We start from the raw sequence: 230,686 nt of genomic DNA, 5'->3' as shown, positions 1-230,686 counted from the left end.
CGATCTTCTCGAGCCTGTCCTTCGCCGTGGCGGCACCTGGGCCATGACCTCCGACGTCATGGCCCGGCGCCGCGCGGCCGGGTTATCATCGGCGGATGACGCCTCTCGACCTCGCCCCCGTCCCCGTCGGCCTGCTCCTGCGCGAATGGCGCGCGGCGCGGCGCCTGAGCCAGCTCGACCTGTCGCTGGACGCGAACATCTCCGCCCGCCACCTCAGCTGCATCGAAACGGGCAAGGCGCAGCCCAGCAGGACGCTGCTGATGCGCCTGGCCGACGTGCTGGACATGCCGCTGCGCGAACGTAACGCGCTGCTGCGCGCGGGCGGTTATGCGCCGAGTTATCCGGAGACGGGACTCGACACGCCGGCCATGGGCCGCATCAACCAGGCGATCGATTTCATCCTGCGCCAGCAGGAACCGTATCCCGCGTTCCTCATGAACCGGCACTGGGACATCCTCGCGACGAACCAGGCGGCGCAGCGCGTGAACGGTTTCGTGCTCGACGGGCGGGCGAGCAAGCACGCGAACATGCTGCGCGCCGTGTTCGATCCCGACGATCTGCGGGGCGCGCTTGCGAACTGGGACGACGTGGGCGGCACGCTGATCGGCCATCTGCACGCGCTGGTCGCGGGGTCGCCGACCGATACGAAGGCGCGGGCGCTGCTGGACGAGATCCTCGCGTATCCGAACGTGCCGTCGCGCTGGCGGTTGCGCGACCTCGATACGCCGCCTGCGCCGCTGCTGACGACGGAATTCCGTCACCGCGGGGTGACGCTGAGCTTCTTTTCGACGATCACGACATTCGGCACGCCGCGCGACATCACCATCGACGGGCTGCACATCGAATCGTGCTTTCCGATGGACGAGGCGACGGCGCAGTTCTGCCGCCAGCTCGGCGGCTGAAGCCCGTCAGACGAGCAGCGCGCCGCCCATCGACGCCGCGATCTCCGAGGCTTCCTCGATCATGCGATGGAGGGTCTCCTCGTCCACCAGGTAGTCGAGCGCGCTCTCGCTGTGTTCGGGCAAGGGGGCGCGCGCCGTGCCGAGCGGCGACGGCACGCTGGCGTACATGTTCGCCAGCAGCAGCGTGTCGAGCAGCGAAGCGGGCGGCATGTGCAGCCAGGCGCCGCGCAGCTCGAAGATCGCCTCGGCGACCGGCTCGGGCAGCGCCAGCTTGCGCGCCACTTCGCGCGTGACGACGTCCTCGCACAGCTCGGCCCATTTTTCCGGATCGTCATCCAGCAAGCCCGGGAAGCCGTCGGCGCGCGACAGCAGGTAAAAGCCGCCGACCTCGTGGACGATGCCGGCGAACATCGCCGTGTCCGGATTGACGAAGGTGACGTGACGCGCGAACACATGGGCCAGCGCGGCCACCTGCACCGTGTGTTCCCACAGCTGCTCGGCCTTGGCGCGCAGGTCCGGATCCTCGATGCGGGCGCCGAACTGGCGCACGACGAGGCTCGCGACGAGCGTCTGCAGGTTGCGGTAGCCGACCCGCGTCACGGCCGAGCGCACGTTGGTGACGGGGCGCCCGCTCGTGTTGAACGTCGACGAATTGGCCAGCGCCACCGTGCGCGCCGCCAGCTGCGGCTCGCCCAGCACGAGGCGGATCGCGTCCTCCAGGTGGCAATCGGGGTCGTTGAGCGCGTGCTGCAGGCGCAGCACCGCGTTCACGCTGGTCGGGAAGGAAATCTCACCGCGCGCCGCCTGGGCGGCGATGGTTCCAAAAGCTTCGAGTCTGTTCACGGCCGCGATTATACCGTGCCCTATCCAACGTAAATGCGTTTCCGGCGGCTTCGTGACAACTTGTGGTAGATCAGCAAAAAAAACAGCCCGCCAACTTCGGCGGGCCGCAGGGGCAGACAGCGGATGGCTTATTTGACCTTGATGGCGCTCTTGACGCTGGATACGCCGTCGACGCCCTTCGCGACTTTCACGGCTTTGTCGGCCTCGTCCTTCGAATTCACGAAGCCGCTGAGCATCACGACGCCCTTTTCCGTCTCGACATGGATGCCGAGCGAATCGAGGTTCGGTTCCTTGACGAGGCCGGCCTTCACCTTGGTGGTGATGGCGGTATCGGAGGCGGCCACGCGGGTCTTGCCGGCGGCATTGCGGGTCGTGTCGGCCGTCTGGTCGCCGGCGCGGTCCATCGCGTTGTCGGTCTTCCGGGCGACGGCCGAACCGGCCTCCTTCGTCTTCTCGACGGCCGAGTGCGCCACTTCCTTCGTCTTTTCAGCAACTGTCACGGCCGCGGCCTTCACTTTGTCGCCCGCGGTCGCGGCAGTGTCGCGCGTCTTTGATGCCGCATCGGCGGCATTCTCGCGCACGGCCGACGGTTTCGTTTCAACGAGGCAACCCATCTTCGCATCGGCGCCCATCTGCGCGCACTTGTCGACGGCGGCCGCCTTGGCCGGGTCGCGCGTGTCGGTACTGGTCACGAGGCCACCGCCGGAAGCCTGGCTGCCGCCGCCGCTGGCGCCGCTGCTCGTCGTGCCTGCGCGGTCGGCCTTGGCGTCGGCCAGCGCGGCCGTGTGCACGGATTTCGCGTTATCCATGCAGCTGTCCTTGTCGGCGCCGCTCTTCGCGTCGCACTTGGCCTTGGCCAGGTCGTACTCGGCGTCGGCGACGTTGGTGCGCGTGCGGGCGCGGCCGGCTGCCGTGTTGTTGTACTTGGACAGTGCATCGGCCTCGGTGCGGGTGCGCGCCAGCCGGGCGTCGGCCATGCAGATGTCCTTGTCGTTGCCGCTCCTGGCGTCGCATTTCGCTGCCGCCGCCCGGTATTCCGACTCCGCTTTCTGGGTGAGATTGCGGTAGGTCGCCGGGTCGTGGTTGAGTGCCGCAGTCGGTGCCGCGGCGAAGCTCGCGCCTGCAGCCGTCGCGAGCAAGGTCGCAATCAGCGTTTTCATGGTCTTGTCCCTGTGTTGTTTGTTGTGACAGCCAGATTTAACGCCCGCACGCCAGGGACCTCTGTGCGGCACCGAACGCTAGTCTCAATCGTCGCTCAGCAGCCCCTCGCGCCACAACGGCGCCGCGTCCTCGAACGGCTTGCCGGCACTGCCGAAGCGGGCGCCGTCGCGCGCGAGGCGCACCCACGCGCGGGTGTCGTGGCCGTTGCGCGCGACCGGCTGGTCGTGCCTGAGCTTTTCCAGCCACGCGTAGATGCGGCCGTAGTCGCCGGGGTGGCGGTCGTGCGTCCAGGCCAGCGCCACCAGGTCGGCATAGCCTTCCTCACGGCGGGTTTCACGCATCGCCTTCGACGCCGCCAGCAGCGACGGATCGTCCGCCGTCTCCTCGTTCACCTCGACGAAGCCGGCCGGCAGCGCATGCCACGCGCCCTGCGCATAGCGCCAGCAATGGCCGATCTCGTGGGCCGCCATCGCCTCGATCAATTCGCCCTGCTCGGCCGCCGGCACGCCTTCCAGCTGGCGCTCGGCATCCGGATTGCCGCGCAGCGACAGCACGAGCTTGCAGCGGCCGCCCGCGAATCCCATCGCCATCGGCACGTCGTTCGGACCGGCCTGCGGCTGGACGACGACATCGATGGGCAGGCTCAGGCTGCGCGAGTACGCGAGGACGGGGAGCGCGGCGCCGAGCCAGCGCTGCTCCAGCGGCGTGAGGTCGGCGGCGGCGGCGGGAAGGGTTGCGCACAGCAGGGCTGCGGCGAGGACGGCTTTGGACATGGGGGACTTCCCGTTGGATATTTAAAATGCCTAACGGCAATTTTAAATCCGGTTGAAGCCCCTTTTTCAGCAATATTTTTGCGCCTGTTTAAAAGCGTAATCTTGCCTATCCGGCCACGCGCGCCTCGCTGGGCGGATGCCCGATGACGCGTTTGAAGGCGCGGCTGAACGACGCCTCGGAGTCGTAGCCGAGCCGGTTCGCGACGGTCGCCACGCGCATGCCGTCGCGCGCGATCCAGTGGCGCGCCTGGAACATCTTGACCTTGGCCACGTACTTCGCGGGCGTCTCGCCGACGGCGCTGGAAAACTTGTCGATGAAGCTAGACCGCGACGCGCCCATCACCCCGGCCAGTTCGCTCACCGACCAGTCGCGCTCCGGCTGGCGGTGGATCGCCGCCAGCACGCGCCCGATCTGCGGACAACGCACGGCCGCGATCCATCCGCTCGCATCGCTGCACGCGCATTCGACCCACGCGCGGATGATGCTGGCGGCCAGCACGTCCGCCAGCCGCGCCAGGATGCCGCAGGCGCCGATGCGGTCGAGGGCGACTTCGCGCTCCATCGCTTCCAGCATCGCATGCACGGCCGGGTCGCGCTGGCCCAGGTCGGCGGCGCGCATCGCCTCCGGCATCATCGCCAGCAGCGGGTGCAGCGGGTCGAGATTGAAGCGCATCGCCCCGCAGAACAGGACCTGCTCCGCCGCCGCGTCCTGCGGACCGGCGCCGCTCACCAGGTACAGGTTCTCCGACACGGCCTTGCGCGCCAGCGAGTCGATCTCCACCGCCGGCAGGTCCGGACTGCTGGCCATCACGTGGGCCGTGCCATGCGGCAGCAGCACGGCATCGCCGGGATTCAGCTGCAGCCATCCCTTCGTGGCCGTGTGCATCCAGCAGCTGCCCTGCGCGACGAAGTGGAAGCTTGCCTCCCGCTTGGCGGGGAACGCGACGGCCCACGGTTCGCGCATCACGCAGCGGCCGTATTCGACGCCGTCGAGGCGTAGCCCGAGGAGGATTTCGGTCAGGGCGTCCTGGCCGGTCTTCGGATCCCTGTTTGGACGAATGGTCATGAGATTCGGATTGAATGGCATGGAAAGTCCAGAATCTTAACCCTACACTGCCATCTCCACAACATCCCGAGGTATCCGATGAACGAATCCACCTGCATCGACGCAGACGCACATGTCACACCGCCGCGCATCACGGTCCAGGCGCAAGACGCGAACTGGGGCGGTATCGCCAGCCTGGCGCTGGGCGTGTTCGGCCTCGTGACGGCCGAGTTCCTGCCGGCCAGCCTGCTGACGGCGATGGCCGCCGACCTCGGCGTCTCGGACGGCGCCGCCGGCCAGGCCGTCACCGCCACCGCGGCGGTGGGCGCCGCGGCCGCGCTGACCATCCCCGTCCTCACGCGGAACCTCGACCGCAAGCGGGTGATCCTCGCGCTGACGTCGCTGCTGGTGCTGTCCAACGTGCTCGCCGCGACGGCGCACAGCCTGCCGGTACTGATCGCCGCGCGGGCGCTGCTGGGCATTGGCCTCGGCGGCTTCTGGTCGATGGCCGCCGCGCTCGCGATGCGCCTCGTGCCGGACCATCTGTTTGCGCGGGCGATGTCGCTCATCCTCACCGGCGTGTCCGTCGCCACCGTGTGCGCGGCGCCGATCGGCGCGTACATGGGCGACTTGTGGGGCTGGCGCAGCGCGTTCGTGGCCGCCGGCGTCGTCAGCGTCGTCACCCTGGGCGCGCAATGCTTCACCGTTCCCGCGCTGCCGCCGAAGGACAACCCGAACGTCAAAGTCCTGTTCGAACTGCTGGGCCGGACCAACGTGCGCGTCGCCCTGCTCGCCGTGCTGCTCGTGATTTCCGGGCACTTCGCCGGCTTCACCTACATCCGCCCGTTCATGGAACAGGTCACGCACCTGTCGGTCGGCACGATCTCCGCCGCCCTGCTGGCCTACGGCATCGCGGGCTTCTTCGGCAATATCGCCGGCGGCTTCCTGGCCGAACGCAGCGAGCGCCTCGCCATCGTCGCGGGCGCCGCCCTGATCGCGCTGCTGGCCGCCACGCTGTGGGTCGCCGGCACGTCGGCCCCCGTGACCATCGCGGCGATCGCGGCATGGGGCTTCGCGTTCGGCGCCTTCCCGATCGGCTTCCAGACGTGGATCGTGCGCGCCGCGCCCGACCAGGCCGAAGGCGCGGGCGGGCTGCTCGTCGCCGCATTCCAGATCGCCATCGCCAGCGGCGCCGTCGGCGGCGGCATCCTCGTCGACCGGATCGGCGCGCCGGGCGGCCCCATCTTCGCCACCGTCGCGCTCACGCTCGGCGCACTGCTCGTCGTGCGCTACGGCCCGCGTCCCGCATCCAGTTAAGGAGACCACCATGACGAATCGCCGTATCGTTCTTGCCGCCCATCCGCAAGGCCTTCCGACCCCGACGGATTTCCGTCTCGAGGACACGCCGGTCCCGGTGCCGCAGGACGGCCAGGTGCTGCTGCGCACCGAATGGCTGTCGCTCGACCCGTACATGCGCAACCTGATGGAACAGGTCGGCCCCGGCTATGCCGATCCCGTGCCGCTGGGCGCGGCGATGGTTGGGGGCACGATCAGCCGCGTGCTCGAGTCGCGCCATCCAGGTTTCCGGGCGGGCGACCTCGTCGTCGGCGCCGCCGGCTGGCAGGAGTACGCGCTGTCGGACGGCAGCGGCCTGATGCCCGTGGGCGACCTGGCGCGGCCGTCGCTGGCGCTGGGCACGCTCGGCATGCCGGGCTTCACGGCGTACGTCGGGCTGCTCGACATCGGCATGCCGAAGCCCGGCGAGACGGTGGTCGTCGCGGCGGCCACCGGCGCCGTCGGCTCGGTGGTGGGCCAGATCGCGCAGATCAAGGGCGCGCGCGTCGTCGGCATCGCCGGTGGTCCGGACAAATGCCGGTACGCGGTGGAAGAACTGGGATTCGATGCGTGCGTGGACCATCGCGATCCGCGCTTCGCCGGGCTGCTCGCGGCCGCGTGCCCGGACGGCATCGACGTGTATTTCGAGAACGTGGGCGGCGCCGTGTTCGATGCCGTGCAGCCGCTGTTGAACGTGAACGCGCGCGTGCCCGTGTGCGGCTTCATCTCGCACTACAACGGCGGCGTTGCCGAAGGCCCGGACCGTCTTGCGACGTGGATGGCGACCCTGCTGTCGAAACGCATCCGCATGCAGGGTTTCATCATCCTGGACCACTACGGGACGCGCTTCGACGCCTTCCGCGACGACATGGCCGGCTGGCTGGCGGCCGGCAGGATCAAGGTGAAGGAAGACGTCGTCGACGGCCTGGAAAACGCCCCCGCCGCGTTCATCGGCCTGCTGCAGGGGCGGAACTTCGGCAAGCTCGTGGTACGGCTTTGATCACGCGGCGGCGATGCGCTCCCGGCGCGCGGCCGGTACGACGGCAAGGCTTGCGGACGGCCGCGCCGCCTGCGTATCCAGTTTGAAAATGCTGACGAGGCGCGCGAGGTTCGCCGCTTCGTCCTGCAGCGCGGATGCGGCCGCGCCGGCCTGCTCGACGAGCGCCGCGTTCTGCTGCGTCGCTTCGTCCATCTGGCCGATGGCGCGGTTGACCTGTTCGATGCCGGCGCTCTGCTCCTGGCTCGCATGGCTGATCTCGGCCATGATGTCCGTCACGCGCTTGACGCTCGTGACGATCTCTTCCATCGTGCTGCCCGCCTCGTCGACGAGCTTGGCGCCGTCGTCGACCTTGGCGACCGAATCGCTGATCAGTGTCTTGATTTCCTTCGCGGCCGCGGCCGAACGTTGCGCCAGGCTGCGCACCTCGCCCGCGACGACGGCGAAGCCCCGTCCCTGCTCGCCCGCACGGGCCGCCTCGACGGCCGCGTTCAGCGCGAGGATATTCGTCTGGAACGCGATGCCGTCGATCACGCTGATGATCTCGGCGATCTGCTTCGACGAGTCGTTGATCGACGCCATCGTCTGCACGACCTGCGCCACGACGGCGCCGCCGCGCTGGGCCACGCTCGATGCCGACTCGGCGAGGGCGTTCGCCTGGCGCGCGTTGTCCGCGTTCTGGCGCACGGTGCCCGTCAATTCTTCCATCGACGACGCCGTCTCTTCCAGCGTGCCGGCCTGGCGCTCGCTGCGCTCGGACAGGTCCTGGTTGCCGGCCGCGATTTCCGTCGACGCATTCGCGATCGTGAGCGTACCCGCGCGCACCTGGCTGACGATGTTCACGAGGCTGTCGCGCATGCCCTTCATCGCGTACAGCAGGCTGGAACGATCCTCGGCCCGCGTCTCGATCGGGACAGACAGGTCGCCGGCCGCGATGGCGCCCGCGATCCCGACGGCGTAGTCCGGCTGGCCGCCCAGCTGGCGCAGCAGGCCGTGGCTGATGAACCAGGCCGCGGCCGCGCCGGCGGCGGCGGCGACGGCCAGGATCGCGAGCATCCAGGCAAAGAAGCTGTGCGACAGCGCGCGCGCCTGCGCGGCCGCGTCGTTGTTCAGCTTTTCTTCCAGGTCGATGAGGCGGTTGACGCTGGCGAGCCAGTCGACGAAGGCGGGGCCGGCCTGCTTGTCCAGCAATGCCGTCGCCTCCGCCGTGTTGTCGGCCTGGCGCAGCGCGATGAGTTGCGCGATCAGCGGCTGCGTGCGGGCTTCGACGTCCTTGATCGCGGCCAGCGCCTGTTTTTCTTCCGGCAGAATGTCGCTGCGCGCCGCGAACAGCCGGTCGAGCGGCGCGGCCGAGCGCTGGTAGTCGTCGTCAAGTTTCTTGATCAGGTCGGCGTGGCGCTGGGCCGTCGGGGCCGTGGAAGCCAGCACGACGTCGCGGATGGCGATCGAGCGGTCGTGCACGCTGCCGCGGAAATTGATCGCATAGCGTTGCTTGACGCTGTTGACGTCGTTGATGCGGATGAGGATGTCGTCGATCTGGCCGACACGGTGGATGGCGAGGCCGGCCAGCACCGCCATGAGGGCGAGGACGCTGCCGAAACCATAAGCCAGTCGTTTGCCGATCGTGAGTCCAGTAATTGTCATTGTGTGCTCGCGTGATGGGATCGGAATAAATATTTCCAATAGGAAACGATTCCAAATATAGCACACAAATGCCAAATTTGATGTTGGGGCAGGTCTAATACCTGCCCTTTGGCAGGGTTTTATTGCCGAAAATAGCGACGTCGTTCCCGCGAAAGCGGGAACCCATACTGAGTATCCTGTTCGGCTCAGTATGGATCACCGCTTGCGCGGGGATGACGGTATGACGGTGTAATCAGCGGTGCGCGGGCACCAGCTTCGCCGCCGTCGCGAACGCCGGCCGGATATCGTTCGGCACGGCCTTCATCTTGTCCAGCGCCTTCTGCACGTCCGGACGAATGACGACGTAGCGCTTCATCAGATCCTGCGCGCGGGCATAATCGCCGGTGGCTTCGATCGTCAGGAACTCGCGGTCGAGATCCGCCACCGCGCCCTTGATCTTCGCGAAGTCGACGGAGAACGTGCCGTCGCCGTGCGACACGAAGCCGCCCTTGTCGAGCAGGTAGTTCATCTGGATGGCCATGCCGCGCGCGTGCGAATCCGTCAGGCCGAAGTGCAGGGTGCGGAATGCCGATGCGAGGTAGGTGTTGTACAGCTTGCGCTCGGCAGCCGTGCCCTGCCCCAGCGACGCCTTCAGCTGGCCCTTGTCCATCATATAGGTGAGTGCCCACAGGCCGGTGACGTCGGCCTTCGCTTCCTCGATGGTCGAGTAGGCATCCTTCAGGTCCTGGCGCGGCGTGGACGGCTGGCCGTTCTGCGTCGTCGCGTGCGGGCCCAGGCCGTGCATGATCTCGTGCGCGAGGATGTGCGTGAAGAACGAGTCGAAATCGAGATCCTTCTGGTCGGCCGGACGCAGCACGAGCTTCGAGATCGGCGTCAGGGTCGCCTCGAACTTGGCTTCCTGGACGTTCTTCAGCATCACGCGCTTGGAGCCGCGCTGGCGGATGATGCGCTCGTCGTTCGGCAGGTTGTAGGCGGCCGTCTGCACGCCCATGTTGCCGTCGCCGGCGCCGTAGACCTGGTTCACGACGACCATCGGCGCGATCGCCCCGACCTTCGGATTGCGGTATTTGGCATCGAGCGGCAGGTTGTTTTCCAGCTCCTGCATGTGCTTGCCGAAGAAGTTCAGCTTCTCCGTCTCCTTCTGGTCGCGCACGTTCACGTACGCTTCGAACGCGGCCTTGTAGCCGAACAATTCGTCGTTGTACGTCTCGTACGGGCCGATGGTGACGTCGACCGGGGAATCCAGGTCCATCCACGCGAAGTCGGAGGCGAGGTAGTCGTTCGACAGGAAGGCGTCGGCGCGCAGATCGAGGAATTTTTTCAGCGACGCGTTATCGGTGGCGTTCGCGGCCTCCTTCAGCAGCCTGGACAGCTTCTGCAGCTCGGTGCGGTACTCGTCCGAGTATTTTACGATCGTGAATTTGCCGGCCTTGTCCTTGCGGATCACGGTGAAGAACCACTGCGCCTGTTCCTTGTCGGCGGCCGGCAGGCCGTTCATCCACGTCTCGAGTTCCTGCTTGCTCGCGCCTTCCGGATAAAAGTTCGCGCCGGCCGGCTTCTCGGCGGGGATCTTGATGCCGGCGTATTCCGCGGGCATGAAGGATTCGTTGCCGTCGATGATAGACCACGGGCCCTTGTTCAGCCAGAAGTAGTCGCGGCGGGCCTTGCCCAGCGGCGTGGCGTCCTTGTGCAGCGCGGCCCACAGCGCCTCGTTGCCGGACCAGCGCTGGCGCAGCTGCAGCGTGTCGACGATTTTCGCCGCTTCGATCAGCTTGGCGATGGCGACGCGGTCGCCGGCGGACAGCCTGGCCGTGTCGGCCGTCAGGTCGACGGGGGCGAAGCGCCTGGCCATCGTCTGCAGTTGCGGGGCGGTGGCGGGGGCGGCATGGACAGTGGCGCACAGGGTCGCTGCGGCCAGGGCCAGGGGGGCGAGGAGATGCTTCATCGGGGTCCCTTGTGAGGTTGGCAATCGGGGGATTGTAATCCTGTTCAAGGGAAATTGGGGGCTAGTGCCGGGGGCCCTAGCCCGCCTTCGCAGGGACGACGAATTTATACGTTGCGTATGAATCGTCGCCCCCGCGCAGGCGGGGGCCCAAGTTGTTAGCGAGCCGCTACCGTAGCTTCAGCCTTACCCTGCGTCCACCCGCCACCCAGCGCCCGCGCCACCGACACCGCCGCCAGCAACCGCTGCGTACGGATCTGCGCGGCCGCACGGTCCGCAGCCAGCGCGGAACGCTGGGCATCGGTAACGTCCAGGTACGTCGACACGCCGCGGTCGAAGCGCGCCTGCGCCACCTGCACGGCGCGCGCGGCGGCCTGCTGCGCCTGCACCTGCACGTCGCCCTGCTTCTGGCGCTGCTGCACGTCCGACAGCGCATCCTCCACGTCGCGCAGCGCCGTCAGCAGGCGGCCTTCGTGGTTCGCGACGGCCTCGTCGTAGCGCGCCTTGGCCAGCTTCACGTTGGCCTCGATGCGGCCGCCCTCGAACACCGGCAGCGACAGCGCGAGCGGTCCGAACGAGAACTGGCGCGCGCTGCCCTTGGCCAGGTTGCTCAGCGTCTCGGACGCATAGCCGAAATTCCCCGTCAACGACAGGCTCGGGTAGTACGCGCCTTCGGCCACGCCCACCTGCGCATTGAACGCCTTCAGGGTGGCGACGCTCGCGGCGAGGTCCGGACGCTGGCCCAGCAGGCTCGCCGGCAGGCCGACGGGGATCGCCGGCGGCTGCGGCAGCGCGGTGCCCGCGGCCGGGGCCACGATAGCCTCGCTCGGCGATGCGCCCACCAGCACGGCCAGCGCGTGTTCCAGCGTGTTGCGCTGGCGCTGGGCTTCCTGGATGTCCGCCTCGGCGTTCGCGCGCTCGATGCGGGTGCGCGAGACATCGAGCTCGTTCGACAGGCCCGCGTTGAAGCGCGCCTCGATCAGCTGCTGCGATTCGCGGCGCGTGGCCAGCGCATCGTTCAGGATGGCGATATCGGCATCGAGGCCGCGCAGCTGCCAGTACGTCGTCGCGACCTGGCCGGACAGCATCAGCATGACGCCGTCGCGGTCGTCCTGCGCGGCCAGCGCCTGGGCGTCGGCCGCTTCCACGGCGCGGCGCACGCGGCCCCACAGATCGAGCTCGTACGAGAAATTGGCGCCGACCGAAAACTCGTTACCCTTGATCGAACGGCCGCCGAACGTCACGCCCATCGGCGTTTCGGCCGACGTGCGCGAGTTCGATACGCCGGCGGAGACGCCGACGGTGGGCAACTGGCTGGCGCGCGTCACGCCCAGCTGCGCCTGTGCCTGCACGAGGCGCTGCGCGGCGGCGCGCACGTTCGGGTTGTCGCGCAGGGCGCGCTCTTCCAGCTGGCTCAGGGTCGCATCGCCGAACACGGTCCACCATGCGGCCGGCAGGCGTGCCGCCTGGTCTTGCGGCTCGGCCGCGGCGTGGCGGAAGGCCGGCGTATCGATGCCTTTCGGCGCGACGAAATCCTTGCCGACGGTGCCGCAGGCGGACAGCAGCGTGGCCACGGCCAGCGCGACGGCAGACTTGATATAAACAGTTTTCATACTTTATCCAATTATCCTTGGTTCAGTGGCCACCGCCACCGCCGCCGCTGGGCGACTTGAGCTTGTCCGAGAACCACAGCGGAACGATCGCCACGAGCAGGATCATGCCGACGATGAAGAAGCCGTCGTTGTAGGCCATCACGAACGACTCGCGCCGCACGATGCGGTCGATGGCGCCGATGGCCTGCTGGGCCGCCGTCGCCGGGTCGAAGCCCTTGGCGAGGAACGATTGCGTCAGCGCGTCGAGGCGGGCCTGCGTGGCGGCGGAGACGAGCGACACCGACTCGCCCAGGCGCTCCGAGTGGAAGTGCTCGCGGTTCGTGAGGGCCGTCGCCAGCAGGGCGATGCCGACCGAGCCGCCCAGGTTGCGGGTCATGTTGAACAGGCTCGATGCCGACGTCATGTCCTTCGGCGGAATCCCGGCCATCGCGAAGTTCGACAGCGTCAGCATCACGAACGGCTGGCCCAGCGCGCGGATGATCTGCGACAGCATCAGCTGGTCGTAGCCCGTGCTCGCATCCATGTAAGCGTTCATCAGGCACGACACGCCGAACAGCCCGAGGCCGAACGAGCACAGGATTCGGTTGTCGATCTTCTGCGACAGGCGCGCGACGAACGGCATCACGAACAGCTGCGGCAGGCCGACCCACGCGATCACTTCACCGATCTGCATCGGCGAGTAGCCAGCGATCTGTCCCAGGAACAGCGGCAGCAGGAACGACGAGCCATACAGGCCCATGCCGATGACGGCCGACAGCACCGTCGCGACGAGGAAGTTGCGCTGGCCGTACAGGCGCAGGTTGACGAACGGCTCCGGCCGCGAAAAGCCGATCACGATCCAGCCGAGGATGCCGACCAGCGCCAGCGAGGCGAACGTGATGATGAAGCCGGACTCGAACCAGTCCTTCGAATTGCCCTCTTCCAGGAAGATCGTCAGGCTCGCGAGGCCCACCGCCATGAACGCGATGCCGAGCCAGTCGGCCTTGACCAGCGCCTTCAGGTCCATGGGCTCGCGGTCGATGCCCCAGTACATGCCGGCGATCAGGAGCACGCCCGGCACCCAGTTGATATAGAAGATCGACGGCCAGCCGTACAACTCGGTCAGGTAGCCGCCGAGGGTCGGGCCCATCGCGGGCGCCAGCGTGGCGGTCAGGCCGAACATCGCCATGCCGACGGCGCGCTTGGCCGGGGGCAGGCGCGTCATCACGAGGGTCATCGCCATCGGGATCAGCGCGCCGCCCGTAAAGCCCTGCATCATGCGGAACACGATCATGCTGGACAGGCTCCAGGCCGCGCCGCACAGCGTGGAGAACCCGAGGAACAGCGCCGTCGTGAGCATCAGGTAGCGGCGCTGGCCGAGGGCGCGCACGAACAGCGCCGTCATCGGGATCACCACGATCTCGGCGCACAGGTACGCGGTCGAGATCCACGAACCCTCTTCCTGCGTGGCCGACAGGGAGCCGAGGATGTCGCGCAGCGACGAATTGGTGATCTGGATGTCGAGCACCGCCATGAAGGCGCCGAGCATGCCGGCCAGCACCGCGATCCAGGTGCGCGCGTCGATGTGCGCACCGTTCGCCGGGGCCCCCGCGGGCGCGTTGTGCGCCATCGGTTTGGTGATCGTCGTGGACATCACGGTTCCTCGGTTATTTGGCGGCGGACTTCTGGCGCAGGTCGATCTCGACCACGGTCGACATGCCCGGCACGAGGCGGCCCGCGTACTTCTTGAGGTCTTCCGGCGCGAACGTGATCTTCACGGGCACTCGCTGGACGATCTTGGTGAAGTTGCCGGTCGCGTTATCGGCCGGCAGCAACGCGAACTGGTTGCCCGACGCCGGTGCGAAGCTGTCCACGCGGCCGACCAGTTCGTGCTTCGGCAGCGCGTCCACTTCGATGCTGACCTGCTGGCCCGGCACGATGCCCGGCAGCTGCGTCTCCTTGAAGTTGGCGACGACCCACACGTCGTCCTGCACGATGGCGGCCAGCTGCTGGCCCGGCTGCACGCGCGCGCCGACTTCCACGCTGCGCTTGCCGATGCGGCCGGATACCGGCGACACGATGCGGTTGTAGCCGAGCTGCTGCTGGGCGTCCTTCAGCTGCGCTTCCAGCACTTTCACCTGCGCCTTGAGCACCTCGCGCGCCGACGTCGCGGCGGCGATCTGGGCCTGGGCGGCGCTGGCGTTGTCGCGGCGGGCCGTGACGTCGGCCGTGGCGCCCGCACGGGCGGCCGTGGCGGCATCGACTTCGGCTTTCGAGACGGCCTTCATCTGCGTGTTGTACAGCTGGCCGTAGCGCTCGGCGTCCTGCCTGGCGCGCACGAGGTTGGCCTGGGCCTGCACCACCTGCGCCTGGGCGGCCGAGGCCTGCGCCCTGGCCTGCTGGATCGCGGCGTCGGCCTGCACGATCTGTTGCTGCACGCTGGCGATCTGGGCCTGGATCTGCTCGACCTTCACGCCCTGGTCGGCCGGGTCCAGCTCGGCCAGCACGTCGCCGGCCTTGATGACCTGGTTATCCTCGAACAGCACCTTGGTCACGACGCCCGGGATGCGCGACGACACCGGGTGCACGTGGCCCGTGACGTAGGCATTTTCGGTCTCGACGAAGTTATGGCTGCGGTACCACATGCGGCCGCCGGCGGCCAGCGCGGCGGCGGCGATCAGGCCCACCACGATCAGCACGCGCTTCGGAGGCCCCTTGGCGGCAGTGGCCGGTGCGGCCGGCGGGACGGCTGCGGCCGGCTTGTGGTCGACCGTGGTTTGCGTATCAGGCATGTGTAACTCCGAAAGAAATGAAATTAGTCCATCGCATTATTCGACAAGTTTTTGCCAAAGTCAAGAAATGAAACGGTTGCATTTCATTAGAGATTCCACTAGCATGGAGCCCATGGACAAACATATGCATGACGCATCCGAATGCCCCGGCAAGGGCGCGGGCCGGCCCAAGGCCGCCGACGTCGAGGCACGCACGCAGGAGTTGCTGCATATCGCCGGCACCCTGTTTCTCAAGAACGGCTATACGAAGACGAGCCTCGAATCGATCGCCCGCGCGGCGCACGTCGCGGTGCGTACGATCTATGTGAAATTCGGCGGCAAGGAAGGCCTGCTGGCCGCGGTGCTGGCCGCCAAGCGCCACCGCTTCTTCCGCAGCCAGCCGATGGAGACGGACACCCGTCCGCTGCGCGACATCATCGACGACTTCGCGCACCAGATGTACGCACTGATCACGTCGCAGGAAGCGATCGACCTGCAGCGCATCGTGCTGGCCGAGGCGCCGACGAATCCGGAACTGGCCGAGGCATTCTGGAACAGCGGCCCGCGCATGACGCGCGAGATGCTGGCCCGCTTTTTCGCCCGCCCGGACATCCGCGCCCAACTGCGTCCCGGCCTGCCGCTCGACCTGCTGCCCTGCCACCTGATGAGCACAATCACGGGCGAAATGTTCATGAACCTCATGCGCCCGCAGCACGTCATCGACCAGGAAAAGTCGAAGCGCGACCTCGAAGGCCGGCTCGAATTGTTCTATTACAGCATCCTGCCGCCAAGAACTTAATTCCTTTGGCAAACACAATGTGCGTCATCGCACCGACCTGATCGGTGGGAACGCCTTAGCCTGAGGTCTTTGAAGGAGGATGTCATGAACAACAATACCAATACCAGGACGGCAGTTCGCCGCAAGGAGGGTGCATGAGCAAGTCGTCCCGTTATGAATGGCGCGACCAGCAGGCCGCGCTGCACGAACGCATGAAGGGCTTCCTCGCCAACCCGAGCAATGAACAGCTCGAGGCCGTCGTCGCCGAAATGCGCGCGTATGCGGATGCCGCACAGAGCGGCAGTATCGAGATTCCGCAGGCCTGGACTGCTTACAGTTGAGTTGAACGCATGGTGGGCTCGCATTTCAGGCCCCTGGCTTGAAATGCCCCACCCTCCATTTCGCGACACGCCACCGCATTTCACACCGCTCTACTGCATCTCGTCGCATCGCGCCCATCGCGCTAACGCCCCCGGATACATTGCCTCCATCACAACGACACAGATGGAGCTTCCGATGATCCGCACCGCCCTCCTCGCCCTGGCTTTCACCACCCCGCTCGCAACCGCCGCCGATCTCGTCGTCCGCGTCGACAACGTCCAATCGACGTCGGGCCAGATCATGGTCGCCCTCTACAACAACGCCGACGCCTTCCTCAAGCACCCGGTCCGCGCGGAGAAGGCGAAGGCCGACAAGGCCGGCACGACGCTCGTGTTCCACGACGTCGCACCGGGCGACTATGGTTTCGCGGTGTTCCAGGATATCAATGACAACGGCCGCATGGACCGCAACCTGATGGGCATCCCGACCGAGCCGATCGCGTTCAGCAACAACGCCCAGGGCCGCATGGGCCCGCCGGACTTCGCCGCCGTCAAGCTGGCCGTGCCGGCCGCCGGCCTGGACACCGCCGTGACCCTGCGCTGAGAGGCCGCCATGCAACGCCGCCACTTCCTCAAAGCCGGCCTCGGTGTCGCCGCCCTCGGCATCACCGGTTTCGCCCGCGCCGACGCCCGCACGACGTACCAGCGCTTCCACGCCGCCCTCGCCCGCGACCAGGAGTTGACGGTGTACGCGAACCTCGAAGGCAGCCAGCAGGGCCACGCCCACGTCGAAGGCCGGATCCCGGACGAGTTGCAAGGCACGTTCTTCCGCAACGGCCCCGGCCGCTTCGAACTGGGCGGCGAGCGTTACCACCACTGGTTCGACGGCGACGGCTACGCCCAGGCCTGGCGCATCGCCGGCGGCACGGTGACGCACCAGGGCCGCTTCGTCGAGACCCGTAAATTCCTCGACGAATCCGCCGCCGGCCAGTTCCTGTATCCCGCCTTCGGCACGGACATCGCGCGGCGGGGCTTCCGCGACAACGACAGCCTGAACACGGCCAATACGAACCTGCTGCCGTTCAACGATCGCTTGTACGCGCTGTGGGAAGGCGGCTCCGCGACGGAGCTCGATCCCGCGACCCTCGCCACCATCGGCATCCACACGTGGCGCGACGACCTCGCCGCGATGCCGTTCTCCGCGCATCCGAAGATCGAGCCGGACGGCACCCTGTGGAACTTCGGCGCCCTGCCCGGCGGCGACAGGCTCGCCCTGTACCGCATCGGTGCCGACGGCAAGGTGCTGCAGGCGGGCGCGGTCGAGGTGCCGAAGCTCGCGCTGCAGCACGATTTCGCCGTCAGCGCGCGCCACCTCGTGTTCGTCGTGCCGCCGTACGACATCTCGGACGACGCCACCCTGAGCCTGGCCGAGCGCCACGTGTGGGCGGGAGAACAACGCGGCGCCCGCATCATCGTGGTCGCCAAGGACACGCTCGCGATCCGCCGCGTCTACGACCTGCCGCCGCGCATGGCGTTCCACTTCGGGAATGCGTGGGACGAGGCCGGCGGCAACGTCACGCAGGTCGACCTCGTCCTGCACGACGGCGATTTTCTGAAAGCGACAAGCCGCGTGATGGAAGGCGAACGCGAACCGAACCGGCCCGCCCTGCACGCCGCCATGCGCATCCGCCTCGATCACGCCAGCGGCAAGGTGGCGGCGACCCGCCTGCTCGACGGCGCCGAATTCCCGCGCGTGATGCCGCAGGCCGTCGCGCGGCGCCACGGCCGTCTCGCCATGCTGTCCAGCGATGCGCAGAATACGTCGCTGACGCTGGACACGGTGAACGTCGTCGACGTGGAGCGTGGCCGCACGGACAGCTGGCGCTTCGCTGCCGGCTGGCGCGCCGAGGAGCACGTGCTCGTGCCGCGCCAGGGCGCCCGGTCCGAAACGGATGGCTGGCTCGTGGGCGTCGCGCAGGACACGAACACGGCCACGAGCATGTTGACGGTGTTCGACGCGGCGCGCGTGGCCGAGGGGCCGGTGGCGCTGGCCCGGCTGCCCTATCGCACACCACATTGCTTCCATGGTAACTTTCTGGCTGTTTGAGACAGGAACACCATGACCACACCCGCCACGCCCTCGATGCACCCGCTGGAATCGTTCGCGCCCTTCCGGCGCTGGCGCCCTTCGCCGCTGCGCAACCTCGTCTACACGTTCGTGTGGAACGGCATCATCGGCGTCGCGCTGACGTGCGTGGCGCTCCTGTTCGGCAGCCGCGCGCCGGTCGCCACGCTGCTGACGGACATGCTGTTCGCGTCGAACGTGATCGGCTTCCTCATCCACGGCGTGGTGCACCTGCTGCGCCGCATCGCGCCCGGACGCGACAGCGCGGCGATGCGGGCCGCCAGGGTGCTGCTGACGGCGTGTTGCGCCCTGCTCGGCCTGGCCGTCACGGACGCCGTGCTCGGTGGACGCAGCACCTTCGACGCGCTGCTGCACACGGGCCTGATGGCGCGCTACCTGCCGGGCGCCGTCGTGGTCGCGCTGCTGATGGCCGGCGTGCTCACGGCCGGCGAGCGCCGCATCGCGCGCGAGATCGAGGCGGCGCGCCAGCAGGAGCAGATCGCCGAGGCCGCGCGCCTGCTCGCGGAAGCGCAGCTGCGCACCCTGCAGGCGCAGATCGAACCGCACTTCCTGTACAACACGCTGGCCAACGTCGTGAGCCTGATCGGTTCCGACCCGGTGCGGGCCCGCCACATGCTCGAGCGCCTGATCGATTTCCTGCGCGCGAGCCTGTCGGCCAGCCGCGCGGACCACGCCACGCTCGGCGCCGAGATCGACCTTGCGCGCGCCTATCTCGACCTGCTGACGGTCCGCATGGGCGCCCGGCTGCGCTACCGCATCGACGTGGACGACGCCTGCCGCGCCGCCGCCATCGCGCCCATGCTGATCCAGCCGCTGGTCGAAAACGCCGTCATGCACGGCATCGAGCCGAAAGTGGATGGCGGCACGATCGTCGTGCGGGCGCGCCGGACGGAGGCGGGTTTGTGCGTGGAAGTGGCCGACGACGGGGCGGGCTTGACGACCACTGCGCCGCGCCCGGGCGGCGGCGTCGGCCTGTCGAACCTGCGCGAGCGCCTGCGCACCTTGCATGGAAATCTTGCTAAGATACAATTGCTCGAAAATCAAGACGGAGGCGTCACCTCGCGTCTGATCCTGCCCGCATAACGTTTTACCGAGGTGCCATCATCGCCCCCATCCGCGCCCTGCTTGCCGACGACGAACCGCACCTGCTGGCCTACCTCGAAGAACAACTGGCCGCCGCCTGGCCGGAACTGCGCATCGTCGGCCGCGCCGGCAACGGCATCGAAGCGCTGCGCCTCGTCGACGAGCTGGCGCCCGACATCCTGTTCCTCGACATCCAGATGCCCGGCCTGAACGGCCTCGATCTCGCTGCCCGCCTCGTCGATGAGAAGAATGCGCCGCGCGTCGTGTTCACGACCGCGCACGAGGCGTACGCGCTGCAGGCGTTCGAGCACGCCGCGTTCGACTACCTGCTGAAACCCATCCGCCTGGAGCGGCTGCAGCGGACGGTCGTACGGTTGAAGGAAACGCTGTCCGCCCCTGCGCCCGCGGCGCCGTCCGCCGACATGCTGGCCGGCCTGCTGCGCCAGCTCGGCATGGCGCCTTCCACGCCCGCCGCCGCGCCGGCGCCGGCCGCGCCGCTGCAGTGGATCCGCGCCGCGCAAGGCCAGGAGACGCGCCTGATCGCCATCGACGAAGTCATCTACTTCCAGAGCAACGACAAGTACACGAGCGTGTTCGTGGCCGACGGCGAGCACCTGATCCGCACGCCGATGCGCCAGCTGCGCGACCAGCTCGACCCGCAGCAGTTCTGGCAGATCCACCGCGGCGTGATCGTCGCCGCGCGCCACGTGGCCGGCACGCGCACGGACTTCCGCGGCCGGCTACTGGTCAAACTGAAGGGCCGCGACGAACAACTGGTCGTCAGCCGCAACTACGCCGACCTGTTCCGCCAGATGTAAATCCCACATTGCGAAAAGGCCTTTCACGATCTGCTTCGCCTTTGCGAAAAGGTCGTGCATAATAGCGGCTGTCCTATGTCTTATATAAGACTTAGTCGTAAGGCAACATACGACGTTTGTGGCCGCCGGATCGATGTTTGACGGAGTATGATCCTCGATCTGTTCACCACCATTGGCGCGTGGCCCGGACAGCCGATGTTTTTTTAGTATTAGAACTCCAAACCCTCCCGCACATCGAGGAACCAGCGTATGAGCAGTGATCAGACCATCATCTATACCCTAACCGACGAGGCGCCCCTGCTGGCCACCCACGCCTTCCTGCCCGTCGTCGAGACGTTTGCCAAACCCGCCGGCATTCGCATCGAAGAGAGCGACATCTCCGTCGCGGCGCGTATCCTGGCCGTCTTCGCCGACCGCCTGTCGCCGGACCAGCGCGTGCCGGACACGCTGTCGGAACTCGGCAAGAAGACGCTGCAGCCGGACGCCAACATCATCAAGCTGCCGAACATCTCGGCATCGGTGGGCCAGCTGCAGGCAGCCATCAAGGAACTGCAGGGCAAGGGCTACAACCTCCCGGACTACCCGGCCGATCCGAAGACGGACGAAGAAAAAGAGATCAAGGCCCGCTACGGCAAGTGCATCGGCTCGTCCGTGAACCCGGTCCTGCGCGAAGGTAACTCGGACCGCCGCGCGCCGAAGGCCGTCAAGGAATACGCCCGCAAGAACCCCCACTCGATGGGCGAATGGTCGCAGGCCTCGCGCACGCACGTGTCGCACATGACCCACGGTGACTTCTACCACGGCGAAAAGTCGATGACGCTCGACCGCGCGCGCGACGTCAAGATGGAACTGATCACCAAGGGCGGCGAGACCATCGTGCTGAAGCCGAAGGTCTCCCTGCTGGACGGCGAGATCATCGACTCGATGTTCATGAGCCGCAAGGCGCTGCTCGAGTTCTACGAACAGCAGATCGAAGACGCGCACAAGACCGGCGTGATGTTCTCGCTGCACGTGAAGGCGACCATGATGAAGGTGTCGCACCCGATCGTGTTCGGCCACGCGGTCCGCACCTTCTACAAGGAAGCCTTCGAGAAGCACGGCGAACTGCTGAACAGCCTGGGCGTGAACGTCAACAACGGCATGGCCGACCTGTACAACAAGATCGCCAAGCTGCCGGATTCGCAGCGCGAAGAAATCATCCGCGACATCCACGCCTGCCAGGAACATCGCCCGGCGCTGGCGATGGTCGACTCGGCCAAGGGCATCACCAACTTCCACTCGCCGAACGACGTGATCGTCGATGCGTCGATGCCGGCAATGATCCGCGCCGGCGGCAAGATGTACGGCGCCGACGGCCGCCTGAAGGAAGTCAAGGCCGTGATCCCGGAATCGACGTTCGCCCGCATCTACCAGGAGATCATCAACTTCTGCAAATGGCATGGCGCCTTCGACCCGCGCACGATGGGCACCGTCCCGAACGTCGGCCTGATGGCCCAGCAGGCCGAGGAATACGGCTCGCACGACAAGACCTTCGAAGTGCAGGAAGACGGCGTCGCCAACATCACCGACCTGGCAACGGGCGAAGTGCTGCTGTCGCAGAACGTCGAGAAGGGCGACATCTGGCGCATGTGCCAGGTGAAGGACGCACCGATCCGCGACTGGGTCAAGCTGGCCGTCACCCGCGCCCGCAACTCCGGCATGCCGGCCGTGTTCTGGCTGGACCCGTACCGTCCGCACGAGAATGAACTGATCAAGAAGGTCAAGACGTACCTGAAGGATCACGACACGGAAGGCCTGGACATCCAGATCATGTCGCAGGTGCGCGCGATGCGCTTCACGCTGGAGCGCGCATGGCGCGGCCTGGACACCATCTCGGTGACCGGCAACATCCTGCGCGACTACCTGACCGACCTGTTCCCGATCCTGGAACTGGGCACCAGCGCCAAGATGCTGTCGATCGTCCCGCTGATGGCCGGCGGCGGCATGTACGAAACGGGCGCCGGCGGTTCGGCACCGAAGCATGTGCAGCAGCTGACCGAAGAAAACCACCTGCGCTGGGACTCGCTGGGCGAATTCCTCGCGCTGGCCGTGAGCTTCGAAGACCTGGGCCTCAAGACCGGCAACGCGAAAGCCAAGCTGCTGGCCAAGACCCTGGACGCCGCCACCGGCAAGCTGCTGGACAACCGCAAGTCGCCGTCGCCGAAGACCGGTGAACTCGACAACCGCGGCAGCCAGTTCTACCTGTCGATGTTCTGGGCCCAGGAACTGGCACAGCAGACGGAAGACGCCGAACTGGCCGCCTACTTCGCGCCGCTGGCCAAGCAACTGGCCGAGAACGAGCAGAAGATCGTCGCGGAACTGCTGGAAATCCAGGGCAAGCCGGTCGACATCGGCGGCTACTACAAGCCGGACAATGCCAAGGTCAAGGCCGTGATGCGTCCGAGCGCGACCTTCAACAAGGCACTGGAAAGCGTCGGCGCCTGATAGCGTTCCACTCCCGGTAGGCCTTTCGAAAACCCCGGTCCCGCGTCATGCGGGCCGGGGTTTTGTTTTTTCCGGCTTTCTAATTGGTCAAGCCAATTCTCATTCTGGTCTAAAAATATTTAAACTGGCCCGACCAATTTAGATATCCCCGTGCTAACATTTCCCGACCTGGCGGCCCGGCATCCGGCCAGGCGCCCTCCATGGCTTATTTGCAATCAATCGGGAATAACAATGAAAACGACTACAATCTTGGAGACCCTGGTCCTGGCAGCCCTTGCCAGCGGCCAGGCACAGGCAGCACCGCTTTCCCTGCAAGACGCCCGCATTACCGCCACCTACAACGGCAGCGCGGCCGACGTCCTCGGACTCGACCACCTGTTCGCCCAGGAACCCGGCAGCAACACCAGCACGCTCGACCCGACCGACAGCGGCGTCGAATTCCTCACGGCCGACTTCCTGTTCGGCTTCGATTTCGCCAAGGACGGCATGCTCACGATCTACGAGAACATGCCCGTCCCCACCGGCGACTACAAGCTGACCTTCGACTTCGGCGCGACGCTCCCCGCCGCCATCACGCGCTTCACGCTGCTGGACGGCAGCGCGGTCGACGGCGTGCCCGGTTTGAGTGTCGTCGACGGCCACACCATCGCCGTCGACCTGGGCGGGCTCGCGTGGCATGGCGACTACGGTTCGATCACGGCGCAGATCGGCGCCGCGGACGTCCCCGAACCCGCGGTCCCTGCCCTGCTGCTGGCCGGCGCCGCCGGTCTCGCAATCAGCCGCCGCCGCGCCTGAGCCGCCGTCTGCCAAGGAGACATCCATGAGATACGCACGTATCGGGGCGGCAATCGCGCTCGCCGCGCTCTGCCTTGCCGTCAATGGCGTCAATGGCGCCACCGCCGCCACGGATCCGGCCCGCGCCACCGCGCCGCTCGACGGCTGGGCGAGCCAGGGTGGCGGCACCGTCGCCGGCGCCAATGCCGCCACCGACCAGATCTACACCGTGACGAACCGCGCGCAGCTGCTCGCGGCCATCGCCAACGGCGGCACGACACCCAAGATCATCAAGCTGTCCGGCCTCGTCGACATGACGGAAGGCCGGCCGTACACGAGCACCGCCGACCAGTCGGCGCGCGGCGCGATCCGCCTCAAGAACAACACGACGCTGATCGGCGACGGCGCCAATTCCGGCCTGGTCAACGGCCACATCATCCTGTCGAACGTCAGCCAGATCATCATCCGCAACCTCAAGATCCAGAACCCGTGCGACGTCGCCCCCGTGTGGGACCCGACCGACGGCTCGACCGGCAACTGGAACGCGGCCTATGACGCCATCGGCATCTCGGGCTCGGACCACGTGTGGATCGACCACAACTCGTTCACCGACGCGCCGGTCACGGACAACTTCCTGCCCATCGAGAACGGCCACGTGAAGCAGTGCCACGACGGCGCCGTCGACATCACCAACGCGTCCGACTACGTGACGGTGTCGTACAACGTGTTCGGTGAACACGACAAGAACAACCTGATCGGCTCGAGCGCTTCGGCCACGGCGGACGAGGGCAAGCTGCGCGTCACCTTCAGCAACAACGTGTTCCGCGCGATCCAGTCGCGCGCGCCGCGCGTGCGCTTCGGCCAGGTCCACCTCTTCAACAACTACTACACGGGCAGCAAGACGGCCGACGTGTACAAGAACAGCTACAGCGTGGGCCCCGGCGCGAATGCGAAGATCCTGTCGAACGCGAACGTGTTCGAGATCGCGGGCGCGAGCGGCTGCGACAGCGTGGTCAGGAATCCGGGCGACGCCACGGCCGGCACCTTCAAGGACACCGGCTCGCTGCTGAACGGCGCGGCGCTGGGTGCATGCGCCGTGTCCAGCGCGACGACGTGGACGCCGCCTTACGCCTACACGCCGCGCCCGGCCGCCCTCGTGAAAGCGAACGCACTGGCACAGGCGGGCGGCGGCAAGCTGGCGACGGCGATCACCGGCACAGGTAAAACCACCATCGACACCGGACCCACGCTGAACTGCCCCGCCAGCGGCCTGTACTTCTGCGACGATTTCCAGTCCGGCAGCGCGGCAAAATGGAACCTGCTCCCCGTGGCCGGTCCGAACGGCACCTTCGGCGTGACGGACGAAGCGGCCGGCAGCCCCAGCAAGGTACTGCAGTACACGGCCGCGACGACGGGCGGCGTGCTTGCGCTCGTGAAGCCGGACGCCTTTACCGGCGTGCCTTCAGGCGACTATTACGTCGAAGCGCGCATCCGCCCGATGGCCAACGGCACGACGGGCAACAAGCAGCTGTACCTCGTCGCGCGCTACGTGGATGCGGCCAACTGGTATGGCGCGGGCCTGAACGTCCAGAACAGCACGACGAGCACCCAGGTCGAGATCGCGCGCATGCTGAACGGGACGCTCAGCCGCCCGAAACAGGTCAAGATGCCGATCGCGATGGATGCCCAGTTCTACACGGTCCGCTTCGAAATGATCGGCACCACGCTCACCGTCTACCTGGACGGGAAGAACCTCGGCAGCGTGACCGATGCGTCGTTCGCGCAGCGCGGCCTGATCGGCCTGTACACGGCCAATAAATCGTTCCAGGTCGACGACGTGCGCGTGGGCGACCCGCGCCAGAAACCCGTGCAGCTGACGCTCGATCCGGCCGCGACGGCCTACACGGCCGAAGCGGGCGATGCGCCGCTCACGATCGCCGTCACCGCCGTCACGGCGGACGGCACCGCCGACAGTTTCACCGTCGCGTCCAGCAATCCGGCCGTCGTCGGCGCGAGCGCGAACGGCAACACCGTCACCCTGACGCCGCTGTCCGCCGGCACCGCCAGCATCATGTTCACGAGCGGCTCCGACCCAAGCCTCACGCGCACGATCGCGGCGACCATCGGCGCGCAATTCGTCCAGCCCACGCAGACGTACGCGCTTGCGGGCGCCAGCAGCCCGGCCGCGCAGGCGGGCGCGGTGAACGTCGACACGGTGTTGAAACTGACGTTCGACAGTCCGCCAACGCTGGGCGCAAACGGCAGCATCCGCATCTTCCGCAAGGCCGACGATGCCCTGGTCGACGTGATCCGCACCAGCGGCGAGACGGATGCCCTCGGCTACCCGGGCCAGGCGCTCGTGCGGCGCGTGAACACGGCGCCGATCCGCATCGACGGCAACACGGTGCGCATCGCGCCGCACTCGGGCAAGCTCGCCTACGGCACCGAATACTATGTCGCGATCGCCGACGGGGTGTTCACCGACACGACGCTGGGCGGCCTGCCGTTCGTCGGCATCGGCAAGCTTGGCGGCTGGTCGTTCACGACCAAGGCCGCGGCGCCGCTTGCTGCCACGGTCACCGTCGACGACGACGGCACCGCCGATTTCCGCACCGTGCAGGGCGCGCTGAACTACGCGATGCAGAACTTCGCGAAGACGGCGCCCGTGACGATCGCCGTGAAGAACGGCACCTACGACGAGCTGCTGTACCTGAACGGCAAGGACAACGTCACGATCAAGGGCGAGAGCCGCGACGGCACCGTGATCCGCTACACGAACAACGAGACGCTGAACCCGGGCACCGGGTCGAGCCAGTCGCCGACGGTGGCCGGTTCGCCCGCGGGCGGACGGGCCGTGATGCTGGTCGAGAACGCGGACATGCTGGTGCTCGACACGCTCACGATCGACAACGCGACGATCCGTTCGGCCTCGATCTCGGGCCAGGCGGAGACGCTGTACTTCAACAGCGACACGCGCCTCGTCGCGAAGCACGCGAACTTCACGAGCGAGCAGGACACGCTGAACCTGAAGGGCTGGGCGTGGTTCTACGACACGCTCGTCGCGGGCAACGTCGACTTCATCTGGGGCAGCAGCCACGCGGCCCTGTTCGAGAACAGCGAGATCCGCAGCGTGGGCGACAGCGCCAACGCATCGAGCGGCGGCTACGTGCTGCAGGCGCGCGTGCCCGTGGCGACGGACATCGGCTACGTCTTCCTGAACAGCGCGCTGACGCACGGCCCCGGTCCCGGCCCGAACCACGGCGACGTGCCGGCCGGCGCGACGTATCTGGCGCGCAGTCCGGGCACGACGAGCACGTGGGACAACGTCGCCTTCGTGAACTGCCGGATGGATGCCCACGTGGCGCCGGCCGGCTGGGCGGGCCAGGGTGTCAATAACCAGCCGGCGCCAAATCCCGCCGTGGCGAGCGCGGACGCGGGCTGGCGCGAGTACGGCAGCACGACGCTGGCCGGCACGCCGCTCGACCTGCGCACGCGCGTGGGCGGCTACGTGCTGTCGGATGCGGACGTGGCGAACCGTTTCGCGACGCGTACCAGGGTCTTTGCGGCCTACGGCGGCGGCGCGGGGTGGAACCCGCAGCCGTGATCAGGGCAAGCCCTGCACGTAGCCCTCTTTCGGATAATCGATGACGTAGTCGACGTCGAAACGGGCCGTCTCGTTGGGCTTCAGGGTCCGCGTCCAGCCGACCAGTCCGCGCCGCTGCTCCCAGTCGCGGACGTCCGGCTCCGGACGCAGGGCCGTCTTGACGGTCACCTTGTCCGATTCGCTGACGGGCGTGGGTTCGAGCACGAGCACGTCGATCGGCTGGCGATGGGCGCTCGTCACGACATACGTCTGCGCGATGCGGCGCTGGTTGGCGCCGTTGAAGAAGCCCGCCTGGCCCGACTTGCGGTCGCGCTCCTCGACCTTCACGCGCACGAGCGGGTCGCGCCCGAACGCCAGGCGGAAGCGCTCGCCCGCCTGCGGATCCCAGCGCAGCGCGCCGACATAGGTGCCGTCGCGCTGCAGCTGCACCTGGCCGGGCAACCAGACACCGTCGGGCCGCGCAGCCTGCGCCGTCAGGACCGCCGCATCATTGCCGCTCCTCGGCGCGACCAGGACGCGCTGCTCCGCCTTCAAGGTCTGGCGCGACAGGCTGACGGCGATCTCGCGGCCGTCCGACGCCAGCGTGACGCGGGCCGGCACCTCGAATTCGGTCGTGAAATTCCCCTGCGATTCCAGGATAGGGGCGATGTAATCGTCCGCCTTGGCGGCGGGCGGTGGCGGTGGAGCCGCGGGCGCCGGAGCTCGCAGGGCGCGGAACATGGCAGTGGTGGGGGCGACGATATTCTCGGTGGGCGGCTGGTAGTCCAGCAGCCACGGCATCGGATCGGGCGCGGCCACGACGAGGCTCGGCTGGCCGGTCGACAGGCGCAGCTTCACATTGGTCCAGTCCTCGCCCGTCTTTTGCGAAATGGTCGCCATCCGTTCCAGGTCGAGGGTGGACGCGCTGGAATCCAGCGCGGCGCGGTACGCCGGCTTCCAGCCCGCGCGCTCGACCTGGTAAGTCAGCACCAGCCTGCCGCCCTGGCGGGCCGCCACCTGCACCGTGATCGTCCGGCCGGCACGCGCGCCGGCGCGCGCCTGCGCGAGCTCGCGCTGCGCGGCGTCGAGCTGCTTCGTCAACGCGCGCTTCTTCGTCTCGTCGTTGCGCACGCGCTCGAGCGCATCGAACGCGCCCTTGCGGATCGCGTCCAGCGTGCCGGCCAGGTTCTTCGCATCGACCGGCGCGGGCTTGTCGCCGCCCGTGCCCAACTTCTCGAGATAGCCTTGCACGATCTGGGCCGACTTGATGTCCGCGTCGATCGCGGCGACCTGGTCCTGCAGCGCCTGCACCTTTGCCTCGAGATCCGCCTCGCGCGCGCTCGGGCTGTCGGCCCGCGCCTGGTCGCGCGTGACGACCTGTCCGACCTGGATGCCGGCATCGGCCTGAAGCCGGACGGTGTCCTTGTCGAAGTTGGCGGGCAGGCCCGTGATCTCGACCTGCGTCGCGCCGGCCGCCACCTGCGCGACGCGCTCCACCGTGGCGCTGCCGGGGTACAAGGTGACGCTCTGGATCGGGGCTTCGCTTGCCGCGGCGGTTGTCACCGCGGCGGTCGCCACCGCGAATGCCAGTCCGATTGGCCATGCCTGCTTGAATTCCATGATTCTCCTTCGGGATTGAACCCGTCGAGCTTAGCAAATGGCGCTGTCGGAAAAGCCGCGAAATGTAACGATGTCAATCATCATCTTATGACAACGTTGTTGTTGTACAATTTCTTTTGCGACAAGTCGCACACCTCACTCTCCGGGAGATCACACCATGTTTCGTAAATGCTTTGCCGAGTTCCTCGGTACGTTCTGGCTCGTGCTGGGCGGCTGCGGCAGCGCCGTGCTGGCCGCCAAATTCGCCGACGTCGGCATCGGCCTGGCGGGCGTCTCGCTCGCCTTCGGCCTGACCGTGCTGACGGGCGCCTATGCGTTCGGCCCCGTCTCGGGCGGCCATTTCAATCCGGCCGTCACGGTCGGCCTGTGGGCAGGCGGCCGCTTCCCCGCGCGCAATATCGTGCCGTACGTCGTCGTGCAGGTATGCGGGGCGATCGCCGCGGCAGGCGTCCTGTATGCGATCGCGAGCGGCAAGCCGGGCTTCGATCTCGCGGGCGGCTTCGCCTCGAACGGCTACGGCGAGCACTCGCCGGGCGGCTACTCGCTCGGCGCGGCCCTCGTCACCGAACTCGTGATGACGTTCATGTTCGTGCTGATCATCCTCGGCGCGACGCATACCCGTGCGCCCGTGGGCTTCGCCGGTCTCGCGATCGGGCTGGCGCTGACGCTCATCCACCTCGTCAGCATCCCCGTCACCAACACGTCCGTCAACCCGGCCCGCAGCACGGGGCAGGCGCTGTTCGTCGGCGGCTGGGCGCTCGCGCAACTGTGGCTGTTCTGGCTCGCGCCGCTCGTGGGCGGCGTGTTGGCCGGCGCGGTGTACCGTGCCGTGCTGGAACGCGACGAGGGCGAGCCGGCGGTGACGGGCCGTCCGACCCGTCAATAAACATCTGCGTTCAGCGGACGGCGCCCCGTCGCACGACGACGCCGTCCTTCATCACGAACAACGGCCGCTCGGTCACCGTGATGTCGGCGATGGGATTGCCGGGAACGGCCACCACGTCCGCCAGCTTGCCCGCTTCCAGCGTGCCGACACGGTCGATGGTGCCCAGCAGCCGGGCCGCGTTGGACGTACCGGCCAGCAGCGACTGCACGGGCGTCAGGCCATTCTCGACCATGTAGCGGAATTCGCGCGCATTCGTGCCGTGCGCGCCGACGCCGGCGTCCGTGCCGAGCGCGATCGGCACGCCGATCTGCACGGCGTGGCGGAACGTCTGGCGCAGGTGCGCCGCGGCGGCGCGGCCCTTGTCCGCGATCACGGGCGGGAACGTCGCGATCTTTTCCTCGACGTGCGCGATGGCGGAGATCGTCGGCACGAGGTACACGCCCTTCGCCTTCATCGCGCGCAGCGTGTCGTCCTCGATGAAGCTGCCGTGCTCGATCGAGTCGACGCCGGCCGCCACCGCCATCTTCGCCGCCTTGTCGCCATGCGCATGCGCCGCGACCTTGCGGCCCCACGCGTGCGACTCGCCGATCACGGCGTTCATCTCGTCCTGCGACAGCTCGGGCGCATCGACGGGATCCGACAGCGACAGCACGCCGCCCGACGGCATGAACTTGATGACGTTGGCGCCATACTTGATCTGGTAGCGCACCGCGGCGCGGCACTCTTCCGGCCCGTTGCACACGCCCTGCAGCGGCCCGGCCAGCGGCAGTTTATGCGGCGGGATCGGGTCCTGGTCCGCATGGCCGCCGGTGGAGCCGACCGCATAGTTCGACACGAGCATGCGCGGCCCCGGCACCTTGCCCGCATCGATGGCGTTGCGCAGGCCAAGCGCGACCCAGTCCGTCGACCCGACGTCGCGCACGGATGTGAAGCCCGCTTCCAGCGTGATGCGCGCGTAATAGGCGCCGTACAGCGCCTGCTCCGCCGGGAAGCGCATCATGTTGTCGAAGAAGTCGCCGTACCAGTTGTCGCTGCCCTGGCCGGACAGGTGCACGTGCGCGTCGATAAAGCCCGGCAGCAGGGTCGCGTCGCCCAGGTCGATGATCTCGGCGCCGGCCGGCACGTCCGCCTTGTCGGCTTGTGCGATGCGGACGATCTTGTTGCCGACGATGGTCAGCTGGGGACGCTCGACGAGCTTGCCGCTGGCGCCGTCGAACATGCGCGCGGCGCGCAGGACGACGGTGTGTGGGGTCGCCGGTGCGGCGTCGGCCGCGCAGGCATTGGCGGCCAGGAGGGCGAGGACAGCGGTGAGGATGCGGGTTCGTGTTGTCATTGTGGGCAGCTCATCGGTAGGAAAGCGCCGATGTTACGCCCAGGGACTCCCATTAACAACGTGATCGCATGCCGCACCGCGGCATATCACGCCTGCTTGCGACGGCGGCGGATGAAGGCGATGGCGCCGGCACCCAGGCCGAAGGTCGCGATGCCGACCGGTTCCGGCACGGCGTTCAGCTGGTCGGTGCTGGCGAACGTGGCGTAGGCAGCGGCATTCGCGGCCTTGAACTGGGCCTGCATGCCGCCGTCGCAGCAGCCTTCGATGCCGTAGATCTTGAGGACGTGATTGCCGGCCGCGAGATTGAGCGCTCCCTGCAGGCTGCCGTTCCCCGCGCCGTAGCTGTTGGCCCACCACATGTCGTGCGTGTTGTAGCCGAGGGCCACGCCGTCGACGAACAGGGCGCCGCCGTAGCCGAAATCGACGCCGGTGCGGAAGTTCCACATGCCGGCCTGCGCCGCCGTGACGCCGAAATCGATCGTGGACTCGAAGGCGTAATTGCTGATCCCGCCGAAGTAATTCTTGACCGACAGGTTGTCGTACACTGCGACGGACTTGCTGCCCTTGTACGCGGCAGGATCGGCGATGGCGGCATCCACGGCCAGCTTGTATGCAGCCGCGTTCGCCTGTGCCGCGGGCGACGTGGTCGCCACCTGTACGGTAATGACGCTGGCATTGGCATTGAGGGCAACGCCAGCAAGCAGGGCAAGGGCGAGTCGGGAGCGCGCGTTCATCGCAAATTTCCTTAATTTATTTAACTTATATCAATATATCATTCCAAAAAGAACTTTGTCATTACAAAAAGGAATCTTTGTTGTTTATTTGCTACCCATCATCAATACGACGCAACACGATCGGACATCATCCATGACGCCACGCTGCCAATCGGTTGCCGCGAACTTCCTGATGGGTGCAGGCATCCTGCCCCTGGCCCTGTACATCGCGTGGGTCGGCGCCTTCCTGATCACGACGGTGCCCGGCCAGCCGCCCCGCGTCCCGATCATCGACCCGATCGGCATGGTGGGTCTCGGCATGGTCGTGTACCTCGGCTCGTTCATCGCCGCCGGGTTGGGCATCGTGTGGTCGTGGCTGTTGGCGCGCGCCTATCCGGAGCGGCGCACGCGCCGGGCGCTGGTCCTGCCCGTCATCGTCATCCTGGTGCTGGTGCTGCCGTTTGTCTTTCCGTGATCAGTCCAGTCCACCCCGCCGCGCCGCGTGCTTGCCCAGCGCCGCCAGATCGAGATCGGCGTCGCCCTGCGCGACGGCATCCTGCAAGGTCGACTTCAAGGTCGCGCCGAATGCCAGCGGCAAGCCCTTGCCCTGCCCCGCCTCCACCGCGAGGCGCACGTCCTTCAGGCCCAGCGCCAGTCTGAATCCCGCCGGAGAATAGCGCTCCTCGGCGATCATCCCGCCATAGCCCTTGTACACGGGCGAGCCGGCGAACAGCGTGCTGGTGACGAGGTCGATGAAATCCGCGGCCGGTACGCCGTGGGCACGCGCCAGCGCGGCGCCCTCGCCCGTCGCTTCGATCGCGCAGGCGAGCATCAGGTTGCACGCGAGCTTGATCGCATTCGCCTGTTCCGGCTCGCTGCCGAAGCGCCACGTCTTTTGTCCCATCAGGTCGAACAGGGGCTGCACGCGCGCGATCAATTCGTCGCTGCCGCCGGCGAGGATGTTCAGCTTGCCCGCTTGCGCGACGTCCACGCGGCCCAGCACCGGCGCGGCGACGTAGCCCACGCCGCGCTCGACGTGCAGCGCCGCCATCTCGCGCGCGAACGCGACGGAGACGGTGGCCATGTTGACGTGGATGCTGCCGGGCGCCATCGCGGCCAGCACGCCGCCGTCCAGCAGCACGGCGCGCGTCGCGTCATCGTCCGCGAGCATGGTGAAGACGACGTCGGCGATGCCGCACTCGGCGGGCGTCGCGGCCGGCTTCGCGCCGAGCGCCGCCAGCGCCTGCACGGGTGCGGGGCTGCGGTTCCAGACGTGGACGGGCTGGCCGGACTTCAGCAGGTTGGCGGCCATGTGGTGGCCCATGCCGCCCAGGCCGATGAATGCGATGCTCATGCGTGTTCCTTTGTTCGAGTGTCTGCCCACCTGTGGGCCAAACGGGTATTAGACCAGCAATCCGCTGCGAACTGTGTCCCGAATGTTGTTATCGTTAACTTGATATAACTTAAATATCCATACAAAACGTAACGTGCGCGCCGATATGGCCTCCATAATCCGAAAGTTTTTTGCTCGAACAAATATCTCGCGTCCTTGCGAGACACGGTCCCGGCGCGCGCTGTCGTGAAGCTCAGGTTGTCGCCGGTAAATGATGTTCACTCATGAAGGGGTACCGATGAAAATCAGTTCTAGAAAAGAGTTTATGGGCATCCGACACATCGTCGCGACACTGTTCCTGGCGAGCACCGCCGCGCTGCCGGGTCATGGCGCGGCGCAGGTCACCGGTTTCACGCATCCAGGCACGCCGCTCACGGTGTCCGATCTCGCGACGCTCAAGTCCTACGTCGACCAGGGCCGGCAGCCATGGAAGTCCGGCTATGACCAATTGAAGGCCGATGGCAAATCGCAGTCCACCTACGTCATGGCGGGTCCATTCGCGACCGTGAGCCGCAGCCCCGACGTGAATCTCTGGCCATGGCGTAACGACATGATCGCCGTCTGGAATCTGTCGCGGATGTGGTATTTCACCGGCAACGACGCCTACGCAAAGAAAGCGCACGATATCCTGATCGCGTGGGCCACCAACCAGACGGCGTTCTCGGGCAGCGAGTCGATGCTCGACCTGGGCGACTACGCTTACCGGTTCGTGGGCGGCGCGGACATCCTGCGCGGCACCTGGTCGGGTTGGACGGCCAGCGACACGGCCACGGTCAAGGCATACTTCGCCAATGTCCTGATTCCGGCATCGAACCCTTACGGCGAAAACATGTTCGGCGCCGCCAACAAGGGCGCGCTGGCCCTGAACGCGCTCGGATTGATGGCCATCTTCAATGACGACACCGCGTTGCTGGACCGGGTCGTTGCCCAGACGCGCACCCTCGCCCACATCGGCCTGCGCAGTTCCAACGACATCGGCATGCTCGGCGATTCCCTGCGCGACCAGGGCCACGCCCATGGCCAGCTGTTGTCGCTGTCCATGCTCGCCGAAGCGCTGTGGAAACAGGGCATCGACGTCTATGCCGATCTCGACGAGCGCCTGCTGGCGGCAGGCGAATATTTTGCACGGGTGAACGAACTCGCGCCGACGCCGTTCCTCCCGTTCGGCACCACCGACGCCTACTACATCGCCGACAACACCAACCGCGGGTGGGGCGGCGGGAACATCGCGCTCAACGTGATCCATGGCGCCTACGCTGTCCGCAAGGGCAGGCCGGCCCCCTACATCGCGCAGCGGCGCCTCTGGATGCCGGTGGACAGCACCAGCTTCATGTTCATGAAGGAGGTCGACACCTCGACGGCCGCGCCCGCGCCGGCGCTCGCCATTCCCGCGACCGTCTCGATCACTTCGGGCTTGAATGATATCGATATCGGAAACAGCACCCCTGCCGGCACGTCGTCGTACGCCAACGGCACCTGGACCGTGAAGGGCGCAGGCGCCGACAGCTGGGGCACCGCCGATGGCGGCCACTTCGCCTACAAGGCCCTCACCGGCGACGGCGCGATCATCGCGAAAGTCGAGACGATCCAGAACACCAGCCCGTACGCCAAGGCGGGCGTGATGATGCGCACCGGCCTGGCCCAGGGCGCGGCGCGCGCCACGATGCTCGTGACGAACCAGGTCAAGGTCGAACAAAACATGCCGAACCTTGCTGTCTACGGCGGCACGAACTATGGCAACAAGGCCCTGCCCATCGCGAACACCGTGCCCTCTTACTGGGTGAAGCTCGAGCGCATCGGCAACATGATCACTGGCTACGTGTCTCCCGACGGGACCAACTGGGCCGCGACCGACGTCGGCCGTATCGACGGCACGCTGCCCGCCACGATCTATGCCGGCCTGGCGGTCGTCTCGCATGCCAACGGCACGCTGAACACCTCCACCTTCAGCAACGTCCAGGTCACGGGCGGCAACGGTGGCGCGCCGGGCGTCATCCCGGCCGCGCCCGCCACGCTGCTGGCCGAGCCGGGCGACGGGGCCGTTCCGCTGCGCTGGCAGCAGTCCTTCGGTGCCACGAGCTACACGGTCAAGCGCGCCACGTTCAGCGGTGGTCCCTACACGACCATCGCATCGGGCGTCACGGACGGCAGCTACACGGATAATTCGGTGAGCAACGGCATGGCCTACTACTACACCGTCACGGCGGCCAACACCGCCGGCACGAGCGCGAATTCTCCCGAGGACAGCGTCACGCCGGTGCATCCGCTGACGAACGTGGCCACCGGCGGCAGTGCCACCGACGGCGCGAACAACGCGGCCAACGCCGGCCTGGCCTTCGACCGGAACTCGGCGACGAAATGGCTCTACGGGGCCCCGGCCGGGTGGCTGAAGTACGACCTGGGCCACACGGAGACCGTCCTGCGCTATACGGTCATCAGCGCCAGCGACGTGGCCCCGCGCGATCCGAAGGACTGGCAATTCCAGGGCTCCAACGACGGCACCACGTGGACGACGCTCGACGCGCAAAGCAACCAGGTGTTCGCCAACCGTCTCCAGCCGAAAAGCTACCCGGTCGCGGGGGGAGGCGCGTATCGCTGGTACCGCATCAACATCACGGCCAATAATGGCGATACCGCCTCGACGGCGCTCTCGGAGCTCGGGCTGTTTGCCGCGAAGCCGTGAGACGCGGCAGGCGCTGGGCGTAAAAAAGGCCGGGACGCGCAGTCCCGGCTTCTTCATCGCGTAGCGCGAAAGCGCGCCGCGAGCGCGTGCCGCCGAGCTTTGCTATGCTCCCCTGCATCGAACATCGTCCCGGAAAGTCCGAGCATGGGCATCGCCATCGCCGCCTGCGCGTTCCTGCTGATCGCCACGACCGTGATCCACTACGAGGTGCTGCGCCTGATGACGGCCGCGCTGCCCGCATTGCGCATCCCGCCGCGCATGCGGCTCGTGTTCGTGATCGTCGGCGCGTTCGGCGCGCACTTCATCGAAATCCTGCTGTACGGCCTCGCCTACTACCTGCTCGCGACGCGCTTCGGCATCGGCCACATGGGCGACCCCGGCCCGCTGCCGTTCACGCGCTGCCTGTATTTTTCGGCCGAGACCTACACGACGCTGGGCTACGGCGACGTGCTGCCGCACGGCGACCTGCGCCTGCTGGCGGGCATGCAGGCGCTGAACGGGATGCTGCTGATCGGGTGGACGGCGTCGTTCACGTATTTGTCGATGGAGCGGTTGTGGGATGACACGGGGCGGCGCCGGCCAAAGCATTGATTCTGCAAATCGACGGCATCATGGGCGAGTCGCAAGACGACAAGCATAAAGACTGTCGTGCCGCCGGGGTGATGCGCTGTTACAAACCTAGCGGCGATCGTGCATCCACGACAGGGCGCCGGGCACCGCCGTCCGCTCGCCGCGCATCGCCACCAGGAGTTCATCCCGCGGCACGCCCTTCTCCAGTCTGGCGAGCCAGCGCGTGGCCCACGCGGCGTTTTCCGGATCCCCCTTGTTGCGCGCCAGCGTATTGAACACCTGATACGCGCCGGCGGCATCGCCCAGCCATGCATGGGCCAGCGCGGCCGCGCGCGCGAACGCGACGACGTCGTGCCCGTGGCGCCATGCGTCGATCGCCCTGCCGATGTCCTTGTCGGCCGGCGCCGTGTCCATGAGCGCGATGCGGAACAGCGCATACGACACGTCCGGCGCTTCCGGCGCCAGCAGGGCGGCTTCGGTCAGACTCGCGCGCGCCGCCGCCAGCCGGTCCTGCCGGTCGGGGCCAGCGCGCTCCGCCAGCTTCGCATGCGCGAGGCCCAGCAGATACTGCGGCTCGGGGTCGTACGGATCGTTCCCGACGGCGCGCGTCAGGTAGGCGATGGCATCGAGCGGATCGCCCCATTCGACCTGGGCACGGGCGAGCGTGATCTGGGCGAAATCGACGGCCGGCGCCTGCGCCGCCTTCTGCTGCACGCGCGCCAGCAAGGTCTTGCCGGCGGCCGGCGCGGGACACGTCTTCAGCGCGGCGTTGTCGAGCACGAACCCGGCCTCGATGCGGCTCAGGCGGGTGAATGCGATATGGGCCCGGGGCAGGTCGGGCACCTCGACCTGCAGGATTTTCATGGACGCCTGGCGGTAACGCCACATCGCGGCGTCGAGCTCTTGTCCCGACAGGCCGAAGACGTCGGCAAACGCGTCGGAGGAATCGCTGCCTTCGTTGACCCGCTCGAGATACTTCCCCATCTTGTTGCGGTTCTCCTCGGACGAGAGCATGTAGTGCACGAGGTTGAACGAGCGGGCGAGAAATTCCCATTGCCGGTAATACCCGTTCGTGCCGACCTTGAACATCCCGGGCACCGTTCGGTCGTGCAGGATGTCGTCGAACCGCAGCCGCCTGATCCGGCCCTCGTCGATCTCCTGGAGCAGGTTGTAGGAGGTGCCCGCATCGCGGCCGACCAGCATCTGGTCGTCGGTGAAGCGCATGCCGCCGAAATACGCATCGAAGCCGGTAAGGAACCATGCGGGCGCGCGGATGCGGGTATGGCGGTACAGGAACGTGTCCGCGTACACGACGAAATTCGTCATCAGCGTGTAATCGTCTTCCGGACGAAGCAGCGACGCATTGTCCAGCTTCCAGCTCTTCGCCCGGCCGAACGTGAACGCGAGCGTCCCGGATGCGCAGCGGCTGGTCAGGCTGGCGGTGGAGCCGTCGACCGCGCCGATCTCCGGCGGCAGGTCCGGCCGGGCCTGGAAGTACAGCGTGAGCTTGGGCAGCGCCTCCCGCCCGTCCAGGAACGGCTTCAGGTACAGGCGCAGCACGGCGTCGAGCCGTTCCAGATTGTTGACCAGCTCGATGACGTCGTCGGGATCGTCGTTCGAATAGACGATCAGGTGCTGGCTCTCGATGCGGAACCACGCCGACGGATCGCGCACGCCCTTGACGACGACGGTGGACGGGTCGTGCCTGCCCTTGACGACCACCTTGGGGGGCTCGTTCCCGAAGGCGTGCGCAGGCACAAGTGCCATCGCCGCGAGCAGGGGAACGGCGTACTTGTGGATAGCCATGCGCGCCTTTCTATTTTTTTGGGACGGACAGCGACTGCCAACATAACAGATGTACGTCCTGCGGAAATGCGCACATTCCCACGCCCAGTCAACACATTGCAAGATGAACGACACCCAAGTCTACGTTAATGTTAAATTAATGAGACACCCATTCGCATACATACGTAAACTAATTGCCGTGTTGCAATATTGCTGCAATAATTTAATAGTTTGATGCTCGAACGAATACCTCGCCTCGCCTCACGGCGAGGCTGCGGGCAAGGCGACGGGGACGCCCGGGATGCCCTTGAACGTGACATTGTCGGGGCGCGCTGCCGGCGCGCCGTTTGGATGTTCATTAATGAAGGCTACCGATGAAAAGAAACTCCAGGATGTTTGCTCGAACCAGTCTGACCGCTGCGCTGCTCATGTTGAGCACCGCCATGCTCCCCGGTGACGGCATGGCGCAGGTCACCGGCTTCACGCACCCGGGCACGCCCCTCACCGCCGCCGATCTCATGACGCTCAAGTCCTACGTCGCCCAAGGCAGGCAGCCGTGGAAGTCCGCCTACGACCAGCTGGCGAACGACGGCAAGGCCAGGCTCACCTACGTCATGGCGGGTCCGTACGCGACCGTGAGCCGCGCCCCCGACGTGAATCTCTGGCCATGGCGCAACGACATGGTCGCGATCTGGAACCTGTCGCGGATGTGGTATTTCACCGGCAACAAGGACTACGCGAAGAAGGCGCACGACATCCTGATGCAGTGGGCCACCGTCCAGACCGAGTTCGCAGGCCGCGAATCGATGCTCGACCTGGGCGACTACGCCTACATGTTCGTGGGCGGCGCGGACATCCTGCGCGGCACCTGGCCGGACTGGACGGACGCCGACACGGCCACCGTGAAAACCTATTTCGCCAATGTCCTGATTCCGGCATCGAACCCGTATGGCGAGAACATGTTCGGCGCCGCCAACAAGGGCGCGCTGGCCCTCAACGCGCTCGGGCTGATGGCCATCTTCAACGACGACACCGCGTTGCTGAACCGGGTCGTTGCCCAGACCCGCACGCTCGCCCACATCGGCCTGCGCAGTTCCAACGACATCGGCATGCTCGGCGACTCCCTGCGCGACCAGGGGCACGCCCACGGACAGCTCAAATCGCTGGTCATGCTCGCCGAAGCGCTGTGGAAGCAAGGCATCGACGTCTATGCCGATTTCGACAACCGCCTGCTGGCGGCGGGCGAATATTTCGCGCGGGTGAACGAGCTCGAACCCACGCCCTTCCTCCCGTTCGGCACCACCGACGCCTACTACACCGCCGACAACACGAACCGTGGGTGGAACGGCTGGGGAGGCGGGAACATCGTGCTCAACCAGATTTACAACGCCTACGTCAACCGCAAGGGCATGCAGGCACCGTTCATTGCCCAACGGCGCCAGTGGATGCCGGTGGACAGCGGCAGCTTCGTGTTCCTGAAGGACGCCGACACGTCGACGGCGACGCCCCCGCCGGCACTCGCCATTCCCGCCACGAGCCCGATCACCTCGGGCTTTGCCGATGCGGACATCGGCGGTGCCGCCCCGGCCGGCTCGGCCACGTACGCCGACGGCACATGGACCGTGAAAGGGGGCGGTGCCGAGATCTGGGGCACGAGCGACAGCTGTCACTTCGCCTACCAGGCTCTCACCGGCGACGGCGCCATCATCGCGAAAGTGGAGTCGCTCCAGAACACCAGTCCGTCCGCGAAAGCAGGCGTCATGATGCGCACGAGCCTTGCGCAGGGCGCCCCGCGCGCCTGGATGGCCGTCACCAACCGGATCCAGGCCGAACAGAACATGCAGAATCTCGCTGTCTACGGCGGCAATAACTACGGAAACAAGGTGCTCCCCATTGCGAGCTCCACCGCCTCATACTGGGTGAAACTCGAGCGCATCGGCAACATGATCACGGGTTACGTGTCGCCCGACGGGACCAACTGGGCCGCCACCGACGTCGGCCGCATCGACGGCCCGCTGCCCGACACGATCTATGCCGGCCTGGTGGTCGCCTCGGTCGCCAACGGCAGGCTGAATACCTCCACCTTCAGCAACGTGCAAATCACGGGCGGCGACGATGGCGCGCCGGCCGCCATCCCCGCCGCGCCCGCGACGCTGCTGGCCGAGCCGGGCGACGGCGCCGTCCCGCTGCGCTGGCAGCAGTCGTTCGGCGCCACCGGCTACGCGGTGCTGCGCGCCACGTCCAGCGGCGGCCCCTACACGACCATCGCGGCCAACGTCACGGGCGGCAGCTACATCGACACGTCGGTGGCCAACGGCACGACCTACTACTACGCCGTCGCGGCGACCAACGCGGCCGGCACGAGCGCGAATTCTCCCGAGGACAGCGTCACGCCCGTGCATCCGCTGGTGAACGTCGCCACCGGCGGCACGCCCAACGACAGCAGGAACAACGCGGCCAATGCCGGCAACGCCTTCGACCGGAACTCGGGGACAGAATGGTTCTACTCGGGCGTGATGGGCTGGCTGCAGTACGACCTCGGCCACGCGGAGACCGTCCAGCGCTACACGGTCGTCAGCTCCTTCGACAAGATCGGGCGCGATCCGAAGGACTGGCAGTTCCAGGGCTCGAACGACGGCATCACCTGGACGACGCTCGACACGCAAGCCGGCCAGGCGTTCGCCAACCGCTTCCAGCAGAACAGCTATACGGTCGCGAGTCCGGGCGCGTATCGCTGGTACCGGCTCAATATCACGTCCAATAACGGCGACACCAGCTTTACGGATCTTGGCGAATTCGGGCTGTACGCGGCAAGGCCGTAAGACGCAGGCCACCGTGCCCGGTCGACGTCGGGATTACGCGACGTCGCCGGGCCAGGACGCAATACCGATACATCAACTATTCCATGTGACGACGCTGTCCATGCGCCGCGCTGCCCGCATCATTTCCAGCAGCGGAAACAAATGCGCCGAGAAATCGACCGCTTCCTGCACTTGCGGAAAATGATTCACGCCCTCTGCGGCGTGATGCAATTCAATGTCCTGCGCCAAGGCGAGTGTCGCCGCATGGTGCTTGCCTTCCGCCGTCGTCGCTTCCAGTACGCCGATCACGTTGTCCAGCTCGCCGACAGAAAAATAGCCGATAGCCGTGCACTTGCCGAACGGCGCGAGCGCCTTTTGCGCGTGACGGTCGAGCATCAAGACATCGGCAGCGGCTTTCGATTTGAATGTTACAAGCATTGCATATCCTCTTCAAAACCTGGTAACAGGGCCAGTCTAATGGATCGCTTGCAAAAAATTCGTAAAAATTGGGCCGTCACCTTTATGGACTTTCTCCTTCCGTCGTTTGACAAAATCCTAAGTTGAACATACTAAAAATTCATGCTCAATTGTGAAATTGTATGACGTTTTTAAAAAACTTACGAAATACAATTTGTTTTCGACTATGCGAATGCCGAACAGGTTTTTTTCATAGCCGGGTCGCGAACCGATGCATATTGCATGACCTGCGGCGATTTACTCCCCGATGGCAAACCCGCCATCGCCATTTCGAAAATTCTTGGAGGTTTTTCTAAATGAATTTTTTGTCGACTCACTCTAAAAAATATATCGCCGCCGCAGTCACGGCATTCGCGGCAATTGCCATCCCGGCCCAGGCCACGGACTGCAACACCGTTTGCCAGAATGCTGCGGGCCAGGCAGGGTATAACGCGGCAAAGCTGGCGGAGAAGGATGCGTTGGCATACTGCACTGCCCATTATTACGGCCAGGAGGTTAACAACTGCATGAACGGCAAGGTTCCACAGATCCAGGCTGCATACGATCAGGCGTATCAGCAGACGATGACGTCGTGCATGGGTTCCTGCCACTGATCCGTCGCGCTGTCCGTCAACCCTTCTTTTCTGCTTCTGCCGGCTACCTGAGAAATCGAAGGGACCGCAATCATCGATAAAAAAGCCGGGACACATGGTCCCGGTTTCCTCTACAGCCACGTCACGCCTCAATCAGCGCTTGCGTGCCGACGAGCTGCCGACTGCCCCCATGCATATCAATCAATTAGCAAAATACATTGCTATGACATAGCAATTTTTATGCTACTCTGATTTCACTTCACTGCTCATGCGATGAAGTCATCGACTCCAACTCACTGCCAAAGGAAAAACATGAAAAAGAAGTGGATCGTCGTACCGTGCTTGCTGCTGCTCGCCACGTTCAGCGCTTGTGCCGCCACGCCCGAGCCGCCGCCCAAGGTTGCCGTCGACAGCGCGATGCGCGTGCAAGCGATCGATGCGCTCGTGGCAAAGCTGAACGATCACTACGTCTTTCCCGACAAGGCCAGGCAGGTCGGGACGGTGCTGCGCCAGCGCCAGCGCGACGGCAAATACGATGGGATCACGGATGGCGAACAACTGGCAAAACAGCTCACGGCCGACCTTGCCGACGTCCTTCATGACAAGCACCTGTTCGTGGGATTCGACCCCGGTCTGGTGCCGCCCGACCGTGAAGTCGGACCGCGCCCCACGTCGCTGGCCGAGTGGGAACGCATCGCGCCCCCTGAGGTGCGCCAGCGTATCCTCGCGTCCAGCCTTGGCGTGGAAAAAGTCGATCACCTGAACCCCAGAATCGGCTATCTGGAAATTTCCGGCTTCCCACCGCCGTTCCTGGTGGCCGCAAAATATGCGGCAGCGATGGACAAGCTCGCCGACACCGATGGCCTCATCGTCGACCTGCGCAACAACCACGGCGGCACGCCGGACGGGGTGGCTTTGCTGGTCAGCTATTTCGTTGATGGGCGTACGCGGCTCAACGACATCTGGGACCGCGATACCGGCGTCGCCACGCAGCATTGGTCGGTCGACCAGCTGGGCGGCAAGCGCTATGGCGGCAAGAAGCCGGTCCTGATCCTGGCTGGTCCCGGCACGATGTCGGCCGGCGAAGACTTCGCCTACACGATGCAGGCACTGAAACGCGCCACGGTGATCGGCGAGCCGACCTGGGGTGGCGCCCACCCCACCCGCCCCTTCCGCCTTGCGGACCATTTTTTTGCCGCGATACCCAATGCACGCACCATCAGTCCCATCACCCATACCAACTGGGAGGGCGTGGGCGTCGCACCGGATGTCGCAGCGACGCCGGACAACGCGCTTGCGGTGGCGAAGGACATGCTGCAACGCCGGCTCCAGGAATAAAAAAACCGGGACACATGGTCCCGGCTTGTTACGACATGCGGCGCCTGGATCAGCGCTTGCGCGGCGGCGGCAGGTCGGTGCAGACGCCTTCGTAGGCTTCTGCCGCCATGCCGATCGACTCGCCGAGGGTCGGGTGCGGGTGGATCGTCTTGCCGATGTCCACGCCGTCCGCGCCCATCTCGATGGCCAGCGCGACTTCGCCGATCATGTCGCCGGCGCTCGTGCCGACGATCGTGCCGCCGATGATGCGGTGGGTCTCGGCGTCGAACAGCAGCTTCGTGAAGCCTTCCGAGCGGCCGTTGGCGACGGCGCGGCCCGATGCGGCCCACGGGAAGTGGCCCTTCTCGACCTTGATGCCCTTGGCTTTCGCTTCGTCTTCGGTCAGGCCGACCCATGCCACTTCCGGATCGGTGTACGCGACCGACGGGATCACCTTCGCATCGAAGTAGGCCTTCTCGCCGTGCGCGGCTTCCGCGGCGACGTGGGCTTCATGCACGGCCTTGTGCGCCAGCATCGGCTGGCCCACCAGGTCGCCGATGGCGAAGATGTGCGGGACATTCGTGCGCATCTGGCCGTCGACCGGAATGAAGCCGCGGTCGGTGACCGACACGCCCGCTGCTTCCGCGCCGATCTTCTTGCCGTTCGGGCTGCGGCCCACGGCCACCAGCACGAGGTCGTAGACCTGCGCTTCCGGTGCCGGCTGGCCTGCCTCGGCGGCTTCGAACGTGACCTTGATCCCTTCCGGCAGCGCTTCCACGCCGACGGTCTTGGTCTTCAACATGATGTTGTCGAAGCGGGAAGCGTTGAACTTCTGCCAGACCTTGACGGCCTCGCGGTCCGCGCCCTGCATCAGGCCATCCATCATCTCGACGACGTCGATGCGCGCACCCAGCGTCGAGTACACGGTCGCCATTTCGAGGCCGATGATGCCGCCGCCGATGACGAGCATGCGCTTCGGCACCTGGCGCAGTTCCAGCGCGCCGGTGGAGTCGACGATGCGCGGATCTTCCGGCACGAACGGCAGCTTCACGACGGCCGAACCGGCCGCGATGATCGCCTTCTGGAACGCGACGACCTTCTTGGCGCCATCGGGTCCGGTCACTTCGATGTGGTTCGGGCTCAGGAATTGTCCGACGCCCTGCACGACGTTGACCTTGCGCGCCTTGGCCATGCCGGCCAGGCCGCCCGTCATCGTCTTGATGACCTTGTCCTTGTACGCGCGCAGCTTGTCGATGTCGACGTCCGGCTTGGCGAACGACACGCCGAGATCGGCCATGTGCGCCGTCTCGTCCATGATGTGCGCCACGTGCAGCAGCGCCTTGGACGGGATGCAGCCCACGTTCAGGCACACGCCGCCCAGGGTCGCGTACTTCTCGACGAGGACGGTGTTCATGCCCAGGTCGGCCGAGCGGAAGGCGGCCGAGTAGCCGCCGGGGCCGGCGCCCAGCACCATCATCTCGCATTCGACGTCGACCGGGCCGCTGTAGCTGGCCGCGTTCGGGATCGGTGCGGCGGGTGCCGACGGGGTCGGGTGGGCCGGTGCGTACGAATCGGCCGGCTTGTTGGCCGGTGCCTGCTCGGCTGCAGCCGGTGCAGCGGCGGCTGCAGGTGCAGCGGCAGCACCCGCGCCTGCGTCGTCGACGGTCAGCAGCAGCGAGCCTTCGCTCACCTTGTCGCCGACCTTGACCTTCAGTTCCTGCACGACGCCGGCGTGGGTCGACGGGATCTCCATGCTGGCCTTGTCCGATTCGACAGTGACCAGCGACTGGTCGACCTTGATGGTGTCGCCGGGCTTGACCATCAGCTCGATGATTTCGACTTCCTTGAAATCGCCGATATTCGGGACTTTGACTTCAACGGTGCTCATGGGCTCTCCTTACAGCAGCGTCTTGCGCAGGTCGGCCAGGACATCGGCCAGATAGGTCGTGAAGCGGGCGCCGGCGGCACCGTCGATCACGCGGTGATCGAACGACAGCGACAGCGGCAGCATCAGGCGCGGCTGGAAAGCTTTACCGTCCCACACCGGCTTCATCGAGGACTTGGACAGGCCCAGGATCGCGACTTCCGGCGCATTGATGATCGGGGTGAACGCGGTACCGCCCAGGCCACCCAGCGACGAGATCGTGAAGGTCGCGCCCTGCATGTTGGCCGGCGACAGCTTGCCTTCGCGCGCCTGTGCGGACAGCTCGCCCATTTCGGTGGCGATCTGCGACACGGACTTCTTGTCGGCGTCCTTGATGACCGGGACGACCAGGCCGTTCGGCGTGTCGGCCGCGAAGCCGATGTTGTAGTACTTCTTGAGGATCAGCTGGCCGTTGGCTTCGTCCAGCGACGCGTTAAAGTTCGGGAACTTCTTCAGCGCGGCAACGGAGGCCTTGATCACGAACGCCAGCATGGTCAGCTTGACCGGCGACTTGGCTTTCGCGTACGCGGCATTCGATTCGACGCGCAGGTCTTCCAGGTCGGTGACGTCGGCTTCTTCGAACTGCGTCACGTGCGGGATCATGACCCAGTTGCGGTGCAGGTTCGGGCCGGAGATCTTCTTGATGCGCGACAGCGGCTGCGCTTCGGTCTCGCCGAACTTGGAGAAGTCCAGCGACGGCCACGGCAGCAGGTTCAGGCCTGCGCCACCGCCCGCACCTGCCGGTGCCGCGGTCGGGCCGGCGGCCAGCGCCGACTTGACGAAGCCCTGCACGTCCTGCTGGGTGATGCGGCCCTTGGGACCGGAACCCTTCACCTTGTTCAGGTCGACGCCCAGTTCGCGCGCGAACTTGCGCACGGACGGCGAGGCGTGGGCCGAGGCGAAGCTCGCGGCCGGCGCGGCGGCGGCGGTCGATGCAGGGGCTGGCGCTGCGGCGGGAGCCGGTGCAGGTGCAGCAGCAGGTGCCGGCGCAGGCGCTGCGGCTGCGGCCGGAGCCGGTGCCGGTGCGGCGGCAGGTGCCGGGGCCGGAGCAGCTTCGGCGCCGCCGGCAGCTTCCTCGAGCAGCAGCACGAGCGAGCCTTCGCCGACCTTGTCGCCGACCTTGACCTTCATCTCCTTGACGACGCCCGCATGGCTCGACGGGATCTCCATGCTGGCCTTGTCCGATTCCACCGTGATCAGCGACTGGTCGACCTTGATCGTGTCGCCCGGCTTGACCATCAGCTCGATGATTTCGACTTCCTTGAAGTCACCGATGTCGGGGACTTTGACTTCCACAATGCTCATGTTTGTTAACTCCGTATTTTTGTCGTTAGCTTCTGAGCCGTCATCCCCGCGAACGCGGGGATCCACGCTGAGTTGAGCGGAGTAGCATACATCAGCAACTCCGGATACTCAGCATGGGTTCCCGCGTTCGCGGGAACGACGTAACTCTTGAGCATTACTGGGTCACAGGATTCGGCTTGTTCGGATCGATGCCGTACTTGGCGATCGCGTCCGCCACCACCTTCGCGTCGATCTTGCCTTCTTCGGCCAGCGACTTCAGCGCGGCGACCGTGATGTAGTAACGGTTCACCTCGAAGAACTCACGCAGCTTGGCGCGGGTGTCGGAGCGGCCGAAGCCGTCGGTGCCCAGGACCTTGTACGTGCGGCCGCTCGGGACGTAGGCGCGGATCTGCTCGGCGAACAGGCGCATGTAGTCGGTCGTCGCGACGATCGGGCCTTCGGAACCCTGCAGCAGCTGGGTCACGTATGGCACGCGCGGCGCTTCGGTCGGGTGCACCAGGTTCCAGCGGTCGGCGTCCTGGCCGTCGCGGGCCAGCAGCGTCAGCGACGGGCACGACCACACGTCGGCGGCGACGCCCCAGTCGTTCTTCAGCAGCTCGGCGGCGAACACGGACTCGCGCAGGATCGTGCCGGAGCCCATCAGCTGCACGCGCTGCTTGGCGTTTTTATCGCCTTCCTGCAGCAGGTACATGCCCTTGATGATGCCCTCTTCCGTACCCGGCTTCAGGCCCGGCTGCTCGTAGTTCTCGTTCATGATGGTGATGTAATAGAACACATCCTCCTGCTTCTCCACCATGCGGTGCAGGCCGTTCTGGATGATCACCGCCACTTCGTGCGCATAGGTCGGGTCGTACGGGACGCAGGTCGGAATGGTCGCCGCGAAGATATGGCTGTGGCCATCTTCGTGCTGCAGGCCTTCGCCGTTCAGCGTCGTGCGGCCGGCGGTACCTGCCATCAGGAAGCCGCGGGCGCGGATGTCGCCGGCCAGCCAGGCCAGGTCACCGACGCGCTGCAGGCCGAACATCGAGTAGTACGTGTAGAACGGGATCATCACGCGGTTGTTCGTCGAGTACGACGTCGCCGCGGCGATCCACGAGCACATGCCGCCCGCTTCGTTGATACCCTCTTGCAGGATCTGGCCCGCCTTGTCTTCGCGGTAGTACATCACCTGGTCCTTGTCGACCGGTTCGTACAGCTGGCCTTCCTGGTTGAAGATACCGATCTGGCGGAACAGGCCTTCCATGCCGAACGTACGCGATTCGTCGACGAGGATCGGGACGATGCGCTGGCCCAGGTTCTGGTCCTTCAGCAGCGTGGTCAGCGTACGCACGTAGGCTTGCGTCGTCGAGATCTCGCGGCCGGCGGCGGTCGGGTCGGTGACGGCCTTGAAGGTCGACAGCGGCGGGACCGGCAGCTTCTCGTCGGCCTGCTGGCGGCGCTGCGGCAGGTAGCCGCCGAGGGCCTTGCGGCGCTCGTGCAGGTATTTCATTTCAGGCGCGTCGTCGGACGGCTTGAAGAACGGGATCTCGGCCAGCTTGTCGTCCGGGATCGGGATGGCGAAGCGGTCGCGCATTTCGCGGATGGCTTCGTCGTCCAGTTTCTTGGTCTGGTGCGCGGTGTTGCGCGCCTCGCCCGACTTGCCCATGCCGAAGCCCTTGACGGTCTTCACGAGCAGCACGGTCGGGGTGCCCTTGTTTTCCTGGGCGTTCTTGAAGGCCGCGTAGATCTTGTGCGGATCGTGGCCGCCGCGGGTCAGGCGCCAGATGTCGTCGTCGGTCATGTTCGCGACCATCTTCAGCAGCTCGGGGTGCTTGCCGAAGAAGTGCTTGCGCACGTACGCGCCGTCTTTCGCCTTGTAGTTCTGGTATTCGCCGTCGACGGTTTCCATCATGACGCGCTGCAGGATGCCATCCTTGTCCTTGGCCAGCAGGGCGTCCCAGCCCGGGCCCCAGATGACCTTGACGACGTTCCAGCCGGCGCCGCGGAAGTCCGATTCCAGCTCCTGGATGATCTTGCCGTTGCCGCGCACCGGGCCGTCCAGGCGCTGCAGGTTGCAGTTGACGACCATGACGAGGTTGTCCAGCTTTTCGCGCGCGGCCATGCCGATCGCGCCCATCGATTCCGGCTCGTCCATCTCGCCGTCGCCGCAGAAGACCCAGACCTTGCGGTTGTCGGTCTTGGCGATGCCGCGGGCTTGCAGGTACTTCAGGAAGCGCGCCTGGTAGATCGCCATGATCGGGCCCAGGCCCATCGACACGGTCGGGAACTGCCAGAAGTCCGGCATCAGTTTCGGGTGCGGGTACGACGACAGGCCGTTACCGTCGACTTCCTGGCGGAAGTTCAGCAGCTGGTCTTCGGACAGGCGGCCTTCCAGGAAGGCGCGGGCGTAGATGCCGGGCGACGAGTGGCCCTGGATGTACAGCAGGTCGCCACCGTGGTCTTCGGTCTCGGCGTGCCAGAAGTGGTTGAAGCCGATGCCCAGCATGTTCGCCAGCGAGGCGAACGAGGAGATGTGGCCACCGAGGTCGCCGTCGAAGCGGTTGGCCTTGACGACCATCGCCATCGCGTTCCAGCGCATCCAGGAGCGCAGGCGCTCTTCGTATTCCAGGTTGCCGGGGCAGTGGGCTTCCAGGTGGGCCGGAATCGTGTTCACGTAAGCGGTGTTGCTCGAGAACGGAACGTGGGCGCCGCGGCGGCGCGCCAGGTCGACCAGGCGCTCCAGCAGATAGTGCGCGCGATCGGTACCTTCGAATTCGATGACCGCTTCAAGCGCGTCGAGCCATTCCTTGGTCTCGAGCGTATCCGGGTCGTTGGCGGCTTGTGCCGTCAACTGGTCGAGTTGAGCTGACATTGCTACGTCTCCTTGAGTGTGGTGCCCCACCCGATCCTGATTTCGTCACGGACGTTTGGTGGCGAAAAGACTATCCCTTGAATAAAGCCTGTCGATTCTACCAGTGGAACACGCAATTTTCAAAATATGATATTCGATTTCATAATGTGAGATGGCTGCCATGTGATTGGCATAAACATACCGTCGTCCCCGCGGAAGCGGGGACCCATGCCGAGGCATCGAAGTCGACAACGGTGCATTCCTGCGACGTATTCGAGTTCCGATCATCAGCATGGATTCCCGCTTTCGCGGGAATGACGTGCCCATGCCGGCACAAGCACGTCGATAAATATGACAACGAACGCCTCCGGGCGGCGCGCGATACCCTTCTGGGCGCTTATAATTTCGTTTTTGTCCAGCACACGAGCCCCCGCCATGACCGCCCAACTGATCGATGGAGTCAAACTTTCCCAACAACTGCGCGCCGACATCGCCGCCCGCACCGCCGCCCTCACCGCTGCCGGCCACCAGCCCGGCCTGGCCGTGATCATCGTCGGCGACGATCCGGCCAGCCACGTCTATGTGCGCAACAAGGTCAAGGCCTGCGGCGACGTGGGCTTCCACTCCGTGCTGGAAAAGTACGAGGCCGATTTCTCCGAGCAGGCCCTGCTCGACCGTATCGCCGCGCTGAACGCGGATCCGGCCATCCACGGCATCCTCGTGCAGATGCCGCTGCCGAAGCACATCGACGCATCGAAGGTCATCGAAGCCATCGCCACCAGCAAGGATGTGGACGGCTACTCGGTGCTGTCCGCCGGCGAACTGATGGCCGGCCTGGAAGGCTTCCGCCCGTGCACCCCGTACGGCTGCATGAAGCTGATCGAGACGACCGGCGTGAACCTGCGCGGCAAGCATGCCGTCGTGATCGGCCGCAGCAACACGGTCGGCAAGCCGATGGCGCTGCTGCTCTTGCAACAGAATGCCACCGTCACCATCTGCCATAGCGGTACGCCGGACCTGGGCTACCACACCCGCCAGGCGGACGTCGTCGTGGCCGCCGTCGGCCGCCGCAACACGCTGACGGGCGACATGGTCAAGCCGGGCGCCATCGTCATCGACGTGGGCATCAACCGCAACGACGAAGGCAAGCTGTGCGGCGACGTCGACTTCGACAGCGTCAAGGAAGTCGCCGGCCACATCACGCCGGTGCCGGGTGGCGTGGGTCCGATGACCATCACCATGCTGCTCATGAATACGCTGGAGTCGGCCGAGCGCGTGGCGAAACGTAACTAAGCGCGCATAAGCCTCTCAAAAAGGCCGGCCCGGGTAAGATGGCGGTGAGATTGAATAAAGGACTCTAACTATGACGACCGAAACGACCAATCCCCTCCTCGACTTTTCCGGGCTGCCCCGGTTCGACCTGATCCGTCCCGAGCACGTGACGCCGGCGATCGAACAGCTGATCGCCGAGGCGCGCACCGCCGTGACCCAGGCCGAAGCGCCGGCCGACAGCGTCACCTGGGACAACTTCGTCGTCCCCCTCGAGGAAGCGACGGAACGCCTCGGCCGTGCCTGGGGCGTGGTCAACCACCTGAACCACGTGATGGACACGCCCGAGCTGCGCGCCACCTACAACGAGAACCAGCCGAAGATCACCGAGTTCTGGACGGAGCTGGGCCAGAACGAAGCGCTGTTCGACAAATACAAGCAGCTGCGCGCGCGCGCCGACTTCGCGAACCTCGCGCCGGCCCGCAAGCGCATCGTCGAGAACGCCCTGCGCGACTTCCGCCTGGGCGGCGCCGAGCTGCCCGAAAAGCAGAAGGAACGCTTCGCCGAGATCCAGGAAGAGCAGGCGAAGCTGTCCACGCGCTTCTCGGAAAACGTGCTGGACGCGACCAACGACTACAAACTGCTCGTCGCCGACGAAGCGGACCTGTCCGGCCTGCCGGACGACGTCAAGGCGGCCGCGCGCGCCGCGGCGGAGCGCGACGGCAAGACGGGCTGGCAATTCAGTCTGCACTTCCCGTCCTACTTCCCGATCCTGCAGTTCGCCGATAAGCGCGAGCTGCGCGAACAGATCTACCGCGCCAACGCCACCAAGGCCTCCGAGATGGGCGCCGTGTTCTCCGAGCTGGAAAAGTGGGACAACACGGGCAATATCGCCCAGCTGCTGAAACTGCGCGACGAGGAGGCGAAGCTGCTCGACTTCCAGAGCTTCGCGCATGTCTCGCTCGAACCGAAGATGGCCGAGACGCCGGAACACGTGATCGAGTTCCTGGAAGACCTCGCCCGCCGCGCCCGTCCGTACGCCGAGAAGGACCTGGCCGAGCTGCGCGCGTTCGCCAGGGACGAACTGGGCATTGCCGACATGCAGGCGTGGGACGTGGCCTATGCGTCGGAAAAGCTGCGCGAGAAGCGCTACGCGTTCTCCGCGCAGGAAGTGAAGGAATACTTCCCGGAGACTAAGGTCGTCGCCGGCCTGTTCGGCCTGATCTCGACACTGTTCGACGTGACGATTTCTCCGGACGACGCGCCGGTCTGGCATCCGGACGTGCGTTTCTTCCGCATCGAGAAGAACGGTCAACTCATCGGCCAGTTCTACCTCGACCTGTACGCGCGTCCGGGCAAAGGCCAGGGCGCGTGGATGGACGACGCGCGCGGCCGCCGCCTGACCACGGGCGGCATCGTGCAGACGCCGATCGCCTACCTGACCTGCAATTTCACGCCGCCGGCGGAAGTCGATGGCAAGCTCCAGCCGTCGCTGTTCACGCACGACGAAGTCACCACGCTGTTCCACGAATTCGGCCACGGCCTGCACCACATGCTGACGGAAGTCGACGAGCTGTCGGTGTCCGGCATCTCGGGCGTGGAATGGGATGCCGTCGAGCTGCCGTCGCAGTTCATGGAAAACTTCTGCTGGGAGTGGGACGTCCTGCAGGGCATGACGGCGCACGTGAAAACGGGCGAGCCGCTGCCGCGCGCGCTGTACGACAAGATGCTCGCGGCGAAGAACTTCCAGTCCGGCATGCAGACGCTGCGCCAGGTCGAGTTCTCGCTGATCGACATGCACCTGCACTACGACTTCGACCCGACCAGCCAGAAGACGGTGCAGGAACTGGTCGACGAGGTCCGCACGAAGTTCGCCGTGCTGATCCCGCCGTCGTTCAACCGCTTCCAGCATTCGTTCGGCCACATCTTCGCGGGCGGTTACGCGGCCGGCTATTACAGCTACAAGTGGGCCGAGGTGCTGTCGGCGGACGCGTATGCCGCGTTCGAGGAGGCCGTCGAAGCGGGCGGCGGTTCGCTGCTCGACGAGACGGGCAAGCGCTTCCACCGCGAGATCCTGGCCGTGGGCGGCTCGCGCCCGGCGCTCGAATCGTTCAAGGCCTTCCGCGGCCGCGAACCGAAGATCGACGCGCTGCTGCGCCATAACGGGATGCAGGCCTGAGCAATATGCGCGCCGCCGCCGCATTCGCACTCGTCGTTGCCGCTGCCGCCGCGCACGGCCAGACGTACAAGTGGAAGGATGCGGCCGGCGTCGTGCATTACAGCGACACGCCGCCGGCCAAGGGGACGGCGCAGGTGCTGCGCCCCGACAACCGGCCGGAAGCGGCGCCGTCGCTGCCGTACGAACTGGCGCGCGCCGCGAAGCTGCACCCCGTGACCTTGTACACGACGGCCCGCTGCGACGCCTGCGACCAGGGCCGCGCCCTGCTGCGCGCGCGCGGCATCCCGTTCGCGGAAAAAACCGTGAACACGGCGGAAGACCGCGAACAGCTGCACCGCGCCGGCGGCAAGGACGAGCTGCCGCTGCTCGTCGTCGGCAACCGCCCGGTGACGGGCTTCGCGGCCGGCGCGTGGAACGAAGCGCTCGATGCCGCGTCTTATCCACGCAAGACAATGCTGCCGCCGGGCTACCGGACCGGCGCCAGCGAGGCCGCCGCCCCGGTGCCGCCGCCACGCTTGCCGGCGCCACCGGCGCCGGACGAAGCAGCCGCGCAGGCGGAACGGCAGCAGCCGCGCCAGCAGCCGCAGCCGAAGAAAACGCCACCGGATTTCCAGTTTTGAGCGCGATGCGAGACGGTTACGCTATGCTTATCCTGCCGCCAGCCCATGCACGTCGCCCCCGCGCAGGCGGGGGTCCAATTTTGCGCTGCCGACTGCGCATGGGAACTTGGGTTCCCGCCTGCGCGGGAACGACGGACCTATCTCACTCCGCCTTCATATGACCCGGATCGACTTCCACACCAACATCCCCGACAAGCTCAGCTACGTCTGCCGCCTCGCGCGCAAGGCGTACGCGGCGCGCGCGAAGCTCGTCCTGCTGGCCGACAGCCCGGCGCAGGCGGAAGCCCTGAACGAGGCGCTGTGGACGCTGTCCGGCACCGACTTCATCCCGCACGTGATGGCGGGCGATCCCCTCGCGCCGGAGACGCCCGTGATCGTCACGGCCGACGAACGCGTCGAGCTGCCGCATCGCGACATGCTCGTGAACCTGACGCGCCGCACGCCGGCCGGCTTCGAGCAGTTCGCGCGCGTGTTCGAGATCATCTCGACGGACGAGGAAGACGCCGCCGCCGGCCGCGCACGCTACGTCGCCTACAAGAAGCAGTCCTATCCGTTGACCCACTTCGTGGCGGGGCAATCATGAGCGATATTCCCTTCAACGACGAAAGCATCCCCGTCCTCACGGAGGTCGTGGCCGAGACCGCGCCGCCACCCACGGCCGAAGCCCAGCCCGAACCCGGGCAGCCCGCGCCGCGCGAGCTCGACGACGACGCCTGGCGCGCCCTCGAGGAACGCCTCGTCGCGCGCGTGCTCGACCGGTTGCAGGACCGCGTCGAACTGGTACTGGAAGAACAGGTCCGCAGCAGCATGGCGCCTGTGCTGGACCACGTGGTGACGCGGCTCGCGACGGAATTGCGCGACGGGCTGCAGGTGACGGTCGAACAGGTCGTCGCGCGCGCCGTCGCGCAGGAACTCACGCACCTGCGCTCGCGCGACTGAGCGTCATCGCTCTCCCGATTGGAACGCTTTGCGCAAACCATAAATTAGGGTAACTTTGACCTGCGGACATAACATCCTTCTTGGAGAGAACATGCAGGTCACAACGAAACTCATCCCCTTTGCCATCGCCCTCGCCTTCGCGGGCACGGCGAGCGCGCAGCAAGTGGTCAAGATCGGCCACGTGGCGCCGATCTCCGGCCCCAGCGCCCACCTCGGCAAGGACAACGAGAACGCCGCGCGCATGGCGATCGACGAGCTCAACGCGAAGGGCGTCACGCTGAACGGCCAGAAGGTCACGCTGCAACTGATCTCCGAAGACGACGGCGCCGATCCCAAGCAGGGCACGGCGGTGGCGCAGAAGCTCGTCGATGCGAAAGTCAACGGCGTGATCGGCCACCTGAATTCCGGCACCACCGTGCCCGCGTCGAAGATCTACAACGACGCCGGCATCGTGCAGATCTCGCCCGCCACGACGGCCCCCGTCTACACGCGCCAGCATTTTCCGGGCGCATTCCGCGTCGTCGCCAGCGACGCCAAGCTGGGCAGCACGCTGAGCAAGTACGCGATCGACACGCTGCACGCGAAGAACATCGCCATCATCGACGACCGCACGACGTACGGCCAGGGCGTCGCGGACGAATTCGCGAAGGGCCTGAAAAAGCCGGGCATCAAAGTCGTCGGCCGCGAATTCACGAGCGCCACGGCCACCGACTACACGGCGATCCTCACGTCGATCAAGGCGAAGAAGCCGGACCTGATCTTCTTCGGCGGCATGGATTCCGTCGCGGGCCCGATGCTCAAGCAGATGAAGGCGCTCGGCATCACGGCCGTGTTCATGGGCGGCGACGGCATGTGCACGGACGCGCTGGGCCGCCTGGCCGGCGACGGCCTCGGCGAAGGCAGGGTCTATTGCGCGGAAGCGGGCGGCGTGAAAGGTCCGCAGGAAAAAGTCATGGAAGACTTCCGCGCCCGTTACAAGAAGAAGTTCAACATGGACGTACAGCTGTACGCGCCGTACGTCTACGATTCCGTGATGGTGATGGCGACGGCGATGCAGAACGCGAAATCGGCCGATCCCGCCAAATACCTGCCGGTCCTCAAGAACATCAAGTACGAGGGCGTGACCGGGACGATCCAGTTCGATGCGAACGGCGACATCAAGGATGGCGCGCTGACCCTGTTCACCTACAAGGGCGGCAAGCGCACGAAACTCGACGTGATCCGCTGAGCACGATAAAAAAAGCGCGCCTGCACATGCATGGCGCGCTTTTTATTGAGCGTCGGATCGCGGGATTATTTCTGCGCCAGGACCCACTTGACCAGCGTGTGGGCTTCCGCTTCGCTGACTTGCGGGTTGGCCGGCATCGGGACCGGACCCCAGACACCCGAACCACCCTTCATGACCTTCGCAACCAGTTTGCCTTCGGCATCTTTCTGGCCTGCGTATTTGGCGGCGACGTCCTTGTAGGCCGGGCCGACCAGCTTGGTTTGCACGGAGTGGCAAGCCATGCAATTCTTGGCCTTCGCCAGGGCGGCCGCGTCTTGCGCGAAGGCGCCGGTCGAAGCCAGGGCAGAGACTGCAGCAAACAACATCATGGTACGTTTCATCGACTCTCTCCAGTTGGGGGCATTTCTATAATTCGAATTCTATCGTGTTTCCCAGCGCATAGCGGCGGGAACATATTTAGTAACGGATGATACAGATTGTCGTTGACCAGATGGCAGTATTCCGTTGCTGATCAGCAGCACTGTTGTAACATGGCCGCTCGAAAGGAATTCCGTCATGCCCCTGATCCTGCTGATCCTCGTCCTCGTCGTCCTGCGCTATTTCGAGGTCTGGCGCTTCGCCGAACTGTCCTGGTGGTGGATCGTCGGCCTGATGGTCGCCGGCTTCATCTGGTTCGAATTCATCGAAAAGATGCTGGGCCTCGACAAGCGCAAAGCCCACGACCTCGACGAAAAGCGGCGCAAGGAACGCGTGAAGCAGAGCTTCGACAAGCGCAAGTAGTGCGCCCGGGAGCTTAGCACGCGGGGTTGTTGGCGAACATGCCATGTGGCGTATAGGGCATGTTCTCCGAGCGTATGAACATGTCAACGTCGCCCCCGCGAAGGCGGGGGCCCAAGTTGCACGCGTATCGCCAGCTCATGAAAAATTGGATCCCCGCCTTCGCGGGGACGACGGCGCAACGCGCTCCGACTTCGGATGCTCAGCAGGTCACCGCCCCCTTGCTCGCCGGCTGCGCAAGCGCCGCGAACTTGGCCAGCACCCCACGCGTATAACGCGGCGCCGGCCGCACCCACGCCGCGCGCCGGCGGGCGATCTCGTCGTCCGGCACGTTCAGCTGGATCAGCTGCCGGTGCGCGTCGATCGTGATCGAATCCCCTTCCTGCACGAGCGCGATCGTGCCGCCCTCGAACGCTTCCGGCGTCACGTGGCCCACGACCATGCCCCACGTCCCGCCGGAAAAGCGTCCGTCCGTGATCAGCCCGACGGATTCGCCGAGCCCCTTGCCGATCAGCGCCGCGGTCGGCGCCAGCATCTCCGGCATGCCGGGGCCGCCGCGCGGGCCCAGGTAGCGCAGCACGAGCACGTCGCCCGGGTTGATCCGGTTCGCGAGGATCGTGTCCATCGCGCTGTACTCGTCGTCGAACACGCGCGCCGGCCCCGTGATCACGGGGTTCTTCAGGCCCGTGATCTTGGCCACGCAGCCCTCCGGCGACAAATTCCCCTTCAGGATCGCCAGGTGGCCTTCGCTGTACAGCGCCCGGTCCAGCGGACGGATGACGTCCTGGCCTTGCGGCGGCACAGACGGCACGTTCGCCAGTTCCTCCGCCAGCGTGCGGCCCGTGATGGTGATGCAGTCGCCGTGCAGCAGGCCCGCGTCCAGCAGCAGCTTCATCACCTGCGGTATGCCGCCCGCCCGGTGCAGGTCCGTCGCGACGTATTCGCCCGACGGCTTCAGGTTGCAGATCACGGGCACCTGGCGGCGCACTCTCTCGAAATCGTCGATCGTCCATTCCACCTCGGCCGCGTGGGCGATGGCGAGGTAGTGCAGCACGGCGTTCGTCGAACCGCCCGTCGCCATGATCACCGCCACCGCGTTCTCGATCGATTCCCGCGTGATGATGTCGCGCGGCTTCAGGTCGCGCTTGACGGCTTCCACGAGCACGCGCGCGGACTCCGCCGCCGATCCCACCTTCTCGTCGTCCGGATTGGCCATCGTCGACGAGTACAGCAGCGACATCCCGAGCGCCTCGAACGACGACGACATCGTGTTCGCCGTGTACATGCCGCCGCACGACCCGGACGACGGGCAGGCGTTGCGCTCGATGCCGTCGAAATCCTCCTGGCTCATGCGCCCCGCCGTGAATTCGCCGACGGCTTCGAACGCCGACACGATCGTCAGGTCCTTGCCCTTCCAGTGCCCCGGCCTGATCGTCCCGCCGTAGACGTAGATGCCGGGGACGTTCGTGCGCGCCAGCGCGATCATCCCGCCCGGCATGTTCTTGTCGCAGCCGCCGATCACGACGACGCCATCCATCCACTGCCCATTGACGCACGTCTCGATGCAGTCGGCGATCACCTCGCGCGAGATCAGCGAGAACTTCATGCCTTCCGTCCCCATCGACATGCCGTCGGAGATGGTGGGCGTGCCGAACACCTGCGGATTGGCGCCCGCATCGCGGATGGTGGCGATGGCCACGTCGGCCAGTTTCTGCAGGCCGGAATTGCAGGGCGTGATCGTGGAATGACCGTTGGCGACGCCGATCATCGGCTTGTCGAAATCCTCCTTGCGGTAGCCCATCGCGTAATACATCGAGCGGTTCGGGCTGCGGGCGACGCCTTCGGTCACGTGGCGGGAACGGCGGTTGTAAGGCATGGTCGGCTCCTGATGGACGATTTTCCCAGCATGCCGCGCGGACCGGTCCGCGTCAAATGGGCGGTCACGCGTGCTTCTGATATGCTGCGCGAATCACAGACACGCCACCCATACGATGAACATCGAAACGCGCCAGCTGCGCTACTTCGTCACCGTGGCCGAGGAACTGCACTTCGGCCGCGCCGCCGCGCGCCTGCACATGACGCAGCCGCCGCTGTCGCAGGCGATCGCCGCGCTGGAAGACGGCCTCGGCACGGCGCTGTTCCTGCGCAACCGCCGCACGGTCGCGCTGACGCCCGCCGGCAGCGCCCTGCTGCCCGAGGCCCGCCGCATCCTGCTCGAGGCGGCCCTGCTGCCCGAACTGGCGCGGCGCGCGGCCAGCGGGGAAGCGGGACGGCTGGCGCTCGCGTTCATCACGTCGGCCGACTACAGCGTGCTGCCGCCTTTCCTGCGCCGCTACAGCGAACGCTATCCGGGCGTGCAGCTGTCGCTGCAGGAAGCGACGTCGGACGTGCAGGTGGACGAACTGCTGCGCGGCCGCATCGACGCCGGCCTCCTGATTCCCCCGCTGCCCGACCGCGCGCGCGCCGAGCTCGACTACATGAAGGTGCTGGACGAGCCGCTGATCCTGTGCGCGCCCGCGGGCCTGCTGCGCAAGAAGGGGCCGGTCGCGCTGCGCAACCTGCCCGCGCTGCCATTGATTATTTTCCCGCGCGAGATCTCGCCCGCGCTGCACGATGCGATCCTGTCCTGCTTCCGTGAAGCCGGCATCACGCCGGCCATCGGCCAGCAGGCGATCCAGATGCAGACCATCGTCAGTCTCGTCTCGGCCGGCATGGGGTTGGCACTTGTGCCACAATCCGTGTCGAACCTGATGCGGCCGGGCGTAGAATACCGTGCCCTCGCCGACGCGACCCCGCTGGTCGAGACCGGCATCGCATGGCGCCGCGATAATTCTTCGCCGGTGCTTAAGGGCTTCCTGGAACTACTGAGGACAATTTAATTATGCTCGTTCACCCGCAACCGAACCCGGTCGCCTTCAGCATCGGCCCCGTCGACATCCACTGGTACGGGATCATGTATGTGGTCGCCTTCGCCCTGTTCATCCTGCTCGGCCGCGTCCGCATCAAGACGCAGGCCCACGTGCAGGCGCAGGGCTGGACCAACACCGACCTCGACGACATGCTGTTCTACGGGATGCTGGGCGTGGTGATCGGCGGACGCCTCGGCGAAGTGCTGTTCTACCGCCCGGACTATTATTTCTCGCACCCGGCCGAGATCTTCATGACGTGGCACGGCGGCATGTCGTACCACGGCGGCTTCCTCGGCGTGCTGATCGCGATGGCGCTGTGGGCCAGGAAGCGCGGCCGCAACCTGCTCGACGTGTACGATTTCATCGCGCCCATGGTCCCCATCGGCTATGCGTGCGGCCGCCTCGGCAATTTCATCAACGCGGAGCTGCCGGGCCGCCTGGCCGATCCGAACCTGCCGTGGGCGATGCTGTGGCCGGGCGTGGAGGGCCCGCGCCATCCGTCGCCGCTGTACCAGATGCTCGTCGACGGCATCCTCGTCTTCGTGATCATGTGGCTGTTCGCACGCAAGCCGCGGCCGCGCCTCGCCGTCGGTGCGCTGTACACGCTGCTGTATGGCTGCGCGCGTTTCTTCACCGAGTATTTCCGCGTGCCCGATTGGGAGACGCATGTGATGGGGTTGCCGATCACGTCGGGGCAGGTGTTGTCGCTGCCGATGATCGTGGCGGGGCTGATCATGCTGGGGTGGGCGTATTCGGGTTCAAACAAACGGGCCGTGCACGCCTGAACATCGTTCCCGCGCAGGCGGGGAGCCAAGTTTTACGCATGTCGATAACGCGTACAAATTGGGCCCCTGCCTTCGCAGGGGCGACGGTTTGAACGGGCCGTGCACGCCTGAACATCGTCCACGCGCAGGCGGGGGCCAAGTTTTACGCATGTCGATAACGCGTACAACGGGCCCCTGCCTTCGCAGGGGCGACGGTTTGCATTACGTGGCCGGGATCGACACGCCCATCAACGCCAGCACCTTGTCCCACTGCCCTTTCGTCACCGGCGAAATGGACAACCTGCTGCCCTTCTGCAGCAGCACCATGTCTTCCAGCGCCGGCACGCCACGCATCTCGGTCAGCGGCAGATAACGTCCTTCCGCCACCGCCGTCACGTCGACGGAAATCCAGCGCGGCTGCTCCCGCGTCGCCTTCGGATCGAAATAGTGGCTGGAAGGGTCGAACTGCGACGCATCCGGATACGCACCGCCGGCCACCTTCGCGATACCCGCCACGCCCGGCACCGCGCAGCTGGAGTGATAGAACAGGACGCCGTCGCCGACCTCCATCTGGTCGCGCATGAAATTGCGGGCCTGGTAGTTGCGCACGCCGAACCAGGCGACCGTCTTGCCGGGCGCTGCGAGGACGTCGGCGAAACTCACTTCATCGGGTTCGGATTTCATCAACCAGTAGCGCATGCGCGGGTCCCCATTCGTCAGCACAAATGAAAAAGCGGCTGCGAACTTATCGTACGCAACCGCTTCGGAATATATCCCCGCCTGTGCCGTTTTTGCCGGCATCCCGAACCTGATGGCTCAAGGTGGTCGTAGTCAGTTCAATTTCGGGTTCGTCGAACTAGCGACGATCGCGCCCACCAAACATGTTCCACAACCTATGCGAAAGAATGGTTCAAGGAATATATGGCAAATCTCGAACACCGCAGGGTAGACGGCAGTTTACTACGATGGCCGGGCATGTCAAACGTTTTTAGGCTCAGGCCAGGTTTTGGTCGGCCGAGAGTGCGGCATCCAACACCGTGTGCATCGCCTCGAGTTTCTGCTTGACTTCCAGGATCGTCAGGTCCGCCAAGGGTCCCTGCGGCGCTTTCACGGACAGGAATTCGGCGGCCACCGACAGCGCCGCCATCACGGCGATGCGGTCCGTGCCCTTGACCTTGCCCGAGTCGCGCAATGCGCACATTTTGCCGTCGAGATAGGCCACGGCTTCGCGCAGCGTCTTCTCTTCGCCGTCGCGGCACGCCAGGCGATACGGCAAGCCCATGATGGTCACGTCCAGTTGGATCATTGCGGGGCCTCGGCGTCGTCGGTCGTCGTTTCGGGAGCGGGTTCGAGGTGCGCCAGCAGCGCTTCGACGCGCTGCTGGGCCGCGATCAGCCGGTTCTTGAAGTCGACGTTTTCTGCGCTGAGCAAGGCGTTCGCCTGGCGCAGCAGGTAGTTCTCGCTGCGCAGCGCCTGGGTCAACTGGGCGAGCCGGTCGATCTTATCGGAGAGGTCTTGGAATTCGGAAATCATCCGTAACTATAGGATCGTCTTGAATTTTTCGTCAACAGGCGCGCGCTCCCGTGCGATCGTGCGCCCTGTCGCGGGCGTTCGATGTTACCCTCATATGCTTATGCGTTCATCAACCGCCGCCAGGTCGCGTATCCGGCGGCGCGCCTCCCGCATTGTCCCAATGCGTCCGAATCGGTTGCGAAACCGCAAAAAAGTCGATTAAAACTCGAACACAGTGGCTTGAAATGCCAAATTATCGTCCCTATAATTAGCACTCGTTAGTAGAGAGTGCTAACAAACCTTTCTACGCCGCAGTGAGTCGATCCCGAGGATGGCTGGCTGCGGTCCCTGGATAGCTCGTCAAACCAACTAAAAGGAGTTTTGCATGAACCTTCGCCCATTGCACGATCGCGTGATCGTGAAGCGTCTCGACCAGGAAACCAAGACTGCATCCGGCCTGATCATCCCCGATGCGGCGGCCGAGAAGCCGGACCAAGGTGAAGTGCTGGCCGTCGGTAACGGCAAAGTGCAGGAGAACGGCAACGTCCGTCCGCTGGAAGTGAAAGTCGGCGACCGCGTCCTGTTCGGCAAGTACTCGGGCCAGGCCGTCAAGGTCAACGGCGAAGAGCTGCTGGTCATGCGCGAAGAAGACATCATGGCCGTCGTGGCCCAGTAATTCGTCCAATAACTTCCTGAATCTGGAGAAATAAAACATGGCAGCTAAAGATGTAGTGTTCGGCGACGTAGCACGCGCCAAGATGGTCGAGGGTGTCAACATCCTGGCCAACGCAGTCAAAGTCACCCTGGGCCCGAAAGGCCGCAACGTCGTGCTGGAACGTTCGTTCGGCGCCCCGACCGTCACCAAGGACGGTGTCTCGGTCGCCAAAGAGATCGAACTGAAAGACAAGCTCATGAACATGGGCGCGCAGATGGTCAAGGAAGTCGCTTCGAAGACCAGCGACAACGCCGGTGACGGCACCACCACCGCGACCGTGCTGGCACAAGCCATCGTCCGCGAAGGCATGAAGTTCGTTGCCGCCGGCATGAACCCGATGGACCTGAAGCGCGGCATCGACAAGGCCGTCACCGCTACCGTCGAAGAACTGAAGAAGATCGCCAAGCCGACCACGACCTCGAAAGAGATCGCACAAGTCGGTACCATCTCGGCCAACTCGGATTCGTCCGTCGGCGAGCGCATCGCCGAGGCGATGGAAAAAGTCGGCAAGGAAGGCGTCATCACCGTCGAAGACGGCAAGTCGCTGAACGACGAGCTGGACATCGTGGAAGGCATGCAGTTCGACCGCGGCTACCTGTCGCCGTACTTCATCAACAACCCGGACAAGCAGGTTGCCGTTCACGAGAACCCGTTCGTCCTGCTGTGCGACAAGAAGATCTCGAACATCCGTGACCTGCTGCCGGTGCTGGAGCAAGTCGCCAAGGCTGGCCGTCCGCTGGTCATCGTCGCTGAAGACATCGAAGGCGAAGCGCTGGCGACCCTGGTCGTCAACAACATCCGCGGCATCCTGAAGACCGTTGCAGTGAAAGCCCCGGGCTTCGGCGACCGTCGCAAGGCCATGCTGGAAGACATCGCCATCCTGACCGGTGGCCAGGTGATCGCCGAAGAAGTCGGCCTGACCCTGGAAAAGGTCTCGCTGAACGAACTGGGCCAGGCCAAGCGTATCGAAGTCGGCAAGGAAAACACCATCATCATCGATGGCGCCGGTGCCGCCGAAGCGATCGAAGCGCGCGTCAAGCAGATCCGCATCCAGATCGAAGAAGCGACCTCGGACTACGACCGTGAGAAGCTGCAGGAGCGCGTGGCCAAGCTGGCCGGCGGTGTTGCCGTGATCCGCGTCGGTGCCGCGACCGAAGTCGAAATGAAAGAGAAGAAAGCACGCGTGGAAGACGCGCTGCACGCTACCCGCGCTGCCGTCGAAGAAGGCATCGTCCCGGGCGGCGGCGTGGCCCTGCTGCGTGCCCGTGCCGCGCTGAACGTCAAGGGTGACAACCCGGACCAGGAAGCCGGCATCAAGATCGTCCTGCGCGCGATGGAAGAGCCGCTGCGCATGATCGTCCAGAACGCCGGTGAAGAGCCGTCGGTCGTCGTCGCCGCCGTCATCAACGGCCAGGGCAACTACGGCTACAACGCGTCGAACGGCACCTATGGCGACATGGTCGAAATGGGCGTGCTGGACCCGGCCAAGGTCACCCGCTCGGCCCTGCAGAACGCAGCGTCGATCGCCGGCCTGATGCTGACCACCGACTGCATGGTCTCGGAAGTCGCCGAAGACAAGCCGGCCGCCGGCGGTATGGGTGGCATGGGCGGCATGGGCGGCATGGGCATGGACGGCATGATGTAATTCGCCGTATCCTGTCGCACCGAAAGCCCGCAGGGTTCACGCCCTGCGGGCTTTTTCTTTTGTCCGGACTAACCGTGCGAGCCTTGAACCGCAGCCGCTGCATACTGGCGGCATCGACTTCAAGCGGAGGCACCATGGCGGCAGTCAACCTGGACGAACTCGAACACGCGGCCCTCGTCGTCGACGATGGCGAAGGCCGCGCCACGGCCCTCGTCGCGCGCGCCACGGGCATGATCCATTTGCTCAACGACGACTACATGGACGAGGAAGCGCCGCTGCCGGCCGACCCGGACGCAGGCGACGGCGACTACGTGGCCGTGCCGCCTGCGAGCACGCTCGGCATCGGCGACCAGCTCGTGTTCCGCTTCGCCGCCACGCACCTCGCGGGCGACCAGGCAACGATCCGCGACCTCGTCCGCGCCGAGGACACCGACGGCTTCGAGCGCCTGCTCGACGAGCGCGGCGCCACCGAGTCGTGGCAGCGCTTCCGCACCGAGGAAACGCAGACCGCGCTGCGCGGCTGGTGCGACGAACACGGGCTGCGGGTCGGCGGCTGACGGCTCGGAACGGGGTCTCGAACGTCGCCCGTACACTCGGGCGGCGTACGTTGACGATACGGTTGCGCAGCACGCCGGCTATGGTCGCGTAGCTGCTGTCGTTGGCGAAGTCCGAACCCGGCACGTTCACGGCCGGCACGCGCGGTGCCGATCCCGCGCGCGGCTTCCAGGCCGCATCGACGTCGAGGTCGCGCCGCGCATGCAGATAGACCGTCTGGTTCGTCGACACGCGGACAAGGCCGCCCTGGCGGAGCCCGAAGTTGGCGCCGAGGTTGGCGGACCGCGGCACCTGCTGGTCGAGCCGGTTGTCCGGGCCCGGCACCGCATCCGCGTGCGACCAGTTGCGCGCGACGTCGCCGCGCAGTTCCAGCGTCCGCACCGGGACATGCGTTTCGAGCTGCAGCGTGCGCGTCGTCGCGCCGCCGACGTTTTCCGGCTGCGGCACCCCAACGGCCTGCGGCCGCATCGAAGCGGGCCAGGTTGCGCGTGGTGTCGTCGAAGCGGCGCTGCGATGCGCTCACCGAGAACCGCGCGCCCGCCGCCCATTCGCGTTCATACGCCGCATCGATGACCGCGCGCTGCCGAAGCCGGCGCCGTCGGCGCGGTGCGCGCGGCCGGCGTCCCGGCCGACGGCCAGCGCGTGGCCTTGCCACAGCGGCAAGGTCGCCTTGCCGGTCGTGCCCACGTCGCGGTCGTGGCCCGTCGACGCGCTGTCGCGGCGGAGCAAACCGGCGGCCGGATTGCCGCCCCATCGCGGTCGCTGCCGTTGTCCGTGTAGCCGCCGGAGGCATTGAACTTCGTCTCCAGTTTTCCGCCTCCCTCGAACGCACCCACTTGAGCGCCGCGCGCATCGAGCAGGTTGGTGCCGCCATATTTCACGAGGTCGTCGTGGCGGATGACGATGCGAGCCGCGGTGTCGTCGCCCCGCGAACCAATTCCAATGATACGCAATGTTTACTTCCAAATAGTAGCAATTATAAATTCCAACAATAGGAAAAAATAATTGCCATTCTCGTCTATTTTTGTTCAGCATCTGCCATACTTCCTCACCACATTGGCAAGGAGGAACGACACGTGAAACGATTTGCACTGCTTGCGGCCTTCCTGGCCGCCCTGCCGCTGGCCGGCATCGCCGGCCCCGCACCGTCGCCGGAACGTCAGATCGACGCGCTGTTCGCCCCGTGGAACCGGCCGGGCATGCCGGGCGCCCTCGTCGGGGTGATCCGCGACGGCAAGGTGGTGCTGACGAAGCGCTACGGCATGGCCGACATCGAGCGCGGCGTGCCGATGTCGCCGTCCGCCGAGTTCTTCATCGGGTCGATGTCCAAGCAGTTCACCGCGTTCGCCATCCACCTGCTGGCAAGCGACGGCAAGCTGTCGCTCGACGACGACGTCCATCTGTACCTGTCCGACGTGCCGGACTTCGGCAGGAAGATCACGATCCGCCACCTGCTGCACCACACCAGTGGATTGCGCGACTACTTCGACCTGATGGCCATGGCGGGCCTGCGCCCGGGCGACGTCATCGACGAGGACAAGGCCCTGGCAATGATCAAGCGCCAGCGCACCCTCAACTTCGAACCCGGCCAGGAATGGGATTACTCGAACACCGGCTACGTGCTGCTCGCGCGGATCGTGGAGCACGTGGCCGGCAAACCGTTTCCCGAATTTGCACGCGAACGCATCTTCGTCCCGCTCGGCATGACGCACACGCTCTTCCAGCACGACTACCGCACCCTCGTGCCCGGCCGTGTCCTGTCGTACGTGCCCGCCGACACCGGCGGCTACCAGTTCGCGCCGGTCAACATCTCGATGGCCGGCGACGGCGGCGTGTTGACGACGCTGGGCGACCTGGCCCTGTGGGATCGCAATTTCTACGACGGCCGCGTCGGCGGGATGGACGTGATCAGGCAGATGCAGGCAACCGGCGTGCTCAATGACGGCAAGCCGATCGAGTACGCATCGGGTCTGGTTGTCCATACCTACCGTGGCCTGAGGATGGTCGAGCATGGCGGCACTATCGGCGGCTACAGCACCCAGCTGTGGCGTTTTCCCGATCAGCGTGTGTCGGTGATGGTGCTCGCCAACACGGCCGACATCGATACGTACCAGACCGTGCGCAGGATCGCCGACATGGCCCTGGACCGTATCCCTGGCGTGGAGCCGGCCGCTCCTGTTGCACCCGCGAAGACGTTCAAGGAAATCCGGCTCGACCCTGCCCGATTAGATGCGCTGGTCGGCTTTTACGCGACGTCGCCGCAATCGGGGATCACCTTCACCAAGGAGAACGGCCGGCTGATGGCGCTCGGCATGGGATTCCCGAAAATGCCCGCGTTTCCCTATGGCGAGCGCGATTTCTTCGCCAGGGTGACGGCCTCCCGCTTCAGCTTCGATCCACCCGGCCCGGACGGCATCGTCGCGGGCGGCATCCTGCACTGGGGCGAGCAGGATATTCCCGCCACCCGCACCACACGTCCGATGCCTTCCGCAGCCGAATTGAAGCGAGTCGAAGGCGATTTCTACAGCGACGAGCTGCACGTCCTGTATTCGATCGCCGGCAAGGACGGCGACCTCGTGCTGACCTTTCCGGGCGGCACGGTCACGCTCGGTTTCAACGGCGAACGCGACTATGAAACCGGCTTCGGCACGCTCAAATACCAGTGCGGCACCGATGGCTGCACCGGGTTCACGATCGGTACGGAGCGAGCGCGCAACGTCCGCTTCACGCGGGTCGCACTGGCGCCCTCCAGCCGTTAAGTTGCTGGGCAACACCAGTTGGTTTAGACTGGTTCTTTCCCTTCCAACTTGCCAACATGTCCGCACGCCCCGTCCGCCTGCTGAGCGCCACCCTCTTCGCCCTGGCCGCGCTGGCCGCCTGCAAGGGCGAAAAACCGGCGCCGCCGCCGAAGCCGGCCGCCGTCCAGGCGCCGGCCGCGCCCACGCGCACGCGCGACCAGGCGATCGCCGCGCTGATGGCGCTGCCGGAACTCAAGACGTGGTCGGAGCAGATCGAACAGCGTTCGCACGGCGCGGCGCACGGTGCCGTCATCGAGGACGATCCGAACCCGCGCGTCATCGAAGGCAACAAGTATTACCAGCTGAGCTTCGTGGAAGACCGCAAGCAGAACGTGCACCGCCGCGCCAGCTTCCTCGTGTCGTACGAGGGCGACGACATCCTCGTCGAAGACCTGGACAATGATTCCGTGCAATCGCTGGCCGAATGGCGGCGCAATATCCTCAACGTCGAACTGAAGTCGCGTTGATCGGCCACAAACCAGCCCCCATTCGACGCGTCTATCGTGGACGCTGCCGCTGACCGTGCAGCGTCACCGCCCGTTCGCGCGGACGGTGGCGCCACTCCTCCCCCGGTCGGCGGCGCCTCCCCTTCATCGCTTCACACCCGCGCCCGCCACTCCGCCAGGTAATGCTGCGGCGTCTTGCCGAGCAGCTTGCGGAACATGCTCGTGAACGCGCTCGGGCTCGCATAGCCGAGTGCCTCCGCGATCCGGCCCACGCTTTCGCCGCGCGCCAGCATCTCGAATGCGTGCGCCAGGTGCACCTGCTGCACCCACTGGCGGTAGTGCAGACCCGTCTCGCGGGGAAACAGCCGGATCAGCGTGCGCGCGCTGGCACCCGCGTCGAGCGCGTAATCGTCGAGCCGGCGCTGGCTGGCGGGATGCGCCATGATGTCGGTGCACAGGGCCTGCAACCGGCGGTCGCGCGGCCACGGGACGGCGATCGGCACCGTCTCCATGGCCTCCAGTTCCGACAGGATCAGCCGCGCCAGCGCCTCGCCGCGCCCGCCGGGCGGATAGTCGACGGGCTCCGCCGACAGCGCCAGGATCAGCTCGCGCAGCAGCGGACTCACTTCCAGCACCTTGCACCCGTCGACGAGACGGCCCGCCGCCTCCTGCTCGATGTACAGCGTCCGCATATTGACGCGGCTGAGCATCGTCAGCTCGTGCACGATGCCGGGCGCGATGAGGAGTGCGCGGCGCGGCGGGATGATCCACACGCCCAGCGCCGTGCGCACCCGCATCACGCCTTCGCTGGCGTACAGGAGCTGCACCCACGGGTGGCTGTGGGCTTCGACCAGTTCGCCGTGCTGCACTTCGGACGGCACGGCCGTCACGCTGCGCGGCAGCTTGCGGAATTTCTGGCGGTAGCGGGGAGACGGGGCGATCGTCATATGTCACTTACGCGACGAAAAATGGAATATGCGCTTGAATTACCGATATTACACTGGACCGCCATTCATCGGAAAAACCACCATGACCATGCCCACTTCGCCTTCCGTCACGGCGACCGGGCCGGCCAGCGCCGCGCCCGGGACCGTGCTCCAGATCCTGTTTTCCGTCGCCTTCGTGCACCTGCTGAACGATTGCGTGCAGGCCGTGCTGCCGTCGATCTACCCGCTATTGAAAGAACAGTTCGCGCTCAGCTTCACGCAGGTCGGCCTGATCACGCTGACGTTCCAGTGCACCGCGTCGCTGCTGCAGCCGTGGATCGGCCTGTACACCGACAAGCGCCCGATCCCGTTCCTGCTGCCGGCCGGGATGTGCGTGACGCTGGCCGGCGTCGCGCTGCTGGCCGTCGCCGGCACGTTTCCGATGTTGCTGCTGGCCGCGGGCATGATCGGCATCGGCTCGTCGACCTTCCACCCGGAAGCGTCGCGCGTGGCGCGGCTCGCGTCCGGCGGACGCTTCGGCTTCGCGCAGTCGCTGTTCCAGGTCGGCGGCAACCTCGGCTCCGCATTCGGCCCGCTGCTGGCGGCCGCCATCATCGTGGGCCGCGGCCAGGGCCGCATCGCGTGGTTCATGCTGTTCATCCTCGTCGCGGTGATCGTTCTCGTGGGCGTCTCGCGCTGGTATGGCAGCCACCTGAAGACGATCACGCGCAAGGCCGCCGCGCACGCAGGGCCGGCGCTGCCGCGTGCGACCGTCATCCGCGCGCTGGCCGTGCTGGCCATGCTCGTGTTCTCGAAATACGTCTACATGGCCAGCCTGTCGAGCTATTACACGTTCTACCTGATCGAGAAATTCCACGTCCCCGTCGGCACCGCGCAGCTGTACCTGTTCGTGTTCCTCGCGGCCGTGGCGGCCGGCACGTTCGCGGGCGGCCCGATCGGCGACCGCATCGGCCGCAAGCGCGTGATCTGGGTGTCGATCCTCGGCGCCGCGCCGTTCACGCTGGCGCTGCCGTATGCGGACCTGTTCTGGACCGGCGTGCTGTCCGTGGTGATCGGGCTGGTGATGTCGTCCGCGTTCTCCGCGATCGTCGTGTTCGCGCAGGAGCTCGTGCCGGGCAAGGTCGGCATGATCGCGGGGATCTTCTTCGGATTGATGTTCGGCGTCAGCGGCATCGGTGCCGCGGCCATGGGGCATCTCGCCGACGTGTCCGGGATCGAGACGGTGTATCGGCTGGCGTCGTTCCTGCCGTTGCTGGGGATTCTGGCGGCGTTGCTGCCGAAGATCGAAGCGCGCAGATAGCCTTAAGACCGTCGCCCCCGCGCAGGCGGGGGCCCAAGTTCTGCATGCGTTATCGCGATGCGTGCAAATTGGGTTCCCGCCTGCGCGGGAACGACGGTTTCACAGCTAGCTGTCGAGGTGCGAGATGAGCGCCCTGCGCCCTTCTCCCTCGCCTTCCGTCGCCGCCGGCGGCAGCGCCCGCGCATGATGCACGTCGACGGAGATGCCGACCGCCATGATGTCGATGAGGAGCAACTGCAGGATCCGCGAAATCATCGCGAGGAAGTGCGTGCTGTCCTCCGCGTGATCCACGGCCAGCAGCACGTCCGCGCGGCGCGCGAGCGGCGACTGGCTGTTGCAGATCGCGATGACGTCGGCACCGGCCGCGCGCGCCGCATCCACGGCCGACAGCAGGTCCGGCAGGCGGCCCGAGTTCGAGATCGCGACGACGACGTCGCCCGGTCCCAGCAGCTCGGCCGCCAGCTTGAACAAATGCGAGTCGCCGTACAGCGCCGTCGGGATGCGGAAGCGGAAGAACTTGTGCTGGCCGTCCAGCGCCACCACGCGCGAATTCCCCATCGCGTAGAACTCCACCCGTTTCGCGCGACTCACCAGTTCGATCGCGCGGTCGATGGCGCGCACGTCCAGCTGGTCGCGGAACTGCAGGATCGCCGAGATCGTGTTGTCGATGACCTTCGCCGACAGGTCGTGCGTGCTGTCGCTGCCGCGCACCTGGCTGTGGCGCACGGGGATCGATCCCGTCAGGCTGCTCGCGAACTTCAGCTTGAAATCGGCGAGGCCGAGGAAGCCGAGCGAGCGGCAGAAGCGGATCACCGTCGGCTGGCTCACGTCCGCCAGCTTCGCGATGCCGGCGATCGGTTCGTTCAGCACGAGGCGCGGCTGCTCCAGCACGAGGGCCGCCACGCGCTGCTCGGCCGGCGTCAGTTCCGGGCGCAGCTTGTGGATGCGGTCCATCAGCGTGTTGCCGCCGCTGCGGCCGCGCAGGTGTTCCGACAGGATGTTCGCGACACCGTCGAACGCCACGTGCGGCGTCGAGATCACGTACGTCGGGATGTCGGACAGGTAGCTGGAAAAACGGCCCTTCGCTTCGAAGCGCGTGCGGAACGGCGACGTCCTGAACCACTCGCCCAGGCGCGGCACGATGCCGCCGCCGATGAAGATGCCGCCGAACGCACCCAGCGTCACCGCCAGGTTCGCCGCCGCGCCGCCCAGCATGCCGCAGAAGCATTCGAGCACTTCCAGGCACAACGCATCGTGGTCGTCGAGCGCACCGGTGATGATCTCGGCGGACGTGCGCGCGGGCGCATCCACCTTGTTACGCTCGGCAAGCGCGCGATGGATGATCTCCATGCCGGGGCCGGAGATCAGGCGCTCGTTCGACACGTGGCTCCATTCGCGCCACGCGGTCTGCAGGATCGCGAACTCGCGCTCGTCGCTCGGTGCGAAGTTGACGTGGCCGCCTTCGCTGCCGAGCGTGACGAAGCCGTCGACGGTCGGGATGCCGCCGGAGACGCCCAGGCCCGTGCCCGGTCCGAGCACGCCCAGCACGGCGCCCGGCACGGGTTTGCCGGGACCGACCTGCATCAGGTCCGATTCCTTCAGGCCCGGGATCGCCATCGCCAGCGCCGTGAAGTCGTTCACGATCAATAAGGTGTCCAGCCCAAGCTCGCGCCGCACGGCGTCCGTGGAGAATTCCCACGGCCGGTTCGTCATGCGCACATAGTCGCCGTCGACAGGGTTCGCGAGCGCGAGCGCGCCGTGGTGCAGGCGCGTGTCCGCGTGTTCGGCGAGGTAGAAACGCAGCATCGGGACGATGCCCGAGTAATCGTCGCACTTCAGCACGCGCACCGAGCGATAGGTGCCGGGTGCGGTCTGCAGCGCGAAGCGCGCGTGCGTCGCGCCGATGTCGGCCAACAGCCGGGGGCCGTCGGCGAACGCTGTACGCGTATTGTCTGGTTGCTCTTCCATTATGCGATTGTACCGAACCAACCGCCGTACGGGGGCAGCGTGACGGTCGTGCCGTTCACGTCGCCGGACAGGCCGTGGCCTTCGAGCTTCTTCGCGCCGGCCGCGTCAGGCCAGTCGAACGTCAGCGGCGCATTGGTCACGTTGAACACGGCCAGTACCGACGGGAGGCCTGCCTCGTCGCGGCGCAGCGCCAGCGCCTGTTCCGGCACGTCGAAGAACGCGATGTCGCCGCGCGTCAGCTGCGGCAGGCCGCGGCGCCATTTGATGATGTTGCGCGCGAAGTTCAGCGTCGATTGCGGGTCCTTGTCCTGGCCTTCCTCGGCCAGGCACACGTGCTCCGGCGGCACCGGCAGCCACGGTTTGCCGGTGGTGAAGCCGGCGTTCGGCGTTGCGCGCGTCCAGGGCATCGGCGTGCGGCAGCCGTCGCGGCCCTTGAACTCGGGCCAGAACGTGATGCCGTACGGGTCCTGCAGCAGCTCATAGGGAACGTCCGCTTCCGGCAGCGCCAGCTCGTCGCCCTGGTACAGGCACGGCGTGCCTTTCAGCGACAGCTGCAATGCCAGCACGAGCTTGGACAAGGCCGGCGTCCATTCGCCGGCGGACCAGCGCGTGGCGACGCGAATGCTGTCGTGGTTACCGACCGACCACGAGGCCCAGCCGTCCTTCACGCGCGCATTGAATTCCTCGACCTGGCGGCGGATGTGGCGGCTGGAGAACTGGGGCGTGAGCAGGTTGAAGCTGTAGGCCATGTGCAGCTTGTCGCCGCCCGACGTGTAGTCGGCCATGACGGCCAGCGAATCGTCCGCGCCCACTTCGCCGATCGCGACGGCGCCGTATTCGTCCAGCAGCTTGCGCAGCCTTTGCAGGAACGCGATGTTCTCGGGCTGGGTCTTGTCGTGGATGTGGGCCTGCATGCCGTACGGGTTCACGTCCGTGACGGTCGACGTGTCGCGCACGAGGGCCGGCGGATTGCTCTGCAGCGAGCGGTCGTGGAAGTGGAAGTTGCAGGCGTCCATGCGCACGCCGTCGACGCCGCGTTCGAGCCAGAAGCGCAGCGAATCCAGGTGCGCCTGCTGCACGGCCGGGTTATGGAAGTTCACCTGCGGCTGGTTCACGAGGAAGTTGTGCATGTAGTACTGCTTGCGGCGGCTGTCCCACTGCCACGCCGAGCCGCCGAACACGGACAGCCAGTTGTTGGGCGGGTTGCCGTCCGGGAGAGGATCGGACCACACGTACCAGTCGGCCTTCGGATTGTCGCGGCTCGAGCGGCTCTCCACGAACCACGGATGGTTCTCGGCCGTGTGCGCCATCACCTGGTCGATCATGATCTTCAGGCCCAGGCTGTGCGCCTTCGCGACGAGCGCGTCGAAATCGGCCAGGGTGCCGAACAGCGGGTCGACGTCGCAGTAGTCCGCGATGTCGTAGCCGAAATCCTTCATCGGCGACTTGAAGAACGGCGACAGCCAGACGATGTCCACGCCCAGGCTGGCGATGTAATCCAGCTTGGCGGTAATGCCCGGCAGGTCGCCCACCCCGTCGCCATTCGTGTCGAGATAGCTGCGCGGGTAGACCTGGTAGATGATGGCTTCGCGCCACCACGGATTCTTGTCGTGCGAGGAAGTGGTCATGCGGTGTCTCTCCAGTGATTTTTACGCAATATACAGGATGAAATCCGCAATGACAATCGGCGCTAAAATCGCATAAAACCGTAAATATCCATTTAAATCATTGACTTACGATTTTTCATACAAAACAGAACCGTTCCGATCGGTAGTCAAACTACATCGATAAGTGTTAACCTGTCGCGTCAACAGAACACCAACGACCATGACCCGAACGACTCTCCGCGCCGCCGGCGCCCTGCTCTCCTGCCTGGCCGCCACCGGCGCCCACGCCGCCATCGGCCCGGACGCCTGCGACAGCAAAACCTTCGCGACCGTCCTGCATCCGGCCGCCGCGCACTACGACGCGCGCGCCGTCTGGCTCGACGGCAGGACGATCCAGTGGCCGGGCAGCGCGCCCGCCGGCAACGTCAAGCTGTATCACGCGGCGCGCGGCACGATCGCGGCGCCGAAGGGCGAACAGGTGACCGGTGCGGACGGCGCGATCCGTCTCGACCTGTTCTCCGGCCCCGTGCCGCCAGGTTTTACCTATCTGGCCCCGGGCCCGGTGCTGCGCGTGGGCGACGCCGATGCGGCCAGGCTGCCCGACCTGCACCGCGGCCAGCTCGTGCTCGTGCGCGAGGATGCGGCGGGCCGCGTGCTGGACGCCACGCGCGTCCAGGTCGCCGGCGCGCTGGACGATGTGTACGCGGCCGCCGCCGACCTGCCGTCGCTGGGCGTGGACGTGGGCAGCGGCCGCACGCGCTTCACGGTGTGGGCACCGACCGCGCAGCAGGCGGCCGTCTGCGTCTACGGCGGCGGCACGGGCGGCGTGCGCGCGGTCTACCAGATGGACTTCGACCGCCGCACGGGCGCGTGGCGCGCCGCACTGCCGGGCGATTTGACCGGCAAGTACTACAAGTACGCGGTCGACGTGCCGGTCGATGCCGGCATCGTGCGCAACCTCGTCACCGATCCGTATTCGATCGGCCTGACGACGGATTCGAAGCGCAGCTACATCGCACGCCTCGACGCGCCGCGCCTGAAGCCGGCCGGCTGGGATACGACACCCGCGCCGCAGACGGTCAAGCACCAGACCGACATGGTCGTCTACGAACTGCACGTGCGCGACTTTTCGCGCGACGACGCCAGCGTGCCAGTCGCGCATCGCGGCAAATACCTCGCGTTCACCGATACCGGTTCGGACGGCATGAAGCATCTCGCGGCACTGGCGCGCAGCGGCCTCACGGACATCCACCTGCTGCCCGTGTACGACATCGGCAGCGTGCCCGAGACCGCATGCGCCGTGCCGCAACCCACCGGCACGCCCGACGGCGACACGCAGCAGGCACTGGTCAAATACACGGCGGAGACGGACTGCTTCAACTGGGGCTACGACCCGTTCCACTACAACGCGCCGGAAGGCAGCTACGCCACCGATCCGGCCGACGGCGCGCGCCGCATCGTCGAGTTCCGCCAGATGGTGCAAAGCCTGCACAGGACGGGCCTGCGCGTCGGCATGGACGTCGTCTACAACCACACGTTCATCGCGGGACAGAACGAGAAGTCCGTCCTCGACCGCATCGTGCCCGACTACTACCACCGCCTGAACGCGAGCGGCGCGATCGAGCGTTCGACGTGCTGCGACAATACGGCGACGGAACACCGCATGATGGGCAAGCTGATGATCGATTCCGTCGCGCTGTGGGCGAAGGAATACAGGATCGATTCGTTCCGCTTCGACCTGATGGGCCACCAGCCACGCGCCGTGATGGAAGACCTGCAGAGAAAAGTGAATGCGGTGGCTGGCCGCAACGTCCAGCTGATCGGCGAAGGCTGGAACTTCGGCGAAGTGGCGGACGGCGCCCGCTTCGTGCAGGCGTCGCAGCTGTCGCTGAACGGCAGCGGCATCGGCACCTTCAACGACCGCCTGCGCGACGCCGTGCGCGGCGGTTCCGCGGGCGATTCGGGCGAGGCGATGTTCAGCCGCCAGGGCTGGATCAATGGCCTCGTCTACGATCCGAACGCACATGCGGGCGCGCGCCCCGCCGCCGACCTGTCGAAAGCCGCGGACCTCGTGCGCGCGGGGCTCGCGGGCTCGATCCGCTCGTATCCGTTGCACACGTCCGACGACAAGACCGTGCCGCTCGAATCCATCGACTACAACGGCCAGCCGGCCGGCTATGCGAGCGAGCCGGGCGAGGTCGTGAACTACGTCGAGAACCACGACAACCAGACGCTGTTCGACATCGACGTGTTCAAGCTGCCGCTGTCCACCACGGCCCGGGATCGGGCGCGCGTGCAGGTGCTGGGCATGGCCGTGGACGCGTTCGCGCAGGGCGTCGCGTACTACCACGCGGGCATCGACGTGCTGCGTTCGAAGTCGCTGGACCGCAACAGCTTCAATTCGGGAGACTGGTTCAACCGCATCGACTGGACGTACCGCGACAATCACTTCGGTACGGGCCTGCCGCCCGCGGACGACAACGGCCGCGACTGGCCGCTGCTGCAGCCCCTGCTGGCAGATGCCGCCATCAAGCCCGCTCCCGCCGACATCGCGTTCGCGCGCGACGCCTTCCGCGACCTGCTCGCCATCCGCGCCAGCTCCACGCTGTTCCGCCTGCCGACGGCGGCGGCCATCCGCCAGCGCCTGCGCTTCTTCAACACGGGAAGCAGCCAGGTGCCGACGGTGGTCGCCGCGCACCTGGACGGCCGCGGCCTGGCCGGCGCGGGGTTCGCCGGCATCACCTACTTCATCAACGTGGACAAGGTCGGGCACACGGTCACGGACCCGGAGGCCGCTGGCAAGCGCCTGCACCTGCATCCCGTGTTCCTGTCCGAACACGTGGCGGACAAGCGCGCCACGCAGGCGACGTTCGACGGCGCGACGGGCGCGTTCTCGATCCCGCCGCGCACGGCCGTCGTGTTCGTCGAAGATTGAACGGCGCGCGCCCGGCGCGCGCCCGATGCTAGTATTTTTCGTCCACAAGACGGGAGAACTGGCATGAGCAATATTCGCGCATGGGCCGCCCAGTCCGCCGGCGGCCCTTTGGCACCGTTCGCGTATGACCCGGGCCCGCTGGGACCGGAAGACGTGGAAGTCGAGATCGATCATTGCGGCGTCTGCCATTCCGACCTCTCCATGCTGGACAACGAATGGGGCATCACGGCGTACCCGTTCGTGCCCGGCCACGAAGCCATCGGCCGCGTGGCCGCGCTCGGCGCCATCGCCGCGACCAAGGGCCTCACCATCGGCCAGCGCGTGGGCGTGGGCTGGAACGTGCGCAGCTGCCAGCACTGCGCGGCCTGCATCCGCGGCGATTTTCATTTGTGCGCCAGCGTGCAGGCGACCATCGTCGGCCACCACGGCGCCTTTGCCGACCGCGTGCGCGCCCACTGGATCTGGAGCATTCCGGTTCCCGGCGCACTGGCGGCGCAGAACGCCGGCCCGCTGCTGTGCGGCGGCATCACCGTGTTCGCGCCGCTGCTGCAACTGCACGTGCCGCCGACAGCGCGCGTGGCGGTATTCGGCATCGGGGGCCTGGGTCACATGGCGCTGATGTTCACCAGGGCCTGGGGCTGCGACGTGACGGCATTCACGTCCTCGCCCGGCAAGGTGCAGGAAGCGCTGAGCTTCGGCGCCCACCACACGGCATCGAGCCGCTCCGACGCCGACATGCAGCGGCTGGCCGGCAGTTTCGATTTCGTCTTCATCACGGCCAATGCGCCGCTCGACTGGGATGCCGTCATCGCCCTGCTCGCGCCCGGCGGCCGCCTGCACTTCCTCGGCGCCGTGCTGCAGCCCGTGCCGGTGCAGGTCATGAGCCTGATCATGGGCCAGCGCGCGATATCCGCATCGCCGACGGGCAGCCGCGCCCAGATCGACACGATGCTGCGCTTCGCGACCCACCACCACGTGGCGCCGAAGGTCGAGCACTTCCCGATGAGCCGCGTGAACGACGCGATGGACCATCTGCGCGCGGGCAAGGCGAGCTACCGGATCGTGCTGGATGCGGATTTCGCCTGACGGGGACAGTGCGGCTGGACCGATTGCAACATTGGTCCAGCCGCACTACAATGGACCGACGACAGGCTGCCCACCACGGAGACCATGAAGCTCGCGTTCCTCGCCGTCCTCGCCCTGTGCACCCCGGCCGGTGCCGCCACCCCGTTTCCACCGAACGGCGCCACCGGCGTCAATCCGGACACGCACCTCGTGCTACGCTTCGCCAGCCCGCCGACGATCGGCCACGCCGGCAGGATCCGCATCTACGACGCGGCCGACGACAAGCTCGTGGACGAACTGGACCTGGGCATCCCCGCCGGCCCCACCGAACGCGCGCCAGGTCCATATCCGCCCTACCTCGCCACCCCTTACGACTACGGCGGGCCGCGCCGCACCAATGCCGATACGACGCCGGGCACGCCGTCCGCACCGGGCGTCCAGCCGGCCGCCGGCAACTACCAGCTGACGATCATCGGCGGCTTCACGGACGGTTTTCATTTCCACCCCGTGATCGTGCACGGCAACGCGGCCACGATCTACCCGCACCACGACCTGCTCCGCTACGGGAAATCGTATTACGTGCGGATCGACCCGGGCGTGCTGACGGTCGCCGACGGCAGCTTCAAGGGCGTCAACGACTGGCGCTTCACGACGAAGGCCCGTGCGCCGGCCGCGGATGCGCGCCGCGTGACCGTGGCGGCGGACGGCAGCGGCGATTTCGACACCGTGCAGGGCGCGCTCGACTGGGTACCGGACCGGCACGCCGGCCGCGTCACGATCTTCGTGAAGAACGGGGACTACGAGGAAATCGTCTACGCCCGCAACAAGCGCGACGTCACCATACGAGGCGAGAGCCGCGACGGCGTGCGCATCCATTACGCGAACAACGAGGTGTTCAATCCGCATCCGCCGAACGTGGGCACGAACGAGTTGCCAGGCAGCTTCCCGTCGCGGCGCGCGGCGTTCGCGCTCGACCACGTGCACGGCATGGTGCTGGAAAATCTGACCATCGCGACGACGGCGAACGGCCAGGCGGAAGGCCTGCTGCTCAACGGCGAGCGCACGATCGTGAAGAACGTCACGATCGAAGGTGCGGGCGACGCGCTGCAGACGAACGGCAGCGCGTACTTCGAGAACATCCGCCTGACGGGCACCGGCGACACGATCCTCGGCCGCGGTCCGGCGTACTTCCGCCACTGCGAGATCGCATCGCGCGGCGCGTTCATGTGGATCCGGAATACGCAGGCGAATCACGGCAACGTGTTCGACCGCTGCACGTTCCGTGCGACCAGCGGCGAGACTGTCCTGGCGCGCCTGCCCGACAACAAGGGCCGCAATTATCCGTATGCGGAAGCGGTGCTGCTGGATGCGACCCTGATCGGCATCGCGCCGGAAGGCTGGGGCCCCGTCGACGGCGATGCGGCGCACGTACGGTTCCGGGAATTCAACAGCCGCGCTGCGGACGGCAAGCCGGTGGACGTGACCCGGCGGCATCCGGCATCGCGCCAGCTCGACAAGGATCGCGACGCGGACACGATCGCGCACTACCGCGATCCGGCCTGGGTGCTGGGCGGCTGGACGCCTCACTCGCCCTGACGGCTTCCCTTGCGATAATCGGTCGGACTGCTGCCCGTCCACTGCCTGAAGGCGCGGCAAAAACCGGTGGCGTCCGCGAAACCCAGGTCGAACGCCAGCGCCGCCACGCCCGTGTTCGAATTCGCCAGCCGGTGGACGGCGATGTCGCGCCGCAGGCCGTCCTTCACCAGCTGGAAACGCGTGCCCTCTTCCGCGAAGCGCCGGTTGAGCGTGCGCACGGAGACGTGCAGCGCCTGCGCCAGATCCTGGATCGTCACCGGCTGCGCGATGTGCTCCTCGAGATAGGCGCGCGTCCTGGCCATCAGGGTGCCGCGCTGGCCCGCGCTGAACGTCCAGTCTTCCGGCGCGCGTTTCAGGAATGCCCACAGCTCGTGCTTTTCGCGCCTGAACTGTTCGGCGCAATCGGCGTATGAAAAATAAATGCCCGTCACGTCCGCGTCGAAGCGGACCTCGCCGGGGAACAGGAACGCATGGTCTTCCGCGTGGCGCGGGTGAGAGAAGCGGAATTCGACGCGGTGCAGGCCGAGCTCCCGGCCGAGCAGCCACGATGCGATCCCGTGGATCAGCTTCATCATCAACTCGTGGGCCAGCGGCGTGACGGGCGTCCCCGGCGCCCGCTCCACCAGCGCCAGGCGCACCAGGTCGTTCTTCGTCGAGATCTGCAGCCGGTAATCGTCCAGCAGCAGGTTCCAGAAGCGCACGAGGCGGTTCAGCGCGACCAGCACCGTCGGCGCATCCAGGAGGCTGAGCATCAGGTATTTCAGCGTGCCGCCCCGGATCGGCCGCGACCACAGGCCCAGCATCTCGTCGTCGAGCGTCGCCGCGATCGTCCGGTACAGCGCGACGTATTGCTGGCGCGTGAGCCGCGCGTCGGGCTGGTCGAGCAGCGACGGCGGAACGGCGGCGCCGGCGAGCGCTTGCGCCGCGACGCCGTCGCCATGCCGGGTGCGGATGGCGTGCAGCATCCCGTGCAGGAAGTGGGCAGAGAGGGTGATCATGCCGTGATTATGGCGCGTTTTGCATACTCATTGGCGCGATGCACCAACTTTTCGTGCACAACGTCCCTATACTGGCACTTGAATCCCGCGCCGCATGGCGCATTTTGCAAACCGTTGGGGAGCATGGAATGACTGCGAAACGTATCGTCGTGACCGGCATGGGCCTGGTGTCGCCGTTGGGCTGTGGGGTCGAGGCCGCGTGGGCGCGCCTGTTGAGCGGCGAGTCCGGCCTGGTCGGCCTGTCCGAGGAGATCACGGAAGGGATCGCGGCGAAGGTCGCAGGCGTCGTGCCCGCGCTGGCGGAAGACCGCCCGTGGGGTTTCGATCCCGACCGCGTCGTGGAACCGAAGGACCAGAAAAAGATGGACCGCTTCAGCATGTTCGCCCTCGCCGCCGCGCAGGAAGCCTTGCAGCAGGCCGGCTGGCAGCCGCAGACCGACGACGAACGCGAACGGACGGCCACCATCGTGGCGTCCGGCATCGGCGGCTTCGGCGCCGTCGTGGAAGCCGTCCGCACGACGGATGGCCGCGGCCCGCGCCGCCTGTCGCCATTCACCGTGCCGAGCTTCCTGGCCAATATGGCGGCCGGGCACATCTCCATCCGCCACGGCTTGCGCGGCCCGCTGGGCGCGCCCGTGACGGCCTGCGCCGCGAGCGCCCAGGCCATCGGCGATGCCGCGCGCATGATCCGCGCCGGCGAGGCCGACGTCGCCGTGTGCGGCGGCGCCGAGGCGTGCATCGACCGGGTCAGCTTCGGCGCCTTCGCCGCCGCGCGGACGATGTCCACGAGCTTCAACGACGACCCCACGCAGGCATCCCGTCCGTTCGACGCGGCACGCGACGGCTTCGTGATGGGCGAAGGCGCCGGTATCCTCGTCATCGAAGACCTGGAGCACGCGCTGCGCCGCGGCGCGGTGCCGATCGCGGAACTGGTCGGCTACGGCACGAGCGCCGACGCGTACCACATGACGTCGCCGCCCGAAGACGGCGACGGCGGACGGCGCGCGATGGCGCTCGCGATCCGGCAGGCGGGCGTGGCGCCGGAACGGATCGGGCACCTGAACGCCCACGCGACGTCGACGCCGGTGGGCGACGCCAGCGAACTCGCCGCCATCAAGGCCATCTTCGGCGCGGGCCAGGGCCCCGCCGTCTCGGCCACGAAGTCCGCGACAGGCCATTTGCTCGGCGCGGCCGGCGGCGTGGAAGCCATCTTCACCGTGCTCGCGCTGCGCGACCAGGTGGCGCCGCCGACCCGCAACGTCGTGCAGCCGGATGCGGCGGCGGAAGGCGTCGACATCGTCGCCGGCGCGGCGCGCAAGATCGCGACGGAGTATGCGATCTCGAACGGGTTCGGATTTGGCGGCGTCAATGCGAGCCTGCTGTTCCGGTGGCTCTAGTCGTCGTCCCTGCGAAGGCAGGGACCCAATTCCGCTTACGTGACCACGCCGGCAAACTTGGATTCCCGCCTTCGCGGGAATGACGTTTTGGGGCTGCAGGACTAACGTTTGCGCGCCCGATCCGTCAGCACGAGCGCGATCCCGCCCAGGATCGCAACGACGGCCACCAGCAGCCGCGTCGTGAACGCTTCATCGAGCCACAACGTGCCGCCGACGGCCGCGATCACGGGCACGGACAGTTGCACGCTCGCGGCCTGCAGCGCCGACAGCCCGCGCAGCGCCGCATACCAGATCACGTAGCCGAGCCCCGACGTAAGCGCACCGGACGCGATGGCAAGCAGCACCCCGGCCGCATCCGCATGCGCGCGGGCCGCGCACATCAGGCCAAGCGCCAACGCCAGCGGCGTGGCGCGCAGGAAGTTCGCTGCCGTGGCCGCGAGCGGATCGGGCACGCCGCGTCCGCGCAGCGAATACGCGCCCCACGCGATGCCCGCGACGGCCATCAGCGCGGCGCCGGTCAAGGGCGGCGCGGCCACGCCGGGCAATACGAGAACGATGAAGCCGGCCAGCGCGAGCGCGAGGCCCGCCCAGCCGCGCGGCGCGAACCGTTCGCCGCCCGCGAGACCCACGGCGAACATGGTCAGCTGGACGGCGCCGAACAGGATCAGCGCGCCGGTCCCCGCCGGCAAGGTGAGATAGGCGAACGAGAACGCGGCCACGTAGGCGAACAGCATGGCGGCGGCGCGCCAGTCCGGCTTCGCAGCGGCACGCGCACGCAGGCGCATCGCGAGCGCCAGCACGAGCGCGCCGGACGTCACGCGGATGGCGCCGAAGGTCGCGGGATCGATGTGCGTGTCGCGCAGGGCGACGCGGCACAGCAGCGAATTCGCCGCGAACGCGGCCATGGCCAGCGCCGTCAGGGCGATCGTGGCCGCCGGTTCCTTCGGTGTGCGCGCGCCAGGACGGTCCAAGTCAGATGTCGAGGTGGGAAATGAGCAGGCGGCGGCGTTCGCTGTCGCCCTCCGCCGCCTCACCGGCCGGGCCGAGCGAGATGCCGACGGCCATGATGTCGATGAGGAGCAGTTGCAGGATGCGCGAGATCATCGACAGGAACGTCGTGCTGTCCTCGCTGTGGTCGACGGCGAGGCACACGCTCGCCTTGCGCGCCAGCTGGGACTTGCTGCTCGTGATGGCGATGACGTCGGCACCGGCGGCACGCGCGACGTCGACGGCGTCCAGCAGTTCCGGCAGCTGGCCCGTCGTCGAGATCGCGACGACCACGTCGCCCGGTCCCAGCAGCTCGGCCGCCAGCGCGAACAAATGCGAATCGCCGTACGACGACGTCGGGATGCGGAAGCGGAAGAATTTGTGCTGGCCGTCCAGCGCCACCACGCGCGAATTGCCCATCGCGTAGAACTCCACGCGCTTGGCGCGGCGCAAAATGTCGATGGCGCGGTCGATCGAGTTGACGTCCAGCTGGTCGCGGAATTTCAGGATCGCGGACACCGTGTTGTCGATGACTTTCGCCGACAGGTCGTGCGTGCTGTCGGTCATGCGCACCTGGCTGTGGCGCACAGGGATCGTGCCCGTCAGGCTGCCCGCGAACTTCAGCTTGAAGTCGGCGAGGCCCGCGAAGCCCAGCGAGCGGCAGAAGCGGATCACCGTCGGCTGGCTGACGTCGGCCAGCTTCGCGATCTCGGCGATCGGCTCGGACAGGACCTTGCGCGGATGCTCGATCACGAGTTGCGCCACGCGCTGCTCGGCCGGCGACAATTCCGCCTGCAGGTGCTGCACGCGTTCCATCAGCGTGTTCGCGCCGCTGCGGTTGCGCAGGTGCTCCGACAGGATGCTCGACACGCCGTACAGCGCGGGCGTCGGCATCATGATCACGTACGTCGGGATCTGCGCGAGGTAGCTGGAGAAGCGCCCCTTCGCTTCGAAGCGCGTGCGGAACGGCGACGTCTTGAACCACTCGGCCATGCGCGGCACGATGCCGCCGCCGATGAAGATGCCGCCGAACGCGCCCAGCGTGACGGCCAGGTTCGCGGCCGCGCCGCCCAGCATGCCGGCGAAGCATTCCAGCACTTCCAGGCACAGCGGATCCCTCTGGTCCAGCGCCGCGGCCATGATCGCGGCCGCATCACGTTGTGGCGCTTCCACGCCGTTGCGCAGCGCGAGCGCGCGATAAATGATTTCCATGCCGGGGCCGGAGATCAGGCGCTCGTTCGACACGTGCTGCCATTCGCGCCAGGCGTATTGCAGGATCGCGAATTCGCGCTCGTCGGCCGGGGCGAAGTTGACGTGGCCGCCCTCGCTGCCGAGGGTGACGAAGCCGTCCACGGTCGGGATCACGCCCGACACGCCCAGGCCGGTGCCCGGTCCGAGCACGCCGGCCACCGCATTCGCGATCGGCTTGCCGCCGCCGATCTGCAGCAGGTCTTCCGGCTTGAAGCCCGGCAGCGCCATCGCCAGCGCCGTGAAGTCGTTCACGATCAGCAGCGTCGTCAGGCCGAGCGTGCGGCGCACCTCTTCCGTCGAGAACTGCCAGTCGCGGTTGGTCATGCGGATGAAGTCGCCGCTGATCGGGTTCGCGAGCGCGAACGCTGCGTGGGTGATGCGGATATGGCCGCTCTGGGCCTGGGTCTGGGCCAGGTAGGCGTTCAGCAGCGGGACGATGCCCGGATAGTCGTCGCACAGCAGCACGGCCACGTTGCGCAGCACGCCCGGCGCGATCTCCAGGGCAAAGCGCCCATGGGTCGCGCCGATGTCGGCCAACAGGCGCGGACCGTCGGAATACGCGGCGCGGGTGTGCTTCTGTTCGGTGTCGGGCTCAAGCGTCATGGTGTTGCTCTTCTCGCGAAGGTCTCCTCTATTGCGCGTAGGATACCATTGATTGAAATGCACCAAAAAGCGATTATGACCCGATTCGGATGGTTACAACGAAATAAGCGGCCCCGCAGGACCGCTCTTTCCACATCGACAACGCCGGCGCTTATTGGCCGCGCGCTTCCGCGTCGATCTTCGACAGCGCGCCGGTATCGCGCATGAACCAGCAGACGACCAGGGTGCAGGCGATGACGGCCGTCGTGTACCAGTAAAAGCCGCTTTCCAGGCTGATGGATTTGAACCACAGCGCCAGGTACTCGGCCGTCCCGCCGAACACGGAGACGGCGAACGCATACGGCACGCCGACGCCGGTGGCGCGGATCGAGGCCGGGAACAGCTCGGCTTTTACCAGCGCGTTGATCGACGTGTAGCCGGACACGATCATCCAGGCGCAGGCGATCAGGCCGAACGCCTGCCACGGACCGCTGGCGTGGCGGATGCCGGTCAACAGCGGCACGGTGAACAGGGTGCCGAGCAGCGCGAAGCCGATGAGCAGCGGCTTGCGGCCGATGCGGTCCGACAGCGCGCCGTACAGGGGCTGCAGGCACATCGCGAACAGCAGCGACGCGGCCGAGACTGCGGTCGTCTGCGAGTCGGTCAGGCCGACGGACAGGCGCAGGAATTTCTGCATATAGGTCGTGTAGACGTAGAACGCGAGCGTGCCGCCCATCGTCAGGCCGACCACCAGCAGCACTTCGCGCGGGTGCTGGGCCAGCTGCTTCATGCCGCCCATCGGCTTGGCGCTTTTTTTCGCTTCCTTACGCGCGGCTTCGAACGATCCGGTCTCCGGCAGGTTGTGGCGCATGCGCAGCGCCAGCAGCGCGAGGCAGGCGCCGGTGAAGAACGGGATGCGCCAGCCCCAGGCACGCAGCTGCTCGGCGTCGAGCAGGAAGTTCTGCAGCACGAGCAGCAGGATCAGCGCCAGCAGCTGGCCGCCGATCAGCGTCACGTACTGGAAGCTGCTGTAGAAGCCGCGGTGCTTCGAGTCCGCCATCTCCGACAGGTACGTCGCGCTGGCGCCGTATTCGCCGCCGAGGCTCAGGCCCTGCAGCAGGCGCGCCAGCAGCAGGATGCACGGCGACAGGATGCCGGCCGCGGCATACGTCGGCGCGCAGGCGATCAGGAGGGAGCCGAAGCACATCAGCAGCACGGACGTCATCAGCGCCGTCTTGCGGCCCAGGCGGTCGCCGATGTGGCCGAACAGGATGCCGCCGATCGGGCGCACGAAGAAGCCGAGCGCGAAGATGCCCGCCGTGGACATCATCTGCGCCGTCGGGTCCTGCTTGGGGAAGAACGAGCTCGCGAAGTACAGCGCGAAGGCCGAGTAGCAGTAGAAATCGAACCACTCGACGAGGTTGCCGGCCGAGCCGATGAAGATGGCCTTCAGGCGCGCGCCGGAAATGCGTTCGCCGGCGCCGGCGGCTGCCTGGGCGCCGGCCTTGGATGTGATGGTGTTCATGGATGTCTCCTCTTTTGGTATGCCCACTATCCCAGCCGCGGGCCGCGCCCACATCCGCAACTTCCGGCGCGCCCTCCTCCGTAAAACTACGGAGGCGGTTTTCTTCGGGCCGCGCAACTGCTATCGTTGGCGTCATGCCCAAACTGCTCAACCTCCTCATCGGCGCCGGTGCGCTCGCCGTCATCGCGGCGTCGGGGAACTGGGCCGAGCGCCACGAGCTGCAGACCAAGACGGAAGGCCTGCGCCAGGCCGCGGCCGCGCACGTGCTGGGGCTGCGCGGCCTCGTCGAGAAACACGACTTCCTGCCGCACGCGGCGGCCCGCCATCCGGACGTGCAAGACCTGCTGCGCACCCCGCGCGACGGGGCGCTGCAGGCGCGCGTGAACGATTATTTCGCCGACCTGCAGGCGACGACGGGCGCCGCCGCGCTGTTCCTCGTCGACCGCGCCGGCCTCACCCTCGCCGCCAGCAACTGGAACCTGCCGTCCAGCTTCGTCGGCCAGTCCTACCGCCAGCGTCCTTACTTCGAGGATGCCGTGCAGGGCAGGCGCGGCATCTTCTATGGCCTCGGCCTCACGACCGGCCAGTCCGGCCTGTTCATCGCGGAGCCCGTGCGTGCGGGCGGCACCATCCTCGGCGTCGTCGTCGTGAAGATCAGCCTGGAGCCATTGCAGGCCGCGTGGATGCGCGGCGCCGATCCGGTGGTGCTGCGCGACAGCCGCGGCATCGTTTTTCTCTCCGCCGTGCCGGACTGGCTGTTCCACGCGATCCGGCCCGTATCCGCGGCCGACCTGCACTGGATCGCCGAGCACCGCCAGTACGGCAACCGCGAACGCTTCTACGTGCTGCCGTGGCAGACGGAGTCGCGCGGGGCGTCTCCCGGCTTCGTCCTGCACACGAGCGTGGGCGGGCGCCGCCACGACCTGCTTGCGCTGGACACGCCGCTGCCGGAACTGGGCTGGACGCTGACCGTCACGACGGACATGAAGGAAGTCGTGCAGGCGCGCCAGCTGGCGCTGATGCTGGCCGCGCTGGCCGTCGCGCTGCTGCTGCTCGGCGTGCTGTACTGGCGCCTGCGCGAAAAGCGCTTCCGCGAGCAGCGCTCGGCCCGCATCGAACTGGAACGCCGGGTCGAGGAGCGCACCCGCGACCTGGAAGAAGCGCACGCGTTCCGCAAGGCGATGGAGGACTCGCTCCTCGTGGGCATGCGCGCGCGCGACCCGGAGGGCACCATCATCTACGTCAACCCGGCCCTGTGCGCGATGGTCGGCTACAGCGCGGATGAACTGCTGGGCCGCCGGCCGCCGTATCCCTACTGGCATCCGGACGACCAGGAAAAACACGAGCGCGAAAGCGCCGACGTGTTGCAGGGCCGCGCCGCGCCGCACGGCTTCGAATCGCGCATCCGCCACAAGGACGGCCACGACGTGATCACGATGGTCTACACGGCGCCGCTCGTGGACGCGCAGGGCGTGCACCGCGGCTGGATGAGCTCCGTCGTCGACATCACGGCGCAGAAGCAGGCCGAGGCCCGCCAGCGCGACCAGGAAGTCCGCCTGCAGCGCAGCGCGCGCCTCGCGAGCGTGGGCGAGATGGCGTCCACGCTCGCGCACGAATTGAATCAGCCGCTGATGGCGCTGTCGAACTTCGCCGTCGCGGCGCGCGCCCTCGCCGCGCAGTCCGCGCCGCCCGACATGCTGGCCGGCGCGCTCGACGAGATCGTCGAACAGAGCAAGCGCGCCAGCGAGATCGTCAAGCGGGTGCGCGCGTTCATCAATCCCAAGCGGGGGCATTACGAAAACCTTGCGGTCGATGGCGTCATCGCGCACGCGGCGGCGTTGCTCAAGCCGGAATTGCAGCAGGCCGGGATCGCGCTGCAACTGTCGTTGGACGCCGCTGACACGCTCGTGCGCGGTGACCGCGTCCTGCTCGAACAGGTGCTCGTGAACCTGATCCACAACGCGATGCACGCCATGCAGGATCGCCCGCGCGGACGCATCGACGTCGCGAGCCGGCGCGTGGACCAGGGCGTGTGCGTGACCGTCCGCGACGAAGGCCCCGGTATTCCGCCCGAGCAGCTGGACCAGATCTTCGCGCCGTTCTTCACCACCCGCCCCGACGGCCTGGGCCTGGGCCTGAACATCTGCCGCACCATCGTCGAGGCCCACGGCGGTTGCATGACCGTCGAGAACCCGGCCGCCGGCGGGGCCGCCTTTTCCTTCACGCTTCCGATCGCGCCATGAAAGACATCCCGCTCACGCTCTACGTCGTCGACGACGACGAAGCCCTGCGCCGCTCCCTGCTGTTACTGCTGTTCTCGCAGGGACTCGCCGTGCAGGCGTTCGAATCGGGAGAAGCGTTCCTGGACGCCGTCGACATGCGCCAGCCGGGCTGCCTGATCCTCGACCTGCGCCTGGGCGGCATGAGCGGCCTGGCCGTGTTCGACCGCCTGCGCGCGGCGCACAGCCCGCTCGTCACGCTGTTCCTGTCCGGCCACGGCGACATCCCGACCGCGCTGGAATCCGTGCGCCAGGGCGCGTGGGACTGGGTGGAAAAGCCGGACACGCAGCACCTGCTCGACAAGCTGCCGGCCGCCATCGCGGAAGCACGCGCCCGCGCGCACGCGCTGCGGCTGTGGGCGGAGCTGACGCCGCGCGAACGGGAAGTCGCGCGGCTCGTGGGGCTCGGCCAGCCGAACAAGGAGATCGCGCGGCTGCTCGTGCCGCCATGCGGGCCGCGGTCGGTGGAGACGCACCGGGCGAACATCTTCAGCAAGCTGCAGTGCGCGAACGATAATGAACTCGGGCGGTGGCTGGCCGCCCATCCGTGGCTGGGATGACTCGTAGGATGGGTGGCCCTCCGCCCGCGCGTGGCGCCGGCGACACGCACGCGTCACGCGTGGGCACGTCTCATTCGAGGCCCCCGGCCTCGAATGTCCACCCTACCGTGTCGACGCTGGTTTAATCCTGCGAAATCAGCGCCACCGGTGCGCGCATATCGAACTGCACCTTGCCGCCCGAGACGACGGCCGTCTTGCCCGTGTAAGCGTCGCGCACCGTCTGGCCGTCGCCGAACACGCCGGTCACGGGGATGGCCACCGTGCGGTCCTGCGGCAGGTCGAGGGCGACGACGACGCGGTCGGAGACGCCGTTCTTCTCGTACATGCGCTTGAACGTGTACGGGCTGGAAGCGATCATCTGGTGCACGCCCGCGCCCACGGCCGGATGCGCGTGACGGAAGCGGCCCAGGCGCGCCCAGTAGTCGCGCACCTCGGCCACGCCGTGCAGGCCGACCTGGGCGTTGTTCTTCAACTGGTCCCAGTTCATGAACGAGCGCAGGTTCGCATCGCCGGTTGCGCCCTCGATCTTCAACACGCGCGCCGTCTCGTCGCCGTAATAGACCTGGGCCTGGCCCGGTGCCAGCAGCAGCTTGTTCGCTTCCTCGAACGGGTGCGCGCGCATGGCGTCGAACGGGTGGCCGTCGTCGTGCGAGTCGAGGTAGTTCAGGACCGTCACGCCTTTCAACGGACCGTTCAGCAGGCCCGAATACTTGGAGAACAGCGTCTCGTAGCTCTGGGTTGCGTCGCCCGGCAGCGCGAAGTTGATCATGCTGTCGAAGCCGTTGTCGTAATAGTCGACCTTCGTGCCGTCGTCGTAGGCGAACGGGCGGCCGTCCGCGATCGGGTGGCCGTACGCTTCGGCCACCATGAAGAACGGCTGGTTGCCGATCTTGTCGATGCCCTCCTTGCCGGCCGGTGTCCGCTTCCAGTCCTCGTAGGCCTGGCTCGCGACCTTCTTGAGGTCTTTCCACACGCCGGGTTCGGTGTGCTTGACGGTGTCGCCGCGGAAGCCGTCGAAGCCGTACTTGCGCACCCAGTCGGCGTGCCATTTCATCAGGTAGTAGCGCGGCGCGCGCGGGTAGCCCGTGCGCTTGAAGAAATCGTCCAGCTCCTTCGTTTCGCGCTCGTAACGCCCTTCCTTCTTCCACTTCGCGACGAGGAACGGCGGCAGGTCGACGTTCGCATTGCTGTCGGTACGGATGTCCGGCAGGTTCTTCACGAGCGTGCAATCGACCGTGCCCTTGACGTCCTTGAAGGTACAGGTCGGCGACGTGCGCACCCAGTCCGCCGGCCACACGGTGTCTTCAGGCGTGACCGGACCGGTATGGTTCATCACGACGTCGAGCAGCACGCGGATGCCGCGCGCATGCGCCGCCTCGACGAGGTCGCGCACGTCCTTCCCGGTGCCTGCGTTGGCGTCGACGGCCGTGAAATCGCGCGCCCAGTAGCCGTGGAAGCCGTAGCTGACGCCCGTGCCTTCGTCGGTGGACGCGTGGATCTGCTCGACCGGCGGCGAGATCCAGAGCGCGTCCACGCCCAGGTCCGTGAAATACCCTTCCTTGATCTTCGCCGTGATGCCGGCCAGGTCGCCGCCCATAAAGCCGCGCGCCACGGCCGCGTCGTTCTTGCGGCCGTAGGCGTGGTCGTTCGACGGATCGACGTTGTTGAAGCGGTCGATCACGATGAAATAGACGGTCGCGTTATCCCAGGTGAACGGCTTGCCCTTGACCGGCGACAGGTCGGGCGCGGCCGAGGCGGCACCGAAGGCGAGCATCAGGGAGGCGGCGAGAACGGGTAGTTTCATGCGGATGTCCTGTTAGTAGTTATAAACGTCGTCCCCGCGGAGGCGGGGATCCAATTTCGCATGCATCGTCGAGATGCGCGCAAACTTGGGTTCCCGCCTGCGCGGGAACGACGGGGTTCGGGATTACGTAATCACGCTCGGCTGCTCGCGGCCCGTCCGTGCCTTCAACGCCGACACCTGCTCCGCGATGGCGATGAGCGGCGCCAGCGCCTGCTGGGTGTCGAGGTCGTGGCGGGCCGGGTCGGCCTCGTAGCGTTCCAGGTACAGGCGCACGGTGGCGCCTTCCGTGCCGGTGCCGGACAGGCGCAGCACGATGCGCGAGCCGTCCGTCATGATGATGCGTACGCCCTGGCGCGTGGACACGGAGTTGTCGACCGGGTCGGTGTAGGTGAAATCGTCGGCCAGCTGGACGCGGAAGTCACCGAACGTCTGGCCCGCGAGCGAGGCGAGCTTGCCGCGCAAGTCGTCCATCATCGCGCTGGCTGCGGCGGCGTCCACGGCCTCGTAGTCGTGGCGCGAATAATAGTTGCGGCCGAAGCGGGCCCAGTGTTCCTGCACGATCTCGTTGACGGACTTGCCCGTCGCGGCGATCAGGTTCAGCCAGAACAGCACGGCCCACACGCCGTCCTTTTCGCGGATGTGCATCGAGCCCGTGCCGTAGCTCTCTTCGCCGCACAAGGTGGCGAGGCCCGCGTCGAGCAGGTTGCCGAAGTACTTCCAGCCGGTCGGGGTCTCGAAGCAGGAGACGCCCAGCGCGGCGGCCACGCGGTCCGCGGCCTGCGACGTCGGCATGGAGCGCGCGATGCCCTTGATGCCGCCGCGGTAGCCCGGCGCGGCAGTCGCGTTGGCGGCGATGATGGCGAGGCTGTCCGACGGCGACACCGCGAGCTTGCGGCCGACGATCATGTTGCGGTCACCGTCGCCGTCCGATGCGGCGCCGAAGTCCGGCGCGTCCGGACCGTCCATCAGCGCGATCAGCTCGGCCGCGTTGACGGGGTTCGGGTCCGGGTGGTGGCCGCCGAAATCTTCCAGCGGCTCGGCGTTGACGACGGTGCCGGCGGGCGCGCCCAGCATGCCTTCGATGATGGCCTTCGCGTACGGGCCGGAGACGGCGTGCATGCCGTCGAAGCGCATCGTGAAGCCGCGCTGGAACAGGGCGCGGATGGCGTCGAAGTCGAACAGGCCGGCCATCAGCTCGGCGTAGTCGGACACGGCATCGATCACCTCCACTTCCATGTCTTCGATGCGGATGCTGCCGATCCTGTCGAGGTCGACCGGGCCGGCATCGCTGATGCGGTAGGACGCCAGCGTCTTCGTGTGTTCGTAGATCGCGTCGGTGATCTTTTCGGGCGCCGGGCCGCCGTTGTCGATGTTGTACTTGATGCCGAAGTCGCCGTCGGGGCCGCCGGGATTGTGGCTGGCCGAGAGGACGATGCCGCCCAGCGCGGCGCGCTTGCGGATCACGCAGCTGACCGCCGGCGTGGACAGGATGCCGCCGCGGCCCACGAGCACGCGGCCCACGCCGTGGGCGGCGGCCATGCGCAGGATGGTCTGGATGGCGTCGCGGTTGAAATAGCGGCCGTCGCCGCCGAGCACCAGGGTGCGGCCCTGCACATTACCCAGCGCGCCCAGCGTCAGGAAGATGGCCTCGACGAAGTTTTCCAGGTAGCCGGGCTGCTGGAACTCCGTCACCTTCTTGCGCAGCCCGGACGTGCCGGGGCGTTGCCCGGCGAACGGGGTCGTCGCAATCGTCTGAATTGTCATGTTGTGCTCCTGTCGGGGGTTTGTTGTCAAACCCGTAAGGATACGACACTCGTCCCGACGATGGCGCCGCGATCAGTGGGCGGCGCGTTCCGCCCGGTCGGTGACGAACAGCGCCAGCACGGCCGCGATGACCATCGACACGCCGCCCAGCACCAGCGTAAGTACCGCGTGGTTGCCGAACATATGCTTCGTGAACCAGCCGAGCACGAGACCGCTGACGATCTGCGGAATCACGATGAAGAAGTTGAACAGGCCCATGTAATAGCCCATGCGGTTCGGCGGCAGCGCGGCGACCAGGATCGCATACGGCATCGTGAGGATGCTCGCCCACGCCACGCCCACGCCCAGCATCGGGATCAGCAGCAGATGCTTGTCGTGGATGAAGAACACGCTGGCCAGCGACAGGCCGCCGATCGCGAGGCAGACGGCGTGGCACGCCTTGCGGCTCGTGCGGCGCGCCAGCACGGGCAGCACGAACGCAGCCAGGGCGGACATGCCGTTGTAGACGGCGAACATCACGCCGACCCAGTTGCCCGCGTTCTGGTAGCCCGGCGACAGCGGATCCGTCGTGTTGTAGACGTTGTCGGCGATCCCGGGACCGGTGTAGATCCACAGCGCGAACAGCGCGATCCACGAGAAGAACTGGACGAACGCCAGCTGCACCATCGTCTTCGGCATGTGCGCGAAGCCGCTCATGATCTCGCGCAGCGCGACGCCGAAGTTGCGCGAATGCTTGCGCTGGGCTTCGAAGCGGTCGAGGTCCGGCGGCGGCAGTTCGGTCGACGTGAACACGGTCCACGTCACGGCCAGCAGGAACGCGGCGCCGCCGACGTAGAACGAGTAGCGTACCGAATCCGGCACGGCGCCGTTCACGGGCACGTTGGAGACGCCGAGGACGTCGGCGAACAGGATCGGCAGCAGCGACGCGATCACGGCGCCGCAGCCGATGAGGAAGGTCTGCATCGCGAAGCCGGCCGTCTGCTGCGACGTGTCGAGCTTGTCGCCGACGAAGGCGCGGAACGGCTCCATCGAAATATTGATCGAGGCATCCATCAGCCACAGCATGGTCACGGCCATCCAGACGGCGATGGAATTCGGCATCAGGAACAGGGCCGTTGCGGCCAGCACGGCGCCGAGGAAGAAGAACGGACGGCGGCGGCCCCAACGCGGGTGCCACGTGTTATCGCTGAGGTAACCGATCACCGGCTGCACGAGCAGGCCCGTGACGGGCGCCGCGAGCCAGACGAGGGCCAGGTCGTCCATCGACGTGCCGAGCGTGGCGAAGATCCGGCTCGTGTTCACGTTCTGCAACGCCAAGCCGAACTGGATGCCGAAGAAGCCGAAGCTCATGTTCCACAGCTGCCAGAACGTCAGCCGCGGCTTGAGCGCATGTGTTTGCATTTCCATCTGTGTCCCCTAACGCGCCTGGACTCCCGCCAGGCTGCCACATGTAGCAAAGTAACATGGGGTTTTCTGGGTGTCAATGCGATAACAGCCCTGAATCTAAAGGGAAGCCACAGAAAATGTAGTCAAACAACAAAACAGAAATTCGGGGTCAGAGCACATTTTTCCTGAAATTCGGGGTCAGAGCACTTTTATGGACAATAGTTCACCGACAATTGATCCTGGCCGCTACGCACAATTGCCATGCGTTCGCGTTCCTGCGCAGTAGGGAACTGGCCGGAGCAAGCATCGATGCCACCGCCGGCGCTGACTTGCGCGAACTCGATCGCGCCTTGGATCAATTGCCCAAAAATGTGCTCTGACCCCGAATTTTCGACAAAATGTGCTCTGACCCCGAATTGGAGAAATGTTTTATTTGCGGGGTTTCTTGTCGGCGAACTTGCGCTTCGCCGGCTTTTTCTCCGGTGGTTCTTCGCCGTCGCGCGTAATGCCCAGCTGCTGGCCCGCCACCCATACCTTTTTCAGGTGGTCGAGCAGGTCCTGCGGCAGGCCGGCCGGCATGTCGAGCGTGCTGAAGTCGTCGTAGATCTCGATGCGGCCGATTTCCTTCGACGGCACGCCGCCTTCGTTGGCGATGGCGCCCACGATGTTGCCCGGCTTGACGCCGTGGAAGTGGCCCACTTCGATGCGGTACGTGGCCATGCCCTCTTCCGGCGCGCGCATCACGCGCTCCTTCTTGAAGCCTTGTCGGCCTTCACCTTCCCGGCCGGCACGGGCCGGGCGCTCGTCGCCGAAGCTTTCACGGCCCGCACGCGCCGGACGTTCCTCGCGCTCGCGGAATTCCGGCTTGGGCTCGCGGTCCGGCTTTTCCAGCAGCAGCGGCTCGTCGCCGCGATACAGCTTGGCCAGCGCGGCCGCGATGTCGATCGCGGGCACGTTCTGCTCGCGTTCGAAGTCCTCGATCAGGGAACGGAACACGTCGAGGCCGCCCGCGGCCAGCGTCTCGCCGATCTGCTCCTTGAACCTCGTGATGCGCACTTCGTTGACGGCCTTGATGGTGGGCAGCGTAAGCGGCGCCACCGGCTGGCGCGTGGCGCGTTCGATCGCCTTCAGCAGGCCACGCTCGCGCGGCGTGATGAACAGGATCGCGTCGCCGCTGCGGCCGGCACGGCCCGTGCGGCCGATGCGGTGCGTGTAGCTTTCCGGGTCGGACGGCACGTCGTAGTTGATCACGTGGCTGATGCGCTCCACGTCCAGGCCGCGCGCGGCGACGTCGGTGGCGACGAGGATGTCGATCTTGCCGTTCTTGAGCTGCTCGATCGTGCGCTCGCGCTGTTGCTGGGCCATGTCGCCGTTGATGGCGGCCGCCGCGAACCCGCGCGCCTGCAGCTTGCTCGCCAGTTCCTCGGTGCCGAGCTTCGTGCGCGCGAAGACGATCATGCCGTCGAACGGCTCCGCTTCGAGGATGCGCGTGAGGGCGTCCAGCTTCTGCAGGCCAGCGACGAGCCAGTAGCGCTGCGTGATGTTGGTGGCCGTCGTCGTCTTGGCGGCGACCGTCACCTCGCTCGGTTCGTTCAGGTAGGTCTTGGCGATGCGCTTGATCTGCTGCGGCATCGTGGCCGAGAACAGCGCCGTCTGGCGCCCTGCCGGCGTCTCTTGCAGGATGCGTTCGACGTCGTCGATGAAGCCCATGCGCAGCATTTCGTCGGCCTCGTCCAGCACGAGGGTCTTCAGCTGCGAGATGTCGAGCGAGCCCTTGTCGAGGTGGTCGATGACGCGGCCCGGCGTGCCGACGACGACCTGCACGCCGCGGCGCAGCGCCGACAGCTGCGGACCATAGCTCTGGCCGCCGTAGATCGGCAGCACATGGAAGTTCTTCAGGTGCGCGGCATAGCTCTGGAAGGCCTCGGCGACCTGGATCGCGAGTTCGCGCGTGGGCGCGAGCACGAGGGCCTGCACGGCCGGATTCTTGACGTCGATGCGCGACAGCACGGGCAGCGCGAAGGCGGCCGTCTTGCCGGTGCCCGTCTGCGCCTGCCCCAGCACGTCACGCCCCTCCATCAGCAGCGGAATGGTGGCCGCCTGGATCGGCGACGGCGTCTCGTAGCCGACCTCCTTCAATGCCTTGAGGATGGGGGCGGGGATATCGAGATCGGCGAACGTCTGGAGCTGTGTGTCATGCATAAAGGGAATCTTCAAAAATCGTAAGCAATCACACAGTTTACTACTTCAGGCCCTCCCCCGCTGCCAGAATTTCACGCGGATGACGCCCGGCAGCGACATCCGCGCATGAAACAACGCCTGGCGGATCAGAACTTGTAGCTTGCGCCCAGGCTGTAGGTACGGCCGAACCGGACGTTTTCCACCACGCTGCTCGGGTCGCCGTTGTAGCGGATGTACGGCGAATTGGTCCAGTTGTTCACGGCCGCCGTGAGCGACAGGCCCTTCAGCATGGTCGTGTCGCCGAAGTCGTACGTGAGCTGCCCGTCCACCGTCGTGTTGCCCTTGATGTAGGTGAGGCTCGCGTCGTCCTTGTAGTCATGGATGTCGCCCACGAAGTCACCCCGCTTGCGGGCGGCGATCGACGCACGGAAGCCGGCCTTTTCATAGTAGACGCGCATGTTCGTCACCGTGTGCGACAGGCCCGGCAGCGGAATCGCGTTGACGCTGCCGTTGCTGATCACCGTGATGCCGCTGCGCGGCAGGGTCACCGAGCTCAGGGTGCTCGAATAGCTGGCCTCGATGCCGAAGCCGCCCAGGTAGCGGGTCAGCATCGCGAACGGCAGCGACGCCGTCAGTTCGAGACCCTTGATGTTGCCGCCCGAACCGTTGCTCGGCGTGGTCAGCATGCCGACCGTCGACCCGGCGTTCGGACCGGTCGCCGGCAGCGGGATGCCGGCCACCAGGAAGCCGGTCGAGGCGTAGTCGACGCGCTGCGGCGCCCGCAGGATATAGGTGTCGAGCTTCTTGTAGAAGCCGGCCATCGCCACATAGCCCTTGGCGCCGTTCGCCTCGAAGTATTTTTCATACGACAGGTCGAACGACTTCGCTCGGAACGGTTCCAGCTTCGGGTTGCCGGAGCCGCCCGCCAGGATCGGCCCCGCGGGATTCGTCGCGTCCAGCCCCACGCCGCCGCCCGGGCGCATATCGCTCATGTTCGGGCGCGACAGGGTCTTGCCGATGCCCAGGCGCAGCACCTGGTCGGCCGGCAGTTCGACGTTCAGGTTCAGGCTCGGCAGGAAATCGTTGTACGAATGGTGGCCGGCGATCGCGTAGGCCGGGCAGGCCTGGCCGGCGACGCCGGCGCAACGTCCGTTGTCGACGATGAGGCCCGTCGAACCCTGGCTCGTGTGGATGTACTGGGCACCGGCATTGCCGCGGTACGGCAGGCCGAACAGCTCGCCTTCCAGGGATGCCATCACGTACGCGGTCGAGACCTTTTCCGAGATGTGCCAGTTCTTGTCGGTCTGGATCACCTGGTCGACCTTCGCCAGCTGGTGGTAGACCGAGCCGAGCGACCCCAGCGGGTTCCACGACGCGACCGGGATGCCCGACTGGCGCGTCACGACCGTCTCGCTGCCCGGCATGGGCGCGGCGCCATACGGCCCCGTGCCGATGAGCAGGCTGCCTTCGTCCGTATCGCGGCTCTTGGTGCGGTTGGTGCGGTTGAGGCCGAATTCGATGCCGGTGAGCGGTCCCAGCTCCACGTCATGCCGGACGCCGAAGCGCGCCGCCTTGATCTCGTCGATCGTGGCGCCGATGGCCACGTAGCCTGACTGCTGGGTGCCCGTCAGGCCGCCGCCCCAGCCGTCGACGTCGGTCAGGAGCATGCGGCTGCGGTCGGTATAGCTGAGCGCGGTCTTGTACAGCGCGGACAGATTGCTCCGGCCGTCGAAGCCGGTCCACGAGATGCTGTCCAGGTCGGCGTTGGGCGTGTTGCCGACGAGGCCGGCCGTCGTCTCGTAGCGCGTGAAGTCGTGCCTGACCCGCGACCCGGACACGTCGCCGGTGAAGGTCCAGTCGCCGCGGCGCAGGCGGCTGTTGATGCCCCAGGAATTCAGCGTGTCCACCGCGACCTCGGTGTTGTTGCGGATGTCGCCCTTGAAGTTCGAACAGGTGCCGGACACGGCCACGCCATCGACGATGTTCGCGTTGCTCAGCACGCCGACCGGGTCGTATCCGCCCGTGCTGCCACAGGTCGACCCTTCGAAACCGGTGCGTTTGGGACTGTCGGTGTTCTTCGAGTGAAACAGGTCGATGGTCGTCAGGAAGTCCTTGCTCGGACGATATTGCAAGATGCCCATCAGGCCTTTATTGGTGTTCGGGTTGTGGATCACGTCCGTCCGCAAGCCGTTCGGCACCGTCACGGTCTGGCCGTTGTACGTCGCCGTGCTCGTCGTGCCGCCCCAACCGTCGTCGTTGATCTGCTCGGGACCGTTGTCGTTGAACTTCACCACGCCCAGGGCCACGCCGACCGTCCGGTTGGCGAACTGGTCGATATAGGCGAGCGACGTGCGGTAGCCGCTGGCGCTGCCCAGGTCCTCGTTGTGCGCGCCGGTGCGTTGCGCCCGGTAGCTGGCGGCGACGGTGCGCCTGGCGAAGTCCAGCGGCAGCACGGTGCGCTGGTCGATGGTCGAGGCGATGCCCTGCCCCATCAGGGTGGCGTCCGGCGATTTGTACACGGTGATCGTGCCCAGCATCTCGGCCGGGTACAGGTCGAAACGGACGCCACGGCTGTCGCTCGCGGACGCCTGTTCGCGGCCGTTCAGCAGGGTGCCGTTGAAGTCCGGCGACATGCCGCGCACGGAAATCGACGCCGCGCGACCCGTGCGGGCGTCGCGCTGGGCCGTCACACCCGGCAGGCGGGAGACGGACTCGGCGACGGTCGCGTCCGGCAGTTTGCCGATGTCTTCCGCCGAGATCGCCTCGACGATGGAATTCGAATTTTTCTTGATCGAGATGGCCGCTTCGATGCCGCGGCGGATGCCCGTCACGGTGACCTGGCTGATCGGGTTGCCGTTGGCGTCCAGTGCCTGTACCGCATCCTGCGCCTGGACGTTGGCGCCCAGCACCGACAGGAATACGACACAACCGGCGGCGACCGGACTCAGTTTGAACACGCACGTCGCATGTTCTCCCACCGTATGTTTGCTACACAGAATCTTCATGTATCCCCTCGAGTCTTTTTGATGTGATCAAGTGCGGAAGCACAGCCGGCTCCAGCGTCAAACAGCGAGGTTGATTCTGAAATTAACGTAGATGGAATACCAATCAAAAAATGTAGTTTTGCAACAAATTAGACGAATCCCCCTTGTTTATGAAGGAAATTTGAAGGAAATTGTTGTAGCAAAAATACATTCTTGACGTAGCGATGGAAGGCCATCCGCCGCTGCGCCAGCAAAAAAATGCCCCTTGCCGCAACAACGGCAAGGGGCATGGAGACTGCGTCGGCGGCTGGGCGCCCCGGCCGCTTACAGCTTGTAGTTAAAGCCGAACAGCATCTGGCGGCCGTACTTCGTGTAGCCGCGCGGACGGTCCGTCGAACCCGAGTAGGTCTGGAAGGCCGTGTCGGTCAGGTTGTTCACCTGGAACAGCACGGACAAGCCCTTGACCTGCTTGAAGTCGTAGCCGAGCTGCAGGTCGACGACGCGGTCCGGCTTCGTGAACGTCAGCTCGGTCGCGCCGCCGACGCCGCCGATCTCGGCCACGTAGTCGCTGCGGTAGCGCTGCGCGACGCGGGCCGAGAAGCCGTCGTTCTCATAGTAGGCAGTCAGGTTGAACACGCGCTTCGACAGGCCCGGCAGCGGGATGCTCATGTCGCCGAAGCTCTGGTTCTTGATCGAGATCTCGCTCGTCGTGAACGCCGCGTTGGCCGTGATGCCGAAGCCCGACAACACAGGGGTGAACATGTCCAGCGGCACCGACGCGGCCAGTTCCAGGCCTTGCAGCTTGCCGCCGTTGCCGTTCTTCGGCTGGGTCATCGTGCCGATGTTGCTGGTCGCGCCCTGCAGCTGGTACTCGGAGAAGTCGCGCGGCTCGGTGACAGTGTAGATGTAGGACTTCAGGTCTTTGTAGAAGCCCGCCACCTGCACATAGCCCTTGTTGCCGAAGTATTTTTCCCACGACAGGTCGACCGCGTTCGCACGCCACGGATCCAGCTGCGCGTTGCCGCCGTTGCCGTAAGGCGTACCGGTGCTCTGGTGCGTCAGGCCGACTTCACGCGACGCGTTCAACTCGTCGAGGCGCGGACGCGCCAGGGTCTTGTTGGCGCCGAAGCGGATGATCTGCTGTTCCGGCAGGCTCCAGATCAGGTTGATGCTCGGCAGGTAGTCGTTGTACTTCTTGCCGTCGGTGAGCGGCACCAGGTCGGCGAACGGCCAGGCGCGCAGCGTCTTGGCGGTCGAGCTCTGGTCGGTGTGCACGGCCTGGATGCCGACGTTGCCGCGCAGCGGCATCGACATCAGTTCGGTGTCGATGTTCAGCTTGGCGTAGGCGGTCTGGACTTTCTCGGTGATGGTCCAGTTCTTGGTCGCGCCCCACGGCACCAGCACGGCCGGCGTGTACGGACCGAAGTTCTGCGCCAGCACGGCCGGGATGTCCCAGCTCAGCGTATCGGGCAGCGCGTACAGGGACTGCGAGCCGTTGACGGCGCCGGCGGCGATGGCGCCCGTGCCCAGCTTGGTGAAGCCGGTCTCGAGGTGCTGCTTCTGCTTGTCGCGCTTGGACGCGTTGACACCGAATTCGACGCTGTTGAACAGCTTGCTGTCGAAGCGGTATTCGGCGCTGAGGCGGAACGAGTTCAGCTTGTCCTTCAGGTGCGGCGCGTTGACGTAGCCGTCGCCGTACTGGCCGCCGATGGCGAGCAGCGCCGGGTTGTCGTACACGCCGGTCAGGCCGATGTTCGGGATGGTGCCGTTCGCGTAGTCGAACGTCATCGTCTGGCGCGCCGCGAGGCCGGTGTTGATCTCGTCGAGTTCTTCCTTGTGGTCGGCCTGCGAATGGCTCAGGTCCGCGACGAAGGTCCAGTCGCCCGCGATGTACTTGTTGTTCCAGCCGTAGGCCGTCAGCGTGTCGTTCTGGCGGTAGTGGTTGTTGCGCACCACCGGGTTGACGTTGTTGGCGGTACCGGCCGTCATGACGCCGTTGCCGTTGATGGTGCCCGGCGTGAACGAGACGTTGCCGTCGTCGGTCAGCTGCACTTCCATGCCGCGGCGGTCTTCATCGAGCTTGAAGCGCGAGTGGTACGCGTCGATCGTCGACGTGAATTCGCGGATCGGGTGCCATTCCACGACGCCCATCAGGCCATCGCGCACCTGGTTGCCGGTCTGCGCCAGCGACTTGATGCCTTTCGGAACCTTGACGGTCTTGCCCGGCACGGACGACGTATTGTCGACCCAGTCCCAGGTCTCGAATTGCTTCGACTCGTTCGGCTTGTCGGCGCGTGCGTAGCCGACCGCCACGCCCAGCGTGCGGCCCAGGAACTGGTCGACGTACGACGCGCTGATGCGGCTGCCCTTGTCCTTCGAGCCGGTGCTGAGCTTGCCCTGGCTGTTCTTCTCGCCGCGCACGTTCAGCGTGACGACGCGCTCGCGCAGCGACAGCGGCTTGATCGTCTGCAGGTTGACCGTACCCGACAGGCCCTGGCCGACGAGCGCTGCGTCCGACGTCTTATACACGGTGACGGCGTTGATCAGCTCGGACGGATACTGGTCGTACTCGACCGTGCGGTTCGCGCTCGTGCTGACCTGCTCGCGGCCGTTCAGCAGCGCGGTCGACAGGTCGCCCGACGTGCCGCGGATGCTGATCTGCTGCGCCTGGCCGTTGACGCGCTGCGCCGACAGGCCCGGCAGGCGCGCCAGCGATTCGGCGATGCTGATGTCCGGCAGCTTGCCGATGTCCTCGGCGGAGATGGTCTCGACGATGCTGGTCGCATCGCGCTTGACGGCGATCGCGTCCTCGATACTGCGGCGGATGCCGGTGACGGTGACGGTGCTGACCGGCGCCGCCTGGACGCCGTCGGCCGCCTGCGTCTGCGCGGATGCCTGGGCGCCCGCGAGCGCCAGGAACACGGCGCAACCCACGGCGACCGGGCTCAGTTGGAATGCGGGCTGACCGCCCTTCGAAATCTTCATATGTCCCCTCGACAGAATCAAATGTGCTTATAAGAGGAACGTCAGCCTTTTGCCGAAGCGTGCGCCGGCCACGGGCTCGAACGTTCGGAACCGATTCTGTATTAAAACTAGATTACGTGTCAACGAGACATAGATTTAAGTGAGGAGACTGTGGTTTTCACCCACAAAATGCACCCGAAAAGGGCATTTTAGAAGCAGTCCTAGTAAATACATACTTCTTATAAATGTAGTTCGGGTACAAATTTCCAGGTGAAAACGCTTATATCTTCGGTGCCTTGCAATACCCGTCGATGAACGCCGCATGATCGGGCATGAAATCGACGCATTGCCGGATCACGTCCGCCACGCCTTCCATGTAGTCCCGGATGCCCTCTTCCGACTGCACGTCGACCAGCGGGTGATACGCTTGCGGATGGATGTTCTGCCCGACGAGCACCTGCAGCCAGCCGACTTCCGTGAACAGTTCGCTGTCGACGCGGCGCAGGCGGCCGTGCGTGCGGAACAGGTCGATCTTGTCGCGCAGGGTGGCCGGAATCTCCATGCGCGCGCACTCCTGCCAGAACGCGGCGTCGTCGCGCTGGTTCGCGTGGTAGTGCAGGATGATGAAGTCGCGGATGCGCTCGTAGTGGAAGCGCGACAGGCGGTTGAACGCCTCGACGTCCGTCGCGCTGAAGCCCTGGTCCGGGAAGTAGTCCAGCAGGCGCTGGATCGAGTCCTGGATCATGTGGATGCTCGTCGATTCGATCGGCTCCAGGAAACCGCTCGACAGGCCGATCGCCACCACGTTCTTGTCCCACGCCTTCTTGCGCATGCCCGTCATGAAGCGGATCGGGCGCGGGTCCGCGAGCGGCTTGCCGTCCAGGTTGGACAGCAGCACGTGCGCCGCCTCGTCGTCGCTGATGTAGCGGCTGCAGTAGACGTGGCCGTTGCCGATGCGGTTCTGCAGCGGGATGCGCCACTGCCAGCCCGACTTGTGGGCGGTCGCGCGCGTGTACGGCGTGAGCGCGGGCACGGATTCGCACGGCACGGCCAGGGCGCGGTCGCACGGCAGCCAATGGCTCCAGTCCTCGTAGCCCGCCTCCAGGGTCTGCTCGATCAGGAGGCCGCGGAAGCCCGAGCAGTCGATGAACAGGTCGCCCTCGATGCGCTCGCCGTTTTCCATCACGACGGCGTCCACGTGGCCGTCGTGCTCGCGCTGCGTCACACGCACGATTTTTCCCTCGGTGCGCTCCACGCCGCGCGCTTCCGACAGCTTGCGCAGGTGGCGCGCATACAGGCCGGCGTCGAAGTGGTAGGCGTAGGTGATCTCGCCCAGCGGCGAATTGCCCAGGTCCGTGCGCGGCAGCATGAACTTGTTCGCGCGCGCGGCGGCGCGCGTGATCGAGTAATCGGCCAGGTCGCGCGCCTGGCCCAGCGCGCGCATCTTGTGCCAGTACTGCTCGAAGCCGACCATCCACAGGTCCTGGCCCAGGCGCCCGAAGCCGTGCGTGTAGCGGTCGCCCAGGCGCCCCCAGTTGACGAACTCGACGCCGAGCTTGAAGGTGCCGTTGGTGGCTTTCAGGAACTCGGCTTCGTCGATGCCGGCGACGGTATTGAAACGCTGGATCATCGGGATGGTGGCTTCGCCGACGCCCACGATGCCGATCTCGTCGGACTCGACGAGGCGGATGCGGTAGCGGCCGCGCAGCGCGGTGGCCAGGGCGGTGGCGGTCATCCAGCCGGCGGTGCCGCCGCCGACGATGACGATGGTGTTCAGATGAGGTACTTGCATGCTCGGTCTCGCGATCATGAAAAAACACCCCTGCTGACCAGGGCCGGCAGGGGTGTTCCAATTAACTGTCGACGTCGACAGGATAACGGATTAGAACTTGTAGCTCGCGCCCAGGCTGTACGTACGGCCGAACGTGATCTTCTCGGCGATCTCGCTCGGGTTCGCGGCGTAACGGATGAACGGCGAGTTCGTCCAGTTGTTCACCGCGGCCGTCAGCGACAGGCCTTTCAGCATGGTGTTGTCGCCGAACTCGTACGTCAGCTGGCCGTCGACCGTCGTGTTGCCACGGATGAAGGTCAGCTGGTTGTTGTCCTGGAAGTCGCTGATCTCGCCCAGGAAGTCGCTGCGGTGCTTGGCGGCGATCGACGCGCGGAAGCCATGCGCTTCGTAGTACAGGCGCAGGTTGGTCACCTGGCGCGACAAGCCCGGCAGCGGGATCGTCGCGACGCCGCCGGTGTCGATCACGGTCAGGCCCGTCGTCAGCAGGTTCACCGAGCTCAGGGTGCTCGAGTGGTTGACCTCGACGCCGAAGCCGCTCAGGTACTTCGACAACATGGCGAACGGCAGCGACGCGGTCAGCTCGATACCCTTGATGTTGCCGCCCGTGCCGTTGACCGGGGTGTTCAGGATACCGACGGTCGAACCGGCGTTCGGACCCGACGCCGGCAGCGGGGTCTTGGCGCTCAGCAGGCCGCTCGTCGCGAAATCGACGGTCTTCGGCACGGTCAGCACGTAGGTGTCGAGCTTCTTGTAGAAGCCGGCGACGGCGACATAGCCCTTGGCACCGTTGACGGTGAAGTACTTTTCCCACGACAGGTCCAGCGCCTTCGCACGGAACGGTTCCAGGTTCGGATTACCGGCGCTGCCCGACAGGATCGGGCCGTCGTGGAACGACGTGTTCAGGCTCACGCCGCCGCCCGGACGCAGGTCGCTCATCTTGGTGCGCGACAGCGTCTTGCCCAGGCCGACACGGAGCATCTGGTCGTACGGCAGCTCGAAGCCCAGGTTCATGCTCGGCAGGAAGTCGTTGTACGAGTGGTGCCCCCTCACGACGTAGGCCGGGCAAGCCTGGCCGGCGACGCCGGCGCACTTGCTCGTGTCGACGACGGTACCGGTCGAGCTCTGGTTCGTGTGGATGTACTGCGCGCCGATGTTGCCGCGGTAGGACAGGCCGAACAGCTCGCCTTCCAGGTTACCCATCAGGTACCCGGTCGAGACCTTCTCCGACACGTCCCAGTTCTTGTCCGTCTGGATCGGCTGGTCGACCTTCGGCAGCAGCTGGTAGACCGTGCCGAGCGAACCGAGCGGGTTCCACGCGACGACCGGGATGCCGGACTGCGGCGTCACCATGACGTCCGTACCCGGCACCGGTGCCGAGCCGTACGGACCGGTACCGACGACCAGGTTGCCTTCGTTCTGGTCGCGGCCCTTGCTGCGGTTGGTGCGGTTGACGCCGAATTCGACGGCCGTCAGCGGACCCAGCTCCATGTCATGCTTCGCGGACAGGCGGTACGACTTGATCTCGTCGGTGGTCGTGCCCACGGCGACGTAGCCGGCCTGCGGGTTGCCGGTCAGGCCGCCGCCCCAGCCGGCGTGGTCGGTCAGGACGACCTGGCTGCGGTCGGCGTAGTTCAGCGACGTCGTGTAGGTCGGCGCCAGGTTGTCCTTGCCGTTGTAGCCGGTCCAGGAGATGGTGGACAGGTTCGTCGCGTCGCCCGGCTGGCCGGCCGTCGTTTCATAACGGTTCGAGTCGTGCGTGACCTTGGAACCGGCGATGTCGCCAGTGACGGTCCAGCCTTCGCGGCGCAGGCGGCTGTTGATGCCCCACGAATTCAGCGTGTCGGTGACGGCTTCGATGTGGTTGCGGACGTCGCCCTTGAAGTTCGTGCAGGTGCCCGAGGTGGCCACGCCGTCGACGATGGTGGCGTTGGTCAGCACGCCGTTCGGGTCGTACGAACCGGTGCTGCCGCAGACGGAGCCTTCCAGGCCGGTCTTCTTGGTGTTGTCGGTGTTCTTCGAGTGGAACAGGTCGACGGTGGTGACGAAGTCCTTGTTCGGGCGGAACTGCAGGATGCCCATCACGCCCTTGTTGGTCTGCGGGTCGCGCTGGACGTCGGTCTTGAAGCCGTTCGGGACCTTGACGGCCTGGCCGTTGTAGGTGGCCGAACCCGCGCCGCCGCCCCAGCCGTCGGCCTGGAACTGCTCGGCGCCCGTGTCGTTGAACTTCACGGCGCCCAGGGCCACGCCGATCGTGCGGTTGGCGAACTGGTCGATGTAGGTCAGGGTGGAGCGGTAGCCGGTACCGGTGCCCAGGCCGTTGTTGTGCTCACCGAAGCGCATGGCCTTGTAGCCGACGGCAACGGTGCGCTTGCCGAAGTCCAGCGGCATCACGGTGCGCTGGTCGATGGTCGAGGCGATGCCCTGGCCCATCAGGCTGGCGTCCGGCGATTTGTAGATCGTGATGGTGCCCAGCATTTCGGCCGGGTACAGGTCGAACTTGACGCCGCGGCTGTCGCCCGCCGACGCCTGCTCGCGGCCGTTCAGCAGCGTGCCGTTGAAGTCCGGCGACAGGCCGCGGACGGAGATCGCGGAAGCACGGCCCGACGACTTGTCGCGCTGCGCGGTCACGCCCGGCAGGCGCGAGATCGATTCGGCCACGGTGGCATCGGGCAGCTTGCCGATGTCTTCCGCCGAGATCGCTTCGACGATGGAGTTGGAATTCTTCTTGATGGAGATGGCCGCCTCGATGCCGCGCCGGATACCGGTCACGGTCACCGTGCTGACCGGGTTGCCGTTGGCGTCCGTCGCCTGGGCGGCTTGCGAGACGGCGGCGTCCTGGGCGTAGACGTTGGTGCCGAGCGCCGACAGGAACACGGCGCAACCGGCGGCAACCGGGCTCAGCTTGAACACAAGTGCGCCATTGATGTTACGCGCGTGCTTGCCATTAAAAATCTTCATTTGTCCCCTCAAATCATCAGATCTCATTGTTTTTCCCGACGACGGCAGCTTGAGCCCGCTCCGGGAGCCAGAAAGCAAACGTTTATAAGTACGTACGTTCTGTCAAGGATTCTGTATTAAAACTAGATTCACTGTCAACGTGACTTGCCTTCGATTACGGGAATGTAGGAGTTTTACGCCAAATTGACTAAAAAACGACTTTTCTCGTTGTATTCGAGCTACAAAATAAGCATGCAGACATTGTAGTCACGCTACAAAACGATTTCCGCACACCAACTCAGGAGTGTTTTGCACCATTTTGGCGCAAACTTGCGTAGTAGTTTTACGGAATGTTGGGATTTGCCCACATTCAGACTTGCCCGTCGCGCGCAAAAACGTGTAGCAAAACTAGAGATTCGGCGGGTAGGTTGCGTTGCTGCGCTCAAGTGTCTGTAGTATTCTCCGAGCAATAATGTAATAAGCGCATTACCCTTAGACAACAATTCGGGTAAATCGCTGTAGTTCGACTACGCTCCGGAGACCACCATGCGCATTTCGTCCCGCCTCGCCGCCCTGCTGCTCGGCAGCCTCTTCCTCACGAGCGCCGGAGTCCACGCGGCATCCGCGCCGGCCCCCATCGACCACATGGACCCGCCGTTCTGGTGGACGGGCATGCACGACCGCCGCCTGCAATTGATGGTGCACGGCGCCGCCATCGCGGACCTGGAACCGGCCATCGCCTACCCCGGCGTGCGCATCGCGGCCGTGACGCGGGTGGCCAACCGCAACTACCTGTTCATCGACCTGGACATCGCCCCGGACGCGCAGCCGGGCGACGTCGCCATCGATTTCCGCGGCGCGCATCCGACGCGCCACATCTACCCCCTGCTGGCGCGGGCATCCGGATCGGCGGAGCGCAAGGGCTTCGGCAAGGGCGACGCGATCTACCAGCTGATGCCGGACCGCTTCGCCAACGGCGACACGCGCAACGACAGCGTGCCCGCGCTCGCGGATAAACTCGACCGCAAGCTCGGCCACGGCCGCCACGGCGGCGACATCCAGGGCATCATCGACCACCTCGACTACATCGCGGGCATGGGCTTCACGCAGCTGTGGCCCACGCCCCTCGTCGAGAACGACATGCCGGCCGCGTCCTACCACGGCTACGCGGCCACGGACCACTACCGGATCGACCCGCGCTACGGCAGCAACGAGGATTACGTGCGGCTGTCGAACGAAGCGAAGAAGCATGGCATCGGCGTGATCCAGGACGTCGTGCTGTCGCACATCGGCCTCAATCACTGGTGGATGAAGGACTTGCCGACGCCGGACTGGATCAACCACAACGACGGTCGTTTCGTCGCGACGATGCACCACCGGACGGCCGTGCAGGACCCGTACGCGGCGAAGGAAGACGCGAGCAACTTCACGACGGGCTGGTTCAGCCCCGGCATGCCCGACATGAACCAGACGAACCCATTCGTCGCCAACTATCTCATCCAGAACAGCATCTGGTGGATCGAGTATGCGGGCCTGTCCGGCCTGCGCATCGACACGTTCGGCTATTCGGACGGCGCCTTCCTCGCGCAATACACGCAGCGCGTGCTGGCCGAGTATCCGCGCCTGAACATGGTGGGCGAGGAATGGAGCAAGCTGCCGCCCGTCGTCGCGCACTGGCAGCGCGCTCCCACGTCGATGCCCAGCATGATGGACTTCCCGCTGACGGAGGCGATGCGCACGGCCCTCGCCGACGGAAAGAGCGAGAACGTCTTCAACGACGTGTACGAGATGCTGTCGCTGGACTATCTCTATCCGGACGCGTCGAACCTCGTGCTGTTCGAGGGGAACCACGACATGGCGCGTTTGTACAGCGTCGTCGGCGAAGACATCGAGCGCTGGAAGATGGACCTCGCGTTCATCATGACGATGCCCCGCATCCCGCATTTCTACGTGGGCGACGAGATCCTGATGACGAGCACCGTCGGCCGCCGCGACGACAGCAGCTACCGCCGCGACTTTCCCGGCGGCTGGGCCGGCGACAAGGTCGACGCCTTCACCGGCGCGGGCCTCACGCCGCGCCAGCGCGAGGCGCAGGCGTTCGTGAAGAAGCTCGTCAACTGGCGCAAGGGCGCGGCCGTCGTGCACGACGGGAAGCTGATGCAGTACGGGCCGGAGAACAATACGTGGGTCTACTTCCGCTATGACGGGAAACTGAGCGACAAGAAAAAGATCATGGTCGCGTTCAATGCGAACGGGAAGGAAGCCGTGCTGCCCGCCGGGCGCTTCCATGAGATGCTGTCCGGGGTCGCGGCCGGGACCGACGTCTTGACCGGCAAGCGTTTCGACCTGGGCAAGGAAATCCGCCTGCCCGCGAAGTCCGTTGTCATCCTCGAACTCTGAATCCTGCCATGATCAAGCACACCGTTCTCGCCGCCGCCCTCTTCGCCCAATCCGTCGCCGCCATCGCGGCCGAAGCCCCGCCGCTGCGCTACGACATCTACGTGCGCGGCGCCTTCAACGGCTGGGGCACGGACAACGTCCTGGTCCATCAGGGCAAAGGGATTTATCAGGCCGACATCCTCGTCAGCCCCGGCAACCACGCCTTCAAGATCGGCAGCAAGGACTGGGCCGCGGAATGGGTCGCGAATCCGGCGGCCAGCGTCAGCGTCAAGCTGGGCGACGCCTATCCGCTCGCGACCGAAGCGGGCCCGGAAGACTATCTGTTCACGAAGAAGACGACTACGTTCCGCTTCCGCGTCGACGTGTCGGATCCGAAGCGCCCCGTGCTGACGGTGACGCAGGTCGAGACGCCCGCGTCCGCGGCGGCAACGGACCCGCACGTCGGCGCCGGCGCGACGGCCACCCTGACCTTCCCCACGTGGGACGGCAAGGAAGAATCGGCACGCTTTTCCGTGCGCGATCCGCAGGCGCCGCTGCGCAGCTATGCGCATTCGACGACGATGCAGTTGCGCGACCCGGGCCCGCAAGCGACGACGTACGACGAGGACGCGGCGCTGCCCGTCGTCCGCAGCGGCAACCTCGCGTTCGACGCGCTGTTCGCGCTGGCCGGCCACGAGATGAAGCTGGATTCCGTGAAGGAGATCCGCGACGGGAACTACAACGGCGGCGCCGCGATCCCGTGCGACTGCTTCGAGACGGGCGAAAAGTGGCATTACGTGTGGACGCGCGACCTGTCGTATGCGGCCGATCTCGGTCTCGCCATGCTCGACCCGCAGCGCGTGCGCAATTCGCTTCTATTCAAACTGTCCGGCTGGCGCGCCGGCGTGCCGAAGGCGCCGCAGGTCGCGGGCTCGCCCGACGGCCTGCAGATCGTGCAGGACACGGGCAGCGGCGGCAGCTGGCCCGTCAGCACGGACCGCATCACGTGGGCCTTCGCGGCCGAAGAAGTCCTCAAGACGCTGCCGGCCGGCGAGCGCGCGGCGTTCGCGACGAAGGCGCTGCAGGCGCTGGCGAACACGATCGAGAACGACCGCATCGCCGCGTTCGACAAGACGACGGGCCTGTACACGGGCGAGGAATCGTTCCTCGACTGGCGCGACCAGACGTACGCGAAATGGATCACCGACGACCTGGCATCGATGGCCAGCAGCAAAGCGCTGTCGACCAACGTCGGCCACTACAAGGCGCTGACGCTCGCCGCGCAACTGGCCCGTGAACAGGGGGATAAAACGCGTGCCACGCGCTACGAGGGGTGGGCGCGCGACCTGAAGCGCGCAATCAACACGCACCTGTGGCTGGACGACGCCGGCATGTACAGCAGCCTCACGGCCGCGCACTTCGACGGCGCGCCGCTGCACAAGTTCGACTGGCTGGGACAGTCGCTCGCGATCGTCACCGGCGTCGCGGACGGCGCCCGCGCACGGAAAATCCTGGCCAGTTATCCGCACGGCCCGATGGGCGCACCCGTCATCTGGCCGCAGCAGCAGGACCTGCCGGTCTACCACAACCGCGCGATGTGGCCGTTCGTCACCGCGTACGGCCTGCGCGCCGCGATCGCGGGCCGCAACGTCGCGGTAGCCGATGCCGCGTACGACACGCTGATGCGGGGCGCGGCACTCAATATGTCGAACATGGAAAACCTGGAGTGGCTGTCCGGCCAGCCGCTGCTGCTGGACGAGGCGCATCCGAACCTGATCGGCCCCGTCATCAATTCGAAACGCCAGCTGTGGTCCGTCGGCGCCTATCTCGGCATGGTGATCCGCGACGTGTTCGGCGTCTCCACGACACGTGAAGGCATCGAGGTGAAGCCGTTCGTGACGGCGAAGCTGCGCGGCGGCGTGTTCGCGGCCGGCGACAGCATCGCGCTGTACAACCTGCGTTTGCAGGGACGCGCCGTCAACGTCAAGCTGCGGCTGCCGCCCGTGCCGGCGGCCGGTTCGAGTGGTTATTACGCCGTCGAGCGCATCCTCGTCGACGGCAAGCCGGCCGGCAGCAGCATTCCGTGGAGCGCGCTGGATGCACACAGCGACATCGAGGTCCAGCTGGGCAAGCTGGTCGACGGCGCCACGGCCATCCGCCGCGTGAGCGCCGATCCGTATGCGGAAACGCCGACCGTGTTCGGTCCGCGCGAGCCGCGTATCGATGGCGTCGCGCGCGCAGGCGCGGCCACGACGGTGACGATCGTGCCGGCCGACCGGCAGACGGGCATCACCTACAACGTCTACCGCGACGGCAAGCTGGTCGCATCGAATCTCAACGCCGGCACATGGACTGACCGCGAAAACAGCGCCGCAGCATGCTACGCCGCCGAGGCGCAATACACGTCGTCCGGCAACCGCAGCCACCACAGCGTGCCGCGCTGCGCAGGCGCCAGCGTGGCGATCGCCGCCACCGACCCGCGTGTGCAGGCCAGCGTGGCCATCGCACCGGGCAATGCGCGCTTCGCCGAAGCGCATCTCGCCAACTGGGGCCGGCCGGCCGACCGCCTCGACGTGCGCGACGTGCGCGTTCCGCAGGCGGGCGACTACGCCGTGCAGGTCCGCTATCACAACGGCGCCAACCAGATCAACCTGGGCATCAGCGGTGGCGTAAAATGGCTGGCGCTCAAGGATGAGTCGGGACGCATCGTCGCGCAAGGCGTCGTGCAACTGCCGCACGCGCGCATCGAGAAGGCGAACACGCCGACCGTGTATTCGACCCCGCTGGCGGCGCGCCTGAAGGCGAACGTCGCGTACCGGATCGAGATGAGCGACTTCTACAACATGAGTTATCTGGACAGCAACCGCAGCTTCAGCGCGGCCGGCGGCGTCGACGGCCCGTCGAACCGCTTCGACGTCTACGGCGTGCGGCTGCTGCGCACCAACGGAACGAAATGATGAAACGAATCGCAATCGCGGCCGCCGCGACCATGCTGCTGGCGCAGGCCCACGCCACCACCGTGCGCATCCACTACGCGGCCGGCAAGGACACCATCCAGGTCCGCGCCGACAAGGGCGCCGCCGGCTGGTCGCAGGGCGTGCCCGCGAAGCCGGAAGGCGGCCCGCTGAACGTATGGACGTTCACGTGGCCGGACGCGCTGGGCGACATCCAGATGAAGCCCACGCTGGGCGCGGACAAGGTGTCGATCGGCGGCGTGTACAAGCTGGCGGCGGGCAGCACGGTCGACATCTACCCGTTCTTCGGTCCGCCGTTCGGCAAGGTGACGATCGTGAAGGATTTCGCGTCGCCGCAACTGGACAACAAGCGCGCGCTGCGCATCTATCTCCCGCCCAGCTACGGCGAGAACGCGGCGAAGCGCTACCCCGTGCTGTACATGCACGACGGCCAGAACCTGTTCGATGCGAAGACGGCGTCGTACGGCGTCGAATGGGGCATCGACGAGACGGTCAACCGTCTCGTGGCGACGGGCGTGATGGACGAGGTGATCGTCGTCGGCATCGACAACACGCCGGAACGCATCCCCGAATACACGCCCTGCTGCGACCCGAAATACGGCGGGGGCAAGCTGAATGCCTACGACGCGTTCATCGTCGAGACGGTGAAGCCGTACGTCGACCGCACGTACCGCACCTTGCCCGGCAAGGACACGACGGCGATCATGGGCTCGTCGCTGGGCGGCATCGCCTCGGTGCTGATCGCGCAGCGCCATCCGGACATCTTCTCGAAGGCGGGCGGCGTCTCCAGCTCGTTCTGGTGGAACAACGGGGCGCTGCTGGCGAAGGTGCCGGACCGCGTGCCCGTGAAGTTCTACCTCGACGCAGGCACGCGCGACGACGGCCTGGACGACACGACGAAGATGCGCGACGCCATGCTGGCCAAGGGCTATCGCGAAACGGACGACCTGATGTTCTACAAGGCCGAGGGCGGGCGCCACAACGAGGCGTCGTGGGCCGCGCGTGTGGACAAGCCGCTGACCTGGTTCTTCCCGTGGGGTTCGACCCGGCAGTGACCGGCGTCAGAATTCCATGCTGTATAAATTGCTGCCGGCGTCGCCCGGCACGAGGTGGACGAACCGTTCGTACCGCATGCCCATCTTGCGCAGCAGGCCGTTGGACGCGAGGTTGTTGGGCGACGTGATGGCCAGCACGCGCCTGAGGCCCAGCGCGGGCGCGAGCGCCAGCACGGCCATGCCGGCCTCGTACGCATAGCCGCGGCCGCAGTAACGCGCCAGGTAGGCATAGCCGATGTCGACGCCGTCCAGCGTCTCGCGCTTGATCAGGCCGCACATGCCGATGGGCGTGCCGCTGTCCTTCAGTTCGACGACGTACAGCGAATGGCCGCGCACGTCCTGCATCGCGATCGGGCCGTCGAGCAGGGCCTGGATCGCGTCCTCGCGCGTGCGGATGCCGCGGTCGCCGATATGCTCCAGGAAGCCGCGATCGTTGACGAGCGCGAGATAGAAGTCGGCGTCGTCGCGGTCGGCGGTGCGCAGGCGCAGGCGCGGGGTCGCGAGGATATCCACCGGCATCAGTCTTCTTCCGGCAGCGGCCAGCGCGCGGGGTCTTCGAGCAGCTTGTACATCACGTACGCATCGACATAGCCGAGCCGGCGATGGCGGTACGCTTTCGGCAAGGTGCCGACGATGGAAAAGCCGAGCCGCTTCCACAGGTAGATCGCGGGATTGTTCGTGCTGACGACGAAGTTGAACTGCATCGCCAGGTAGCCCTTGCGGCGCGCCTCGCCGATGCTGTGCTCGCCGAGCAAATGACCCACGCCGACGCCCTGCGCGTTCGGACTGACCATGTACGACGCATTGGCGACGTGCGCCCCGCGTCCCACGTGGTTCGGCTGCAGCTTGTACATCCCGAGGATCCGCTCCTCGCCGCGCACCGCGACATAGGTCGACGCCTCGGGTGCGAACCAGTAATCGTAGGTGTCTTCGCGACTCGTGCCCGCGTCCTGGGCATAGGTTTCGCCTTCGGCCGCGTGCGCCTGGAAAATGGTCCACATAGCATTGAAATCAGTTTCAGTAGCTGGACGAATCTGGATATCTTTCACTGCGTGACCTGCTGGGACGTATCGAAAGCGCAAGATTCTACCTTGGGATTCGGCTGCACGGATGCCGATCCGGTAAGGGGACGTAGAAAATTTCCGCTAAATAAAGGTAGGAAAGAATTGGTGCCGCCCGTTACTGCCCCGCCCGCTTCAATCGTTCCAATCGGAAATCAATCGACGCCGGACGGTCCGGCAGGCGCAGGCGCGCGCGCGCCGCCGGCGCCTCGCTGATCACCTCGCCGGCACGCAGCACGAGCCGGCGCGCGGCGCGCAGGCGGATGGCCTCGACGGGGTCGCCCGCATCGAGCCAGACGAGGTCCGCGCGGCAGCCCGGCGCGATGCCATAGCCCTGCAGGCCAAGGATGCGCGCGGGGGTCTCCGTGACGGCCTGGAAGCACAGTCGCATCGCGGCCTGGCCCGTCATCTGCGCGACGTGCAGCCCCATATGCGCGACTTCCAGCATGTCGCCGGAACCGAGGCCGTACCACGGGTCCATCACGCAATCGTGGCCGAACGCCACCGGCACGCCGGCCGCCAGCAATTCCGGCACACGCGTCATGCCCCGGCGTTTCGGGTACGTGTCGTGGCGGCCCTGCAGGGTGATGTTGATGAGGGGATTCGCGATCGCGGCGACGCCGGATTCCGCCATCAGCGGCAGCAGCTTGCTCACATAGTAATTGTCCATCGAATGCATCGACGTGAGGTGCGAACCGGCGACCCTGCCCTGCAAGCCGAGGCGCAGCGTCTCCGCGGCAAGGGTCTCGATATGGCGCGACAAGGGATCGTCGCTTTCGTCACAATGCATGTCGACCATCAGCCCCTGCTCCGCCGCGAATTCGCACAGCACGCGCACGGACTCGGCGCCGTCGGCCATTGTCCGTTCGAAATGCGGGATGCCGCCGACGACGTCCACGCCCATCCGGATGGCGCGCTTGAGATTGTCGAATGCGGTCTTGCTGCGCAGCAGGCCGTCCTGAGGGAACGCGACGAGTTGCAAATCGATGTAAGGTGCCACGCGGCGTTTGACGTCGAGCAGCGCTTCCACGGCCAGCAGGCGGTCGTCGCACACGTCGACGTGGCTGCGGATCGCCAGCAGGCCGCGCGCCACGGCCCAGTCGCAATACTGCAACGCCCGTTCGACGAGCGCCTCCTGCGCCAGTTGCGGCTTCAGCTCGCCCCACAGCGCAATGCCTTCCAGCAAAGTGCCCGATTCGTTCACGCGCGGCAGGCCATAGCTGAGCGTGGCGTCCATGTGGAAATGGGCGTCGACAAACGGCGGCGTCACGAGGTCGCCGCCAACGTCGATCTCGCGCGCGCCACGTTGCGGCAAGGCGGGCTCGACGGCAGCGATGGTGCCGCCCGCGATGGCGATGTCGACCGTGCGGCCATCGGCCAGGGTGGCGTTGCGGAGAACGAGATCCATGCGCGAGGCTCCTGATGGTTGGGACCTCATCAGATTACCATGCTGGTCATCTTGTCAATGATATATATCAAACCTCAATGCTGCACCGCAAGATTTCCTTGTAAAAACAACATAGAATTCCCTTTTCATCCCGCATGAACCCCTTTACACTAGACTTATTGCAGTGCGTCATAAACCGAATGGTTACAACCTGAAAGACAAGGAACCCAGATGACTTCATTCTCCGAACAGTTGTCCGCCGTCCGCAAGTCCCAATGGGAAGCACAGCTCGACGTGTTCCGGGCATTGAGCCAGCGCGCACTCGACAGCGCCGAACAGCTGATTGCGCTCAACATGAAGACCTCCCGCGCGTCGGTCGAACAAGCTACGGGAACCTTCAAGCAATTGCTCGAAATTACCAACCCGCGTGATTTCCTGGCCATCGGCACCACGGCCCAGGGCCAGTGGCAGCAATTCTTTTCCTACGGCCGCGAGCTGCTGGGCATTGCCGCCGGCACGCACGAGCGCGGCTGGAGCACGCAGCAGCCGCTGCAGCTGGTGCCCGCCCCCACTGCGAATATCCCGACGTCCGTGTCGCAGTTCATGGAACAGGCAGCCATCGCGACGGCCGACGCGGCCACGGTGAACAGCGAGATCGTCAGCGCCGCCGTCGATACCGGTTGCGCCATGGCCGAAGCGGCGCTGGACGCGGGCACCCAGGCCATCAGCCGCGCCGAAGAAGCGGCGCCGCCGCAGGCCGAGCCGCAGACCGAGCCGCAGGCAGCCGAACCGCTCACGACCACCGTGACCGAGGCGGTGTCCGCGCAACCGGAAGCGCCGGCCGCCGATCCGGTCGAAACGGCCATCGCCGACGAGGTGCCGTCCGCCAGGGCCAAGCCGCTCGCGAAAGCGCTGAACAAGGTCGCGCCGAAACCGGCCGCCGCCGAGCATCCGGTCGCATCGACCGTGCCGCTGGAAGCCGGTCCGCACGTGGAACTGCCGATCGTCACGCCGACCGAGAGCACGCCGCCGCTGCGCGTCGTGACCCACGGCGGCAAGACCTCGCGCTCGCAGCGCAAGAAGTAACGGCGGCACGGCATCTGCAAAGGTGCTGTAAAACTAGTAAATTAGCGGGCCTTGGCCCGCTTTTTCTTTTTTCACTCACCAACAACAAGAACAGGATCTTCAATGGGTTTGGCAAAGCTGATCGGCGGCTTCGTGCGCCGGCACTGGCGTTCCTATGCGTCATCGGCGGTGATGCTGTTCGGCGTGGCGCTGTGCACCGTGCTCGTACCGCGCAAGGTCGGCGCGATGATCGACGGTCTCGCCGCGCACCGCCTCGGCGGCCATGACCTGCTCATCCAGATCGCGCAACTGCTCGGCCTCGGCCTCGCGATCTACGGCCTGCGCGTGGCATGGCGCCTGCGCCTGTATTCCGCGTCGTACCGGCTCGGCGTGGAACTGCGCACGAAGTTGTACGACCGCCTGTCCGCGCAAGGCCCCGCCTTCTTCCAGCGCCAGCGCACGGGCGACCTGATGGCACTCGGCACCAACGACATCGACGCCATCGAGCAGGCGGCCGGCGAAGCGATGCTGGCCGGCTTCGACGGCACGCTCACGCTCGTCATGGTGCTGGGCATCATGTTCCTCGGCGTGGACTGGCGCCTGACGACGATCGCCCTGCTGCCGTTCCCGTTGATGGCGCTGGCGTTCTGGCGCATCTCGAGCCACATCCACACGGCGTCCACGGATTCGCTGAAGCGCTTCTCCGCGCTGAACGACCACGTGCAGGAGACGCTGTCCGGCGTGCGCACCCTGCGCGCCCTCGGCCTGGAACAGCGCAGCGCCGACCAGTTCGCGCAACTGGCCGCGCGCGCCGCCGACGCGAGCCTCGCGGCGCAGAAATGGGAAGCGGCGTATGAACCGGCCGTCGGCCTCACGCTCACCGCCGCCACCGGCCTCACGCTGGGCCTCGGCGGCTATCTCGTGTGGCAGGGCCAGATCACGATCGGCAGCCTCACCAGTTTTACCATGTACCTCGGCCAGCTGATCTGGCCGATGTTCGCCGCGGGCTGGGTGCTGTCGCTGATCGAGCGCGGACGCGCCGCCCTCGCGCGCCTGCAGCCGCTGCTCGATGCGCCGCTGACCGTCGACGACCGCGGGACGCTGGAGACGCTCGCGCGCGGGCCGCTCGTGCTGGACCACGTCCGCTTCCATTACAGCGACGACGTGCGCCCCGCGCTGGACGACGTCTCGCTGCGCCTGGAACCGGGCAAGACGCTGGGCCTCGTGGGCGCCACGGGCGCGGGCAAATCCACCTTGCTGCGCGTGCTGCTGCGCCAGGCCACGCCGCAGCACGGCCGTGTCACGTGGGGCGGCCATGCACTCGACGAATACACGCTCGCGACCCTCCGCGCGCACATCAGCTGGGTGCCGCAGGAATCGTTCCTGTTCTCCGCGTCGATCGCGGAAAACATCGCCCTCGGCCGCCCGGGCGCAGCGCGCGCGGAGATCGAGCAGGCGGCGAAGATGGCCGCGATCCACGACGACATCCTCCGTTTCCCGGACGGCTACGACACGCCCGTCGGCGAAAAGGGCATCACGCTGTCGGGCGGGCAGCGCCAGCGCGTGGCGATCGCGCGCGCGCTGCTGGCCGACAGCGCCCTGCTGCTGCTCGACGACGCGCTGTCCGCCGTCGACACGGGCACGGAAACGAACATCCTCGACCATTTGAACGACGTGCGCCGCGAACGCCCGGAACTGTCGGCCATCATCGCGAGCCACCGCCTGTCGGCCGTCGTGAACGCGGACCTGATCGTCGTGCTGCGCGAAGGCCGCATCGTGGAGCGCGGCACGCACGACGAACTGCTCGCCCTGGACGGCTGGTATGCCAGCCAGTGGCGCTACCAGCAACTGGAGGCCAGCCTCGATGCCATCTGAAGACGTCAAAAAGAGCGCGATCAAGAGTGTGACTGCGGCGCAGGCGCGCCAGGCGGCAAGCCTGCTGCGCCGCGCCGCCCATCCGGACCGCGCCCACCTCGGCTGGGCCACGCTATGGCTGATCCTCGCGGCCGGCCTGGAAGTGGTCGCCCCCCTGTTGGGCAAGAAGCTGATCGACGACCACCTGCTGCCGCACCACCTGGACTGGACGCGCATGGGGTGGCTGCTGGCCGGCGTCGTCGTCACGGGCATGGCCGCGTCGTGGCTGCGCTTTTTGCAGCTCGTGCGCCTGTCCGGCATGGCGATGCGCGCCGTGCAGCGCCTGCGCGAATGGGTCTACGGCCACGTGCTGCGCCTGCCGATGGCGTTCTTCGACCGCGCCATCACGGGCCAGCTCGTGAGCCGCGTCACCAACGACACCGAGGCGGTGAAAACCCTGTACATCCAGGTGTTGTTCGTGATCCTCGATTCCAGCATCGTCCTCGTCGGCACGTCCATCGCGATGGCGTGGCTGGACTGGCGCCTGATGGTGATCGTGCTGGCGCTCGTGCCGGCCGTGCTGGGCATCGTGTGGCTGTACCAGCGGCTGTCCGCGCCGGCGGTCACGCGCGCGCGCGCGCTGCGCAGCGACATCAACGGCCAGATGGCGGAATCCATCGGCGGCATGAGCGTGCTGCAGGCGAACAATGCGCAGCACCGCTTCGGCCAGCGCTTCGCCCACACCAACGACCAGCACTACACGGCCCGCGTGGCCGAGCTGCGCGCCAACGCCTTCCTGCTGCGGCCCGCGCTCGATTTCCTCAACGTGGTCCTGCTGGCCGTCGTCATCTACAGCTTCGGCCAGCGCAGCATGAATGCCGTCGAAGTGGGCGTGCTGTACGCGTTCATCAGCTACATCGCGCGCGTCGTGGAACCGCTCATCCAGATCACGATGCAGTTCTCGGGCCTGCAGCAGGCCGTCGTCGCCACGGCGCGCGTGGCCGCGCTGCTCGACGAAGCGGGCGCCGCGGAGCACCAGGCCGGCCGCGTCACGTCCGCACGCAAGCCCGTGGCGGCCGACGTCCCCGCCGTGCGCGTGCGCGACCTCTCCTTCGGCTACGCGGCAGGCCAGACCGTGCTGCACGACCTGTCGCTGGACATCCCGCAGGGCGCGTTCTTCGGCATCGTCGGCCACACGGGCAGCGGCAAGTCGACGCTGCTGTCGCTGCTGCTGCGCTACTACAATGTCGAGCACGGCACCATCACCCTGTTCGGCGAACCGCTGGCGACGATCGGCAACGAGCGCTTCCGCGCGGAGGTCGGCCTCGTGCCGCAGGATCCGTTCCTGCTGGCGGCGTCGGCACGCGAGAACATCGACATGGGCCGCGGCCTGTCGCAGGCAGCCATCGAGGCGGCCGCGCGCGCCGCGCATGCGCACGAGTTCATCGCGCGGCTGGAACAGGGCTACGACACGCCGCTGGGCGAAGGCGGCTCGCGCCTGTCGTCCGGCCAGAAGCAGCTGATCGCGATCGCGCGCGCCCTCGCCGGCCGGCCGCGCATCCTGCTGCTGGACGAGGCCACGTCGCGCATCGACAGCCAGACGGAGCAGATCGTGCAGCAGGCGCTGGACGAGTTGCGCGGCCAGGTCACGATCATCGCCATCGCGCACCGGCTGTCGACGATCCGCGACGCCGACCGCATCGTCGTGCTGAACCACGGCCGTATCAGCGAATCGGGCAGCCACGACGACTTGATGCGCATTGAAGGCGGCCTCTACCAGCGGCTGTATCTGCTGCAACAACTGAGCGTTTGACCACGCCCTTTGCTTCCTCGATATCGTTGACGCCGTAGAAACTTTGTTAGTTAAACACTATTTTTGTTACGGCGCGGCTTTTTGGATACGAAACCTGTATTTTTTAGGCACAATCGTTCCATTAATTGATCTTTCTCAATTGCAAGAGCCTATAATCGCGTACGCAGATGTCCTAAATTAAGGGACTACACTTCCTCGGGGAGGCATGTTGGCAGGTCTATACCGTGCAGCGCAGCACCGCCGCAGCCGTGCGCTGCTGGCTCTGCTATTGGTCGTTTCCGGAAGCACGCTGGCCGCCGATGTGCCGGAAGAGCCTGTGCGTGCGCGCTTTGCCGAACTCGGGGAAATCATCCGCGTCACGCCCCAGCGCGCGGTGCCGCTGCTGGCCGGCCTGGACGCCCAGGCGCGCCGTACGCCCGCCGAATACGCCCGCCTGCTCACGCTGTCCTGCGACCTGAGCCACCGCCTCGGCAAGCACGTGGAAGCCGTCCAGCTGTGCGAACAGGCACTGCAACTGGGCCGCCAGGTGCACGACGACAGCCTCGTCGCGCGCGCCCTGCTCTCCAAGGCGTATGCCCTGTTCGGCCTGAACGAAATGAGCCAGTCGCACCAGCTGGTGTGGGAAGCCGAACGCCTCGCCGCCGCCAGCACCGACGTCGACCTGCGCATCCTCGTGCAGATCTCCTCGGGCGAATCGTTCGCCGAGGAAGGCAACTTCCCCGTCGCGCTGACCAAGATGCAGGGCGCCGTGACGCTCGCGCGCCAGAGCGGCAACAAGCTGCAGATCGCCGTCGCGCTCAAGTCGCTGGCCTACCTGTACAACCAGATGCGCGAATTCGACAAGGGGTTCGAGGCGATCGGCGAAGCGGAACAGCTGGCGGAGGCGATCGATTCGCCGGGCCGCCTGGCGATCTTCAAGACGACGGAATACATCCTTGCCGCCAACAGCGGCGACATGGGACGGGGCACGACGGCCCTGCTGTCGGCGCTCGCGCTGGAACGCCGCATCGGCGCCGACGCGATGATCGCCAATACGCTCGTCAACCTGGCCGACTCGTACCTGAAGCAGCAGGACTGGCGCCGCGCGCTCGCGTACGCCCAGCAGGCGCTGGAGCAGGCGCAGAAGCTGCACGACGACGCCCTCGCCGCCACGGCCCGCGTCAACGTGGGCCAGGCCTATCTCGGCATGGGCCGCCTGGCCGAGGGCAAGAAGCACATCGAGCAGGGCATGGACTGGTACCAGCGCTCCGGCAACAAGCCCGACCAGCAGGGTGTCCTCGTCGAATACGGCGATGCGCTGGAACGCGCCGGCGACCTGCCCGGCGCGCTGGCCGCGTATCACCGCGAGCGCGCGCTGTCGAACGAATTGTTCGAGACGCGCCGCCAGAAGGCGATGATGGAGCTGCAGGAAAAATACGAGGCCGACAAGCGCCAGCGCCAGATCGAGATGCTGCGCCAGGAAAACCAGGTCAAGTCGACCGAAATCGACAACCGCCGGCTGCAGCAGCGCATCTGGTGGCTGCTGGCGCTCGTGTTCGCGCTCGCGTCGGTCATCGTCGGCATCCTGTACCGCAAGGTGCGGCACGCCAACGCCCAGCTCGAGGTCAAGAACCATGAACTCAAGCAGCAGAGCGCGCGCGACCCGCTGACGGCGCTGTACAACCGCCGCCACTTCCAGGAATTCATGCGTTCGCACCAGGACATCGGGCGCCGGGGTGCGGGCACGAGCGGCGAGGACATGGTCAGCGCGATGTTCCTGCTCGACGTCGACCACTTCAAGCACATCAACGACACGTACGGCCACGGCGCCGGCGACGCCGTGCTGCGCGAGATCGCGGAAGCGCTGCGCGAGATCCTGCGCGAGACCGACATGATCGTGCGCTGGGGCGGCGAGGAATTCCTCGCCTTCCTGCCGGCCGTGCCGAGGAACAGCCTGGACGAGGTGGCGCGCCGCCTGCTGGCCGGCATCCCGGCACGCACGATCGACTACCAGGGCACGCGCCTGTCGGTGAACGTATCGATCGGCTTCGCGCCGTTCCCGCTCGTGCCGGGCACTCCCATTTCTTGGGAACGCGCGATCAACATCGTCGACATGGCGCTGTACCTCGCCAAGGGCCACGGCCGCAACCGCGCGTACGGCGTGCGCGGCGTGTCCGGCCTCGATCCGGCGGCGCTGGACGAGGTCGAGAACGACATCGAAAAGGCATGGCGCGCGGGGCTCGTGGACTTGGCTATCGTGACGGGGCACGTGCCGGAATTACGAATGGCGTCTTGAACCTCGTCGTCCTCGCGAAAGCGGGGATCCATGCCGAGTCTCCGAAGCCCGGCATCAATTTCCGGCGTACCGAATCCGGTTGCTCGGTATGGGTTCCCGCTTCCGCGGGAACGACGGTTCAGGTCACTTCGCCGCCTGCTGCATCTTCTCCCCGGCCTGTTCCACCTTCTCCCCGACCCGTTCCGTCGCCTCCTTCGCGCCTTCGCGCGCCTCGCGCACGGCCTGGTCGGCTTTCTGGACCTGGGTCTGGACCTTGTCCTCCACCTTCTCGTTGATCCGGTCGATCTTCTCGTTCACGTGGTCGAGCTTTTCCTGCACGCGCGCGCCGGCCGCGTCGACCTTCGCCTGCGCCCGCGCGCCCGCGTCGTCGATGGCCTTGCCGGCCTGCTGGGCAGGGCCCACGCCGTCCGTGCCACGGTTGCACGCCGCCAGGAGACAGCCCGCCAGCAGCGCGCCGATGATGGATATCCGATTCATCTTGCACCCTCCTTTGTTGCCGAATATACACCTGCACCACGCGCCGCGGCGGACGCTTCGAACGGCGCATCCGTCAGCGTGCGCAGGAACGCGACGATGGCGTCGATGTCCGCATCGTCGAGCGCCGGCTTCATCCCCTTGCGGCGGTTGTACGGCATCGTGGCCACGTTGACGTTGCCGCGGTGGCGCGGGGCCACGTCGTCGAACTGGCGCCCGTCCTTGTACCAGCGTTCGGGCTCGATCGAGCGGGTGGCGTAGAACGCGACGGCGTCGCGCAGGTCGGAGAAGACGCCGTTGTGCATGTAGCGCTCGCGCGCGGCCACGTTGCGCAGGCTCGGCGTGCGGAAGTAGCCGCACCACTGCTCGGGCTCTTTCCAACCTTTTGCACGCCCCGTCGCGCACAGGCCCTCGTCGAAATGGCGCGGGTCGCGGTTGGCGGGAATGGCGCGGTTGCGCGGCACGCCGATGGCGTCGTAGCCGAAGTCCGTGAACAGCGAGCGGGCCGGGTTGGTCGACGTCTCGTTGAACTTGTGGCAGCTCGCGCAGTTGCCGCGGTCCGAGTCCTTGAACAGTTTTAGCCCGCGCAGTTCCTGCGGCGTGAGTGTCGCCTTTCCCTGCACCCAGGCGTCGTAGCGCGACGAGAACGGCGACATGTCACGGCTTTGCAGGAAGGCGTCCATCGCGGCGCCGAGGGCGGCCAGGGTGCTGGCCGTCGTCCTGAATACGGCCGGGCCGAAGGCCTGTCTGAAACCGTTCGCGTACGGCGCGGCGCGCAGCTTGCGGGCGATGTCGGCCTCGCTCCGGTTGTGCATCTCGAGCGGATCGAGCAGCGGATGGCGCACCAGTTCCGCGACGGTGTCCACGCGGCCGTCCGTGAACAGGCCGCCGAACGGCGTGGGCGCGAGTGCGTCGTCGTCCTGGTAGAAGAACAGCGGCGGCACGTACGCGGCGTACAGTGCGGACGGCACGTTGCGCCTGCCGACGAGGTCCGGCCTGCTGCCCAGCGCCACGCCGATACGCGAGCCGTGGTTGCCCGCGAAACCCTGCGCGGGATCGTGGCAGCTTGCGCAGCTCGTGCCGGCCGGTTCGGACAGGCGCGTGTCGAAGAACACCTGCCGGCCCAGCGCCACGCGCGCGGGCGCGGGCGAGAACGGGCCGGCCACGCCGGGCATCGCGGGCAGTTGCGGCGTGCCGGCGAATGCGGTGGATGCCGCCAGCACGCTTGCGACGATGAATGACTTACCCAGCAAGGAAGCCCGCCCTGTCGCAATTGAGGCGGTTGTTGGCCAGCGCGCACGTGGCCATCAAGGTGCCCGTCTTCGTGTAGGCCCTGTACGTCCAGCCGCTGCCCGCGCGTTCCATCAGCATGAAGCCGAACGTATTGCCGTGCGTGATGCGGTCGACCGTCACGCCCGGCGCCGGCGGCAGGTCGGCCGGGAACGGGTCGGGCAGCGCGACGTCGAGGTTGTCGCCGCCGTTCCCGCTCACGAACGTGGCTGGATGATTGGATGCGAAGCTGATCGCCTGGAAGTCGTGCACGTGGCCGTGGATCGCGAGCGATACGCCGGCCGGATAATACGCGGTCGCGTTCAGCTGCCGCATCACCGACAGCAGCGCCGCATTGCCGCCCGCCGGCGCGCCGCCCGCGATCGGCGCGTAGCCGAGAATCGGGTGGTGGTTGACGAACAGGCTCGTCGTCTTCGCCTTGCCGGCCAGCTGGGCGACCGTCCTGAATTCGTCCTGGTACGCGAGGAATTGCGGATCGTTCGTCGCGAGCGCCGCCTTGCCGGCCTTGGCGGAATCGAACACGATCACCTGCGTGTCGCCGCCCAGCGGCACGGCATATGGCGCGGTGTAGTTGGCGGCGGCGTCATTGGCCGGATCGTCGCAGGTGCGCTTCGAGCTGTAGGCCTGCGTGTCGAGCAGGCGGAACCAGCCCTGGCCGGCGCGCGCGCATTCCTCGTGGTTGCCGCGCACGACGATCCACGGCGCCGCAGCCAGCAGCGGCGCGGCCGGCTTGAACAGGTCCGCCTCCCATGTGTCCCAGCCATAGCCCCACGGGCTGTCCTTGCAGCCGGCGATGTCGGACGGGCAGGCGTTTTCGCGGTAATGGTAATCGCCGATGTGCATGACGAGGTCCGGCCGCAGCTTCGCGGCCGTGGCGGCGATCTGCGCGAGCGGCCACGCGTCGGCGTCGTTGCACGACTGCCAGGCGTTGTCGGCCTTTTTCAAACGGCAGCCCGTGTCGGCCAGGATGACGATGCGTTGCGGCGCCGCCTTCGGCAGCGGCAGCGTCCTGCTGCCGACGTGCGCCTCTTTCGCATCCGCCGCCACGGCCGCTTCGCACACGTTGAGCGGGAACGCGGACGGTTTCGAGTCGGCGGCGGCGCTGGCGGTCGTGCGCTGCGCCGGCGTGCCGGCGGCGGCGCGCAGGGTCATGCGCGTGTCGGCGCCGTCGACCGTGATCACGGGGCACGTGCCGTACGTCGTGGCCGCGCGCGCGACCGGCTTGCCGCCGTCGCCCATCACGACCCACGCGTATTTCACGTAGTCGTCCTTCGTCGCTTCGTCGATATGCGTGGCGCTGCAGCCGGCGAGCAGGCTGGCCACTGCGACGGCGCCGAGGGTCCGGCCGTTCGATCCGATCATCTGTGTGTCCCTTCGTGCGTGATTGAAATCGCAACACGATAAGGACGCAATATGACCCCGCTATGACATCCGCCAGTCCTCGCGCATCAGGTCCACGTAGCGCCGCGCACCGAGGCCCAGCGGCCGCTCGCGCGACCACACGACGTCGACCCACAGACGCAGCGCGTTGCTGATGTTGTCGAAGCCGATCTCCACGAGGCTCCCGGCCGCCACCAGCGGCTGCGCGAGCGCGCGCGGAAGATATGCCCAGCCGAGGCCCGCCTGCACGAGGTTCAGGGTGGCGAGGTAGCTGTCGACGCGCCACACGTCGCGCGCGTGCACGAAGCGCGGATCCCTGCCCGCGCCATCGCGGCCCGCGACGACGACCTGGCGCTGGTCGATCAGGTCTTCCAGCCGCGGCGCGCCGCCCGTCAGCAACGGATGGCCGGGCGCCACTACCGCGACGAGCAGTTCGCTGCCCACTTCCTGGAACGCCTCGCGGTCGTCCAGCCGCTCGCGCTCGAACACGAGGGCAAGCTGCACGCTCCCGTCGTGCAGCAGGCGCAGCGCGTCCGCCTGCGGCGCCGACAGCACTTCCACTTCGAGCGACGGGAATTCGCGCGCCAGCACGGCCAGCGGCGCGCTCCAGCGGCCCGCGATCAGTTCCGGCACGACGGCCAATGTCAACCGCCGTTCCAGCCCGCCGTGCAGCGCGAGCGCATCCGCCTGCAGCCGCCGCATTTCGCTGGCGACGTGGCGCGCGCGCGGCTCCAGCGCCCGCGCGTCGTCCGTCGGGCGCGGGTCGCGTCCCGACCGGTCGAACAGGATCAGATCCAGTTCCGCTTCGAGCTGGGCGATGGCCATGCTGACGGCCGACGGCACACGTCCCAGCGCGCGGGCCGCCGCCGAGAAGGAGCCGTGGTCGAGCACGGCCAGGAAGATGCGCACGCTGTCGCTGGTGAATGCCATGATCTGTCAATAAAGTTGAAAGATTCTGGCTTTATACATCAACTTGACCGACATATCCTTACGCCATCGAGATTGGAAAGAGCAAAACCATGCAAGGCATCAAACGCAAGATCGTCTACGTCACACTGTACGAAGCCATCGCCATCGCGAGCACGACGGCCGGCCTGGCCGGCCTCGCCGACCACGACGCGGGCGCCGCCGGCATCGCCGCCGTCCTCGCGTCGGCGACGGCCGTCGCCTGGAACCTCGTCTACAACACCTTGTTCGAAGCGTGGGAAGCGCGCCAGGCCAAGCGCGGCCGCAGCCTGCTGCGCCGCGTCGTCCACGCCATCGGCTTCGAGGGCGGTCTCGTGCTCGCCATCGTCCCGATGTTCGCGTGGGCGCTGGACACGTCGCTCGTCGACGCCTTCCTGCTCGACATCGGCCTCGTCGTGTTCTTCGTCCTCTACAGCTTCGCGTTCAACTGGGCGTTCGACCTTGTGTTCGGGTTGCCGAAAGCGGCGGCCTGACGTCCGGTTCGCCCCGGCCGTCTCCCGGTTCGCCACATTCCGCTCGCCCGCGCGTGCACGCCGGCGTAGCCTGACCGGCATTCGATCCAGTCAGGAGACACCGTGAAACGACGATTCCTTCTCAAGGCCGCGGCGACGCTGCCGTTCGCATTCGCAGGCGTCACGACCGCCGCACCGCTGCGCCGGCGCGTGCGGCCGGGCGATCCCCTGTGGCCATCCGCCGCCGCGTGGGACGACCTGAAACGCAGCGTGGGCGGCCGGCTCGTCAAGCTCGACGCGCCGTTCGCCGGCTGCGCCGCCGGTGCGGATGCGCCGGCCTGCGCGGCCGCGCTGGCGCGGCTGAAAAACGGTTTCGAGATGGGCGACCAGCCGAACTTCACGCACACGAGCGGCTGGCTGGACGCCTGGTCCTCGCAGCCCAGCGCGTACGCCGTCGCAGCGCACACGCCGGCCGACGTCGTCGCGGCCGTGAACTTCGCGCGCACCCACGACCTGCGCCTCGTCGTCAAGGGCGGCGGCCACAGTTACCAGGGCACGTCCGACGCGCCCGATTCGCTGCTCGTCTGGACCCGGCACATGAACGACGTGCGGTTGGAACCCGCGTTCGTCGCGCACAACTGCGGGACGGCGCCGCAGCCGGCCGTCACGGTGGGCGCGGGCGCCATGTGGATCGACGCCTACGATGCGGTGACGACGCGCGCCGGTCGCTATGTCCAGGGCGGCGGCTGCACCACCGTCGGCGTGGCGGGGCTCGTGCAGAGCGGCGGCTTCGGCAGCTTTTCCAAGCGCTACGGCACGGCGGCGGCCGGCCTGCTGGAGGCGGAAGTCGTGACGGCCGACGGTCAGGTCCGCATCGCCAACGCCTGCACGAACGCGGACCTGTTCTGGGCATTGAAAGGCGGCGGTGGCGGCAGCGTGGGCATCGTCACGCGCCTCACCTTGCGCACGCGCGAGCTGCCGGCCACGTTCGGCGCCGTCTTCTGCAAGGTGCGCGCGGCCGACGATGCCGCGTTCCGCGCGCTGGTCGGCAAGCTGGTCGAGTTCTATGCGAAGGACCTGTTCAATCCTCACTGGGGCGAACAGATCGGCATCCACGGCGACAACACCGTCGACGTCTCGATGGTGTTCCAGGACCTCGACGAAGCCGGCGCCGCACGCACGTGGGCGCCGCTGCTCGACTGGCTGCGCGCGCATCCCGGCTGCTCGTTCGAGAAGCCGTTCCAGGTGCTGGCCCTGCCCGCACGGCATATGTGGGACGCGGCGTTCTTCCGCGAACACGCGCCCGGCTTCATGGTCGCCGACCCGCGTCCGGGCGCGCCCGCGCATCACGTGATCTGGAAAGGCGACACGGACCAGGAGGGCTGGTTCATCCACGGCTACAAGTCGGCGTGGCTGCCGGCCGGGCTGCTCGATCCGACACGCCAGGCCGGCCTTGCCGACGCGCTGTTCCAGGCGAGCCGGCACTGGAGCGTGGGCCTGCACTTCAACAAGGGCCTGGCCGGCGCGCCGCAGGCGGACATCGACGCGGCGCGCGCCACCGCGACCAACCCCGCCGTGCTGGACGCGTTCGCGCTGGCGATCATCGCGGGCGGCGACGGGCCGCGCTTCCCCGGCATGCCCGGCGGCGCCGTCGATACGGTCCGCGGGCGCGCCCGCGCGCAGGCGATCGGCCGGGCGATGGACGCGCTGCTCGCGGTGGCGCCGCGGGCCGGTGCGTACGTCTCCGAAAGCGATTACTTCCAGGCCGGCTGGCAGGACGCCTTCTGGGGCGCCAACTATCCGCGGCTCGCGCAGGTCAAGCGCAGGTACGATCCGGACGGCCTGTTCTTCGTGCGCCACGGCGTGGGCAGCGAAGCCTGGAGCGACGACGGTTTTACGCGTCTGGCGGAATAGCCAGCGGATGCTCGGCGCGCGCGGCATCGATGCGCGCCTTGAGCGCGCGCGTGTTGTCGTCCTCGCCCCAGCGCTTCGTGAACGCCTGCAGGCGCGTGCGCGCCCGCTCGACGCTGCCCGATTCCAGCGAAGATTCGATCGGGCCGCGCGCCTCCGCCCACGCGCTCGCACGCTGGCGCTTGCGCGTGCACGCGCTGGACGCCTCGTTCAGTTCGCGCTGCAGGCGTTCCAGCTGCTGCGGCGTGGCGCGGCTGCTGCGCAGCGCGATCAGCTCGGCCTGCGCCTGCTTGCCCTGGCAGGCCTGCGCGAGCGCGATGGCGCCGTCGATGCGCTTGTCGATTTTCTTCGCCGACGGCTTGGCCCACAGCCACACGCCCCATAGCACGGCCAGCGCGACGATCCACCAGCGCAGGCGGATCGGCTGGCGGCCCGCCGGTGCCGGCGCAGGTGGCGGCGTCGGGTGCGGCGACCACGGGATGCCGCGGCCCCGCTCCGGCGGCGGCGCGGTATTGGCCTCGACCGGGCGGCCGCCGTGGCCGAAGGCCGTCGCGGACGGCGTCGGCTTCGGCGGCGGCGGCGGTGGCCGTGGCACCTCCTGCACGGTATCCGGCGCATCCGACCAGCCCGACAATCCGGCGACGGCCTCCGCCCCGGCTGTCGCGGCAGCGGCAGTTGTAACGTTATCGGCGGCAACGCGACGTACGCGTCCATCGTCCTGCGGTGGCGGCGGTGCGCCTGCCTGCTGGGCCGTCCCGCAATACGGGCAATACTGCACGCGGCGCGGCATGCCGCGTGCGCAGGCGGTGTTGATGCAGCGGTAGATGGCTTCGTCCTGCACGGTGCGTCCTTATTCCGGGTCCGGGATGCCGTCGTCGTCCGGATCGGGGATCGTGGCGCCGGCGGCCGCCATCAGTTCCGGGATGTCGGCCACGGTCTTCCACTTGTCCGCGCGCGGATTCCACTGCATGTTCCAGATGCGCGTGCCCGTGTCGATCTCGCCGCGCGTCAGCTGCTGCACGACTTCGTCCAGCGCGAACGGTCCGCGCTGCACGCCGCCGACGAACAGCTTGTAGCGCGCGGGGATCGGCGTCGCACCCACGACGTACGCGGCCGGTCCGAGGCTCGGTGCAGACACTCCCTCCGGCGCGCCGGGTGTCGGCGCGACGACGGTCGGCGCGGCCGGCGCGTACTGCGCGGACGGCATGACAGGCGCAGCTGCGCGCCGTTCCAGCGCCTGCGCGGCGCGCGCGTCGGCGGACAGGAACTCGGGCCGGATCACGCGCTTGTCGGTGGGCCGCTCGACTTCCCACGCGTACGCGTCGGACGCGGAATCGGGCACGGTCTCCGTCCACGTGTCAAGCTGCGCGAGCGCCGCTTCCACCTGCGCTGGCGACAGCGCCGGGTCGATGCCGGCGGCGCGCCGCATCCACTGGTCGTACAGGCGCCGCGCCGTGATGTACGGCAGCGACGGCGACGGCAGTTGCGCGCCCGTCTCATCCACTTCCAGCTTCGGTTCGTACACGCGCAACTGATAATGACGCATCAGCGCGGCCAGCAGCGCCAGCTGGTGCGGGCCCATCGCGGCCAGGCGCTGGCGCGTCGCCGCGATCACCTGTTCGCGGTAGTACGGCGGCAGGCCGTTCGAGCGGATCGCGTACTCGTTGCCGATCTGGAGCCATTCGCCCGAGCCCTGCTCGACCTCGAACAGGTATTGCCCGCGCGGCTGGAACGCGGCCTCGCGGTCGCCCGCGTCCTGCTTGCGGCGCAGGACGCCCAGCGCGACGGCGGCCAGGAAGAATTCGTAGTCGTCGGCCAGGCGATTCAGCTCGTCCATCGACGGCGAGATCGGGTGGCGGAAACGCGTCGAATCGAAGTGCAGGTGCGTCGGGATCTTCGGGTTTTCGATCTGGTAGCTGGCGCGCCACGTCGGCAGGCCGCGCAGCACCGTCATCGGGTAGCCGGACAGCTCGATGTAGCACACGGCCCGCCCCGGCACGCCCGTGTTCACGACGGACACGAGGTCGCCGTGGAAGAAGCCGGTGGGCACGGCGGCGCGGATTTCCCCTTCCAGCCTGCGCCACGCGGCCGGGTCGCCCACGCCGATGAAGCACTTGAACTGGTCCGCGCTGGGCGTGAACTCGGCCGAGAAGCGCGCGTTAATCCACGGCATGGCGCTCTTGATCCACTCGGAGAAGATGCGATGGCGCTCCTGCGGCGACATCGCGCCCAGGCGTTCCACGAGCGGGTCCGGCAGCTCGGCGACGGCCTGCTCGCCCGACAGCTGCAGCTGCGCGCGCCGGAACAGTTTCAGCAAGAGATCGGAACGCAGTCTCTCGTCGCCCAGTTGCGGGAACAGGCGCGCGGAGCCGCCGAATTCCAGCAGCACCTCTTCACTCCACGCGCTCACGTCGCCCGTCAGCCGGACGGGTTCCGGCAGCACGTCGCTCGCCAGCTTGATGTAGGTGGCGTGTTCCTGGCGCGCGTCGGCACGGAGCTGGCCGATGCGCTGGTCGACGGCAGCCAGCATCGCGCCCACGTTGCGCCGTCCTTCCTGGAATTCGCCGGCGACGCCGCTCCAGCGCACCTGGCCGTGTTCGTCCGGCGCCTGCGGTTCGCCCAGCCACGCCGACAGGCTTTGCATCACCTCGATGGATTGTCCCGCCGCGACCGCGAGCAGGTGGAAGCGCAGGTAGTCGGCGATGTCGCGCTTCAGGTGGTTCATGATCTCTCTCGCCTGCGCATCCTTGCCGAACAGCCGGCCCGCGGCCTGCGTCAGGTGGTTCAGCGATTCCTCGACCTGGCGCGTGCGCAGGGCGTCGCGCACGTCGCGGTAACGCTTGCCGTTGCGCTGCACATTCGCCAGGTCGCGCTGCGCGAGCCGCGCCTTCACCTGCTCCAGCAGCGACAGCACGAATTCGAGGCCGCCCTGCTTGCGGTCGTCCAGCAGCATGTACAGCCGGCCGCGCACGTTCAGGCGCAGTTGCGCGAGCAGCTCGCCCGTATGCCGCTTGATGCGGTCCTCGCTCGTCTCGGCCGTGGCGCCGGCCTCGCGGATGGCGTCGCGCTCCAGGTTCGGCAGCAGCTCGACGACCTTCTCGCGCCACAGTTTCAGGTCGTACGAGGCCATGATGCGGTCCATCTCCAGCTGCACCTTGCTCTCGACGCGCTCCAGCAGCGAGCGCTGGTCCTTGTCCAGCAGGAGCATGTCGGTCAGCGCATATTCCGGGAACGGCGTGACGTCGACGGTGCCCTTTTTAAAATCGGGGAATTCCGCGAACGGGTGCTCGGCCATGCCCATCTGCTCGCGCATGAAGGCGTCGCGTTCCTGGTCGGTGGCACGCCGGGCGACACTCCCATCGGCCGCGACGAGGCCGAAGAACGCCTTCACCATCAGCGCCGCCAGTTCATACGCGCGGATGTCTTCGCGCAGGCTTTGCTGCGTGTCCAGCACGGACTGGCCGAACGCGGAATAGACCTTGGAGTACGACAGGCGCATGTCGCCGAACCGCTGCTCCGGCACGCGCGGGTTGTACGGCCCGAGCTTGTGCTGCTGCTGGTTGACGGCGACGGAACGCTTGCGGTTGGCGAAATCGGCCGACGCGAAGTCCTCGAACAGTGTGTCGGCCACCATCTGGTACACGTCCTTCACGTCCTGCGTCGCCTTGTTCGCGAGGTTCGCGGTGTCGACGAAGTACACATCGTCGAACGGCGTGCCACGGCCGACGATGCTGTCCGGCTCCATCCACTGCACGCGCGCGTTCATGTCGCGCATGCCTGTCTCCAGCTCCATCAGCGTGGCGTACGCGTTCGCCTCCGTGCGCTCCTTGTTCGCCTTCGCGTAGCCGGACGGCAGGAACATCACGAGGTCGACCTGGCTGTCCGACACTTCCTGGCGCGCGACGGCCTTGGCGATCCAGCCAAGGTCGATGGCGCTGCCGGCACCCGTGCCGCCCGCGTTCGACGCGATGACGACGATACGGAATTTCGACGTGTCGACCTGCAGGCCGAGACGCTGGTAATTCTCCTTGCGCTCGATGCCCGCGTTACTGCTCAGGAAATTCAGCGCGCCCTTGATGCGGCCGCGCAGCTTCGGATATTTGTCGAACAGGTACAAGCGCGCCAGCGCGCGGATCTGGCCCGCGCCCTTGGACGGGTCGATGCCCAGCGAGCGCAGTTTCTTCGGGCGCAGCGGCATCCAGTTTTCGATCAGCGGGAAGCGCGCGAGACTGTCGTCCGACTCGTGGTACTGCGGCAGGTCGAGCGGTTCGACGAGGCGTTCCTCGTCGGACAGCTTGACCAGCTCGAACCACGGGTCGGTGCGCTGCGACTTGCCCTCGTCGATGACGGCATTCGCATCGAGGTCGAAATGGAGGAAGCGCGCGACGGGAAAGTCGGCGATGGATTCGACGCGGGTCGGATGCCGGCGGTTCCACACGGCCGCGAGGATGCGGCGGCGGATGCGCATCATGACTTCCATGCCGGTGCCGCCGGCGCCGATGAACAGCGTCGGACGCAGGTCGACTTTGAGCTCGGCTTTACCGGAGAGCGATGCGGGATCGGGAAAATCTGCCATGGTGTTCTCTTTGAAAGGTCAGCGGCGGCCGACGAAGAAGGCCGCGACCAGCGTGACGACGCCGACGACGACCAGCGGTCCGGTGATGGCGGGCGTCAGGTATTTGCTCGCGTTGACGATCGCCAGCACGACGGCGGCCGACAGGAAGCCCATGCCGACGAACAGCAGCCAGCCCGCGCTGCCCGCGGACGACGGCGCCACGCGCTTGACGACGAGGTGGTGCACATAGGCGTTGCGCACGAAGAAGTAAATCACCAGCAGCACGACGAACGCGACGGCGCCGATCGCCATGTCGCGCCCGGCCGTGTCGCGCAGCGGCGCCGCGCTCGTGTTGGTGGCGCCGCCCGGCGCGATCTCGACGGGCTGCGTGGCCGTGTCGGGCGTCGTCTTCGGCAGGCTGTCCTGCGGCGTGGTGGCCGTCTGGCCGGGCAGCTTGAAGCCTGGATCGGTGCCGGCAGTGTCGGGGGCGGGCTTGGTCTGGTCGTTCTGCATGGTGGGTTCCCGTGGGTTCATCGGCCGAGCCGCACCTGCGCGCCTTCGCGCAGGTCCAGCAACTGGTGGCCGAACAAGGTCGTCTTCAGGCGGGCCACTTCATTGCCCGCCTTGTCGTAGATCGGTTGCGTGGCGCCGGCCCGCGTGTGCACGGTGCGCAGTTCGTCTTCCACGACGAGCTGCACCTTGCGCGGCCGGCCGTACGCATACGCGGCGCCCGCGCCGGCCGCCAGCAGCGCGAGGCCGCCGGCCAGCAAGGCGACGAGCGGCCCCGAGCCGTAATGGACATGCACCTCGACGGGCAGCACGGCCGTCGAGGCCTGGATGTCGGCCGGCGGCGTGAAGATGTCCGGCAGCGGGTCGCCCGGGAACAGCGCCGCCATGCGCTCGCGGAACGCCTGCGACAGTTCCAGCCGCTGGCCCTGCAGATGCAGTTCGATACGGCCCGGCAGCACGTACGCGGAGCCGGCCGATTTCAGCGCCGCCATCGACCATTTGCCGGGCAGTTGCGCGACGGGCAGCGCTACCTGCGATGCGAGCGGCTCGGTGCGGCCCGGCGCCAGCCGCGTGACGGTATTCGTCTTCAACGCGATCGGGCGGTTTTCGCCGCCGAGCATCGAGCGCGCGGAGATCGTCGCGCCCGCGATCGTGTACGGATACATCGTGTTCTGCAGCTGCCACTGGATCGTCGCGCTGGGCGAGCGCGCGTCGGGCGCCACGTCGGCGCGCAGGCGGCCGGCCGCATCCATCGAGAATTCGACGCCGGGCGCGTCCTCGACCTTGCGCGGCACGAGGCGCACCGTATCGCGGTCGAGCGGTTTCAGGCGCGCGGGCGGTTCCGTGATCACGCGCTGGACGCGGCCCGCCGCCAGCAGCGCGTCGAGGGCGCGCGCGCCTTCCGGCCCGACCGCGAACACGTACACCATCAGGCCGTTCGCGTGGTAGTGCTGGCCCTGCACGGGCATCCGCAGCGGGAACGCGAGCGCCTTCGTGATCGCGGCGCCCTTGTGGATCAGCGCATAGAACTCGCGGTTGCGCTCGCTTGTTGCCTGGTCGTTGTTCGGGCTGTTGCGGTTGTTCGTCACGAGCCAGACGAGGCCCGCCTTCCCGCCCAGGACGTTGGTGACGGTCGTTTCCACGGCCTCGCCCAGGTCGGTGTCGGCGAGCGCCGTGCCGCCGGGTTTGCGGGCAGTCTGCAGCCCCGCCAGCGCGGCCTGCACGTGCGCGGGCGTGTCTTTCGTCACCTGCTCGGACAGCAGCGCGCGCGGCGACGGCGCGCCGGGCAGCGACTGGTTGAATGCGGCCAGCACGAGTGCGTCCCCCGGCCGCGCGACATTGCCGGCGAGCGCCGCCACCAGCGGCTTGAACTGCGATGTCGGGTCCGAATAAAACGGCTCCATCCAGCCGGAGTTCTGCACAAGCACCACTTGCGGCACGGCCCAGGCGGGGGCGATGCCGCACAACGCGAGGAGCAGGACGAACAGGCGGGCGGCCGTCACGTCGGCGCTTCCAGATTCCAGCCGCGGATCCGGTTCCAGTCTGGGTGGTGCAGCCACAGGCGGTTGGCGTAGACGAAGGGCACGCACTCGAGCGGCCGCGCGAGGCGCGCCACTTCGTCCAGGATCACGTTGCGCCGGCCGATCCACTCCACCGTGGTGCGGGCGATCACGCGGTTGGCCAGCGCTTCTTCGGCGCGGCCGGTGTATTTGTGGAAGCGCAGCACGAGCCCGCTGGGCTGGCTGCGGTTGTTGTTGAAGCTGCGCAGCAGCGGCAGGACGAGGGAATCGTCCTCGTGCTGGTCTTCGACGTGCTCGCCGGACCACGGTTCGTCGACGACGGGATGGCCGCGCCGGAACAGCAAATTGGCGAAGCCGAGGCGCGCGCCGTCGATCGGTTCACGCTGCGGACGCGCTTGTACTCGTTCTGCCCCGAGTTCGAGGAACGAATACGACTGGCCGTCATGTCCGATCAGCCACATACGGCCGTCGCGGCTCAGGGTGGGGCCGCCGAGGTCGAGGCTGGGCAGCCACGTGTCCGGCCACGCGAGCCAGCGCGGCGCCTCGCCGGGACGCCACGCGAGCTGGCCCTCGCCGTGCAGCCAGAACAGCTGGCCGTCGTAGCCGATGGGCCGCGTCCAGCCGGACAGCGGCAGCGCGCCGCAATCGAATTGCGGACCCGGCGACAGGTCGGCGCCGAGCCCGCACAGGCCCAGCGTGCCGCCCGGATTGCGCACGAGGACGCCCAGCTGGCGCCGCATCAGGCCCGGCGCCGCGACGACCGGCGCAGCCAGTACGGCCTCCGTCCGGCAGGTCTCGCTGACGGGATTGATGGCGAGGCGGTACAGGCCGCGCGCCGTGGGCACGAGCGCCACGTCGCCGCGGCGCGCGGGCACCTGCAGGTGCGACGTGGGCAGCCAGCCGTAGTCGGATGCACCGAACGCGAGATCGGCCGCGCCCTCTTCCGGCAGCAGCACGTGCCAGACTTCCGCCAGCGGATCCCAGTACTGCAGCACGCCCCGCCCGGGCGCCAGCGCGAGCAGGCGCTGTTCGGGAAAGCCGAAGGTGGCGGCTGCGAACACGCAATGGGCGTTCGGCGGCGGCGGCATGGCGGCGTCAAAGCGGCCGACTTCCGGCGCGGGAGGCCGCTCTTCGAGGCTGTCGCCCAGCGCCAGCGACGTCACGGGCAGGCCATGCGGCACGTGCCGGGGCAGCAGCGCATCTGCATACGGCCCCCACCAGTCGGGATGGCGCCCGGGCGCGATGCCGAGGCGTTCGAGCGGGCGGCCGCACGTGGGACAGAACGCGAACCCCTCGGGATAGATGGCGGCGTGGTCGCAGGATTGCGGCAGCGAGGCGCCGAGCAGGTGCGCGCAATCGGCCAGGCGGCCGCGCGCGGCGGCCTGCCAGTCGATCCGGCCCAGCCCGTCGCTGGACACGAGCTCGAACTGCCTGCTGCGTTCATCCTCCAGCCAGACACTGGCCGGCGTTTCCCATCGGTATGCCATGCGCTCCACCGTCGATTCGTCAAAATCGATCGCGGCCCGCTCAAACTCGGGGCCGTTATCGTTTTGGAATCATAGCGCCGGGATCAAGCCGACGGCGCCCTGTTCACGGAGTAGCACGTGGCTGTGCTTCAGGGATCAAATAGCGGCGCGGGAAATGGAACTTTCGGCAGCATCGAGTGCCGCCCGGTTCACGTGGCGAATCTTCCAGGTGCCGTTGTCCAGCACCATCGTCAGCACCACTTCATGTTTCGCGTCGCCGTCGCCGTCGAGGGTGACGAGAACGTCGGCGCTGCGCGCCTGGCGGCGCAGGGTGACGGCCTGCACGCGCCCCCGCAACCATGCGCCGTGGATGCGCGGCGATTGCAGGAAGTAGTCGCCCGCTGCCGCCTTTTGCTCCTGCAGGCGTTTCACCAGCTGGTCGACGAGCGGCTTCGCGACGTAGGCATTCAGACGGTCGTAGCGGTCGCTCAGGGGATCCTGGTCGGCGTCGAGCGTCTGCAGGTACCAGCCATAGAATTCCGCGGCCACGGTCTCCGGTGCGCGCAACGCCGCCGCACGCGCCGAGAGACAAACCAGCAGCACGCCAACCAGAATGAGCTTTAGGAAATTTCCTTTACGAATCAACATGATGGGCTCCTGACAGCCAGACTGTGCAACAATCCAGCTGGACAGGTCGTGACCTGCCGCAAGGGTGCGGAGGCCGTATAATGCCGGGTTGTCTTCCCCCTCCAGCCACGCCATGACGCCCACCGACGCCCTGCCCGCCGCCGCCATCGACTCCGCCACCGCGCACCTGCGCGACGTGCTCGCGATCGCGCTCGAACACACGCCCGAGCGGCGCGCGCTGGTCGTCTTCGACACCCGCACGCCCCTGGCCCGCGGCCTCGTCGCCGCGTACCGCGCGAACCTGCCGGAGGCCACGTTCATCGACTTCGACACGGTGCCCCCCGACGAGGTGCTCGCGACGTTCCGCACGCTGGCGCCGCAGGATCTCGTCGTGCTCGTGCAGTCGACGAACTTCCGCCTGGACGGCTTCCGCCTGCGCGTGGAATTGTTCAAGCTGGGCCTGAAGGTCATCGAGCACGTGCACCTGTCGCGCATGCCGGGCGCGCAGGGCGAGCACTACATCGAGGCGCTGGCCTACGATCCCGCCTACTTCCGCGGCGTGGGCCATGCGCTGAAGACGCGCATCGACCGCGCCCGCCGCGCCGAGGTGCATGGCGGCGGCGAGGTCCTCGCGTTCGACTCGCCGCTGGAAAGCGCGAAGCTGAACGTGGGCGACTACAGCGCGATGAGCAATGTGGGCGGCCAGTTCCCGATCGGCGAAGTGTTCACGGAAGCGCGCGACCTGGAAGCCGTCAGCGGGCGCGCGCAAGTCCACGTGTTCGGCGACACGTCTTACCTCGTCAACCGGCCGGACGCTCCCATCACGCTCGTCATCGACAAGGGCCGCGTGGTCGGCACCGAGAACGTCACGCCGGCGTTCCAGGAAGTCCTCGACATCATCCGCCGCGACGAGGGCGAAGTCTGGGTGCGCGAACTCGGCTTCGGCATGAACCGCGCCTTCACGCGCGAGCGCCGCGTGGACGACATCGGCACGTACGAGCGCATGTGCGGCATCCATCTGTCGCTGGGCGCCAAGCACGGTGTGTACGCGAAACCGGGATTCAAGCGCAAGGATGCGCGTTACCACATCGACGTGTTCGTCGTGACGGATGCGGTGTACCTGGACGACGAACGCGTGTATGCGGACGGTGCGTGGACAGTGGCCGCCTGATCTACAATGGCATGGTTTTGTTGATGGACCATGCCATGCTCACTCCCGAACAACGCGACCGATTCCAGCGCGACGGCTACATCGTCATCCCGAATTTCAAACCAGCCGACGAGATCGCGCGCCTGCGTGCACGCGCCGGCGAGATCGTCGACGCGTTCGACCCTGCCGAATCGCGCGCCATCTTCACGACGCGCGACCAGGCGAGAGCCAGCGACGCCTGGTTCCTCGGCTCGGACAACACGATCCGCTGTTTCTTCGAAGAGGAAGCCTTCGGCCCGGACGGCCAGCTGAAGCAGGCCAAGGCCCTGTCGATCAACAAGATCGGCCACGCCATGCACGACCTCGACCCCGTGTTCAAAGCGTTCACGCACGATGCGAAGCTGGCCGCCGCCGCGCGCGACCTGGGCCTGGAACAGCCGCAGATCTGGCAATCGATGTACATCTTCAAGCAGCCGGGCATCGGCGGCGAAGTGCGCTGGCACCAGGACGCGACGTTCTTCGATTCCACGCCGATCAGCGTGACGACGTTCTGGTTCGCGCTGGAAGACGCGACCATCGAGAACGGCTGCCTGTGGGTCGAACCGGGCGGCCACCGCGGCCCGCTGCGCGAGCGTTTTCTCCGCGACGGCGATGCCATCACGATGGAAAAACTGGACAGCACGCCGTGGCCGGACGACAGCACGGCCGTGCCGCTGGAGGCCAAGGCCGGGGATCTCGTCTGCTTCCATGGGCTGCTGCCGCACTACAGCGCGCCGAACCGGTCGCCTGTCTCGCGGCATGCGTTCACCTTGCATGTGACGGATGCGCGGACCGCGTATTCGCCGCGCAACTGGATCCAGCGGGATGCGGATTTTCCGGTACGTGGCTTCGACTGATATACTCTTCCAGTATCTTTTAATGCACTTTTAAAGCGCAAGCCGGGCATGGACTGTCATATCGAGATTTTTCACGAAGGCGAGTGGCTGGAAGCGGCGCAGGCAAGCTTCTCCGATGTGGTGCGTAATGGCTTCCGGACGAACGATTGTGTATTCGAATACGATCTGCTCTTTGCCCTCGGCGATGCACCGCCGCCTGTGTCGCTTGTGATTCCGGTGGATGCGGATCGTCACGTTCGCAAAACCTGGCCCACTTTCCTGTACGACCTCGTACCGCAAGGTAATGGACGCAGATTCCTGCTCGACCATCTCAAACTTCCCGACGCCCAGGCGTCCGATCTGCCGTTACTGTGCGCCGGTGCATTCAACCCGATCGGGCGCTTGCGCATCCGGGAAGCCGTCCACTACTACGAACAGCATGTCGAGCGACATGACCTGGCCGCTGACGGCTTCACGCTTGACGGGTTGCTGGCGCGCTCGCCCGACTTTCATGAAATGATGATGGTGCACGGCATGCTGGCCGCGGGTGGCACGGGTGTCCAGGGTGTCGCCCCCAAATACTTGTTGACCCGGGCGTACGACGGCAACTGGTATCCCGACGCTGCCCTGCCCGATGATCAGGCCCAACGCCACTACATCATCAAGCGCCCACGCGGTCCCTCGGACGCCGATCGCAAGGTCCTGCGCAATGAAGCCCGCTACATGGAAGTCGCGCGACGCTTCGGCATTCGAAGCTTCGACTTGCCTGTCCTGCACGGCGACATGCTGTTCATCCCACGCTTCGACCGCCGCGCCCAGGATGGGCGGGTGCTGCGGTTCCATCAGGAGAGCGTCGCCTCGATCGCTGGCCTGGCCGGCTTCGGCACCCAGGCCGACCAGTTCGGGTTGGTGAATGCGATTCGAAGCGTGGTCGATGAGCCGCTTGCAGAGACCATCGAGTTCATCCGGCGCGACGTGCTCAACCTGGCAATGCGCAACACGGACAATCATGCACGCAATACGGCCGTCCAGACCGTCGACGGTGTCACGCGCATGACGCCCCTGTTCGATTTCGCGCCGATGTACCTGGACCCCGAGGGCATCACCCGGTCGGCGCGCTGGTACCATCCGGAGAGTCGTAAAGAGCTGCGGAACTGGCAGGACATCCTGGCGCAGTTGGCCTTGACCGGGCCGGAACGTGCGGAGATCGTCGAGGCCCTGGTACGGTTCGGGGAACAATTGGCGACCCTGTCCGATTGCATGCGCGACGTGGGCGTCGATAATGACATCGTCGATTTCGTCGCGCCCAGCATCGAAGCGCAACGCACCCAACTTCTGGCACTGAGATAGTCATGAGCAAAAGAAAACCGTTGGACAAGGCAGAGGCCCGCGAGCGGCGCAACCGGATGCTGGAGTCGGCGGCCGCGGCCAATCTTTCGCTCACCGAAGGGGTGCGCGAAATGCGCGCGATCGCCGGCATGACGCAGGAAGAATTCGCTCGTCATCGCGGGGTCAGCGCACGCGTCATCAAGGCGATCGAGCTTGGCCAGGCAAACCCCACTGTCGCGACTATGAATCGCATTGGACAGTTCTTTGGCCTGGAGGTGGCGTTCGTTCCGATCCGACGCGCCGCGCGGGATGCGGATCTGGAGCGCCTCCTGCCTGACGACAGGGCTACGCAGACCGGCGCCATCGACGTTGCAGAGGGACTTCGCGTACTCGTCGAAACGAGAAAGGAACTTGCTGCCCAGATGCGCGAACTTAACGAGATGGTGCACGATCTCGGCGCTCAGTTAGGCGCTTTCAGTGGGCAACACAATGCGTCGGAAGGCGTGGCCGGCCCATCCATTTTGCCGTCCAAAGTGCAACACCGCGTACGCAAGGCGGCGGCCACGCGCAAGGCGGATACCGATTTGAAAAAGAAATCCCGCCCGGCATGACCTCCTGTCGGGCGCCGAGGCGTCGGGCGAACCTCAAGCAGGTACCGCTGCCGGGCGGCGAAGCGGGCGTGCGGCGGCAGGCGCGGCAATCGGCTCGCCGACATGTCGCAGGCATGCCAGTATCCCGTAAAAGCCAGCGATTTTGACTCCACGCAATGGATGTCGGAAATTAGCAATCTCGACCATGCCACCGCATCCGCGCTCCTGACAAAAACTGTCAACGTCTTCTCATAACATTGTCGCCTCGTTATCCAAGGAGATCAGCATGCACATCATCATCGGAGGCACCGGCCACGTCGGCTCGGCCACAGCCCGCGCGCTGCTGCGCCGGGGCGAACCCGTCACGGTCGTCACGCGCAATGCCGGCCATGCGGCCGGGCTGCGGGATGCCGGCGCGAAAGTCGCCGTCGCGGACGTGCGCGACGTGCCCGCGCTGCGCGCCATCCTGCGTACGGGCACCACCGCGCTGCTGCTGAATCCGCCGGCCGCGCCGTTCACCGACACGGACGCCGTCGAGCGGGCGAATGCCGCCGCCATCGTCGACGCGGTAACGGGATCCGGCCTGCGCAAGGCCGTCGCCGTCTCGACGACCGGCGCGCGGCGCGGCGAACGGTGCGGCGACCTGACCGTCCTGTTCGAGTTCGAAGAAAAGCTGAAAGCGCAGGCCTTCCCCGTCGCGATCAACCGCGGCGTCTACTACATGAGCAACTGGACCGAGATGCTCGACACCGTGCGGCACCGCGGCAAGCTGCCGAGTTTCTTTCCCGAGGACCTCGTCATCCCGATGGTCGCCCCCGATGACCTGGGCGAAGTGGCCGCCCGACGGCTGCTGGAGCCCGCGGACAGGACGGACACCATCGACGTCGAAGGCCCCCGCCGCTACACGCCGCGCGACGTGGCCGACGCGTTCGCGCACGCGCTCGGCCGGCCCGTCGACGTCGAGGTCATCCCCCGCCACGCGTGGGAACAGACGTACCGCCAGCTCGGCTTCTCGCCGGAAGCGGCGCGCTCCTACGCCTGCATGACGGGAACCGTGCTGGACGAGCAGGACGGCTGGCCGGACGACCCCGTCCGCGGTCCGACGACGCTCGAAGATTTCATTTGTGCAAGCTCAAAGCGGAAGTATTAAAACTACACACTTTATGCAAATTAGATTGACACGAAAATACGCATAGCTAAGAATCTCCCCCGTCGGGCACGAAAACATCACAGAATGAGCGCCCGATACGTAGTAAAAGTACCTGGCTGAGCAACGGACTTTTGCACGACCTCCGTTGTTCGCCGGGACCTTACCCGTATCACATCGGAGGAGAAGCATGAAGAAGAGCACCATCGTCGCCCTGCTGGCGGCGGGAACGATCACGTCCATGGCCCCGGCAGGGGCCGCCACCCCCGCCCAGCAGGCTGGCGGCAGCACGGCCATCGTCCTGCAGGGTTTCCACTGGAACTCGGCCAATTACACCGGGCCGGACTGGTACAACACCCTGCTGAACAACGTCGGCGACCTGAGCGCGATGGGATTCACCCACGTGTGGTTTCCGCCGCCGTCGGATTCGAGCGCCAAGGAAGGCTATCTGCCGCGCCAACTGAACAAGCTCGATTCCAAGTACGGCAGCGCGGCCGAGCTGACGAACGTCGTGAGCGCGTTCAACAGCAAGGGCGTCAAATCCATCGTCGACGTCGTCGTCAACCACCGCGTCGGCACCACCGGCTGGTCCGACTTCACGAATCCGAACTGGACCACGTATTCCATCGTCAACGGCGACGAGTGCAACTGCGGCCTCGGCAACGCCGACACGGGCCAGGGTTTTTCCGCCGGGCGCGACCTCGACCACAAGAACGTGGGCGAAGTCCAGAATGGCATCATCAACTGGCTGAATTACACGCTGAAGCCCGTGGGCTTCTCGGGCCTGCGTTTCGACTACGTGAAAGGCTTTTCGGCGAGCTACGCGGGCCAGTATTCGAACGCGTTCGCGCCCGATTTCTGCGTCGGCGAGATGTGGCCGGATTCGTTCGACCTGAACAACCTGAACGCGAACCGCCAGGCGATCATGGACTGGATCAACGGCACCAGCAACAGCTGCGGGGCGTTCGACTTCACGACCAAGGGCATCCTCAACGACGCCCTCGCCAACGGCAATTACTGGCGCCTGAAGGCGACGGACGGCAAGCCGCAGGGCGCCATCGGCTGGTGGCCGGCGATGTCGGTGACGTTCGTCGACAACCACGACACCGGCCCGGCCGAAAGCTGCGGCACGGGGCAGAACCTGTGGCCGGTGCCGTGCGGTTCGGTGCTGGAAGGCTATGCCTATATCCTGTCGCACCCGGGCATCCCGACCGTGTTCTACCCGCACATCTACAACTGGAACCTCAAGACGCAGATCGCGGCGCTGATGGCGGCGCGCAAGAATGCGGGCGTGAATTCGACGTCGGCGGTCGCGATCCAGCAGGCGACGCAAGGCCTGTACGCGGCCATCATCACCGGCACGACGCACCAGCTGGCGATGAAGATCGGCCCGAACAGCTGGAGCCCGGGCGCGGGCTGGACGTTGCAGACGTCGGGTAACAACTACGCCGTCTGGATGAAGTAAAAGCGCACGAAGCGGCTCAGGCCCCCACCGCCTGCAGCCGCGCCGCCTGGCCGCGGCCGATGACGTCGCTGCCATGCACGCTGACACGGTTGCGGCCGTTCTGCTTGGCGTGGTACAGCGCCACGTCCGCGCGGCTCAGGATGTCTTCCCATTTCTGGTCGTGCGCATCCAGCGCGGCCACGCCCACGCTGACGGTCATCGCTACCGGCTTCCCCTCGACGGTCAGCGGCGTCGCCACCACGGCCTCGCGCAGGCGTTCGGCCATGGCGCACACGTTCCCCGCATGTTCGCCGACCACCAGTACCGCGAACTCTTCCCCGCCGATGCGGAACAGCGCATCGTACCCGCGCAGCACCCGCGCCGACAGTCCCGTCACGTGGCAGATCGCCGCATCCCCCACCCCGTGGCCGTAGCGGTCGTTGATGGGCTTGAAGTGGTCGATGTCGAACGTGATGAAAAACATGGCCGAACCGTTGCGGCGGCAGCGGCGGAAGTCGCGCGTGGCCACGTCGTGCAGGGCGCGCCGGTTCAGCCAGCCGGTCAGCACGTCCGTCAGCGAGGCACGGCGCAACGCCAATGTCTGCTGGTGACTGACGATCAACGCGCAGCACATCGTCGCCAGCGACATGTACACGAGCATCGCCAGCGCGCCCGACGTGCGGAAGAAATCGCCGCCCAGGAAGCCCGGCGGGCGGCCGTCGTACGCGAGCATGATCGCCACGCGCGCGCCCTGCTGCAGCGCGGACAACACCTGCAGTACGATCAGCGGGGTATGCGCCGCGCACGCCTCGCGTTCGCTGCGGCGCCACAGCAGCCACGCGGCGCCGAGATTGAGCGCGCCGACGAACGGTGCGAACAGCACGAGCCGGTACAGCGGCGCACCGCGCACGAACATCAGCGCATGCGCCGCCAGCACGGCGACCATCAGCAGCACGCCCCAGCGCCAGCCGGGCGCCAGGTGCAGGTGGCGCCGCACCCCGGCCAGCATGCCGAAATGCCCGCCGATGTGGAGCGCGTTGACGCAGGCGATGAACAGGATGGGGCCCGCCTGCTGGTGCAGGCCGATGGCGCCCAGCCCGTTGCTCAGTGCGAATAACGCAGCGGCGATCGTCCAGTCGACGAGGCAGGCCTGGCGCGCGCTGGCGAGGTACAGCAGCCCCATGCTGGCAGCCATGGTCAACGCCGCCAGCGCGGCGGCCACGATGAGTGTGAAAGCGTCCAAACGCCATCCAACCTGTATAGATAATTCCATAAGTATAAAACTATTGTTCATATGCAAATCTAACCAATTGTCGCAATCACAAAATTTCTGTATTTACAGCAAGTGAAACCGGCGTCCGGGACGGCTGTGATATACCGTTTCCCATGAATGCCGCATTCTTCGCCATCGTCGGTGCCCAGTTCTTTTCGTCGCTGGCGGACAGCGCGCTGTTCATCCTGTGCGTGTCGCTGGTCGCCACGCTGTCGTTCCCGCAGTGGATGACGCCGATGCTCAAGATGGGCTTCGTCCTGTCGTACATCGTGCTGGCGCCATTCGCCGGCGCCTTCGCCGACCGTTTTCCCAAGGGCCGCGTGATGCTGCTGACGAACACCGTCAAGATGCTCGGCTGCTCGCTGATCCTGGCCAAGGCCAATCCCCTGCTCGCCTACGGCATCGTGGGGCTCGGCGCCTCCGCATACTCGCCCGCCAAGTACGGCATCCTGGCCGAGGTGCTGCCGCCGCGCCGCCTCGTGGCGGCCAACGGCTGGATCGAGGGCACGACCGTGCTCGCCATGATCCTCGGCACGGTGCTGGGCGGCGTCCTTTCCGCCAATCCGCAGGCGATCGCGTGGCTGCTGCACCTGACCGTGCCATGGCGGGCCACGCCCATCGGCATGGCGGTCGCCGTGATCGTCATGACGTATTTGCTGGCGACGTTGCTGAACCTGCCCGTGATGCACGCCGGCGCCCGCCCGGACGACGCGCGCCGCCCTTTGCCCGCGCTGCTCGCCGATTTCTATCGCTGCAACCGGACGCTGTGGCAGGACCCCGAAGGCCGCATCTCGCTGGGGGTCACGTCGCTGTTCTGGGGCAGCGGCATGGTGCTGCAGGTGCTCTTGCTGACGTGGGCGCAGAACGTGCTCGGTCTCACGCTGGACCGTGCCGCGGCGCTGCAGGGCGTGTTCGCACTCGGCGTCGCGGTGGGCGCCGTCGCCGCCGGCAAGGCCGTGCCGCTCGTGCGCTCGCTGTCCGTGATGCCGCTGGGGGCCGTGATGGGCGGCGGGCTGTGCGCGATGGTGTGGGTGCATTCCGTCGCGGTGGCGCTGCCGCTGCTGCTCGCGATCGGCATCCTGGCCGGCCTGTTCGTCGTGCCGATGAACGCGATCCTGCAGCACCGCGGCCACCGCCTGATGCCTGCCGGCCAATCGATCGCCGTGCAGAACTTCAACGAAAACCTCGCCATCCTCGCGATGACGTCCACCTATGCGCTCGCCCTGCAGGCGCAGCTGCGGCTCGATACCGTGCTCGTGCTGCTGGGCCTCCTGATCGTGCTCGTCACGCTGGTCTTGCGCGGGATGGCGGCGCCGCGGATCGACTGAAGTGTCCGCCGGCGGTGTCCGCCCGGTGTCCGTTCGGGTGTCCGCGTGTCCGACCGTATCGCACGCGCCACGCCCATCCGTATGTATCAGTCTTGTTACACATCAAATAAGGTAATGGCTGAACGGCAAGACTAGAATATTTTCCTTCTTTCAACCATGAATGCAGGGTAAATATGATACGTTTCCCGATCGGCCTGGCGGCGCTATGCCTCAGCATGGCGGCAATCGCGGCGGAACCTTTCGATGACAAATTCCGCCAGCTCGACGAATTGCTGCCCACCCCGACCACGATCCGCACCGCTTCCGGCGCCCCGGGACACGCCTACTGGCAGCAACGCGCCGACTACACGATCCGCGCCACGCTGGACGAAAGCAGGCGCGCCATCAGCGGCACCGAGACGATCACGTATCACAACAATTCGCCCGACACGCTGTCCTACCTATGGATCCAGCTCGACCAGAACATCTATAAACGCGATTCCGACGCGCGCATGACGGCGACCGTGCCCTCGCGCGACGCCTGGGCCAAGGCGCGCGGGCCGGAAGACGGCTATAAATTCGACGCGCTGCGCGCCGTGCTGGAAAAGAGCACGTTCGACGGCGGCTTCAGGATCGCCGCCGTGAAGGATGCGGGCGGCCGTCCGCTGCACGTCGCGGTCAACCGCACGATGATGCGCATCGACCTGCCGCAGCCCTTGAAGCCGGGCGCGAAGGTCGCGTTCTCGATCGACTGGAGCTACAACATCAACGAGCAGAAGGTGCTCGGCGGCCGCTCCGGCTACGAGAAGTTCGACGAGGACAAGAACGACCTGTTCGAGATCGCCCAGTGGTTCCCGCGCATGGCCGCGTACTACGACGTGACGGGCTGGCAGCACAAGCAGTTCCTCGGCACCGGTGAATTCACCCTGGAATTCGGCGACTACGACGTGCAGCTGACCGTCCCCGCCGACCATATCGTGGCCGCCACCGGCGAGCTGCAGAACCCAGGCGACGTCCTCACGAGCGCCCAGCGCCAGCGCCTGGAGCAGGCGCGCACGGCCAGCAAACCGGTCATCATCGCCACCCAGGCCGAGGCCGAGGCGCGCGAAAAGACCCGCGCCGGCGGCACGAAGACGTGGCGCTTCCGCGCCAAGAACGTGCGCGATTTCGCGTGGGCGTCGAGCCGCAAGTTCATCTGGGACGCGCAAGGCTTCAAGAAGGACGCGACCAATGTGCTGGCGCAGTCGTTCTACCCGAAGGAAGGCAATCCGCTGTGGGAAAAATACTCGACGGCCGCCGTGATCCACACGATCGCCGAGTACAACAAGTATTCGTTCGACTACCCGTATCCCGTCGCGATTTCCGTGAACGGTCCGGTGGGCGGGATGGAATACCCGATGATCTGCTTTAACGGCCCGCGCCCGACGAAGGACAAGAAGACGGGCGAGCTTACGTACTCCAGCCGCACCAAGTATGGCCTGATCAGCGTCGTGATCCACGAGGTGGGCCACAACTACTTCCCGATGATCGTCAACTCCGACGAGCGCCAGTGGACGTGGATGGACGAAGGCCTGAACAGCTTCCTGCAATACCTGGCCGAACAGGCCTGGGAAGAGCACTATCCGCAATCGCGCGGCGAACCGCGCGCCATCGTCGACTACATGAGGAGCACCAATCAGGTGCCGATCATGACGAACTCGGAATCCATCGCCGCCCTCGGCTACAACGCGTACGCGAAGCCGACGGCCGCGCTGATCGTCCTGCGCGAGACGGTGCTGGGCCGCGAGCTGTTCGACTTCGCCTTCCGCGAATACGCGCAGCGCTGGAAGTTCAAGCGCCCGACGCCGTCCGACTTCTTCCGCACGATGGAAGACGCCTCCGGCACGGACCTCGACTGGTTCTGGCGCGGCTGGTTCTACACGACCGACCACGTGGACGTGAGCGTCGACGGCATCAGCGAATACACGGTCGGCACGAAGGATCCCGAGATCGAGAAGGCGTGGAAGAAGGCGCAACGCGATGCCGAACCGATCTCGATCACGGACCAGCGCAACAAGGGCACCCTGCCGCGCCGCGTGGACTCCCATCCGGAGCTGAAGGACTTCTACAACGAGCACGACGCGTTCACGGTCACGAACCGCGACCGCAACAAGTACAACGAAGCGCTCGGCGACCTGGAAGACTGGGAGAAGAACCTGCTCAAGGAAGGCAAGCATCTGTACCTCGTCGACTTCAGCAACCTCGGTGGCCTCGTGACGCCGCTGATCCTCGAGATCACGCTTGCGAGCGGCAAGAAATACGTCGAACGGATTCCGGCCGAGGTGTGGCGCTACACGCCCAGGAAGATCACGAAGCTGATCATCACGGACGAACCGATGGTCGCGCTGACGCAGGACCCGAACTGGGAGACGGCCGACACGGACACCGGCAACAACAGCTGGCCGCGCAAGGCGATGCCGTCGCGGCTGGAGTTGTACAAGACCGAGCATGACAAGGACAACCTCATGAGGGACTTCAACGAGAAGCTGAAGACCAAGGACGACAAGGCGGAATAACACGCCCGACGTCTGCTCGCGGCAACGGCGCCCACGAGGTGCCGTTGCCGTTTTCACTTTAGACACCGCCATGAAACGCCTACCCCTCATCGCCCTCCTCGTCCTGGCCTCGGCCACCCACGCCCAGGCGTTCGACGACAAATTCCGCCAGCTGGACGAACTGCTGCCGACACCCAGCGACATCCGCACCGCATCCGGCGCGCCGGGCCACGCGTACTGGCAGCAGCGCGCCGACTACCGCATCCGCGCGACGCTCGACGAAGCCAGGCGCGCCGTCACCGGTTCGGAAACCATCACCTACCACAACGACTCGCCGGACACGCTGGCCTACCTGTGGGTGCAGCTGGACCAGAACATGTTCCGCGCCGATTCGGACAACCGCCGCATCGCCAGCCATCCGTCGCGCGACGCGTGGCGGTCGGGCGGCACGCCGTTCGAGTCGGCGCGCTTCCTCGTCGAGAGCGCGAAATTCGACGGCGGCTTCAAGATCGCGTCGGTGACGGACCGCAGCGGCCATCCCCTGCGCACCACGATCAACAAGACGATGATGCGCATCGACCTGGCCGAGCCGCTGAAGCCCGGCGCGCGCGTTGCGTTCGACATCGCGTGGCGCTTCAACGTGCCCGAGACGACCGTGCTCGGACGGCGCATGGGCTTCGAGCGGTTCGACAAGGAGGACAAGAACGACCTGTTCGAGATCGCCCAGTGGTTCCCGCGCATGGCCGCGTACTACGACGCGCACGGCTGGCAGAACAAGCAGTACGTGGGCGACGGCGAGTTCACGCTGGAATTCGGCGACTACGACGTCGAGCTGACGGTCCCCGCCGACCACATCGTCGCCGCGACGGGCGAGCTGCAGAACGCCGGCGCCGTGCTGACTGCCACCCAGCGCGATCGCCTCGCGCGGGCGCGCACGGCCGGCAAACCGGTTGTCATCGTCACGCAGCAGGAAGCGGAAGCGAACGAGAAGCAGCGCGCCACGACAATGAAGACGTGGCGCTTCAAGGCGTCCAATGTGCGCGACTTCGCGTGGGCATCGAGCCGCAAATTCATCTGGGACGCGCAGGGTTTCAGGAAGGACGGGACGAACGTCCTCGCCATGTCGTTCTACCCGAAGGAAGGCAACCCGCTGTGGGAACGGTACTCCACGCAGGCCATCATCCACACCATCGCCGAGTACAACAAGTACGCGTTCGATTACCCGTACCCCGTCGCCATCTCCGTGAACGGTCCAGTGGGCGGCATGGAATACCCGATGATCTCCTTTAACGGCGGCCGGCCCGTGAAGGACAAGAAAACGGGCGAGCTGACGTATTCGAAGAACACGAAATATGGCCTGATCAGCGTGATCATCCACGAGGTGGGCCACAACTACTTCCCGATGATCGTCAACTCCGACGAGCGCCAGTGGACGTGGATGGACGAGGGCCTGAACTCGTTCATGCAGTTCCTGGCCGAGCAGGCATGGGAAGACCACTACCCGTCGCGCCGCGGCGAAGCGCGCAACATCGTCGACTACATGAAGAGCCGCAACCAGGTGCCGGTGATGACGAACTCGGAATCCGTCACGCAGCGCGGCAACAACGCGTACGCGAAACCGGCGACCGCGCTGAACGTCCTGCGCGAGACGGTGCTGGGCCGCGACCTGTTCGACTTCGCCTTCCGCGCATACGCGCAGCGCTGGAAATTCAAGCGCCCCACGCCGGGCGATTTCTTCCGCACGATGGAAGACGCGTCGGGCACGGACCTCGACTGGTTCTGGCGCGGCTGGTTCTACACGACGGACAATGTCGACGTGAGCGTGGACGGGATCAGCGAATACACGGTCGGCACGAAGGATCCGGAGATCGAAAAGGCGTGGAAGAAGGCGCAGCACGACCTCGAACCGGTCTCGGTCACGGACCAGCGCAACCAGGGCACGCTGCCCCGTCGCGTGGACTCCCATCCGGAACTGAAGGACTTCTACAACGAGCACGGCGCGTTCACGGTCACGAACCGCGACCGCAACAAGTACAATGAGGCGCTGGGCGACCTCGAAGACTGGGAACGGAACCTGCTGAAGGAAGGCAAGCATCTGTACCTCGTCGACTTCGGCAACGTCGGTGGACTCGTGACGCCGCTGATCCTCGAGATCACGCTTGCGAGCGGCAAGACATACGTCGAGCGGATTCCGGCCGAGGTGTGGCGCTACAATCCCACAAAGGTCACGAAGCTGATCGTCACGGACGAACCGATGGTCGCGCTGACGCAGGACCCGAACTGGGAGACGGCCGACACGGACACCAGCAACAACAGCTGGCCACGCAAGGCGGTGCCGTCGCGGCTGGAGTTGTACAAGACCGAGCGTGACAAGGACAACCTGATGAGAGACTTCAACGAGAAGCTGAAAAAGGTGGACAAGTGAAGCTGCAGCGCATCGCGATGTTGCTGTGCGCCTGCGTGAGCGTCCACGCCGCCGCGCACCGCTTCCACGCCGGCATCGCCGACATCAGTTACAACGAACGCACGGGCAGCACGGAAGTCGTGCACACGTACATGGCGCACGACGTGGAGGCGCTGCTGACGGCACTGTACCAGCGCCAGTTCGACCTGTCCGATCCCGACGACCAGGCCGTGCTGCGCAAGTACGTGGAAAAGCAGTTCTGGCTGGCCGACAAGGACGGCCGCCGCCTGCCGCTGAACTGGGTGGGGGTGACGGTCGACACGGACAGCGTCGTCGTGTTCCAGGAGGCCGTGCGCACGCCCGTCGCGCGCGTCGAGACGATCCACGACGCCGTGCTGAGCGACTTCCTGCCCGACCAGCAGAACACCGTGAACCTGACGGCGAACGGCAGCCTGCGCACGTTCGGCTTTACCAGCAGCCGCACCGAACTCCCGGTCCACTGATGCGCCCGATCGCCCTGCTGCTCGCCACGCTGTTCGTGCCCGCCTGCGCGTGGGCGGACGATCCCGTGATCCAGCGCGTGCTCGTCGAGGGCGCGCGCACGAGCCAGCTGGGCATCGCGGATGCCGCCAGCGCCGGCACCGTCAACCAGAAGGAACTGGCGATGCGCACCGTGTACCGGCCCGGCGAACTACTGGAAGCGGCGCCGGGCCTGATCGTCAGCCAGCACAGCGGCGAAGGCAAGGCGAACCAGTTCTTCCTGCGCGGTTTCAACCTGGACCACGGCACCGACCTGGCCACGTACCTGGACGACATGCCCGTCAACCAGCGCAGCCACGCGCACGGCCAGGGCTGGACCGACCTGAACTTCCTGATCCCCGAACTGACGGCGCGCCTCGACTACAAGAAGGGCCCGTACTCCGCGAGTGAAGGCGATTTCGCGTCCGCCGGCAGCGCTGCCATCACCTATGCGAACCGCCTCGCGCGCAACGTGGCCACCGCCAGCATCGGCCAGGACGGCTACGCGCGCACGGCGCTGGCGGCATCGAAGGAGATGGATGACGGTGTGCTGACGTATGCGCTGGAAGCCCTGCACAACGACGGCCCGTACGCGCACCCGGACGATTACCAGAAGCTGAACGGCGTGCTGCGCTACAGCCGCGGCTACGCGAACAACGGCTGGAGCGTGACGGCGATGGCGTACCGCGGCCGCTGGAATGCGACGGACCAGATTCCCGAACGCGCCGTGGCGACCGGCCAGCTGGGCCGCTTCGACGCGATCGACACGACCGACGGCGGCGCAGCGAAGCGCTTCAGCCTGTCTGGCGCATGGCGCCGCACGGGCCAGGATTCGGCGTCGAAGGTGAGCGCCTACGTCATCCGCAACCAGCTCGACCTGTGGTCCGACTTCACGTACTTCATGAACGACCCGGTCAACGGCGACCAGTTCGCGCAGCCGGACCGGCGCGTGACGAGCGGCATCAACGCCACGCACAGCTGGCACGTGCACCGCGGCGAGACGTCGACGTCGGACATCACCGTCGGCGTGGAGGCGCAGAACGACAACATCTTCAACGGCCTGTATCGCACGGCCGCGCGCAAGACCTTGTCCGTGACGCGCGCGGACCACATCGTCGAGACGAGCCTTGGCGCCTTCATCGAGAACGCGACGCGCTGGAACCCGTGGCTGCGCTCGACGGTGGGCGTGCGCGCGGACGATTATCGCTTCCGCGTGCGCACCGGCGGCATCGACGGCAGCGACTCGCTGGCCAGCCCGTCCGCCAACGTCGTGTTCGGCCCGTGGCGCCAGACCGAGTTCTACGTGAACTACGGCGAAGGCTTCCACAGCAACGATGCGCGCGGGACCCTCACGGCGCCCGGCCTCGTGCGCTCGCGCGGCATGGAGCTGGGCCTGCGCACCGAAGCCATCCCGGCGATGCAGACGGCCATCTCCCTGTACCGCCTGGACTTCGATTCCGAGCTGACCTACGTCGGCGACGAAGGGACGACCGAGGCCGGACCGCCCAGCCGCCGCATCGGCATCGAGTTCTCGAATTACTACAAACCGTATAAATGGTTGTCGGTCGACTTCGATGCCGCCTACGCGCATGCGCGCTCGCGCGGCGTCGCGCCGGGGCAGGACCGCATCCCGGAAGCGATCGAGGGCGTCGCCCAGCTCGCGCTGACGGTGAGCCAGGTCGGCCCGTGGGAAGGCGCGCTGCGCCTGCGGTACTTCGGACCGCGTCCGCTCGTCGAAGACGACAGCGTGCGCTCGCGCGCCAGCACGACCCTGAACGGCCGCCTCGGCTACCGCGTGAGCCGCGACCTGCGGCTGGAACTGGAAGGGTTCAACCTGGCGAACCGGCGCGCGTCCGCGATCGACTACTACTATGCGTCGCAGCTGCGCGGCGAAACGGCGCCGCGCGAGGACGTGCATTTCCACCCGATCGAGGCGCGCTCGTTCCGGCTGACGCTCGTCAGGAACTGGTGACGGCCGGCACGGCCGCCTGCAAAAAGTGCTAGGCTACCGGGATGACAACACCGCAACCACCTTATACCGATCCGGCCCGCATCGCCGACGCGCTGCGCGGCGACGGCTATGCGCTGCTGCGTCCGGCCGACGTGGCGCAACTGGCCGGCTGTTCGCTCGCTGAGCTGGCGGCGCTGGCGCCGAGCTGGGACCGCCTGGAACTCGACAACTACCTGAAGGACGGCGGCCGCTATCGCCGGCGCCGGCATTCGTGCTTCGTCGACAGCGGCGCGACCCTCACGCAGAGCCCGCACCGCGCGCACTGGCAGCCGGTCGAGTACAACGCCCTGCACGGCGGCATGCACCGCCTGTTCGTGCCCATCGAGCCGTCCACCGTCGAGCAGCCGGCCTGGCCCAAGCTGCTGCGCGCGCTGGGCGCCGTGTGCTCGCAGGTGAAAGGCCGGCAGACCTGGTACGTCGAGGCGCACCAGTTCCGCATCGATACCGCCGACGGCATCGGCCGCCCCACGCCCGAAGGCGCGCACCGCGACGGCGTCGACTTCGTTGCCGTCATCCTGATCGGGCGCGCGAACATCAAGGGTGGCGAGACGCGCGTGTTCGAGGCGAACGGCCCGAAAGGCCAGCGCTTCACGATGACGGAACCGTGGACGCTGCTGCTGCTGGACGACGCGTCCGTCATCCACGAATCGACGCCGATCCAGCCCATCGGCGCCGATGGTCACCGCGACACGCTCGTGCTGACCTGGCGCGCCGGCGCCTTCCAGGGCGACGACGCCGCAACGACCGGCGCCTGAGACTGCCCTCCGCGCGGCCGTTTGCGCCGCGCGTCCCCGACTGAACAAAAGAAAGGCATGCCGCATCGCATGCGTCTACAAATGTTAGCGTCGGACAATTTCTGATAAAAAAAAAGCCCGCGACCTTGCGGTGCGGGCTGAATCCAGGTTTTCGGAGAAAAACTGGAGGAGACAGGTACAACTATAGTCCTAATTTTTGTGCACCGCAATACGGTAGAACTACTATATGTAGAGGGCGGCCTCTAGAGTAGAGACTTATGCACCAACGATACGGAATCCAGCACGTTTTTGCGGCATTGCGGGAAAGACCTGTTCCAGACGCTTGTCGCCTAACATTAAATGTTCTTCCGATATTTGCGCTAACACCGAACGAAAGTCGGTAAAGACCGGCAAATCGCGGCCCTCGTTCAGTTTCGCGTCGCCGACGCCTTCCCAGTCGCCATAAACCCTACCGCCGCGCACCTTGCCGCCCATGACCCACATCGCATTGCCATGACCATGGTCGGTGCCGCCGTTGCCGTTCTCGCGTGCCGTGCGGCCGAATTCCGACATCACGACAACCACCGTGTCGTCGAACAATGGACCAAGGCGCTCGGCCAGCACGGCCAGGCCCTGCCCCAGCGGTGCGAGACGGTTCGCGAGCTGGCCGGTCGCGGCGCCCTGGTTCGCGTGCGTGTCCCAGCCGCCCAGCGCGACGAACGCCAGCTGGATCTTCGGATCGTTGCGCATCAGGCCCGCCAGGCGGGCGGCATCGTCGGGGAAACCGTTCGGCAGCGGCGCGCCGCGGTCGGCCGCCAGCATCTCGCGACTCTCAAGGGCGCCCATGACTTCGCGGTGGGCCGCGCGCCCGTCCGCGTACGCGCGCCCGAAGCGGGGGTGGTTCGCATACAGCTCGTCGAACGCGGCCTTGACGGCCGGCCGGTCGAGCAGGTCAGCGCGCGCGGCGGCGGCGACGTTCGGCAGGTTCACGGCCGCGGCCTGGCCGGACAGGATGCGCGGCAGCACGGGGCCGATGCCTAGCAGCCTGCTCGGCGACTGCGGGCCGGGCAGCGCGGCCACGAGACGGTTCATCCAGCCGTCCGGCGTGTTCTTCCGGCCCGGCGTCGCGGATTCCATGTAGTCCTGCGCGTCGAAGTGGGAACGCGTCGCGTCCGGCGAACCGCTGGCGTGCACGAACGCGAGCTTGCGCGCGGCCCACAGCGGCTGCAGGCTGGCCAGCGCGGGATGCAGGCCGAAGTAGCCGTCCAGGTCCAGCGCCCCGCCCTCCATGCCGGGTGCCGCGAGGCCGATCGTAGGCCGCAGGCGCAGATAGTTCTCGTCGCCGACGGGCGCCACGACGTTCAGGCCGTCGACGGCGCCGCGCAGCATCACGACGACGAGCTTCCTGTTCGTGGGGCCGGCGGCCGCTGCGCTCACGGCCCAGGCGCTGCGGCCGACAGGCAGCAGGAGGCCGGCGCCCACCGCGTTGAGAAAATGCCTGCGTCGCATGAGATCCTCCGATGGAATCAGCGCTGCATGAAATCGGGGCTGCCGAGCAGCATGGCGGCCCGCAGGTTGTCCGGGTTGCGCTGGACGATGCCCAGCGTGCGCGGCGCGATCGATCCGGCCAGCGTCGCCTGCAGCCGGGCCGGATCGAGGGGCGCCGCCGGCGCATCGGCCGGCACCGTCGCCAGCGGCAGCCTGCCGCCCGCCAGCGCGCTCGCGAAGGCGATGCGCCGCGTCAGCGCGTCCGGGTTCAGCCACGCGTCCTGCGTGTTCTTGTACCCGTCCGGCGTCTGGCAGCCGTACAACGGCATGCCCAACTGGTTCATCGTGTTCACGAGCGGCCCCACGTTCGCCACCTGCACACCGCTCGCCCGCACCGCCGACACCACGAACTGGTAAGGCGTCTTGAACTTCGCGCCGACGCTCCCCGCGTCCATGAATTAGCGGCTCGCGAACAGCGTCGCCAGCACGGCGCGGATATCGCCCTGCGACGCCTGCCACGTGGCCGCCATGCGGTCGACGAGGCTTGGTGGCGGCTCGTCGCTGACGAAGTACTGCGCCAGCTCGCGGCTCACGTGGCGCGCCGTGGCGGGGTGCATGGCCAGCACGTCCAGCGCAAACTCCCCTTCCTGCTGGCCGGCCGGCGCGATCGCGCGGCCCAGCCACGTCTTGGCGCCGGCATCGTGGCGGCCGGCGTCGAAGCGGAATGTCTCGCCCGTGCGCGCGAGACGCTTCTGGTCGAACGTCCACCCGGTCAGCATGCGCGCCAGCTCCGTCACGTCGCGCTGCGTGTAGCCGCCGTCCGCGCCCAGCGTGTGCAGCTCCATCAGTTCGCGCGCATAGTTTTCGTTCAGGCCCCGCGCCTTGCCTTTCGCATCCGGGCGCGGCGCCGACGACACGACGTTATCGAGGTAGAACAGCATCGCCGGATGCTTCGCCGTCGCGCCCAGCAGCGCACGGAAGGAACCCAGCGCGTACGGGCGGATCGCGTCGCGTTCGTAGCTCGTCACCAGCGCGCGGGCGATGCCCTTGCCGGCGAAGACGTTGAAATGGTTGTACCAGAAGTCGACCATGACCTCTTCCAGCTGGCGCGGGCTCTCGACGGCGCGCAGCAGCCGGGCTTCCGCGGCCTGGCGCGCCACGCGCATCTGCGTCTCGCGCCTGCGCTGTTTCGCACCCTCGTCATCCATGCGCACGTCGCGCCGCAGTTCCAGGAACTCGGCCAGCGATGCGCCCGCGCTGCGATTCACGGTGTCCAGTGCCGCCAGGCGTGCGTCCAGGTCGGCCGGCAGCGGGATCGTCTCCGGGTGCAGCTGCTGGTCGATCCAGCGCTGCACGCCCATCTGCGCCACGCGCTCGACGTCGCCGGGACGCGGTCCGTATGCGAGGCGGTTCAGCACGTGCAGCGCCTGTACTTCCGGAGCAGATGCGGCATCAGCGGCCGATGCGGCATTCGTCGCCATCAAGGCGGCGGCCAGCAGGGCAAGCGATGCGCGTCGGATCGTGTTGAGCTTCATGTTGACTGCCATTAAACCGCGAATGGATGAGCGGGAATATCGACGCGACGTTTCAATGGTAAGGATTTGTAACGGAACATGACAGCCGGGGCCATACGGAACAGGCGTCCTCGAGTGTGCTTTGTTACACTGTCGCAGTTTGACTTCTGGTTTCGCCATGCTCTGGATCGTGCTGAAATACCTCATCACCGCCGCCGTCGTCGTCCTGGTGTCGGAAGCTGCCGCGCGCTCCGACCGCCTCGGCGGCCTGATCGCGTCCCTGCCGCTCGTGACCGTGCTGACCCTGATCTGGCTGCACGTCGAGCGCCAGCCCCAGGAAAAGATCGCCAATCACGCGTGGTACACGCTGTGGTACGTGGTACCGACGCTCCCCATGTTCGCCGCCTTCCCCTGGCTGCTGGACCGCTTCGGCTTCTGGCCCGCGCTGGGCGCCGGGGTCGCGATCACGGTGGCCAGCCTGCTCCTGTTCGCCCTTCTGCTGAAACGCTTCGGCATCCATCTACTTTGAACGCCATGACTCCCGCCCAACTCCGCCGCATGTCCCGGCCCGCCCTCGCCGTCTCCATCGCCGCCATCCTGGCCAGCACCGTGGGCGTCCTCGTCTCCAGCAATGCCGCCGACGACAAGAAGGCGGCGCCGCCGCGCCCCGCGCTGACCGTCACGACGGCGAAGCCGGAGCAGTCACGCCTGCCGCTCAGCTTCGCCGCCAACGGCAACGTCGCCGCGTGGCAGGAAGCGGTGATCGGCAGCGAGTCGAACGGCCTGCGCTTGCAGGAGGTGAAGGTCAACGTGGGCGACGTCGTCAAGAAGGGCGAGGTGCTCGCCGTGTTCGATGCGGCGCCGGTCGAGGCGGACGTCGCGCAGGCGAAAGCCGCCGTCCAGGAAGCGGAGGCGAATGCGTCCGCCGCCCGCGCCGATGCGAAGCGGGCGCGCGCCCTGCAAAGCTCGGGCGCGCTCAGCGAACAGCAGATCACGCAATACATGACGGCCGAGCGCACCGCCGCCGCGCGCGTCGCATCGGCGAAGGCGACGCTGGCCCAGCAACAGCTGCGCCTGAAGTACACGAAGGTCGTGGCGCCGGATGCCGGCGTGATTTCCGCGCGCAATGCCACCGTGGGCGCCGTCGCCGGCGTGGGCGCGGAGATGTTCCGCATGATCCGCCAGGGCCGCCTGGAATGGCGCGCCGAGGTGACGGCCGCCGAGCTCCCGCGCGTCAAGCCGGGCCAGAAGGCCGTCGTGCAGGCGGCCGGCGGCACGAAGGTGCAGGGCCGCGTACGCACCGTCGCGCCGACCGTCGATGCGCAGAGCCGCGTCGCCCTCGTCTACGTCGACCTGCCGCCGGCGCTGTCGGCCAATGCGCCGCTGAAGGCCGGCATGTTCGCCAGCGGCCAGTTCGCGCTGGGAGAGTCTCCCGCGCTGACGGTGCCGCAGCAGGCCGTCGCCGTGCGCGACGGCTTCGCGTACGTATTCCGCCTGAATGCGGACGGCCGCGTGAGCCAGTTGAAAGTCACGACGGGCCGCCGCCTCGGCGACCGCGTCGAAGTGACGGACGGCCTGCCCGCGGACGCGCTGGTCGTCACGAGCGGCGCCGGCTTCCTCAACGACGGCGACCTGGTACGCAACGTGCCGACGCTGGCGGCGCGTTGAGGGTGCGGTCATGAATTTTTCCGCGCTCTCGATCCGCAACCCGATCCCAGCGATCATGCTGTTCGCCCTCCTCACGTTCGCCGGTATCCTGGCGTTCAAGGCGAACAAGGTGCAGGACTTCCCGGACATCGAACTGCCCATCGTCACCGTCGTCGCCACGCTCGACGGCGCCGCCCCCGCGCAGCTGGAGACGGAGGTGGCGCGCAAGATCGAGGACTCGGTCGCGACACTCCAGGGCGTCAAGAACATCTATGCGCGCGTGCTGGACGGCGTGGCCACGATCACCGTCGAGTTCATCCTCGAGAAAGACCTGTCGGACGCCGTCAACGACGTGCGCGACGCCGTCTCGCGCGTGCGCGCCGACCTGCCCGCGGAGATGCGCGACCCGAGCGTGACCAAGACGACGACCGCGGGCCGCGTCGTGCTCACGTTCACGGCGCAGGCGGCCGACGCGCACGGCAAGCCGGCGCTCGACGCGCCCGACCTGAGCTGGTTCGTCGACAACACGGTGTCCAAGCGCCTGCTCAGCGTGCCGGGCGTCGGCGCGGTCAAGCGCGTGGGCGGCGTCTACCGCGAAGTGCGCGTGGAGCTCGACGATCAAAAGATGGCCGCGCTGCGCGTGTCGGCGCTGGACGTCTCGCGCCTGCTGCGCAACGTGCAGCGCGAGGAACCGGGCGGCCGCGGGGACGTCAGCGGCGCCGAGCAATCCGTGCGCACCCTGGCGACCGTGCAGACGGCGCAGGAACTGGCGCGCATGGAGATCCCGCTGCCGGACGGCCGCCACGTGCGCCTGGACGAGATCGCGGCGGTGTCCGACACGGTCGCGGAACCGCGCGCCATCGCCGAGCAGGACGGCAAACCGGTCGTCGCCTTCGAGATCTTCCGCACGCGCGGCGCCGGCGAGATGGACGTCGCGAACGGCGTGCGCAAGGCCGTCGCCGAGCTGCAGCAAAAGCACGGCAACGTCGTGCTGCGCGAAACGATCGACAACGCGGCGCCCGTCGAGGACAATTTCGACGCGTCGATGGAAATGCTGTACGAAGGCGCCGTGCTCGCGGTGCTCGTCGTGTGGTGGTTCCTGCGCGACTGGCGCGCGACGCTCGTCGCGGCGGCCGCGCTGCCGCTGTCCGTGATTCCCGCGTTCCTCGGCCAGTACCTGTTCGGCTACACGCTGAACATGGTCACGCTGCTGTCGCTGGCGCTCGTCGTCGGCGTGCTCGTGGACGATGCGATCGTCGAGATCGAGAACATCTCGCGTCACCTGCGCATGGGGAAAACGCCGATGCAGGCCGCGCTGGAAGCGGCCGACGAAATCGGCATGGCCGTGATCGCGACGACGTTCTCGCTCGTCGCCGTGTTCCTGCCGACCGCGTTCATGAGTGGCATCCCCGGCAAATTCTTCAAACAGTTCGGCTGGACGGCCGTGCTGGCGATCCTCGCGTCGCTGCTCGTCGCGCGCCTGCTGACGCCGATGATGGCCGCCTACCTCCTGAAACCGCTGCCGCACGCGGAGGAGCGCGACGGCGCGATCATGCGCCGCTACATGCGCACGATGCAGTGGTGCCTGCGCCACCGCGGCCTGACGATGATCGCGGCCGCGCTGTTCTTCGTCGGCTCGATCTCGCTCGTGCCGCTGCTGCCGACCGGCTTCGTGCCGCCCGCCGACCGCGCGCAAACGCAGATCAACGTCGAGCTGCCGCCCGGCTCCACGCTGGCGGAGACACGCGCCGTCGCGGAGCGCGTGCGCCAGGTGGCGATGGGCACGCCGAACGTCAAGGGCGTGTTCAGCTCCATCGGCGGCGGTTCCAGCGGCGACGCGTTCGCGCCCGGCGCGGCGGCCGAAGCGCGGCGCGCCGTGCTGACGGTGACCACCGTCGCGCGCGCGGACCGCAAGGAAAAGCTGTCGGCCGTCGAATCGGCGCTGCGCGCGCGCCTGGCCGACGTCCCCGGCGCCCGCTTCACGGTCGGCCCGCCCGACACGGGCGTCAAGATGCAGCTCGTGCTGCGCAGCGAGGATCCGGTCGCGCTGACGGCCGCCGCCCGCCGCGCCGAGCGCGAACTGCGCACGCTGCACGGCGTCGGCAACGTCAGTTCCAGCGCGTCGCTCGTGCGCCCGGAGATCATCGTGCGTCCCGATTTTGCGCGCGCCGCGGACCTGGGCGTGACGGCCGCCAGCATCGGCGAGACCGTGCGCGTGGCGACCGCCGGCGACTACGACCAGGTGCTGTCGAAGATGAACGTGTCGGAGCGCCAGGTACCCATCCGCGTGAAACTGCCGGACACGGTGCGCGCGGACCTCGACGCCATCGGCCGCCTGACGGTGCCCGGCAAGAACGGCCCCGTGCTGCTGGCGAACGTGGCGACCATCACGATGGAAAGCGGCCCGGCGCAGATCGACCGCCTGAACCGCAGCCGCAACGTGACGCTGGAAGTGGAGCTCAATGGCCGCTCGCTGGGCGAGGTGAACGCGGAAGCGCGCGCCCTGCCCGCGCTGAAGAACCTGCCGCCGAACGTGTCGATCGCGGAACTGGGCGACGCGCAGGAGATGCAGAACCTGTTCGCCAGCTTCGGCCTCGCGATGCTGATCGGCGTGCTGTGCATCTACGGCGTGCTGGTGTTGCTGTTCACGGACTTCCTGCAGCCGGTGACGATCCTCGCGGCGCTGCCGCTGTCGATCGGCGGCGCATTCGTCGCGCTGCTGCTCACGCGAAACGCGCTGTCGATGCCGACGATGATCGGCCTGATCATGCTGATGGGGATCGTGACGAAGAACTCGATCCTGCTCGTCGACTACGCGATCCTCGCGCGCAAGGCCGGCATGAACCGCTTCGACGCGCTCGTCGACGCCTGCCACAAGCGGAGCCGCCCGATCGTCATGACGACGATCGCGATGGGCGCCGGCATGCTGCCGCTGGCGCTGGGCCTGTCGGGCGATCCGAGCTTCCGCTCGCCGATGGCGGTCGCGGTGATCGGCGGCCTGATCACGTCGACCTTGCTGAGCCTGCTGGTGGTGCCGGCCGTGTTCACGTATGTCGACGACATCGAGCACTGGTTCGGACGCCAGGCGAAGCGGCTGCGGCGGCATTCTCATCCGCCGGTGCCGAGCCGGGAAACCGTAGTGAAATGAACGCAGGCAAGGTGGCGCCGCAGGCGGCGCCATCGGTCTAGCCTTGCGCGATGACGATCCCAATCCTGCTGGGCAGTGCCCTGCTGCTGTGCACCGCCGCCCACGCCGCACCGTCGGCGTGGGGCTTCGAATACCGCGGCTTCTACGACTATCACGATCCCGGCGTGCTGCGCACCGACGTGGCCGTGACGGGCAGGATCGTCGGCGAGGACGCCGACGGGGACGGCGTCATCCATGAATCCGAGCTGGATTCGCTGTGGATGACCATGCGGCTGTGGTCCGGCGACTTCGCCAGATGCGGCGGCGGGACCGTCGACCATGATTGCCAGCTCGACGTATTTGCTTTCCGCCCCGCCAGCGACGCCCTCGACATCACCGCGAGCTGGCGCGACAACGAGGCGACGCAGCTGGAATATCACACGGAAGAGTTCGTGAGCGGCGACCGCTACGTGGCCAGGTCGAGTTACGGGCACGACTACCCGGTGGACGATGACTACTTGTTCGGTGCGGGGACGATGCTGACCATCACGCCGGCGCCGCCCGTGCCGGAGCCGGGAGCGTGGATGATGTTGGGGGGTGGGTTGTTGGTGCTTGCGGCCTTCTTCCGTCGTTCCCGCGGAGGCGGGAACCCATACCGAGCTTGATAGGACACTCAGCATGGATTCCCGCTTGCGCGGGAACGACGGCGTAATTGCACGGGAACGACGGTGTAATTAATAGTCGCGGTTGCGGCCACCCAGCAGCTTGGCCAGCACGAAGCCGGCGGCCGCGGCGATGGCGATGGCGGTGCCCGGTTTCTGGCGCACGTACTCGAAGCTGGCTTCCTTCCACTGGCCGTAGGCGTCGGTCAACTGTTGCTGGCGCTGGCCCAGGTTCAGGGAGGCGCCGCTCAGCACGCCCTGCAGCTTGTCGACGCCGGCGTGGGCGCTGGATGCCAGGCGGTCGACGACCGGCTGCACGCTGTTGACGGCCTTGTCGACCATCGGACGGGCGGCGTCGGCAGCCTTGTCGATCGATTGGTGCAGATCCTGTGCGCGGGCATTCACTTGCGCGCCCAAGTCCTTCGAATCGCCACCCACGCCCGAGCCGGTGGCGGCGCTCGCGCTCTGGCTGTTCTGGCTGCCGCTGCTGCTCGAACCCAGCGAGCTGCCGCCGATGCTCGAGTTCGTGCCGCTGGCGCTGGAGCCAGAGGCGCTCATCGACCCCATGGAACCCGGACCCGACGACGATGCGTTGCCGGCATTGCTGGTGCCGCCCACGGCGCCGGTGCTGGACGCGGTGGCGCCGCCGGTGCTGCTGCCGGTTGTCGAGCTCTGCTGATCCTTGCCCTGGTTCTGCTGGCTGCTCTTGTTCAGGCTGCCCGAACCGGCCGTGCTGCCCATATTGCCCGAGCCGCTGGCGTTCGGCAGATTGCTGTCCTTGCCCTGGTTGCTCAAACCCAGGTTGCTGCCTTTTGCTTCGCTCGACTTCTGATTATCCATGATGAATTCCTCTTGTAAGATTTTTGACCAATGCGGAGATAACCGATCTTCTTGACCGTGCATCCGTTCAAAAGTTCGACCGATAGGCGGTCCTTCACGTCGCGCCCAAGCGCGATGTCGGAGCGACACCGACGCAATGCGGTGTCTCAATAAAAAAAATATAACTTTTAGTCGATCCGGACTGTGCGCTGCATAACAAAGCGCAGGACGGAAGCGAGCGCGACGCTCAGGGCGCGGACGCGCGGGCGTTCGCGACCAGGTCGCGCGCACCGGCAAAGACTTGCGGATAGTCACCGGCGCATTGCGCGCGCTCGGCGGCGATGCGCTGGCGGTTGGCGGCCAAGGTATCCGCGCCGAGGCGGAAGCCGAACGCCGTTTCGCCGCCGAGGATGCGCTGCAGGATGCGCTCGCCCAGGGTCGACTTGAAATGGCCGGATTCCCAGTACCAGCGCGTCGCCGTGCGCGTGTCGCCGGGGGCCGGGATGCGTTCGCAGCGCATGCCGCCATAGCCGCTGAAGTCCCACACGTCGATGCGGGCATTCGGATAGCGGGTGCGCACGGCGTCCGCCTCGCGCACCAGCAACTGCTTCCAGTCGTCCATCGTGGATTGCAGGCCCGCTTCCTCGAACATGGCCATCAGCTGCGCGTGGTACGGGTAGATCACCAGGTGCACCTCGGTGCGGTCGCGCGCCATCGTGTCCAGCAGCGTGCGCAGGCGATCGATGCTTTCCGAACGGTTCGTGCCGGCAACGAACAGGTTGTGCGGCTTGCGCACGAGGTTCTTCGCGTTGTCCCCGGCCTTTTGCTGGAAGATCGCGTAATAACCTTCCTGGCGCGCGAACTGGTTGTAGTTGCGCAGCGGCGTCTGGCCGCGCCCCGTCATGGTTTCCGGATCCGCCGCCTTCTGCAGGCGCACGGTGCGCAGCGCGTCGGACATGGACTTGATCGAGAACAGCGTATCGAACCGCCATTGCCACGGCAACGGTGCTCCGGACGCGGGCGGCGCCGGGGTTTCTTCCGGCTTGACGAGGAAGTCCAGGAACTCGACGCCGATCACGGCCATCGCGGCCGGCGCGGCGCTCCCGCGCAGTCGTGCGTACATGCGCTCGGAGACGGTCAGGCTCGTGCCCGCCAGCCCCATATTGTAGGCCGTGCGGCCATGCGCGCTCACCTGCGGGCTGTCCGGATCGAGGCCGACTTCGACGCGCGAATTCCCCAGCAGGATCAGGTCGGGCCGCACGGCCGCGGCCTGGGCCAGCTTGATCTGCTCGCGGTACTGTTCCGGCAGCGGCTTCACGTGGTTCAGTTTCGGACTGTCGACGAACCCGTACAGGTGGTACGGGTCGATGACGGCCACGAAGCCCGTGACCAGCAGCACGCCGGCGCCGACGACCGCGCCGCACCACGCGGTAAAGCGCCGGTAGGACGCCTGGGGTTGTACCGCGGCCGCCGACGGCGCGGCCGCGCCGGCCATCACCCCGGTGTCGTCGTCATAGCGTTGGATCTGTTCCATGGGCGCCCCGCATCAGAACTGGAAATACAGGAATTCGGCGGGACGGCTGAGCGACAGCAGGCTGCCGAGCAGGATCGCCCCGATGTAGAAGCTCCAGCGCCGCGACGGCTGCCAGAGCTGCCAGCGGGCGGCCAGCCGCGGCCCGGCCATCGTGCCGAGCGCCGCCTCGTAGCGGCCCATGATCTGCTGGGTATTGGGCAGGCAGAACGCGACGAAGCCGCCGATGACGACCCATTGCCACGTCTCGATGAAGCGCGACCCGCCGCCCAGGTAGAACGTCACGCCCCATTGCTCGAGCAGCGCCTTCAGCGGTCCGATCTGCTGGCCGATCGACGCCGGCAGGCCGATGCCGTCCAGGCCGGCCATGCCGTGCAGGATCGTCATCGCCTTGTCGAAGCTGGTGGCGCGGAAGAACACCCACGCCACGCACACGGCCGCGAACGTCAGCGCCCAGCTGAACACGGCCCAGGCGCGGCCGCGCGGCAGGCGCAGCCTGTCCGCCACCGCGTTCCAGCCGTGGTTGATGACGAGGTAGATGCCGTGCAGCGCGCCCCAGATGACGAAGTTCATGCCGGCGCCATGCCACAGGCCGCCCAGCAGCATCGTCGCCAGCAGGTTGACGTAGCGGCGCACGGGTCCCTTGCGGTTGCCGCCCAGCGGCACGTACAGGTAGTCGCGCAGGAAGCGCGACAGGGTCATGTGCCAGCGGCGCCAGAAGTCGACGATATTGGCGGCCTTATAGGGCGAATCGAAGTTCAGCGGCAGGCGGATGCCGAACATCAGCGAGATGCCGATCGCCATGTCGGAGTAGCCGGAAAAGTCGAAGTACAGCTGGAACGCGTACGCCAGCACGCCGCCCCACGCGTTCGCGAGCGAGAAGATGTCCGCCTTGTCGAACAGGAAGTTGGCATGCGGTGCCAGGTTGTCCGCGATGAGGACTTTCTTGGCGAGGCCGATCGCGAAAATGCTGAGGCCGACCGCGACATTCTGGAACGAAAAGCGGTAGCTGGCGGGCTTGTCGAACTGCGGCATCATCTCCGCGTGATGCAGCACGGGGCCCGCGATCAGGTGCGGGAAATAGGTGATGAACAGCACGTAGTGCAGGAAGCGCGCTTCCTTGACCTTGCCCTGGTAGGTGTCGACGAGATAGGCGATCTGCGTGAACGTGAAGAAGGAAATACCGATCGGCAGCACGACGTGCAGCAGCGGGATGTCGGCGTGCGCCAGCCAGTTCGCGCCCGAGATGAAGAAGTCGGCGTATTTGTAATAGGCGAGCAGGCCCAGGTCGGTGGCCACGGCCGCCGTCAGCCACCGCTTGCGCGCGGGACCGGCCGCATGCCCGATGCGCTGCCCCATCCAGTAGTTGAAGACGATGGAGCCCAGCAGCAGAGGAATGTAGTAATAGCTCCACCAGCCATAGAACGTCAGCGACGCGAGCGCCAGCCAACCGGCAGCCTGGACGTGGCTCCGGCGTGCCAGCAGAAAGTAGCCGATGGCGGTGACGGGCAGGAACAGGAACAGGAAGGTGAAGGAATTGAAGAGCATGGCAACCGGTCGGGCGGAAAATCGGCTGGAGCTGGGGTAGACCGGACGGTCTCATCCTTGGCCATCCCGTCAATATAACATTGATTCCTTGCATAAAAAACAGCTTGAGGCGGGCTGACAACAGGCGAAATGGTGCAACCAGGACTGACTGCAGAAGATCTTCGATAGCCTTGACTCATCGGGGCGCCGGCTCACCCATACCAGTAAGCGGCCGTCACACCACCATCCATCAGGAAATCGCTGCCGCTGATGAATCCACCTTCCGGCCCCATCAGCAGAGCCGCGACATTCGCCACCTCGTCGGGCGTGCCGACGCGCCCTGCCGCAGAGCCCTCGATCATGCGCCGGTAACCCGGGCCACGCGGACCGGCGAACTCGTCCTTTGCCAGCGGCGTGAAAATGATCCCCGGGCTGATGGCATTCACGCGCGCACCACGCTTGCCCCAGCGGACCGCCTCGGCCATGACCCGCAACGCATTGCCACGCTTGGACACCTGGTACGCATGCAACGGGTCGGTGATGCGGTCCGGTTGCAGCATGTCCAGGGCCAGCAAGTCGGCGGCCGGCGTCAGGGCGAGCGCCTTGTTCTGCGCCTCGGTGAGCGCAGGCAGACGATGTCCCGACTGCGATGCGATCACGACCGCCGAGCCGCCCGGCGCGATCACGTTCCCGAATTCTTCCAACACGACGGCGGTGCCGTACAGGTCGACCTTCAGGATCGTCTCCGGCGCTGCCTGCGTCGGCGAGACGCCGGCCGCATGGATCACGCCCTTGACGGTGCCGAGCGAAGCGGCCAGCCCGGCCAGCGCATGGACGGACGCGCGGGACGATACGTCGACCTGCGCCGTCTTCACGTCGAAGCCTGCTTCGCTCAAGGTTTTAGCGGCGGCTTCGGCGTTCTCTGCGCGCACGTCGGCGAGCAGCACGAGCTTGCCCAGGCTGACACGCCGGGCGATAGCCTGGCCGATCGATCCGGGTCCGATCACGACGATGACTTCTCGCATTGCCTTCTCCTCAATCAATATTCAATTGACGTTCGCTCATCCACTTCACGATGTCCGGATCGCGGTGGGAGAAAAAACTGCTGGTGCCGTTTTCCAGCCCTTCGATGGCGTGCATATCCTCGTCGCTCAGCGCAAAGTCGAAGATGGCCAGGTTCTCCGCCATCCGCTCGCGACGTACCGTCTTGGCCAGGGCAACGATATTGCGCTGGACGAGCCACCGCAGGACGACCTGCCCCACCGTCTTGCCATGCCGCGCAGCGATTGTCGTCAGCACGCCATTCCCGAACAGGTTGTTCCGCCCTTCCGCAAACGGCGCCCATGCCTCCGCCTGAACACCCTGCGCCTGCATGAAAGCCGCCGCCTCGGGTTGCTGGTGAAAGGGATTGATTTCCACTTGATTCACGGCGGGCACGATCTCATTGAACGCGATGATGTCCATCAGCCGGTCCGGATGAGAATTGCTGACGCCAATGGCCCGTAGCTTGCCCGCTCGATGGGCCTCTTCCATGGCGCGCCATGACCCATGCACGTCGCCGAACGGCTGGTGGATGAGAAACAGGTCGAGATAGTCCATGCGCAGGCGTTGCAGCGACCGGTCGATCGCGACCTTCGTGCGGTCGTAGCCCGCATCCTGAACCCAGAGCTTGCTCGTGATGAACAGCTCGCTCCGCGCCACGCCGCTGTTCCGCACGCCTTGCCCAACCGCAGCCTCGTTCATGTACGAGGCCGCTGTATCGATCAGGCGGTAGCCCGACTCGATGGCATCGATCACCGTGCGTTCGCATTCACTTGCATCGGGAATCTGAAAAACGCCGAACCCCAGGATGGGCATCGGCAAGCCATTGTTAAGCGTTACATGTTGCATCGTTGATTCCTGCGTTGGTGGATTTGTGCGGGTTTTCCGCCATCAATTCTTGTGCACCCCCAGGCTGCTGCGCATTTCGGCATGTGGCGTCAGCGCCAGCTTGACGACGAGATCGGCCACGCTCTTGCGCGAGACGACGGCGTCCGGATTGGCAAACGGCTCGCCCTTTTGCGTCGTTCCATACGCAATTTCATCTTTGTTGTTCAGCCATGCCGGCCGGACGATCGTATAGTCGAGGCCCGAGTTTTCGATGACGTTGGCCGCATTCCTGTACGGGTCGAGGATGCTGTCGTAGCGCTGCCCTGGCACTTCATCGTAAATCCCCATCGAGCTGATGAAGATGAGACGCCTGACGCCCGTGGCCTTCATGGCGGCGACGATATGGCGTGCCTGCCCTTCCAGGTCGCCGGACAGGTTGGCGTAGACGACGTCCTGCCCGTCCATGGCCGTGCGCAGGGATTCGGCATCCATGACATCGCCCTCGATCACCCGCACGCGGCCGGGATGGCCTATCCCGTTCAATCGTCGAACATTGCGCAGGTACAACGTCAACTCTGCGTCGGATTCAGCAAGGAACATGTTTGTGGCGACGCGCGCGATCTGGCCATGGGCGCCCAGAATAAGAACTTTGGTCATATCGAATTCCAGACGCAACGCTTAGCGGACGATTGCCGCGTCGAGCGCCTCTGACAGTGGCGCCCCTTTGATGTCGATGGTGGCGAACGCCTTGTCGATGTCGCGCAAGTCGCTGTCGCTCAGTTGCAGCGCCGCTGCCGGCAGGTTGTCATCCAGGTGCGCCATCTGCGTGCCACCAGGGATCGGCACAATGAACGGCTTTTGCGCGAGCAGCCAGGCCAACGCGATCTGCGCGGGGGTCGCATTTTTACGCGCGGCCAGATCTTTCAAGAAGTCCACTACGGCGAAATTCGCTTCCAATGCTTCCTTGGTGAAGCGCGGGAAGGTCGAGCGCAGGTCACTTGGATCATCGAACTTCATGTCGCGCGTGATTGCCCCGGTCAGGAACCCCTGCCCCAATGGCCCCCAGGCGACGAAGCCGATACCGAGTTTTTCGCACAGGGCCAGCGCGCCATGTTCTGCTTCGCGCTGCCACAGCGAATAATGGTTCTGGATGGCGGCGACCGGCTGCACCGCATGCGCGCGGCGGATGTTCTCGATGCCGGCTTCGGACAGGCCGAAATGCTTGACCTTGCCCTCGCGGATCAGGTCCTTGACGGTGCCGGCCACGTCCTCGATCGGCACGTTCGGGTCGACGCGGTGCTGGTACAGCAAATCGATGCGATCCGTACGCAGGCGCTTGAGCGAGGCCTCGACCACGTCGCGGATGTGCCCGGGGCGGCTGTCCAGACCAACGATCTGCTTGTTGTCGTCGATCTTGAAACCGAACTTCGTGGCAATCAGGACTCGGTTACGCACCGGCTGCAGCGCCTCACCGACCAGTTCTTCGTTGACGAAAGGGCCATAGCCCTCGGCCGTGTCGAACAGCGTCACGCCGCGCTCGACGGCGCTGCGGATCACTTTGATCGCCTCGCCTTTGTCGGTGGCCGGGCCGAGGCCGAAGCTCAGGCCCATGCAGCCCAGACCGATTGCCGAGACCTCCAGATTGTCGCCGAGTTGTCGTTGTTTCATGCTCTTCTCCATATTCATTAAATTTGCCTCACCTTCACTTGCCGACGAGCTTCTGTCGATCGGCCGAGTAGCGCGCACCCTGCACGTCGATCCTGGACAGCGCATCCGTCAGCTCACGCAACTCGTCGGGCGCCAATTGGAGCGACGCAGTGCCAAGGTTCTCGTCGAGCCGATGCAGTTTCGTAGTGCCGGGAATCGGCACAATCCAGGGCTTTTGCGCCAGCAGCCATGCCAGCGCGATCTGGGCGGGCGTCGCGCCCTTGCCTCCGGCGATCCGGCCAAGAAGGTCGACCAGGACCTGATTTGCTTCACGCGCGTCCTGCGCAAAGCGCGGCACGGTGTTGCGGAAGTCAGTCGGGTCGAATTGGGTAGACGCTTGAATCGCGCCGGTCAGGAAGCCCTTGCCAAGAGGGCTGAACGGGACAAAGCCGATGCCCAGCTCTTCCAGCAGCGGCAGGATCTCCGCTTCCGGCTCGCGCCACCACATCGAATACTCGCTTTGTAATGCCGCCACAGGCTGTACGGCATGCGCACGGCGGATCGTCGCCGCGCCGGCCTCCGACAGGCCGAAATGCTTGACCTTTCCCTCGCGGATCAAGTCCCGCACCGTGCCGGCCACGTCCTCGATGGGCACGTTCGGATCGGGCCGATGCTGGTAGAACAGATCGATCCGGTCGGTCCTAAGGCGCTTGAGCGATTGTTCGGCCACCGCGCGGATGCGCTCCGGCCGGCTGTCCAGGCCAGCATGAGGGTCGCCGTCGCGGAAGCCGAACTTGGTGGCGATCACGACCTGCTCGCGAAACGGCGCCAGCGCCTCGCCGACCAGCTCCTCGTTCGGTCCGTAGGCTTCGGCGGTATCGAAAAAGGTCACGCCGCGTTCGACCGCCGTGCGCATCAGTTCGATCGCGGCGCCACGTTCGGTCGCCGGGCCATATCCATAACTGAGTCCCATGCAGCCGAGGCCGATCGCAGATACGCGCAGTCCGCTATTTCCCAGTTCACGCTGTTCCATCGTTTGCTCCCTGTAAGTCAATACGGACACTGTACCGGCGCCGCCATTGCTTGATAAGCCGGTACAATCCGCATGCGTTGATTAGCGGAGCTAATGAATCATGAAAGAGAACCTCAATGACCTGAGCGCTTTCGTGCTCGTTGCGCGCGAAGGCAGCTTCACGAAGGCGGCGGCCCGGCTCGGCGTATCGCAGTCAGCCTTGAGCCAGACGATCCGGGGGCTGGAAGAACGTCTGGGCATACGCCTCTTGATGCGTACGACGCGAAAGGTGGCGCCGACGGATGCCGGCGAGCGCCTGCTGGGTGCCATCGGGCCAAGGCTCGACGGGATCGAAGACGATCTTGCTGCGCTGGGCGAGCTGCGCGACAAGCCGGCCGGCCCGGTCCGCATCACGGCCTCGGACCACGCCGCCAGTTCGATCCTGTTGCCGAAGCTGCTGCCGCTACTGGCCCGCTATCCCGACATCCAGCTCGAAATCAACACCGACTACCGGATGATCGACATCGTCGAGCAGCGGTTCGACGCCGGCGTACGCCTCGGGGAACACCTGGCGAAGGACATGATTGCCGTGCGCATCGGTCCCGACGTACGGATGGCGGTCGTCGCGGCGCCGTCCTATTTCGACGTACACGCACGTCCCGAGAAGCCGCAGGACCTGACGAGCCACGATTGCATCAACGTGCGCCTGCCGACGCATGGCGGTTTGCTGCCGTGGGACTTCAGCAAGGACGGTCGCGCGCTGAACGTGCGCGTCGAGGGGCCGCTGATCCTGAACGGTTTTCCGCAAGTCCTGCAGGCCGCGTTGGCGGGCGCCGGGCTGGCCTTCATGCTGGAAGACACGGTGCAGGCCCACCTCGCGGATGGCAACCTCGTCCGCGTGCTCGACGACTGGTGCAACGTCTTTCCAGGCTACCACCTCTACTATCCGAGCCGGCGACAACCGTCGTCCGCATTCGCGCTGGTCGTGGAAGCTTTGCGGTACAGGCAGCCGTGAGCGCCGCGTCGACGAAGTCGGCCGCCGGGTTACACAACGAAGAAAGAGCTGCGAAAAAGAAAAAAGGGTCACACGCTTTCGCCTGTAACCCTTTGATCTTACTGCTGAATTTTGGTGCCGCTGACCGGAATCGAACTGGTGACCTTCGCATTACGAATGCGCTGCTCTACCGACTGAGCTACAGCGGCTAAACCGGAACAACCGTTTAACCTGTGTCCGTACTACCTGCCATCAGACTGTTGGCGACCCGAGGTCTCGCGTTCTTCGCTCATCAGATGAGCTGCAGCGCGAAGGAGCCCGCATTCTAACAACAACTTCCCAAACTTGCTAGTCCGACTCGGCAATTTTATGCGGGCACGCTGAAAATTATTCCTGGTGGTAGCTCGTCACGCGTTCCACCTCGCTCTTTGAGCCCAGGAACACGGGCACGCGCTGGTGCAGTTTCTGCGGCGCGATGTCGAGGATGCGCTGGCGGCCGTCCGTCGCGGCGCCGCCCGCCTGCTCGACGATGAACGCCATCGGGTTCGCTTCGTACATCAGGCGCAGCTTGCCCGGCTGCGACGGGTCGCGCTGGTCGGCCGGATACATGAAGATGCCGCCGCGGTTCAGGATACGGTGCACGTCGGCCACCATCGAGGCGATCCAGCGCATATTGAAATCCTTGCCGCGCGGACCGGTTTTGCCGGCCAACATTTCATCGACATAGCGCGTGACCGGCGGATGCCAGTGGCGCTGGTTCGACATGTTGATGGCGAATTCCTTCGTCTCTTCCGGGATCTGCAGGTCCTTCTGCGTGAGCACCCACGAACCCATCTCGCGGTCCAGGGTGAAGCAGTTGACGCCCGCGCCCGTGGTCAGCACCAGCATCGTCTGCGGGCCGTACACGGCATAGCCGGCCGCGACCTGCTGGCTGCCGGCCTGCATGAAGTCGGCTTCGGTCGGGGCCGTCATGCCTTCCGGCGCCTTCAGCACGGAGAAGATGGTGCCGATGGACACGTTGACGTCGATGTTCGACGAGCCGTCCAGCGGATCGAACAGCAGCATGTATTCGCCCATCGGATAGCGGTTCGGGATCGGGTGGATGGATTCCATTTCTTCCGATGCCATCGCCGCCAGGTGGCCACCCCATTCATTGGCTTCGAGCAGGATCTCGTTGGAGATCACGTCGAGCTTCTTCTGCACCTCGCCCTGGATGTTCTCCGTGTTCGCACTGCCGAGGATGTCGCCGAGCGCGCCCTTGCCGACCGAGTGGGAAATGGTCTTGCAGGCGCGGGCCACCACCTCGATCAGGAGGCGCAGCGATGCCGGGATATTGTTGTGGAGACGCTGTTCCTCGACGAGGTATTGCGTCAGGCTGACACGTTTCATGGACTTCCTTTGGTTATGTAAATGAATTCTTAGTTGGCGAGGGCCTTGCTGACCACTTCGCGCACGTCGTTCGACAGCTTCGCCTGCCCCGCGACCTGCTGCAGCGCCCGCTTCATGTGGGCCTGCAGGTCCGGCGTGTAGCGGCGCCAGCGGTCCATCGCGCGGGCCAGGCGGCTGGCGACCTGCGGGTTCAGCGCGTCCAGCGCGATCACCTGCTCGGCCCAGAACCCGTAGCCGCTGCCGTCTGGCGCGTGGAAGCCCACCGCATTGCCCGCACAGAAGGTAGACACCAGGCTGCGCGCACGGTTCGGGTTCCTCAAGGTGAAGGCCTTGTGCGTCATCAATTCGCGTACGCGAGCGACGTCCGTGGTCGGAGCCGCGGCCTGCATCGCGAACCATTTGTCCACGACCAGCGCTTCACCCTGGAATTCGTCGTAGAAGCGTTGCAGCGCATCGGCGGCCGCGGGCGCGCGCGCATGCACGAGGGCCGACAGGGCCGCCACGCGGTCCGTCATGTTCGTGGCGCCGTCGAACTGTTTTTGCGCGAGGGCCAGGCTGGCCTCGTCCGGCGCGGCATTCAGATAGGCCAGCGCGAGGTTTTTCAGGGCGCGCTTGCCGATCGATTCCGCGTCCGGGCTGTACTCGCCCGGCGTCTGGTTGGCGTCGTACTGGGCCAGCAGCTCGGTGCGCAGGCGCGCGCCGATGTCGGCGCGGACGAACTGGCGCGCCAGGTGGATGGCGAGCGGGTCGACGACGTCCAGCTGGTCGGCGATCATCGATTCCGTCGGCAGCAGCAGTGCCTGCTCGCGGAAGGACGGATCGAGCGTGTCGTCCACGAGGATCTTGCGCATGGCGTCGACGAACGTGTCGTCCAGGTCGAGCCTGTCGACGACGTTGCCGGCGCCGGCCACCTGCCCGGTCAGCTTCAGCAGGCGGCTCATCGCGAGGCGCTGGCCCGCTTCCCAGCGGTTGACGGGGTCGCTGTCGTGGCTGAACAGGTGCACCAGCTCGGCATCGCTGTAGCCGTGCTTCAGGATCACGGGCGCGGAAAAGTCGCGCAGGATCGACGGCGTCGGCTGTTCCGTCACGCCCGTGAAGACGAAGGTCTGGTCGCTGTCCGTCAGCTCCAGCACGGCCGTCGTGCCGAGGTTCTTGCCATCCACGGTCAGCGGCAGGTCGCGGCCGTCGCGGCCCAGCAGGCCGACGGCGACCGGGATGTGGAACGGCAGCTTTTCCGGCTGGCCCGGCGTCGACGGGCACGACTGGATCAGGCGCAGCGTGTACGTCTGCGCCTGCTCGTCCCAGCGCGTCTCGGCCTGCACGACCGGCGTGCCGGCCTGGCTGTACCAGCGCTCGAACTGCGTCAGGTCGCGGCCGTTGGCATCGGCCATCGCCAGGCGGAAATCGTCGCAGGTGACGGCCTGCTCGTCGTGGCGCTGGAAGTACAGGTCCATGCCCTTGCGGAAGCCGTCGCGGCCCAGCAGGGTCTGGTACATGCGCACGACCTCGGCGCCCTTCTCGTAGACGGTGACGGTATAAAAATTATTGATCTCGACAAAGGAGTCGGGGCGGACCGGGTGGGCCATCGGGCCCGCGTCTTCCGGAAACTGGGCCTGGCGCAGGGTGCGCACCTGGTCGATGCGGGTGACGGCGCGGCCCGTGTTCGTGCCGATCATGTCGGCCGAAAATTCCTGGTCGCGGAACACGGTCAGGCCTTCCTTCAGCGACAGCTGGAACCAGTCGCGGCAGGTGACGCGGTTGCCCGTCCAGTTGTGGAAGTATTCGTGGCCGACGACGGCCTCGATGCCCTGGAAGTCGACGTCCGTCGCGACGCGCGGATTGGCCAGCACGAACTTCGTGTTGAAGATGTTCAGGCCCTTGTTTTCCATCGCGCCCATGTTGAAGTCGCCCACGGCGACGATCATGAAGCGGTCCAGGTCGAGTTCCAGGTTCCAGCGTTCCTCGTCCCAGCGGATGCTGTGCTTCAGCGATTGCATCGCGTAGTCCGTCTTGTCGAGATTGCCCTCTTCCACCCAGACCTGCAACAGCGCGGTGCGGCCGTCGGCCAGTTCGAAGTTCTCTTCCTGGCAGACGAGGCGCGCAGCGACGAGGGCGAACAGGTACGACGGTTTCTTGAACGGGTCTTCCCACAGCGCGTAGTGGCGGCCATTGTCGAGGTCGCCTTCTTCGATCAGGTTACCGTTCGACAGCAGCACCGGGTACTTGTCCTTGTCGGCGCGCAGCATGACGGTGAAGCGCGCCATCACGTCCGGGCGGTCTGGAAAGTAGGTGATCCGACGAAAACCTTCGGCTTCGCACTGCGTATAGAAGCTGCCATTGGACGTGTACAGGCCGCTGAGGGTAGTATTGCTCTCCGGAACGCAAATGGTCTCGATTTCCAGCGTCGCTTCTTCCGGGGCGTTGGGGATGCGCAGCAGGGTGCCTTCGATCACGTAATCGCCCTCGCCCAGCGTGCGGCCGTTCAGGCGCAAGGTCACCAGTTCGATGTCTTCGCCGTACAGCTCGATTTCGCGCTGCGCGCTGGCAGGGTTGCGGCGCACCGTCATCCGGTTGGCGACGACGGTACGGGCGGGGTCGAGGTCGAAGCCGAGTTCAACGGTATCGACCAGGTAGCTGGGAGCAGTGTAATCCTTCCGGTAGATAGTCTGGGGCGTATCGGTGCGCATGGTCGGGAGTCCGCAAAGCCGTTGGTGGGATGCTTATTTTACCAACAGCTTTACACCACGATCCGTACCTTTCGAATGTATCGCCATGTACAGGTAGTAACCACGCGTAAATGTATCGACGTACAACACGCATCAGGAATAATATGGTCTCCTGAACAAGACCGATTACAGGAATTGAAACCCGACACATCGGGAACCGAATAGATGGAGCTCGTCATGAAACGTACCATGATCACGGCGGTCGCATCGCTGAGCCTGTTGCTGGGCGGCTGCGCGACGACGATCCGCAGTGACGTCACCACCTTCAACCAGTGGCCCGCCCAGCTGCCCGACAAGAGCTATGCGTTCGAGACGCCGCCGCCGCAGGACAACACGCTGGAGCTGCAGAGCTACGAAAACCTCGTGCGCGCCCAGCTCGCCCGCCTCGGCTTCCACGAGGCGCAGGGGTCGCCCGCGCTGAAGGTGTCGATGCGCTTCTCGACCATCGACGTGCCCACGCAGGTGCTGTACCCGACCTTCGCGCCGACCTACTACTCGCCCCGCTTCGCCTACATGGGCTGGCGCCGGCGCTACTGGGGCGGCTGGTACAGCCCGTTCTACGATCCGTTCTGGGGCCCGGTGCCGGCCTATGACGTGCAGGAAGAACACCGCTACCACCGCCAGTTGCAGCTGTCGATCGCGTCGGCCGCGGATGGCAAGCGGCTGTTCGACGTCACGGTGCGTAACGTGAGCCGGCAGATGTCGACGCCGGTCGTGATGCCGGCCCTCGTGCAGAGTGCGTTCGAAGGGTTCCCGGGGCCGAATGGCGGGTCGCGCGTGATCGAGTTGAAGCAGGAGCCGCGGCAAAACGGTTGATTGTTACCGTCGGCCCCGCGAAGGCGGGGGCCCAATTTCGTGTGCGTTCACGCAAAATTAGGTCCCTGCCTTCGCAGGGACGACGTTCTGGCGCCGCGGGCCTAGCCCAAATACGCCTCGGACAGGAACGTAATCCCCACAATCAAGAGCACCGCCAGCATCAGCACCACGAGCAGGCGCCCGAAGTGCGGTTCCGCCGCCGGTTGCGGATCGATCGGCGGTTCGTTGTCGTCGCTAAATTCTCTCATGGCAGCAAAATGGTCTTGCCCGTCGTGCGGCGCCCTTCGAGGGCGATGTGGGCCTGGGCCGCGTCGGCGAGGGGAAAACGCTGGTGGATGTCGATGCTCACTTTACCGCTCGCCACGACGTCGAACAGGTCGGCCGCCATCGCGTCCCGCTGCGCGCGCGTGGCCGCATACGACTGCAGCGTGGGCCGCGTGATGTACAGCGAGCCGCGCGATGCCAGTTCATTCAGCGCGAACGGCGGCACCGGCCCCGACGAATTGCCGAAGCTGACCATCAGCCCGCGCGGCCGCAGGCAGTCCAGCGAGCGCGTGAACATGTCCTTGCCGATCGAATCGTAGACGACCGGCACCTTTGCGCCGTTCGTGATCTCCAATACGCGCTGCACGACATCCTCGTCACGATAGTTGATGACATGCGCCGCCCCACGCTGCCGCGCCAGCGCCGCTTTCTCGTTTGACCCCACCGTGCCGATGAGGTTCACGCCCAGCGCCCGCGCCCATTGGCACGCGATCAGGCCGACGCCGCCGGCCGCCGCGTGGAACAGGATCGTCTCGCCCGGCTGCACGGCATGGGTCTGCTTGAGGAGGTATTGCACGGTCAGGCCCTGCAGCATCATCGCGGCGCCCGTCTCGAACGAGATGGCGTCCGGCAGGTGCACGAGCACGTCGGCCGGCATCACGCGCAGCTGGCTGTAGGCGCCGTTCGGACGGGCCGCGTACGCGACGCGGTCGCCCGGCTTGACGTGCGTGACGCCTTCGCCCACCGCCTCGACGACGCCGGCCGCTTCCTGGCCGAGGCCGTTCGGCAGGTCGAGCGGGTACAGGCCCGAGCGGAAATACGTGTCGATGAAATTCACGCCGATCGCGTGGTTGCGCACGCGCGCCTCGCCGGGGCCGGGATCACCGACCTCGACGTCGACGTATTCCAGCACCTCGGGCTCGCCGGTGCGCGCGAAGCGGATCGCCTTTGCCGTCGTCATGACCGTTCTCCCCGGGGAATCAGTCGGCCTTCGACTGCAGTTGCGACAGCACCAGGTGGGCGCTCGCCACGTTCGTCGCGCACGGGATGTTGTGCACGTCGCAGGCGCGGACCAGCGCGTTGATGTCCGGTTCGTGCGGCTGCGGGGTCATCGGGTCGCGCAGGAAGATCACGCAGTCGATCTCGCCCTCGACCAGTTGGGCGCCGATCTGCAGGTCGCCGCCGACGGGACCGGAATGCATGCGCGTCACTTCCAGGCCCAGCTCGTTGATCAGGCGGCCGCCCGTGGTGCCGGTGGCCGACAGCGTGCAGCCGCGCAGGAAATCCACGTACTCGGCGGCGAGGGCGATCATGTCGTCTTTTTTCTTGTCGTGGGCGATCAGGGCGATGCGAGGTTTCATGTTCCGTTCCGTTTCGGTTTGTCAGGGTGTTTTTTTCTTCGACAGCAAATAGATCCCGCCCAGCACCAGGCCCGTTCCGGCCAGTTGCACGGTCGTGATCGGTTCTCCCAGCAGCGCCCAGCCCAGGAACAGCGTCGACACCGGACCGATCATGCCGGCCTGGGATGCCGTCGTCGCACCGATGCGCTGGACTGCCGCCATCGTCATGAAGACGGGGAAGATGGTACAGAATATCCCATTCACGAGCGAGAGCCCGTAAACCGGCAGCGGCTGCACCAGCATGCTGGCGGGCCGCAGGATGAAGAACTGCGCGATGCACGCGGCGCTCGACGCGCACATCGCGTACGCGACGAGGCGCAGAGAACCGATGCGGCGCACCATCTCGCCCGTGCCGAGCAGATAGGCCGCGTAGCACGCCGCCGAACCGAGTACCAGCAGCGAGCCCGTGACCGTGCTCCCCCCGCCGCCCTTCAGGTCGTGCGCGAACACGAGCACGATGCCGCAGTACGACAGCGCCAGCGCGATCCACTCCGCGCGGCCGATGCGGCGCTTGAAGACGAGCGCCGTGATCAGGAGGACGAACGTGGGCGTGAGGAACAGGATCAGGCGTTCCAGGCCCACCGAGATGTATTGCAGGCCGAGGAAATCGAGGTAGCTCGACAGGTAGTAGCCGATCAGGCCCAGTCCGGCGAGGCGCCAGCGGTCGCGCACGGCGAGCGGCGGCTCGGTCCGCATCTTCCACACCGCCACGGCCGCAAACACCGGAAGCGAGAACAGCATTCTGAACGCGATCAATGTGACGGCGTCGATGTGGTAGCGGTACAGCAGTTTGGCGACGATGGCCTTCGTGGAAAACAGAACGGCACCGCCGATGGCGATCGCCAGGCCGCCCAGCGCGGCCGGGCGTGTGGTCGGTACAACAGGTAAGTCGGCTGCAGTTTTACTCATCCGACGATTGTACGGGGAATCCGCATAGCCGGCTGAGGACGCCTCCGAACGCAGCCGGCCGGATGCGGTCCAATCGCTGTCGATACTCAACCGCATCACAGCTCAACTTTTCGGGAGATGTCCATGGCACACAGCGCAACGATGCAACCGGCCGGAGCGCGCGCCCGATGAGCCGCGCCAGCGGCGTCGGCCGCCCCGGTGCCGACCGCACCGTCGTCCTCACCCTGCTCGTGCTGCTCGCGGCGCTGTGCTGGGCGTACCTGCTGTTTCGCGTTGGTCGCCTGTCGCCGCTGGGGACGGGCAACGCGGCCAATTTCCGGGTCGGGCCGTACCACGCGGACGACCTCGCGCGCCTGCTGGCGCTGTGGACCGTCGTCATCGCCGCGATGATGCTGCCGGCGGCCGCGCCGTCCGTGCTGCTGTACGCCCGCGTGAAGCGGCTCGTGCGCGAGCGCTGGGTCTATCCGTCCACGTTCCTGTTCATGCTGGGCTATCTGTTCGTCTGGACCTGCTGCGCCCTCGCCGCCACGCTGGCCGACTGGCAGCTGCACGACGCCGGCGGGCTCGACGAGACGATGGCCATCGCGCACCCGACGGTCGGCGCCCTCGCCCTCGTCGCGGCCGGGGTCTACCAGTGGACGCCCGCCAAGCACGTCTGCCTGGACAATTGCCGCGCGCCGCTGGCGTTCGTCCTGACGCACTGGCGCCGGGGGATGTGGGGCGCGTTCCGCATGGGCGTCGCGGATGCGCGGTATTGCACGGGCTGCTGCTGGCTGCTGCTGGCGCTCGTGCTGCCGGCCGGCGTGCTGAACCTGCCCGTCATCGCCGGGCTCATCTCGCTGATCCTCGCCGAAAAACTGCTGCCCGGCGGGCATGTGGTGGCGTGCGGGACGGGGCTCGGGCTGGTCGGACTGGGCACGGCGTTGTTGTTTCCCTGACAGTATTTAGACGGATGCGCTATGATAAAATGTCGAGGATTATCAATACCCGGGACCTCGAAGATCGCAGTTTGCCGAGGTTCCCTGTCTAAGGAAGACTCGACATGGCTGGACACAGCAAATGGGCCAACATCAAGCACAAGAAAGCCGCCACTGATGCCAAGCGCGGCAAGATCTGGACCCGACTGATCAAGGAAATCACCGTCGCTGCCCGCATGGGCGGCGGCGACGCCAACACCAACCCGCGCCTGCGCCTCGCCATCGAAAAAGCGGCCGACGCCAATATGCCGAAGGATAACGTCAACCGCGCCGTGCAGCGCGGTTCGGGCGGCCTCGAAGGCGTCAACTACGAAGAAATCCGCTACGAAGGCTATGGCATCGGCGGCGCGGCGATCATCGTCGACTGCATGACCGACAACCGCGTGCGCACCGTGGCCGAAGTCCGCCACGCGTTCAGCAAATTCGGCGGCAATATGGGGACCGAAGGCTCCGTCGCGTTCATGTTCAAGCACACGGGCCAGTTCCTGTTCGCACCCGGCGTCGAAGAAGACAAGCTCATGGAAGCGGCGCTGGAAGCCGGTGCCGACGACGTGATCGCCGACGACGAAGGCGGCTTCGAAGTGCTGTGCGACCCGAACGCCTTCGCCGGCGTCAAGGAAGCCCTGGAAAAGGCCGGCTTCAAGGCCGATTCCGCCGAAGTCATCATGAAGCCTGACACCGAGACGGTGTTCACCGGCGAAGACGCGCTCAAGATGCAGAAACTGCTCGACGCTCTGGAAAACCTGGACGACGTGCAGGAAGTCTATACGAACGCAGTCATTGAAGAGTAAGCAGCGAAAGCAATCCATGAAAATCCTGGTAGTCGGCTCTGGCGGCCGTGAACATGCCCTGGCCTGGAAACTGGCCCAATCCGATCGCGTCCAGATGGTCTACGTCGCACCGGGCAATGGCGGTACCGCGCGCGATGCGCGCCTGATCAACATCGACATCACCGACCCGGCCGCGCTGGCCGACTTCGTCGTCGCGGAACACGTCAACCTGACGCTGGTCGGCCCGGAGCAGCCGCTGGCGGCCGGCATCGTCAACCTGTTCCGCGCGCGCGGCCTGAAGGTCTTCGGCCCGACCAGGGAAGCGGCCCAGCTGGAAAGTTCGAAGGACTTCGCCAAGGCCTTCATGCACCGCCACGGCATCCCGACGGCGCAGTACCAGACGTTCACCGACGTCGCCCAGGCCCACGCCTACATCGACGCCCAGGGCGCGCCGATCGTCATCAAGGCCGACGGCCTCGCCGCCGGCAAGGGCGTCGTCGTCGCGATGACCCTGGAAGAAGCACACCAGGCGGCCGACGACATGTTGTCGGGCAACCGCTTCGGCGACGCGGGCGCACGCATCGTCATCGAGGAATTCCTCGCCGGCGAAGAAGCCAGCTTCATCGTCATGTGCGACGGCAAGAACGTCGTCGCCCTGGCCACGTCGCAAGACCACAAGCGCCTGAAGGACCACGACCAGGGCCCGAACACGGGCGGCATGGGCGCATACTCGCCGGCACCGGTCGTCACGCCGTCGATCCACGCGCGCGTGATGCGCGAGATCATCAACCCGACCATCCAGGGCATGGCCAAGGACGGCATCCCGTACAGCGGTTTCCTGTACGCGGGCCTGATGATCGACGCGGCCGGCGTGCCGAAGGTCATCGAATTCAACTGCCGCATGGGTGACCCGGAAACGCAGCCGATCATGACGCGCCTGAAGAGCGACTTCGTGACGGTGCTGGAACACGCCTGCAACAGCACCCTGGACAAGGTGGAACTGGAATGGGACCGCCGCACGGCGGTGGGCGTCGTGATGGCGGCGGCCGGTTATCCGGACGCGCCGGCCAAGGGCGACATCATCGACGGCATCCCGGCCGAAACGCCGGAATGCGTCACCTTCCACGCCGGCACCCAAATCGTGGGCGGCACGCTGCAGACGTCGGGCGGCCGCGTGCTGTGCGTCGTCGGCCTGGGCGACAGCGTCAAGATGGCGCAGAAGCAGGCGTACGAGACCGTCGAGAAGATCCACTTCAATGGGGCGCAGTATCGGCGCGACATCGGGTGGCGTGGGATCAAGCAGGCGTGATGACCTAGCGTCTCGCAACAACGAAAAACGGAGGCTCGCAGCCTCCGTTTTTTTACCCTGCCGTCGTTCCCGCGCAAGCGGGAACCCATGCTGAGCTCGCTAGCCTACAATATCAGCATAGAGGTCACGCCACCGGGGATTGGTCTTCTGAATCAGCTCCACCTTCCACGACCTGTCCCACTTCTTGATCTGCTTTTCGCGCCGGATCGCTTCCATGATATCGGCGTGAATCTCATACCAGACCAGCATCTTGACGCGATATCGCTTTGTGAATCCTTCAGCCAGGCCTTCGCGGTGCTGCCAAACACGTTTTACGAGGTCGCTTGTCACGCCAACGTAGAGTGTTCCGTTCAAGCCGCTCGCCAACATATAGACGTAGCTTGATCTGTCCATGGTTGAGTCCTCGATGCCGAAAGTGACATGTTCCAACGATGGACTCGTTTTATTGCTGAGATGCTGCAAAAGTTCGCATGACTCGGCGTTCCCGCGCAAGCGGAAATCCATATAGAGCAACCGGGTTCAGTAACGTCAAAGCACCGTGACGCGCTGAATGGACTGACTTCGGAAGCTCAGCATGGGTTCCCGCCTCCGCGCACTAGTGTCCGGAATATTGTTTTCAAAAGCCGTCAGAAATAGCATCGTCATTCCCGCGCACGCGGGAATCCATACTGAGTATGCTGACTACGTTCTTCATTTCCACCTCGTTGGCTACAAAGAGTCGACTTCGAGCAGTCAGCATGGGTTCCCGCTTTCGCGGGAACGACGTTATTTCCGGCGACGCGCCACGCTACCCGCGGCCAGTCCACCCAGCATCAGCGCCAGCGTCCCCGGCAGCGGCACCGAACCGCTCGGCGCGGCCGCTTCCACGTTGACGTTGTCGATCTGGTTGTAGGCACCCGAGCCGATGCGCAGTTCGGTGATGCCGGTCAGGACCGTGCTCCACGTACCCGCGTCCTGGATCGAACCGACCGACACGCCGTCGGCCGACACGTCGCTCCAATCCATGAAGTAGTCGAAGCTGTTCAGGTTGAACTTGCCGCCGCCCACGCGGGTCAGCGTGACGAACGTGTCCCAGCCGTTTTCCATGCCGTCGTGCCAGTTGTACGTCGACGGCTCGTACGTGCCGTCGCCGACGTGGGCCGCGTCTGCGTCCGCGCCCGGCGCATTCAGGGTCACCTGGAAGCCCGACTCCACGTAGGTCAGGTTCAGGCCGTTGTAGGTCATGCTGCCGGCCAGCGGAAAGCCGTCACCGTACATCATCTCGGTCAGGCCATCGAAGTTCAGGACGGTGGCGCCGGCGCTGCCTGCTGCCATCAAGGCGACGGCGGCGAGAATGGATTTGAATTTCATGAAAGTCTCCGGAAGTAATCGTTGCTGCCGGCGCCCATGCGGGCACCGGCATTGCCATCATCAGTAGGTGAAGAACACGCCGCGGCCCGCGCCGGCGGCATAGACGCGTCCGGGCACGGCCTGGTCGGCGGCCAGGTTGCTGATGCCGGCGTACTGGTGCTTGTCGTCGTTGATCCGGCGCCACGTCCTGGCACCGTCATCCGAGCGGTACACGCCCCACACGTTGTTGATGATGCCGACGATGTAGATCGAAGACGAGTACGTCGCACCGGCCGGCGCCTTGCCCAGCGCAATGGAGGTGGCGCCGTACACCTGCGGATAACTCCACGTCTCGTTGGTGCCCCAGTCCGGCGCGGTCACATCCAGCCTGGTCCAGGTCACGCCCGAGTCGGTGGAGTGCAGGATGCTGAAACCGTCGACCACCCAGATGTCGCCTTCAGCATTCGGATTGACGGCGATCGACGACTGGTAGAAGGCCGCCACGCGCGCGCCCGCGCTCACGAACGTCGTGCTCTCGGTGAAGGTATGGCCGCCGTCGTTCGAGTACCAGAAATGCGACGTGTCCGCCCACTGGTTCCACCACGCGCCGCCCGAGTTGAACGCGTAGACCTTGTTCGGATTCTTGCGGTCGGCGACGACGCGGTAGCCGCGGCCGATGCCCACCGCGGACAGGTCCGGCAGGTTCGTGTACGTCCAGGTGGCGCCGTTGTCGGTCGTGTAGGCCGGCCGCGCGCCGGACGGTGCCCAGACGGCCTTGCCCGGCGCGGTGACGGCGATGGTTTCCTCGCCGCCCTGGTGGTCGTTCGATGCCGCGTCCGGGTGCTTGCTGGCGAATGGCGTCCAGGTCACGCCGGAGTCGGTCGAGTAGGCGCCGCGCGGGTTGTTCTGGACCCAGCCGCCGGTGCCGACGGCCGCGATGTAGGCCGGGTTCGACCAGGCCGTGTCGGCGGCGTGGCCGTTGCTGAAGTAGCCGATCGGGCCGCGCGTCGGCTTCTTCAGCACCTCGGTCTGCACGTGCGTGCCGATGTCGCCGGAGCTGCGCAGCAGCGCATAGTTGGCGCCCTTGGGCGGCGTCGCCAGGCTGATCGTCGCGGTTTCCTCGAGGTTGGTCACGTCCAGGTTCCACGTGGGCGTGGCGGCCGATGCGGTCTTCGTCTCCCAGATGCCGCCGCCGAACACGTGCAGGATGTGGTCGGGGTTGTTCGGATCGATCTCGACGTCGTCCACCCAGCCGGAGAAGTCCACGTCGGACGGGGTGTGCGGGGTCATCGACGCGATCTCGCGCCAGGTCAGGCCGGCATCGTCGGACACCTGCACGACCGGCTGGCCCTGCCAGTTACCCCACGAGTTCGACACGCCCAGCGCGATGCGGGTGGTCGGGCCGGAACCGGAAACCGACAGGCCGCCCATGCCGAAGTTCACCCACTGCTCCGTATCGTAGCTCTTCAGCAGCGTCCAGTTGGTGCCGTCGAACTTGTACAGGCGGGCCGGGCCGCCGGCGCCCGGGCCCATGTCCTTCGTGAACGCCACGTAGATGACGCCGTCCTTGGCGCGGACCATGTGCGGGATGTAGTAGCCGGTCACGGGGGTCGACACGCCCGTCCAGGTCGCGCCGCCGTCGGTCGACTTGTACAGGTTGGCATTCAGGCCGGCCGCGGCAGCGTAATCCGGGGCCACCGCCGTGTAGATGGTCTGCGTGGCCGTACCCGCGCCCGTGGTCGACGTGTCGAACAGCACGCTCTCGATGCCGCCCGACGTGCGGCCCGGCAGGGAGCCGATCTGGTCGCCCGGGTACTGGAACGACGTCAGCGACGTCACCTGGCTCCAGGTCTGGCCGTAGTCGGCGCTCTTCCACAGGCCCGACGTGCGCGAGCCGTAGTACAGGACCGACGGCTGGTTCGGATCGACCATCAGGCGTTCGCCGATGGCGCGGCCCGGATCGTTGGAACCGGCACGGAACGGCAGGTCGACGTGCGTCCAGCTGTCGCCGCGGTTCGTGGAGATGTACAGGCGGGCATTCTGTCCCGACCAATCGTACATGCCGGTGACGAGGTACACGCGCTTGTCGTCGGTCGGATCCAGGGCCACGCTTTCGGCCCCGTTATAGAATTCTTCGCGGACGCCGAAGCCGTCCGTGATCGGCGTCCAGCCGGAAGTGGCCGTATCCCTGCGGTAGACCCCGCCCATGTCGGTGCGCGCATACAGCACGTCCGGGCTGGTCGGGTGGAAGATCAGGCCGGTCACGTAGCCGCTGCCGCCGTACTTCACGCTCTGCCAACGGGCGCCCGTGGCCGCAACGTCTGCGCCGCCGCCGGACGCGCTGCCGATCATGGCGGCGAAAGAAGGCGATTGCGAGGACGGGCTGCTGCTGCCGCCGCACGCTGCCACCAGGCCTGCCACGGCGCAGGCAAGCGCAAGAGTTTGCTTCTTCATGCTTGAACTCCAAGAAAGTGTTGGACCGGGGTTACCGGTTTGCTGCAATGCACCATCCCCGTCGGTACGGCCACGGACGGGCCGTCACGATGAAGACATTGGATGGGAGAGGACAAGTTGGCGCGTCAAGGTCGCGGCCGAGGGGGGATCGTATGTTCCATGAAGGTCTCCGTCGTTTTCGTTATTGACTCGTTCCGACACCGGCCTATGCGGCTGGCGTGAAATCGGTTTCTTTCGACGTAGACTATTAGTAATACGCACGCGTTTCTTGCATTCGTAACGACGAAAGCTAGAAAAATGCAGAAAATTGTAGAGATTTGCGCAGGATTTTTATTCGCGCCGGCGGGGTGCTGAAATCGGTGTTGGCAGGTGCCTGTCACGATCCAGTTCATCAGTGTACAATCCCCGTTCGCTTTTTTTCTCTCACATTTCCACATGGCTACAATTAATCCGGCCGCCGTCAAGGCTTGGCTGCTCGACCTCCAGGCGCGCATCGTGCAAGCGCTGGAAGACGTCGACGGCAAGCCTTTCTTGCGCGACACGTGGGAACGGGCCGAAGGTGGCGGCGGCGTATCGCGCCTCATCGAAGGTGGAAATGTGATCGAGCGCGGCGGCGTGAATTTTTCGCACGTGCGCGGCGCCAGCCTGCCGGCGTCGGCGATGGCCGCGCGGCCGGAACTGGCGGGCCGCGCCTGGGAAGCGATGGGCGTGTCGCTCGTGCTGCACCCGCACAATCCGTACGCACCCACCGTGCATATGAACGTGCGCTTTTTCGAAGCGACGGCCGAGGGCAAGGAACCCGTCTGGTGGTTCGGCGGCGGCATGGACCTGACGCCCTATTACGGCAATGCGGACGACGCGCGCCACTTCCACCAGGTCTGCCACGACGCGCTGGCGCCGTTCGGCGGCGACCTGCACCCGCGCTTCAAGCGCTGGTGCGACGATTATTTCTATATAAAACACCGCAAGGAAGCGCGCGGCGTCGGCGGCATCTTCTTCGACGACTTCAACGAACTCGGGTTCGAGCAGTCGTATGCGATGGTGCAAAGCGTCGGCGACGGCTTCCTCGATGCCTACCTGCCGATCCTGCAACGCCGCAAGGACCAGCCGTACGGCGAACGCGAGCGCGATTTCCAGGCGTACCGGCGCGGCCGCTACGTCGAGTTCAACCTCGTGTGGGACCGCGGCACCTTGTTCGGCCTGCAGTCGGGCGGCCGGACGGAAGCGATCCTGATGTCGATGCCGCCTATCGTCAAATGGCGTTACGACTGGCATCCGGAACCGGGCAGCCCCGAAGACAAGCTGACCACCGACTTCCTGCCGCACCGGGATTGGCTCGCCCCGTGACCAGATGTGTTGCTCTGCTGGGCGGCAGTTTCGACCCGGTGCACCACGGCCACGTCGCGCTGGCCGAGTTGTTCGCGCGCCAGCTCCACCCGGACGAACTGCGCGTGCTGCCGGCCGGCCAGCCGTGGCAAAAAAAGAGTGGCCTGGAAGCGGGCGACACCGACCGCGTGGCCATGCTGGAACTGGCATTTGCAGGCAGTAGCGCACCCGTGACGATCGATACCCGCGAGATCGACCGTCATGGCGCCACGTACACGGTCGAAACCCTGCGCGACGTGCGCGCCGAACTCGGGCCGGATACGTCCATCGTGTTCGTGATGGGTGCGGATCAGTTGCAGAAGCTGGACACCTGGCGCGACTGGCGCGACCTGTTCGCGCTGGCCAATTTCGGCGTCGCCGCCCGCCCCGGCTACCGGCTCGACGACGCCGCGCTGCCGCCCGCCGTGGCAGCCGAACTGGCGCAGCGGCGCGCGTCGTTCGACGCCGTGCGCGCCAGCCCGGCGGGCAAGGTGTGCCTGGCGCACACGCTGGCCATCGACATATCGGCCACGCAGGTGCGCGCTGCCCTGCACGCCGAACCCCGTACTGACATAAGCGCGCTCGTTGCGCCGCAAGTGCTAGACTATATTCAACAACATAACTTGTACAAAAACTAATGGATATCAAGAAACTGCAAACGCTCGTCGTCGACGCCCTCGAAGACGTCAAGGGCCAGGACATCGTTCTGTTCGACACGACGCACCTGACCAGCCTGTTCGACCGTATCGCGGTCGTGTCGGGCACGTCGAATCGCCAGACCAAGGCGCTGGCCGCCTCGGTGCGCGACAAGGTCAAGGAAGCAGGCGGCGACGTGGTCGGGCTGGAAGGCGAAGACACGGGCGAATGGGTCCTCGTCGACCTGGGCGACATGATCGTGCACATCATGCAGCCGGCCATCCGCCAGTACTACCGCCTGGAAGAAATCTGGGGCGACAAGCCCGTCAAACTGGGCGCCGCCAAGCGCAAGTCGACGCTAGAGGGCCAGGACGCGGCCGCACCGAAGACCAAGTCGAAGCACCTCGCCGCGAACCAGGAGCAGGAAGACGCCAAGCCGGTGCGCGAGCGCAAGCCGGCCGCGAAGAAGGCGGCTGACGTCAAGCCGGCCGCCCGGAAACCTGCCGCCAAGAAGATCCCGACGGGCGCCACCGTGAAGGTTGCCGTGTCCAAGACCGCTGCCGCGGACGCCAAAGCTGCCAAGGCCGCCAAGGCTGCTGCCGCACCGAAGCGCGCGACGAAAGCCGCAGCCGAGGGCGACGCACCGGCCAAGAAAGTCATCCGCCGCATCAAGAAAACCGAAGAATAAGCTGCGATGCAGTTGTTCATCGTCGCGGTCGGCCACAAGATGCCGGCCTGGATCGAGACCGGCTTCGCGGAATACGCGAAGCGGATGCCGCCGGAGCTGCGCATCGTGCTGAAGGAAGTGAAACCGGTCGAACGGTCCGGCAGCAAGACGGCGGCCACCGCGATGGCGCTCGAACGCGAGCGCATCGAGGCCGTGCTGCCGAAAGGCGTGCGCATCGTCGCCCTCGACGAGCGCGGCAAGGATCTCACCAGCGTGGGCCTGTCGCAAGCGTTGGAGGCCTGGCAGCAGGACGGGCGCGACATCGCCTTCCTGATCGGCGGGGCCGACGGCCTCGATCCGGAACTCAAGGCACGCGCGGACGGTCTGATCCGCATCTCCAGCATGACGCTGCCGCACGGTATCGTGCGCGTGATGCTGGCAGAACAGTTATATCGTGCCTGGTCCATCACCCAGAACCACCCCTACCATCGGGTATGAGCCGATGAAACAGCCCGACAAGAAAATCTACCTCGCCTCGAAGAGCCCGCGCCGCCGCGAACTGCTGCGCCAGGTCGGCATCGATTTCGACATCCTTAGCCTGCGCTCCGATCCGGCCCGCGGCATCGACGTCAGCGAAGACACGTTCGCGGGCGAGCCCGCCATGGACTACGTGGCCCGCGTGGCGCGCGAAAAAGGCGCGTTCGCGTGGAACGTGCTGCACATGCGCCGCATGCCGCTGCGCCCCGTGCTGTCGGCCGACACGACCGTCACCATCGACGGCGAAATCCTCGGCAAGCCGGCCGATCCGAAGGAAGCGCATGCGATGCTGGAACGCCTGTCGGGCCGCACGCACCAGGTGCTGACGTCGGTCGCGCTGCACTACACGGACGTGTTCGAGCAGGTGACGCAGGTGTCGAACGTGCGTTTCGCCCAGCTCACGCCGGCAGCGATCCGCGCCTATTGCGCGACGCCGGAGCCCTACGACAAGGCCGGCGCCTATGGCATCCAGGGCCTCGCCGCCCTGTTCATCGAGCACATCGAAGGCAGCCATTCCGGCATCATGGGCTTGCCCGTGTTCGAGACGGCGCAGTTACTGCAGAAAGCGGGCGTCAGCGCGCTGTAGGATGGGGTAATCGATGCCCCCGGCATCAATGACCCCACCCTGCGTGTATGATGTGACCCGAGACAACAATTAAAACCCGGCCTCATGACTGAAGACATCCTGATCAACATCACCCCCCAGGAAACGCGCGTCGCGCTGGTGGTTCAGGGTGCCGTACAAGAGCTGCACATCGAGCGTACGCTCACCCGCGGTCTCGCGGGCAACGTCTATCTGGGCAAGGTCGTGCGCGTGCTGCCGGGCATGCAGTCGGCCTTCATCGACATCGGCCTCGAACGCGCCGCGTTCCTGCACGTGGCCGACATCTGGGAAGCCAGGCCGCACGACGGCGCGAACGGCAGCAGCAGCGCCCCTCCAACGCCCATCGAAAAGATCCTGTTCGACGGCCAGGTGCTGACCGTCCAGGTGATCAAGGATCCGATCGGCACGAAGGGCGCGCGCCTGTCCACGCAGATCTCGATCGCGGGCCGCATGCTCGTCTATCTGCCGCAGGATAAACACATCGGCATCTCGCAGAAGATCGAGAAGGAATCCGAGCGCGAAGCCCTGCGCGCGCGCCTCGCGGGCCTGTTGCCGCCGGACGAAAAAGGCGGCTATATCGTGCGCACGCAGGCCGAGGACGCGTCCGACGCCGACCTCGCCGCCGACGTCGACTACCTGCGCAAGACGTGGGGCGCCATCATGACGGGCGCGCGCACGCGTCCCGCGACGAGCCTGCTGTACCAGGACCTGAGCCTGGCCCAGCGCGTGCTGCGCGACTTCGTGCACGACGAGACGGCCGCGATCCTCGTCGACTCGCGCGAGAACTACCTGAAACTCGTCGAATTCGCCCAGGTGTACACGCCGAGCGTGCTGTCGCGCCTGCAGCACTACACGGGCGAGCGCCCGCTGTTCGACCTGTACGGCGTCGAGGAAGAGATCCTGCGCGCGCTGGGCCGGCGCGTGGACCTGAAATCGGGCGGCTACCTGATCGTCGACCAGACCGAAGCGATGACGACCATCGACGTCAACACGGGCGGCTTCGTCGGCGGGCGCAATTTCGCCGACACGATCTTCAAGACGAACCTGGAAGCGGCACACGCCATCGCCCGCCAGCTGCGGCTGCGCAACCTGGGCGGCATCATCATCCTCGACTTCATCGACATGGAGAACACCGAGCACCGCAACGCCGTGCTCGCGGAGCTCAAGAAGACGCTGTCGCGCGACCGCACGAAGGTGTCCGTGAGCGGCTTCTCGGCGCTGGGCCTCGTCGAAATGACGAGAAAGCGCACGCGCGAATCGCTGGCCCACATCCTGTGCGAGCCCTGCCCTGCCTGCGGCGGCAAGGGCCAGGTCAAGACGAGCCGGACGATCTGCTACGAGATCCTGCGCGAACTGCTGCGCGAAGCCAAGCAGTTCAACCCGCGCGAATTCCGCATCGTCGCGTCGCAGGAAGTGGTCGACCTGTTCCTCGAGGAAGAGTCGCAGCACCTGGCCATGCTCGGCGACTTCATCGGCAAGCGGATCTCGCTGCAGGTCGAGCGCGGCTATCACCAGGAACAGTACGACGTGATTCTCATGTAAGCCTGCCGAAAATCGTAACCTGCACCGGCGCTTTTAGCGTCGACAGCGCATGCCAACCTTGATAGTGTTGCGGGCATGCTCAACAGACGCGACTTCCTCAAGAGCGCCGGCGCGCTCGCCACCACCTCGGTCTTCGGCCAGTCCTCCGCCTACGCGGACGCCAGCCAGGCCCGCCCCACATCCGCGCCCGGACGCACGGTCGTGTCGCTCAACAAGGGCTGGCGCTTCCATGAAGGCGATATCGCCTTCCCGGTCATCCGGGGCCATGGCTGGACCTACGCCAACGCCAAGGCCGGCAATGCCAGCGGTGCCGCGGCGCCCGGTTTCGACGATTCCGAGTGGAACAGCGTCACGCTGCCGCACGACTTCGCGAGTGCGCAGGTGCCCGAGCAGAGCGCCAACGTGGCGCAGGGCTACCGCAAGCGCGGCATCGGCTGGTACCGCACGCTGATCCGCCTGGACGAGGCCGACCACGGCAAGCATATCGAACTGCAGCTCGACGGCATGGCGACCCTTGGCACCGTCTGGTTCAACGGCACGCAGGTGGCGCACACCTGGAGCGGCTACAGCTCGGTCTACATCGACCTGACCCCGTTCGCCACCTACGGCGACGCGCTCAATTCGCTCGTGGTCCGCGTCGATGCCGACACCATGCAGGGCTGGTGGTACGAAGGCGCCGGCATCTACCGCAACACGTGGCTCGTCAAGCGCGAGCAGGTCCACATCGCCACCGACGGCGTGTTCGCCCATCCCGTGTTCGCCGACGGCCAGTGGACCATTCCGCTCGAAGTGACCTTGTACAACATCCGCAAGAGCGCGCAGCGGGTGCAGGTCGAGAGCGTCCTCGTCGACGCTGCAGGCAAGACCGTGGCCAGCTTCGGCGCCCCGGCCGACGTGGGCGTGCTGACGCGCCAGGTCGTCACCGGCAGCATGCGCGTGGCCGCGCCTGAACTGTGGAGCCTGGAAGAACGCAACCTGTACAGCGTGCGCACCCGCGTGCTGCAGGACGGCAGGCTGCTCGACGAAGTCACCACCCGCTGCGGTTTCCGCACCCAGCGCTTCGACCCCGAGCTCGGCTTTTTCCTCAACGACCGGCACGTCAAGCTGCAGGGCGTGTGCATTCACCAGGATCACGCCGGGGTCGGCGTGGCCGTGCCGTACGGCCTGCTCGACTACCGCATGCGCCGCCTGAAGGAACTCGGCGTCAACGCCATCCGCTGCTCGCACAATGCCCAGGACAAGCGCTTCTACGAACTGTGCGACGAGCTGGGCTTCCTCGTGATGGACGAGAACCGCGTATTCAACCCCTCTCCGGAGCATGTCGAGGAGCTGAGCTGGCTGGTGCGCTGCCACCGCAATCACCCGTCCATCATCCTGTGGTCGGTGTTCAACGAGGAACCCATCCAGGGCACCGAGCAGGGCCGGGAAATGGTGCGCCGCATGGTCGCCGCCGTACGCGCGCTCGACACGTCGCGCCCCACCACCGCCGCCATGAACACCGGCCAGTTCGAGCCCGCCAACGCGGCCCAGGCGGTCGACGTCGTCGGCTTCAACTACCAGTACCAGGCCTACGACGCGTTCCACCAGGCTTTCCCGACCGTGCCGATGACGTCGTCCGAAGACGTCTCGGCCTACCAGACGCGCGGCGCCTATGTGACCGACCCGGAGAAGCACATCTTCGCCAGCTACGACGACGATGCGTCCTCCTGGGGCACGACCCACCGGGTCGGCTGGAAAGCCGTGGCCGAGCGGCCCTTCGTGGCCGGCGCGTTCGTGTGGACCGGCTTCGACTACCACGGCGAACCATCGCCGCACGAATGGCCATCGAATTCCTCGTTCTTCGGCATCATGGACCTGTGCGGCTTCGCGAAGGACGCCTTCTGGCTGCACCAGGCCCAGTGGCGCAAGGAGCCGGTGCTGCGGCTGGCGCCACACTGGAACTGGGCCGGCAAGGAAGGCCAGCCGATCACCGTGATGGCCTTGCACAACATGGATGAAGTCGAAGTGTTCCTGAACGGCCGCTCGCAAGGCCGCCAGAAGGGCGACATCTACGAGATGAACCGCTGGCAGGTCCGGTATGCACCCGGCAAGCTGTCGGCCGTGGGCTATCGCGGCGGCAAGGTGGTGAAACGGTTCGAGGTCGAGACCACCGGCGCGCCGGTCGCGCTCAAGCTCACGCCGGACCGTTCACTCATGCGCGGCGACGGCCTCGACGCCCAGCCCATCCAGGTCGAAGCACTCGATGCGCAGGGCCGCCACGTGCCGCTGGCGCAGCACCAGATCGTGTTCAAGGCCGAGGGGGGCGACATCATCGGCTTGGGCAATGGCGATCCGAACGACACCAGCAGCGAGAAGGGCAACACGCGCGCACTGTTCAACGGGCTGGCCCAGGTGATCGTGCAGACCCGCGAAGGCAGCGCAGGCACCTTCAGGCTGAGCGCCAGCGCGGCCGGGCTCAAATCCGCCGTGCTCGATGTCAAGGTGCGCAAGGCCCAGCCCTGGGCTTACCAGCCCACCTCGGCGCCGGTGCAGGTCCTCGACGGCTGGCGCTCGTCGCCGCAGAGCCCGACCCCGGTCGATCCCAACCTGCGCCCTGCCGGCACGGACATGAACTCGTGGGGCTGGATCACGCCCGGCGCCCGCGCCAAACCGGCCGGGCAGACCGGCTACATGCTGTACGCCACCGACGTCTATCCCTTTGCGCGCGTGCGCAAGCAAGGCGGCATCCTCGAATTCGCCGAGGTGACCGGCCCGTGCCAGGTCTTCATCGACGGCAGGAAAGCTGGCGAAAAGACCACCGGCGCCCCTGCGCCGCTGCGGGTCGCCTTCCCGGCCGGCGAGGCCAGGGCCCGCCTGAGCGTCCTGTGCCCCCTGACGGCCGGGCAACCACACGGCCTGAGCGGCGTCGTGCGCCTGTTGTCGTTCTAAATCACCATCGCGAATCCGCATGGCGTAGAATCCAGCCCTCCGTGCCGACGGCACGGCGGGGCCGATGTTAATTTAATACGCCAGTTTCGCCGTCTCCAGGACAAGGATTTGTCATCCTGTTCAGTTCATGTTGCTCGCACAGGACAATGCGTCTAAAAATATGGTCAGGGGCAACGCAGTGTCCCGGTTTGGACTACAATTCGAGACAATTTGTTGAAGATTTCGAGAGTTGGCGGTAGTGTGCATCCTCACCAGGCAGATGCGCAGCCAGCCGACCGGTTAGCGCTGCTGAATCGCAGACCCTGATATACCGCTGGCGGCGTCGGACAACAACTGGCAGGCGACCCGTAAGAGACAATGAACGTACCTCTCATTCCTACCGATCTGCTGAAGAAATCGGACAAGATCCTGTTCATCGCCCACCTGGCGTTGGGCGACTACACCTATTTGCAGAACTGCTTCCAGGCGTTCGCGCGCGCCTACCCGCACCTGAAACTGCACCTGTGGGTGGACGAAGTGCGCCGCACGAGCGACGCCTCGCAGTGGCCGCACCTGAAAAAGAACGTCCTGTACGACTGGCTCGACGCCTGCGACTTCATCGAGAAGGTCTACAAGCAGAACTACTCGCCGGAGCTGTTCCAGGCTTCCATCCGGGAAGCGCAGCAGGAGCACTACCCGATCGTCGTCTCGCTGGGCACCCTGCGTCCGCACTTCTACGCCGACCTCGCGCGCGAGATCAGCCCGGACGGCTTCGTGCTCGGCCTGAAGAAGCCGCACGGCCTGCAGGGCCTGATCCACTGGTTCAGCTACCGCAAGCTGGACGCCAGCCTCGACCCGGACGTAGCCGACCGCGCGAGCGCGCCGCACATCAGCGACGTGCATGCTGACTGGTTCCGCCAGCTGGCCGGCGTGGACATTCCGCCGGCCGGGCGCATCCCGTTCGTGCACATTCCCGGGCAGTTCGTCGAGGGCGCGAAGGCGCGCCTGCACGAATGGGGCTTCGACGGCCGCCAGGGCAAGCTCGTCTTCATCAACCCGTTCGCCAAGACGCGCAAGCGCTGCTGGCCCGTCGAGCGCGTGGCCGAACTGATCACGACGATGCGCGCCCAGCCGGAATGGCGCGGCGCCTGCTTCATCGTCAACGCGGTGCCGCAGGAAGTGGACAACGTGAAAGCCATGCTGGCGCGCCGCCAGCTCGACCGCACGGAACTGTTCAGCGCCAACGAAAACTTCTTCCAGCTGCCCGCGATGCTGGCGCAGTGCGACCTGATCGTGTCGGTCGAGACGGCCGTGATGCACCTGGCGAATGCCGTGGGCGTGCCGGTCGTCGCGCTGATGCGCCAGAAGACGCCGGAATGGGCCCCGGTCGACAAGGCCAACTCCACCGTCATCACGGCGGATCAGAGACGGGACTGGGTCAAGGCGATTCCAGTCGATGCGGTGATGCACGCGCTGGCGTGATCTCGACGCGCGCGTGACAAAGGCCGCTTCGTGCGGCCTTCTGTTTTTCAGGCCGGCACGGCTTCGAGCAGCAAGGCATGCTCGAAACGGACGGTGATCCGGTTGGCGCCGGACTGGACCTGTCCCAGCTCGCGCTCGTCGACGTAGTCACGCAGGCGATAGCGGCCCGGACCGAGGCCACGTATCTCGATCGGCCCGTCCCAGCGTGGCGCAAAGAAGGCAAAGTACAACCTGCCATCCTTTTCCACGACGTGCGCCTCCGGCTTGTCGAAGCCGATGTCATACAGTTCGCCACGGTAGACGCCGTTGGCCAGCATCTTGTCGCGGTAGATGCCGATCCATTTGCGCCACTTGGCCTCGCGTTCCGGCGTCAGCAGGAAGCTGTCCTTCGGCTTGGGATCGACGGGCCAGGTGAACTTGGTCGACAGCACCGCCCCGATGCCGACCGTCGAGGCAAAATCCTCGCCGCCGTCGCTCAGCTCGACGTGGTCGCCCGCATAGGCCGCCGACGGTCCCATCAGCGCCTTCAAGGTCTTGCCCTTGTGCCGGACCTGCCAGGATGACAGCGGATCCGAGGCCGGCGCCTGGTTCATGTACGGGAAATTATGGAAGGCGTAGGCGGTGCCGCAGGGGCACAATTCGACCACCGCATGCGGATTGACCTCGCGCGCGGTGTCGTAGACCATCTTCCAGAAATCCTGCAGCTTCTCGAAGGATTCCTCCGGCCGCGCATGCTTGTGCGCCGGGTTGTAGCAGGGTGCCACGCCATTCAGATGCTGGCCGTCGATCTTCAGGCCGGCATAGCCCCACTCGCCAAGGATCTTGCGCACGAAAGCCCGGGTCATCTCGATGGTCGGTTCATAGGCCGGGCACAGGTACAGGCTGTTCCACCACGAGATCAGCTGCGGCGCGCCGTCCTTGTCCAGCAAGAGCATGTCGGCATGCTCGTGCAGCAGGTCGGTGCCCGGATCGGCTGCCAGCGGCGTGATCCACAGACGCGCCTTCAATCCGGCCTCCTTCACCGCGCCGACCAGGCCGCGCATGTCTGCCTCGCCTTTCGGAAATTTCTTGGTGTCGAGCTTCCAGTCGCCCTCATTGTTCTGCCAGCCATCGTCCAGCACCGCCCACTCGAGCCCGAGTTCCTTCGCTTTCTGCAGCGTGCCGACCATCAGCGGGATCGTGAAGTCGCGCTCGTAGCCCCAGGCGCACCAGATCGGCTCGTAGCATTCGGGCGGCGCGTCCGGCGCGCGCACGCCGCGTTCGGCCATGACCTGGCGGTAACGGTCGAGCGCTGCGAAATAATCGCCGGTATGCAGGGCCAGGAAGGTGTCCAGCGTGTCGAGGGTGCCGCCCGGCGCCAGCGTGGCGGCACCCTCGAACTCGACCGCCAGCGAGGCGCCGCCGGCCGTCGCCCGCACCGGCAGCGCGACCAGGCGCGGCACGGTATCGAGGTGCCCGACCGCCACGCCGCAATCCCGCTGCCAGACGTCCACGGCCGGCGTGCCGCCGCCATAGTCGGACGCGTTCATGCCCATGAAGTTGCGCTGCTCGAAGCCCGGCGCCATCGGCAGCACCCAGTCGCGCCGGTCCTGGTGCGTGGCGCCGGAAAAGGTCCAGAATTCCGGTTTGCGGCCGGCGGCCGGACGCAGGGTATGGGCGCTGTTGGCCCAGGCGGTGATGTCCAGCGGCTTGCTGCCCAGGTTGCGGTAGGAGACCCGGATGATCGCGAAACCGGGATGCCGGTCATGGAACGTGACGGCGACGGTCTTTTCGATGCCGTCGGGCGCCACGCCGGTAAAGCGGTGCCGCAGGCCCGGTCCATGCGGTCCGTCGACACGGTCGGCAGCCTGGCCGGACATGGCGAAGCGCTCGATCCAGCGCCCGTTCGCGAGCCGCAGGCGCTCGCTCGACGCGAAGGCGGTGACGGCCGTCGCGCGCGCTCCCCGCTTCGACAGCAGGCGGCAGCGCAACTCGCCGTCGAATTCCAGCGCCATCGCGGCGTCGCCGATCCGCGCCACGTCCCTGCCGTTGCCCGCTGCCGCCGCGGGTCCGACCGTCGATGCGACGGCGGTCCCTGCCAGCCACTGCAGCAGGGTACGCCGGCGTTCGTCATGCGCTCGTTTCATAAGTCTCCTCGTCATGTCAATGTTTGGACTACATGGCCGGCGCCGGGCCGGCACTGCCGTCCCTACACCAGCACGACTTGCGCGCCGCGTGCCCGCAGCGCCTCGACTGTCTCCGGTACCGCGCCGGTATCGGTGATGATGCAATCGACCTGTTCGATCCGGGCGATCACGGACAGGCTGCGCCGCCCCAGCTTCGACGAATCGCCGACCGCGACCACCCGGCGTGCGATCTCGAGCATGCGGCCGTTCAGGCGCGCTTCCAGCAGGTGCGGCGTCATCACGCCGATCTCCGGATCCAGGCCGTCGAAGCCGAGGAACAGGATGTCGGCATGCAGGCCCTGCAGCGCGCTTTCCGCTTGCGGACCGCCGAGCGAATACGAGCTTGGCCTGAGCACGCCGCCAAGCATGATCAGCGTGACGTGGGGCGCGCCGGCCAGCAGGACCGCGATGTTGAGCGCGTTCGTGATCACGTTCACCGACTGCAGCTTCAGGCCGCGGATCTGCTTGGCGATTTCCGCCGTGGTCGTGCCCGAATCGAGCACGATCGTCTGGCCCTCGCCGATCAGTTTCACGGCCGCTTCGGCGATGCGCATCTTCTCGGCGCGGCGCAAGGTCTGCTTGACGCCGATCGGCAGGTCTTCGTCGTCACGCTGGGCCAGCGCGCCGCCGCGCGTACGCACCACGGCGCCGATCTCCGCCAGCGCGTTCAGGTCGTTGCGCGCGGTAACCTGCGAGATGTCGAACATGTCCGCCAGCTCCGCCACCGTGATCCGTCCGCGTTCGCCGACCAGTTCGCGGATGCGGCGCCGCCTTTCCTCGACCAGCAGGTCGGGGTCGGACGGCGCACCGGGAAGGTTTTGCGTCGAAGGTTTCGCTTCCGTTCTCTTTGTTTCTTTCATTGCCGATCTTTCGGGCCTCGTCGTCGCCCCGTATTGGAGAGCCAGATCATACAGGAGGCTCCATCCGAAATGAAACGAAAGATCGGTGCCGGCCGCCCGCGCCGCCGGCGCTACGTCGTTCAGCCGGCGGGCGGCGGTTGCCACGCGCGCGGATAGGCCTTTTCCGCATTCAGGCGGTACAGCTTGTCGACCACGACGCGCGGCAGCGCCAGCCCTCGCACAGGCGAGTCCAGCTCCGGCACCGCGAAGGTGTCGGCGGTATTGAAGTAGCGCCAGTCACGTCGCCAAACCGTGTCGAGATCGCTGGCGAAACCCGCGTCCGGCTGCTCGTCCGACTGCGCCAGGTCGGTTCCGTACATCAGGCGGTCCTGGTAACGGATGAAGAAGTCACGCACGCGCTCGCGGCGGCGCTGCGACTGGTACTGGACCTGGCCGATGCGGGCCGCCACGTCGACGTATGCACCCGGATGCGCGTCCAGCCAGTGTCCCAGCCGGTCGACGTCCCATTCGATCGATGCCATGTGCACGCCGGTGAAGCGCAGCCGCGGATGACGGGCCAGCAGGCGGTCGCGCGCCGCCATCTGCTGGTCGTACCCGGGCATCTCCGGATGCAGGTACATGTGGTAGGCCGGATGCGCCTTGAAATACTCGCGGTCGTTGTTGACCGTCATCCGCGCCAGGGGCAGCCAGCAGTTATGCGGCTCGCCCTGGTGGCCGAGCACCATCGTGCCGCGCTCCGCCAGGCCGTCGAACAGGGGCGCCAGGCGCGCGTCGTCGACCATGACCAGCCGTCCACGCGCATCGCGCAACGCCATGCCGATGTTCTTCCAGACCTTGACGCCGACGGCGCCGTCGGCCAGCGCGCCGTCGAGGTCCTTCAGGGTCGCTTCGGTCCAGCCGGGCCGCTCGAAGCCTTGGGTCGAAAACGACGCCACCCAGGCGATCCGGTCCGGATGTGCGTGGGCGGCGGCGCTGGCGATGCGGCGCTGCCGTTCGAGCGGCGGGAAATCCGGATAGTCGACGTTGATCGTCAGTGCCCGGAAGTTGTCCCGGCGTGCCAGCGCCAGGTAGGCATCCTGGCTGGCGCCGTGCAGGTGCAGGTGGGCATCGACCTTCGGCACCTTGTCGAAGTCGGCCATCGTGTACGTGTCGGCGGCGAATGCCGGCGGCAGCGCCAGCAGCGCCGCCAGGATCGCCCGGATCAGGATCGAATGCATGGGAATCTCCTCCTTGGATGAATGCGGCGGCGGGGCGCTCAGATCGCGCCGGCAAGCCGTTCCACGGCGACGGCGGCGAGTGGCCGGCCGGCGCAGCGCGCGGCATACAGCGCGGCGCCGAGCACGGGCGGCAGCCGCGGCCGCGCCAGCCGGTAGGGCAAGGCGCGCGCGGCCAGCGCGCGCGCGAACGGCTCGCGCAGCGGCCCCCCGGCGGAGAACAGCCCGCCGCTATGCGACACCGCGACCTCCACGCCGGCCGCCACCCCAAGGGCGGCACGGACGGCGTCGACCATGCCCGCGAGCTCGCCGGCCGCGGCGTCGAGGATCGCCTGCGCTTGCGCGTCGCCCGCTGCCGCCGCCGCGCTGACCACGGGTGCCAGGGCGGCCACGCGACTGCGTTCGGCGTTCATTTCGCCATAGATGACGCCGCACAGGTCCAGGTCCTCCTGCAGCCCGAGGCGTGCGCGCAGCAGCCCGTGCAGCGGGCCGCGCACGGCTCGGCCGTCGCTCATGCGCGAGAACAGCGCCAGGCCGGCCCGCGCGATCCAGTAGGCCGAGCCTTCGTCGCTGAACAACTCGCCCCAGCCGCCGGCCCGCGCCCTGGCGCCGGCAAATTCGCCATACGCCATCGAACCGGTGCCGCCAATGACGCTGATGCCGTCGCGGCAGGCCAGCGAACCGGCCCAGCTGCACACCATGTCGTTGCCGCACAAGTAGCGCTGCGATCCGAGGATCGCGCGCGGCAGTGCGTCGAGCACAGGCTGGACGGCGCGGTCTTCGCCATAGGCCGGCAGCCCGAAGAAGCCGAAGGCGACGTCGCCGGTCCCGGCGCCGGCCGCGTGCAACACCGCCCGGCAGCCGCGTTCGAGCATGGCGGCGGTGCCATCCATACCGACCTCCAGGTAGTAGGCGCTGCCCTCTTCGTGGCGAGCCAGGACCCGTCCCTGCTCGTCGATGAGGGCGAACGCCGTCTTGGTACCGCCGCCATCAACGCCGAGAAACATCGCTCGCTCCCTGGGTGAACGGATAAATGGTCACGCCGCGCACCACGCGGTTGACGGTGCCCGACATGCTCGGCGTATCCGGACGCAGGCCGAGCGCCAGCGACTGCAGCAGCGCATGGGCCTGGCAAAACACGACGAAGGGCAAGGCCAGCGCCGGTTCGGCGAGTGCGCCGGCGCCGTCCAGCGCAAGGCAGTCGTCGCCCAGCTCGGGCTCGGGCCGGCCGCTCAGGGCCAGCACGCGGCCGGCATGACCGTCCCTGCGCAGTTCACGCAGCAGGTCGAGGTCATACCGGCGTGCATGCGCATCGTTCGACAACAGCACCACGACCAGGGTGTCGGCATCGACCACGGTCTTGGGGCCATGACGGAAACCCAGGGGCGAGTCATGCAGGGCGACGATGCGGCCATCGCTCAGCTCGAGCAGCTTAAGCGCGGCCTCGCGGGCCAGCCCGCGCAGCTCGTTGCTGCCGAGGTAGACGACGCGCCCGAAGCGCCGCGCCACCAGCGCTTCGAGCAGCGGCAAGGCGCTGTCCCGCACCTGCGCGGCTGCCGCGGACGTTGCCGCCACCACGTCCGGCGCCAGCACGCCGAAGGCCAGCGCGGCCGCGAGCAGCATCGACGTGAAACTCGTGGTCATGGCGAAGCCACGGTCGTGGGTGGCATCCGGCAGCAGGAGAGCCAGGGCGCCGGCGCGGCCTTGTGCCATCCGGTACAACTCGCCGTCGGGATTGCAGGTGATGACAAGGTGGTGCACGTCGGGCAGGAGCTCGTCGGCCAGCGCCACCGCTGCCACGCTCTCGGGGCTGCTCCCCGAACGGGCGAACGACACGAGCAGCGTGGGCACCGCGGGCTGCAGGAAGCGCTGCGGTCCCGAGACGATATCGGTGGTCGGCACGGCTTCGGCGCGCAGTCCCTGGCGCAGCATGGACGGGACCAGGCACTCGCCGATGAAGGCCGAGGTACCCGCGCCGGCCAGCACGATGCGCAGGTCCTGCCGCGCCAGCAACGGACCGAGGAAAGCGTCCAGGGCGCCGCGCCGCTGCGCCACCAGCGCATCGATCTCGCGCCACACCTCCGGCTGCTGTGCGATCTCGCGCGCGGTCAGGCATGCGCCTGCCTGCTCCAGGCGGTCTTCGCCGATTCCAAAAATTTCCCTGTTTACTACTAGCATGTTTCCAACTCCTTCGTTGCGGGGACCGCCGTGCAGGCGTCCATATACTGGCGCAGCACCCTGGCCACGCCATCCTTGAGCAAATCGGCCGGCCGGTTGCGCACGCGGCCCTCGCGTACCGCCTCGTACTGGAGCGGCAGGTACTGGCTCAGCAGCGTCAGCGGCGGCGCTTCGCGCTCCAGCCTGGCCAACAGCCGTGCCTGCGCCGCCTGGATGGCCGGATGCGGCCAGTAATAGCGGATCCGGTCGCTCAGGCTGTACTGCTGGTCGAAGCGCACGCGCGCCGCGTCGGCGTCCGGTCCGCCGTAGTACCTGGCCCAGTAGCCCGGTTCCGCGCGCATGACTTCCAGCACCGTGTCCTTGAATGCCGAGCCTTCCTTCGCGCCCGACATCTCGTCCTCGATCCCGGCCAGTGCCCACAAGGCCTCGCGCAGCGCAAAGGTCAGCCCGGGACCGACCTTCAGGATCGCGTAGTGGTCGCGCACCAGGGCGGCCAGCCCGGCCGGCGTCTGGTAGTCGGTCGAATGCGCCTCGTAGACCATGCCCGGCACGCCTTCGATGAAGGCACTCAAGGCCGCGGCCTTGCCGGGCTGGTAGTCGATCACCTTGTGGTGGTCGAATTCGACGCCCGGCTGCACCACGAGACCGATCACGCGCGGCCACGCGCCCTCCAGCCCGGCGCGGGCAAACGCGGCGCGGTGCACGTCGATGGTGGCTTGCGCGGCGCCCGGCGTGGTCACGCCCAGCTCGTCCAGGTCTTCGTGGGCACCGCCCGGCACCGGCACCTCGGTGCCGACGATATAGACCGGCGCCGGACCGCCGGCGGCGCGCCAGGCACGCTCGGCGACGGCGCACAGGCGCGCCGCGCGCTGCGCCACCACGTCGTCGGGCAGCGGCACCGGGTCGCCGGCGCAGGACATCGAGCAATCCAGATGAATCTTGCGAAATCCCGCCGCCACGTACTGGTCGATCAGCACCTCTGCCCTGGCCATGGCGGCATCGGCGGGCAGGTCCTGCCAGGCGTTCGGCCCAAGATGATCGCCGCCGAGCAGCACGCGTTCGCGCGGCATGCCGGCACGGTCGGCAATGGCGTGCGCGAAATCGCGGAAGGCCGCCGGCGTCATGCCGGTGTAGCCGCCATGCTGGTTCACCTGATTCGAGGTCGCCTCGATCAGGACCGGCAGGCCGCGCTGCGCGGAAGCCTCCATCGCGGCTTCGATGACGAGGGGATGGGCAGAGCACACCGAATGCATGCCCAGCGCCGTGCCCGCCTTGTGGCGCTGGACCAGGTTCAACAAATATTCCATGTCAGGTTCCGTATAGTCGTCCGCTTCACGCGGATGCGTTGTCGTCGGGCTGCAGCGCAAGCAGCATGGCCGCCACCAGCGAGAGCACGATGCCCGCCAGCTTGGCGCCCCCCGGCAGCGTCCCCGCCAGGGCGATCGCGATGACGGTCGTCAGCAGCGGTGCGCCGGCGTTCACCAGGGGCGACACCACCAGCGCCTTGCCCTGGCGGAAGGCATGCACCAGGGTCAGGGCGCCGATGGCGTTCAGTACCTGGGTTGCCGCGGCGAGCAATGGCCCGGACGGGCCGTAGTTGATCGGCTGGGAAAAATCCGTCATGGCCAGCGCGACCGGTATGACCAGCAGCGCGCTGGCCGTCATGTAGAAGAAGATGCTCTCGGGGTCCATGCTGGCGTTGGCCAGCTTGATCAGGTAAGCCTGCAAACCCCATGCGACCAGCACGCCCAGCGCCAGCACGAACCACAGGCCGTAGGACTGGGGCGCGCCGCCCGGCGCATAGTCGAACAGCGGCAGCGCGCAAAGCGCCAGCAGGATGCCGGCCGTCCCGAGGCCCCCGGTGCGTTCGCGCAGGAACAGGAAGGACAGCACGATCGTGATCACCGGCGACAACGAGATGAGGGGAAAGATCAGGTAGGTCGGCCCGGCCTTGACCGCGTAGAACAGGACCATCTGTCCACCGGCGCCGAGCAGGCCGATCGACAGCCCATAGGCGACCGCGCGGGCGTCGCGGCGTATCCGCCACCCGGCGCGCGCCAGCACGACCAGGGCCGGCGGCACCATGGTCAGCGCCCACACCACGTAGATCAGCGTTTCCGGAAAGCCGTGCTGGCTGGGCAGCCCGGCGAAGGCGCCCCACACGCCCCACAGCAGCGTGGTGGCCAGCGCGTAGCCGAGCCAGCCGGCCGGGCGCACGCCTGCCTTCGCGGCCTTCGCTGCCATCGTTGTCGTCGTCGTCGGTTCCATCGCGCGCTCCATCAGAACTTCACACTCATGCCGGCCACGTACGTGCGGCCCCAGGTCTCGAAGCCGTACAGCGCATCGGGCCGCCCCAGGTTGGAGCGCATCTCCGCGTCGCCCAGGTTCTTGCCTTCGACGAAGACAGTGACGTTGCGCGTCACGTCCCACGATGCCGACGCCGTCACCCAGGTCAGCGCATCGACCTTGTTCGGGAAGCCGGCGATCACGTTGGTGCTCTGCGTGTATTCGCCGGTGTAATCGAAGGAGATCGATGCGTTGATGCCGTTCCTCTCGTACAGGAAGCCGAGCGAGGACGCGGTCGGCGCCACGCCTTCGAGCTGGCCGACGTAGGCGCCGTTCTGGTACGCCCGGGTCAGGGTCTTGGCAAATTTGGCGTTGATGCCGAAGCCGTTGTCGAACAGGTGCTGGATGCCGATCTCGATGCCGCGCACGCGTGCCTTGTCGCCGTTGACCGGGTGCGTCACCGTATAGAGGTAGCCGGGCACGCCGATATCGACGTGCTCGTCGGTCTGGTAGGTCACGAAATTCTTGATCTGCTTGGCGAAGACCGCGGCGGTGATCGCCGATTTCGGGCGGTAATACCATTCGACCGAAATGTCCTGCTGCACCGCCTCGGTCGGCTTGAGCTTGGGATCGCCGACGATGCTCAGCAGGTAGGTGCGGTCCAGCGTGTTGTCGGTGCGCGTCGGCGCCAGCTTGTCGAGCGAGGGCCTGGCCATCACCTTGGCCACCGCGGCCCGTACGACGAAGTCCTCGCGCGCCCACCAGCTCAGGTTGGCGGACGGCAGCAGCTTGGTATAGCTGCCGTCTTCCGACACCGGCACGGCCGGGCTGTAGGTGACGGTCGGGCTGCTGGTCGGGATGTTCGGCGTCGGGTCGTCGATCGCGACGATCTGGTCGATCGCACTCTTCGACGTGGTCCTGGTACGCACCACGCGCATGCCCACGTTGCCGTTCCAGTTGTCTCCGGACAGTTCGAGCTGGCCGTACAACGTCGCGGTCTTCTCGCGCACCGAGTAGGAATCGGTGGGCACGAACACCGGCTGGGAACGCGACACGTCGAACGTGTCGCCGGTCGGGTTGCCTTCGGCGTCGAGCACGGGCTTGCCGTTCAGGCTCTGCAGCGCACGGAAATAGGCCGGCACGTCGAAAGCGATGAAGCTGCCGGGAAAGCTGCCGCCCGCATTGCGCATGTAGTTCGGCAGCGTCATCGGGCGCACCACGTCGGCGCCGAGCGAAGCGAAAGTGGTCGAGTACATGTCGCAGTACTGGCAGGCCCCGCCGCTCTTCTCGTTGCCGATCGAATTGCGATCCTTCTTGCGCGACGTGCCGCTGGCGCCGAACTGGATGCCGTCGATGTGCCAGGTGCCGTCCATCGCCAGCCGGCCGTCGAGGGAGGCGCCGTCGATGGTGTCCTTGATGTCGTTACCGGTGAGGCCGGTGAAATGGATACCGTAGTCCTTGTTGCCCAGGCGGCCTGCGGCGAGTTCGGTCGCCAGGTCCCGGCCATCCTCGAGCGTCACGCGGATGTCGGGAAAGGCGCCATTGTTGGCCCGGTAGTAGCCGGTATTGTGTCCGGCGATGCCGGCAACCACGAAGGTGTCCTTGCCGCCCGAGTCGCGCTTCGACGTCGAACGGTAGATGTCGCCGTTCAGCTTCAAGCGGCTGGTCGGCTTCCATTCGCCGCGCCAGCCGAATTGCATGGTGTCGACCACGCGGTCGGTGGTCACGTTAGACATCTCCGGGACCAGGTCGTGCACCGTCATGCCGGTCACCAGGCGGTCCTTGACGACGATGTCGGACCAGCGGCCGGGCGCATGCTCGACGTAATAGGACTGCTGGTAGCCGACCTGCGGCGAGTCGAGGCGGGTCGCCAGGCCATCGACGATCATCTTGAACTGCGGCGTGACCTTCCATTCGAAGGCACCGGACAGCGCCGAGCGCTTTTTCTCCTCGAATACCGAGCCGAACGAGATGCAGCATGGCGCCAGCAGGTTGCTCTCGCCGGGGCCGATGGCGCCGTCACCGTTGACGTCGACGCTTCCCGGCGAGTCGGCGTTGTAGGTCTGGTAGCCGAGCGAGTCCGTGCGCACCTTGCGCTTGGAAAAAACGGCGCCCACGAGCACGCCCATGGTGTTGTTGTTGAACGTGTTGCTGACGACGCCCGACAGCTTGCCGCCGTTGTTGCGCGACAGGTCGTTATGCTCGCCTTCGAACCGCACGGAAGAGCGAAAGCCCGGGATGTCGAGCGGGCGCGCCGAGCGCAGATTCACCGAACCGCCGATGCTGCCCTCCATTTGCGCCGCTTCGGCCGACTTCATGACGTCGGCGCCGCTGATCACTTCCGACGGCAGCACGTCGAAAGCGAAGTCGCGTCCATCGCCGTCGGTCGCCAGGATGCGCTTGTTCAGCGTGACGATGTTGTAGCCGGAGCCCAGGCCGCGCACATTGATGTACTGCCCCTCCCCGCCGCGGGTGCGCGATACCGAGATGCCGGAGATATGGGTCAGCGAGTCGGCCACGTTATCGTCAGGAAAACGGCCCAATTCCGTGGCCGAGATCGAATCCTGGATGACGTCCGCATTCCGTTTCAAATCGAGCGACTTTGCCAGCGCGGCGCGCGCACCCGTCACCACGACTACTGCGCCCTGCGGTTCCGGCGTCGTGGATACGGTGGCCGGCGGCGCGACATCGGGCTGGGCCTGCGCGAACGCAGTGGTGCACAGGGCCATTTCCACCGCGGCGGCGATCAGGGTGCGGCGGGCTCTTGTTTCGTGTCTCCTTGGCATGCCTACTTCTCCTCTTATGTATTGTTATAGGATAGTAATAAAAGGAAATTGAAAACACAAGCAACTTTCGAAAGCTTTCGAAACCTTTTTTATTTCGTTGTTTTTAGATTGCAGAAGGCTGAATGGTGCTGCGGGCAGCTGCATCCCGTATGATCCGGAACAGGGGACCGACCATGAAACCATCATCCATTGCGCTCCTGATCTCTGCAGTCCTCGCGTTCTCGCAGTCAAGCGCGGCGGGGCCGGACAATCCCGCCACGAAGACGTCCGCGGCGGCGCATGACGGCCAACACGATTTCGACTGGGAGATCGGCACCTGGGATACGCAACTGAAACGCTTGCGCGAGCCGCTCAGCGGCAAAGCCGACTGGGTCGAGTACACGGGCACGTCGGTCGTCAAGGCGGTGATGGGCGGGCAGGCCAACCTCGTCGAGCTGGATGTGCGCGGCAGCAGCGGACGGATCGCGGGCGTGTCGCTGCGCCTGTACCAGCCCGCGACCGGGCAATGGACCCTGCATTTCGCAAACCTGGCCAACGGGTTGATGACCGACCCGATGCAGGGATCTTTCAAGAATGGCCAAGGCACCTTTTACGGCAAGGACACCGTGGACGGGCGCGCGGTGCTGGTGCGGTTCCTGATCGTGCCGATGGGCGCCGGCCAGTGGCGCTTCGAGCAGGCGTATTCGGCGGATGGCGGGAGGCGTTGGGAGACCAACTGGATCGCCGTCGATACCCGCCGCAAGGATAGGTTTATTTCGCCGACGGGAAAAACAACTGCTCGCCCGCCGGCTTGAACGAGGCAATCTTCGCCTGCCCTTCCGGCGACGTGATCCACTCGATCAGCGCCTTCGCGCCCTTGTAATTGATCCCTTTGTGCCTCTCCGGATTGACGGCAATGATCCCGTACGGATTGAACATCCGCTTGTCGCCCTCGACGAGGATGGCCAGCCCCGTCTTCGCTTTGTAGGCGCCATACGTCGCGCGGTCCGTCAGCGTGTACGCGCCCATCTCCGCCGCCATGTTCAGCACCTCGCCCATGCCCAGGCCGGCGTTGACGTAATTGCTCCCGGCGGGCTTCGGGCCCGCCTGCTGCCAGTAGCCCTTCTCCATCACGTCCGTGCCGGAATTGTCGCCGCGCGAGATGAATTTCACGTTGGCCGCCGCGATCTTCCTGAAGGCCGCGATGACGTCGCGGCTGCCCTTCACGCCCGCCGGGTCGGCGACCGGTCCCGCGACGATGAAGTCGTTGTACATGACGTCGTGGCGGTCGATCCCCCAGCCCTCGGCCACGAATTTGTCCTCCAGCGCGCGCGCGTGCACGAGCGTCACGTCGACGTCGCCGTTCTTGCCCAACTCCAGCGCCTTGCCGGTGCCGACGGAGATCACGTTGACCTTGATGCCCGTTTTCGCTTCGAACGCGGGCAGCAGGTAGCCCAGCAGGCCCGAGTTCTCGGTGCTTGTTGTCGTGGACAACCGTAGGACCTTGTCCGATTGCGCCTGCGCGAACGGCGTGGCGACGGCCAGGCAGGCGATGAAGCCGAGGATGGAACGGCGATGCATGGATTCTCCTTGATGAAATCAGCGGTGCTCGAGACGCCCGTCGCGCAGCTTCAGCCGCTGCACGCCGGGCAGGTTGATCAGGTCGCGGTCGTGGCAGGCGATGATGACGCTGCTCCCCGCTTCGATCATGGTCGGGATCAGGGCGATCACCTGTTCGCGCGCGGCGCCGTCCAGGTTCGCCGTCGGCTCGTCCAGCAGCAGCAGGCGCGGCTCCAGCACTTTTGCACGCGCGAGCGCTACGCGCTGTTTTTCGCCGCCCGACAGCCGGGTCGGGTCCGTGTCGCGCAGGTGCGCCACGCCGGCCCACGCCATCGCTTCCTCCACGATGGGCCGCACGGTCTCGGGCTTTTCGCCGCGCACGACGAGGCCGTAGCCGATGTTGTCGGCGACGCTCGTCGAGAACAGGATCGGGTGCTGGTGCACGTAGACGATTGCCCGGCGCAGCGCGCGCGGATACGGGTGCACGCGCAGGACGTCCTCGCCGCCGAAGCGCAGGCTGTCGATCTCGGCCCGTTCCAGGCCGCCCAGCACGCGCAGCAGGGTGCTTTTGCCGGCGCCATTCATCCCCGTCAGCACGTAGGCACTGTGCGTGGCGATCTCGAGCCGGTCGATGTCGAACAGCAGCCGGTCGCCATGGCGCTTGCGCAGGCCGCGCACGCCCAGCAGGGCCTTGCGGCGCTCGTCGCGCTGCTTCACGCGCTGTGATTCGTCCTCGTTCTCGTACACGGCCGCCGAAATCTGCGAATGGATGCCGATGCTCATGCGCGCTCCCGGGCCGTGTGGGCGTCGCCCTGCAGCAGCATCAGCGCGCCGTTCATCAGCAACGCGATCGACACGAGCACGATGCCGAGCGCGATGCCCTGTGCGAACTCGCCCTTGCTCGTCTCCAGCGCGATCGCGGTCGTGATCGTGCGGGTCTCGCCTTCGATGTTCCCGCCCACCATGAGCGCGCAGCCCACTTCCGAGATCACGCGGCCGAAGCCGGACAGCACGGCCGCCATCACGCCGAAGCGCGCCTCGTACAGCACACGCACCATCACCTGCATCGGCGCCGCGCCCAGCGCGATCGCGGTCTCGGCGTAGCGCGGATCGAGCCCCTGCACGGCCGCCAGCGTAAAGGCGAGCAGCACGGGCAGCGCGACGACGCACTGGCCGAACACGATGCCGGGCTGCGAAAAGAGCCATTGCAGGCCGCCCAGCGGCCCGTGGCGCGACAGCAGCAAATACAGCAGGAGGCCGATCAGGACGGTCGGCAGAGACAGCGCCGCCTGCGCCAGCCAGATGACGATGCGCCGCCCACGGAACTTGCGCATGGCGACGACGTAACCGATCAGGATCGCGGGCGGCGTGGCCAGCAGCAGGCCGACGATGCTCGTCTTGAGCGACACCCAGACGATGCGCCACAGGTCGGGATCCCCCGTGAACAGCAGCGTGAACGCGCGCGCGACGGCGTCGGCAATCGCATTCATGCCGTTCGCAACGTGCGCGCCGTCTCCAGCGCGGCGAGCCATTCCGGCTCGAACACGAGGCGCTCCTCGCCGGACAGCAGCAGGAAGTGATGGCCGCTGCAGCGCGCGAGCAGCGACATGCCGACCTGCGCCGCCACCGCATGGCCCATCTGCGTCGTGCCGGAACGCGACAGCAGGAACGGGATGCCCATCTGCGCGCCCTTGATGACCATTTCGGACGTCAGCCGCCCGGTCGTGTAGAACACCTTGTCGGCGCCCTCCATCCCCTCCAGCCACATCAGCCCCGCGATGGCGTCGACGGCATTGTGGCGGCCCACGTCCTCGATGAACCACAGCAGGTCGCCGTCGCTCGTGAACAGCGCGCAGCCGTGCACGGAGCCGGCCTGCTTGTACACGGATTGCTGGGTCCGCACCGTCTCGACGATGCGGTGCACGACGGACTGGCGCAGGCGCGCGTCCGGCGGCAGCACGATGCGGTCGACTTCGTCCATCAGGCCGCCGAACACGGAACCCTGGCCGCAACCGGTCGTGACGACCTTCCTGGCCGTGCGCGCCTCGACGTCCTGGATGCCGCCGCGCGTGACGACGGCCACGGCATCGACGGACCAGTCGACCTGCACGGACACGATGTCGTCCAGCGACCGCACGAGGCGCTGGTTGCGCAGGTAGCCCAGCGTCAGCGCTTCCGGCGCCGCGCCCAGGGTCATCAGCGTGACGAGCTCGCGCTTGTCGACATAGACCGTCAGCGGGCGCTCGGCCGGAATGTAGAGCGTCTCGCGGCGCCCGCGCTCGTCGATGGCCGTCACGGGATGCGTGAGGCCGGCGCTGGCCTGCGATAGCTGGGGACGATAAGAAGATGATGTCATGCTTGCAATTCTGCCACGTCTCCCAAAATCTGGCCGCCACCGTAGGAACCGGGGTGCGCGACCTCGCCGCCCAGCCGCACGCGCACGGCGCAGTACTTGAATTCCGGGATCTTGCCGAACGGGTCGAGCGCCGCATTCGTCAGCCGGTTGATCGCGGCCTCGTAATAACAGAACGGGACGAACACGGCACCGAGCGGCGTGCCGTCGTCGGCCCGGGCATACAGCGCGACCTCGCCGCGGCGCGACGCGATCGTGATCACGTCGCCCGGCCGGCCCCCGAGCGCTTCCAGGTCGAGCGGATGCACGAGCGCGACCGGGTCCGGCTCCAGCGCGTCCAGCACGCCCGCGCGGCGCGTCATGCTGCCCGTGTGCCAGTGCTCGAGCTGGCGGCCCGTGATCAGCACGACGGGGTAGTCGGTGTCGGGGCGCTCGTCGGCCGGGATGATGTCGGCCGGGACGAAGCGCGCGCGTCCGCCTTCGCGCGGAAACTCGCGCGTGAAGACGACGGGTTCGCCCGGATCGCCCGGCGCGCGGCACGGGTACGTAACGGCACCGTCGTGCTCCAGCCGGTCCCACGTGATACCGGCGATGCTGGGCATGAGGTTGCGCATCTCGTCGAACACGGCGGCCGGTCCGGCGTAATCCCAGTCCAGGCCGAGGCGGTGCGCCATCTGCTGGATGATCCACAGGTCCTGGCGCGCGTCTCCCGGCGGGTCCAGCGCCTGGCGGCCCAGCTGCACGACGCGGTCCGTGTTCGTGAAGCTGCCGGTTTTTTCCGCGAAGCTTGATGCGGGCAGGATCACGTCGGCCAGGTATGCCGTCTCCGTGAGGAAGATGTCTTGCACGACGAGGTGGTCCAGCGCCGCCAGCGCCTCGCGCGCATGGTTCGCATCCGGGTCGGACATGGCGGGATTCTCGCCCATGATGTACATCCCTTTGATGCCACCGGCGAGGATATCGTCCATGATCTCGACGACCGTCAGGCCGGGCTTGCCGTCGAGCTGCCTGCCCCACGCGGCCTCGAATGTCGCCTGTGCCTGCACATCGTCGACACGGCGGTAATCCGGATACATCATCGGGATGAGCCCCGCATCCGACGCGCCCTGCACGTTGTTCTGGCCACGCAACGGATGCAGGCCCGTGCCGGGACGGCCGATCTGGCCCGTCATCAGCGCGAGCGCGATCAGGCAGCGCGCATTGTCCGTGCCGTGCACGTGCTGTGACACGCCCATGCCCCACAGGATCATCGCTCCCTTGGCCGTCGCATACAGCCGCGCCACGTAGCGGATCGTCTCGGCATCGATGCCGCAGATGGGCGCCATCGCTTCCGGGCTGTAGTACGCCACGTTCGCGGCCAGCGCGTCGTAGCCGCTCGTGCGGTCGGCGATGAACGCCGGGTCGACGAGGCCCTCTTCCACGATCGTGTGCATCATGGCGTTGAGCAGCGCGACGTCCGTGTCGGGCTTGAACTGCAGGAAGCGGTGCGCGTGGCGCGCGAGGTCGGAGCGGCGCGGGTCCGCGACGATCAGTTTGACGCCCGTCCTCGCCGCGTTCTTCATCCACGTGGCGGCAACAGGATGGTTGACGGTCGGGTTGGCGCCGATGACCAGCACGACCTCCGCGCGCGTCACGTCCATCACTGGATTCGACACGGCGCCCGAGCCGATCCCTTCCAGCAGCGCGGCGACGGACGACGCGTGGCACAGCCGCGTGCAGTGGTCGACATTGTTGCTGCCGAAGCCCGTGCGCACGAGCTTCTGGAACAGGTAGGCTTCCTCGTTGCTGCCCTTGGCCGAACCGAAGCCGGCCAGCGCCCGCCCGCCGTGTGCGGCGCGGATGCGCGCGAGGCCGCCGCCGGCCGCCTCCAGCGCTTCGTCCCACGTCGCTGCGCGGAACACGTCCAGCACGCGCGCCGGGTCCATCGTGAATTCACCGTTCTTCGGCATGCCTTCACGACGGATCAGCGGCATGGTGAGACGCTGCGGATGGTGCGCGTAGTCGTAGCCGTAGCGCCCCTTCACGCACAGGCGGCCGTGGTTGGCGGGACCGTCGCGGCCCTCCACGCGCACGATGCGGTTGTCCTTCACGTGGTACGTCAGCTGGCAGCCCACGCCGCAGTACGGGCACACGGAATCGACCTGCTTGTCGGGCACGGCGAGTGCCGCACCGCGCGCCGGCGCCAGCGCCCCCGTCGGACAGGCCTGCACGCATTCGCCGCACGCGACGCACGTGGACGCGCCCATCGGGTCGCCCTGGTCGAACACGATGCGCGCATTTTCTCCGCGGCCGGCGAGGCCGATCACGTCGTTGACCTGCTCGTCGCGGCATGCGCGCACGCAGCGCGTGCACTGGATGCAAGCGTCGAGGTTCACTTCGATCGCGGCATGGCTCGCGTCCGCCGGCGGCACCGCGCGCGTGGAGGGAAAGCGCGGCGTGCCCACGCCGAGTTTATCTGCCCACTGCGCGACCTCGTTCTCGCGCGTGCGGGGAGTGTCCGACAGGTCGGACAGCAGCAGCTCCAGCACCATCCTGCGTGCGGCGACGGCGCGGTCGCTGTCCGTGCGCACCTTCATGCCGGGCGCCGGATGGCGGCAGCACGACGGCGCCAGCGTGCGTTCGCCGTCGACTTCCACGACGCACGCGCGGCAGTTACCGGCCGGCTCCAGCCCGTCCTTGTGGCACAAGTGCGGCAGGGCGATGCCGGCGCGGGCCGCGGTCTCGAAGATCGTCTCGAACGGTTGCGCCTCCACGTCGCGGCCGTCGAGTTGGAACGTCACGGTCATGATCCCTCCAGCTCGTGCGGAAAATACTTGATGACGCAGTCGAACGGATTCGGCGCCGCCTGGCCCAGGCCGCAGATGGACGCGTCGCGCATCACCTGCGACAGCTCGGCCAGCAGCGCGGTGTCCCACGTCGCCCGCTCCATCAGCGCGACGGCCTTCGCGGTGCCGGCGCGGCACGGCGTGCACTGGCCGCACGATTCGTCGCGGAAGAAGCGCAAGGTGTTCAGCGCGGCAGCGCGGGCCGTGTCGCGGTCGGACAGCACGACGACGGCGGCCGAACCGATGAAGCAGCCATGGCGCTGCAAGGTGTCGAAGTCGAGCGGAATATTGGCCATCGAGGCCGGCAGGATGCCGCCCGAGGCGCCGCCCGGCAGGTAGGCATAGAACGTGTGCCCGTCCTGCATGCCGCCGCAGTATTCGTCCAGGAGTTCCTGCATCGTGATGCCGGCCGGCGCCAGCTTCACGCCCGGCTCGCGCACGCGGCCCGACACGGAAAACGAGCGCAGCCCCTTCCGCCCGTGGCGGCCCCGGTTCGTGAACCATTCCGCGCCGCGCTCGACGATATCGCGCACCCAGTACAGCGTTTCCATGTTGTGTTCCAGCGTGGGCCGCCCGAACAGGCCCACTTGCGCGACGTACGGCGGGCGCAGGCGCGGCATCCCGCGCTTGCCCTCGATCGATTCGATCATCGCGGATTCCTCGCCGCAGATGTACGCGCCGGCGCCGCGCCGCAGGACGATGTCCGGCAGGCCGGGCGCCGGAGGATCGGCGCGCAGCCGGTCGAATTCCATTTCCAGCATGGCGCGCAGGCCGTGGTATTCGTCGCGCAGGTACAGGTAGATCGTCTCGATGCCGACGGCCCACGCGGCGACGAGCGCGCCTTCCAGGAAGCGGTGCGGGTCGCGTTCCAGGTAATGCCGGTCCTTGAAGGTGCCCGGCTCGCCCTCGTCGATGTTGACGGCCATGAGGCGCGGGCCCGGCTCGTTCCTGACGATGCGCCACTTGCGCCCGGCCGGGAAGCCTGCACCGCCCAGGCCGCGCAGGCCGGACGCCATCAAGGTCACGATCACGCTTTCCGGGTCGAACCGCCCTTCCGTACACGCACGCAGCAGCCGGTAGCCGCCGGCTGCGCGGTAGGCGTCGTAGTCGAGGTGGCCCGTGTGGACGTCGGTGGTCGCGCGCGCGCTGACGGCGGCCAGCACCGACTCGGCGCTCGCATGGGTGACGGGCCGCTGGCCGACGAGGGCCGCGGGCGCCTTGTCGCAGCGGCCGATGCACGGCGCGGCCAGCACGCGCACGTCGGTGCCGAGAATCGCCGGCAAACGGTCCAGCAGGCCGCGCGCGCCGGCCAGTTCGCACGACAGGCCGGCGCACACGCGCACGGTGAGCGCCGGCGGCGCAGCCTCGCCGTCGCGCAGCACGTCGAAGTGGTGGTAGAAGGTCGCCACCTCGTAGACCTCGGATTGCGCCAGCTTGAGCTCCTGCGCCAGCGCGGCCAGGTGCGCGGCGGACAAGCTACCGTAGCAGTCCTGGAGCTTGTGCAGATGCTCGATGAGCAGGTCGCGCCGCCGAGGCGCATCCCCCAGCGCCGCCTGCACCTCGGCGAGCGCCTGCGGGTCCACACGGCGGCCCTTCGGCGCCTCGCGCTTGCGCTGGCGGCTCGGGCCCTGGGCCGCGATCGGGATCACCGTCCTGCCGGCCGCGGGTACCATGGGTTCTGCCATGCCTCCTCCTGTGCGGATGAATTTCTGAAATAATATACCGTTGGAAACTCCACGGGTGCCGCCATGATCGACATTCACTCCCTGCTGGCCTCGCTCCCCGCCCGCATCGACTCTATCCCGCGCACTGCGGCCGCCCGCACGCCCGACGCCCCGGCCCTCGTCGACGCCGGCCGCACGCTCACGTATCGCGACCTGGCCACTCTCGTCGACCGCCGCGCGGACCAGTTGCGCGCGCGCGGCGTGCGTCCCGGCGACCGCGTGCTGCTGGCCAGCGAAAACTGCGCGGACCAGATCGCACTCATCTTCGCCGCGGCGGCCGTGGGCGCGTGGATCGTCAACGTCAACCCGCGCCTGACCGCGCCCGAGCTGGACGCGATCCGGGACCACGCGAGCGCGCGCCTCGCGGTGTACACGGCGGCCGTGTCGCCCGAAGCGGAGGCGCATGCGGCTCGCGCGGCCGCGTCGTTCGACGACGGCTTGATGATGGGGCCCCTGAACGACGACTGTACGCCCGAACAGGATGCAGATGTCGCCGCCCTGCTCTACACGACGGGCACGACGGGCACGCCGAAGGGCGTGATGCTGAGCCACCGCAGCCTGCTGTTCGTGGCCGCCGTGTCGAGCCGGCTGCGCGGCCTGACGCCGGCCGACAAGGCGTGGGGCGTGCTGCCGATCTCGCACGTGTACGGCCTGACGTCGGTGATGCTGGGCACGCTCAGCGCGGGCGCCTGCCTGCACCTGACGCCCCGCTTCACGCCCGAGGCGATGCTGGCGGCCATCCGCGACGACGGGCTCTCGATCGTGCAAGGCGTGCCCGCGATGTATGCGCGGCTGCTGGAGCACGTCGGCGACAGCGGTCCGCTCGCCACGCGCCTGCGCTTCGCCTACGCCGGCGGTTCGCCTCTCGATCCCGCACTGAAGGCGGCCGTCGGGCGCCTGCTGGGTGTGCCGCTGCACAATGGCTATGGCCTGTCCGAGGCGGCGCCCACGGTCAGCCAGACCCGGCTGGACGCGCCGCGGTCCGACACCTCCGTCGGCCTGCCGATCCCCGGCGTCGAGGTGCGCGTCGTGGACAAGGCAGGCGCGCATATCGTCGACGGCACGGCGGGAGAATTGTGGGTGCGCGGGCCGAACCTGATGCGCGGCTATTACCGCAATCCGGAGGCGACCGCCGCGGCGCTGCGTCCCGGCGGCTGGCTGAACACGGGCGACATGGCGCGCCAGGACCCGGACGGCGCGCTGTTCATCGTCGGCCGCACGAAGGAATTGATCATCCGGTCCGGCTTCAACGTCTATCCGCTGGAAGTGGAGACCGTGCTGAACGCGCACCCGGGTGTGACGCAGTCGGCCGTCGTCGGCCGCCCGGTCGCCGACGGCAACGAAGAGATCGTCGCGTTCGTGCAGCCGGATCCGCGCCGCATGCCGTCGGAAGCCGAGCTGCGTGCGTGGGCCGCCGGGCAGCTGGCGCCCTACAAACGGCCGGCGCGCATCGTCATGATGGAAGCCCTGCCGGCGGCCGCGAACGGCAAGGTGCTCAAGCATGTACTGAAGGAACAAGCCGCCAGCCTGTAACGTCGCCCCCGCGCAGGCGCACTGCTATCCGGAATAATTTTTACCGTCGAAAATAGGCCCGCCATAGGGAAAACCGTCGTTCCCGGCATTGCCGGAAACGACTTCCCGCGAAAGCGGGAACCCACGCTGACTGCTCGAAGTCGACTCTTTGTAGCCAACGAGGTGGAAATGAAGAACGTAGTTAGCATACTCAGTATGGATTCCCGCTTGCGCGGGAATGACGATGCTATTTCTGACGGTTTTTGAAAACAATATTCCGGACACTAGTGCGCGCAGGCGGGGGACCTGATTTGCATGTACCGCGGCTGTGCCCGCAACACTTGGGTCCCTGCCTCCGCAGGGACGACGTTCATAGGCAGCGTCCGACAGTTACCGCCGCCGCTTCTTCCAGTCGTACTCCGGCCCCGTCACATCCACGCCCGGATGCCCGACGACGTCCGGGTGCTCGGAACACATCGTCACGAAGCGGATGCGCTCGCCTTCGCGCTGGCGCCGCCGCAGGTCTTCCATGAAACGCATCGCCTCGACCATCGCGGTCGTGTCGAACCCCTGCGCGTGCGGGGCCTGGCGCCCATCTTCTTCGATCGTCCAGTAGACCATGTACATCGTGTGCCCTCCTGCCTGCATCGTGTGGGCGCACGGCCGGCATGTCAAGACGGGAGTCATAGCAAAGACCGATAGTACGTAGGACTTGTCCTAAATCCGGTCTATATGTTCGCCATCCCACACAAGAAGCCGGCATCGGCGTCTAGGCTTACGTCTTGGATCAACAGCAGGACATGCACATGAATCTCAACAACCATATCCAGCCAGCAAGCTCGCCACTCCAGCTCTGGGGCGGCCTCGAATGCACCGTCAACCGCGTACGCGATCAGTACTTCTCCCAAATGGAACGCAACGGACATGCCGAACGGCTTCAGGACCTGGAGCGGTTCGCTTCGCTCGGCATTCGCGCCATCCGCTACCCTGTGCTGTGGGAACGTACCGCGCCCGACGGCATCGACTCCGCCGACTGGTCGTGGTCCGACGAACGCCTGCCCGTGCTGCAGCAATTGGGCGTGACGCCCATCGTCGGCCTCGTCCACCATGGCAGCGGCCCGCGCCACACGAGCCTGATGTCCCCCGACTTCGCCGAGAAACTGGCCGAATATGCCGGCGCCGTCGCGCGCCGCTACCCGTGGGTCGAGTACTGGACACCCGTCAATGAACCGTGCACGACCGCGCGCTTCTCCGGTCTCAACGGCGTCTGGTATCCGCATGACACGAGCGAGGATGGCTTCATCCGCGCCCTCATCAACCAGTGTCGCGCCGTCGTGCTGTCGATGCGCGCGATCCGCGCGGTGAACCCGAACGCGAAGCTGGTCCAGACCGACGACTTGTCGCGCACCTACGGCACGCCCGAGATGGCGGAGATCGCGAATTTCTTCAACGAACGCCGCTGGCTGGCGTGGGATATGTTGTGCGGGAAGATCGACCCCGGCCACGCGCTGTGGGACTACCTGCTCGAGAACGGCGCCGGCGCCGACGAGCTGCTGTGGTTCAAGGAGAACAACTGCCCGCCGGACATCATCGGCGTCAACTACTACATCACCAGCGAGCGCTGGCTCGACCACCGCGTCGAGCGCTATCCGGAAAGCCACCGCACCCATTACCGCGGCGTTCCCCACGCCGACATCGAATGCCCGCGCGTGCTGGCCACGCCGACGCCCGGCATCGGACCACTGCTACAGGAAACGTGGGACCGCTACGGCCTGCCGGTCGCCGTCACCGAGGCGCACATCGATGCCAACCGTGAAGATCAATTGCGCTGGCTCGTGGAGATCTGGAACGCCGCCAGGAAGGTCCAGCAGGGCGGCGCCGACATCCGCGCCGTCACCGTGTGGGCCCTGCTCGGCTCGTTCGACTGGAACTGCCTCGTCACCGAATGCAAAGGCTATTACGAGCCCGGTCCGTTCGACGTGCGTGGCCCGCAGCCGCGCCCGACCGCGGTCGCGAACCTGATGCGCGAACTGGCCAGCGGCCGGCCGCTGTCGCACCCGGTGCTGCAGGGCCAGGGCTGGTGGCGCCGTCCAGGCCGCTTCCTCGCGAAGCCGGTGGCGACCCGCACCGCCGTGGCCGACATCGCCGAACGCGGCGCGTTCCGTTCCACGTTCCCGCAGCCGATCCTGATCACCGGCGCGACGGGCACGCTGGGCCGCGCCTTCGCCCGCATCTGCGAGCGCCGCAACCTCGCCTACCACGTGCTCACGCGCCAGGAGATGGACATCGCCGATCCGGCCTCCGTCGAGGCGGCGATCGTGCGCTTCAAGCCATGGGCCATCATCAACGCGGGCGGCTACGTGCGCGTGGACGATGCCGAGGGCGACGTCGACCGCTGCATGCGCGAAAACGCGCACGGCCCGACCGTGCTGGCGCTGGCCGCCATCCGCCACGCGCTGCGCTTCATGACCTTCTCCAGCGACCTCGTGTTCGACGGCACGCTCGACCGTCCGTACGTGGAGTCCGACAAGGTGGCGCCGCTGGGCGTGTACGGCCGCAGCAAGGCGGATGCGGAACGGCGCGTGCTCGATTCCGACCCGCAGGCCCTCGTCATCCGCACGAGCGCCTTCTTCGGTCCGTGGGACGAACACAACTTCGTCACGCAGGCCCTCGACGCGCTCGACGCGGGCCGGCCGTTCGCGGCGGCCGCCGACCAGGTCGTGTCGCCGACGTATGTGCCGGACCTGGTGAATACCTGCCTCGACCTGCTGATCGACCGCGAGTGCGGTCTCTGGCACCTCACCAACGGCGCCGCGATGAGCTGGGCCGACCTGGCACGCCAGGCGTGTGCTGCGGCCGGCGTCGACGACGGCCGGCTGGAGGAACGCACGACCGACGAACTCGGCCTGCGCGCCGCCCGTCCCCGCAACAGCGCGATGAGCAGCGAACGCGGCCTGTTGCTGCCATCGTTCAGCGATGCGCTGGCCCGCTACCTGCGCGACCGCGAGCTGCTGTCGAAACGGGCGGACGACGTCGAACCGGCGCATTACGCCAGCTGATCCACGCTCGATGAAACACGACCGCGCGCCCCCGCGTGCGGTCGTGTTACCGCTACATTAAATGTGATCAAGGTGTATTTACCGGCGGAATTTATTTAGTTACACTACGTTACTTAGCGTTACTTTACGCAACCTTGGTGTGACTCACATGTCCGACTTCCCTCGCCAGCCGCTACCCGCGGTGTCTGGTATGTATGCAGGCTACCGCCCGCTTGCTTCCCCCGCCGTCACGTTGCGCTCCGCCGTTCCGCCGCACCTGGCGGGTTTCAAGTCCGCCCGCGAATACGCCAAGATCTGCATGCGCGCCGCGCTGCATCCGCGCCAGACGCCGCGGTGGCTGCACCTGCTCAACGCACATCCGGCATTCTCCGACTACGTGCGCAATTGCCCGCGCTTCCTGTACAAGGTCTACCGTCCGTACATCAGCCACGTGCTGGATGCCCGCACGCGCCTGGAGGCGATCCGCGCGCATTACGACTTCATGTTCCAGCGCGGCCTGGGCCAGGTGCTGGCGCGCGCCAGCCTGGGGCCCGTCGTGCTGGCCGAAGCGGCGGGTAAAAGCGGCCTGCCCTACCAGGTCCAGCTGCGCACCGTGAACATGTTCGACCGCGAAGGCGAACTGGTGCTGCAACTGACCCAGGATGACAAGGCCTTGTACACGGTGGCGTTCACGGTGGCGCCGCGCGACGGCCGTCCGGCCGTCAGCATCGGCTGCATCCAGGGCGGCAAGACGGAGGATGCGCGCGAGGCGATCCGCATAGCCACGCGCGAGCTGCACGGCATCCGCCCGAAGCAGCTGATGGCGACGCTGGTGCGCCAGCTGGGCCACGACTACGGGTGCGAACGGATGGTGATGGTGTCGAACCGCAACCGCGTGATCTACAAGGCGATCCGCAACGGCCGCGTGCTGGCCGACTATGACCAGCTGTGGGAAGAACTGGGCGCGCGCAAGCGGGCCGACGGCGACTGGGAACTCGACTGCGCGCCGGTGGCGGCGCCGGACCTGGACAGTATCCCGTCGAAGAAGCGGTCGGAGGCGCGCAAGCGGCATGAGGTGGTCAGCAGCATCGCCGACCAGGTATGCGAAGGATTGCGCGGCCGATGAACCGTCGCCCCTGCGAAGGCAGGGGCCCAAGTTGCCGGCGTTATCGCAACGCACGCGAAATTGGGTCCCCGCCAAGGCGGACGGCTAGTCCGGGGACGACGTTCTTACGCTGCCTCATCCTGCTTAGGCTACCGCACCGTTCCGCACCGGCACCAGAATCGGCACCAGCTCGCTCCACACCCTCTCCACGCTCATCTTGTTCATGCAATCGTGATGCCCGAGCGGGCACTCGCGCTTGCGGCATGGCGAGCATGCCAGGCGCAGCGACACCGTCCGCGCCACCTCGGACAGCGGCGGCGCGTAATCCGGATCCGTCGAGCCGTACAGGGCGACGACCGGCCGGTTCAGCGCCGAGGCGATGTGCAGCAGGCCGGAATCGTTGGAGACGACGGCGCTCGCCCGCGCCAGCAGTGCGATGGCGTCGTCGAGCGACGTCTGGCCGGCCAGGTTGCGCACCGCGGCGCCGGCCGCGCCCGCGACATGCCGCACGACCTGGTCGCACGTCTCGCGGTCGTTCGGCGAACCGAGCAGCACCACCTGCACGCCCGGCACGGCGTCGACGACCTTCGCGGCCAGCGCGCCGTAGTACGCAGGCGGCCAGCGCTTGGCGATGCCGAACTCGGCACCGGGCGCGAACGCGACCAGGGGACGGGACAAGTCCACGCCGAAACGCTTGCCGACCTGTTCCGTTTCTTCCCCGCCGACGACGAGGTAGGGCCGCACCAGCTTGCCCGGCAGCGGGACCTCGGGCTCGCGCGCGAGGGCCGCGTAGAAGGGCACCATCGAGCGGCGCGGCTTGTCGTCGTGGTGCATGACGTTGACCATCCCGTAGCGCATTTCTCCCTTGTAGCCCACGCGGCGCGGGATGCGCGCGAGCCACGGGATCAGCGCGTATTTCAGGGTGTTGGGCAAGACGTAGGCGTCGCTGTAGCCGCGCTCCTTCAGGATCCGTGCATAGCGCCACCGTTCGCCCAGCTGCAGCGCGCGGTGGCGGAACGGCGTCACCAGGATGTCGTCCGCCTCCTGGATGCGGCGCCACACGGGCACCACCTGCGGCGGCGCCAGCACGTCGATGGCGCGCTCCGGGTGGGCCTGCTTGAGCAGGCGCAGCAGGGGCTGGGCCATCACCGCGTCGCCGATCCAGTTCGGCGAGATGACGAGGGTGCGATCTTTCGCCGTCATGTTTCTTCCACCAGCGCCGAGAACTGCAACCGATACAGGTTGGCGTACATGCCGCCGCGGGACAGTAATTCGTCATGCGTGCCCTGCTCGACGATGCGGCCATGTTCCATCACGACGATCAGGTCGGCGCCTTCGATGGTCGACAGGCGGTGCGCGATCACGAACGTGGTGCGGCCGGCCATCAGGGTGTCGAGGGCGGCCTGCACGGCGCGTTCCGATTCGTTGTCCAGCGCCGACGTGGCCTCGTCCAGGATCAGGATCGGCGCATCCTTGTAGATGGCGCGCGCGATGGCCACGCGCTGGCGCTGGCCGCCCGACAGGCGCATGCCGTTCTCGCCGATCATCGTGTCGACGCCTTCCGGCAGGCGCGCGACGACGTCGTCGAGATGCGCGGCGCGGATGGCCGCGGCGAGGCGCGCCTCGTCCACGTGCTCGACCCCGTAGGCGATGTTGGCGCGCAGCGTGTCGTCGAACAGCACGACGTTCTGGCTGACGAGCGCCAGCTGGGCGCGCAGCGACGGCAGCTGGATGTCCTGGTACGGCATGCCGTCCAGCAGGATGCGGCCGGCTTCCGGTTCGTAGAAGCGCGTGACGAGGTTCACGAACGTCGACTTGCCGCCACCCGACATGCCGACCAGCGCGACGGTCTGGCCCGGCTTGACTTCCAGCGACACGTCGTCCAGCGCGAGCGACTGCGCGTTCGGGTAGCGGAACTTCACGTGCTCGAAGCGCACGTGGCCCTGCGCGCGCGCGATGATGCGCGTGCCCGGGTCGTGTTCGACCGGCGCGTCGATCAGGGAGAACACGGTTTCCGCCGCGGCGATCCCGCGCTGCATCGGGCCGTTCACTTCGGCCAGCGCCTTCAGCGGCGTGAGCAGCATCAGCATCAGGGTGACGAACTGGGTGAACTCGCCCACCGTCATGTCGGCCCGCAGAGCCAGCACCACGACGACCGACAACGCCACCGACGTGGCGATCTGGGTCACGGGCGTCGTCGCCGCGAAGGCGACCGTCATTCGCTGCGAAAAGCCGCGCAGCGCCTCGCTGCGCAAATAAAACCTCCGGTTCTCGTAGTTCTCGCCGGAGAACACGCGGATCACCTGGTGGCCGCGCGCCGCTTCCTCGACGACCTGGGTCATCTCGGCCGTCACGCGCTGGTTCTCGCGGTTCAGGTGGCGCAGGCGGCGGCTCGTCGTGCGCACGATCACGGCCGTCAGCGGCACGACGACGATCGCGACGACGGTCAGCATCCAGTTCAGCCACAGCAGCGAGCCGAGCAGGCCGATCACGACGAGCACGTCGCGCACGAACGAGATGAACACGGACTGGATCATGTCCACGACCTGGCGCACGTCGCCGACGACGGTGTTGATCACCTTGCCGGTCGACTCTTCATGGAAGCGCGCGACCGGCAGGCGCAGCAGCCGCGCGAAGGCCTGCGCGCGCAAGTCGTTCAACACGCGCGAGAGCACCCAGTTGTTGTAATACGCGGTGGCGAACGTGCCGATGCCGCGCAGGACGAAGATCGACACCAGCACGCCGGGAATCCACCACAGGCTGAACGGCACCTTGTTCTTGAAGCCCATGTCCATCAGCAGCTTCAGGGCCTCGCCCAGCAACGGCTGGGTGGCGGCCGTCAACGCCATCGCGAGCAGCGACAGGAAGGCGCGCCCGCGATAGGGTTTCAGGATCGCCCACAGGCGCTTGATGATGACACTGTTATCCAATTTTTTCTTTCGCATTCAGGCAGAAGCCCATGAGCACAAACACCATGAGCGCATAGAACAGACTGCCCTTCATAGACCAGAAAATCACTTCCGTCAGCCCGAAGCCGACATAGCCCAGCACCACGAACGCTCCGCCCAGCGCGACCGCGAACTGCGGTCCACGCGCATCCTGGCCGAGCCGGCGCAGGAAGAACCGCAGGGGCGCGACCAGCGTGGCGGCCCAGAGGACGAAGCCGACGACGCCGCCCGTCGCCAGCGCCTGCAACACGTCATTATGCAGGTGCGGCAGCTGGAGCACCAACGGATCGAGCCGGCCGGCCTGCGCATAGTCCGCCAGGCGGACGCGGCAGGCATCGAAACCCATGCCCAGCACCGGATGCTCGCGGATCAGCATGATGGCACCCTTCCACAACTCCAGCCGGGTGCCGACGTTCGTCCACACGGTGCCGCCCTCGTACCAGATGCGGGCGTCGCTGACGCCCTGGGCGAAGCGCTCCTGCACGCCCAGCGCCGGCGTGAACCAGGCCGCAGCCAGCACGGCCACGCCCCCGGCCAGCAGCGCGCGCACCCGGCGGCTGTCGATCCCGCGCGCGTGGCGCCCCAGCACCAGCAGCGCCAGCGCGACCGCTGCCCAGCTGCCGCGGGTGCCCGTCAGCACGGACGCGGCGAGTCCCGCCAGCGCGCCGGCGCCGGCCAGCACCGCATCGCGCGGGCGGTCGCGCATGTCGATCGCGCCGGCCAGCGACAGCAGCCCGAGCAGCATCGCCAGGTCGCCGAACGTGATCGAATTGACGAATCCGCCCGGCCGGTCGATGTGCAGCACGAGACGCTGCCAGGCGATGAACGGCAGCGCCGCCACGGCGCCCGCGCTCGCGCCCCACCACAGCGCCCGGCGCGGCGCGCGCATGGCCACGACGAGGACGAGCGCGCTCACCGACAGGAGCATGCGCAGCGGCTTTTCCTGCACGCTGAGCCGTTCGCCGCGCAGCAGCGCGCAGGCGAGCACGAACAGGAAGTGCAGCAGGAAGGCTAGCACGACCCAGCGTACCTGCGGCCAGTGGCGCATGAGCGCATCCCGGCTCGGTTTGAAGAATATCAAAGCGCTGGCCAGGAACAGGAAACTCGCAAGATTCACGCCGAACGAGGTGACGAGGCTCAAAAAGGGTAACAGGAAGGCCAGGGAGCCGATCCAGACCCGCATCGGTTCCCTCGTGTTCGTCGGATTGCTGTTCATCGATGTTCTTGTGGGATACTCTTGCCCCTGATGGCACCTCGCAAAACCGTCGAGGTTTGGCGACGTGCCCAAAATATGGGAGTGTACACTGGACCTTATGCTTCACGCACAGACAATCTCGGTCGTGATCACCACCTACAACCGGCCAGACGCGCTGGAGGCGGTGGTGCGGGCATGTTTTATGCAGAACGACAAGAATTTCGAAATCATTATCGCTGATGATGGCTCGACTGCCAACACGCGTGCCTGCGTGGAGCGGCTGGCGGCGGCGTCACCGGTGCTTCTGCGCCACGTCTGGCAACCCGACCAGGGTTTTCGCGCCGCAATGGCCCGCAACCGCGGCACCCTGGCCGCGACGGGCGACTACATCGTCTTCCTCGACGGCGATTGCATCCCGCAACGCGATTTCATCGCGCGCCATCGAATGCTGGCCGAGCCCGGCTGCCTCGTGTCGGGCAGCCGCATCCTGATGTCGGAGGCCCTGACGCGCCGGGTGCTGGACGACGGGATCGATGTAAGCGCCACGGCGCCGCTGACCCGGCTGGGATGGCGGCTGCGGGGCGACCTGAACAAGACGCTGCAGCCGCTGGGGCTGCGCTGGCCCGACCTGGGCCGCACGTCGCGCAAGTTCACCTGGCGGCGCATCAAGAGCTGCAACCTGGCCGTCTGGCGCAGCGACCTGGAGAAAGTGAACGGGTTCGACGAGAGCTTCACGGGCTGGGGCCATGAAGATTCCGACCTCGTCGTGCGGCTGTTCCACGCCGGCGTGCGGCGCAAGGACGGCGCCTTCGCCACCGAGGTATTCCACCTGTGGCACCGCGAGGCGCAGCGCGACCAGGAGACCAGCAACCGCAAGGTCGTCCTGGAACGCGCTGCCAACAAGATTACGCAGGCAACGATCGGGTTGCGCGAGCACGCGCGGCCGGCGCCGTAGCGGCCAGGCGGGTCTCCACCGGCGCCGCGTCCACGCGGAACACGCTGACCACCTGGGCCAGCTTCGCGGCCTGCTCCTGCATCGCTTCCGACGCGGCCGCCGCTTCCTCGACGAGCGAGGCGTTCTGCTGGGTCACCTGGTCCATCTGGGCGATGGCCTGGTTGATGTGCTCGATGCCGTCGCCCTGCTCCCGCGTGGCGCTGCTGATCGCGCCGATCATCGTGCTGACCTTGTTCACGCTCGCGACGATCTCCTGCATCGTCGCGCCCGCTTCCTCCACGAGCTTCGCGCCGTCGTCCACGCGCGCGACGGAATCGCCGATCAAGGCCTTGATTTCCCTGGCGGCCGTGGCGGAACGCTGGGCCAGGTTGCGCACTTCGCTCGCCACGACGGCAAAGCCCCGGCCCTGCTCGCCCGCTCGGGCGGCCTCGACCGCGGCATTCAGCGCGAGGATATTCGTCTGGAAAGCGATGCCGTCGATGACGCCGATGATGTCGACGATCTTGCCCGACGATTCGTTGATCGACGCCATCGTATCGACCACGCGCGCGACGACGGCGCCGCCGCGGCCCGCCACCTCGGCGGCGGAATCGGCCAGCCGGCTCGCTTCGCGCGCATTCTCGGCGCTGTTCTTCACGGTCGACGTCAATTCCTCCATCGACGCGGCCGTCTCTTCGAGCGAGCTGGCCTGTTCTTCCGTGCGGCTGGAAAGATCCAGGTTGCCGCTGGCGATCTCGCGCGAGGCCGTGGCGATCAGGTCTGTCCCCGTGCGCACGTCGGCAACGATGCCGGCCAGCGCGTCGCGCATGCGCTTCATCGCGGCCATCAGGCTCGCTTCGACACCGGCACGCACGGGCACATCCATGCCGAGGTCGCCGGCCGCGATGCGCTGCGCCACGGCGACGGCATCTTCCGGATTGCCGCCGATCGAGCGCTCGACGCTGCGCACCACCATCCACACCAGCGCCGTGAGCAGCGCGCCGATCACGACCAGCCAGGCGGCCGCGCCGGCCAGCTGGGCGCGGAACGCGTGATCGAGGTCGTCGATGTACAGGCCGGTCATGAAGTACCAGCCCCACGGCTGATACGCCTGGATATACGTGAGCTTGGGCTCCGGCTTCTGCGAGCCCGGCTTGGCCCACAGGTAATCGATGAAGCCGGCACCGTTGCCGCGCGTGGCCGCGATGCCGTCCACGTAGGGCTTGTGCCCCTCCGGATCGACGGTCTTGTCGATGTCGGTGCCGACCAGTTCCTGCTTGATCGGGTGCATCAGCACGTTCTTGTCGTCGTAGATGACGAGGTAGCCGCTGGCGCCATAACGCAGCGCCCGGGTGCGCGCCAGCGCCAGTTTTTTCGCCTCGTCGAGCGGCAGCGTACCGGCGGCGGCGAGGGCCGCGTACTCCCTGGCGATGGACGCGGCCATCTCGCCCGCGTTGGACAACTGGGTCTTGCGTTCCTCGAGACGCAGCGTCCGGCTTTGCAGGGCGTTCACGCTGAATACGGCCAGCAGGCAGACCCAGCTGAGGAACAGGGGAAGGAAGAGTTTTTGGCGAAATGTAATTTTCATAATGGGCAGCGCCTGGCATAAGAACGCGGATAGATTCCGCAAGCCAATATTTATCGCCCAGCGTCCTGCAAACTCAATGGCAGGAATGCAATTACACCTAAATATACATATTTCGACCATCCGGCCGAGGCGGCGCTACAACGCAGTTAACGAAATGTCTTGCCTTGTGCGTATGGTTGCGCCGCCCTGGCGTCAGTATTCGACCGCGACCTCTTTCGCGCCGAGGTGCAGTTCGAGCGCGTATTTCAGTTCGTCCGACGGCGCCACGCGCCAGGCGTCGCCCAGTTGCAGGATGCACGGGATGCCCTGCGGCGTCACGCGCAGGCTGACCGGCAGGCCGTTCTCGTGGCGGTAAGGCTGCAGGATCTCGGCCAGCTTCGCCGGCGCGATCGTGCACGCCACGTCCATCTCCAGCTTGTGGCCGTACTGGATGCGCGCCGTCGCGATGTCGAACACCTTCTCGGCCGTGATGCGCAGGCCGCCGTTGAAGCGGTCTTCCGAGACCTTGCCGACGACGAGCAGGAACTCGTCCTCGCGGAAGATGTTCTTGTGCTGCTCGAACAGCTCGTTGTAGATGGTGACCTCGACGACGCCGGACTTGTCGTCCAGCGCCACGATGAGGATCTTGCCGCGCTGCGTGAGCTGCGTGCGCACGCCCGTGATCACGCCGCACAGCATGCGCGGGTCGCGCGACGGTTCCAGGTCCTTCAGCTTGGTCTTGGCGAACCGCCGCACTTCCTGCGCGTACGAGTCGAACATGTGACCGGACAAGTAGTAGCCCAGCGCGGTCTTTTCCTCGGCCAGCTTCTGGCGGTCCGTCCACGGCGTCGCCTTCACATAGTCGGGCGGCGCGACGAGGTCGGAATCGTCGCCGCCGAACAGGCTGACCTGGTTGGCGGCGGCGGCGGCCTGTCCCGCTGCTTCCATCGCGAAGGCGACCGATGCCAGCAGCACCGCGCGGTCGATGCCGAAGCAGTCCATCGCACCCGCGCGGATCAGCGATTCGATCGTGCGGCGGTTGATCTGCTTGCGGTCGACGCGCTTGCAGAAGTCGAACAGATCCTTGAACCTGCCGCCCGATTCGCGCGCGGCGATGATCGCCTCGATCGCGCCCTGCCCCGCGCCCTTCACGCCGCCGAGGCCGTAGCGGATGTTCTTGACGGGCTTGCCCGTGACGGACGGCGGCGGGCCTTCCGGCGTGAAGCGGAACTGCGATTCGTTGACGTCCGGCGGCAGGATCGTCAGGCCGCACATGTCGATCGAGTCCTCGACGAGGATCTTGATCTTGTCCGTGTCTTCCATGGCCAGCGACATGTTGGCTGCCATGAACGCGGCGGTGTGGTGGACCTTCAGGTACGCCGTGTGATACGACAGCAGCGCGTACGCGGCCGCGTGCGACTTGTTGAAGCCGTAGCCCGCGAACTTCTCCATCAAGTCGAAGATCTCGTCGGCCTTCTCGGTCGTCAGGCCGTCCTTCGCGGCGCCGGCGCGGAAGATCGCGCGGTGCTCGGCCATTTCCTCGGCCTTCTTCTTGCCCATCGCGCGGCGCAGCATGTCCGCGCCGCCCAGCGAATAGCCGCCGACGATCTGCGCCATCTGCATCACCTGCTCCTGGTAGACCATGATGCCGTAGGTCTCGGACAGGATCGACTCGGTGCGCGGGTCCGGGTAGTCGAATTTTTCGCCGTGTTTCCGCTTGCAGAAGTCGGGAATCAGGTCCATCGGGCCCGGACGGTACAGCGCGACGAGCGCGATGATGTCCTCGAAGCGGTCGGGACGCGCATCCTTCAGCATGCCCTGCATGCCGCGGCTTTCAAGC

General features: G+C 66.5%; 175 protein-coding genes, 1 tRNA gene, 1 other RNA gene and 1 pseudogene (2 of these 178 running past the window's edge). 84 read left to right on the top strand and 94 right to left on the bottom strand.

What is annotated here, in order from left to right; translation table 11 throughout:
* Positions 1-47 carry the final stretch of a DUF4198 domain-containing protein gene (locus tag ACEN9H_RS03720; protein ID WP_413673832.1) on the top strand. 721 nt of this gene lie to the left of the window's left edge, so 47 of the gene's 768 nt are visible here — the last part of the coding sequence; its start codon lies beyond the left edge, outside the window; its stop codon occupies positions 45-47.
* Positions 48-95: 48 nt separating this feature from the next.
* On the top strand, positions 96-902 hold the full coding sequence (locus ACEN9H_RS03715) for a helix-turn-helix domain-containing protein (RefSeq protein ID WP_371763999.1): 807 nt from the start codon (positions 96-98) through the stop codon (positions 900-902).
* 6 nt (positions 903-908) lie between these two features.
* Here the strand turns inward: ACEN9H_RS03715 and ACEN9H_RS03710 are convergent, their stop codons facing one another.
* The 4 genes from ACEN9H_RS03710 to ACEN9H_RS03695 form a co-directional block, all read right to left on the bottom strand.
* Positions 909-1,745, bottom strand: coding sequence for an HDOD domain-containing protein (locus ACEN9H_RS03710; protein WP_056328356.1), 837 nt, complete (start codon positions 1,743-1,745; stop codon positions 909-911).
* Between the two features lie 128 nt (positions 1,746-1,873).
* Entirely contained in the window at positions 1,874-2,905 is a 1,032-nt protein-coding gene (locus ACEN9H_RS03705) for a BON domain-containing protein (protein WP_413673831.1), read from the bottom strand.
* A gap of 84 nt (positions 2,906-2,989) precedes the next feature.
* On the bottom strand, positions 2,990-3,679 hold the full coding sequence (locus tag ACEN9H_RS03700) for a hypothetical protein (protein ID WP_056130761.1): 690 nt from the start codon (positions 3,677-3,679) through the stop codon (positions 2,990-2,992).
* Positions 3,680-3,785: 106 nt separating this feature from the next.
* The gene (locus ACEN9H_RS03695) at positions 3,786-4,745 is read right to left on the bottom strand and encodes an AraC family transcriptional regulator (RefSeq protein ID WP_371769134.1); all 960 of its coding nucleotides are present in this window, start codon (positions 4,743-4,745) and stop codon (positions 3,786-3,788) included.
* Positions 4,746-4,823: 78 nt separating this feature from the next.
* Between ACEN9H_RS03695 and ACEN9H_RS03690 the strand changes: the two genes are divergently transcribed.
* Positions 4,824-6,041, top strand: a complete 1,218-nt coding sequence (locus ACEN9H_RS03690) for an MFS transporter (protein ID WP_413673830.1) — start codon at positions 4,824-4,826, stop codon at positions 6,039-6,041.
* Positions 6,042-6,051: 10 nt separating this feature from the next.
* Complete coding sequence (locus tag ACEN9H_RS03685) at positions 6,052-7,059, top strand: NADP-dependent oxidoreductase (protein ID WP_413673829.1); 1,008 nt, start codon at positions 6,052-6,054, stop codon at positions 7,057-7,059.
* Here ACEN9H_RS03685 and ACEN9H_RS03680 read toward each other — a convergent pair whose 3' ends face one another.
* From ACEN9H_RS03680 to ACEN9H_RS03660, 5 genes are all read right to left on the bottom strand, one after another.
* Complete coding sequence (locus ACEN9H_RS03680) at positions 7,060-8,700, bottom strand: methyl-accepting chemotaxis protein (protein WP_413673828.1); 1,641 nt, start codon at positions 8,698-8,700, stop codon at positions 7,060-7,062.
* Positions 8,701-8,932: 232 nt separating this feature from the next.
* Positions 8,933-10,645 carry a dipeptidyl-peptidase 3 family protein gene (locus ACEN9H_RS03675; protein ID WP_413673827.1) on the bottom strand — a complete coding sequence of 571 codons (1,713 nt, stop codon included), beginning with the start codon at positions 10,643-10,645 and terminating at the stop codon, positions 8,933-8,935.
* A 155-nt stretch (positions 10,646-10,800) separates the two neighbouring features.
* Complete coding sequence (locus ACEN9H_RS03670) at positions 10,801-12,255, bottom strand: efflux transporter outer membrane subunit (RefSeq protein WP_413673826.1); 1,455 nt, start codon at positions 12,253-12,255, stop codon at positions 10,801-10,803.
* A 22-nt stretch (positions 12,256-12,277) separates the two neighbouring features.
* Positions 12,278-13,888, bottom strand: coding sequence for a DHA2 family efflux MFS transporter permease subunit (locus ACEN9H_RS03665; protein WP_413673825.1), 1,611 nt, complete (start codon positions 13,886-13,888; stop codon positions 12,278-12,280).
* 13 nt (positions 13,889-13,901) lie between these two features.
* The gene (locus tag ACEN9H_RS03660) at positions 13,902-15,026 is read right to left on the bottom strand and encodes an HlyD family secretion protein (RefSeq protein WP_056328345.1); all 1,125 of its coding nucleotides are present in this window, start codon (positions 15,024-15,026) and stop codon (positions 13,902-13,904) included.
* Between the two features lie 124 nt (positions 15,027-15,150).
* On the opposite strand from ACEN9H_RS03660, the gene ACEN9H_RS03655 reads away from it, so the two are divergent.
* The 9 genes from ACEN9H_RS03655 (at position 15,151) to ACEN9H_RS03615 (ending at position 27,012) form a co-directional block, all read left to right on the top strand.
* Complete coding sequence (locus ACEN9H_RS03655; protein WP_371763988.1) at positions 15,151-15,804, top strand: TetR/AcrR family transcriptional regulator; 654 nt, start codon at positions 15,151-15,153, stop codon at positions 15,802-15,804.
* A 134-nt stretch (positions 15,805-15,938) separates the two neighbouring features.
* Positions 15,939-16,124 carry a hypothetical protein gene (locus tag ACEN9H_RS03650; RefSeq protein ID WP_056130735.1) on the top strand — a complete coding sequence of 62 codons (186 nt, stop codon included), beginning with the start codon at positions 15,939-15,941 and terminating at the stop codon, positions 16,122-16,124.
* Between the two features lie 175 nt (positions 16,125-16,299).
* Positions 16,300-16,707, top strand: coding sequence for a DUF2141 domain-containing protein (locus tag ACEN9H_RS03645; RefSeq protein WP_413673824.1), 408 nt, complete (start codon positions 16,300-16,302; stop codon positions 16,705-16,707).
* Between the two features lie 9 nt (positions 16,708-16,716).
* Complete coding sequence (locus ACEN9H_RS03640) at positions 16,717-18,210, top strand: carotenoid oxygenase family protein (RefSeq protein ID WP_413673823.1); 1,494 nt, start codon at positions 16,717-16,719, stop codon at positions 18,208-18,210.
* Between the two features lie 12 nt (positions 18,211-18,222).
* Complete coding sequence (locus ACEN9H_RS03635) at positions 18,223-19,332, top strand: sensor histidine kinase (protein WP_413673822.1); 1,110 nt, start codon at positions 18,223-18,225, stop codon at positions 19,330-19,332.
* A 62-nt stretch (positions 19,333-19,394) separates the two neighbouring features.
* A complete protein-coding gene (locus ACEN9H_RS03630; protein ID WP_413675549.1) occupies positions 19,395-20,150 on the top strand; it encodes a LytR/AlgR family response regulator transcription factor in 756 nt (251 codons plus the stop codon).
* Positions 20,151-20,399: 249 nt separating this feature from the next.
* Complete coding sequence (locus tag ACEN9H_RS03625) at positions 20,400-22,634, top strand: NADP-dependent isocitrate dehydrogenase (protein WP_413673821.1); 2,235 nt, start codon at positions 20,400-20,402, stop codon at positions 22,632-22,634.
* A gap of 249 nt (positions 22,635-22,883) precedes the next feature.
* The gene (locus ACEN9H_RS03620) at positions 22,884-23,429 is read left to right on the top strand and encodes a PEP-CTERM sorting domain-containing protein (RefSeq protein ID WP_413673820.1); all 546 of its coding nucleotides are present in this window, start codon (positions 22,884-22,886) and stop codon (positions 23,427-23,429) included.
* Positions 23,430-23,454: 25 nt separating this feature from the next.
* Positions 23,455-27,012, top strand: a complete 3,558-nt coding sequence (locus ACEN9H_RS03615) for a pectinesterase family protein (RefSeq protein WP_413673819.1) — start codon at positions 23,455-23,457, stop codon at positions 27,010-27,012.
* Here ACEN9H_RS03615 and ACEN9H_RS03610 read toward each other — a convergent pair whose 3' ends face one another.
* Positions 27,013-28,611 (bottom strand): DUF4139 domain-containing protein, encoded by a 1,599-nt coding sequence (locus ACEN9H_RS03610; protein ID WP_413673818.1) that lies wholly within the window; start codon positions 28,609-28,611, stop codon positions 27,013-27,015.
* Positions 28,612-28,768: 157 nt separating this feature from the next.
* Between ACEN9H_RS03610 and aqpZ the strand changes: the two genes are divergently transcribed.
* The gene (gene aqpZ, locus ACEN9H_RS03605; RefSeq protein WP_371763980.1) at positions 28,769-29,497 is read left to right on the top strand and encodes an aquaporin Z; all 729 of its coding nucleotides are present in this window, start codon (positions 28,769-28,771) and stop codon (positions 29,495-29,497) included.
* A gap of 10 nt (positions 29,498-29,507) precedes the next feature.
* Here aqpZ and ACEN9H_RS03600 read toward each other — a convergent pair whose 3' ends face one another.
* Positions 29,508-30,830 carry an amidohydrolase family protein gene (locus ACEN9H_RS03600; protein ID WP_413673817.1) on the bottom strand — a complete coding sequence of 441 codons (1,323 nt, stop codon included), beginning with the start codon at positions 30,828-30,830 and terminating at the stop codon, positions 29,508-29,510.
* A gap of 86 nt (positions 30,831-30,916) precedes the next feature.
* The gene (locus ACEN9H_RS03595) at positions 30,917-31,564 is read right to left on the bottom strand and encodes a CCXG family PEP-CTERM protein (RefSeq protein ID WP_413673816.1); all 648 of its coding nucleotides are present in this window, start codon (positions 31,562-31,564) and stop codon (positions 30,917-30,919) included.
* Positions 31,565-31,697: 133 nt separating this feature from the next.
* Here ACEN9H_RS03595 and ACEN9H_RS03590 point away from each other — a divergent pair, with 133 nt between their 5' ends.
* Positions 31,698-32,018, top strand: a complete 321-nt coding sequence (locus tag ACEN9H_RS03590) for a hypothetical protein (RefSeq protein WP_413673815.1) — start codon at positions 31,698-31,700, stop codon at positions 32,016-32,018.
* Here the strand turns inward: ACEN9H_RS03590 and ACEN9H_RS03585 are convergent, their stop codons facing one another.
* Entirely contained in the window at positions 32,019-32,897 is an 879-nt protein-coding gene (locus ACEN9H_RS03585; RefSeq protein ID WP_371763977.1) for an NAD(P)-dependent oxidoreductase, read from the bottom strand.
* 304 nt (positions 32,898-33,201) lie between these two features.
* Here ACEN9H_RS03585 and ACEN9H_RS03580 point away from each other — a divergent pair, with 304 nt between their 5' ends.
* Together ACEN9H_RS03580 and ACEN9H_RS03575 are read left to right on the top strand one after the other, a co-directional pair.
* On the top strand, positions 33,202-35,619 hold the full coding sequence (locus ACEN9H_RS03580) for an alginate lyase family protein (RefSeq protein WP_413673814.1): 2,418 nt from the start codon (positions 33,202-33,204) through the stop codon (positions 35,617-35,619).
* Positions 35,620-35,763: 144 nt separating this feature from the next.
* Entirely contained in the window at positions 35,764-36,210 is a 447-nt protein-coding gene (locus ACEN9H_RS03575; protein WP_056130687.1) for a potassium channel family protein, read from the top strand.
* A gap of 87 nt (positions 36,211-36,297) precedes the next feature.
* On the opposite strand, the gene ACEN9H_RS03570 is transcribed toward ACEN9H_RS03575, so the two are convergent.
* Positions 36,298-37,995, bottom strand: a complete 1,698-nt coding sequence (locus ACEN9H_RS03570) for a tetratricopeptide repeat protein (RefSeq protein WP_413673813.1) — start codon at positions 37,993-37,995, stop codon at positions 36,298-36,300.
* 422 nt (positions 37,996-38,417) lie between these two features.
* Here ACEN9H_RS03570 and ACEN9H_RS03565 point away from each other — a divergent pair, with 422 nt between their 5' ends.
* Positions 38,418-40,796, top strand: a complete 2,379-nt coding sequence (locus ACEN9H_RS03565; protein WP_413673812.1) for a discoidin domain-containing protein — start codon at positions 38,418-38,420, stop codon at positions 40,794-40,796.
* Positions 40,797-40,868: 72 nt separating this feature from the next.
* On the opposite strand, the gene ACEN9H_RS03560 is transcribed toward ACEN9H_RS03565, so the two are convergent.
* Positions 40,869-41,213 carry a DUF1840 family protein gene (locus ACEN9H_RS03560; protein WP_413673811.1) on the bottom strand — a complete coding sequence of 115 codons (345 nt, stop codon included), beginning with the start codon at positions 41,211-41,213 and terminating at the stop codon, positions 40,869-40,871.
* 335 nt (positions 41,214-41,548) lie between these two features.
* On the opposite strand from ACEN9H_RS03560, the gene ACEN9H_RS03555 reads away from it, so the two are divergent.
* Positions 41,549-41,845, top strand: a complete 297-nt coding sequence (locus ACEN9H_RS03555; RefSeq protein ID WP_413673810.1) for a hypothetical protein — start codon at positions 41,549-41,551, stop codon at positions 41,843-41,845.
* Positions 41,846-42,136: 291 nt separating this feature from the next.
* Positions 42,137-43,162 carry a S41 family peptidase gene (locus tag ACEN9H_RS03550; protein ID WP_413673809.1) on the top strand — a complete coding sequence of 342 codons (1,026 nt, stop codon included), beginning with the start codon at positions 42,137-42,139 and terminating at the stop codon, positions 43,160-43,162.
* Positions 43,163-43,211: 49 nt separating this feature from the next.
* Here the strand turns inward: ACEN9H_RS03550 and lpdA are convergent, their stop codons facing one another.
* From lpdA to aceE, 3 genes are all read right to left on the bottom strand, one after another.
* Positions 43,212-45,029 carry a dihydrolipoyl dehydrogenase gene (lpdA, locus tag ACEN9H_RS03545; RefSeq protein WP_056130661.1) on the bottom strand — a complete coding sequence of 606 codons (1,818 nt, stop codon included), beginning with the start codon at positions 45,027-45,029 and terminating at the stop codon, positions 43,212-43,214.
* Positions 45,030-45,038: 9 nt separating this feature from the next.
* Entirely contained in the window at positions 45,039-46,370 is a 1,332-nt protein-coding gene (gene aceF / locus ACEN9H_RS03540; RefSeq protein WP_056130658.1) for a dihydrolipoyllysine-residue acetyltransferase, read from the bottom strand.
* Between the two features lie 154 nt (positions 46,371-46,524).
* Entirely contained in the window at positions 46,525-49,221 is a 2,697-nt protein-coding gene (gene aceE, locus ACEN9H_RS03535; protein WP_413673808.1) for a pyruvate dehydrogenase (acetyl-transferring), homodimeric type, read from the bottom strand.
* Between the two features lie 414 nt (positions 49,222-49,635).
* Between aceE and folD the strand changes: the two genes are divergently transcribed.
* From folD to ACEN9H_RS03505, 6 genes are all read left to right on the top strand, one after another.
* A complete protein-coding gene (folD, locus tag ACEN9H_RS03530) occupies positions 49,636-50,493 on the top strand; it encodes a bifunctional methylenetetrahydrofolate dehydrogenase/methenyltetrahydrofolate cyclohydrolase FolD (RefSeq protein WP_413673807.1) in 858 nt (285 codons plus the stop codon).
* 70 nt (positions 50,494-50,563) lie between these two features.
* Entirely contained in the window at positions 50,564-52,648 is a 2,085-nt protein-coding gene (locus tag ACEN9H_RS03525; RefSeq protein WP_413673806.1) for a M3 family metallopeptidase, read from the top strand.
* Between the two features lie 5 nt (positions 52,649-52,653).
* Positions 52,654-53,268, top strand: coding sequence for a DUF4124 domain-containing protein (locus ACEN9H_RS03520; protein WP_413673805.1), 615 nt, complete (start codon positions 52,654-52,656; stop codon positions 53,266-53,268).
* A gap of 157 nt (positions 53,269-53,425) precedes the next feature.
* On the top strand, positions 53,426-53,851 hold the full coding sequence (locus ACEN9H_RS03515) for a DNA polymerase III subunit chi (protein WP_371763964.1): 426 nt from the start codon (positions 53,426-53,428) through the stop codon (positions 53,849-53,851).
* Complete coding sequence (locus ACEN9H_RS03510; protein ID WP_413673804.1) at positions 53,848-54,207, top strand: hypothetical protein; 360 nt, start codon at positions 53,848-53,850, stop codon at positions 54,205-54,207. The genes ACEN9H_RS03515 and ACEN9H_RS03510 overlap by 4 nt, the downstream gene beginning before the upstream one ends.
* A 91-nt stretch (positions 54,208-54,298) precedes the next feature.
* Positions 54,299-55,435, top strand: a complete 1,137-nt coding sequence (locus ACEN9H_RS03505) for a branched-chain amino acid ABC transporter substrate-binding protein (protein ID WP_371763962.1) — start codon at positions 54,299-54,301, stop codon at positions 55,433-55,435.
* A gap of 65 nt (positions 55,436-55,500) precedes the next feature.
* Here the strand turns inward: ACEN9H_RS03505 and ACEN9H_RS03500 are convergent, their stop codons facing one another.
* Positions 55,501-55,815 carry a c-type cytochrome gene (locus ACEN9H_RS03500; protein WP_056130632.1) on the bottom strand — a complete coding sequence of 105 codons (315 nt, stop codon included), beginning with the start codon at positions 55,813-55,815 and terminating at the stop codon, positions 55,501-55,503.
* Between the two features lie 175 nt (positions 55,816-55,990).
* On the opposite strand from ACEN9H_RS03500, the gene ACEN9H_RS03495 reads away from it, so the two are divergent.
* On the top strand, positions 55,991-56,215 hold the full coding sequence (locus ACEN9H_RS03495) for a TIGR04438 family Trp-rich protein (protein WP_056130629.1): 225 nt from the start codon (positions 55,991-55,993) through the stop codon (positions 56,213-56,215).
* Between the two features lie 199 nt (positions 56,216-56,414).
* Here ACEN9H_RS03495 and ilvD read toward each other — a convergent pair whose 3' ends face one another.
* A complete protein-coding gene (gene ilvD / locus ACEN9H_RS03490) occupies positions 56,415-58,088 on the bottom strand; it encodes a dihydroxy-acid dehydratase (RefSeq protein WP_413673803.1) in 1,674 nt (557 codons plus the stop codon).
* A gap of 115 nt (positions 58,089-58,203) precedes the next feature.
* On the opposite strand from ilvD, the gene ACEN9H_RS03485 reads away from it, so the two are divergent.
* The gene (locus ACEN9H_RS03485) at positions 58,204-59,091 is read left to right on the top strand and encodes a LysR family transcriptional regulator (protein WP_413673802.1); all 888 of its coding nucleotides are present in this window, start codon (positions 58,204-58,206) and stop codon (positions 59,089-59,091) included.
* A 2-nt stretch (positions 59,092-59,093) separates the two neighbouring features.
* Positions 59,094-59,906 carry a prolipoprotein diacylglyceryl transferase gene (lgt, locus tag ACEN9H_RS03480; protein WP_371763960.1) on the top strand — a complete coding sequence of 271 codons (813 nt, stop codon included), beginning with the start codon at positions 59,094-59,096 and terminating at the stop codon, positions 59,904-59,906.
* A 201-nt stretch (positions 59,907-60,107) separates the two neighbouring features.
* Here the strand turns inward: lgt and ACEN9H_RS03475 are convergent, their stop codons facing one another.
* The 4 genes from ACEN9H_RS03475 to ACEN9H_RS03460 all read right to left on the bottom strand — a co-directional run bounded on the left by ACEN9H_RS03475 (position 60,108) and on the right by ACEN9H_RS03460 (position 61,418).
* Positions 60,108-60,584 carry an EVE domain-containing protein gene (locus ACEN9H_RS03475; protein WP_413673801.1) on the bottom strand — a complete coding sequence of 159 codons (477 nt, stop codon included), beginning with the start codon at positions 60,582-60,584 and terminating at the stop codon, positions 60,108-60,110.
* A gap of 70 nt (positions 60,585-60,654) precedes the next feature.
* A non-coding RNA gene (gene ssrS / locus ACEN9H_RS03470) (6S RNA) lies at positions 60,655-60,835 on the bottom strand.
* A gap of 44 nt (positions 60,836-60,879) precedes the next feature.
* On the bottom strand, positions 60,880-61,191 hold the full coding sequence (locus tag ACEN9H_RS03465; protein ID WP_056130616.1) for a cell division protein ZapA: 312 nt from the start codon (positions 61,189-61,191) through the stop codon (positions 60,880-60,882).
* Complete coding sequence (locus ACEN9H_RS03460) at positions 61,188-61,418, bottom strand: hypothetical protein (protein WP_056130612.1); 231 nt, start codon at positions 61,416-61,418, stop codon at positions 61,188-61,190. Before ACEN9H_RS03460 ends, ACEN9H_RS03465 begins: the two co-directional genes overlap by 4 nt.
* Positions 61,419-61,782: 364 nt before the next feature.
* Here ACEN9H_RS03460 and groES point away from each other — a divergent pair, with 364 nt between their 5' ends.
* From groES to ACEN9H_RS03445, 3 genes are all read left to right on the top strand, one after another.
* Positions 61,783-62,073 carry a co-chaperone GroES gene (groES, locus tag ACEN9H_RS03455; RefSeq protein WP_056130611.1) on the top strand — a complete coding sequence of 97 codons (291 nt, stop codon included), beginning with the start codon at positions 61,783-61,785 and terminating at the stop codon, positions 62,071-62,073.
* 37 nt (positions 62,074-62,110) lie between these two features.
* Positions 62,111-63,757: a chaperonin GroEL gene (gene groL / locus ACEN9H_RS03450; protein WP_056130608.1), complete on the top strand. Its 1,647-nt coding sequence runs from the start codon at positions 62,111-62,113 to the stop codon at positions 63,755-63,757.
* Positions 63,758-63,891: 134 nt separating this feature from the next.
* Positions 63,892-64,314 carry a hypothetical protein gene (locus tag ACEN9H_RS03445; protein ID WP_413673800.1) on the top strand — a complete coding sequence of 141 codons (423 nt, stop codon included), beginning with the start codon at positions 63,892-63,894 and terminating at the stop codon, positions 64,312-64,314.
* Between the two features lie 517 nt (positions 64,315-64,831).
* Here the strand turns inward: ACEN9H_RS03445 and ACEN9H_RS03440 are convergent.
* Positions 64,832-65,041, bottom strand: coding sequence for a hypothetical protein (locus ACEN9H_RS03440; RefSeq protein WP_413673799.1), 210 nt, complete (start codon positions 65,039-65,041; stop codon positions 64,832-64,834).
* A 347-nt stretch (positions 65,042-65,388) separates the two neighbouring features.
* On the opposite strand from ACEN9H_RS03440, the gene ACEN9H_RS03435 reads away from it, so the two are divergent.
* Together ACEN9H_RS03435 and ACEN9H_RS03430 are read left to right on the top strand one after the other, a co-directional pair.
* On the top strand, positions 65,389-67,071 hold the full coding sequence (locus ACEN9H_RS03435) for a serine hydrolase domain-containing protein (RefSeq protein WP_413673798.1): 1,683 nt from the start codon (positions 65,389-65,391) through the stop codon (positions 67,069-67,071).
* 56 nt (positions 67,072-67,127) lie between these two features.
* Positions 67,128-67,577, top strand: coding sequence for a hypothetical protein (locus ACEN9H_RS03430; protein WP_413673797.1), 450 nt, complete (start codon positions 67,128-67,130; stop codon positions 67,575-67,577).
* 131 nt (positions 67,578-67,708) lie between these two features.
* On the opposite strand, the gene ACEN9H_RS03425 is transcribed toward ACEN9H_RS03430, so the two are convergent.
* Positions 67,709-68,503, bottom strand: coding sequence for an AraC family transcriptional regulator (locus tag ACEN9H_RS03425; protein ID WP_413673796.1), 795 nt, complete (start codon positions 68,501-68,503; stop codon positions 67,709-67,711).
* Positions 68,504-68,591: 88 nt separating this feature from the next.
* Here ACEN9H_RS03425 and ACEN9H_RS03420 point away from each other — a divergent pair, with 88 nt between their 5' ends.
* The gene (locus ACEN9H_RS03420; protein ID WP_413675548.1) at positions 68,592-69,803 is read left to right on the top strand and encodes an MFS transporter; all 1,212 of its coding nucleotides are present in this window, start codon (positions 68,592-68,594) and stop codon (positions 69,801-69,803) included.
* Positions 69,804-69,908: 105 nt separating this feature from the next.
* On the opposite strand, the gene glk is transcribed toward ACEN9H_RS03420, so the two are convergent.
* Together glk and ACEN9H_RS03410 are read right to left on the bottom strand one after the other, a co-directional pair.
* The gene (gene glk, locus ACEN9H_RS03415; RefSeq protein WP_413673795.1) at positions 69,909-71,771 is read right to left on the bottom strand and encodes a glucokinase; all 1,863 of its coding nucleotides are present in this window, start codon (positions 71,769-71,771) and stop codon (positions 69,909-69,911) included.
* Complete coding sequence (locus ACEN9H_RS03410) at positions 71,771-73,399, bottom strand: alpha-amylase family glycosyl hydrolase (protein ID WP_413673794.1); 1,629 nt, start codon at positions 73,397-73,399, stop codon at positions 71,771-71,773. Before ACEN9H_RS03410 ends, glk begins: the two co-directional genes overlap by 1 nt.
* 199 nt (positions 73,400-73,598) lie before the next feature.
* Between ACEN9H_RS03410 and ACEN9H_RS03405 the strand changes: the two genes are divergently transcribed.
* The 3 genes from ACEN9H_RS03405 (at position 73,599) to ACEN9H_RS03395 (ending at position 78,974) form a co-directional block, all read left to right on the top strand.
* On the top strand, positions 73,599-76,313 hold the full coding sequence (locus ACEN9H_RS03405; protein ID WP_413673793.1) for an alpha-1,6-glucosidase domain-containing protein: 2,715 nt from the start codon (positions 73,599-73,601) through the stop codon (positions 76,311-76,313).
* Positions 76,314-76,376: 63 nt separating this feature from the next.
* The gene (ahr, locus tag ACEN9H_RS03400) at positions 76,377-77,399 is read left to right on the top strand and encodes an NADPH-dependent aldehyde reductase Ahr (RefSeq protein ID WP_413673792.1); all 1,023 of its coding nucleotides are present in this window, start codon (positions 76,377-76,379) and stop codon (positions 77,397-77,399) included.
* Positions 77,400-77,483: 84 nt separating this feature from the next.
* Positions 77,484-78,974 carry a pectinesterase family protein gene (locus tag ACEN9H_RS03395; protein WP_413673791.1) on the top strand — a complete coding sequence of 497 codons (1,491 nt, stop codon included), beginning with the start codon at positions 77,484-77,486 and terminating at the stop codon, positions 78,972-78,974.
* Here ACEN9H_RS03395 and ACEN9H_RS03390 read toward each other — a convergent pair.
* Positions 78,962-79,972, bottom strand: a complete 1,011-nt coding sequence (locus ACEN9H_RS03390) for an AraC family transcriptional regulator ligand-binding domain-containing protein (protein WP_413673790.1) — start codon at positions 79,970-79,972, stop codon at positions 78,962-78,964. The two genes, ACEN9H_RS03395 and ACEN9H_RS03390, sit on opposite strands and share 13 nt — an antisense overlap.
* A gap of 128 nt (positions 79,973-80,100) precedes the next feature.
* Between ACEN9H_RS03390 and fabF the strand changes: the two genes are divergently transcribed.
* The gene (gene fabF, locus ACEN9H_RS03385) at positions 80,101-81,369 is read left to right on the top strand and encodes a beta-ketoacyl-ACP synthase II (RefSeq protein ID WP_413673789.1); all 1,269 of its coding nucleotides are present in this window, start codon (positions 80,101-80,103) and stop codon (positions 81,367-81,369) included.
* 101 nt (positions 81,370-81,470) lie between these two features.
* Here fabF and ACEN9H_RS03380 read toward each other — a convergent pair whose 3' ends face one another.
* The 3 genes from ACEN9H_RS03380 to ACEN9H_RS03370 all read right to left on the bottom strand — a co-directional run bounded on the left by ACEN9H_RS03380 (position 81,471) and on the right by ACEN9H_RS03370 (position 85,714).
* Complete coding sequence (locus ACEN9H_RS03380) at positions 81,471-82,274, bottom strand: DMT family transporter (RefSeq protein WP_413675547.1); 804 nt, start codon at positions 82,272-82,274, stop codon at positions 81,471-81,473.
* A gap of 67 nt (positions 82,275-82,341) precedes the next feature.
* The gene (locus ACEN9H_RS03375; RefSeq protein ID WP_056130562.1) at positions 82,342-84,210 is read right to left on the bottom strand and encodes a glucokinase; all 1,869 of its coding nucleotides are present in this window, start codon (positions 84,208-84,210) and stop codon (positions 82,342-82,344) included.
* A gap of 151 nt (positions 84,211-84,361) precedes the next feature.
* Complete coding sequence (locus ACEN9H_RS03370; protein ID WP_413673788.1) at positions 84,362-85,714, bottom strand: MFS transporter; 1,353 nt, start codon at positions 85,712-85,714, stop codon at positions 84,362-84,364.
* Between the two features lie 134 nt (positions 85,715-85,848).
* On the opposite strand from ACEN9H_RS03370, the gene ACEN9H_RS03365 reads away from it, so the two are divergent.
* Together ACEN9H_RS03365 and ACEN9H_RS03360 are read left to right on the top strand one after the other, a co-directional pair.
* Entirely contained in the window at positions 85,849-87,957 is a 2,109-nt protein-coding gene (locus ACEN9H_RS03365; RefSeq protein ID WP_413673787.1) for a sensor histidine kinase, read from the top strand.
* Entirely contained in the window at positions 87,954-88,553 is a 600-nt protein-coding gene (locus ACEN9H_RS03360; RefSeq protein WP_160409213.1) for a response regulator transcription factor, read from the top strand. The genes ACEN9H_RS03365 and ACEN9H_RS03360 overlap by 4 nt, the downstream gene beginning before the upstream one ends.
* Before the next feature lie 121 nt (positions 88,554-88,674).
* Here ACEN9H_RS03360 and ACEN9H_RS03355 read toward each other — a convergent pair whose 3' ends face one another.
* The 8 genes from ACEN9H_RS03355 to ACEN9H_RS03320 all read right to left on the bottom strand — a co-directional run bounded on the left by ACEN9H_RS03355 (position 88,675) and on the right by ACEN9H_RS03320 (position 106,386).
* Entirely contained in the window at positions 88,675-90,357 is a 1,683-nt protein-coding gene (locus tag ACEN9H_RS03355) for an alpha-amylase family glycosyl hydrolase (RefSeq protein WP_413673786.1), read from the bottom strand.
* A 123-nt stretch (positions 90,358-90,480) separates the two neighbouring features.
* A complete protein-coding gene (locus tag ACEN9H_RS03350) occupies positions 90,481-92,121 on the bottom strand; it encodes an alpha-D-glucose phosphate-specific phosphoglucomutase (protein WP_413673785.1) in 1,641 nt (546 codons plus the stop codon).
* A gap of 72 nt (positions 92,122-92,193) precedes the next feature.
* On the bottom strand, positions 92,194-93,528 hold the full coding sequence (locus ACEN9H_RS03345) for an MFS transporter (RefSeq protein ID WP_413673784.1): 1,335 nt from the start codon (positions 93,526-93,528) through the stop codon (positions 92,194-92,196).
* Positions 93,529-93,936: 408 nt separating this feature from the next.
* Complete coding sequence (locus tag ACEN9H_RS03340; RefSeq protein ID WP_413673783.1) at positions 93,937-95,709, bottom strand: DEAD/DEAH box helicase; 1,773 nt, start codon at positions 95,707-95,709, stop codon at positions 93,937-93,939.
* 125 nt (positions 95,710-95,834) lie between these two features.
* On the bottom strand, positions 95,835-98,645 hold the full coding sequence (locus ACEN9H_RS03335; RefSeq protein WP_413673782.1) for a TonB-dependent receptor: 2,811 nt from the start codon (positions 98,643-98,645) through the stop codon (positions 95,835-95,837).
* Positions 98,646-98,996: 351 nt separating this feature from the next.
* Positions 98,997-101,657, bottom strand: coding sequence for a TonB-dependent receptor (locus tag ACEN9H_RS03330; RefSeq protein ID WP_413673781.1), 2,661 nt, complete (start codon positions 101,655-101,657; stop codon positions 98,997-98,999).
* A gap of 259 nt (positions 101,658-101,916) precedes the next feature.
* Positions 101,917-103,428 carry a tryptophan halogenase family protein gene (locus tag ACEN9H_RS03325; RefSeq protein ID WP_413673780.1) on the bottom strand — a complete coding sequence of 504 codons (1,512 nt, stop codon included), beginning with the start codon at positions 103,426-103,428 and terminating at the stop codon, positions 101,917-101,919.
* A 90-nt stretch (positions 103,429-103,518) separates the two neighbouring features.
* Positions 103,519-106,386 carry a TonB-dependent receptor gene (locus tag ACEN9H_RS03320; RefSeq protein WP_413673779.1) on the bottom strand — a complete coding sequence of 956 codons (2,868 nt, stop codon included), beginning with the start codon at positions 106,384-106,386 and terminating at the stop codon, positions 103,519-103,521.
* Positions 106,387-106,911: 525 nt separating this feature from the next.
* Between ACEN9H_RS03320 and ACEN9H_RS03315 the strand changes: the two genes are divergently transcribed.
* From ACEN9H_RS03315 to ACEN9H_RS03305, 3 genes are read left to right on the top strand one after another with little or no spacing between them, the layout of a single operon-like run.
* A complete protein-coding gene (locus tag ACEN9H_RS03315) occupies positions 106,912-108,765 on the top strand; it encodes a glycoside hydrolase family 13 protein (protein ID WP_413673778.1) in 1,854 nt (617 codons plus the stop codon).
* Between the two features lie 8 nt (positions 108,766-108,773).
* Positions 108,774-111,701: an MGH1-like glycoside hydrolase domain-containing protein gene (locus ACEN9H_RS03310; protein ID WP_413673777.1), complete on the top strand. Its 2,928-nt coding sequence runs from the start codon at positions 108,774-108,776 to the stop codon at positions 111,699-111,701.
* Entirely contained in the window at positions 111,701-112,774 is a 1,074-nt protein-coding gene (locus tag ACEN9H_RS03305) for an alpha/beta hydrolase (RefSeq protein ID WP_413673776.1), read from the top strand. The genes ACEN9H_RS03310 and ACEN9H_RS03305 overlap by 1 nt, the downstream gene beginning before the upstream one ends.
* Before the next feature lie 6 nt (positions 112,775-112,780).
* Here the strand turns inward: ACEN9H_RS03305 and ACEN9H_RS03300 are convergent, their stop codons facing one another.
* The 3 genes from ACEN9H_RS03300 to ACEN9H_RS03290 form a co-directional block, all read right to left on the bottom strand.
* Positions 112,781-113,293: a GNAT family N-acetyltransferase gene (locus ACEN9H_RS03300; protein ID WP_413673775.1), complete on the bottom strand. Its 513-nt coding sequence runs from the start codon at positions 113,291-113,293 to the stop codon at positions 112,781-112,783.
* Positions 113,293-113,775 carry an N-acetyltransferase family protein gene (locus ACEN9H_RS03295; protein WP_413673774.1) on the bottom strand — a complete coding sequence of 161 codons (483 nt, stop codon included), beginning with the start codon at positions 113,773-113,775 and terminating at the stop codon, positions 113,293-113,295. The genes ACEN9H_RS03300 and ACEN9H_RS03295 overlap by 1 nt, the downstream gene beginning before the upstream one ends.
* Before the next feature lie 178 nt (positions 113,776-113,953).
* The gene (locus tag ACEN9H_RS03290; protein WP_413673773.1) at positions 113,954-115,243 is read right to left on the bottom strand and encodes an amidohydrolase family protein; all 1,290 of its coding nucleotides are present in this window, start codon (positions 115,241-115,243) and stop codon (positions 113,954-113,956) included.
* A 210-nt stretch (positions 115,244-115,453) separates the two neighbouring features.
* Between ACEN9H_RS03290 and ACEN9H_RS03285 the strand changes: the two genes are divergently transcribed.
* The 4 genes from ACEN9H_RS03285 (at position 115,454) to ACEN9H_RS03270 (ending at position 122,229) form a co-directional block, all read left to right on the top strand.
* The gene (locus tag ACEN9H_RS03285; protein ID WP_413673772.1) at positions 115,454-116,308 is read left to right on the top strand and encodes a phasin family protein; all 855 of its coding nucleotides are present in this window, start codon (positions 115,454-115,456) and stop codon (positions 116,306-116,308) included.
* 102 nt (positions 116,309-116,410) lie between these two features.
* The gene (locus tag ACEN9H_RS03280; protein ID WP_413673771.1) at positions 116,411-118,162 is read left to right on the top strand and encodes an ABC transporter ATP-binding protein; all 1,752 of its coding nucleotides are present in this window, start codon (positions 116,411-116,413) and stop codon (positions 118,160-118,162) included.
* Entirely contained in the window at positions 118,152-119,954 is a 1,803-nt protein-coding gene (locus ACEN9H_RS03275; RefSeq protein WP_413673770.1) for an ABC transporter ATP-binding protein, read from the top strand. The genes ACEN9H_RS03280 and ACEN9H_RS03275 overlap by 11 nt, the downstream gene beginning before the upstream one ends.
* Positions 119,955-120,159: 205 nt before the next feature.
* Positions 120,160-122,229 (top strand): diguanylate cyclase, encoded by a 2,070-nt coding sequence (locus ACEN9H_RS03270; RefSeq protein ID WP_413673769.1) that lies wholly within the window; start codon positions 120,160-120,162, stop codon positions 122,227-122,229.
* A 123-nt stretch (positions 122,230-122,352) separates the two neighbouring features.
* On the opposite strand, the gene ACEN9H_RS03265 is transcribed toward ACEN9H_RS03270, so the two are convergent.
* The 4 genes from ACEN9H_RS03265 to ACEN9H_RS03250 are packed head-to-tail and all read right to left on the bottom strand — an operon-like array spanning position 122,353 to position 126,303.
* On the bottom strand, positions 122,353-122,706 hold the full coding sequence (locus ACEN9H_RS03265; RefSeq protein WP_413673768.1) for a hypothetical protein: 354 nt from the start codon (positions 122,704-122,706) through the stop codon (positions 122,353-122,355).
* A complete protein-coding gene (locus ACEN9H_RS03260; RefSeq protein ID WP_413673767.1) occupies positions 122,703-123,956 on the bottom strand; it encodes a cytochrome-c peroxidase in 1,254 nt (417 codons plus the stop codon). The genes ACEN9H_RS03265 and ACEN9H_RS03260 overlap by 4 nt, the downstream gene beginning before the upstream one ends.
* Positions 123,946-125,355 (bottom strand): metallophosphoesterase family protein, encoded by a 1,410-nt coding sequence (locus ACEN9H_RS03255; RefSeq protein ID WP_413673766.1) that lies wholly within the window; start codon positions 125,353-125,355, stop codon positions 123,946-123,948. Before ACEN9H_RS03255 ends, ACEN9H_RS03260 begins: the two co-directional genes overlap by 11 nt.
* Positions 125,356-125,415: 60 nt before the next feature.
* Positions 125,416-126,303 carry a LysR family transcriptional regulator gene (locus ACEN9H_RS03250; RefSeq protein ID WP_413673765.1) on the bottom strand — a complete coding sequence of 296 codons (888 nt, stop codon included), beginning with the start codon at positions 126,301-126,303 and terminating at the stop codon, positions 125,416-125,418.
* Positions 126,304-126,392: 89 nt separating this feature from the next.
* Here ACEN9H_RS03250 and ACEN9H_RS03245 point away from each other — a divergent pair, with 89 nt between their 5' ends.
* On the top strand, positions 126,393-126,812 hold the full coding sequence (locus ACEN9H_RS03245) for a PACE efflux transporter (protein ID WP_056130482.1): 420 nt from the start codon (positions 126,393-126,395) through the stop codon (positions 126,810-126,812).
* Between the two features lie 102 nt (positions 126,813-126,914).
* Positions 126,915-128,705, top strand: coding sequence for an FAD-dependent oxidoreductase (locus ACEN9H_RS03240; protein ID WP_413673764.1), 1,791 nt, complete (start codon positions 126,915-126,917; stop codon positions 128,703-128,705).
* On the opposite strand, the gene ACEN9H_RS03235 is transcribed toward ACEN9H_RS03240, so the two are convergent.
* The 6 genes from ACEN9H_RS03235 to ACEN9H_RS03210 all read right to left on the bottom strand — a co-directional run bounded on the left by ACEN9H_RS03235 (position 128,686) and on the right by ACEN9H_RS03210 (position 137,401).
* On the bottom strand, positions 128,686-129,543 hold the full coding sequence (locus tag ACEN9H_RS03235; protein WP_413673763.1) for a hypothetical protein: 858 nt from the start codon (positions 129,541-129,543) through the stop codon (positions 128,686-128,688). The two genes, ACEN9H_RS03240 and ACEN9H_RS03235, sit on opposite strands and share 20 nt — an antisense overlap.
* 9 nt (positions 129,544-129,552) lie before the next feature.
* Positions 129,553-133,278, bottom strand: a complete 3,726-nt coding sequence (locus ACEN9H_RS03230) for a tubulin-like doman-containing protein (protein WP_413673762.1) — start codon at positions 133,276-133,278, stop codon at positions 129,553-129,555.
* Between the two features lie 18 nt (positions 133,279-133,296).
* On the bottom strand, positions 133,297-133,770 hold the full coding sequence (locus ACEN9H_RS03225) for a hypothetical protein (protein WP_056130470.1): 474 nt from the start codon (positions 133,768-133,770) through the stop codon (positions 133,297-133,299).
* A gap of 17 nt (positions 133,771-133,787) precedes the next feature.
* A complete protein-coding gene (locus ACEN9H_RS03220) occupies positions 133,788-135,269 on the bottom strand; it encodes a hypothetical protein (protein WP_413673761.1) in 1,482 nt (493 codons plus the stop codon).
* On the bottom strand, positions 135,266-136,774 hold the full coding sequence (locus tag ACEN9H_RS03215) for a hypothetical protein (RefSeq protein WP_413673760.1): 1,509 nt from the start codon (positions 136,772-136,774) through the stop codon (positions 135,266-135,268). Before ACEN9H_RS03215 ends, ACEN9H_RS03220 begins: the two co-directional genes overlap by 4 nt.
* A gap of 135 nt (positions 136,775-136,909) precedes the next feature.
* Positions 136,910-137,401 carry a DUF3828 domain-containing protein gene (locus tag ACEN9H_RS03210; protein ID WP_160409246.1) on the bottom strand — a complete coding sequence of 164 codons (492 nt, stop codon included), beginning with the start codon at positions 137,399-137,401 and terminating at the stop codon, positions 136,910-136,912.
* Between the two features lie 112 nt (positions 137,402-137,513).
* On the opposite strand from ACEN9H_RS03210, the gene ACEN9H_RS03205 reads away from it, so the two are divergent.
* The 6 genes from ACEN9H_RS03205 (at position 137,514) to ACEN9H_RS03180 (ending at position 143,936) form a co-directional block, all read left to right on the top strand.
* On the top strand, positions 137,514-138,551 hold the full coding sequence (locus ACEN9H_RS03205; RefSeq protein WP_413673759.1) for a hypothetical protein: 1,038 nt from the start codon (positions 137,514-137,516) through the stop codon (positions 138,549-138,551).
* A gap of 35 nt (positions 138,552-138,586) precedes the next feature.
* Positions 138,587-139,426 (top strand): phytanoyl-CoA dioxygenase family protein, encoded by an 840-nt coding sequence (locus ACEN9H_RS03200; protein ID WP_413673758.1) that lies wholly within the window; start codon positions 138,587-138,589, stop codon positions 139,424-139,426.
* A 48-nt stretch (positions 139,427-139,474) separates the two neighbouring features.
* Positions 139,475-140,755: a type II toxin-antitoxin system HipA family toxin gene (locus ACEN9H_RS03195; RefSeq protein WP_413673757.1), complete on the top strand. Its 1,281-nt coding sequence runs from the start codon at positions 139,475-139,477 to the stop codon at positions 140,753-140,755.
* A 2-nt stretch (positions 140,756-140,757) separates the two neighbouring features.
* Complete coding sequence (locus ACEN9H_RS03190; RefSeq protein WP_413673756.1) at positions 140,758-141,345, top strand: helix-turn-helix transcriptional regulator; 588 nt, start codon at positions 140,758-140,760, stop codon at positions 141,343-141,345.
* A gap of 265 nt (positions 141,346-141,610) precedes the next feature.
* On the top strand, positions 141,611-142,474 hold the full coding sequence (locus ACEN9H_RS03185) for an NmrA family NAD(P)-binding protein (protein ID WP_413673755.1): 864 nt from the start codon (positions 141,611-141,613) through the stop codon (positions 142,472-142,474).
* Between the two features lie 187 nt (positions 142,475-142,661).
* Complete coding sequence (locus tag ACEN9H_RS03180) at positions 142,662-143,936, top strand: glucan 1,4-alpha-maltotetraohydrolase domain-containing protein (RefSeq protein WP_371763906.1); 1,275 nt, start codon at positions 142,662-142,664, stop codon at positions 143,934-143,936.
* A gap of 16 nt (positions 143,937-143,952) precedes the next feature.
* On the opposite strand, the gene ACEN9H_RS03175 is transcribed toward ACEN9H_RS03180, so the two are convergent.
* Positions 143,953-145,158: a diguanylate cyclase gene (locus ACEN9H_RS03175; RefSeq protein WP_413673754.1), complete on the bottom strand. Its 1,206-nt coding sequence runs from the start codon at positions 145,156-145,158 to the stop codon at positions 143,953-143,955.
* Positions 145,159-145,301: 143 nt separating this feature from the next.
* Here ACEN9H_RS03175 and lplT point away from each other — a divergent pair, with 143 nt between their 5' ends.
* From lplT to ACEN9H_RS03145, 6 genes are all read left to right on the top strand, one after another.
* Positions 145,302-146,516 (top strand): lysophospholipid transporter LplT, encoded by a 1,215-nt coding sequence (gene lplT, locus ACEN9H_RS03170; protein ID WP_413673753.1) that lies wholly within the window; start codon positions 145,302-145,304, stop codon positions 146,514-146,516.
* Positions 146,517-146,689: 173 nt separating this feature from the next.
* Positions 146,690-149,050 carry a M1 family metallopeptidase gene (locus tag ACEN9H_RS03165; protein ID WP_413673752.1) on the top strand — a complete coding sequence of 787 codons (2,361 nt, stop codon included), beginning with the start codon at positions 146,690-146,692 and terminating at the stop codon, positions 149,048-149,050.
* 70 nt (positions 149,051-149,120) lie between these two features.
* A complete protein-coding gene (locus tag ACEN9H_RS03160; RefSeq protein ID WP_413673751.1) occupies positions 149,121-151,454 on the top strand; it encodes a M1 family metallopeptidase in 2,334 nt (777 codons plus the stop codon).
* On the top strand, positions 151,451-151,936 hold the full coding sequence (locus ACEN9H_RS03155) for a DUF6702 family protein (protein WP_413673750.1): 486 nt from the start codon (positions 151,451-151,453) through the stop codon (positions 151,934-151,936). The genes ACEN9H_RS03160 and ACEN9H_RS03155 overlap by 4 nt, the downstream gene beginning before the upstream one ends.
* Entirely contained in the window at positions 151,936-153,924 is a 1,989-nt protein-coding gene (locus tag ACEN9H_RS03150) for a TonB-dependent receptor (RefSeq protein ID WP_413673749.1), read from the top strand. Before ACEN9H_RS03155 ends, ACEN9H_RS03150 begins: the two co-directional genes overlap by 1 nt.
* A gap of 41 nt (positions 153,925-153,965) precedes the next feature.
* Positions 153,966-154,718, top strand: coding sequence for a 2OG-Fe dioxygenase family protein (locus ACEN9H_RS03145; RefSeq protein WP_413673748.1), 753 nt, complete (start codon positions 153,966-153,968; stop codon positions 154,716-154,718).
* A 255-nt stretch (positions 154,719-154,973) separates the two neighbouring features.
* Here ACEN9H_RS03145 and ACEN9H_RS03140 read toward each other — a convergent pair whose 3' ends face one another.
* Entirely contained in the window at positions 154,974-156,206 is a 1,233-nt protein-coding gene (locus tag ACEN9H_RS03140) for a DUF1501 domain-containing protein (RefSeq protein ID WP_413673747.1), read from the bottom strand.
* Positions 156,207-156,223: 17 nt separating this feature from the next.
* Positions 156,224-157,666, bottom strand: a pseudogene (locus tag ACEN9H_RS03135) (DUF1800 domain-containing protein).
* 211 nt (positions 157,667-157,877) lie between these two features.
* On the opposite strand from ACEN9H_RS03135, the gene ACEN9H_RS03130 reads away from it, so the two are divergent.
* The 4 genes from ACEN9H_RS03130 to ACEN9H_RS03115 are packed head-to-tail and all read left to right on the top strand — an operon-like array spanning position 157,878 to position 163,138.
* Positions 157,878-158,228, top strand: coding sequence for a DUF3147 family protein (locus ACEN9H_RS03130; protein WP_413673746.1), 351 nt, complete (start codon positions 157,878-157,880; stop codon positions 158,226-158,228).
* 5 nt (positions 158,229-158,233) lie between these two features.
* Positions 158,234-159,367, top strand: coding sequence for an efflux RND transporter periplasmic adaptor subunit (locus ACEN9H_RS03125; RefSeq protein WP_413673745.1), 1,134 nt, complete (start codon positions 158,234-158,236; stop codon positions 159,365-159,367).
* Positions 159,368-159,377: 10 nt separating this feature from the next.
* Positions 159,378-162,494 carry an efflux RND transporter permease subunit gene (locus ACEN9H_RS03120; RefSeq protein WP_413673744.1) on the top strand — a complete coding sequence of 1,039 codons (3,117 nt, stop codon included), beginning with the start codon at positions 159,378-159,380 and terminating at the stop codon, positions 162,492-162,494.
* Positions 162,495-162,544: 50 nt separating this feature from the next.
* Positions 162,545-163,138 (top strand): PEP-CTERM sorting domain-containing protein, encoded by a 594-nt coding sequence (locus ACEN9H_RS03115; protein ID WP_413673743.1) that lies wholly within the window; start codon positions 162,545-162,547, stop codon positions 163,136-163,138.
* A gap of 69 nt (positions 163,139-163,207) precedes the next feature.
* On the opposite strand, the gene ACEN9H_RS03110 is transcribed toward ACEN9H_RS03115, so the two are convergent.
* The 8 genes from ACEN9H_RS03110 to ACEN9H_RS03075 all read right to left on the bottom strand — a co-directional run bounded on the left by ACEN9H_RS03110 (position 163,208) and on the right by ACEN9H_RS03075 (position 171,561).
* Complete coding sequence (locus ACEN9H_RS03110) at positions 163,208-163,975, bottom strand: hypothetical protein (protein WP_413673742.1); 768 nt, start codon at positions 163,973-163,975, stop codon at positions 163,208-163,210.
* A 226-nt stretch (positions 163,976-164,201) separates the two neighbouring features.
* Positions 164,202-165,488, bottom strand: coding sequence for a hypothetical protein (locus tag ACEN9H_RS03105; RefSeq protein ID WP_413673741.1), 1,287 nt, complete (start codon positions 165,486-165,488; stop codon positions 164,202-164,204).
* 12 nt (positions 165,489-165,500) lie between these two features.
* The gene (locus tag ACEN9H_RS03100; RefSeq protein WP_413673740.1) at positions 165,501-167,033 is read right to left on the bottom strand and encodes an MBOAT family O-acyltransferase; all 1,533 of its coding nucleotides are present in this window, start codon (positions 167,031-167,033) and stop codon (positions 165,501-165,503) included.
* 191 nt (positions 167,034-167,224) lie between these two features.
* Positions 167,225-168,037 (bottom strand): SDR family oxidoreductase, encoded by an 813-nt coding sequence (locus ACEN9H_RS03095; RefSeq protein ID WP_413673739.1) that lies wholly within the window; start codon positions 168,035-168,037, stop codon positions 167,225-167,227.
* 10 nt (positions 168,038-168,047) lie between these two features.
* Positions 168,048-168,902 carry an aldo/keto reductase gene (locus ACEN9H_RS03090; RefSeq protein ID WP_413673738.1) on the bottom strand — a complete coding sequence of 285 codons (855 nt, stop codon included), beginning with the start codon at positions 168,900-168,902 and terminating at the stop codon, positions 168,048-168,050.
* Between the two features lie 42 nt (positions 168,903-168,944).
* Complete coding sequence (locus ACEN9H_RS03085; RefSeq protein ID WP_413673737.1) at positions 168,945-169,538, bottom strand: NAD(P)H-binding protein; 594 nt, start codon at positions 169,536-169,538, stop codon at positions 168,945-168,947.
* Between the two features lie 21 nt (positions 169,539-169,559).
* Positions 169,560-170,549: an aldo/keto reductase gene (locus tag ACEN9H_RS03080; protein WP_413673736.1), complete on the bottom strand. Its 990-nt coding sequence runs from the start codon at positions 170,547-170,549 to the stop codon at positions 169,560-169,562.
* A gap of 34 nt (positions 170,550-170,583) precedes the next feature.
* Positions 170,584-171,561, bottom strand: a complete 978-nt coding sequence (locus ACEN9H_RS03075; protein ID WP_413673735.1) for an aldo/keto reductase — start codon at positions 171,559-171,561, stop codon at positions 170,584-170,586.
* Between the two features lie 100 nt (positions 171,562-171,661).
* Here ACEN9H_RS03075 and ACEN9H_RS03070 point away from each other — a divergent pair, with 100 nt between their 5' ends.
* Complete coding sequence (locus ACEN9H_RS03070) at positions 171,662-172,555, top strand: LysR family transcriptional regulator (RefSeq protein ID WP_413673734.1); 894 nt, start codon at positions 171,662-171,664, stop codon at positions 172,553-172,555.
* Between the two features lie 112 nt (positions 172,556-172,667).
* On the opposite strand, the gene ACEN9H_RS03065 is transcribed toward ACEN9H_RS03070, so the two are convergent.
* The 3 genes from ACEN9H_RS03065 to pepN form a co-directional block, all read right to left on the bottom strand.
* Positions 172,668-172,743 (bottom strand) — tRNA-Thr (locus ACEN9H_RS03065).
* Between the two features lie 178 nt (positions 172,744-172,921).
* Positions 172,922-173,923, bottom strand: coding sequence for a class 1 fructose-bisphosphatase (locus ACEN9H_RS03060; RefSeq protein WP_413673733.1), 1,002 nt, complete (start codon positions 173,921-173,923; stop codon positions 172,922-172,924).
* Positions 173,924-173,952: 29 nt separating this feature from the next.
* On the bottom strand, positions 173,953-176,610 hold the full coding sequence (gene pepN / locus ACEN9H_RS03055; protein ID WP_413673732.1) for an aminopeptidase N: 2,658 nt from the start codon (positions 176,608-176,610) through the stop codon (positions 173,953-173,955).
* 216 nt (positions 176,611-176,826) lie between these two features.
* Between pepN and ACEN9H_RS03050 the strand changes: the two genes are divergently transcribed.
* Positions 176,827-177,465 carry a DUF4136 domain-containing protein gene (locus ACEN9H_RS03050; protein WP_056130917.1) on the top strand — a complete coding sequence of 213 codons (639 nt, stop codon included), beginning with the start codon at positions 176,827-176,829 and terminating at the stop codon, positions 177,463-177,465.
* 101 nt (positions 177,466-177,566) lie between these two features.
* Here the strand turns inward: ACEN9H_RS03050 and ACEN9H_RS03045 are convergent, their stop codons facing one another.
* Genes ACEN9H_RS03045 through ACEN9H_RS03030 form a run of 4 tightly spaced genes read right to left on the bottom strand, consistent with a single transcriptional unit; the run spans position 177,567 to position 180,038 of the window.
* A complete protein-coding gene (locus ACEN9H_RS03045; protein ID WP_413673731.1) occupies positions 177,567-177,713 on the bottom strand; it encodes a hypothetical protein in 147 nt (48 codons plus the stop codon).
* A complete protein-coding gene (locus tag ACEN9H_RS03040) occupies positions 177,710-178,690 on the bottom strand; it encodes a quinone oxidoreductase family protein (RefSeq protein WP_413673730.1) in 981 nt (326 codons plus the stop codon). Before ACEN9H_RS03040 ends, ACEN9H_RS03045 begins: the two co-directional genes overlap by 4 nt.
* Before the next feature lie 19 nt (positions 178,691-178,709).
* Entirely contained in the window at positions 178,710-179,090 is a 381-nt protein-coding gene (locus ACEN9H_RS03035; protein WP_056130395.1) for a methylglyoxal synthase, read from the bottom strand.
* Between the two features lie 21 nt (positions 179,091-179,111).
* Complete coding sequence (locus ACEN9H_RS03030; RefSeq protein ID WP_413673729.1) at positions 179,112-180,038, bottom strand: DMT family transporter; 927 nt, start codon at positions 180,036-180,038, stop codon at positions 179,112-179,114.
* 167 nt (positions 180,039-180,205) lie between these two features.
* Between ACEN9H_RS03030 and ACEN9H_RS03025 the strand changes: the two genes are divergently transcribed.
* The 3 genes from ACEN9H_RS03025 to purD all read left to right on the top strand — a co-directional run bounded on the left by ACEN9H_RS03025 (position 180,206) and on the right by purD (position 183,094).
* Positions 180,206-180,976: a DUF2182 domain-containing protein gene (locus tag ACEN9H_RS03025; protein WP_413673728.1), complete on the top strand. Its 771-nt coding sequence runs from the start codon at positions 180,206-180,208 to the stop codon at positions 180,974-180,976.
* Positions 180,977-181,080: 104 nt separating this feature from the next.
* Entirely contained in the window at positions 181,081-181,806 is a 726-nt protein-coding gene (locus ACEN9H_RS03020) for a YebC/PmpR family DNA-binding transcriptional regulator (protein ID WP_056130386.1), read from the top strand.
* 16 nt (positions 181,807-181,822) lie between these two features.
* Entirely contained in the window at positions 181,823-183,094 is a 1,272-nt protein-coding gene (gene purD / locus ACEN9H_RS03015) for a phosphoribosylamine--glycine ligase (RefSeq protein ID WP_056130372.1), read from the top strand.
* 99 nt (positions 183,095-183,193) lie between these two features.
* Here the strand turns inward: purD and ACEN9H_RS03010 are convergent, their stop codons facing one another.
* From ACEN9H_RS03010 to ACEN9H_RS03000, 3 genes are all read right to left on the bottom strand, one after another.
* On the bottom strand, positions 183,194-183,487 hold the full coding sequence (locus ACEN9H_RS03010; protein ID WP_160409494.1) for a GIY-YIG nuclease family protein: 294 nt from the start codon (positions 183,485-183,487) through the stop codon (positions 183,194-183,196).
* A 372-nt stretch (positions 183,488-183,859) separates the two neighbouring features.
* The gene (locus tag ACEN9H_RS03005) at positions 183,860-184,444 is read right to left on the bottom strand and encodes a PEP-CTERM sorting domain-containing protein (protein ID WP_371763885.1); all 585 of its coding nucleotides are present in this window, start codon (positions 184,442-184,444) and stop codon (positions 183,860-183,862) included.
* A gap of 60 nt (positions 184,445-184,504) precedes the next feature.
* Positions 184,505-186,877 (bottom strand): dockerin, encoded by a 2,373-nt coding sequence (locus tag ACEN9H_RS03000; RefSeq protein WP_413673727.1) that lies wholly within the window; start codon positions 186,875-186,877, stop codon positions 184,505-184,507.
* Between the two features lie 435 nt (positions 186,878-187,312).
* On the opposite strand from ACEN9H_RS03000, the gene hemF reads away from it, so the two are divergent.
* The 8 genes from hemF (at position 187,313) to ACEN9H_RS02960 (ending at position 196,617) form a co-directional block, all read left to right on the top strand.
* A complete protein-coding gene (gene hemF, locus ACEN9H_RS02995; RefSeq protein WP_056328312.1) occupies positions 187,313-188,224 on the top strand; it encodes an oxygen-dependent coproporphyrinogen oxidase in 912 nt (303 codons plus the stop codon).
* A complete protein-coding gene (locus tag ACEN9H_RS02990; RefSeq protein ID WP_229412018.1) occupies positions 188,221-188,880 on the top strand; it encodes a nicotinate-nucleotide adenylyltransferase in 660 nt (219 codons plus the stop codon). The genes hemF and ACEN9H_RS02990 overlap by 4 nt, the downstream gene beginning before the upstream one ends.
* Positions 188,880-189,566, top strand: a complete 687-nt coding sequence (gene rsfS / locus ACEN9H_RS02985; protein ID WP_413673726.1) for a ribosome silencing factor — start codon at positions 188,880-188,882, stop codon at positions 189,564-189,566. Before ACEN9H_RS02990 ends, rsfS begins: the two co-directional genes overlap by 1 nt.
* Before the next feature lie 6 nt (positions 189,567-189,572).
* The gene (gene rlmH / locus ACEN9H_RS02980) at positions 189,573-190,043 is read left to right on the top strand and encodes a 23S rRNA (pseudouridine(1915)-N(3))-methyltransferase RlmH (RefSeq protein ID WP_056130354.1); all 471 of its coding nucleotides are present in this window, start codon (positions 189,573-189,575) and stop codon (positions 190,041-190,043) included.
* 4 nt (positions 190,044-190,047) lie between these two features.
* Positions 190,048-190,668 carry a Maf family protein gene (locus ACEN9H_RS02975; RefSeq protein WP_056328309.1) on the top strand — a complete coding sequence of 207 codons (621 nt, stop codon included), beginning with the start codon at positions 190,048-190,050 and terminating at the stop codon, positions 190,666-190,668.
* An 84-nt stretch (positions 190,669-190,752) separates the two neighbouring features.
* Complete coding sequence (gene rng / locus ACEN9H_RS02970) at positions 190,753-192,228, top strand: ribonuclease G (protein ID WP_056328307.1); 1,476 nt, start codon at positions 190,753-190,755, stop codon at positions 192,226-192,228.
* 75 nt (positions 192,229-192,303) lie between these two features.
* Positions 192,304-195,156 carry a beta-galactosidase GalA gene (galA, locus tag ACEN9H_RS02965; RefSeq protein WP_413673725.1) on the top strand — a complete coding sequence of 951 codons (2,853 nt, stop codon included), beginning with the start codon at positions 192,304-192,306 and terminating at the stop codon, positions 195,154-195,156.
* Between the two features lie 357 nt (positions 195,157-195,513).
* Positions 195,514-196,617 (top strand): glycosyltransferase family 9 protein, encoded by a 1,104-nt coding sequence (locus tag ACEN9H_RS02960; protein ID WP_413673724.1) that lies wholly within the window; start codon positions 195,514-195,516, stop codon positions 196,615-196,617.
* Between the two features lie 47 nt (positions 196,618-196,664).
* Here the strand turns inward: ACEN9H_RS02960 and ACEN9H_RS02955 are convergent, their stop codons facing one another.
* The 8 genes from ACEN9H_RS02955 to ACEN9H_RS02920 form a co-directional block, all read right to left on the bottom strand.
* The gene (locus ACEN9H_RS02955) at positions 196,665-198,743 is read right to left on the bottom strand and encodes a glycoside hydrolase family 36 protein (protein ID WP_413673723.1); all 2,079 of its coding nucleotides are present in this window, start codon (positions 198,741-198,743) and stop codon (positions 196,665-196,667) included.
* A gap of 62 nt (positions 198,744-198,805) precedes the next feature.
* Positions 198,806-199,642 (bottom strand): DeoR/GlpR family DNA-binding transcription regulator, encoded by an 837-nt coding sequence (locus ACEN9H_RS02950; protein WP_371763875.1) that lies wholly within the window; start codon positions 199,640-199,642, stop codon positions 198,806-198,808.
* Between the two features lie 119 nt (positions 199,643-199,761).
* On the bottom strand, positions 199,762-200,859 hold the full coding sequence (locus tag ACEN9H_RS02945; protein WP_371769040.1) for an amidohydrolase family protein: 1,098 nt from the start codon (positions 200,857-200,859) through the stop codon (positions 199,762-199,764).
* A 38-nt stretch (positions 200,860-200,897) separates the two neighbouring features.
* A complete protein-coding gene (locus tag ACEN9H_RS02940; RefSeq protein ID WP_371769039.1) occupies positions 200,898-201,863 on the bottom strand; it encodes a BadF/BadG/BcrA/BcrD ATPase family protein in 966 nt (321 codons plus the stop codon).
* Positions 201,847-203,034, bottom strand: a complete 1,188-nt coding sequence (locus ACEN9H_RS02935) for an SIS domain-containing protein (protein WP_082577131.1) — start codon at positions 203,032-203,034, stop codon at positions 201,847-201,849. The genes ACEN9H_RS02940 and ACEN9H_RS02935 overlap by 17 nt, the downstream gene beginning before the upstream one ends.
* Positions 203,028-204,341: a D-tagatose-bisphosphate aldolase, class II, non-catalytic subunit gene (locus tag ACEN9H_RS02930; protein WP_413673722.1), complete on the bottom strand. Its 1,314-nt coding sequence runs from the start codon at positions 204,339-204,341 to the stop codon at positions 203,028-203,030. The genes ACEN9H_RS02935 and ACEN9H_RS02930 overlap by 7 nt, the downstream gene beginning before the upstream one ends.
* A gap of 25 nt (positions 204,342-204,366) precedes the next feature.
* Entirely contained in the window at positions 204,367-205,302 is a 936-nt protein-coding gene (locus ACEN9H_RS02925) for an EamA family transporter (protein WP_413673721.1), read from the bottom strand.
* An 11-nt stretch (positions 205,303-205,313) separates the two neighbouring features.
* Positions 205,314-208,106 carry a TonB-dependent receptor gene (locus ACEN9H_RS02920; protein WP_160409332.1) on the bottom strand — a complete coding sequence of 931 codons (2,793 nt, stop codon included), beginning with the start codon at positions 208,104-208,106 and terminating at the stop codon, positions 205,314-205,316.
* Between the two features lie 173 nt (positions 208,107-208,279).
* On the opposite strand from ACEN9H_RS02920, the gene ACEN9H_RS02915 reads away from it, so the two are divergent.
* A complete protein-coding gene (locus ACEN9H_RS02915; RefSeq protein ID WP_413673720.1) occupies positions 208,280-208,900 on the top strand; it encodes a hypothetical protein in 621 nt (206 codons plus the stop codon).
* On the opposite strand, the gene ACEN9H_RS02910 is transcribed toward ACEN9H_RS02915, so the two are convergent.
* From ACEN9H_RS02910 to ACEN9H_RS02885, 6 genes are read right to left on the bottom strand one after another with little or no spacing between them, the layout of a single operon-like run.
* On the bottom strand, positions 208,857-209,666 hold the full coding sequence (locus ACEN9H_RS02910; RefSeq protein WP_413673719.1) for an extracellular solute-binding protein: 810 nt from the start codon (positions 209,664-209,666) through the stop codon (positions 208,857-208,859). The genes ACEN9H_RS02915 and ACEN9H_RS02910 overlap by 44 nt on opposite strands.
* A gap of 18 nt (positions 209,667-209,684) precedes the next feature.
* Positions 209,685-210,428 carry an ATP-binding cassette domain-containing protein gene (locus ACEN9H_RS02905; protein ID WP_413673718.1) on the bottom strand — a complete coding sequence of 248 codons (744 nt, stop codon included), beginning with the start codon at positions 210,426-210,428 and terminating at the stop codon, positions 209,685-209,687.
* The gene (locus ACEN9H_RS02900; protein ID WP_056130312.1) at positions 210,425-211,135 is read right to left on the bottom strand and encodes an ABC transporter permease; all 711 of its coding nucleotides are present in this window, start codon (positions 211,133-211,135) and stop codon (positions 210,425-210,427) included. The genes ACEN9H_RS02905 and ACEN9H_RS02900 overlap by 4 nt, the downstream gene beginning before the upstream one ends.
* Entirely contained in the window at positions 211,132-212,001 is an 870-nt protein-coding gene (locus tag ACEN9H_RS02895) for a formate dehydrogenase accessory sulfurtransferase FdhD (RefSeq protein ID WP_413673717.1), read from the bottom strand. Before ACEN9H_RS02895 ends, ACEN9H_RS02900 begins: the two co-directional genes overlap by 4 nt.
* Positions 211,998-214,784 (bottom strand): formate dehydrogenase subunit alpha, encoded by a 2,787-nt coding sequence (gene fdhF / locus ACEN9H_RS02890; RefSeq protein WP_413673716.1) that lies wholly within the window; start codon positions 214,782-214,784, stop codon positions 211,998-212,000. Before fdhF ends, ACEN9H_RS02895 begins: the two co-directional genes overlap by 4 nt.
* The gene (locus tag ACEN9H_RS02885) at positions 214,781-216,508 is read right to left on the bottom strand and encodes an NADH-ubiquinone oxidoreductase-F iron-sulfur binding region domain-containing protein (protein WP_413673715.1); all 1,728 of its coding nucleotides are present in this window, start codon (positions 216,506-216,508) and stop codon (positions 214,781-214,783) included. The genes fdhF and ACEN9H_RS02885 overlap by 4 nt, the downstream gene beginning before the upstream one ends.
* 63 nt (positions 216,509-216,571) lie before the next feature.
* Here ACEN9H_RS02885 and ACEN9H_RS02880 point away from each other — a divergent pair, with 63 nt between their 5' ends.
* Positions 216,572-218,080, top strand: a complete 1,509-nt coding sequence (locus tag ACEN9H_RS02880; RefSeq protein WP_413673714.1) for a class I adenylate-forming enzyme family protein — start codon at positions 216,572-216,574, stop codon at positions 218,078-218,080.
* A 369-nt stretch (positions 218,081-218,449) separates the two neighbouring features.
* Here the strand turns inward: ACEN9H_RS02880 and ACEN9H_RS02875 are convergent, their stop codons facing one another.
* Positions 218,450-218,686, bottom strand: a complete 237-nt coding sequence (locus tag ACEN9H_RS02875) for a hypothetical protein (protein WP_056130306.1) — start codon at positions 218,684-218,686, stop codon at positions 218,450-218,452.
* Positions 218,687-218,865: 179 nt separating this feature from the next.
* Between ACEN9H_RS02875 and ACEN9H_RS02870 the strand changes: the two genes are divergently transcribed.
* Both ACEN9H_RS02870 and ACEN9H_RS02865 read left to right on the top strand, forming a co-directional pair.
* Complete coding sequence (locus tag ACEN9H_RS02870; RefSeq protein WP_413673713.1) at positions 218,866-221,118, top strand: family 1 glycosylhydrolase; 2,253 nt, start codon at positions 218,866-218,868, stop codon at positions 221,116-221,118.
* A gap of 148 nt (positions 221,119-221,266) precedes the next feature.
* Positions 221,267-222,223 (top strand): VirK/YbjX family protein, encoded by a 957-nt coding sequence (locus tag ACEN9H_RS02865; protein WP_413673712.1) that lies wholly within the window; start codon positions 221,267-221,269, stop codon positions 222,221-222,223.
* Positions 222,224-222,346: 123 nt separating this feature from the next.
* On the opposite strand, the gene waaF is transcribed toward ACEN9H_RS02865, so the two are convergent.
* The 3 genes from waaF to ACEN9H_RS02850 are packed head-to-tail and all read right to left on the bottom strand — an operon-like array spanning position 222,347 to position 226,366.
* A complete protein-coding gene (gene waaF / locus ACEN9H_RS02860) occupies positions 222,347-223,405 on the bottom strand; it encodes a lipopolysaccharide heptosyltransferase II (RefSeq protein ID WP_413673711.1) in 1,059 nt (352 codons plus the stop codon).
* A complete protein-coding gene (msbA, locus tag ACEN9H_RS02855; protein ID WP_413673710.1) occupies positions 223,402-225,132 on the bottom strand; it encodes a lipid A export permease/ATP-binding protein MsbA in 1,731 nt (576 codons plus the stop codon). The genes waaF and msbA overlap by 4 nt, the downstream gene beginning before the upstream one ends.
* Positions 225,125-226,366 carry an O-antigen ligase family protein gene (locus tag ACEN9H_RS02850; RefSeq protein WP_413673709.1) on the bottom strand — a complete coding sequence of 414 codons (1,242 nt, stop codon included), beginning with the start codon at positions 226,364-226,366 and terminating at the stop codon, positions 225,125-225,127. Before ACEN9H_RS02850 ends, msbA begins: the two co-directional genes overlap by 8 nt.
* A gap of 124 nt (positions 226,367-226,490) precedes the next feature.
* On the opposite strand from ACEN9H_RS02850, the gene ACEN9H_RS02845 reads away from it, so the two are divergent.
* Positions 226,491-227,300, top strand: coding sequence for a glycosyltransferase family 2 protein (locus tag ACEN9H_RS02845; protein ID WP_413673708.1), 810 nt, complete (start codon positions 226,491-226,493; stop codon positions 227,298-227,300).
* Here the strand turns inward: ACEN9H_RS02845 and ACEN9H_RS02840 are convergent.
* Positions 227,251-228,867 (bottom strand): methyl-accepting chemotaxis protein, encoded by a 1,617-nt coding sequence (locus tag ACEN9H_RS02840; RefSeq protein WP_413673707.1) that lies wholly within the window; start codon positions 228,865-228,867, stop codon positions 227,251-227,253. The two genes, ACEN9H_RS02845 and ACEN9H_RS02840, sit on opposite strands and share 50 nt — an antisense overlap.
* A 192-nt stretch (positions 228,868-229,059) precedes the next feature.
* Positions 229,060-230,686, bottom strand: partial view of a DNA polymerase III subunit alpha gene (dnaE, locus tag ACEN9H_RS02835; protein ID WP_413673706.1) — the 3' portion only. It continues 1,868 nt past the right edge of the window; only the last 1,627 of its 3,495 coding nucleotides appear in the window; the start codon falls outside the window, past its right edge; the stop codon is at positions 229,060-229,062.

The sequence above is a fragment of the Massilia cellulosiltytica genome (assembly GCF_047325105.1).
Taxonomy (GTDB): domain Bacteria; phylum Pseudomonadota; class Gammaproteobacteria; order Burkholderiales; family Burkholderiaceae_D; genus Telluria; species Telluria orientalis.
The sequence above is the reverse complement of the archived record's forward strand: the minus strand, read 5'-3'. Positions and strand labels throughout refer to the sequence as shown.

Coding starts and splice junctions, on each gene's coding strand:
- ACEN9H_RS03715 (WP_371763999.1), top strand. CDS start 96: ATGACGCCTCTCGACCTCGCCCCCGTCCCCGTCGGCCTGCTCCTGCGC.
- ACEN9H_RS03705 (WP_413673831.1), bottom strand. CDS start 2,905: ATGAAAACGCTGATTGCGACCTTGCTCGCGACGGCTGCAGGCGCGAGC.
- ACEN9H_RS03700 (WP_056130761.1), bottom strand. CDS start 3,679: ATGTCCAAAGCCGTCCTCGCCGCAGCCCTGCTGTGCGCAACCCTTCCC.
- ACEN9H_RS03695 (WP_371769134.1), bottom strand. CDS start 4,745: ATGACCATTCGTCCAAACAGGGATCCGAAGACCGGCCAGGACGCCCTG.
- ACEN9H_RS03690 (WP_413673830.1), top strand. CDS start 4,824: ATGAACGAATCCACCTGCATCGACGCAGACGCACATGTCACACCGCCG.
- ACEN9H_RS03685 (WP_413673829.1), top strand. CDS start 6,052: ATGACGAATCGCCGTATCGTTCTTGCCGCCCATCCGCAAGGCCTTCCG.
- ACEN9H_RS03680 (WP_413673828.1), bottom strand. CDS start 8,700: ATGACAATTACTGGACTCACGATCGGCAAACGACTGGCTTATGGTTTC.
- ACEN9H_RS03675 (WP_413673827.1), bottom strand. CDS start 10,645: ATGAAGCATCTCCTCGCCCCCCTGGCCCTGGCCGCAGCGACCCTGTGC.
- ACEN9H_RS03670 (WP_413673826.1), bottom strand. CDS start 12,255: ATGAAAACTGTTTATATCAAGTCTGCCGTCGCGCTGGCCGTGGCCACG.
- ACEN9H_RS03665 (WP_413673825.1), bottom strand. CDS start 13,888: ATGTCCACGACGATCACCAAACCGATGGCGCACAACGCGCCCGCGGGG.
- ACEN9H_RS03660 (WP_056328345.1), bottom strand. CDS start 15,026: ATGCCTGATACGCAAACCACGGTCGACCACAAGCCGGCCGCAGCCGTC.
- ACEN9H_RS03655 (WP_371763988.1), top strand. CDS start 15,151: ATGCATGACGCATCCGAATGCCCCGGCAAGGGCGCGGGCCGGCCCAAG.
- ACEN9H_RS03650 (WP_056130735.1), top strand. CDS start 15,939: ATGAGCAAGTCGTCCCGTTATGAATGGCGCGACCAGCAGGCCGCGCTG.
- ACEN9H_RS03645 (WP_413673824.1), top strand. CDS start 16,300: ATGATCCGCACCGCCCTCCTCGCCCTGGCTTTCACCACCCCGCTCGCA.
- ACEN9H_RS03640 (WP_413673823.1), top strand. CDS start 16,717: ATGCAACGCCGCCACTTCCTCAAAGCCGGCCTCGGTGTCGCCGCCCTC.
- ACEN9H_RS03635 (WP_413673822.1), top strand. CDS start 18,223: ATGACCACACCCGCCACGCCCTCGATGCACCCGCTGGAATCGTTCGCG.
- ACEN9H_RS03625 (WP_413673821.1), top strand. CDS start 20,400: ATGAGCAGTGATCAGACCATCATCTATACCCTAACCGACGAGGCGCCC.
- ACEN9H_RS03615 (WP_413673819.1), top strand. CDS start 23,455: ATGAGATACGCACGTATCGGGGCGGCAATCGCGCTCGCCGCGCTCTGC.
- ACEN9H_RS03610 (WP_413673818.1), bottom strand. CDS start 28,611: ATGGAATTCAAGCAGGCATGGCCAATCGGACTGGCATTCGCGGTGGCG.
- aqpZ (WP_371763980.1), top strand. CDS start 28,769: ATGTTTCGTAAATGCTTTGCCGAGTTCCTCGGTACGTTCTGGCTCGTG.
- ACEN9H_RS03600 (WP_413673817.1), bottom strand. CDS start 30,830: ATGACAACACGAACCCGCATCCTCACCGCTGTCCTCGCCCTCCTGGCC.
- ACEN9H_RS03595 (WP_413673816.1), bottom strand. CDS start 31,564: ATGAACGCGCGCTCCCGACTCGCCCTTGCCCTGCTTGCTGGCGTTGCC.
- ACEN9H_RS03590 (WP_413673815.1), top strand. CDS start 31,698: ATGACGCCACGCTGCCAATCGGTTGCCGCGAACTTCCTGATGGGTGCA.
- ACEN9H_RS03585 (WP_371763977.1), bottom strand. CDS start 32,897: ATGAGCATCGCATTCATCGGCCTGGGCGGCATGGGCCACCACATGGCC.
- ACEN9H_RS03580 (WP_413673814.1), top strand. CDS start 33,202: ATGGGCATCCGACACATCGTCGCGACACTGTTCCTGGCGAGCACCGCC.
- ACEN9H_RS03575 (WP_056130687.1), top strand. CDS start 35,764: ATGGGCATCGCCATCGCCGCCTGCGCGTTCCTGCTGATCGCCACGACC.
- ACEN9H_RS03570 (WP_413673813.1), bottom strand. CDS start 37,995: ATGGCTATCCACAAGTACGCCGTTCCCCTGCTCGCGGCGATGGCACTT.
- ACEN9H_RS03565 (WP_413673812.1), top strand. CDS start 38,418: ATGCTCCCCGGTGACGGCATGGCGCAGGTCACCGGCTTCACGCACCCG.
- ACEN9H_RS03560 (WP_413673811.1), bottom strand. CDS start 41,213: ATGCTTGTAACATTCAAATCGAAAGCCGCTGCCGATGTCTTGATGCTC.
- ACEN9H_RS03555 (WP_413673810.1), top strand. CDS start 41,549: ATGAATTTTTTGTCGACTCACTCTAAAAAATATATCGCCGCCGCAGTC.
- ACEN9H_RS03550 (WP_413673809.1), top strand. CDS start 42,137: ATGAAAAAGAAGTGGATCGTCGTACCGTGCTTGCTGCTGCTCGCCACG.
- lpdA (WP_056130661.1), bottom strand. CDS start 45,029: ATGAGCACCGTTGAAGTCAAAGTCCCGAATATCGGCGATTTCAAGGAA.
- aceF (WP_056130658.1), bottom strand. CDS start 46,370: ATGAGCATTGTGGAAGTCAAAGTCCCCGACATCGGTGACTTCAAGGAA.
- aceE (WP_413673808.1), bottom strand. CDS start 49,221: ATGTCAGCTCAACTCGACCAGTTGACGGCACAAGCCGCCAACGACCCG.
- folD (WP_413673807.1), top strand. CDS start 49,636: ATGACCGCCCAACTGATCGATGGAGTCAAACTTTCCCAACAACTGCGC.
- ACEN9H_RS03525 (WP_413673806.1), top strand. CDS start 50,564: ATGACGACCGAAACGACCAATCCCCTCCTCGACTTTTCCGGGCTGCCC.
- ACEN9H_RS03520 (WP_413673805.1), top strand. CDS start 52,654: ATGCGCGCCGCCGCCGCATTCGCACTCGTCGTTGCCGCTGCCGCCGCG.
- ACEN9H_RS03515 (WP_371763964.1), top strand. CDS start 53,426: ATGACCCGGATCGACTTCCACACCAACATCCCCGACAAGCTCAGCTAC.
- ACEN9H_RS03510 (WP_413673804.1), top strand. CDS start 53,848: ATGAGCGATATTCCCTTCAACGACGAAAGCATCCCCGTCCTCACGGAG.
- ACEN9H_RS03505 (WP_371763962.1), top strand. CDS start 54,299: ATGCAGGTCACAACGAAACTCATCCCCTTTGCCATCGCCCTCGCCTTC.
- ACEN9H_RS03500 (WP_056130632.1), bottom strand. CDS start 55,815: ATGAAACGTACCATGATGTTGTTTGCTGCAGTCTCTGCCCTGGCTTCG.
- ACEN9H_RS03495 (WP_056130629.1), top strand. CDS start 55,991: ATGCCCCTGATCCTGCTGATCCTCGTCCTCGTCGTCCTGCGCTATTTC.
- ilvD (WP_413673803.1), bottom strand. CDS start 58,088: ATGCCTTACAACCGCCGTTCCCGCCACGTGACCGAAGGCGTCGCCCGC.
- ACEN9H_RS03485 (WP_413673802.1), top strand. CDS start 58,204: ATGAACATCGAAACGCGCCAGCTGCGCTACTTCGTCACCGTGGCCGAG.
- lgt (WP_371763960.1), top strand. CDS start 59,094: ATGCTCGTTCACCCGCAACCGAACCCGGTCGCCTTCAGCATCGGCCCC.
- ACEN9H_RS03475 (WP_413673801.1), bottom strand. CDS start 60,584: ATGCGCTACTGGTTGATGAAATCCGAACCCGATGAAGTGAGTTTCGCC.
- ACEN9H_RS03465 (WP_056130616.1), bottom strand. CDS start 61,191: ATGATCCAACTGGACGTGACCATCATGGGCTTGCCGTATCGCCTGGCG.
- ACEN9H_RS03460 (WP_056130612.1), bottom strand. CDS start 61,418: ATGATTTCCGAATTCCAAGACCTCTCCGATAAGATCGACCGGCTCGCC.
- groES (WP_056130611.1), top strand. CDS start 61,783: ATGAACCTTCGCCCATTGCACGATCGCGTGATCGTGAAGCGTCTCGAC.
- groL (WP_056130608.1), top strand. CDS start 62,111: ATGGCAGCTAAAGATGTAGTGTTCGGCGACGTAGCACGCGCCAAGATG.
- ACEN9H_RS03445 (WP_413673800.1), top strand. CDS start 63,892: ATGGCGGCAGTCAACCTGGACGAACTCGAACACGCGGCCCTCGTCGTC.
- ACEN9H_RS03430 (WP_413673797.1), top strand. CDS start 67,128: ATGTCCGCACGCCCCGTCCGCCTGCTGAGCGCCACCCTCTTCGCCCTG.
- ACEN9H_RS03425 (WP_413673796.1), bottom strand. CDS start 68,503: ATGACGATCGCCCCGTCTCCCCGCTACCGCCAGAAATTCCGCAAGCTG.
- ACEN9H_RS03420 (WP_413675548.1), top strand. CDS start 68,592: ATGCCCACTTCGCCTTCCGTCACGGCGACCGGGCCGGCCAGCGCCGCG.
- glk (WP_413673795.1), bottom strand. CDS start 71,771: ATGGAAGAGCAACCAGACAATACGCGTACAGCGTTCGCCGACGGCCCC.
- ACEN9H_RS03410 (WP_413673794.1), bottom strand. CDS start 73,399: ATGACCACTTCCTCGCACGACAAGAATCCGTGGTGGCGCGAAGCCATC.
- ACEN9H_RS03405 (WP_413673793.1), top strand. CDS start 73,599: ATGACCCGAACGACTCTCCGCGCCGCCGGCGCCCTGCTCTCCTGCCTG.
- ahr (WP_413673792.1), top strand. CDS start 76,377: ATGAGCAATATTCGCGCATGGGCCGCCCAGTCCGCCGGCGGCCCTTTG.
- ACEN9H_RS03395 (WP_413673791.1), top strand. CDS start 77,484: ATGAAGCTCGCGTTCCTCGCCGTCCTCGCCCTGTGCACCCCGGCCGGT.
- ACEN9H_RS03390 (WP_413673790.1), bottom strand. CDS start 79,972: ATGATCACCCTCTCTGCCCACTTCCTGCACGGGATGCTGCACGCCATC.
- fabF (WP_413673789.1), top strand. CDS start 80,101: ATGACTGCGAAACGTATCGTCGTGACCGGCATGGGCCTGGTGTCGCCG.
- ACEN9H_RS03380 (WP_413675547.1), bottom strand. CDS start 82,274: ATGGCCGCGTTCGCGGCGAATTCGCTGCTGTGCCGCGTCGCCCTGCGC.
- ACEN9H_RS03375 (WP_056130562.1), bottom strand. CDS start 84,210: ATGACGCTTGAGCCCGACACCGAACAGAAGCACACCCGCGCCGCGTAT.
- ACEN9H_RS03370 (WP_413673788.1), bottom strand. CDS start 85,714: ATGAACACCATCACATCCAAGGCCGGCGCCCAGGCAGCCGCCGGCGCC.
- ACEN9H_RS03365 (WP_413673787.1), top strand. CDS start 85,849: ATGCCCAAACTGCTCAACCTCCTCATCGGCGCCGGTGCGCTCGCCGTC.
- ACEN9H_RS03360 (WP_160409213.1), top strand. CDS start 87,954: ATGAAAGACATCCCGCTCACGCTCTACGTCGTCGACGACGACGAAGCC.
- ACEN9H_RS03355 (WP_413673786.1), bottom strand. CDS start 90,357: ATGAAACTACCCGTTCTCGCCGCCTCCCTGATGCTCGCCTTCGGTGCC.
- ACEN9H_RS03350 (WP_413673785.1), bottom strand. CDS start 92,121: ATGACAATTCAGACGATTGCGACGACCCCGTTCGCCGGGCAACGCCCC.
- ACEN9H_RS03345 (WP_413673784.1), bottom strand. CDS start 93,528: ATGGAAATGCAAACACATGCGCTCAAGCCGCGGCTGACGTTCTGGCAG.
- ACEN9H_RS03340 (WP_413673783.1), bottom strand. CDS start 95,709: ATGCATGACACACAGCTCCAGACGTTCGCCGATCTCGATATCCCCGCC.
- ACEN9H_RS03330 (WP_413673781.1), bottom strand. CDS start 101,657: ATGAAGATTTCGAAGGGCGGTCAGCCCGCATTCCAACTGAGCCCGGTC.
- ACEN9H_RS03325 (WP_413673780.1), bottom strand. CDS start 103,428: ATGCAAGTACCTCATCTGAACACCATCGTCATCGTCGGCGGCGGCACC.
- ACEN9H_RS03320 (WP_413673779.1), bottom strand. CDS start 106,386: ATGAAGATTTTTAATGGCAAGCACGCGCGTAACATCAATGGCGCACTT.
- ACEN9H_RS03315 (WP_413673778.1), top strand. CDS start 106,912: ATGCGCATTTCGTCCCGCCTCGCCGCCCTGCTGCTCGGCAGCCTCTTC.
- ACEN9H_RS03310 (WP_413673777.1), top strand. CDS start 108,774: ATGATCAAGCACACCGTTCTCGCCGCCGCCCTCTTCGCCCAATCCGTC.
- ACEN9H_RS03305 (WP_413673776.1), top strand. CDS start 111,701: ATGAAACGAATCGCAATCGCGGCCGCCGCGACCATGCTGCTGGCGCAG.
- ACEN9H_RS03300 (WP_413673775.1), bottom strand. CDS start 113,293: ATGCCGGTGGATATCCTCGCGACCCCGCGCCTGCGCCTGCGCACCGCC.
- ACEN9H_RS03295 (WP_413673774.1), bottom strand. CDS start 113,775: ATGTGGACCATTTTCCAGGCGCACGCGGCCGAAGGCGAAACCTATGCC.
- ACEN9H_RS03290 (WP_413673773.1), bottom strand. CDS start 115,243: ATGGATCTCGTTCTCCGCAACGCCACCCTGGCCGATGGCCGCACGGTC.
- ACEN9H_RS03285 (WP_413673772.1), top strand. CDS start 115,454: ATGACTTCATTCTCCGAACAGTTGTCCGCCGTCCGCAAGTCCCAATGG.
- ACEN9H_RS03280 (WP_413673771.1), top strand. CDS start 116,411: ATGGGTTTGGCAAAGCTGATCGGCGGCTTCGTGCGCCGGCACTGGCGT.
- ACEN9H_RS03275 (WP_413673770.1), top strand. CDS start 118,152: ATGCCATCTGAAGACGTCAAAAAGAGCGCGATCAAGAGTGTGACTGCG.
- ACEN9H_RS03270 (WP_413673769.1), top strand. CDS start 120,160: ATGTTGGCAGGTCTATACCGTGCAGCGCAGCACCGCCGCAGCCGTGCG.
- ACEN9H_RS03265 (WP_413673768.1), bottom strand. CDS start 122,706: ATGAATCGGATATCCATCATCGGCGCGCTGCTGGCGGGCTGTCTCCTG.
- ACEN9H_RS03255 (WP_413673766.1), bottom strand. CDS start 125,355: ATGATCGGATCGAACGGCCGGACCCTCGGCGCCGTCGCAGTGGCCAGC.
- ACEN9H_RS03250 (WP_413673765.1), bottom strand. CDS start 126,303: ATGGCATTCACCAGCGACAGCGTGCGCATCTTCCTGGCCGTGCTCGAC.
- ACEN9H_RS03245 (WP_056130482.1), top strand. CDS start 126,393: ATGCAAGGCATCAAACGCAAGATCGTCTACGTCACACTGTACGAAGCC.
- ACEN9H_RS03230 (WP_413673762.1), bottom strand. CDS start 133,278: ATGGCAGATTTTCCCGATCCCGCATCGCTCTCCGGTAAAGCCGAGCTC.
- ACEN9H_RS03225 (WP_056130470.1), bottom strand. CDS start 133,770: ATGCAGAACGACCAGACCAAGCCCGCCCCCGACACTGCCGGCACCGAT.
- ACEN9H_RS03215 (WP_413673760.1), bottom strand. CDS start 136,774: ATGGCATACCGATGGGAAACGCCGGCCAGTGTCTGGCTGGAGGATGAA.
- ACEN9H_RS03210 (WP_160409246.1), bottom strand. CDS start 137,401: ATGTTGATTCGTAAAGGAAATTTCCTAAAGCTCATTCTGGTTGGCGTG.
- ACEN9H_RS03205 (WP_413673759.1), top strand. CDS start 137,514: ATGACGCCCACCGACGCCCTGCCCGCCGCCGCCATCGACTCCGCCACC.
- ACEN9H_RS03200 (WP_413673758.1), top strand. CDS start 138,587: ATGCTCACTCCCGAACAACGCGACCGATTCCAGCGCGACGGCTACATC.
- ACEN9H_RS03195 (WP_413673757.1), top strand. CDS start 139,475: ATGGACTGTCATATCGAGATTTTTCACGAAGGCGAGTGGCTGGAAGCG.
- ACEN9H_RS03190 (WP_413673756.1), top strand. CDS start 140,758: ATGAGCAAAAGAAAACCGTTGGACAAGGCAGAGGCCCGCGAGCGGCGC.
- ACEN9H_RS03185 (WP_413673755.1), top strand. CDS start 141,611: ATGCACATCATCATCGGAGGCACCGGCCACGTCGGCTCGGCCACAGCC.
- ACEN9H_RS03180 (WP_371763906.1), top strand. CDS start 142,662: ATGAAGAAGAGCACCATCGTCGCCCTGCTGGCGGCGGGAACGATCACG.
- lplT (WP_413673753.1), top strand. CDS start 145,302: ATGAATGCCGCATTCTTCGCCATCGTCGGTGCCCAGTTCTTTTCGTCG.
- ACEN9H_RS03165 (WP_413673752.1), top strand. CDS start 146,690: ATGATACGTTTCCCGATCGGCCTGGCGGCGCTATGCCTCAGCATGGCG.
- ACEN9H_RS03160 (WP_413673751.1), top strand. CDS start 149,121: ATGAAACGCCTACCCCTCATCGCCCTCCTCGTCCTGGCCTCGGCCACC.
- ACEN9H_RS03150 (WP_413673749.1), top strand. CDS start 151,936: ATGCGCCCGATCGCCCTGCTGCTCGCCACGCTGTTCGTGCCCGCCTGC.
- ACEN9H_RS03145 (WP_413673748.1), top strand. CDS start 153,966: ATGACAACACCGCAACCACCTTATACCGATCCGGCCCGCATCGCCGAC.
- ACEN9H_RS03140 (WP_413673747.1), bottom strand. CDS start 156,206: ATGCGACGCAGGCATTTTCTCAACGCGGTGGGCGCCGGCCTCCTGCTG.
- ACEN9H_RS03130 (WP_413673746.1), top strand. CDS start 157,878: ATGCTCTGGATCGTGCTGAAATACCTCATCACCGCCGCCGTCGTCGTC.
- ACEN9H_RS03125 (WP_413673745.1), top strand. CDS start 158,234: ATGACTCCCGCCCAACTCCGCCGCATGTCCCGGCCCGCCCTCGCCGTC.
- ACEN9H_RS03120 (WP_413673744.1), top strand. CDS start 159,378: ATGAATTTTTCCGCGCTCTCGATCCGCAACCCGATCCCAGCGATCATG.
- ACEN9H_RS03115 (WP_413673743.1), top strand. CDS start 162,545: ATGACGATCCCAATCCTGCTGGGCAGTGCCCTGCTGCTGTGCACCGCC.
- ACEN9H_RS03110 (WP_413673742.1), bottom strand. CDS start 163,975: ATGGATAATCAGAAGTCGAGCGAAGCAAAAGGCAGCAACCTGGGTTTG.
- ACEN9H_RS03105 (WP_413673741.1), bottom strand. CDS start 165,488: ATGGAACAGATCCAACGCTATGACGACGACACCGGGGTGATGGCCGGC.
- ACEN9H_RS03100 (WP_413673740.1), bottom strand. CDS start 167,033: ATGCTCTTCAATTCCTTCACCTTCCTGTTCCTGTTCCTGCCCGTCACC.
- ACEN9H_RS03095 (WP_413673739.1), bottom strand. CDS start 168,037: ATGCGAGAAGTCATCGTCGTGATCGGACCCGGATCGATCGGCCAGGCT.
- ACEN9H_RS03090 (WP_413673738.1), bottom strand. CDS start 168,902: ATGCAACATGTAACGCTTAACAATGGCTTGCCGATGCCCATCCTGGGG.
- ACEN9H_RS03085 (WP_413673737.1), bottom strand. CDS start 169,538: ATGACCAAAGTTCTTATTCTGGGCGCCCATGGCCAGATCGCGCGCGTC.
- ACEN9H_RS03080 (WP_413673736.1), bottom strand. CDS start 170,549: ATGAAACAACGACAACTCGGCGACAATCTGGAGGTCTCGGCAATCGGT.
- ACEN9H_RS03075 (WP_413673735.1), bottom strand. CDS start 171,561: ATGGAACAGCGTGAACTGGGAAATAGCGGACTGCGCGTATCTGCGATC.
- ACEN9H_RS03070 (WP_413673734.1), top strand. CDS start 171,662: ATGAAAGAGAACCTCAATGACCTGAGCGCTTTCGTGCTCGTTGCGCGC.
- ACEN9H_RS03060 (WP_413673733.1), bottom strand. CDS start 173,923: ATGAAACGTGTCAGCCTGACGCAATACCTCGTCGAGGAACAGCGTCTC.
- pepN (WP_413673732.1), bottom strand. CDS start 176,610: ATGCGCACCGATACGCCCCAGACTATCTACCGGAAGGATTACACTGCT.
- ACEN9H_RS03050 (WP_056130917.1), top strand. CDS start 176,827: ATGAAACGTACCATGATCACGGCGGTCGCATCGCTGAGCCTGTTGCTG.
- ACEN9H_RS03045 (WP_413673731.1), bottom strand. CDS start 177,713: ATGAGAGAATTTAGCGACGACAACGAACCGCCGATCGATCCGCAACCG.
- ACEN9H_RS03040 (WP_413673730.1), bottom strand. CDS start 178,690: ATGACGACGGCAAAGGCGATCCGCTTCGCGCGCACCGGCGAGCCCGAG.
- ACEN9H_RS03035 (WP_056130395.1), bottom strand. CDS start 179,090: ATGAAACCTCGCATCGCCCTGATCGCCCACGACAAGAAAAAAGACGAC.
- ACEN9H_RS03030 (WP_413673729.1), bottom strand. CDS start 180,038: ATGAGTAAAACTGCAGCCGACTTACCTGTTGTACCGACCACACGCCCG.
- ACEN9H_RS03025 (WP_413673728.1), top strand. CDS start 180,206: ATGAGCCGCGCCAGCGGCGTCGGCCGCCCCGGTGCCGACCGCACCGTC.
- ACEN9H_RS03020 (WP_056130386.1), top strand. CDS start 181,081: ATGGCTGGACACAGCAAATGGGCCAACATCAAGCACAAGAAAGCCGCC.
- purD (WP_056130372.1), top strand. CDS start 181,823: ATGAAAATCCTGGTAGTCGGCTCTGGCGGCCGTGAACATGCCCTGGCC.
- ACEN9H_RS03010 (WP_160409494.1), bottom strand. CDS start 183,487: ATGGACAGATCAAGCTACGTCTATATGTTGGCGAGCGGCTTGAACGGA.
- ACEN9H_RS03005 (WP_371763885.1), bottom strand. CDS start 184,444: ATGAAATTCAAATCCATTCTCGCCGCCGTCGCCTTGATGGCAGCAGGC.
- ACEN9H_RS03000 (WP_413673727.1), bottom strand. CDS start 186,877: ATGAAGAAGCAAACTCTTGCGCTTGCCTGCGCCGTGGCAGGCCTGGTG.
- hemF (WP_056328312.1), top strand. CDS start 187,313: ATGGCTACAATTAATCCGGCCGCCGTCAAGGCTTGGCTGCTCGACCTC.
- rsfS (WP_413673726.1), top strand. CDS start 188,880: ATGGATATCAAGAAACTGCAAACGCTCGTCGTCGACGCCCTCGAAGAC.
- rlmH (WP_056130354.1), top strand. CDS start 189,573: ATGCAGTTGTTCATCGTCGCGGTCGGCCACAAGATGCCGGCCTGGATC.
- ACEN9H_RS02975 (WP_056328309.1), top strand. CDS start 190,048: ATGAAACAGCCCGACAAGAAAATCTACCTCGCCTCGAAGAGCCCGCGC.
- rng (WP_056328307.1), top strand. CDS start 190,753: ATGACTGAAGACATCCTGATCAACATCACCCCCCAGGAAACGCGCGTC.
- galA (WP_413673725.1), top strand. CDS start 192,304: ATGCTCAACAGACGCGACTTCCTCAAGAGCGCCGGCGCGCTCGCCACC.
- ACEN9H_RS02960 (WP_413673724.1), top strand. CDS start 195,514: ATGAACGTACCTCTCATTCCTACCGATCTGCTGAAGAAATCGGACAAG.
- ACEN9H_RS02955 (WP_413673723.1), bottom strand. CDS start 198,743: ATGAAACGAGCGCATGACGAACGCCGGCGTACCCTGCTGCAGTGGCTG.
- ACEN9H_RS02950 (WP_371763875.1), bottom strand. CDS start 199,642: ATGAAAGAAACAAAGAGAACGGAAGCGAAACCTTCGACGCAAAACCTT.
- ACEN9H_RS02945 (WP_371769040.1), bottom strand. CDS start 200,859: ATGCATTCGATCCTGATCCGGGCGATCCTGGCGGCGCTGCTGGCGCTG.
- ACEN9H_RS02940 (WP_371769039.1), bottom strand. CDS start 201,863: ATGTTTCTCGGCGTTGATGGCGGCGGTACCAAGACGGCGTTCGCCCTC.
- ACEN9H_RS02935 (WP_082577131.1), bottom strand. CDS start 203,034: ATGCTAGTAGTAAACAGGGAAATTTTTGGAATCGGCGAAGACCGCCTG.
- ACEN9H_RS02930 (WP_413673722.1), bottom strand. CDS start 204,341: ATGGAATATTTGTTGAACCTGGTCCAGCGCCACAAGGCGGGCACGGCG.
- ACEN9H_RS02925 (WP_413673721.1), bottom strand. CDS start 205,302: ATGGAACCGACGACGACGACAACGATGGCAGCGAAGGCCGCGAAGGCA.
- ACEN9H_RS02920 (WP_160409332.1), bottom strand. CDS start 208,106: ATGCCAAGGAGACACGAAACAAGAGCCCGCCGCACCCTGATCGCCGCC.
- ACEN9H_RS02915 (WP_413673720.1), top strand. CDS start 208,280: ATGAAACCATCATCCATTGCGCTCCTGATCTCTGCAGTCCTCGCGTTC.
- ACEN9H_RS02910 (WP_413673719.1), bottom strand. CDS start 209,666: ATGCATCGCCGTTCCATCCTCGGCTTCATCGCCTGCCTGGCCGTCGCC.
- ACEN9H_RS02905 (WP_413673718.1), bottom strand. CDS start 210,428: ATGAGCATCGGCATCCATTCGCAGATTTCGGCGGCCGTGTACGAGAAC.
- ACEN9H_RS02900 (WP_056130312.1), bottom strand. CDS start 211,135: ATGAATGCGATTGCCGACGCCGTCGCGCGCGCGTTCACGCTGCTGTTC.
- ACEN9H_RS02895 (WP_413673717.1), bottom strand. CDS start 212,001: ATGACATCATCTTCTTATCGTCCCCAGCTATCGCAGGCCAGCGCCGGC.
- fdhF (WP_413673716.1), bottom strand. CDS start 214,784: ATGACCGTGACGTTCCAACTCGACGGCCGCGACGTGGAGGCGCAACCG.
- ACEN9H_RS02885 (WP_413673715.1), bottom strand. CDS start 216,508: ATGGCAGAACCCATGGTACCCGCGGCCGGCAGGACGGTGATCCCGATC.
- ACEN9H_RS02880 (WP_413673714.1), top strand. CDS start 216,572: ATGATCGACATTCACTCCCTGCTGGCCTCGCTCCCCGCCCGCATCGAC.
- ACEN9H_RS02875 (WP_056130306.1), bottom strand. CDS start 218,686: ATGTACATGGTCTACTGGACGATCGAAGAAGATGGGCGCCAGGCCCCG.
- ACEN9H_RS02870 (WP_413673713.1), top strand. CDS start 218,866: ATGAATCTCAACAACCATATCCAGCCAGCAAGCTCGCCACTCCAGCTC.
- ACEN9H_RS02865 (WP_413673712.1), top strand. CDS start 221,267: ATGTCCGACTTCCCTCGCCAGCCGCTACCCGCGGTGTCTGGTATGTAT.
- waaF (WP_413673711.1), bottom strand. CDS start 223,405: ATGACGGCGAAAGATCGCACCCTCGTCATCTCGCCGAACTGGATCGGC.
- ACEN9H_RS02850 (WP_413673709.1), bottom strand. CDS start 226,366: ATGAACAGCAATCCGACGAACACGAGGGAACCGATGCGGGTCTGGATC.
- ACEN9H_RS02840 (WP_413673707.1), bottom strand. CDS start 228,867: ATGAAAATTACATTTCGCCAAAAACTCTTCCTTCCCCTGTTCCTCAGC.